This is a genomic window from Streptomyces lydicus (assembly GCF_000717345.1).
In the GTDB taxonomy this organism is placed as follows: domain Bacteria; phylum Actinomycetota; class Actinomycetes; order Streptomycetales; family Streptomycetaceae; genus Streptomyces; species Streptomyces lydicus.
Genome location: NZ_JNZA01000002.1, coordinates 55897 through 284945 on the forward strand (window position 1 = coordinate 55897; position 229049 = coordinate 284945).

Annotated in this window: 203 protein-coding genes (2 of these 203 only partly in view); 113 read left to right on the forward strand and 90 right to left on the reverse strand. The window is 72.7% G+C overall.

From position 1 onward, the window contains the following. The 4 genes from OO62_RS01750 to OO62_RS01765 form a co-directional block, all read left to right on the forward strand. On the forward strand, window positions 1–302 hold the 3' portion of the coding sequence (locus OO62_RS01750) for a 4Fe-4S dicluster domain-containing protein (RefSeq protein WP_033265331.1). The gene continues 610 nt to the left of window position 1, outside the view; the window shows 302 of its 912 coding nt (coding positions 611–912); the start codon falls outside the window, past its left edge; the stop codon is at window positions 300–302. Between the two features lie 59 nt (window positions 303–361). Beyond that, window positions 362–1270: an NrfD/PsrC family molybdoenzyme membrane anchor subunit gene (nrfD, locus tag OO62_RS01755; RefSeq protein WP_033265332.1), complete on the forward strand. Its 909-nt coding sequence runs from the start codon at window positions 362–364 to the stop codon at window positions 1268–1270. A 52-nt stretch (window positions 1271–1322) separates the two neighbouring features. Next, window positions 1323–2630: an NAD(P)/FAD-dependent oxidoreductase gene (locus OO62_RS01760; protein ID WP_033265333.1), complete on the forward strand. Its 1308-nt coding sequence runs from the start codon at window positions 1323–1325 to the stop codon at window positions 2628–2630. 75 nt (window positions 2631–2705) lie between these two features. Further along, a complete protein-coding gene (locus OO62_RS01765; protein ID WP_033265334.1) occupies window positions 2706–3014 on the forward strand; it encodes a DUF6479 family protein in 309 nt (102 codons plus the stop codon). A 257-nt stretch (window positions 3015–3271) separates the two neighbouring features. Here the strand turns inward: OO62_RS01765 and OO62_RS01770 are convergent, their stop codons facing one another. Continuing rightward, a complete protein-coding gene (locus OO62_RS01770; protein ID WP_051732517.1) occupies window positions 3272–3688 on the reverse strand; it encodes an Asp23/Gls24 family envelope stress response protein in 417 nt (138 codons plus the stop codon). A gap of 242 nt (window positions 3689–3930) precedes the next feature. On the opposite strand from OO62_RS01770, the gene OO62_RS01775 reads away from it, so the two are divergent. The 4 genes from OO62_RS01775 to OO62_RS01790 all read left to right on the forward strand — a co-directional run bounded on the left by OO62_RS01775 (window position 3931) and on the right by OO62_RS01790 (window position 9240). After that, window positions 3931–4158: a hypothetical protein gene (locus tag OO62_RS01775; protein ID WP_033265336.1), complete on the forward strand. Its 228-nt coding sequence runs from the start codon at window positions 3931–3933 to the stop codon at window positions 4156–4158. 200 nt (window positions 4159–4358) lie between these two features. Further along, complete coding sequence (locus OO62_RS01780) at window positions 4359–7193, forward strand: AfsR/SARP family transcriptional regulator (RefSeq protein WP_033265337.1); 2835 nt, start codon at window positions 4359–4361, stop codon at window positions 7191–7193. Between the two features lie 167 nt (window positions 7194–7360). Next, window positions 7361–8044, forward strand: a complete 684-nt coding sequence (locus tag OO62_RS01785) for a DUF4232 domain-containing protein (RefSeq protein ID WP_033265338.1) — start codon at window positions 7361–7363, stop codon at window positions 8042–8044. Between the two features lie 344 nt (window positions 8045–8388). Further along, entirely contained in the window at window positions 8389–9240 is an 852-nt protein-coding gene (locus tag OO62_RS01790) for an MIP/aquaporin family protein (RefSeq protein WP_033265339.1), read from the forward strand. 57 nt (window positions 9241–9297) lie between these two features. On the opposite strand, the gene OO62_RS01795 is transcribed toward OO62_RS01790, so the two are convergent. Beyond that, window positions 9298–9735 (reverse strand): GNAT family N-acetyltransferase, encoded by a 438-nt coding sequence (locus OO62_RS01795; protein ID WP_033265340.1) that lies wholly within the window; start codon window positions 9733–9735, stop codon window positions 9298–9300. Between the two features lie 208 nt (window positions 9736–9943). Between OO62_RS01795 and OO62_RS01800 the strand changes: the two genes are divergently transcribed. The 5 genes from OO62_RS01800 (at window position 9944) to OO62_RS01820 (ending at window position 14867) form a co-directional block, all read left to right on the forward strand. Then, on the forward strand, window positions 9944–10219 hold the full coding sequence (locus tag OO62_RS01800; protein WP_033265526.1) for a hypothetical protein: 276 nt from the start codon (window positions 9944–9946) through the stop codon (window positions 10217–10219). Next, complete coding sequence (locus OO62_RS01805; protein WP_033265527.1) at window positions 10212–11264, forward strand: polyprenyl synthetase family protein; 1053 nt, start codon at window positions 10212–10214, stop codon at window positions 11262–11264. The genes OO62_RS01800 and OO62_RS01805 overlap by 8 nt, the downstream gene beginning before the upstream one ends. Before the next feature lie 82 nt (window positions 11265–11346). Further along, window positions 11347–12510, forward strand: coding sequence for an oxygenase MpaB family protein (locus OO62_RS01810; protein WP_033265341.1), 1164 nt, complete (start codon window positions 11347–11349; stop codon window positions 12508–12510). A gap of 169 nt (window positions 12511–12679) precedes the next feature. Beyond that, window positions 12680–14110 (forward strand): pentapeptide repeat-containing protein, encoded by a 1431-nt coding sequence (locus tag OO62_RS36870; protein WP_051732519.1) that lies wholly within the window; start codon window positions 12680–12682, stop codon window positions 14108–14110. Window positions 14111–14261: 151 nt separating this feature from the next. Further along, window positions 14262–14867 (forward strand): TetR/AcrR family transcriptional regulator, encoded by a 606-nt coding sequence (locus OO62_RS01820; RefSeq protein ID WP_033265342.1) that lies wholly within the window; start codon window positions 14262–14264, stop codon window positions 14865–14867. A gap of 39 nt (window positions 14868–14906) precedes the next feature. Here the strand turns inward: OO62_RS01820 and OO62_RS01825 are convergent, their stop codons facing one another. Next, window positions 14907–16409, reverse strand: a complete 1503-nt coding sequence (locus OO62_RS01825; RefSeq protein ID WP_228332590.1) for an LVIVD repeat-containing protein — start codon at window positions 16407–16409, stop codon at window positions 14907–14909. A 182-nt stretch (window positions 16410–16591) separates the two neighbouring features. On the opposite strand from OO62_RS01825, the gene OO62_RS01830 reads away from it, so the two are divergent. Then, window positions 16592–17299 carry a DUF305 domain-containing protein gene (locus OO62_RS01830; protein ID WP_033265343.1) on the forward strand — a complete coding sequence of 236 codons (708 nt, stop codon included), beginning with the start codon at window positions 16592–16594 and terminating at the stop codon, window positions 17297–17299. A gap of 97 nt (window positions 17300–17396) precedes the next feature. On the opposite strand, the gene OO62_RS41645 is transcribed toward OO62_RS01830, so the two are convergent. After that, window positions 17397–18488 (reverse strand): DUF6214 family protein, encoded by a 1092-nt coding sequence (locus tag OO62_RS41645; protein WP_051732521.1) that lies wholly within the window; start codon window positions 18486–18488, stop codon window positions 17397–17399. Between the two features lie 136 nt (window positions 18489–18624). Here OO62_RS41645 and OO62_RS01845 point away from each other — a divergent pair, with 136 nt between their 5' ends. Further along, window positions 18625–19995, forward strand: coding sequence for an FAD-dependent oxidoreductase (locus tag OO62_RS01845; RefSeq protein ID WP_033265344.1), 1371 nt, complete (start codon window positions 18625–18627; stop codon window positions 19993–19995). A gap of 28 nt (window positions 19996–20023) precedes the next feature. On the opposite strand, the gene OO62_RS01850 is transcribed toward OO62_RS01845, so the two are convergent. Beyond that, window positions 20024–20395 carry an ArsR/SmtB family transcription factor gene (locus tag OO62_RS01850; RefSeq protein WP_033265345.1) on the reverse strand — a complete coding sequence of 124 codons (372 nt, stop codon included), beginning with the start codon at window positions 20393–20395 and terminating at the stop codon, window positions 20024–20026. Between the two features lie 179 nt (window positions 20396–20574). Between OO62_RS01850 and OO62_RS01855 the strand changes: the two genes are divergently transcribed. The 7 genes from OO62_RS01855 to OO62_RS01885 all read left to right on the forward strand — a co-directional run bounded on the left by OO62_RS01855 (window position 20575) and on the right by OO62_RS01885 (window position 27364). After that, window positions 20575–21678, forward strand: a complete 1104-nt coding sequence (locus OO62_RS01855; protein ID WP_033265346.1) for an NADH:flavin oxidoreductase/NADH oxidase — start codon at window positions 20575–20577, stop codon at window positions 21676–21678. Between the two features lie 135 nt (window positions 21679–21813). Beyond that, a complete protein-coding gene (locus OO62_RS01860; RefSeq protein WP_033265347.1) occupies window positions 21814–22899 on the forward strand; it encodes a WD40/YVTN/BNR-like repeat-containing protein in 1086 nt (361 codons plus the stop codon). Window positions 22900–23025: 126 nt separating this feature from the next. Then, on the forward strand, window positions 23026–23703 hold the full coding sequence (locus OO62_RS01865; RefSeq protein ID WP_033265348.1) for a uracil-DNA glycosylase: 678 nt from the start codon (window positions 23026–23028) through the stop codon (window positions 23701–23703). A gap of 23 nt (window positions 23704–23726) precedes the next feature. Further along, window positions 23727–24776 (forward strand): LURP-one-related family protein, encoded by a 1050-nt coding sequence (locus tag OO62_RS01870; protein WP_033265349.1) that lies wholly within the window; start codon window positions 23727–23729, stop codon window positions 24774–24776. Next, window positions 24769–25788, forward strand: a complete 1020-nt coding sequence (locus tag OO62_RS01875) for an N-acetylglucosamine kinase (RefSeq protein WP_228332589.1) — start codon at window positions 24769–24771, stop codon at window positions 25786–25788. Before OO62_RS01870 ends, OO62_RS01875 begins: the two co-directional genes overlap by 8 nt. A gap of 93 nt (window positions 25789–25881) precedes the next feature. Then, window positions 25882–26838: a sirohydrochlorin chelatase gene (locus OO62_RS01880; protein ID WP_374992898.1), complete on the forward strand. Its 957-nt coding sequence runs from the start codon at window positions 25882–25884 to the stop codon at window positions 26836–26838. Between the two features lie 184 nt (window positions 26839–27022). Then, window positions 27023–27364, forward strand: coding sequence for a nuclear transport factor 2 family protein (locus OO62_RS01885; protein WP_033265351.1), 342 nt, complete (start codon window positions 27023–27025; stop codon window positions 27362–27364). 15 nt (window positions 27365–27379) lie between these two features. Here OO62_RS01885 and OO62_RS01890 read toward each other — a convergent pair whose 3' ends face one another. Both OO62_RS01890 and OO62_RS01895 read right to left on the reverse strand, forming a co-directional pair. Further along, complete coding sequence (locus tag OO62_RS01890; RefSeq protein WP_033265352.1) at window positions 27380–28426, reverse strand: lactonase family protein; 1047 nt, start codon at window positions 28424–28426, stop codon at window positions 27380–27382. Window positions 28427–28547: 121 nt separating this feature from the next. Continuing rightward, the gene (locus OO62_RS01895) at window positions 28548–30056 is read right to left on the reverse strand and encodes an FUSC family protein (protein ID WP_033265353.1); all 1509 of its coding nucleotides are present in this window, start codon (window positions 30054–30056) and stop codon (window positions 28548–28550) included. A gap of 359 nt (window positions 30057–30415) precedes the next feature. On the opposite strand from OO62_RS01895, the gene OO62_RS01900 reads away from it, so the two are divergent. Then, window positions 30416–31033: an HdeD family acid-resistance protein gene (locus OO62_RS01900; RefSeq protein WP_033265354.1), complete on the forward strand. Its 618-nt coding sequence runs from the start codon at window positions 30416–30418 to the stop codon at window positions 31031–31033. 24 nt (window positions 31034–31057) lie between these two features. Here the strand turns inward: OO62_RS01900 and OO62_RS01905 are convergent, their stop codons facing one another. Together OO62_RS01905 and OO62_RS01910 are read right to left on the reverse strand one after the other, a co-directional pair. Beyond that, on the reverse strand, window positions 31058–31579 hold the full coding sequence (locus OO62_RS01905; protein WP_033265355.1) for a hypothetical protein: 522 nt from the start codon (window positions 31577–31579) through the stop codon (window positions 31058–31060). Further along, window positions 31576–32898 carry a diacylglycerol/lipid kinase family protein gene (locus OO62_RS01910; protein ID WP_033265356.1) on the reverse strand — a complete coding sequence of 441 codons (1323 nt, stop codon included), beginning with the start codon at window positions 32896–32898 and terminating at the stop codon, window positions 31576–31578. The genes OO62_RS01905 and OO62_RS01910 overlap by 4 nt, the downstream gene beginning before the upstream one ends. A 193-nt stretch (window positions 32899–33091) precedes the next feature. On the opposite strand from OO62_RS01910, the gene OO62_RS01915 reads away from it, so the two are divergent. From OO62_RS01915 to OO62_RS01935, 5 genes are all read left to right on the forward strand, one after another. Next, a complete protein-coding gene (locus OO62_RS01915) occupies window positions 33092–35734 on the forward strand; it encodes a winged helix-turn-helix domain-containing protein (protein ID WP_051732524.1) in 2643 nt (880 codons plus the stop codon). A gap of 113 nt (window positions 35735–35847) precedes the next feature. Then, window positions 35848–36045 (forward strand): hypothetical protein, encoded by a 198-nt coding sequence (locus OO62_RS01920; protein ID WP_033265358.1) that lies wholly within the window; start codon window positions 35848–35850, stop codon window positions 36043–36045. A gap of 11 nt (window positions 36046–36056) precedes the next feature. Then, entirely contained in the window at window positions 36057–37319 is a 1263-nt protein-coding gene (locus OO62_RS01925) for a hypothetical protein (RefSeq protein WP_106974791.1), read from the forward strand. Between the two features lie 103 nt (window positions 37320–37422). Then, entirely contained in the window at window positions 37423–37902 is a 480-nt protein-coding gene (locus OO62_RS01930; RefSeq protein WP_033265360.1) for an Lrp/AsnC family transcriptional regulator, read from the forward strand. Window positions 37903–37957: 55 nt separating this feature from the next. Next, window positions 37958–38665: an HAD family hydrolase gene (locus tag OO62_RS01935; protein ID WP_033265533.1), complete on the forward strand. Its 708-nt coding sequence runs from the start codon at window positions 37958–37960 to the stop codon at window positions 38663–38665. 76 nt (window positions 38666–38741) lie between these two features. Here OO62_RS01935 and OO62_RS01940 read toward each other — a convergent pair whose 3' ends face one another. Further along, on the reverse strand, window positions 38742–39812 hold the full coding sequence (locus OO62_RS01940; protein WP_228332588.1) for a sugar ABC transporter substrate-binding protein: 1071 nt from the start codon (window positions 39810–39812) through the stop codon (window positions 38742–38744). Between the two features lie 258 nt (window positions 39813–40070). Continuing rightward, window positions 40071–41264, reverse strand: coding sequence for a PucR family transcriptional regulator (locus OO62_RS01945; RefSeq protein ID WP_051732526.1), 1194 nt, complete (start codon window positions 41262–41264; stop codon window positions 40071–40073). Between the two features lie 114 nt (window positions 41265–41378). Between OO62_RS01945 and OO62_RS01950 the strand changes: the two genes are divergently transcribed. Together OO62_RS01950 and OO62_RS01955 are read left to right on the forward strand one after the other, a co-directional pair. Continuing rightward, window positions 41379–42548 carry a lactate 2-monooxygenase gene (locus OO62_RS01950; RefSeq protein WP_033265362.1) on the forward strand — a complete coding sequence of 390 codons (1170 nt, stop codon included), beginning with the start codon at window positions 41379–41381 and terminating at the stop codon, window positions 42546–42548. 93 nt (window positions 42549–42641) lie between these two features. Further along, window positions 42642–43610 carry a 2-hydroxyacid dehydrogenase gene (locus tag OO62_RS01955; protein WP_033265363.1) on the forward strand — a complete coding sequence of 323 codons (969 nt, stop codon included), beginning with the start codon at window positions 42642–42644 and terminating at the stop codon, window positions 43608–43610. A gap of 75 nt (window positions 43611–43685) precedes the next feature. Here OO62_RS01955 and OO62_RS01960 read toward each other — a convergent pair whose 3' ends face one another. Continuing rightward, on the reverse strand, window positions 43686–44009 hold the full coding sequence (locus tag OO62_RS01960; RefSeq protein WP_033265364.1) for a GYD domain-containing protein: 324 nt from the start codon (window positions 44007–44009) through the stop codon (window positions 43686–43688). A gap of 118 nt (window positions 44010–44127) precedes the next feature. After that, complete coding sequence (locus OO62_RS01965; RefSeq protein ID WP_033265365.1) at window positions 44128–45045, reverse strand: oxidoreductase; 918 nt, start codon at window positions 45043–45045, stop codon at window positions 44128–44130. A gap of 81 nt (window positions 45046–45126) precedes the next feature. Between OO62_RS01965 and OO62_RS01970 the strand changes: the two genes are divergently transcribed. Further along, window positions 45127–45729, forward strand: a complete 603-nt coding sequence (locus OO62_RS01970) for a TetR/AcrR family transcriptional regulator (RefSeq protein ID WP_033265366.1) — start codon at window positions 45127–45129, stop codon at window positions 45727–45729. A 99-nt stretch (window positions 45730–45828) separates the two neighbouring features. On the opposite strand, the gene OO62_RS01975 is transcribed toward OO62_RS01970, so the two are convergent. The 7 genes from OO62_RS01975 to OO62_RS02005 form a co-directional block, all read right to left on the reverse strand. Continuing rightward, window positions 45829–48897, reverse strand: coding sequence for a non-ribosomal peptide synthetase (locus OO62_RS01975; protein ID WP_051732528.1), 3069 nt, complete (start codon window positions 48895–48897; stop codon window positions 45829–45831). Window positions 48898–49446: 549 nt separating this feature from the next. Beyond that, the gene (locus OO62_RS01980; RefSeq protein WP_228332587.1) at window positions 49447–50724 is read right to left on the reverse strand and encodes a cytochrome P450; all 1278 of its coding nucleotides are present in this window, start codon (window positions 50722–50724) and stop codon (window positions 49447–49449) included. Next, window positions 50721–51341 carry a GTP-binding protein gene (locus OO62_RS01985; RefSeq protein WP_033265367.1) on the reverse strand — a complete coding sequence of 207 codons (621 nt, stop codon included), beginning with the start codon at window positions 51339–51341 and terminating at the stop codon, window positions 50721–50723. Before OO62_RS01985 ends, OO62_RS01980 begins: the two co-directional genes overlap by 4 nt. Next, entirely contained in the window at window positions 51322–51675 is a 354-nt protein-coding gene (locus OO62_RS01990; RefSeq protein ID WP_033265368.1) for a DUF742 domain-containing protein, read from the reverse strand. Before OO62_RS01990 ends, OO62_RS01985 begins: the two co-directional genes overlap by 20 nt. Then, window positions 51672–52076 (reverse strand): roadblock/LC7 domain-containing protein, encoded by a 405-nt coding sequence (locus tag OO62_RS01995; protein ID WP_228332586.1) that lies wholly within the window; start codon window positions 52074–52076, stop codon window positions 51672–51674. Before OO62_RS01995 ends, OO62_RS01990 begins: the two co-directional genes overlap by 4 nt. 3 nt (window positions 52077–52079) lie before the next feature. Then, window positions 52080–53642 (reverse strand): sensor histidine kinase, encoded by a 1563-nt coding sequence (locus OO62_RS02000; protein WP_410177141.1) that lies wholly within the window; start codon window positions 53640–53642, stop codon window positions 52080–52082. Window positions 53643–53933: 291 nt separating this feature from the next. Further along, the gene (locus tag OO62_RS02005; protein WP_033265369.1) at window positions 53934–55211 is read right to left on the reverse strand and encodes a PAS domain-containing protein; all 1278 of its coding nucleotides are present in this window, start codon (window positions 55209–55211) and stop codon (window positions 53934–53936) included. A 317-nt stretch (window positions 55212–55528) separates the two neighbouring features. Here OO62_RS02005 and OO62_RS02010 point away from each other — a divergent pair, with 317 nt between their 5' ends. The 4 genes from OO62_RS02010 to OO62_RS02025 are packed head-to-tail and all read left to right on the forward strand — an operon-like array spanning window position 55529 to window position 61146. Next, on the forward strand, window positions 55529–56902 hold the full coding sequence (locus OO62_RS02010; protein ID WP_033265370.1) for an ATP-grasp domain-containing protein: 1374 nt from the start codon (window positions 55529–55531) through the stop codon (window positions 56900–56902). Then, window positions 56899–58923: a PEP/pyruvate-binding domain-containing protein gene (locus OO62_RS02015; RefSeq protein ID WP_033265371.1), complete on the forward strand. Its 2025-nt coding sequence runs from the start codon at window positions 56899–56901 to the stop codon at window positions 58921–58923. The genes OO62_RS02010 and OO62_RS02015 overlap by 4 nt, the downstream gene beginning before the upstream one ends. After that, entirely contained in the window at window positions 58920–60314 is a 1395-nt protein-coding gene (locus tag OO62_RS02020; protein ID WP_077194170.1) for an MFS transporter, read from the forward strand. Before OO62_RS02015 ends, OO62_RS02020 begins: the two co-directional genes overlap by 4 nt. A 22-nt stretch (window positions 60315–60336) precedes the next feature. Continuing rightward, window positions 60337–61146 carry a class I SAM-dependent methyltransferase gene (locus OO62_RS02025; RefSeq protein WP_033265372.1) on the forward strand — a complete coding sequence of 270 codons (810 nt, stop codon included), beginning with the start codon at window positions 60337–60339 and terminating at the stop codon, window positions 61144–61146. On the opposite strand, the gene OO62_RS02030 is transcribed toward OO62_RS02025, so the two are convergent. The 4 genes from OO62_RS02030 to OO62_RS02045 are packed head-to-tail and all read right to left on the reverse strand — an operon-like array spanning window position 61103 to window position 65946. Beyond that, a complete protein-coding gene (locus OO62_RS02030; protein ID WP_033265373.1) occupies window positions 61103–62278 on the reverse strand; it encodes an XdhC family protein in 1176 nt (391 codons plus the stop codon). The two genes, OO62_RS02025 and OO62_RS02030, sit on opposite strands and share 44 nt — an antisense overlap. Then, entirely contained in the window at window positions 62271–64403 is a 2133-nt protein-coding gene (locus OO62_RS02035; protein WP_033265374.1) for a xanthine dehydrogenase family protein molybdopterin-binding subunit, read from the reverse strand. The genes OO62_RS02030 and OO62_RS02035 overlap by 8 nt, the downstream gene beginning before the upstream one ends. Further along, window positions 64400–65392: an FAD binding domain-containing protein gene (locus tag OO62_RS02040; protein ID WP_033265375.1), complete on the reverse strand. Its 993-nt coding sequence runs from the start codon at window positions 65390–65392 to the stop codon at window positions 64400–64402. Before OO62_RS02040 ends, OO62_RS02035 begins: the two co-directional genes overlap by 4 nt. After that, window positions 65389–65946: a (2Fe-2S)-binding protein gene (locus OO62_RS02045; RefSeq protein ID WP_033265376.1), complete on the reverse strand. Its 558-nt coding sequence runs from the start codon at window positions 65944–65946 to the stop codon at window positions 65389–65391. Before OO62_RS02045 ends, OO62_RS02040 begins: the two co-directional genes overlap by 4 nt. 392 nt (window positions 65947–66338) lie before the next feature. On the opposite strand from OO62_RS02045, the gene OO62_RS02050 reads away from it, so the two are divergent. Further along, complete coding sequence (locus tag OO62_RS02050) at window positions 66339–66917, forward strand: TetR/AcrR family transcriptional regulator (protein WP_033265377.1); 579 nt, start codon at window positions 66339–66341, stop codon at window positions 66915–66917. Between the two features lie 26 nt (window positions 66918–66943). On the opposite strand, the gene OO62_RS02055 is transcribed toward OO62_RS02050, so the two are convergent. Further along, on the reverse strand, window positions 66944–67678 hold the full coding sequence (locus OO62_RS02055) for an SDR family oxidoreductase (RefSeq protein WP_106974792.1): 735 nt from the start codon (window positions 67676–67678) through the stop codon (window positions 66944–66946). A 180-nt stretch (window positions 67679–67858) separates the two neighbouring features. Between OO62_RS02055 and rpmF the strand changes: the two genes are divergently transcribed. From rpmF to OO62_RS02080, 5 genes are all read left to right on the forward strand, one after another. Then, entirely contained in the window at window positions 67859–68029 is a 171-nt protein-coding gene (rpmF, locus tag OO62_RS02060; protein ID WP_033265378.1) for a 50S ribosomal protein L32, read from the forward strand. Window positions 68030–68033: 4 nt separating this feature from the next. Beyond that, complete coding sequence (locus tag OO62_RS02065; protein ID WP_033265379.1) at window positions 68034–69203, forward strand: GTP-binding protein; 1170 nt, start codon at window positions 68034–68036, stop codon at window positions 69201–69203. Between the two features lie 207 nt (window positions 69204–69410). After that, on the forward strand, window positions 69411–69647 hold the full coding sequence (locus tag OO62_RS02070) for an acyl carrier protein (RefSeq protein WP_033265380.1): 237 nt from the start codon (window positions 69411–69413) through the stop codon (window positions 69645–69647). 14 nt (window positions 69648–69661) lie between these two features. Then, window positions 69662–70840 (forward strand): beta-ketoacyl-[acyl-carrier-protein] synthase family protein, encoded by a 1179-nt coding sequence (locus OO62_RS02075; protein ID WP_228332585.1) that lies wholly within the window; start codon window positions 69662–69664, stop codon window positions 70838–70840. Between the two features lie 44 nt (window positions 70841–70884). Then, the gene (locus tag OO62_RS02080; protein ID WP_051732532.1) at window positions 70885–72057 is read left to right on the forward strand and encodes an 8-amino-7-oxononanoate synthase; all 1173 of its coding nucleotides are present in this window, start codon (window positions 70885–70887) and stop codon (window positions 72055–72057) included. Here OO62_RS02080 and OO62_RS02085 read toward each other — a convergent pair. The 5 genes from OO62_RS02085 to OO62_RS02105 all read right to left on the reverse strand — a co-directional run bounded on the left by OO62_RS02085 (window position 72035) and on the right by OO62_RS02105 (window position 77693). Continuing rightward, on the reverse strand, window positions 72035–73315 hold the full coding sequence (locus tag OO62_RS02085) for a cytochrome P450 (RefSeq protein WP_033265382.1): 1281 nt from the start codon (window positions 73313–73315) through the stop codon (window positions 72035–72037). The two genes, OO62_RS02080 and OO62_RS02085, sit on opposite strands and share 23 nt — an antisense overlap. Further along, the gene (gene bioB / locus OO62_RS02090) at window positions 73312–74448 is read right to left on the reverse strand and encodes a biotin synthase BioB (protein WP_051732534.1); all 1137 of its coding nucleotides are present in this window, start codon (window positions 74446–74448) and stop codon (window positions 73312–73314) included. The genes OO62_RS02085 and bioB overlap by 4 nt, the downstream gene beginning before the upstream one ends. A gap of 127 nt (window positions 74449–74575) precedes the next feature. Continuing rightward, entirely contained in the window at window positions 74576–75292 is a 717-nt protein-coding gene (gene bioD / locus OO62_RS02095; protein WP_033265383.1) for a dethiobiotin synthase, read from the reverse strand. A 51-nt stretch (window positions 75293–75343) separates the two neighbouring features. Next, complete coding sequence (locus OO62_RS02100; protein WP_033265384.1) at window positions 75344–76648, reverse strand: adenosylmethionine--8-amino-7-oxononanoate transaminase; 1305 nt, start codon at window positions 76646–76648, stop codon at window positions 75344–75346. Window positions 76649–76694: 46 nt separating this feature from the next. Beyond that, window positions 76695–77693, reverse strand: coding sequence for a zinc-dependent alcohol dehydrogenase family protein (locus OO62_RS02105; protein WP_033265385.1), 999 nt, complete (start codon window positions 77691–77693; stop codon window positions 76695–76697). A 108-nt stretch (window positions 77694–77801) separates the two neighbouring features. Between OO62_RS02105 and OO62_RS02110 the strand changes: the two genes are divergently transcribed. The 6 genes from OO62_RS02110 to OO62_RS02135 are packed head-to-tail and all read left to right on the forward strand — an operon-like array spanning window position 77802 to window position 82928. Further along, entirely contained in the window at window positions 77802–78233 is a 432-nt protein-coding gene (locus tag OO62_RS02110; protein WP_078616979.1) for an acyl-CoA thioesterase, read from the forward strand. A gap of 1 nt (window position 78234) precedes the next feature. Further along, window positions 78235–78912, forward strand: a complete 678-nt coding sequence (locus OO62_RS02115) for an energy-coupling factor ABC transporter ATP-binding protein (protein ID WP_051732536.1) — start codon at window positions 78235–78237, stop codon at window positions 78910–78912. Beyond that, the gene (locus tag OO62_RS02120) at window positions 78909–79565 is read left to right on the forward strand and encodes a CbiQ family ECF transporter T component (protein WP_051732538.1); all 657 of its coding nucleotides are present in this window, start codon (window positions 78909–78911) and stop codon (window positions 79563–79565) included. Before OO62_RS02115 ends, OO62_RS02120 begins: the two co-directional genes overlap by 4 nt. Continuing rightward, window positions 79562–80143 carry a biotin transporter BioY gene (locus tag OO62_RS02125; protein WP_199838917.1) on the forward strand — a complete coding sequence of 194 codons (582 nt, stop codon included), beginning with the start codon at window positions 79562–79564 and terminating at the stop codon, window positions 80141–80143. The genes OO62_RS02120 and OO62_RS02125 overlap by 4 nt, the downstream gene beginning before the upstream one ends. A 6-nt stretch (window positions 80144–80149) precedes the next feature. Then, on the forward strand, window positions 80150–81724 hold the full coding sequence (locus OO62_RS02130) for an AMP-binding protein (protein WP_033265387.1): 1575 nt from the start codon (window positions 80150–80152) through the stop codon (window positions 81722–81724). After that, window positions 81678–82928, forward strand: coding sequence for a thiolase family protein (locus tag OO62_RS02135; protein ID WP_078616980.1), 1251 nt, complete (start codon window positions 81678–81680; stop codon window positions 82926–82928). The genes OO62_RS02130 and OO62_RS02135 overlap by 47 nt, the downstream gene beginning before the upstream one ends. 18 nt (window positions 82929–82946) lie before the next feature. On the opposite strand, the gene OO62_RS02140 is transcribed toward OO62_RS02135, so the two are convergent. From OO62_RS02140 to OO62_RS02230, 18 genes are all read right to left on the reverse strand, one after another. Next, the gene (locus OO62_RS02140) at window positions 82947–83288 is read right to left on the reverse strand and encodes a YbaY family lipoprotein (protein ID WP_033265388.1); all 342 of its coding nucleotides are present in this window, start codon (window positions 83286–83288) and stop codon (window positions 82947–82949) included. After that, window positions 83285–84277, reverse strand: coding sequence for an MvdC/MvdD family ATP grasp protein (locus OO62_RS36315; RefSeq protein ID WP_051732541.1), 993 nt, complete (start codon window positions 84275–84277; stop codon window positions 83285–83287). Before OO62_RS36315 ends, OO62_RS02140 begins: the two co-directional genes overlap by 4 nt. Next, a complete protein-coding gene (locus OO62_RS36880; RefSeq protein WP_051732543.1) occupies window positions 84274–85512 on the reverse strand; it encodes a M12 family metallopeptidase in 1239 nt (412 codons plus the stop codon). The genes OO62_RS36315 and OO62_RS36880 overlap by 4 nt, the downstream gene beginning before the upstream one ends. Before the next feature lie 189 nt (window positions 85513–85701). Further along, on the reverse strand, window positions 85702–86946 hold the full coding sequence (locus OO62_RS02155; protein ID WP_051732545.1) for an autotransporter outer membrane beta-barrel domain-containing protein: 1245 nt from the start codon (window positions 86944–86946) through the stop codon (window positions 85702–85704). A gap of 19 nt (window positions 86947–86965) precedes the next feature. Further along, window positions 86966–87610: a hypothetical protein gene (locus OO62_RS02165; RefSeq protein ID WP_033265391.1), complete on the reverse strand. Its 645-nt coding sequence runs from the start codon at window positions 87608–87610 to the stop codon at window positions 86966–86968. Continuing rightward, the gene (locus OO62_RS02170) at window positions 87607–91716 is read right to left on the reverse strand and encodes a LamG-like jellyroll fold domain-containing protein (protein ID WP_033265392.1); all 4110 of its coding nucleotides are present in this window, start codon (window positions 91714–91716) and stop codon (window positions 87607–87609) included. Before OO62_RS02170 ends, OO62_RS02165 begins: the two co-directional genes overlap by 4 nt. Next, complete coding sequence (locus tag OO62_RS02175) at window positions 91713–93029, reverse strand: baseplate J/gp47 family protein (RefSeq protein WP_033265393.1); 1317 nt, start codon at window positions 93027–93029, stop codon at window positions 91713–91715. The genes OO62_RS02170 and OO62_RS02175 overlap by 4 nt, the downstream gene beginning before the upstream one ends. After that, window positions 93022–93582: a GPW/gp25 family protein gene (locus tag OO62_RS02180; RefSeq protein WP_033265394.1), complete on the reverse strand. Its 561-nt coding sequence runs from the start codon at window positions 93580–93582 to the stop codon at window positions 93022–93024. Before OO62_RS02180 ends, OO62_RS02175 begins: the two co-directional genes overlap by 8 nt. Then, the gene (locus OO62_RS02185) at window positions 93582–93962 is read right to left on the reverse strand and encodes a hypothetical protein (RefSeq protein ID WP_033265395.1); all 381 of its coding nucleotides are present in this window, start codon (window positions 93960–93962) and stop codon (window positions 93582–93584) included. The genes OO62_RS02180 and OO62_RS02185 overlap by 1 nt, the downstream gene beginning before the upstream one ends. After that, complete coding sequence (locus OO62_RS02190) at window positions 93962–95746, reverse strand: hypothetical protein (protein WP_033265396.1); 1785 nt, start codon at window positions 95744–95746, stop codon at window positions 93962–93964. Before OO62_RS02190 ends, OO62_RS02185 begins: the two co-directional genes overlap by 1 nt. Beyond that, window positions 95737–96195 carry a hypothetical protein gene (locus OO62_RS02195; protein WP_033265397.1) on the reverse strand — a complete coding sequence of 153 codons (459 nt, stop codon included), beginning with the start codon at window positions 96193–96195 and terminating at the stop codon, window positions 95737–95739. Before OO62_RS02195 ends, OO62_RS02190 begins: the two co-directional genes overlap by 10 nt. Beyond that, window positions 96192–96701 carry a hypothetical protein gene (locus OO62_RS02200; protein ID WP_033265398.1) on the reverse strand — a complete coding sequence of 170 codons (510 nt, stop codon included), beginning with the start codon at window positions 96699–96701 and terminating at the stop codon, window positions 96192–96194. The genes OO62_RS02195 and OO62_RS02200 overlap by 4 nt, the downstream gene beginning before the upstream one ends. A gap of 9 nt (window positions 96702–96710) precedes the next feature. Beyond that, window positions 96711–100208 carry an AHH domain-containing protein gene (locus tag OO62_RS36885; protein ID WP_051732547.1) on the reverse strand — a complete coding sequence of 1166 codons (3498 nt, stop codon included), beginning with the start codon at window positions 100206–100208 and terminating at the stop codon, window positions 96711–96713. After that, window positions 100205–102019 (reverse strand): hypothetical protein, encoded by a 1815-nt coding sequence (locus OO62_RS02210; RefSeq protein ID WP_129322896.1) that lies wholly within the window; start codon window positions 102017–102019, stop codon window positions 100205–100207. The genes OO62_RS36885 and OO62_RS02210 overlap by 4 nt, the downstream gene beginning before the upstream one ends. A gap of 16 nt (window positions 102020–102035) precedes the next feature. Further along, a complete protein-coding gene (locus OO62_RS02215; protein ID WP_033265400.1) occupies window positions 102036–102293 on the reverse strand; it encodes a hypothetical protein in 258 nt (85 codons plus the stop codon). A gap of 37 nt (window positions 102294–102330) precedes the next feature. Next, window positions 102331–102732, reverse strand: a complete 402-nt coding sequence (locus OO62_RS02220) for a hypothetical protein (RefSeq protein ID WP_033265401.1) — start codon at window positions 102730–102732, stop codon at window positions 102331–102333. A 47-nt stretch (window positions 102733–102779) separates the two neighbouring features. Continuing rightward, a complete protein-coding gene (locus OO62_RS02225) occupies window positions 102780–104078 on the reverse strand; it encodes a hypothetical protein (RefSeq protein WP_051732549.1) in 1299 nt (432 codons plus the stop codon). Between the two features lie 96 nt (window positions 104079–104174). Further along, the gene (locus OO62_RS02230; protein WP_033265402.1) at window positions 104175–104996 is read right to left on the reverse strand and encodes a hypothetical protein; all 822 of its coding nucleotides are present in this window, start codon (window positions 104994–104996) and stop codon (window positions 104175–104177) included. Window positions 104997–105393: 397 nt separating this feature from the next. On the opposite strand from OO62_RS02230, the gene OO62_RS02235 reads away from it, so the two are divergent. Together OO62_RS02235 and OO62_RS02240 are read left to right on the forward strand one after the other, a co-directional pair. Continuing rightward, window positions 105394–105954 carry a DUF4232 domain-containing protein gene (locus OO62_RS02235; protein WP_033265403.1) on the forward strand — a complete coding sequence of 187 codons (561 nt, stop codon included), beginning with the start codon at window positions 105394–105396 and terminating at the stop codon, window positions 105952–105954. A 922-nt stretch (window positions 105955–106876) separates the two neighbouring features. Then, on the forward strand, window positions 106877–107326 hold the full coding sequence (locus OO62_RS02240) for a lamin tail domain-containing protein (RefSeq protein ID WP_033265404.1): 450 nt from the start codon (window positions 106877–106879) through the stop codon (window positions 107324–107326). 74 nt (window positions 107327–107400) lie between these two features. Here the strand turns inward: OO62_RS02240 and ggt are convergent, their stop codons facing one another. Continuing rightward, window positions 107401–109236 (reverse strand): gamma-glutamyltransferase, encoded by a 1836-nt coding sequence (ggt, locus tag OO62_RS02245; RefSeq protein WP_398742067.1) that lies wholly within the window; start codon window positions 109234–109236, stop codon window positions 107401–107403. A gap of 285 nt (window positions 109237–109521) precedes the next feature. Between ggt and OO62_RS02250 the strand changes: the two genes are divergently transcribed. Beyond that, window positions 109522–112692 (forward strand): AfsR/SARP family transcriptional regulator, encoded by a 3171-nt coding sequence (locus OO62_RS02250; protein ID WP_033265406.1) that lies wholly within the window; start codon window positions 109522–109524, stop codon window positions 112690–112692. 32 nt (window positions 112693–112724) lie between these two features. Here the strand turns inward: OO62_RS02250 and OO62_RS02255 are convergent, their stop codons facing one another. Together OO62_RS02255 and OO62_RS02260 are read right to left on the reverse strand one after the other, a co-directional pair. Then, the gene (locus OO62_RS02255) at window positions 112725–113609 is read right to left on the reverse strand and encodes an MBL fold metallo-hydrolase (protein ID WP_157850125.1); all 885 of its coding nucleotides are present in this window, start codon (window positions 113607–113609) and stop codon (window positions 112725–112727) included. A gap of 536 nt (window positions 113610–114145) precedes the next feature. Beyond that, window positions 114146–115138 (reverse strand): LysR family transcriptional regulator, encoded by a 993-nt coding sequence (locus tag OO62_RS02260; RefSeq protein WP_033265551.1) that lies wholly within the window; start codon window positions 115136–115138, stop codon window positions 114146–114148. Between the two features lie 23 nt (window positions 115139–115161). Here OO62_RS02260 and OO62_RS02265 point away from each other — a divergent pair, with 23 nt between their 5' ends. Next, the gene (locus tag OO62_RS02265; protein ID WP_228332584.1) at window positions 115162–116073 is read left to right on the forward strand and encodes a serine hydrolase; all 912 of its coding nucleotides are present in this window, start codon (window positions 115162–115164) and stop codon (window positions 116071–116073) included. Between the two features lie 59 nt (window positions 116074–116132). Here the strand turns inward: OO62_RS02265 and OO62_RS02270 are convergent, their stop codons facing one another. Further along, complete coding sequence (locus OO62_RS02270; protein WP_033265407.1) at window positions 116133–116876, reverse strand: TetR/AcrR family transcriptional regulator C-terminal domain-containing protein; 744 nt, start codon at window positions 116874–116876, stop codon at window positions 116133–116135. 110 nt (window positions 116877–116986) lie between these two features. Between OO62_RS02270 and OO62_RS02275 the strand changes: the two genes are divergently transcribed. Further along, entirely contained in the window at window positions 116987–118069 is a 1083-nt protein-coding gene (locus OO62_RS02275; RefSeq protein WP_033265408.1) for an alpha/beta fold hydrolase, read from the forward strand. Here the strand turns inward: OO62_RS02275 and OO62_RS41650 are convergent. Beyond that, window positions 118044–118325, reverse strand: a complete 282-nt coding sequence (locus tag OO62_RS41650; protein ID WP_398781586.1) for a GntT/GntP/DsdX family permease — start codon at window positions 118323–118325, stop codon at window positions 118044–118046. The two genes, OO62_RS02275 and OO62_RS41650, sit on opposite strands and share 26 nt — an antisense overlap. Between OO62_RS41650 and OO62_RS36320 the strand changes: the two genes are divergently transcribed. Next, window positions 118269–118721: a transcriptional regulator gene (locus tag OO62_RS36320; protein ID WP_323135828.1), complete on the forward strand. Its 453-nt coding sequence runs from the start codon at window positions 118269–118271 to the stop codon at window positions 118719–118721. The two genes, OO62_RS41650 and OO62_RS36320, sit on opposite strands and share 57 nt — an antisense overlap. A gap of 128 nt (window positions 118722–118849) precedes the next feature. On the opposite strand, the gene OO62_RS02285 is transcribed toward OO62_RS36320, so the two are convergent. The 3 genes from OO62_RS02285 to OO62_RS02295 form a co-directional block, all read right to left on the reverse strand. Then, window positions 118850–120094, reverse strand: coding sequence for an MFS transporter (locus OO62_RS02285; RefSeq protein ID WP_078616982.1), 1245 nt, complete (start codon window positions 120092–120094; stop codon window positions 118850–118852). A 163-nt stretch (window positions 120095–120257) separates the two neighbouring features. Beyond that, on the reverse strand, window positions 120258–121184 hold the full coding sequence (locus OO62_RS02290) for a hypothetical protein (protein ID WP_033265409.1): 927 nt from the start codon (window positions 121182–121184) through the stop codon (window positions 120258–120260). A 690-nt stretch (window positions 121185–121874) separates the two neighbouring features. Continuing rightward, a complete protein-coding gene (locus OO62_RS02295) occupies window positions 121875–122429 on the reverse strand; it encodes a histidine phosphatase family protein (protein ID WP_033265410.1) in 555 nt (184 codons plus the stop codon). Between the two features lie 267 nt (window positions 122430–122696). Between OO62_RS02295 and OO62_RS02300 the strand changes: the two genes are divergently transcribed. Next, the gene (locus tag OO62_RS02300) at window positions 122697–122918 is read left to right on the forward strand and encodes a CbtB domain-containing protein (protein WP_051732555.1); all 222 of its coding nucleotides are present in this window, start codon (window positions 122697–122699) and stop codon (window positions 122916–122918) included. 19 nt (window positions 122919–122937) lie between these two features. Further along, on the forward strand, window positions 122938–123690 hold the full coding sequence (locus OO62_RS02305) for a CbtA family protein (protein WP_033265411.1): 753 nt from the start codon (window positions 122938–122940) through the stop codon (window positions 123688–123690). 112 nt (window positions 123691–123802) lie between these two features. Here OO62_RS02305 and OO62_RS02310 read toward each other — a convergent pair whose 3' ends face one another. After that, the gene (locus tag OO62_RS02310) at window positions 123803–124822 is read right to left on the reverse strand and encodes a phosphodiester glycosidase family protein (RefSeq protein WP_078616983.1); all 1020 of its coding nucleotides are present in this window, start codon (window positions 124820–124822) and stop codon (window positions 123803–123805) included. Window positions 124823–125192: 370 nt separating this feature from the next. On the opposite strand from OO62_RS02310, the gene OO62_RS02315 reads away from it, so the two are divergent. The 6 genes from OO62_RS02315 (at window position 125193) to OO62_RS02340 (ending at window position 133023) form a co-directional block, all read left to right on the forward strand. Next, a complete protein-coding gene (locus OO62_RS02315; protein WP_078616984.1) occupies window positions 125193–126086 on the forward strand; it encodes a methyltransferase domain-containing protein in 894 nt (297 codons plus the stop codon). A gap of 375 nt (window positions 126087–126461) precedes the next feature. Next, a complete protein-coding gene (locus tag OO62_RS02320) occupies window positions 126462–127421 on the forward strand; it encodes a LysR family transcriptional regulator (RefSeq protein ID WP_033265413.1) in 960 nt (319 codons plus the stop codon). Between the two features lie 306 nt (window positions 127422–127727). Continuing rightward, entirely contained in the window at window positions 127728–129740 is a 2013-nt protein-coding gene (locus tag OO62_RS02325) for a collagenase (RefSeq protein ID WP_033265414.1), read from the forward strand. Between the two features lie 206 nt (window positions 129741–129946). Next, window positions 129947–130687 carry a flavodoxin family protein gene (locus OO62_RS02330; RefSeq protein ID WP_051732556.1) on the forward strand — a complete coding sequence of 247 codons (741 nt, stop codon included), beginning with the start codon at window positions 129947–129949 and terminating at the stop codon, window positions 130685–130687. A 327-nt stretch (window positions 130688–131014) separates the two neighbouring features. Further along, window positions 131015–131923, forward strand: coding sequence for a methyltransferase domain-containing protein (locus OO62_RS02335; protein ID WP_033265415.1), 909 nt, complete (start codon window positions 131015–131017; stop codon window positions 131921–131923). 2 nt (window positions 131924–131925) lie between these two features. Then, a complete protein-coding gene (locus tag OO62_RS02340) occupies window positions 131926–133023 on the forward strand; it encodes a terpene synthase family protein (RefSeq protein WP_033265416.1) in 1098 nt (365 codons plus the stop codon). Between the two features lie 90 nt (window positions 133024–133113). Here OO62_RS02340 and OO62_RS02345 read toward each other — a convergent pair whose 3' ends face one another. From OO62_RS02345 to OO62_RS02365, 5 genes are read right to left on the reverse strand one after another with little or no spacing between them, the layout of a single operon-like run. Beyond that, window positions 133114–134502, reverse strand: coding sequence for a cytochrome P450 (locus OO62_RS02345; RefSeq protein ID WP_033265417.1), 1389 nt, complete (start codon window positions 134500–134502; stop codon window positions 133114–133116). Beyond that, on the reverse strand, window positions 134499–135113 hold the full coding sequence (locus OO62_RS02350; RefSeq protein ID WP_033265418.1) for a GTP-binding protein: 615 nt from the start codon (window positions 135111–135113) through the stop codon (window positions 134499–134501). Before OO62_RS02350 ends, OO62_RS02345 begins: the two co-directional genes overlap by 4 nt. Then, window positions 135094–135447, reverse strand: coding sequence for a DUF742 domain-containing protein (locus OO62_RS02355; protein ID WP_033265419.1), 354 nt, complete (start codon window positions 135445–135447; stop codon window positions 135094–135096). The genes OO62_RS02350 and OO62_RS02355 overlap by 20 nt, the downstream gene beginning before the upstream one ends. Next, window positions 135444–135830 carry a roadblock/LC7 domain-containing protein gene (locus OO62_RS02360; protein WP_310720113.1) on the reverse strand — a complete coding sequence of 129 codons (387 nt, stop codon included), beginning with the start codon at window positions 135828–135830 and terminating at the stop codon, window positions 135444–135446. Before OO62_RS02360 ends, OO62_RS02355 begins: the two co-directional genes overlap by 4 nt. A 17-nt stretch (window positions 135831–135847) precedes the next feature. Beyond that, window positions 135848–137311 (reverse strand): sensor histidine kinase, encoded by a 1464-nt coding sequence (locus OO62_RS02365; RefSeq protein ID WP_206738443.1) that lies wholly within the window; start codon window positions 137309–137311, stop codon window positions 135848–135850. Window positions 137312–137804: 493 nt separating this feature from the next. On the opposite strand from OO62_RS02365, the gene OO62_RS39435 reads away from it, so the two are divergent. Further along, window positions 137805–137978: a hypothetical protein gene (locus OO62_RS39435; RefSeq protein ID WP_157850126.1), complete on the forward strand. Its 174-nt coding sequence runs from the start codon at window positions 137805–137807 to the stop codon at window positions 137976–137978. 290 nt (window positions 137979–138268) lie between these two features. Here OO62_RS39435 and OO62_RS02370 read toward each other — a convergent pair whose 3' ends face one another. The 3 genes from OO62_RS02370 to OO62_RS02380 form a co-directional block, all read right to left on the reverse strand. Beyond that, window positions 138269–138520 (reverse strand): hypothetical protein, encoded by a 252-nt coding sequence (locus tag OO62_RS02370; protein WP_129322895.1) that lies wholly within the window; start codon window positions 138518–138520, stop codon window positions 138269–138271. Beyond that, window positions 138517–139131 (reverse strand): nucleotide-binding protein, encoded by a 615-nt coding sequence (locus OO62_RS41255; protein WP_106974795.1) that lies wholly within the window; start codon window positions 139129–139131, stop codon window positions 138517–138519. Before OO62_RS41255 ends, OO62_RS02370 begins: the two co-directional genes overlap by 4 nt. A 218-nt stretch (window positions 139132–139349) precedes the next feature. Then, window positions 139350–139775 carry a secondary thiamine-phosphate synthase enzyme YjbQ gene (locus OO62_RS02380; RefSeq protein ID WP_033265423.1) on the reverse strand — a complete coding sequence of 142 codons (426 nt, stop codon included), beginning with the start codon at window positions 139773–139775 and terminating at the stop codon, window positions 139350–139352. Window positions 139776–139920: 145 nt separating this feature from the next. Here OO62_RS02380 and OO62_RS41655 point away from each other — a divergent pair, with 145 nt between their 5' ends. From OO62_RS41655 to OO62_RS02405, 6 genes are all read left to right on the forward strand, one after another. After that, window positions 139921–140010, forward strand: coding sequence for a putative leader peptide (locus tag OO62_RS41655; protein WP_350728802.1), 90 nt, complete (start codon window positions 139921–139923; stop codon window positions 140008–140010). A 234-nt stretch (window positions 140011–140244) separates the two neighbouring features. Then, window positions 140245–141114, forward strand: coding sequence for an ABC transporter permease (locus tag OO62_RS02385; RefSeq protein ID WP_228332583.1), 870 nt, complete (start codon window positions 140245–140247; stop codon window positions 141112–141114). Continuing rightward, complete coding sequence (locus OO62_RS02390) at window positions 141087–141941, forward strand: ABC transporter ATP-binding protein (RefSeq protein ID WP_078616985.1); 855 nt, start codon at window positions 141087–141089, stop codon at window positions 141939–141941. Before OO62_RS02385 ends, OO62_RS02390 begins: the two co-directional genes overlap by 28 nt. 126 nt (window positions 141942–142067) lie before the next feature. Further along, window positions 142068–143117 (forward strand): ABC transporter substrate-binding protein, encoded by a 1050-nt coding sequence (locus OO62_RS02395; protein ID WP_033265426.1) that lies wholly within the window; start codon window positions 142068–142070, stop codon window positions 143115–143117. Between the two features lies 1 nt (window position 143118). Then, complete coding sequence (locus OO62_RS02400) at window positions 143119–144324, forward strand: LLM class flavin-dependent oxidoreductase (RefSeq protein ID WP_033265427.1); 1206 nt, start codon at window positions 143119–143121, stop codon at window positions 144322–144324. A 158-nt stretch (window positions 144325–144482) separates the two neighbouring features. After that, window positions 144483–145571: an NAD(P)-binding domain-containing protein gene (locus OO62_RS02405; RefSeq protein WP_033265428.1), complete on the forward strand. Its 1089-nt coding sequence runs from the start codon at window positions 144483–144485 to the stop codon at window positions 145569–145571. A gap of 432 nt (window positions 145572–146003) precedes the next feature. On the opposite strand, the gene OO62_RS02410 is transcribed toward OO62_RS02405, so the two are convergent. After that, entirely contained in the window at window positions 146004–147362 is a 1359-nt protein-coding gene (locus tag OO62_RS02410; RefSeq protein WP_033265558.1) for an MFS transporter, read from the reverse strand. Between the two features lie 133 nt (window positions 147363–147495). Between OO62_RS02410 and OO62_RS02415 the strand changes: the two genes are divergently transcribed. The 5 genes from OO62_RS02415 to OO62_RS02435 all read left to right on the forward strand — a co-directional run bounded on the left by OO62_RS02415 (window position 147496) and on the right by OO62_RS02435 (window position 152758). Then, window positions 147496–148248, forward strand: a complete 753-nt coding sequence (locus OO62_RS02415) for a (Fe-S)-binding protein (RefSeq protein ID WP_033265429.1) — start codon at window positions 147496–147498, stop codon at window positions 148246–148248. Next, window positions 148245–149747 carry a LutB/LldF family L-lactate oxidation iron-sulfur protein gene (locus tag OO62_RS02420; protein WP_033265430.1) on the forward strand — a complete coding sequence of 501 codons (1503 nt, stop codon included), beginning with the start codon at window positions 148245–148247 and terminating at the stop codon, window positions 149745–149747. The genes OO62_RS02415 and OO62_RS02420 overlap by 4 nt, the downstream gene beginning before the upstream one ends. After that, on the forward strand, window positions 149744–150418 hold the full coding sequence (locus tag OO62_RS02425; RefSeq protein WP_033265431.1) for a LutC/YkgG family protein: 675 nt from the start codon (window positions 149744–149746) through the stop codon (window positions 150416–150418). Before OO62_RS02420 ends, OO62_RS02425 begins: the two co-directional genes overlap by 4 nt. 134 nt (window positions 150419–150552) lie before the next feature. Further along, on the forward strand, window positions 150553–151947 hold the full coding sequence (locus tag OO62_RS39880; protein ID WP_228332582.1) for a prenyltransferase/squalene oxidase repeat-containing protein: 1395 nt from the start codon (window positions 150553–150555) through the stop codon (window positions 151945–151947). A gap of 76 nt (window positions 151948–152023) precedes the next feature. Continuing rightward, window positions 152024–152758, forward strand: coding sequence for a hypothetical protein (locus OO62_RS02435; protein ID WP_051732560.1), 735 nt, complete (start codon window positions 152024–152026; stop codon window positions 152756–152758). On the opposite strand, the gene OO62_RS41500 is transcribed toward OO62_RS02435, so the two are convergent. Continuing rightward, entirely contained in the window at window positions 152652–153284 is a 633-nt protein-coding gene (locus tag OO62_RS41500) for an NUDIX hydrolase (RefSeq protein WP_078616986.1), read from the reverse strand. The two genes, OO62_RS02435 and OO62_RS41500, sit on opposite strands and share 107 nt — an antisense overlap. 189 nt (window positions 153285–153473) lie before the next feature. On the opposite strand from OO62_RS41500, the gene lacZ reads away from it, so the two are divergent. Then, window positions 153474–156704 (forward strand): beta-galactosidase, LacZ type, encoded by a 3231-nt coding sequence (lacZ, locus tag OO62_RS02445; protein ID WP_033265432.1) that lies wholly within the window; start codon window positions 153474–153476, stop codon window positions 156702–156704. 147 nt (window positions 156705–156851) lie between these two features. Then, window positions 156852–158030: an SGNH/GDSL hydrolase family protein gene (locus tag OO62_RS02450; protein ID WP_033265433.1), complete on the forward strand. Its 1179-nt coding sequence runs from the start codon at window positions 156852–156854 to the stop codon at window positions 158028–158030. 24 nt (window positions 158031–158054) lie between these two features. Here the strand turns inward: OO62_RS02450 and OO62_RS02455 are convergent, their stop codons facing one another. Beyond that, complete coding sequence (locus tag OO62_RS02455) at window positions 158055–158429, reverse strand: DoxX family protein (RefSeq protein ID WP_033265434.1); 375 nt, start codon at window positions 158427–158429, stop codon at window positions 158055–158057. A gap of 87 nt (window positions 158430–158516) precedes the next feature. Continuing rightward, window positions 158517–160337, reverse strand: a complete 1821-nt coding sequence (locus tag OO62_RS02460) for an ABC transporter ATP-binding protein (RefSeq protein WP_033265435.1) — start codon at window positions 160335–160337, stop codon at window positions 158517–158519. A gap of 96 nt (window positions 160338–160433) precedes the next feature. On the opposite strand from OO62_RS02460, the gene OO62_RS02465 reads away from it, so the two are divergent. Beyond that, complete coding sequence (locus OO62_RS02465) at window positions 160434–160916, forward strand: MarR family winged helix-turn-helix transcriptional regulator (RefSeq protein WP_033265436.1); 483 nt, start codon at window positions 160434–160436, stop codon at window positions 160914–160916. 96 nt (window positions 160917–161012) lie between these two features. Here the strand turns inward: OO62_RS02465 and OO62_RS02470 are convergent, their stop codons facing one another. After that, on the reverse strand, window positions 161013–162383 hold the full coding sequence (locus tag OO62_RS02470) for an alpha-amylase (protein WP_033265437.1): 1371 nt from the start codon (window positions 162381–162383) through the stop codon (window positions 161013–161015). A gap of 343 nt (window positions 162384–162726) precedes the next feature. Between OO62_RS02470 and OO62_RS02475 the strand changes: the two genes are divergently transcribed. After that, complete coding sequence (locus OO62_RS02475) at window positions 162727–164160, forward strand: Gfo/Idh/MocA family protein (RefSeq protein ID WP_033265438.1); 1434 nt, start codon at window positions 162727–162729, stop codon at window positions 164158–164160. A 145-nt stretch (window positions 164161–164305) separates the two neighbouring features. On the opposite strand, the gene OO62_RS02480 is transcribed toward OO62_RS02475, so the two are convergent. Both OO62_RS02480 and OO62_RS02485 read right to left on the reverse strand, forming a co-directional pair. Further along, a complete protein-coding gene (locus OO62_RS02480; protein ID WP_033265439.1) occupies window positions 164306–165730 on the reverse strand; it encodes a cation:dicarboxylate symporter family transporter in 1425 nt (474 codons plus the stop codon). A 237-nt stretch (window positions 165731–165967) separates the two neighbouring features. Beyond that, window positions 165968–166717 (reverse strand): L,D-transpeptidase family protein, encoded by a 750-nt coding sequence (locus OO62_RS02485; RefSeq protein ID WP_033265440.1) that lies wholly within the window; start codon window positions 166715–166717, stop codon window positions 165968–165970. 249 nt (window positions 166718–166966) lie between these two features. On the opposite strand from OO62_RS02485, the gene OO62_RS02490 reads away from it, so the two are divergent. Further along, on the forward strand, window positions 166967–168847 hold the full coding sequence (locus OO62_RS02490; protein WP_033265441.1) for an ABC transporter transmembrane domain-containing protein: 1881 nt from the start codon (window positions 166967–166969) through the stop codon (window positions 168845–168847). Continuing rightward, complete coding sequence (locus tag OO62_RS02495) at window positions 168844–170625, forward strand: ABC transporter ATP-binding protein (RefSeq protein WP_033265442.1); 1782 nt, start codon at window positions 168844–168846, stop codon at window positions 170623–170625. Before OO62_RS02490 ends, OO62_RS02495 begins: the two co-directional genes overlap by 4 nt. A gap of 128 nt (window positions 170626–170753) precedes the next feature. On the opposite strand, the gene OO62_RS02500 is transcribed toward OO62_RS02495, so the two are convergent. Further along, the gene (locus OO62_RS02500) at window positions 170754–171545 is read right to left on the reverse strand and encodes a metal-dependent hydrolase (RefSeq protein WP_033265443.1); all 792 of its coding nucleotides are present in this window, start codon (window positions 171543–171545) and stop codon (window positions 170754–170756) included. A gap of 743 nt (window positions 171546–172288) precedes the next feature. Between OO62_RS02500 and OO62_RS02505 the strand changes: the two genes are divergently transcribed. Further along, entirely contained in the window at window positions 172289–174802 is a 2514-nt protein-coding gene (locus tag OO62_RS02505) for a DEAD/DEAH box helicase (RefSeq protein WP_033265444.1), read from the forward strand. A 52-nt stretch (window positions 174803–174854) separates the two neighbouring features. Then, entirely contained in the window at window positions 174855–175724 is an 870-nt protein-coding gene (locus tag OO62_RS02510; RefSeq protein ID WP_033265445.1) for an acyl-CoA thioesterase, read from the forward strand. Here OO62_RS02510 and OO62_RS02515 read toward each other — a convergent pair. Together OO62_RS02515 and OO62_RS02520 are read right to left on the reverse strand one after the other, a co-directional pair. Then, on the reverse strand, window positions 175655–176542 hold the full coding sequence (locus tag OO62_RS02515; RefSeq protein ID WP_033265446.1) for a DUF6397 family protein: 888 nt from the start codon (window positions 176540–176542) through the stop codon (window positions 175655–175657). The two genes, OO62_RS02510 and OO62_RS02515, sit on opposite strands and share 70 nt — an antisense overlap. 76 nt (window positions 176543–176618) lie before the next feature. Beyond that, complete coding sequence (locus tag OO62_RS02520; RefSeq protein WP_033265447.1) at window positions 176619–177038, reverse strand: roadblock/LC7 domain-containing protein; 420 nt, start codon at window positions 177036–177038, stop codon at window positions 176619–176621. Window positions 177039–177206: 168 nt separating this feature from the next. Between OO62_RS02520 and OO62_RS02525 the strand changes: the two genes are divergently transcribed. Then, on the forward strand, window positions 177207–177635 hold the full coding sequence (locus tag OO62_RS02525; RefSeq protein WP_033265448.1) for a PPOX class F420-dependent oxidoreductase: 429 nt from the start codon (window positions 177207–177209) through the stop codon (window positions 177633–177635). Window positions 177636–177732: 97 nt separating this feature from the next. Here OO62_RS02525 and OO62_RS02530 read toward each other — a convergent pair whose 3' ends face one another. Next, window positions 177733–178347, reverse strand: coding sequence for a GTP-binding protein (locus tag OO62_RS02530; protein ID WP_033265449.1), 615 nt, complete (start codon window positions 178345–178347; stop codon window positions 177733–177735). A 258-nt stretch (window positions 178348–178605) separates the two neighbouring features. On the opposite strand from OO62_RS02530, the gene OO62_RS02535 reads away from it, so the two are divergent. Together OO62_RS02535 and OO62_RS02540 are read left to right on the forward strand one after the other, a co-directional pair. Further along, on the forward strand, window positions 178606–180090 hold the full coding sequence (locus tag OO62_RS02535) for a purine-cytosine permease family protein (protein ID WP_051732562.1): 1485 nt from the start codon (window positions 178606–178608) through the stop codon (window positions 180088–180090). Beyond that, window positions 180087–180701: a class I SAM-dependent methyltransferase gene (locus OO62_RS02540; protein ID WP_033265450.1), complete on the forward strand. Its 615-nt coding sequence runs from the start codon at window positions 180087–180089 to the stop codon at window positions 180699–180701. The genes OO62_RS02535 and OO62_RS02540 overlap by 4 nt, the downstream gene beginning before the upstream one ends. A gap of 24 nt (window positions 180702–180725) precedes the next feature. Here the strand turns inward: OO62_RS02540 and OO62_RS02545 are convergent, their stop codons facing one another. After that, window positions 180726–181622, reverse strand: a complete 897-nt coding sequence (locus tag OO62_RS02545) for an oxygenase MpaB family protein (RefSeq protein WP_033265451.1) — start codon at window positions 181620–181622, stop codon at window positions 180726–180728. A 375-nt stretch (window positions 181623–181997) separates the two neighbouring features. Between OO62_RS02545 and OO62_RS02550 the strand changes: the two genes are divergently transcribed. Further along, window positions 181998–182783, forward strand: a complete 786-nt coding sequence (locus tag OO62_RS02550) for a hypothetical protein (protein WP_033265452.1) — start codon at window positions 181998–182000, stop codon at window positions 182781–182783. 189 nt (window positions 182784–182972) lie between these two features. Here the strand turns inward: OO62_RS02550 and OO62_RS02555 are convergent, their stop codons facing one another. Next, window positions 182973–183155: a hypothetical protein gene (locus tag OO62_RS02555; RefSeq protein WP_033265453.1), complete on the reverse strand. Its 183-nt coding sequence runs from the start codon at window positions 183153–183155 to the stop codon at window positions 182973–182975. Window positions 183156–183303: 148 nt separating this feature from the next. Here OO62_RS02555 and OO62_RS02560 point away from each other — a divergent pair, with 148 nt between their 5' ends. Both OO62_RS02560 and OO62_RS02565 read left to right on the forward strand, forming a co-directional pair. Continuing rightward, the gene (locus tag OO62_RS02560) at window positions 183304–186270 is read left to right on the forward strand and encodes a DEAD/DEAH box helicase (RefSeq protein ID WP_033265454.1); all 2967 of its coding nucleotides are present in this window, start codon (window positions 183304–183306) and stop codon (window positions 186268–186270) included. After that, window positions 186267–187583 (forward strand): SWF or SNF family helicase, encoded by a 1317-nt coding sequence (locus OO62_RS02565; protein ID WP_051732564.1) that lies wholly within the window; start codon window positions 186267–186269, stop codon window positions 187581–187583. Before OO62_RS02560 ends, OO62_RS02565 begins: the two co-directional genes overlap by 4 nt. A gap of 69 nt (window positions 187584–187652) precedes the next feature. Here the strand turns inward: OO62_RS02565 and OO62_RS02570 are convergent, their stop codons facing one another. After that, complete coding sequence (locus OO62_RS02570; protein WP_051732566.1) at window positions 187653–188594, reverse strand: LysR family transcriptional regulator; 942 nt, start codon at window positions 188592–188594, stop codon at window positions 187653–187655. Between the two features lie 188 nt (window positions 188595–188782). On the opposite strand from OO62_RS02570, the gene OO62_RS41660 reads away from it, so the two are divergent. From OO62_RS41660 to OO62_RS02625, 12 genes are all read left to right on the forward strand, one after another. After that, window positions 188783–188866, forward strand: coding sequence for a putative leader peptide (locus OO62_RS41660; RefSeq protein ID WP_358245371.1), 84 nt, complete (start codon window positions 188783–188785; stop codon window positions 188864–188866). A gap of 128 nt (window positions 188867–188994) precedes the next feature. After that, a complete protein-coding gene (gene sfnG / locus OO62_RS02575; RefSeq protein ID WP_033265455.1) occupies window positions 188995–190152 on the forward strand; it encodes a dimethylsulfone monooxygenase SfnG in 1158 nt (385 codons plus the stop codon). A 52-nt stretch (window positions 190153–190204) separates the two neighbouring features. Continuing rightward, entirely contained in the window at window positions 190205–191422 is a 1218-nt protein-coding gene (locus OO62_RS02580; RefSeq protein ID WP_033265456.1) for an acyl-CoA dehydrogenase family protein, read from the forward strand. Between the two features lie 66 nt (window positions 191423–191488). After that, entirely contained in the window at window positions 191489–192043 is a 555-nt protein-coding gene (gene ssuE / locus OO62_RS02585) for an NADPH-dependent FMN reductase (RefSeq protein ID WP_033265457.1), read from the forward strand. A 44-nt stretch (window positions 192044–192087) separates the two neighbouring features. Next, window positions 192088–193293, forward strand: a complete 1206-nt coding sequence (locus OO62_RS02590) for an SfnB family sulfur acquisition oxidoreductase (RefSeq protein ID WP_033265458.1) — start codon at window positions 192088–192090, stop codon at window positions 193291–193293. A 77-nt stretch (window positions 193294–193370) separates the two neighbouring features. Continuing rightward, entirely contained in the window at window positions 193371–194534 is a 1164-nt protein-coding gene (locus OO62_RS02595) for an LLM class flavin-dependent oxidoreductase (RefSeq protein ID WP_033265459.1), read from the forward strand. A gap of 134 nt (window positions 194535–194668) precedes the next feature. Continuing rightward, a complete protein-coding gene (locus OO62_RS02600; RefSeq protein WP_398742062.1) occupies window positions 194669–197668 on the forward strand; it encodes a glycoside hydrolase family 2 TIM barrel-domain containing protein in 3000 nt (999 codons plus the stop codon). A 115-nt stretch (window positions 197669–197783) separates the two neighbouring features. After that, window positions 197784–198704, forward strand: coding sequence for a homocysteine S-methyltransferase (gene mmuM / locus OO62_RS02605; RefSeq protein WP_033265460.1), 921 nt, complete (start codon window positions 197784–197786; stop codon window positions 198702–198704). Between the two features lie 175 nt (window positions 198705–198879). Further along, window positions 198880–199677, forward strand: coding sequence for a basic amino acid ABC transporter substrate-binding protein (locus tag OO62_RS02610; protein ID WP_033265461.1), 798 nt, complete (start codon window positions 198880–198882; stop codon window positions 199675–199677). 11 nt (window positions 199678–199688) lie between these two features. Further along, window positions 199689–200474, forward strand: a complete 786-nt coding sequence (locus OO62_RS02615) for an amino acid ABC transporter permease (RefSeq protein ID WP_033265462.1) — start codon at window positions 199689–199691, stop codon at window positions 200472–200474. Next, complete coding sequence (locus OO62_RS02620) at window positions 200471–201310, forward strand: amino acid ABC transporter ATP-binding protein (protein WP_272868192.1); 840 nt, start codon at window positions 200471–200473, stop codon at window positions 201308–201310. Before OO62_RS02615 ends, OO62_RS02620 begins: the two co-directional genes overlap by 4 nt. Window positions 201311–201415: 105 nt before the next feature. Then, window positions 201416–202741 (forward strand): esterase-like activity of phytase family protein, encoded by a 1326-nt coding sequence (locus OO62_RS02625; RefSeq protein WP_033265464.1) that lies wholly within the window; start codon window positions 201416–201418, stop codon window positions 202739–202741. On the opposite strand, the gene OO62_RS39440 is transcribed toward OO62_RS02625, so the two are convergent. Further along, window positions 202722–203573: a hypothetical protein gene (locus OO62_RS39440; protein WP_033265465.1), complete on the reverse strand. Its 852-nt coding sequence runs from the start codon at window positions 203571–203573 to the stop codon at window positions 202722–202724. The two genes, OO62_RS02625 and OO62_RS39440, sit on opposite strands and share 20 nt — an antisense overlap. A 135-nt stretch (window positions 203574–203708) precedes the next feature. Between OO62_RS39440 and OO62_RS02635 the strand changes: the two genes are divergently transcribed. Then, window positions 203709–204674, forward strand: a complete 966-nt coding sequence (locus OO62_RS02635; RefSeq protein WP_033265466.1) for an acetylxylan esterase — start codon at window positions 203709–203711, stop codon at window positions 204672–204674. A gap of 51 nt (window positions 204675–204725) precedes the next feature. Here OO62_RS02635 and xylA read toward each other — a convergent pair whose 3' ends face one another. Continuing rightward, complete coding sequence (xylA, locus tag OO62_RS02640) at window positions 204726–205889, reverse strand: xylose isomerase (RefSeq protein WP_033265467.1); 1164 nt, start codon at window positions 205887–205889, stop codon at window positions 204726–204728. A gap of 130 nt (window positions 205890–206019) precedes the next feature. Here xylA and xylB point away from each other — a divergent pair, with 130 nt between their 5' ends. The 6 genes from xylB (at window position 206020) to OO62_RS02670 (ending at window position 214197) form a co-directional block, all read left to right on the forward strand. Then, complete coding sequence (gene xylB, locus OO62_RS02645; RefSeq protein ID WP_033265468.1) at window positions 206020–207450, forward strand: xylulokinase; 1431 nt, start codon at window positions 206020–206022, stop codon at window positions 207448–207450. 80 nt (window positions 207451–207530) lie between these two features. Further along, entirely contained in the window at window positions 207531–208811 is a 1281-nt protein-coding gene (locus tag OO62_RS02650; RefSeq protein WP_033265469.1) for an ROK family transcriptional regulator, read from the forward strand. Window positions 208812–208974: 163 nt separating this feature from the next. Beyond that, a complete protein-coding gene (locus tag OO62_RS02655) occupies window positions 208975–210387 on the forward strand; it encodes a family 2B encapsulin nanocompartment shell protein (RefSeq protein ID WP_078616988.1) in 1413 nt (470 codons plus the stop codon). 105 nt (window positions 210388–210492) lie between these two features. Beyond that, window positions 210493–211908 (forward strand): family 2B encapsulin nanocompartment shell protein, encoded by a 1416-nt coding sequence (locus OO62_RS02660; protein WP_033265471.1) that lies wholly within the window; start codon window positions 210493–210495, stop codon window positions 211906–211908. A 244-nt stretch (window positions 211909–212152) separates the two neighbouring features. Beyond that, window positions 212153–212794, forward strand: coding sequence for an N-acetylmuramoyl-L-alanine amidase (locus tag OO62_RS02665; protein ID WP_033265472.1), 642 nt, complete (start codon window positions 212153–212155; stop codon window positions 212792–212794). A gap of 158 nt (window positions 212795–212952) precedes the next feature. Next, window positions 212953–214197, forward strand: a complete 1245-nt coding sequence (locus OO62_RS02670; protein ID WP_033265473.1) for a phosphodiester glycosidase family protein — start codon at window positions 212953–212955, stop codon at window positions 214195–214197. Window positions 214198–214245: 48 nt separating this feature from the next. Here OO62_RS02670 and OO62_RS02675 read toward each other — a convergent pair whose 3' ends face one another. Further along, a complete protein-coding gene (locus OO62_RS02675; RefSeq protein WP_033265474.1) occupies window positions 214246–214440 on the reverse strand; it encodes a hypothetical protein in 195 nt (64 codons plus the stop codon). Between the two features lie 243 nt (window positions 214441–214683). Here OO62_RS02675 and OO62_RS02680 point away from each other — a divergent pair, with 243 nt between their 5' ends. Next, entirely contained in the window at window positions 214684–215586 is a 903-nt protein-coding gene (locus OO62_RS02680; RefSeq protein WP_051732568.1) for an Ig-like domain-containing protein, read from the forward strand. 26 nt (window positions 215587–215612) lie between these two features. After that, window positions 215613–218930 (forward strand): bifunctional lysylphosphatidylglycerol synthetase/lysine--tRNA ligase LysX, encoded by a 3318-nt coding sequence (gene lysX, locus OO62_RS02685; protein WP_033265475.1) that lies wholly within the window; start codon window positions 215613–215615, stop codon window positions 218928–218930. An 85-nt stretch (window positions 218931–219015) separates the two neighbouring features. Here the strand turns inward: lysX and OO62_RS02690 are convergent, their stop codons facing one another. After that, on the reverse strand, window positions 219016–220062 hold the full coding sequence (locus OO62_RS02690; protein ID WP_051732570.1) for a cation diffusion facilitator family transporter: 1047 nt from the start codon (window positions 220060–220062) through the stop codon (window positions 219016–219018). A gap of 215 nt (window positions 220063–220277) precedes the next feature. Between OO62_RS02690 and OO62_RS02695 the strand changes: the two genes are divergently transcribed. Together OO62_RS02695 and OO62_RS02700 are read left to right on the forward strand one after the other, a co-directional pair. Continuing rightward, window positions 220278–220721: an STAS domain-containing protein gene (locus OO62_RS02695; RefSeq protein ID WP_318533637.1), complete on the forward strand. Its 444-nt coding sequence runs from the start codon at window positions 220278–220280 to the stop codon at window positions 220719–220721. Window positions 220722–220911: 190 nt separating this feature from the next. Beyond that, a complete protein-coding gene (locus OO62_RS02700; protein ID WP_033265476.1) occupies window positions 220912–221415 on the forward strand; it encodes a MarR family winged helix-turn-helix transcriptional regulator in 504 nt (167 codons plus the stop codon). 34 nt (window positions 221416–221449) lie between these two features. Here the strand turns inward: OO62_RS02700 and OO62_RS02705 are convergent, their stop codons facing one another. Continuing rightward, the gene (locus OO62_RS02705; protein ID WP_033265477.1) at window positions 221450–222613 is read right to left on the reverse strand and encodes a PP2C family protein-serine/threonine phosphatase; all 1164 of its coding nucleotides are present in this window, start codon (window positions 222611–222613) and stop codon (window positions 221450–221452) included. A 355-nt stretch (window positions 222614–222968) separates the two neighbouring features. Between OO62_RS02705 and OO62_RS02710 the strand changes: the two genes are divergently transcribed. The 3 genes from OO62_RS02710 to OO62_RS02715 all read left to right on the forward strand — a co-directional run bounded on the left by OO62_RS02710 (window position 222969) and on the right by OO62_RS02715 (window position 224066). Next, window positions 222969–223139 (forward strand): hypothetical protein, encoded by a 171-nt coding sequence (locus OO62_RS02710; protein WP_033265478.1) that lies wholly within the window; start codon window positions 222969–222971, stop codon window positions 223137–223139. A 182-nt stretch (window positions 223140–223321) separates the two neighbouring features. Then, window positions 223322–223495, forward strand: coding sequence for a CsbD family protein (locus tag OO62_RS37595; RefSeq protein ID WP_077194089.1), 174 nt, complete (start codon window positions 223322–223324; stop codon window positions 223493–223495). Between the two features lie 199 nt (window positions 223496–223694). Then, window positions 223695–224066: an ATP-binding protein gene (locus OO62_RS02715; protein ID WP_033265479.1), complete on the forward strand. Its 372-nt coding sequence runs from the start codon at window positions 223695–223697 to the stop codon at window positions 224064–224066. A gap of 61 nt (window positions 224067–224127) precedes the next feature. Here the strand turns inward: OO62_RS02715 and OO62_RS02720 are convergent, their stop codons facing one another. From OO62_RS02720 to OO62_RS02745, 6 genes are all read right to left on the reverse strand, one after another. After that, entirely contained in the window at window positions 224128–224958 is an 831-nt protein-coding gene (locus tag OO62_RS02720) for a DUF1206 domain-containing protein (RefSeq protein ID WP_078616989.1), read from the reverse strand. An 87-nt stretch (window positions 224959–225045) separates the two neighbouring features. Then, on the reverse strand, window positions 225046–225399 hold the full coding sequence (locus tag OO62_RS02725; RefSeq protein WP_033265480.1) for a hypothetical protein: 354 nt from the start codon (window positions 225397–225399) through the stop codon (window positions 225046–225048). A 139-nt stretch (window positions 225400–225538) separates the two neighbouring features. After that, complete coding sequence (locus tag OO62_RS02730) at window positions 225539–226582, reverse strand: 2-hydroxyacid dehydrogenase (protein ID WP_033265481.1); 1044 nt, start codon at window positions 226580–226582, stop codon at window positions 225539–225541. Window positions 226583–226622: 40 nt separating this feature from the next. Continuing rightward, on the reverse strand, window positions 226623–227249 hold the full coding sequence (locus OO62_RS02735) for a histidine phosphatase family protein (protein ID WP_033265482.1): 627 nt from the start codon (window positions 227247–227249) through the stop codon (window positions 226623–226625). Next, window positions 227246–228760 (reverse strand): FGGY-family carbohydrate kinase, encoded by a 1515-nt coding sequence (locus OO62_RS02740; RefSeq protein WP_051732576.1) that lies wholly within the window; start codon window positions 228758–228760, stop codon window positions 227246–227248. The genes OO62_RS02735 and OO62_RS02740 overlap by 4 nt, the downstream gene beginning before the upstream one ends. Further along, window positions 228753–229049, reverse strand: partial view of an FGGY-family carbohydrate kinase gene (locus tag OO62_RS02745; RefSeq protein WP_033265483.1) — the 3' end only. 1317 nt of this gene lie beyond the right edge of the window; the window shows 297 of its 1614 coding nt (coding positions 1318–1614); its start codon lies off the right edge, out of view; the stop codon is at window positions 228753–228755. Before OO62_RS02745 ends, OO62_RS02740 begins: the two co-directional genes overlap by 8 nt.

Below are 229049 nucleotides of genomic sequence, written 5' to 3' on the forward strand. Positions count from 1 at the left end.
TCGGCCCGCTGGACGAGCTGCGCGAGCGGGCGGCGCTGCGGGTGGACCAGCTGCATGCCGCGGGGGTCCCCGAGGCGCGGCTGTACGGCCACGACCCCACGGACGGCGTCGGCGGCGACGGGGCGTTCTTCCTGCTGCTGGACGAGCCGGAGGTGTACGGGCTGCCGCCGGACCCGGTGGTCACCACCCGGGACCTGCCGGCCATGTGGAAGCACGCGGCAGCGGCCGCGCTGTCGCTGGCGGGCGGTGTCGCGCTGTCCTTCGCGCTGCCCGCGCTCACCCGGGGAAAGGTACGGCGATGACCCGGCCCGGCAGCACGCGCGCAGGACGCGCACGACGGTCCCGTAGGGGCGAGGAACTCATGGTTCCGCGCGCGGAGTTCGCCTCCTACTACGGCCGCCCCGTCATCAAGGCCCCGTCCTGGTCGGCCAGGGACATCGCCGGGTACTTCTTCCTCGGCGGGCTGGCCGGTGCCGGCTCGGTGCTCGCCGCGGGCGCCCAGCTGACCGGCCGGCCCACCCTGGCGACCGGGATGAAGGTGTCCTCGCTCGCGGCGGTGTCGCTCTCCGCCGCCGCGCTCATCAACGACCTCGGCCGCCCGAGCCGGTTCGCCAACATGCTGCGGGTGCTGAAGCCGACCTCGCCGATGAGCGTCGGCTCGTGGCTGCTCAGCGGGTACGGGCCGGCGGCCGGGGCGGCGGCGCTCAGCGCGGTCACCGGACGGCTGCCCCGGGCGGGCGCCGCCGCCACCGCGACCGCCGCGCTACTGGGGCCGGCCGTGGCCACGTACACCGCCGTCCTCGCGGCGGACACCGCCGTACCGGCCTGGCACGGCGCGCACCGCGAGCTGCCCTACCTCTTCGCCGCCTCCGCGACCGCCGCGGCCGCCGGCATGGCGCTGGTGCTGGCGCCCGCACCCGAGAACACCCCGGCCCGCTGCGCCGCCGTCCTGGCCGCCGCGGCCGACGCGGTGGCGACCCGGGCGGCGAAGCGGCGCCTGGGCATGGTGGCGGAGACCTACCGCGAGGGGCGGGCGGGACGGCTGCTGCGCTGCGCCGAGGTGCTGACCGGCGGAGCCGCGGCGACCGCGGCGCTCATGGGCCGCCGCCACCGCCCGGCGGCCGTCGCCGCCGGTCTGGCGCTGCTCGCCGGCTCGGCCTGCACCCGCTTCGGCATCTTCGCGGCCGGTATCGCCTCCGCGGAGGACCCCGCGTACACGGTCGTCCCCCAACGCACGGCCAAGGGGGCCACGGCCCCACCATCGGAATAGGGAAACTTCCCCGACCGCAGGAGTACTCGTGAATCGACGTCGTCCTCGGATCGTGATCGTCGGAGCCGGTTTCGCCGGCTACAACTGTGCCCGCGCGCTCTCCCGGCAGGCCAAGGGAGCCGCCGAGATCGTGCTGCTCAACCCGCTCGACTACTTCCTGTACGTGCCGCTGCTGCCGGAGGTCGCGGCCGCCATCCTCGAACCCCGCCGGGTCGCGGTGTCCCTCACCGGCACCCTGCCGGGCGTCCGGCTGGTCCTCGGCCATGCCCACGACATCGACCTCGACGCCCGCCGGGTGACGTACACCGACCCCGAGGAACGGGAGGGGTCGCTGACGTACGACCGGCTGGTGCTGACCGTCGGCAGCGTCAACAAGCTGCTGCCCATTCCCGGTGTCACCGAGCACGCCCACGGCTTCCGCGGGATGCCCGAGGCGCTGTACCTGCGCGACCACATGGTCCGTCAGGTCGAGCTGGCCGGTGCGACCGACGACCCGGCGGAGCGGGCCGCGCGGACCACCTTCGTGGTCGTCGGCGCCGGCTACACCGGTACCGAAGTCGCCGCCCACGGCGTGCTGTTCACCGAGTCGCTGGCCCGCGAGAACGCCGGACTGCAGGACGGGCCGCGGCCCCGCTGGCTGCTGGTGGACGTCGCCGACCGGCTGCTGCCCGGGCTCGACGAGCGGCTGTCGCGCACCGCCGACCGGGTCTTGCGGGGCCGCGGGGTGGACATCCGTACCGGTACGTCGGTCAAGGAGGCGACGTCGGAGGGGGTGCTGCTCGACGACGGCGAGTTCATCGCCAGCCGCTCGCTCATCTGGTGCGTGGGCGTCCGGCCCGACCCGCTGGTGGACGGGCTGGGGCTGCCCACCGACAAGGGACGGCTGTGCGTCGACGCGTACCTGACGGTGCCGGGACACCCCGAGGTGTTCGCCTGCGGTGACGCCGCGGCGGTACCCGACCTGACCCGCCCCGGCGAGGTGACGCCGATGACCGCGCAGCACGCCCAGCGGCAGGGCAAGGTCGCGGCGCACAACGTGGCCGCGTCCTGCGGCCACGGCAGCCCCCGTGCGTACGAGCACCGGGACCTGGGCTTCATGGTCGACCTCGGCGGCGTCCAGGCCGCCGCGAACCCGCTGCACGTCCCGCTCTCCGGCCCGCTCGCCGGTGCCCTCACCCGCGGCTACCACCTGATGGCGATGCCCGGGAACCGCGTCCGGGTGGCCGCCGACTGGCTCCTGGACGCCGTACTGCCCCGCCAGGGCGTCCACCTCGGCCTGGTCAGCCCCTGGTCGGTGCCGCTGGACACCGCCTCACCCGAAGTGGCCCGGCTGCCGCGCGGCTCGGGCGGGTCCACCTGACGGGCCGCCACGGCCCGCCCCTGACCGCGTAGTCCTCGGCTCGTCGGGTAACCGGCCCGGATGGAGACTCACGACATGGCTGCCTCGCACCTGCCCCTGACCGGACCGCTGGCTGCTTCCCACGGCATGAGCGGCGCCCTGCTCCTCCTCGTGGGAGTGGTGATCGTCGCCGTGCTGCTCGCCGCCTTCGTCTGGGGACGCCGCGCCAAGACCCGCGAGCCCGCCCCGCCGCGGCCCGGGGAGCAGCCGCGGCTGCCGGAGGGCGGGCCGGTCGGCGACGTCGTCGAGCACCGGGAGCCCGACGAACTCCCCCGGACGGAGCACCGGCTGAGCCCGCACGAGCTGAAGGGCAAGGGCACGCATGACTCTTCGCCACCCCGCTAGCCGAGGGGGCGACCGGCGGGGCCGGTTCGCCGAGCTGGCCCAGATGGCCTCGTACCGAGCGGCCACCCGGCGGCCCGCTGGGACGGCGGCACGCCCAGGGGTCCCGCCCGGGCGGATCGTCGCGCCCGAGGTGACAGCAGCCCGGGCCTGCGACCTGCGCGCCGCCAGGGCCGCGGGAGGCGGCGGGTGACAGTCCCCGGCCGTCGTGACGGCGTGACCGGGGGCCGATCAGCCGCGGCAGAGCGCCCCTGGGAGCGCTACCGGACCCGCTCCGCTTGCTCCTCCTCCTCCTCGGGAAGCTTCACATCGCTCACCGCGATGTTGACCTCGACGACTTCCAGACCGGTCATCCGCTCGACCGCGGCGATCACGTCCTCGCGTACCGATCGGCCCACCTCGGGGATGATCTCGCCGTACTCGACGACGACGTCCAGATCGACCGCCGCCTGCCGCTCGCCGACCTCGACCTTGACGCCGTGGACGGTCGCCGTACCGCCTCCGGGTACCCGTCGGCGCAGCTCACCCACCGATCTGGAAAATCCACTGCCCAGGGCGTGTACCCCCGGCACGTCCCTGGCCGTGAGATAGGCGATCTTCGCCACCACTCCGTCGGCGATCGTGGTCCGCCCGAGGTTCCCCGTGTCCCGCGCCCCGCGCTGTACCGGCTCGGTCATCGCGCACCACCTCTTCACTCCATTGGGGGGAAACGTTGGCCCGTCTCCTCACGCTAGGTCGCGTCGGATGAAGCCGCCTCTCGTGGCAGTAAAAGGAGAATTTTTGCCATTGTTCCGATTTGAGCCAGTTGCTTGTAGGGTCCCCTGTGTGTCTTCGCGCGGAGACGGTCCTGGCCCGTAGAGGGAACGAACACCCAGGGCCTCACAGACAGACCACGCACGCGTCGGTACTGGGAGAAGCCATGAAGAAACTCATCGCGACCGCGTTCGCCCTCGCCCTGTTCAGCGCCGGCGGCGCCGGCATCGCTTCGGCGACCCCCGCGGCGCCGGCCCCCGCGCCCGGCCACGGCATCACGACGACGTTCCACTGCCCGCCGCCGCGCGGCACCTTCACGCTCACCGCGGACGCGTGGGTGACGGGCCAGTACACGTGGTATTACGACGGGCAAGGCTGTACACACTCTCCGTAGCCACTGACGGCCGGGCTGCCGGACGGGCACGCGGCCGCGGGTGCGGGGCCGCAGTACGTCGCTGCGGGCCGGGACCGTCTCCCGTACGCGTCCGGGACGGGGCCGGAAGGGCCCTTCCTCGACCCCGCGAAACCCCCGATATCCTGGGACTTCTCTCGTGCCCGACACCGGGTGCATCCCGTCCCGAAGGAAAGCCGCCCGTGGAGTTCCGGCTGCTCGGCACCGTCTCGGTCGACACGTTCTCCGGACCCCTGCCGCTCGGCCCCGCCAAACGCCGCAGCCTGCTCGCCGCGCTGCTGCTCTCCGCCAACACCCCCGTCTCCCTTGCCCGGTTGACGGAATCCCTGTGGGACGAGACCCCGCCGCTGCACGCCCGCAACGTCATACAAGGGCACGTCTCCCGGCTGCGCGCCCTCCTGGTGGGCGCCGACGCGGCGACGTACGGGGTGGAGCTGGTCACCCTCGGCGAGGCGTATCTGCTGCGGGTACCGGAGACCCTGCTGGACTTCGAGCGGTTCGAGGAACTGCTGCTGCTGGCGCGGGAGCAGGGCGACCCGGCCGACGCCGTGCTGATGCTCCGGGAGGCGCTGTCGCTGTGGCAGGGCCCGGCGCTCACCGGCGCGTTCACCGGCCCGCCGCTCCAGGCGGCCGCGCACGAGCTGGAGGAGTCCCGGCTGGCGGCGGTCGAGGAACTGGCCCGCGGCTACGCGCTGTTGGGCGAGCACAACCGGGCCGCGGCCCTGCTGCGTACGGAAGCGGTCGCGCACCCGATGCGGGAGGCGCTGGCCGCGGCGCTGATGACGGCGCTGTACCGGGCGGGGCGGCAGTCGGAGGCGCTGGAGTGGTTCCACCGCACGCGGCGGCTGCTCGCCGATGAGCTGGGCGTCGACCCGGGGCGTGAACTCGCCGACGCGTACGCGCTGATCCTGCGGGACGACCCCCCGCCGCACGAGGAGCCGGCAGGCGGGCGGGACGGCGCCCGGAACGCCCCCGCCGGCCCAGCGACGGCACGGCGTGGCCCCGCCCGCCCGGGCCACGGCACCGTACACGGCAGTGACAACCCGAACAGCGCCCTCGGGAGCGGCAGCGGGACCGCGCCGGCTCCGCGGACCGACGCACCGGACGCCGATCTGCTGCCCCGCGCACCCCGGGGTTTCCACGGGCGGGTCACCGAACTGGCCGCGCTCACCCGGGCGGCGGCGGGCGAGGCCCCCGTCTGCCTGGTCACCGGGCCCGCCGGGGTGGGAAAGACCGCACTGGCCCTGCAGTGGGCGCACCGCAACGCCGACGCCTTCCCGGACGGCCGGCTCTTCGTCGATCTGCGCGGGTTCAGCGACACCGGCGAGCCCACCCTGAGCGAGGTCCTGCGAGAGTTCCTGCTGGCGCTCGGTCTCGCGCCGCGCCGGGTCCCCGAGTCCGTGCCGGCCGCGGCCGCGCTCTTCCGGTCCCTGACCGACCGGCGCCGGCTCCTCGTGATCCTCGACAACGCCCGGGACTCCGCCACGGTCCGGCCCCTCCTGCCCGGTGGCAGGGACTGCGTCACGGTGGTCACCAGCCGGCACCGGCTGGAAGGGCTCATCGCCTCGGACGCGGCGCGTCCCGTCCCGCTCGACTCGCTCGAACCGCGGGACGGCACGGCCCTGCTGGCCGGTGTGCTCGGTGAGGAACGGGTCCGCGCCGAACCGGTGGCCGCCCGCAGGCTCGCCGAACTCTGCGGAGGGCTGCCGCTGGCCCTGCGCGTCACTGCGGCTCGGTTGGCCGGGCGTCCGCAGTGGACCCTCGCCGGCCTGGCCGACGAACTGGCCGACGAGCGCAGCCGGCTGACCTACCTCGACGTGGACGACACCGGAGTCTCCGCCGCGCTGCGGCTGACCGTGCAGCATCTGCCGCCGGACGCCGTGCACCAGTTGACCCGGCTCGGCCACCATCCCGGCTCCCACTTCGACCGGTACACGGCCGCCGCCCTCGCCGGCACCGACCCGGTCGTCGCCGCGGCGGCGCTGGAGCGGCTCGCCGCCGCCCACCTCGTCACCGAGACGGTCCCCGGCACCTGGCAGCTGCACGATCTGGTGCGCCTCTACGCCCGTGGCCTCGACCCGGCATCCGGACCCGAGGCGCTCCTCGGGGTCCTCGACCACTACATCGCCACCGCACTCACCGCCGCCGACACCGCCGAGCCCGGTGGCGAGCCCTGCTTCGCCCTGCCGGACGACTACCGCCGCCCCACCGCCGTCCGGGACTTCACCGACCGGGCGGCGGCGATGCGCTGGCTGGCCACCGAGCGCGACGATCTGGCGCTGGCCGCCGTGGCCGCCCGGGCCGCCGGTCTCGACGACCGGGCCTGGCGGATCATCCTGCTGCAGTGGCCGCAGGTGGTCTGGCGCGTGCGGGACAGCTGGGTGCCGCTGCTGGAACTGGCGCTGGACTCCGCCCGCGCCCAGAAGGATCCCTATGCCGAGTCGAGGGTGCTCAATCTGCTCGGCTGGGTGCTGAGCGAGGAGGGCAGGGTCGACGAGGCCGTCGCCCTGCTGGAGCGGTCCCCCGGGCTCGCCCGGCGGGCCGGTGACCGGCTCGGCGAGGCGACCGCACTGATCAACCTGGCCGTCGTCCAAGCCGAGCAGGGTGAATTCGGTGCCGCGCTGGCGGGCTGCACACGGGCGCGCGGTCTGGCCCGCGCGGAACACGACGCGCACACCGAGATGCTCGCCCTGCAGCACCTCGCCCGGATGCAGCTCACCGCGAACCGGCCGCAGGAGGCCCTCGACTCCGTCCGGCAGGCGCTCGACCTGGGGCCGGAGCCCGAGGAGGTCGCACGCCGGGTCCTGCTGCTGACCATCAGCGGCGAGGCCCGTGTGGCGCTCGGCGACGAGAGCGAGGGCATCCGGCTCCTGGACCGGGCGGCCGGGGACGCGGAACGCGTCGGTTACGACGAGGGCGCCGTACGGGCCCTGGAGGCGCTGCTGCGGGTGACCGGGCGGCCGGAGTACCGCAGGCGGCACGAGCAGGCGGTTTGTCGGCTCACCGACGGTGGATGACGCCCGCCCGCACCCCGTCGCGGGCACACCGCACCGGACGTCAGCACGACGTCAGCGGGACACCAGCGGAACGTGAGCGCCGGACCCCACACTCAGGCATGTCAGCAGGTCAGCAACGGCACGCCGAGGACCAGGCGTCGCCGCACCTCACCCACGGGGGAATTCCGATGAGTACGTTCCGTCAGCGCACCACCCTCCTCGCCGCCGCGTCCACCGCCGTACTCGCCCTGGCGCTCACGGCCTGCGGCGGGAACGGCTCCGGAACCGAGGCCGCCGGCTCGGCGGCGAACGCCCCGGCGCCTGCCGCCGCTTCGGGGCGCACCGCGGAGCAGGCCGACACCGCGAAGGGGACCGGCGCCGTGCAGAACACCGGTGGCTCCCACCGCACCGGCGCCAAGGGCCCCGGCACCGCGAAGACCTCCGGCTCCGCGTCCGCCCCCGACTGCACCACCAAGGACGTCTCCCTCCGCGCCGCCTACCACGACGGGCCGCCGTACACCCACATCGTGCTGACGGCGAAGAACACCTCGGGCCACAGCTGCAGACTGAAGGGCTACCCGGAGATCCAGTTCCTCGAAAGCCACCGGGAGAACGTGCCGGCGGTCGCCAAGAGCAAGCCGGCCGCCCCCGTCGTGCTCACCCCGGGCACCCCTGCCTACGCCCTGGTGAGGCTGTCGAACGGCGGCGTGGACGAGAACACCGAACCCGTCACGGCGTTCTCCGTCATGCTCCAGGGCAGCGACGGCCTGGCCACCGTGAACGCACCCGGCGCCGGCCTGGCGGTCGACCCGGCGAAGTGGGCGACCGGCTACTGGACCTACGAACTGCGCAACGGCGCCGACGACTTCTGAGCCGCCCCCTCCCCCAGCCGTCCCGGCCGGAGCGCCCTCCCCCACACGGAGCGGGCGCCCCGGCCGCGGGCGCGTCCAGCCGTTCCGTCCCTTACCCAGCGCACGCCGACACCGCCGCCGCATTTACCCCGACCGGTTGGGCAACACCGACAAGTCGCGGTCGGTACATCGCATTTCCTCAACGGCGCAACTCAGTCAGCGCAACCACACCACCCCGACCGAGTGATTACCCCTCGCCAGTCGGGTTCCGGGCGGCATGAGCGTCTTCGGCACCCTGATGATCAGGAGGCTGAAGACCCGATGCCCGCACGCTTCCCTGATCCGCTGAGGAGACGCCGATAACGATGAGCGAACCAGTTCCCAAGCCACAGCTTTTCCGCGAACTCTCTGCGGAATTCGTGGGCACCATGGTGCTCATTCTGTTCGGGTGCGGCGTGGTGGCACAGGTGGTGGCCGGCGGGGCTCTGACGAACCCGAAGGGCGGACTCGGAAACCACGACAGCATCGCCTGGGCCTGGGGCTTGGGCGTCACCCTCGGCGTCTACGTCGCCGCCCGCCTCAGCGGCGCGCACCTCAATCCCGCGGTGACGCTCTCCCTGGCCACCTTCAAAGACTTTCCCTGGCCCAAGGTGGTTCCGTACGCCCTCGCCCAGACCGCCGGAGCTTTCGTTGCGGCGCTGCTGGTGCGCTGGAACTACACCGAAGTATTGGCGAGGGCCGATCCGACGCACACCATCAAGACGCAGTTTGTCTTTTCCACGCTGCCGGGCAACGGTTCGACCACGGCCGGAGTCCACGAATGGGGCGCATTCCGCGATCAAGTGATCGGCACCGCCCTCCTGCTGCTCCTCATCTTCGCCATCACCGACCTGCTGAACACGCCGCCCGGCGCCAATATGGCCCCTTTGATCATCGGCTTGGTCGTGGTCGCCATCGGTATGGCCTTCGGCACGAATGCCGGCTACGCGATCAATCCGGCCCGCGACCTCGGCCCCAGACTGGCCAGTTTCCTCACCGGCTATGGCGGCGCCTGGCGGGACCAATGGGGCAACCTTTATTTCTGGGTGCCCATCGTCGGACCGTTGATCGGCGGCGTCCTGGGAGCCGGCATCTACACGTTCCTCATCGGCAACTTCCTCCCCACCGCCGGGCCCGAGCCCGCCGGTCGCACCCCCGCGCCGGAAGGACAAGCCTGAGCCGTGCCGCACCGGCCACCGGCCCCACCGGGGGCCCGGCGCCCGTACACCGGACCGTCAGCCGGAACCGGTGCCCATCAAGCGGTACATACCGATCGAGTCGTGCGTCGTGGTGGCGGCGAACCCGAACTTCTCGTACAGGAACCGCGCAGGGCCGTCCGCGATCAGTGAGACGTACGCGGTCGCGGGCGCCCGGCGTTCCAGCTCGTCGGCGAGCGCGGCCATGATGCGCTTGCCGAGCCCTCGCCCCTGGTGGGCGGGGTGCACGCAGATGTCGACGACTTGGAACGCGGTGCCGCCGTCCCCGATGATCCGCCCCATCCCGATGGGCTCGTCCTCGTGCTGGAGGACCACGCCGTACCAGGTGTTGGGCAGCGCGAGCGCGACTGCCTCGGGGGCTTTGTCGGAGAGTCCCGCGTCGGTACGAAGGCGACGGAATACCTCGACGGACGGAACACCCACACACAGCTCGTAAGGGTCATTCTGCGCAGTCATGCATTACATGCTAGCGCAGCCACGGAAGGGCCACGGGCGCGGCCGAGCAGGCCGCGATCGGCGCCGACGAGCCATGTCCGCACATACGGGCGAATAGTCACTTAATAGGGGCTTCGGTGCGCCTGGAGGTTGGCGACTGGGCACTCTGCTGTCCGGAGCTCGGTATCGCCGGTGCCGGGGCGTGGGTGGGAGAGGTGGGGTGGTGGGTGTGCCGCAGGATGCCGATCGGGGCGAGGACGGGCAGGCCGTATTACTGGTGGCAGGGCTGGCGGACCTGGCTCTGAGCACGTGCGGAACGGCGCTGAAGGCGGTGCGCGGCCTGTTGGCCCGCTCGGACCTCGGCGAGTTGGCAACGCAGGGACAGCAGGACCTCCAGGCGCGCGGCCGGCTGGCGCTGGACCGCATGGGTGCGGGCAGCGAAGCGCACATGGAGGCGCTGGCACGCCACGCACGCTCCCAGGGTGGCGGCGGGGCCGGTGCCTGAGCCGTTGGAGCAGGCCGCGCTCAAGGCCCGGGTGGAGCGGGAGCTGGAGCGGTTCATCGAAGCGGAGGTCGAGGCACTGCTCTCGGTGGACGAGGACTTGGCTCCGCTCGCAGACGTACTGCGGGCGGTCACCGCGCGCGGGAAACGGCTGCGGTCCGCCTTTTGTTACTGGGGCTGGCGGGCAGCGGGGCAGCCGGACAGCGACGCGTTGGTGCGTGCAGCCGCGAGCATGGAGCTGGTCCATGCGGCCGCGGTGGTCCACGACGACCTCATCGACGACAGCAGCCTGCGGCACGGCCGGCCGACCGCTCACGTCGCACTGCGCGAGGTCTTCGCCGACGGACCGCGCCGCACCGCGCGGGCGCGCTCGCTGGCGATGCTGGCCGGCGACCTCCTGATGTCGTGGGCCGGCCAGTTGTTCACCGGCTGCGGCCTGCCGGCGGCCTACCTGGCGCAGGCCAACGACCTGTGGCGGGTACTGGCCCGTGAACTGATCGCCGGGGAGGCCCTGGAGATCCTGCACACCGCCACCGAGCCGGACGTACGGCAGTCACTGAAGGTGATCCGCTACAAGACGGCCAAGTACACCGTGGAGCACCCGCTGCACCTCGGTGCCGCGCTCGCCGGCGCCGGGCTGGAACTTCGTGACGTGTTCAGCGACTACGGACTGCCGCTGGGCGAGGCGTTCCAGCTGCGTGACGACCTCCTCGGCCTGTTCGGCGAGCCGGCCACCACGGGCAAGGCGAACACCGACGACGTCACCGGCGCCCGGCCCACCGCGCTGATCGCCCTCGCCCGGCAGTCGGCCACCCCCGCCGAGCACCGCGCGCTGATGGGCTTGCTCGGCCGCAGCACACTGACTCCCGACCAACTGGCACGCGTTCGCGCCATCGTGCAGCGCACCGGCGCGCACACCCGCGTCGAGGACATGATCACCGAGCGGGTCACCCTCGCCACCTCCGCACTGCGGGGCGTGGGCCTGCCCCGCCCCGCCCACCAGGCCCTGACGCACCTGGCCAGCGCGGCGACCGCCCGTCAGGACTGACCGACGACCACTCCGGCCGCCTGCCGGCGCCGCCCTCGGCCCCGCCGTGTCTCCCGCTCGCCCCCTGTCGAAGGAGTTGCGCATGACCTACACCGAGCAGTCCCTGAACGCCCTGCGCCGGGCCGGCGACGAACTGGCCGATGCCACGGTCGCCACGCTCTTCGAGCGCGGGGAGGTGGGGAAGTTCAACTCCCTGATGCGCTACGTCTCCACCGCCGGCCAGGAGTTGCCGGACGGGCTGCCGGCGGTGGCCCGCGACTATCTGCACCAGACCAGCTCCCCACCGGCCTGGGTGGACTGGAGTGAGATGGAGAAAGCACGGCTGTTCTTCATCGACAACAACGTGCACATCGCCACCGCCCTGTCCTTCGCGTCCATGCCGGCCTGCTACCTCGTCCCGCATGTCGCGAAGCTGCTGTCGGCGACGCACGGGCTGAAGTATCCGGCCAAGCGCATGGCCGAGACGGGGCAATTCACCGTCCTCCTCATGCAGCCCGACGCCTTCGAAGCAGGCAGCCGCTTCCTTCCCGCGGCCCAGAAGGTGCGCCTGCTGCACGCATCCATCCGCCACCATCTCCGGCGCGAGGAACGCTGGGACGTCGAGGCCCTGGGGACGCCGATCTGCCAGGAGGACATGATCGGCGGGCAGATGATGTTCTCCCTCCAGGTCCTGGACGCCCTGCACCGGCTCGGCATCCACATGAGCGTCGACGGCGCGGAGTCCTACTACTACGCCTGGCGCGTGGTGGGCGCCATGCTCGGGGTCGACCAGAACCAGGTGCCGAAGAACCTGGAGGAGGCCCGTCAGTTCTCCGACCTGTACATGACCCGCCACATGGGCCCCAGCCAGGAAGGCGCCGACCTCACCCGGCAGTTGATCGACCTGTACGAGGACGTCGTCCCCGGCACGCTCTTCGACCCCGTCGTCTCCGCCCTGATCCGCCATCTGATCGGCGACACCTGCGCCGACTGGCTTCAGGTGCCCCGCACCCCCTGGGACACGGCCGTCAAGGCCGCCCCCGCGCTGCTGCACGTCCTGGAGACCATCGAGGACCGCTCACCCCTCGGCGCCTGGGCCCTGGACCGTCTCGGCCACCTCACCACCCTCTTCGAGCTCTCCTCCCTCACCCGCGGCCGGGTCATGCACTACGCGATCCCCGAACAACTCAAGAAGGACTACGGCCTCTCCTCAGCAGTGCCACGCACCCGCCGCTGGACACCCCCGCCCCCGACGCTCACCGTCTGACGCCTCCCGGCGAACGGCCCGGCTCGCAGGTCGAGCGGTTGCCCTGTCGGCCGCCTGCACCCGAAGAGGACCGGCCAGGCCAAGAACCTCTCAAACGGCCGCGCAAGGCGTGCATGTCGGCTGGAATGAGCCGGTGGCATACAAGAGAAACGTACGCACCGTTCGTGCCGTGCTCAGTACAGTCATCGCGGTACCCGGCACTGCGTTCGTCATCGTGATGTACATGTCGCTCGTCGAGACGATTCTGAAGGGCAGCAAGGTCGCTGCTGGGGTGCTGGCGGTCCAGAGCCTGGCCGCCACCGTCACCGTCTCTCTCATCTTCTGGCTGCGGTTCCGGCGTGACCGCCAGATCGGCCTCCTGATCACTCTGGTGGCAGCAGCCGCAATCTGGCTGTGGGGACAGCACCTGTGGGAGGCGATCTCTTCGACAGTGCTGCCGCACTACGAGGGTCTGAAACCCGCGGAGCGCGCACAGGCAGTCGGGCAGTACCGGCTCGCCGTCGTTCAGGCATGCGCCGCTGCCGGCGGTGTGATCGCGTTGCTCTACACCGCACGTAACTACCGGCTCATTCGCCACGGCCAGGTGACTGATCGGCTCTCCAAGGCCCTGGAGCGCCTGGAGTCCCAAGAAGAGTTCGTACGCCTCGGCGGCGTCATCGCGCTGCAGCAGATCATCCACGACGCGCCGGCACAGGCCGAGCATGTCACGCACATCGTCCGCACCTTCATCCGCCGCCAGGCGCCGAAGGCAGCACAGAGCACGCCGCTGGGCGTGCACGCAGCACCCTCGGGCCTGCTCCTGCCACAGGGTTGCCCGGCCCCGGGCCCGGAGAGGCCGGCGGCCGATGTCCAGGCAGCGCTGACCGCACTCAACACCAGACATGCCAAGCTGCATTCGTCCCGCATCGACCTCAGCGGATATCACCTCGCCGGCGCCCATATGTTCCGCCATGGCTTGGCGAGGGCGCAGCTGAGCGGAGCAGTGCTGACCGACGCCGCCCTGGCCCGTGCCGCGCTGGGACGGGCCAGCCTCGAAGAATGCGACCTTCGCCGGGTGTGGGCAACGAAGTCCCGGTGCAACAAGGCGCAGATGACGGGCGCCGATCTGCGTGAGGCGTTCTTCATCAAGGCGGACATGGTGGCCTGCGACCTCACCGGCGCGGACCTGCGCCATGCCGTACTGTCCCGGTCCGATCTGCAGCAAGCAACCTTACGCGGGGCGAAGTTGTCAGGTGCGCACCTGGTGAGCACCGACCTGACGGATGCGGACCTGACCGGCGTTACAGCGGAGGAGGAGCCGGTGCACCTCGACAAGAGCTACCTCGAGCAAGCGCGCCTCAACAACGCCGTGTTGCGGAACGCCAGCCTCATCGGGGCGAAGCTGCGGCACGCCGACCTCACCAACGCCGACCTGACCGGCGCTGATCTGACCGGAGCCGACCTTCGCCGGGCCCGGGGGTTGACGGTAGACCAGTTGCTCGCTGCCGGTTCGATCGAGAAGGCCCGGCTCGACCCGACCCTCCACGCCGCATGCCGGCGCAGCGCGCCGGGGACCGAACCTGCGGCTGGTGGTCCCGTCGGCCAAGAATTGCAGCCCTGACCGCGAGGTGCGGAAGCCGGCCCGCACCCGATTCGGGCGATCCCCCGCGTCGCCCGAATCAGGCGGTCCGGCCGGATCCCGTCCGGGGGACGGACATCCGGAGTCGTACTGAGTATATTGGCTTTCAGCCAGTCAACGCAGGAGTTACAGGATGGCCCCCCGCAGCGCATCGGTCAATGAAGAATTGCGGCGGCGCTCCCGCGAGCGGCTGTTGCAGGCGACGGTCGATCTGGTGGGCGAGCGCGGGTACGAGGCGACCACGCTCGGGGACATCGCGCAGCAGGCGGGCACGGCGCGCGGGCTGATCTCGTACTACTTCCCGGGCAAGCGGCAGCTGCTGCAGTCGGCCGTGCACCGGTTGATGCACCTCACCCTGCAGGCGGCGCTGGAGCGTGAGCCGCGACCGACGGGGCCGGAGGCCGGGCGGGAGCTGCTGGCGCGCGCCGTCGACGCGATCCTGGGGCTGGCGCACGACCGTCCGCTGCTGATGCGCACGCACATGGCCGGGATCCTGACCGCCGAGGGGTTCATCCAGTGCCCCGAGCAGCAGCGGCTGGCCCAGTTGCTGCGCGACACGGTCGTGGCGTACGGATCGCCGGACCCCGATGCCGACTATCCGCTGTTGCGGGCGCTGCTGATGGGGACGGTGGTGGCGATGCTGCTGCCGGGCGCGCCGATGCCGCGGGTCCGGCTGCGGGCCGAGCTGTTCCAGCGGTACGGGCTGGACTGGGAGTCGGGGGACCCGCCGGACGACTGAGCCGCCCGGCGGGTGGTGCAGCGCTCCAGGTGTGGCCGGTCAGCGGTAGTCGGGCTGGGTCTGGACGTTGAGTTCGCGCATCCGGACCGTGGTGGCGCTGTCCGTACGACGGTCGGTGATCTTCAGGACGTCGAAGCCCTTGGCGATGTCGTTGGAGTAGATGTGGCCGTTGTAGTAGTACGCGGACCAGGCGCCGCCGGTGACGAGTGAGTCGGCGGAGAGCGGGCCGCGCTCGAAATAGCCGATCTCCTTCGGCTCCGCGGAGTTGGTGAAGTCCCAGATGGAGACCCCGCCCTGGTACCACGCCTGGACCATGATGTCGCGGTTCCTGGCGGGGATCAGGGAGCCGTTGTGCGCGACGCAGTTCTCGGTGTCGGCCTGGTGGCGCGGGATCTTGTAGTAGCTCCGGAAGACGAGCTTGCGGTGGGTGCCCTTGCCGACGATGTCGTAGATGCCGTCGGCGCCGCGGTGCGGGCCGACCTTCTCGTTGCAGGTGGCCGCGCCGCCGCCGCCCAGTTCGTCGGTGAACACCACTTTGGTGCCGCGCTCGTTGAAGGTCGCCGAGTGCCAGAACGCGAAGTTGACGTTGTCCTGGACCCGGTCGATGACCTTGGGTGCGGCCGGGTTCGAGACGTCCATGAGGATGCCGTCGCCCATGCAGGCACCCGCGGCCAGTTTCAGCGTGGGGAAGGTGGTGATGTCGTGGCAGCCGGTGGTCTGTGTGACGCCCGGGTTGGTGGGTCCGCCGGGGTTGCCGCCGTCCGGGAAGAGCACCGGAAAGTCGATCACGGCGGCCTGCTCGGGGGCGGAGCGCGGCACCTTGATGACGGAGATGCCGTCGTGCGGCGGCCGGCAGTCGGGGAAGGCGTCGCTGGGCGAGTACGACGAGACGTAGAGGTAGACGTCGCGGCGCTCGGGAAGCAGGGTGTGGGTGTGGGAGCCGCAGGCGGTTTCGACGGCGGCGACGTACTCGGGGTGCTCCTTGTCGCTGATGTCGAAGACCTTGATGCCCTCCCAGGAGGACTTCTCGGTCGCGGGCTGCGGGGTGCTGCTGCAGGAGTTGTCGGTGCGCGAGGAGTCCGTGGAGAGGAAGAGCAGGTTCCCGGAGACCGAGACGTCGTTCTGCGAGCCGGGGCAGAGCACCTGACTGACGGTCCTGGGGGCCTCGGGGCGGGAGATGTCGTAGATGACGAAGCCGTCGTAGTTGCCGGCGAAGGCGTACTTCCCCTGGAAGGCGAGATCCGAATTGGTGCCTTGGAGGGCCTGTTTGGGGAGGTGGGCGAGCGGGCGGACGTTGTCGCTGTGCACGACTTCGTCGACGCCGGGTATCTCGCCGTTCTTGATCGCGGCCCGGGTGTCCGCTGCCTGGCCGAGGCTCATTTTCCCGGTCGCCGAGGGGTGGTCGCCGGGGTCGGGGGTCGCGGCCGCGGGGCCGGACGCGAAGAGGGCGGCCACCAGCCCGAGTGCCGCGGCCGCCGCGCCGAGGGATCTGCGCCGCAGACGGGGTCCGTTCCGCGCGCGGGGTCTGTGCAACGACGTCACAGGGTCCTCCCTTGGAGTCCGTTCCGGTGTGAACGGTGCTTGGCCCCGGTAGTATCGCGCTCCTCATGTACATATCAATAGATGGCAATGAAGCGGTAACGTTCGAGCAGGGTGGGTAACGCCCCGGCAAGGGCACGGCAGCACGAACCGATCACTGGTCCCGACGGACAGGAGTGTGTGCGGTGACGCGTACCCGGAGACGGCACCCCAGGAGAGCCGCGGCCCGCGCCGCCGCCGCCGGCCTGGCCCTCACCATCTCCCTTGCGGTGGGCGGCTGTTCGCCCGACGGCGACTCCAGGGGCGCCGGAACCCCGGACCGGGCCGCCGGGCCGGACGTGATCGCACCGGGCAGGCCGGGCGAGCGGGCGAAAACCCTCACCGCGGAGGACGTCGCGAAGGCCAGGAAGGCCGGTAAGGCCCGCGGCGACGACGTCCCCAACTCCGCCGATTTCGGCTACGTCCAGATGATGATTCCGCACCACCAGCAGGCGCTGGTGATGACGGCGCTGGCCGCGCGCCGTGCGGACGCCGCGCCGGTGAAGCGGCTGGCGGAGCGGATCGCCGCCGCCCAGGGGCCCGAAATCGGGGCGATGGAAGGGTGGTTGAGCCGTCATGGCGGGCCGCACGCCGAGGAGGGCCACCACCCTCACGGCGCGATGCCGGGCATGGCCACCGCCGCCGAGCTCGCTCGTCTTCGGGCGGCGCGCGGTGCGGGGTTCGACGCGCTGTTTCTGCGCTTGATGATCGCGCACCACCGGGGCGCGGTCTCGATGGCCACCGATGCGCTCTCCGGGGGCCGTGACACGCTCGTGTCGGAGATGGCGAACGACGTCATCGCGCAGCAGAGCGCCGAGATCGGGCGGATGGAGCGGCTGCGGGCGCCTCGGTAGCGGTGGCCCGGCGCGGCAGCCGTCGACCGTCAGACGTCAACCGTCAGCCCCCGGAGCGCCTCGCCCAAGGGGCTTGATGCGTAAGGAAGTTGCGTCGTCAGCGCTTGTTGTGGCGTGGCGTCAGGAGTCCCTCGTCGCGGGCGCCGGCGATCAGGCGCAGGGACCGGCGTCGGTTGCGGCCGGTGGCCAGCATGACCGCGAGCACCGGATCGCGCCCCTCCCGCTGGGCCTGGCGGTACGCCTCCGCGGCGAGCTTACGGCGCTCGGCGGCCCGCGACCGGGCGAGCAGGGCGGAGCGGGCACGCTCCTCCGCCGCCTTCCCCGGCGCGGACGCCGCGGTCTTCGCGGGTGCCGCCACCGACGCATCCGCTCCGTTTGCCGCACCCTTCCCCGCCGCGTCCGTCCCCGCCGTGTCCGCCTCCCCCGCCGCCGGCTTCGACCCGGTGTCCGCCGGATCCACGGCCCCATCCGCTGCCGGATCCACTGCCGGTTCGGCGATCGCCGGCGCCGCCGTCGACTCCACCGCGGGCGCCGCGACCGCACCGCCCTGCGGCTCCGGGGGCACGGACAGTGGCGGCTCCGGGGCCCTGCCCGCCGACAACTCAGCCGTCCCACATGTCTCCGAGGCGGACGCGCCCTCGGCCGCCGTACCGGCTGCCGGGCGGGTCACCGGTTCCGGTGCGCTCGCCGGCACCGCGTCGGATGCCGGACCGGCCATGGGTTTGCGGGGCGGGCCGGCCATCGGTCCGCCCTCCCGCTCCGGTGACACCGCCGCCGGGCCCGGCTGGCGGGGCGCGGGGCGGGCCTTGCGGGGCCGGCCGGTGGCCGCGCGGAAGGCGTCGTCCAGCGGGCCCTCGATCCAGCGGGCCAGGTCGGCGAGGCCGTCCAGGGGCAGCGGCGGGTCGGCGCGGACGTCCTCGACGGTGATGTGGTCGTCGGAGACCGTCACGAGCACGTCGATGCGTGCGCCGTCGGCGAAGGTCAGCCGGGCGCTGCACCAGGACCCCAGCGGATCGAGCCGGGGCAGCGGGCCCCCGCGGCCGTCGGAGCCGGCCGCCCCGCCCGGGGCGGCGGGCCCGGCTGCGGGCGCGGCCGAACCGTGCGCCCGCAGCTCCCACGTGGGCCACTCCCGTGGCGCGCCCTGGGCTTCATATCGGTGATTAACGGTATAAAAGTCACTTTCCGACACATTGAAAACCTAGCCTCCAGCTCACCCGGCCCAGTAGCGCGGCACGCTCATCCCACCGGGAGCAACCCCGATAGCGCATCTCCCGCCGCCTGCCCGCCGGTGGGATGCTGGGGGTAACCCGCGGAAGGGGCCACTCGTGCTTCGTGTCGCAGTGATCGGTTCCGGGCCCAGTGGCGTGTACACCGCCCAGTCCCTGATCGAGCAGCAGACCGTACCGGACATCGAGGTGTACGTCCTGGACCGGCTGCCCTGCCCGTACGGCCTGGTGCGCTACGGCGTCGCCCCCGACCACGAGAAGATCAAGTCGCTGCAGAACAATCTGCGGGCGGTGCTGGAGCACCCCCGGGTGCACTTCCTGGGGAATGTGGAGGTGGGCCCCGGGCTGGGCGTGCGGGAGCTGCGGGAGATCTTCGACGCGGTGGTCTTCTGCGTGGGGGCCGCCACCGACCGCCATCTGGGCATCCCCGGCGAGGACCTGCCGGGCAGCCATGCCGCGACCGAGTTCGTCGCCTGGTACAGCGCGCATCCGGACGCGGCCTCGACCCGTTTCGCGCTCGCCGCGCGGTCCGCGATCGTGATCGGGGTGGGGAACGTGGCGGTGGACGTGGCGCGGATGCTCTCCCGCGGCGCGGCCGAACTGGCCCTGACCGACATGCCGCAGCTGCCGCTCGGGACGCTGGCGGAGAGCCGCGTCGAGGACGTCTGGATGGTCGGCAGGCGTGGGCCCTCGCAGGCCAAGTTCACCACCAAGGAGCTGCGGGAACTGGGCTCGCTGCCGGGCACGGAGGTGCATGTGCGGCCGGCCGAGCTGGCGCTGGATCCGGCGTACCGGGACCCGGCCGGGCTGCCGGCGGTGGGGCGGCGGAACGTCGAGGTGCTGCGCGGCTGGGCGGAGCGCCCGACCGGAGCGACCACCCCGGTGGCGCGCCGGCGCCGGATCCATCTGCGGTTCTACCTGCGGCCGGTGGAGATGCTGGGGGACGCGGCCGGCGGGGTGCGCGCGGTGCGGTTCGAGCGGACCACGCCCGACGGGCGGGGCGGTGTCGCGGGGACCGGTGAATTCGAGGAGATCGAGGGGCAGTTGGTGCTGCGCTCGGTCGGCTACCGCGGGACGCCGCAGCCGGGGCTGCCGTTCGACGAGACGACCGGGACGGTGCCGCATCAGGCGGGGCGGGTGCTGCGGGAGGGGACGCCGCTGCCCGGGGTGTACGTGGCGGGCTGGATCAAGCGCGGGCCCACGGGCGTGATCGGTACCAACCGGCCGTGCGCGAAGGAGACCGCGCAGTCCCTGCTGGCGGACGCCGGCACGCTCGCGGGGCGCACGACGGCCGAGGACCCGGTGGCCGCGCTGACCCGGGCCGGGCAGCAGCCGGTCGCGTGGCCGGGCTGGCTGGCCATCGAGGCCGCGGAGGCCGCGTTCGGGCACGGGCTGGGGCGGGGCACCGTCAAGCTGCCGGACTGGGCGGGGCTGTTGGAGGCGGCGCGCTCGGCGGGCGCGACCCGGTGATCCCGCCGGCGGGTACGGCCGTCGGCGGCTACTCCGCTTCGAGGCGGCGGGCCTGGAGGTCGGCCGCGCGCAGCACGCCGTCGATCAGGCCGGGGAAGAGCTCTTCGAGGTCGGCCGTGCGCAGCCGGTTCATCTTGGCGGTGCCCCGGTAGAGCTGCTGGATGACGCCGTGTTCGCGCAGCACCCGGAAGTGGTGGGTGCAGGTGGACTTGCTGACCGGCAGCTCGATGTCCGCGCAGTTCAGCTCGCCCTCGGCGGCGGCGAGCGTACGGACGATGCACAGCCGCATGGGGTCGGCGAGGGCGTGCAGCACGTCGGCCAGCCGGATGTCCTCACGGGGCGGGTGCTCCAGCGACCTGGAGCCTGACGGGGCGGCCGCTGAGGGCGTATCGGTCGGCATGACGGCTCCTGGGTCGGTCTGCGGGGCACGGTCCCGGGGCGTCCGGCCCGCGGGGCCGCCCTGTCCGCCCGCTCATTGTACGAGAACCGTCGTAGTTTGACATCCACCGTAGTACGGCGCCTATCGTACGAGCCTGGGTTCAACCGGAACCCGTTCCTCGCCAGGTACAGGAGCCCGCCGTGAGCGCACTGTTCGAGCCCATCACCCTTCGCTCGCTGACCGTCCCGAACCGCCTCTGGATGGCGCCCATGTGCCAGTACTCCGCGGCCCCCGACGGCCCGGCGGAGGGCGCGCCCGGCGACTGGCACTTCCAGCACCTGGCCGCGCGGGCGACGGGCGGCACCGGCCTGATCCTCACCGAGGCGACCGCGATCAGCCCCGAGGGCCGGATCAGCCCGTACGACCTGGGGCTGTGGAACGACACCCAGACCGAGGCGTTCCGGCGGATCACCGGCTTCCTCAAGGCGCAGGGGACGGTCCCCGGCATCCAGATCGCCCATGCCGGGCGCAAGGCGTCCACCGAGCGGACCTGGGTCGATCGCGGCGCACCGCTGCTGCCCGGCCAGCGGTACGGATGGGAGCCGGTCGGCCCGAGCCCGCTGCCGTTCGGCGAGGGGTTCGCGACGCCGGCGGAGCTGTCCGTGGAGCGGATCGGGGAGATCGTCGAGCAGTTCGCGGCGACCGCGCGCCGGGCGCTGGCGGCCGGCTTCGAGGTGGCGGAGATCCATGGTGCGCACGGCTACCTGATCAACCAGTTCCTCTCCCCGTACACCAACCACCGCACCGACGGGTACGGCGGCTCGTACGAGAACCGGACCCGGTTCGCGCTGGAGATCGTGGACGCCGTTCGGGCGGTGTGGCCCGAGGACCTGCCGGTCTTCTTCCGCATCTCGGCGACCGACTGGCTCACCGAGGACGAGAGCGACGACCGCGAGGGCTGGACGGCCGACGACACCGTGCGCTTCGCCCGTGACCTCGCCGGGCGCGGCATCGACCTGCTGGACACCTCCACGGGCGGCAACGCCCCGGACGCGCGGATCACGGCGGGTCCCGGCTACCAGGTGCCGTTCGCCGAGCGGGTCAAGAAGGAGGCCGGGCTCGCGGTGGGCGCGGTCGGGCTGATCACCGAGGCGCGGCAGGCCGAGAAGATCATCGCGGACGGTCAGGCCGACGCCGTGCTGCTCGGCCGCGAGCTCCTCCGCTCCCCCAGCTTCGCGCAGCACGCGGCGCGGGAGCTGGGCGCGTCGATCCGGGTGCCCGAGCCGTACCACCGGGCGGTCTGAGGCTGCGGCAGGCGGTGCGGCCCGCGCCGCACCGCACCGTCCGACCTGCACGGATGCGCTCCGGGACGCCGTTGTCAGTGGCCGGGTGCAGACTGGCCACTGTCTGAGACAACGGCGTCCCGGAGGTGTCCGGAAATGACTGACGTACTGCTCGCGGTGGGGACCCGCAAAGGGCTCTTCCTCGGCCGGCGACGGCACGGGGACTGGGAGTTCAGCGGCCCGCACTTCCCCGCGCAGGCGGTGTACTCCCTCGGGATCGACACCCGCCGTGCGACCCCCCGGCTGCTCGCCGGCGCCGACAGCGCCCACTGGGGTCCGTCGGTGTTCCACTCCGACGACCTGGGCGAGAGCTGGCACGAGCCCGCCCGCCCGGCGGTCAAGTATCCGGAATACACCGGCACTTCGCTGGAGCGGGTGTGGCAGCTGCACCCCGCGGGCCCGGCCGCGCCCGATGTGGTGTACGCGGGCACCGAGCCCGGCGGGCTGTTCCGGTCCGAGGACCGCGGCGAGACCTTCGAGCTGGTGCGGGCGCTGTGGGACCACCCGAGCCGGGAGAAGTGGGTGCCGGGCGGCGGCGGGCTGGCCGTGCACACGGTGGTCACCGACCCGCGGGACGCCGACGCGGTCACGGTCGCGGTCTCCGCCGCCGGGGTCTTCCGCAGTCGCGACGGCGGTGCCAGCTGGGCCCCGTCCAACAAGGGCGTCAAGGTGGTCTTCCTGCCGGACCAGCATCCGGAGTTCGGCCAGTGCGTCCACAAGATCGCGCAGGATCCGGTCGACCGCGACCGGCTGTATCTGCAGAACCACTGGGGCGTCTACCGCAGCGACGACGCGGGCGTGACGTGGACGGACATCGGCGCCGGGCTCCCCTCGGACTTCGGCTTCGCGACGGCGGCGCATCCGCACCGGGGCGACGTCGCCTACCTCTTCCCGATCACCGCGGACATCGACCGGGTGCCCGCCGGGCACCGCTGCCGCGTCTACCGCACCAGCGACGCCGGCGAGAGCTGGGAGGCGCTCAGCCACGGCCTTCCGGAGGAGGACCACTACGGCACGGTGCTCCGGGACGCGCTCTGCGTGGACGACACCGATCCCGCGGGGGTGTACTTCGGCAACCGCAACGGCGAGGTGTACGCCAGCGCCGACGACGGCGACAGCTGGCGGCAGCTGGCCTCCCACCTCCCCGATGTGCTGTGCGTACGGGCGGCCGCCATGGGGTGAACGGACAACGCGGCGGCGTGGCGGGGCCGTTGGCCGCCCCGGGGCGTCGCGGGACGTCGCGGAGCGCGGGCGCGTGCGCGGGCCATGGGTTGAAGCCCGGCGGGCCTCGGCCAGTAGGGTGATCCCGTGGCTGCACGACCTCTCCAAGACATTGTCGAACCAGGCTGGGCCAAGGCACTTGAGCCCGTTGCCGACCGGATCGCCGCGATGGGCGACTTCCTGCGGGCGGAGATCGCCGCGGGACGTACGTACCTGCCGGCCGGCAGCAATGTGCTGCGCGCCTTCCAACAGCCCTTCGACGAGGTGCGGGTGCTCATCGTCGGGCAGGACCCGTACCCCACACCGGGGCACGCGGTCGGGCTCAGTTTCTCGGTGGCGCCGGACGTCCGCCCGCTGCCCGGAAGCCTGGAGAACATCTTCCGCGAGCTGCACTCCGACCTCGGGCTGCCCCGGCCGTCGAACGGCGATCTGACGCCGTGGACGCGCCAGGGCGTCCTGCTGCTGAACAGGGCGCTGACGACCGCGCCCCGCAAGCCGGCCGCGCACCGCGGCAAGGGCTGGGAGGAGGTCACCGAGCAGGCCATCCGGGCGCTGGTGGCCCGCGGGCGTCCGCTGGTGTCGGTGCTGTGGGGGCGCGACGCGCGCAATCTGCGGCCGCTGCTCGGCGATCTGCCGGCCGTGGAGTCCGCGCACCCCTCCCCCATGTCCGCCGACCGGGGCTTCTTCGGCTCGCGTCCCTTCAGCCGGGTGAACGACCTGCTGGCGCGACAGGGCGCGCAGCCGGTCGACTGGAGGCTGCCCTGACGCCGGGCGATAGTGTGCCTGGCATGACGAATGCGAACATCCCTGCGGGCTGGTATGCCGATCCGCAGGGCACCCCCCACCAACTGCGCTGGTGGGACGGGTCCCAGTGGACGGCGCACACCCACCCGGGACAGCAGCAGGCGGCGCACGTCGCCGGCGGTGCGGCCGACCGGGGCGCCGCGGCGCCCGAGCAGGCCCAGGCGGCCCGGCCCGCCGCCCAGCAGCCTGCGCAGCAGCCGATGCCGCAGCAGTTCGCGCCGCAGCAGCCGGCCCCGGCGCAGGCCCCGTACCCGGGGCAGCAGCAGGGCGGCGTCGCGTACGGGCAGCCGGGCCCCGGCCACCCCCAGCAGGGCGGGCCGGCGCAGCAGCCGTACGCCGGGCAGCCGATGCCGGGACAGCCGGGCGCGCACCCGGCCGCGGTGGGGCACCAGGTCCAGCAGCAGGCGGGGGTGGCCCCCGGCGGTCCCGGTGGCGGCACGCTCTTCACCGAGCCGGTGCTGGTGGTCAGCCAGAAGGCCAAGCTCATCGAGGTCACCAACGAGTACGGCGTCTGCGACCAGCACGGCAACGCCCTCGGCGCGGTCGTCCAGGTGGGCCAGAGCACGGCCAAGAAGGTGCTGCGGGTCGTGTCCAGCCTCGACCAGTACATGACCCACAAGCTGGAGATCCGGGACGCGTACGGCCAGCCGCAGCTGGTGCTCACCCGGCCCGCGAAGATCATCAAGTCCAAGGTGATCGTGCAGCGCCCGGACGGCTCGCCGGTCGGCGAGATCGTGCAGCAGAACGCCATCGGGAAGATCAACTTCGCGATGATGGTCAACGGCCAGCAGATCGGCGCCATCAAGGCCGAGAACTGGCGGGCCTGGAACTTCGCGATCGTCGACCACGCCGACACCGAGATCGCCCGGATCACCAAGACCTGGGAGGGCCTCGCCAAGACGATGTTCACGACCGCGGACAACTACGTCCTCCAGATCCACCACCAGCTGCCCGACCCGTTGCTGAGCCTGGTCGTCGCCACGGCCCTGACCGTCGACACCGCCCTCAAGCAGGACGCCCGCGGCTTTGGGTGAGCCCGCCGGCCGCGGCGCTGCCGGCGGCCATGTGCTCGGGGTCGACTCCGGCGGTTCGGGGCTGCGGATCGCCGTGGCGCGCGCCGACGACGCCGAAGCACGCCCGCTCGCCTCCGCCGCCTCGGCCGGGCCGGTGCGCACCGGCCCGGGCGGGATCGACGCGGAACATCTGCTCGCCCAACTCCTGCCCGCTGCCGAGGAGTTGGCGCGCGAGGTCGGTGCGGACGGGTTCACCGCGGTGTGCGTGGGCGCGGCCGGCATGGCCTCGCTGGGTGACGAACTGCGCGCCCGGCTGCCCGGCGCGCTGACCGCCGCCCTCGGGGTGCGCCGGCTCGCTCTCGCGGGTGACGCGGTGACCGCGTACGCCGGTGCGCTGGGCCAGCGGCCCGGGGCGGTGGTCGCCGCGGGCACCGGCATGATCGCCCTGGGTACCGACCTGACCCCGGCCGGCGGTTGGCGCCGTGCGGACGGCTGGGGCCATCTGCTGGGCGACTGCGGCGGCGGCGCCTGGATCGGCCGCGCCGGACTGGAGGCCGCGCTGCGCGCGTACGACGGGCGGCCCGGCGGCTCGGCGGCCCTGCTGGCGTCGGCGGAGGCGGTGTTCGGGCCGGTCACCGGGGTGCCCGGCTTCCTCTACCCGCGCGCCGACCGGCCCGCCGTACTGGCCTCGTTCGCCCCGGAGGTCGGCCGCCGCGCCGCCGGCGAGGACGCGGTGGCGCTCGGCATCCTGCGCGCCGCCGCGGAGCACATCGCCGACGCCGCGGCCGCGGTCTGCCCACCGGGCGAAGGGACCGCGGTGGCCTGGACCGGCGGCCTGTTCGGCATCGGCGAACCGCTGCTCGGCCCGCTGCGCCGGGCGCTCGCCGAGCGGCTGCCGGGGGCCCGTCCGGCCGCCGCCGCGAAGAGCCCTCTGGAGGGGGCTCTGACGATCGCCGCGGCACTGGCCGGCGACCGCCTGCGGCTGCCCCCGGATCCCAAGTTGTTGCAGATCACACGGCCTGCGCGGGGGTAACGGCGAAGACGCGCGGGATAAATCGGGACGGATACCTCAGCAGCGAACCCTCCCTCCGCGCGGGGGTGGTCCGAGGCGTTAGCATGCGGCGCCATGAGTTCCCCCACTGGGCCCGCACCTGGCTCGCCCGATTTCGACGCCGCATCCCCGAGCCCGGGAGCCGCACCCGGCCTGCCTGTACGAATGCCGCGCGCGCGGCAGTCCGGCCGCCACCGCAGGCCGGAGCCGCTCGCCGCACCCGAGGGCGCCCCCGCCCTGGTGCTGGCCGTGCCCGGCACCCCGACCTCCGCCTCGCGCAGCCTGGCGGAGGAGGTCTCCAGCATCGCCCGCTCCGAACTCCCGGGCCTCGACGCCCGGATCGGCTACGTCGACGGCGGTGACGACGAGTTCCCGTCCCTGGAGGCCGTGCTGACGCGCGCCGCCGCCGAGCAGAAGGCCCGCGAGGACGTCGACGGACGCCCCGATCCCGGCCCCGCCGCGGTGGTCGTGCCACTGCTGGCCGGACCGGACAGCGCCCTGCTGCGCCGGATACGCCAGGCCATGATGAACAGCGGCTCCGGCGCCGAACTGACCGACGTCCTGGGGCCGCACCCGCTGCTCGCCGAGGCGCTGCACGTCCGGCTGTCCGAGGCCGGCCTGGCGCGCGCCGACCGCGCCCGGCTGTTCACGGTCGCCACGGCGGCCGACGGCATCATTCTGGCCACCGTGGGCGGCGACGAGGCCGTGCAGGCCGCCGGCATCACCGGCATGCTGCTCTCCGCACGGCTCGCGGTGCCGGTGCTGGCCGCCGCGCTGGACGAGGAGGGCGCCATCTCCCGTACCGCCGAGCAGCTGCGCGGGTCCGGTTCGCAGGCGCTGGCGCTGGCGCCGTACCTGATCGGCCCGGAGATCGCCGACGGCCTGGTGGGGGCGGCCGCGGCGGAGGCCGGGTGCGCCTCGGCCGAGGCGCTGGGCGCGTACGGCGCGGTGGGCCGGCTGGTCCTGTCGAACTACGCGGCGTCGGTGGGCATCACCCTGCCGACGCAGGCCCAGGGAGTACCGGTCCGCTAGGACGCTTCCCAGGTCAGGCATCGCACCGGAGGGCCGCCCCGCGCCGCGCGCAGGGCGGCCCTCTGTCGTACCGAGGGGCGCGGAACGGCCGTCAGACGGCCTGGGAGGACCCGGGTGCGGCCACGGGGCGGCCGAGGGCCGTACGCTCGCGAGAGAACCGCACAGCGCCTTCGGGAGGATGTTCATGACGAACGTCGACGTCGTCCGCGCCGCCTTCACCGCCTACCTCGCGCAGGACCGCGAGGCCATCGATCGGCTGCTCGCCGACGACTTCGTCTTCACCAGCCCTCAGGACGACCACATCGGCAAGGCCGCCTTCCTGGAGGTCTGCTTCCCCACCGCGGACCGCCTGCGCCATCAGGAGATCCTCGAGGCGGTGGCCCTGGACGACCACCAGGTGTACGTCCGCTACGAGTACGAGCTGACGACCGGTGAACGGCACCGCAACGTCGAGGTGCAGACGGTGCGCGACTGCCGGATCGCCGAGATCCAGGTGTACTTCGGCGGCCGCTTCCCGTCGGGCTGAGCCGCCCGGGACGGCTCAGGCGAACACGACGCAGGACGCGGCCGGTGCCTCGATCGCACCGCCCCGGACCGGGATGCCGGTCTCCGGGTCGACGGCGAACCAGGTGACGTCGCCGGAACGCTCGTTGGCGGCGTACAGGTGCCGGCCGTCGGGGTGCAGCGTCAGGTCGCGCGGCCAGTGGCCGCCGCACGGAACGGTGGTGACCAGGCGCACGGGGTCGCCGGTCGCGTCGAGGGCGAGCACCGAGAGGCTGTCGTGGCCCCGGTTGGCGGCCCAGGCGAACCGGCCGTCCGGGGAGACGACAAGTTCGGACGGGAAGGTGGCCGTGGGCACCACTCCGTCCGGCAGGAGCCGGGTCTCCCCCCGCGGTGTCAGCGCGCCCCGCCCGGCGTCCCACCGGCAGACGGTCACCGTCGGATCGAGTTCGTTGATGACGTAGGCGCGGTCGCCGCGGGGGTGGAAAGCGAGGTGCCGCGGTCCGCTCCCGGGCCGCAGCCGCACCTCGTCGCACAGGGCCGGCGTGCCGTCGGCGCCGAGGGTGCACACCCGTACCGAGTCGGTGCCCAGATCGACGCTGAGCAGCCGGTGCCCGGCGGGATCGGGCAGCACCGCGTGCGCGTGCGGGCCTTCCTGGCGGTCCGTCTGCGGGCCGCTGCCCTCGTGGGTGAGCACGCGGGCCGGGCCGCCGAGCGAGCCGTCGGCCCGTACGGGGAGCGAACTGACGCTGCCCGAGCTGTAGTTGGCGGTGACGAGGTGACCGTCGAAGAGGGTCAGATGGGTGGGGTCGGCGCCGCCGACGGGGACGGCGGGGCCGAGCGGCCGGGGCCCCTCGGGCGTGAGCGCGAAGGCGGCCGCGGCACCGTCCGGGGTCTCGCTGACCGCGTAGAGGTACCGCCCGTCGGGGCTCGGCGCCAGGTAGGAGGGGTTGGGGACGGCGTCGGTGGAGTGCAGCGGGGTGAGCGCTCCGGACGTCGGGTCCACGGCCGCGGTGGTGATGCCGAGGCCGCCGGCCGTGGTGAAGGATCCGATGTACGCCCGCCGGCCGCCGTCGTTCGTCGTCACTGGTCCGCCCTTCGTCCGCTGTCGCCCGGGTGCCTGCTCCCGCGACGCTAACAGCCGGGGACCGGCCGTTCGGCGGCTTCGGCCGGTCCCCGTCGGCCGCGGGCGCGGGCCCGGCGGGCGGTCAGGCCCCGACCAGCGGCGAGGGCCGGCTGCTGTGCAGCGGCGCCGCCAGTTCGGCCAGTGTCCGCTCCAGGCCGTGCAGATGGGCGAGCGCGGTCTCGGGCACCGGTGCGTGCGGAAGGACCGCGTCGGCGCCCGGTGCGCGGCGGGTGGCGCCCGGTGTGGTGAGGGCCTCCACGGCGGCCTCCACCCGCCAGCAGGCGGCGGCGAGGCGGTCGTCGTGCGACGCCTCCGGGTCGGCGGCGACGGACGCCAGCCCGCGGACCTCGCGGGCGCAGTCGTCGAGCAGCGCGAGGACCCGCCGGGCCTTGTCCTTACGGGTGCGCAGCGGGCTGAGCGGGTGCACGAGCGGCGCGAGGGAGAGCCGGACCCGGCCCAGCAGCAGTTCCAGTTCCGCCACCCGGGGGCCGGGGTCGGCGGTCTCCGAGCCGGCGAGGCGGGCCGCCGCCTCGGCGGCACAGGCGTGGACGCAGCGCAGTGCGCGCTGGATCCAGGCGTCCGTGGTGGCGTGGGTGGTCACCGGCAGTACCAGGAGGACGGCGAGGGCAGCGCCGAGCGCGCCGACGCCCGTCTCGGCCAGCCGGAGGGCGAGCAGGCCGGAGTCCAGGACGCCGAGGAGTCCGTAGAGCACCCCGGCCATCACCGTCACCGCGAACATCATCCAGGTGTAGGAGACCGCCGCGGTGTAGAAGATCCCGAAGACGCTCACCGCGACCAGGGCCACGGACGGGACGGCGGCGCCGTGCAGCGGGAGCACCACGACGGCGCCGGCGGCGATGCCCAGTACCGTGCCGAGGATCCGCCGGAAGCCGCGTACGAGCGTCTCGCCCCGGGAGGCGGTGTTCACGAAGATCCACCAGGTGGCGCCCACCGCCCAGTACCAGCGCTGGTCGGACAGCAGCTGCCCGGCCAGCAGGGCGAAGCCGCCGCCCAGCGTGGCCTGGACGGCCTGGCGGGTGGTCGTCCGGGCCAGGCCGGTGCCGTGCAGCGTGACGGGCGGGGCGGGGGGCGGCAGCCGCCGCTCGTAGCACCAGAGTCCGAAGCGGACGGTCGAGGCGGCGAGCAGGGAGAGGGTGACGGCGGCGCACAGTTCGGGCAGCTGCCGGGGCACCGCGTGCAGGAACTGCGTGGCGAAGAAGGTCATGAACGCGAACACCCCGAGGGCGTGGCCGCGGGGGCCCCAGCGCCGGGCGTAGACGCCCAGTCCCATGACCGCGAGGAACGCCGCGTCGCGGGCCGCCGGGTGGTCGTGCAGCAGCGTCGCGAGGGCCAGCACCGGGAACCCGACGGCGGGCAGCAGGGCCGTGGTGAGCGCCTGGCCGCGGACCGTGGCGTCGGTGACGGTGAACAACGCGAGAAGGGCGGCGAGCCCGCCGGTGACGGCCGCGACGAGCGAGTGGCCGGCGAGACCGGTGACGGCCACCGCCAGACCGATGCCGAGGACGGCCCGGGTGGCGCTGCGCAACCGCAGCCGGCCCGGGTCCGGAGCCACGAACATCCTCTTCAGCACAGCTTCCCGCCCCTTTCGATCCATGGGCCGGCAGGTCCCGTCCGGGTGCCGGCATGACAAAGGCGCCGCGGGGTCCGCAGCGCCATCGACGGCACCATGACAGCACCTTCCGGACTGATGGCTCAACACAGGTGGGATGTGCTGGGCCAATGGCACAGTCGGCGGGGCTACGGCGGTGCCAAAAGCGAGCCAATGGCAGAGGTTCCGGGCGGGGGCGGGGCGGCCGTCCGCCACGGGGGCGACGGTCCGCGGGGCGTCGCGGCGCCCGGGAGCGCCGCCCGGCAGCGGGGCCCGGGTCACCCGGAACGGGGGATCCGCGGGCCCGCCGTCCGCTGGACATTCGCAGTCAAGGAGGCGTCATGTCCACACCCACTGATATCCCACCGCGGCACGGCCCCACCGACGCCCAGGACGTCCTGGGCGCCCTGGGCGGCTCCTGGCACTGGGCCCTCGGCTTCGCCCTCGCGACCCTGATCCCCGGCATCCTGGTCCTGGTCTGGCCGGACGAGACGCTCCGGGTGCTGGCCGTCATCATCGGACTGCAGCTGCTGCTGGCCGGCGTCTTCAGCTTCGTACGGGCCTTCTCCCGGGACGCCCGGCAGGGCGGCAGGCTGGCCGGGGTGCTGATCGCGCTGGTGGCCGTCCTGGCGGGCGTGCTGTGCCTGCGTCATCCGCTGCAGACGATCGCCGTGCTCTCGCTGATCGTCGGCGTCTACTGGGTGATGGGGGGCCTGCTGACCGCGTTCGTGGCGATCGCGGACCGCGACCTCGTCCACCGGGGCCTGACCTTCGCCGCCGGCGCGCTCGGCGTGGTGGCGGGGATCGTCGTCCTCGGCTTCCCGGTGCAGTCCGCGGTGGCGCTGGCGCGGCTGCTGGGCCTGTGGCTCGTCGTGCTCGGCGCGCTGGAACTGGCGGTGGCCTTCGCCCTGCGCTCCGCGCTGCGCCGGGCCGCCCCGCCGGCGGCGGACCGGGACTGAGCGCGGGCGGCTCGCTGCTCGCCGTCAGTGCTGGAGCGCGGCCTTGAGGACCACGATGAGCAGGCCGAGCAGCATGTTGGCGGCGCCCGCGGCCAGCATCAGCCGGCGGGAGGCGCCGGCGCGCAGCGTGGCGGCCATCGCCCAGCCGACCTGCCCGGCGAGCGCGACCGCGAGGGCCAGCCACGCGGCCCGTTCGTAGTCCAGTCCGAGCTGCCCGGCGAGAGCCGCGGCGGCGGCCGGCGGGACCGCGGCCTCGACGATCGGCCGCTCGTCGGCGCACACCCGCCGGATCTCCGCCCGGTTCAGGTCCTGTCCGACGACCCGGGCCCCGAAGAGCCGCGCGAAGACGTGCGCGGCCCAGAACACCGCGCCGGTGCACAGCAGCAGGAGAGCGAGCTGGAGCCACGGGGAGGGGCCGAGCGCTCCGGCACCGACCACCACGGACGCGGCGAGCAGCGAGCCGTAGACCGCGCCGCTGTAGTCGACCCGGGCGGGCTCGGCCCGGTGCGGCGGCTTCGGGTGCGCGTCCCGGGTGTGGTCGGTCATCCGGCCCGCCCCCGCGTCAGGGCCAGCCGCCGCACACGTCGCCAGTCCATCGGCGGGGCGGTGGGCCGGACGCCGGGGCGGTGGCGGGGCAGCCGTACGCGCAAGGCACCCGGTGCGATCCGGCAGCGGACCGGCGTGGGCAGCATGAGGGCCTCGCCGTCGACGCCGGCCTCGACGGCCGGGGTGTCCGCGTCGACCACCACCTCCGGGGCGGTGCGTGCGACCAGTCCGGGTCCGCGGCGGCCGCGCAGCATCCAGGCCGCCTGGGCCGCGCTGTCGACGGTGACGCCGAGCACCCCCAGGACGCCGGTGTCCAGCCGTTCGCGCCGTCCGAGACCCGCCGGGTCGCCCACCCCGTAGGGGTTGTTGCTGACCAGCACCGCCTGCGGCGCGTCGAGGGTCAGGTCCTGCGCGCGGACGGCCAGCCGGGGGCCGGCGTGGTGGGTGAGCAGGTCCGGGAGCATGCGCAGGGTCGTACGGGCCTTGTCGTCGCGGTACGCGGGGCTCTGCACGACCGCCGCGTAGGCGCCGAAGGAGGCGTTGTTGACGAAGACCCGCTCCCGGCCCTCGGCCTCGGGCGCCGCCACCCCGATGAAGCCCAGGTCGACGCGGAGCTCGACGCCGTCGGTGAGGGCCGCCAGCGCGCTCGCCGGGTCCGCGCGGTCGAGGCCGAGGTCCATGGCGAAGTGGTTGCGGGTGCCGGCCGGGATGACCATGAAGGGCACTCCGTGCTCCGCCGCGACGCCCGCGACCAGGGCCTGGGTTCCGTCACCCCCGGCGACGCCGAGCAGGTCGGCGCCGTCGTCTACGGCCTGCCGGGCGAGCGCGGCGACGTCCTGCGGCTGCGCCGGGTCGAGCACGGCGACCCGGGCGCCCAGCGCCTCGGCCTTCTCGACCAGCTTGCCCGCGCCGACCTTTCCGCCGCCGGAGCGCGGGTTCATGATCAGGAAGGGCCGGGCGGGAGGGGCGACGGCGGTGCCCGGTGCGTCCGCGCGGCCCTTCCCCACCGTCAGCGCGGCCCTGCCGGTGGACAGCGCCAGGGTCCACAGCCCGAGGGCGACGAGGACGACCCAGAACAGCCCGGCGGCCACGTACAGCACCAGCACGGCGAGCGGCGCCAGCACCACCAGGAGGAGGGCGAACGCCCGCGCCGGGCCCCGGCGGGAGAGCACCCACCACACCCCGGCCGCCGCGACGGCCAGCCCGGCCGCCCCCAGCCCGAGCAGGACGACGCTGCGGAGCCCCGCGAACACCAGCAGGACCAGCAGCGCCGCCGCCCCCGCGGTCAGTGCCACGCGTGCGGTCCAGCGTCCGTCCACGCCCGTCCTCCCTCCTGTGCCCGTGCCGATTCCACCGGCGCGGCCCGGGCCGGCGCATCACCCGATGCGGGCGACGGCCGGCCGGGTGACCATGAAGGGGCCGGTCGCGGTCCCGCGCAGGCGGAGGCGGACGGGCCGGACACCGGACGCCGGACGGGCGCCCGCCGGCCCTCGCAGCTACCGGGTGGTGCCCATGACCGCAGCCTCGCCGACCCCGTCCGGGGACCCGCTGCTCGCCGCGAAGTTGTCGGTGCCACCCGTCCTGCGCGGCCTGGTCAGCCGCCGGCGGCTGCTGGACCGGCTCACCGAGGGGACGAACGGACCGCTGACGCTGGTCACGGGCCCGGCCGGCGCCGGGAAGACCACCGCCGTCGCCTCCTGGGCGCACCATGGCACCGCTCCCGGGCCCGTCGTGTGGGTGACGCCGGACCGCGAGGACTCCCCGCGGGTCTTCTGGGCCCACGTCCTGGAGGCGTTCCGGCGCCGCCTGCTCCTGCCGGACGGCGGCGCCGGCCTGCCGCGCGCGGGTGACAGCGCCGGCCGCGCGCTGCTGGTGCGGTTCGCCGCGGCCCTGGAAGGGCTTGCCGAGCCGGTGGTGCTCGTCGTCGACGGTCTCGACAAGGCGCCCGGCCGGGAGGTGGCCGCCGGTCTGGAGTTCCTGGTGGACCACGCCGGCCCGGGGCTGCGGCTGCTGCTGACCAGCCGGGTGGACCCGCTGCTGCCGCTGCACCGCTACCGGGCGGAGGGCCGGCTGTGTGAACTCCGGGGCGCCGAGCTGGCGTTCACCCCTCGGGAGGCGGCGGCCCTGCTGCGCGGGCACGGCCTGGCGCCCGGTGGGGAGGTCGTCGCCGGGCTCACCCGCCGCACCGAGGGCTGGGCCGCCGGCCTGCGGCTGTGTGCCCTGGCCGTCCAGCGGTCCGGTGACCCGGCCGGCTTCGCCACGTCGTACCTCGCCTCCGAGCAGGCGGTCGCCGACTATCTGCTGGCCGAGGTCCTCGACGCGCAGCCCGCGGCGGCCCAGGAGCTGCTGGCGCGCACCAGCGTCCTGGACCGGGTGCACCCCGAACTCGCCGACGCACTGACCGGGCGGGCGGACGCCGAGCGGATCCTGGACCGGCTGGTGCGGGACAACTGCTTCGTCCAGCCGGTCGCCGGCACCCGGTGGTTCCGCGTGCACCCGCTGTTCGCCGGGGTGCTGCACGCGCGGCTGCGCAGCCGGTGGCCGGGCCTCGAACCGGTGCTGCACCGCCGGGCGGCACGCTGGTTCGCCGCCTCCGGGCAGCTCACCGAGACGCTGGTGCACGCGGCCGCCGCCGGGGACTGGCCGTACGCGGCCGGCGAGGCCGTCCGGCATCTGCTGGCCGGGCGCCTGCTCGCCGGTCTCGACGAGGGGCGGATCGACGCGCTCTTCTCCGGTATGCCGGCCGACGTCCCGGGAGCCGAAGCGGCCCTGGTGACGGCGGCCCGGCTGCTGGCCCGGCACGACGCCGCGGCGGCCCGCCGCTGGGTGCTGCGGGCCGAGCGCCGGGTGCGGCACCGCGAGGCCGCGGCCGGGGCCGGGCCCGAGGTGCGGCTCACCCTGGCGCTGCTGCGGCTGCTGCTGGCGCCGCACGGCACCGGGAGCGGGGCGGGCGCGGCGGCCCGGCGGACCGCGGAGCTGATGGCGGAGGTGCCCGCGTACCGGCTCAAGGAACACCCCGAGATCGAGGCGCTGCGGTGCCACGGCCGGGCCTGCGCACTGCTGGCTGCCGGGCGGCCGGACGAGACCCGGGCCGCCTTCGAGGAGACGGTGCGGGCCTGCACGGGCGAGGCGACCCACCTCGTACGGCATGCGGCGTGGGGGCGGCTCGCGCTGGCCGAGGCCGTCCGCGGTGAGCTCACCGCGGCCGCGGACCACGCCGCCCGCGCGCTCGACGTGGCCGAGCGGCAGGGCATACCCGAGGACCGGCGGTCGGGGGCCGGTCAGCTGGCCCTGGCCACCGTGGCGTGCGAACGCTGCGACTTCCCGACGGCGCGGCACCACCTGGCCCTGGCCGCCGAGTTCACCGACACCGCCGCCGACCCGGTGCTGCGGGCCGAACGGGCCGTCGTACGGTCCCGGGTGGAGCTGGCGCACGGCCGGTGGGCGGCGGCGTCGGCGGTCCTGGACGAGGCCGAGCCGCAGGTGCCGGGGTGGCCCGCCGGGCGGCTGGCCGTGGCGCGTTCGGCTGTCGCGCTGGCCCGCGGCGACCCCGCCGCGGCGCTCTCCGCCCTGCACCGGCCCGGCCCCCCGGGCGCCGGGCGGGCCGCCGTGCCCGGGGACGCCTCGCGGACCGTGGCGCTGGCGCTCGCCCACCTCGCCGCGGGCCGCCCCGCCCGCGCCCTCCGGCTCGTCGCGGCGGCCGACGCCTGCCCGGCGCCGGATCTGCCCGACCGCGTACGCATCGGCCTGCTGCGGGCCCGCGCCGCGGCACTGGCCGGGGACCGGCCGGCCGCCCGTGCCCTGCTGGGTGAGGCACTGGACGCGGCCGCCCCCGAGCAGCTGCGCCGGCCGTTCGCCGAGGCCGGGCCCTGGCTGCGGCACCTGCTCCGGGACGTCCCGCCGCCCGCGGCACGGTGGTTGACGGCCGGGCCCCCGGGCCGCCCGGCCGGCCCGGTCCTCGTGGAGGCGCTGAGCGGCCGGGAGCGGGAGGTCCTGGCGTACGCGGCCCGGATGATGTCCAACGAGGAGATCGCCGCCGCGCTGCACCTGTCGGTCAACACCGTCAAGACGCACCTGCGCAGCGTCTACCGCAAACTCGGCACGTCCCGCCGCCGGGAGGCCGTCGAACGCGGCCGCGAGCTGCACCTGCTGTGACCCGCCTCGGTCCCCGGCCCCGTCGGGTCATCCCCCGCGGGTGATGCCGTTCCGCCGGGCCGCGGACAGCATGCGAGAGGACGGTTTCCAGCGGCGCGAGGGGCGGTGTGGGCATGCGTTACGAGTTCCGTGTGACCGGCCTCGTCTCCCCCGCCCTGGCCGAGGCGTTCCCGGAGCTGGAGCGGGAGCCCGTACCGCAGCAGACGCTGTTCCGCGGCGCGGTGACGGACGAGGCGCACCTGTTCGGGCTGCTGACCCGGTTCCAGGACCTCGGCCTGTCCATCGAGGAGATGCGCCGCCTTCCGGAGTGAGGAGACATGCCATGAGTTCGCCCCGCCCCCTGCGCTACACGGGCGCGACCGTGCTGCTGGTACTGGCTGTGCTCCTGGCCCCGCTCGCCACCGTCGCGACCTGGGTGAGCAGTCAGATCTCCGACTCCGGCAGGTATGTGCAGACCGTCGCGCCGCTGGCCACCGAGCCCTCCGTGCAGAACGCGGTGACCGACCGGCTGACCAACCGGGTGGTCGGCCAGGTCGATGTCCAGGCGATCACCAACTCACTCGCCGCCACCCTCCAGAAGGCCGGCGCCCCGCCCCTGGTGGTCGAGCACACCCCGGAGCTGGCCGGTCCCCTGAAGGACGCGCTCACCAAGACCGTGCACAAAGTGGTGTCGAAGGTGGTGACCAGCGACCAGTTCTCCCAGCTGTGGGACGTCGCCAACCGCCAGGCGCACGCCGCGGTGGTGAAGGTCCTCACCGGGGAGGGGAACAGCGCGGTCCAGGCCCGGGGCAACACCGTCGTCCTGGACATCGGCACCGTCGTCGACAACGTCAAACAGCGCCTGGTGGACGCGGGATTCAAGAAGGCGTCGGCGATCCCGCAGCCCGATCGGACGATCACGCTGCTGAAGACCGACAAGCTCCAGCAGGCGCAGACACTGATGCGGCTGCTCGACGTCCTCGGCGTCTGGCTGTCCGTCGTGGCGCTGGTGTGCGCCGCCCTCGGCATCTGGGTGGCGCCCGCGCACCGGGTGGCGCTGCTGGCCACCGCGATCGGTACCGGGGTGATGATGGCCGTGCTGCTCATCGCGCTCGCCGTGCTGCGCGGCGTCTACCTGGACTCCGTGCCGCCCAGCGCGCTGCCGGAGAACGCGGCCGCCGCCGTCTTCGACACGCTGGTCCGCTTCCTGCGGCAGAGCGCCTGGACGCTCCTCGTCGTCGCGGTGATCGTGGCGTTGACGGCTGCCCTGTACGGCCCGAGCCGTGCCGCCCGCTCGGTGCGCTCCGGAGCGAGCCGGGGCACCGGTTCCATCGGCCGGGCGGCGGCCCGCCGGGGAATGCGCACCGGCACCATGGGCCGGTGGCTGGAGACCCACCGCGGCTGGACCACCGGCGTCGTCATCGCCGGCGGCGCGCTGGCCCTGATCCTGTGGAACTACCCCACTGCGGGGTCGGTGGCGCTCGTCCTCGGCATCGTCCTCCTCGTCCTGGCGATCCTCGGCGTGCTCGCCGCGGCCGGCGGTTCGCCGGTACCCACCGCGACCGGCGCCGACCGGCCGCGCAGCGAACCGGCCGACCCGGACTGACAGCGGCGCCGAACCGCGGGGCAACCGGCTCACCGAGCGCGGGGTTCACTGGGCCATTGGTACAGTCGGGGACCGACTTCGCCGACCGTAAGGGCACGCGACGATGCCAGTGGACGCCCTGGACGCCAAGATCCTCCGACTGCTGCTGGAGCAGCCGCGCACCAGCGTGCGGGAGTACGCGCGGGTGCTCGGGGTCGCCCGGGGCACCGTCCAGGCGCGGCTGGACCGGCTCGAACGGGACGGCGTGATCACCGCGTACAGTCCGCTGCTCTCCCCCGCCGCGCTCGGCCACCCCGTGCTCGCCTTCGTGCACATCGAGGTGACCCAGGGCCATCTGGAGGAGGTGGCCGACGCGCTGGCGGAGGTGCCGCAGATCATCGAGGCGTTCTCGACGACCGGCGGCGGGGATCTGCTGACCCGGGTGGTGGCCCGGGACCCGGCGCATCTGGAGGACGTGATCCAGCGGCTGATCAGCCTGCCCGGCGTGGTCCGTACGCGAACGGAGATGGCGCTGCGCGAGCGGGTGCCGCACCGGATGCTGCCGCTGGTGGAGGCGGTGGGCGGGGCGGCGAAGCCACGCTGAGCGGGGCGGGCCGCCGGGGAGTCGTACCGGAGCGCGGCTTGGCATGCTGGACGGCATGAACGCCTCCCCCACCTCCCAGGACCCGCCCACCCCGGTGATCTTCGATCTCGACGGCACGCTGGTGGACAGCGAGCCGAACTACTACGAGGCGGGCCGCCGGCTGCTGGCCGGCTACGGCGTGGCCGACTTCAGCTGGGAGCACCACACCCGCTTCATCGGCATCGGCACCCGGGAGACCCTGGAGGTCCTGCGCCGCGAGTTCGGCCTCGACGCGCCGGTCGAGGAGCTGCTGGCCGGGAAGAACCGGGTCTATCTGGAGCTGGCCCGGGCGCACACCGAGGTCTTCCCCGAGATGCGGACCCTGGTGGAGCACCTTGCGGCGGCCGGGCATCCGATGGCGGTGGCGTCGGGGTCCTCGCGGGCCGCGATCGAGGCGGTGCTGGCCGGTACGGGGCTGGACGCGCTGCTGACGACCGTGGTCTCGGCCGAGGAGGTGGCGCACGGCAAGCCGGCGCCGGACGTGTTCCTGGAGGCGGCGCGGCGGCTGGGCGCCGACCCCGCCACCTGTGTGGTGCTGGAGGACGCGGCGCCCGGGGCGCTCGCGGCGCACCGGGCGGGCATGCGGTGCATCGCCGTGCCGTATGTGGCCGGCACCGCCGAGGACCCGGCGTTCGCGCACGCCGGGCTGCTGTTCAGGGACGGCCAGCGGGAGTTCACTGCCCGGGCCGCGTACGCGTGGCTCGGGCGGCCGGTGGGGTCCTGAGGGCGCGTCACGGGGCCGATGACCGCCGGGGCGGTCATCGGCCCGGCCGCCACCCGGAGCCGGGTGGCGGCGGCCGTCACTTCAGGCCGAGGGACGCGCAGGCGGTGGCGAGGTCGCCGGCGCAGAGGAGGTCGGTGCGGACCACGCCGTCGCGGACGACGGTGTCGTTCAGATTCTTCTTGGTGACGATCTGCGCCTTGAACAGCCGGGCGGGGATACCGGACTTACTGCTGTTACCGGCGGTAGTCGCGGTCAGCCCGCTGATGCTCTTCCCGCGCAGCAGCCGGAAGGCGATTTCGGCGGCGGTTTCGGCCTCCGGCCGGACTTCCTTGTAAATGGTGAAGGACTGGGTACCGGCGACCACCCGCTGCAGCGCGGGGAGTTCGGCATCCTGGCCACCGAGCGGCACATTCTTGAGGCCGGCCGCCTTCAGCGCCTCGGCGATACCGCCGGCCATGCCGTCGTTGGCGGAGTACACCGCGTCAAATCCTTGCGGGCCACGGGAGTTGATGACGTCCGTCATCTTCTTCTTGGCGATCGCCGCATCCCAGTCGGGGATGTCCTTCTCGTAGACGACCTTATGGACCTTGCCGTCCAGGACGTCGTGGGCGCCCTTCTTGTAGGACGGCGCATTCGGGTCGGTCGGCGAGCCGTTCATCATGACGACATCGGCGGTGGCCGCCCGGGAGCCGAGCGCGTCGAGCAGGCCCTGGCCCTGGAGCCGGCCGATCTTCTCGTTGTCGTAGGAGACGTACGCCGCGACATCGCCCTCGGCGAGCCGGTCGTACGCGACGACCTGGACGCCCTTCTTGGCGGCCGAGTCCACCCAGCTCTTGGCCGCCTGCGCGTCCACCGGGTCAAGAATGATGACCTTTACACCCTTCTTCACGAGGGCGTCGAACTGTCTTTTCTGCGTATCGACTTGCTGCGCGGCATTGCCGTAATCGACCTTGCATTCGAGGCACAGCGAGGCTATCCGCGAGGAAATGATGCGGTGGTCGAACTTCTCGTAGCGGGCCGCTTTGTTCTCCGGGAGAAGCAGACCTATGGCGTCCTTGCCGGCACCGGCTTCCTGTTGATCTTTCCCACAGGCCGCCAAGGGTGCTGCGAGCGAAAGCGCCATTGCGCTCACGAGCGCGCGCCGCATTATTGCATTCATTTTTTCGGTACCTCCCATGGGGCCGCCTGACCCGGCCCAGAACTGTCGCAGTGAACGTCACGTTCCGCCTGATCGTCAAGAATCGAAGCAATAACGATACGAAAGCGAGCCGCAAGTTGAGTCTCTGAACGACGTTCATCCACCGGGCTTACCGGATCGTTCGCTTTATCGGCGAATTGGCCTTTCTCGCCACGGATGCCCCGTTCGACCACTCCTGCGCACTTGCCCGGGGTGCCGCGTCACTGCCTAGGGCCCGATCGTCCGCGCGATGTCCAGCGTCAGCCGCTGCCACGGGTCGCGCGGGTCGCGGTGGGTGAGTTCGGCGATGCGGCGGAGGCGGTAGCGCAGGGACTGGGGGTGCAGGCCGAGCGTGCGGGCGGCGGCGGTCGCGGAGCCGGTGTCGAGGTAGCTGGTGAGCGCCTCCAGCAGGTGCCGGCGGCCCGGGTGGACCAGGGGGCCGAGCAGCAGACGGCTGATCCGGTCGGGGGTGGTGGCCGGGCGGCCGGCGAGCAGCGCCAGGACGTGGGCGTCGCCGTCGGTCAGCACCCTCCCGGGGTGGTGCGCGTGCCTGGGTGCGGTGTCCAGGGCGTCGGCGGCGAGACGGTGCGCCACGGCGATCCGGTCCAGGGGCTCGTCGGAGACGGCACAGCCGCGCAGGGCGCGTTCGCGCAGTGCCTCCGGGGCGGTGCGGCCGACCGCGGCGGGCAGCATCAGCACGAGGCGTGAGCCGCGTACCGTCGCCGTCGAGGTGACCTGGGCGTCGTCGGCGCGCGCGGTGAGCGTGGTGAGCAGTTCGGTGGCCGTCTCCTGGGTCACGCCGGAACCGCCGTCCGGCTCCGTCGACTCGGCGACCAACAGACAGTAGGGATCGGGGAGTTGGGCGCCCAGCCGGGTGGCGCGGTCGGTCAGCGCGCCGACGGAGGCGTGCCGCCCGGCGATCAGGTCGTCGAGCAGCAGCCGCAGCGCCCGGTCCCGGTCCGCCGCGAGGTCCTCACTGGTGACGGTGTAGGCGGCGGCCATCTCCTCGGAGAGGGTGTCGAGGGTGGTCAGCGCCATCCGTGCGAGGGCGAAGGCGTCCGCCGCGTCCGGGGGCGGCGTACAGGCCGCGACCTCGTCCGTGAGGGCCGTCACCGCGACCCGGTAGGCCCGCAGGACCGCCTGCACCGGCCGGCCGTCCGCGGCCCGGGCCGCCGCGATGCCGCGCAGCCGCCGGAGGTCCGCGGGGGTGAGCGCGCCGTCGGTGGCCCACAGGTGCAGCATCCGCTCCAACGCCCAGGAGGCGATGGCGCGCACCTCGCGCAGCCGCTCGTCGTCGAGCGCGGCGTAGGCCGGAACCTGGGTGCGGACGGCGGCGACCAGCGCCGCGACGACCCTCGGGGCGGCGATCAGCTCCTGGCGGATGCGCTCCCGCCCCTCCCGGCCGCCTTCCCGTTCCTTCATCACAGGGTGATGATTCCACCCGCCGGTTGTGCGCAGCGCGGTGGACGGAACTTGTCACTGTCGCCAGGATCGCGGTGGAACAGGCGGTCTCACGACGAGAGGCGGGACGTACGGATGGCGAAGCACTGGGCGGACTTCCAGTACGAGATCTATCTGAACGGCATGACCGGCGCGGTGCCCCGGCTGCCGACCGATCTGACCCGGCTGGAACAGCTCACCGAGCAGCGCCTGGGCCCCGGCCCGGTCGGCTATGTGGCGGGCAGCGCGGGCACCGGCAGCACCGCCGACGCCAACCGGGCCGCGCTGGACCGCCTGCGGATCGTCCCGCGGATGCTCCGCGACGTGCAGCAACGCGACCTCTCCGTCGAGGTGCTGGGCCGTTCGCTGCCCGCGCCGCTCGCGCTCGCGCCGGTCGGCGTGCTGTCGATCATGCATCCGGAGGCGGAGCCGGCCGCCGCCCGGGCCGCCGCGGCGCAGGGCGTCCCGTACATCCTGTCGTCCGCCTCCAGCACGCCGATGGAGGAGGTCGCCGCGGCGATGGGCGACGGCGAGCGGTGGTTCCAGCTGTACTGGGCGAAGGACCGCGAGGTCACCCGGAGCTTCCTGGACCGGGCGAAGGCGGCGGGCTACAGCGCGCTGTTCGTCACGCTCGACACCCCGCTGCTCGCCTGGCGCCCGCGCGATCTCGACCAGGCGTACCTGCCGTTCCTGCACGGCGTGGGCACCGCCAACTACTTCACCGACCCCGCGTTCCGGGCGGGGCTGGCCAAGCCGGTCCACGAGGACCCGAACGCGGCCGTGCGGCACTTCGTGGGGATGTTCGCCGACCCCGCGAAGACCTGGCCCGACCTGGCGTTCCTGCGCGAGAACTGGGACGGCCCGATCGTGCTGAAGGGCATCCTGCACCCGGACGACGCGCTGCGCGCCGCGGAGGCCGGCGTGGACGGCGTGGTGGTGTCCAACCACGGCGGCCGCCAGGTCGCGGGATCGATCGCGGCCGCGGACGCGCTGCCCGGTGTGGTCGAGGCGGCCGGCGACCGGCTCACCGTCCTCTTCGACAGCGGCATCCGCAGCGGCGACGACATCGTCAAGGCGCTGGCGCTGGGCGCGAGGTCGGTGCTGGTCGGACGCCCGTACGCCTACGGGCTCGGGCTGGACGGCCAGGCGGGCGTCGAGCACGTCATCCGCTGCCTGCTCGCCGAACTCGACCTCACCCTGGCCCTGTCCGGCCACTCCCGGCCGGCCACCCTGACCGTCGACGACCTGGTCACCCGGCCCGTCTGACCCCCGCCGCGCCGCGACGCCCCGGCGTCCGGCACGACGCGCCCCGCCCCGCATCCGGGCCCGTTCGCCGGCCCGTACCCCGAGAGGTCACCCATGAAGAACATCCTCGCCGTCGTCTCGCCGCACGTGGGCGGCCGGACCGCCGGTGCCGCGCTCGCCACCGTCTTCCCCGAACAGGCCAGGGTCACGGTGGTCGAAGCGGCCGACGAGGACCCCGCGGCGCTGCGCGAGGCCCACGTGATCATCACCGGCCTGGGCACGGTCACCGCGGCGCACCTGGCCGCGGCCCCGCACCTGGAGCTGGTGCAGTGCGCCAGCCACGGCTTCGACTACGTGGACCTGGACGCCGCCCGGGAGCGCGGGATCCCGGTCTGCAACATCGGCTCCAGCGGTGCCGAGAAGCAGAACGTGGCCGAGCAGACCTTCGCCCTGATGCTCGCCCTCGCCAAGCAGCTGGTCCCGGCCCACACCGCGCTGGTCGAGGCCGACTGGGCACTGCCGCGCCTCCAGCAGTCCATCACCGAGCTGTCCGGCAAGACCCTGGGCATCGTCGGCCTGGGGCACATCGGTGAGGAAGTGGCGCGCCGCGCGGTCGCGTTCGACATGACGGTCGTCTACGCCGGACCGCGGCCGGTGGCTCCCGAGACCGCGGCGCGCCTCGGCGGCGCCCGTCATCTGAGCCTCGACGACCTGCTGCGCACCTCCGACTACGTCAGCCTGCACGCCCCGCTCACCGACGGGACCCGGCATCTGCTCGACGCGGAGCGGCTGGCGCTGCTCAAGCCCACCGCCTTCGTCATCAACACGGCCCGCGGCGCCCTCATCGACCAGGACGCCCTCGCGGACGCGCTGGCCGCCGGCGCGCTCGCCGGCGCCGGTCTCGACGTCTTCGACCCGGAACCGCCGACGGCGGCGCTGCGCCTGCTCAAGGCGCCGAACGTGGTCCTCTCCCCGCACGTCGCGGGCGTCACCCGGGAAACCCTGGTCCGCATCGCGCTGGCCGCCGTCCAGAACGTCGCCGACCACCTGGCGGACAAGCCGCTGCGGGACGTCGTGTCCTAGGGCCCGGGCAGCCCGCCCCGGTCCCGTACCGGCGGCGGGCACCGCGGCGTGGGGGCGTCCCCTGGCCGGGGAAGGTCAGCCGGCGCCGGGCGCGCGGAAGTCGACGCCCTGCCGGGCCGCCTCGTCGATCTCCTCGACCGACAGCAGGGGCACCGTCGTGGACTGCAGCGCCCCGGAAGCGCGGACGGTCATCGCCACGGCGGCCATCGACAGCGGGTCGGGGAAGTCGAGGATGCAGTACAGGTCGGTGTCCCCGTAGGCGAAGTAGATCGCCTCCAGTGAGCCGCCGCGGGACCTGACGACCTGCTCGACGGCGGCGCGGCGGCCGCTCCCGCCCTCGGCGAGCAGCCCCTTCGCCCCCTCGGCCGTATAGCTCGCCTGAACCAGATACTTCGGCATCCCGCGCACTCCTGTGCTCCGACGGCCCGCTGCCAGTGCGGCTACCGCCACTATGACCCGTCGTGCCGCGGCTTCCGCTGCGGTGTTCCGCCGAACGGTGACGGGCTGCGGAGGCGCGTCAGGGCAGCGGCGGGAAGGCGACCCCGGTCAGCTCCTCGGACGCGGTCCACAGGCGCTTGGCGCTCTCCGGGTCGCTGGCCGCGGCCGAGCGGCCCACCATCGCCGGTCCGCCGCGCGCCTCGCCGAGGCCGTCCGGGCCGAGATAGGCGGCGCCGGGCAGGTCCTGGGTGGCGGCGTACAGCGTCGGCAGGGCACCGGCCCGGCTGTCCTGGGCGAGCACGCGGTTGGTCACCCGCATGACGGCCCGTCGGACGGCGCTGGCGTCGTGGCTCTGCAGGTTGGTGGCGGCGTAGCCGGGGTGCGCGGCGAGGGCCCGTACCGGGGAGCCGGCCGCGGTGAGGCGGCGCTGCAGCTCCAGGGTGAACAGCAGGTTGGCCAGCTTGGACTGGGAGTACGCGCGGTAGGGCGTGTACGCGCCGGTGAGGTTCAGGTTGTCGAAGTGGATGCGGGTGCCGGGGGGCGTCTTGTGCGCCGCGGACGCCACGGTGACCACGCGGTCGGTGACGTGCGGCAGCAGCAGGTTGGTCAGCGCGAAGTGGCCGAGGTGATTGGTGCCGAACTGCGTCTCGAAGCCGTCCTTGGTCCGGGACTCGGGGACGGCCATCACTCCGGCGTTGTTGATCAGCAGGTCCAGATCGCCCTGCCAGGCCGCGGCGAACGCACGCACCGAGGCGAGGTCGGCGAGGTCGAGGCGGCGCACCTCCAGGCTGCCCCTGGCGGTGCTGACGGTGGCGGCCGCCTCCTCGCCGCGCCGGACGTCCCGGACGGCGAGGACGACATGGGCGCCGGCCCGGGCGAGGGCCTCGACGGTGGCGATGCCGAGCCCGCTGTTCGCGCCGGTCACGACGGCGGTGCGGCCGGTCTGGTCGGGAAGGTCGGCGGCAGTCCAGCTGCGCGCCTTGGAAGTGTGAGCCATATGTTCAATGTAGGCGTCGACAACAATGCTGTCAATGACAACAATGTAGCTGGTGATTACATCGACGCTAGGGTGGGGGACATGCAGACTCGTCGTTACCACCACGGAGACCTCCGCGCCGCCCTGCTGAGTCGTGCCGAGCAGACGCTGCGGGAGCGGGGGTCGGGCGCGCTGTCGTTGCGGGAACTGGCCCGCGACCTCGGCGTCAGCCATGCCGCGCCGAGCCGGCATTTCAAGGACAAGCAGGCCCTGCTGGACGCGCTGGCACTCGTCGGGTTCGACCGGATGCTGGAGGTGCTGACCGCGGCCCGGGACGAGGGCTCCTCCTTCACCGAGCGCCTGGGGGCGCTGGCCCGCGCCTACGTGGGCTTCGCCACCGCCAACGCCGAGCTGCTCGACCTCATGTACGCCGTCAAGCACGACCCGGCGGCGTCGCGGGCGCTGCTGGAGGCGGTGCACCGGGCGGTCGCGCTGGCCGAGGAGCTGATCGCGGAGGGCCAGCGCACGGGCGAGGTGCGGCCGGGGCCGGTGGACCGGGTCAGCATGCCGGTCTTCACCACCCTGCACGGCTTCGCCGGCCTCGCGGTGAGCAGCATGCTCTCCCCCGAGGAGACGGAAGCCGGACTCGGCGACGTCATCGCTTACATGCTGCGGGGCTGCGCCGCCGGGGGCGACCGGAATTGATGCCTCATCAGTGTCGTCACCCTCGTCAATTCCGGCGCCGGGACCGGCCGTTCCTGCCAGGGACCGGTCCCGGACGCCAGGGGCGGACGGTGACGGGGGTCAGTCGCGGCCGAGGAGCAGGCCGGCGCGCTTGAGGCAGGTGACGTAGCCGTCCAGCAGGGCGTCGTCCACCGGCGGGCAGGACGTACGCCACGACGGCCAGACCTGGTCGGTGCGGGTGCGCCGCACCTCGGGGAAGACCGTGTCGAAGTACATCTCCTTGACGGTGAAGTCGGCCTGGTTGGCCGGGGTGAGGAAGAGCGGGGTGAACGGGGCGATCGGCGACGTGGGGTGGGCGTGCACATGGCCGACGAGCGCGTCGGTCCACTCCTGGTAGCTCACCTCGTCGATGCGGTGTCCGGCGGACCGCATGCGCGCGACCATGTCGCCGAGCACGGCCGGCCGGGGGTTGGTCAGGTGGACCACACCGCCCAGGTGCGGGAGGTGCGTGGCGATCCCGACGATCGCGTCGGTGACGGCGTCCACCGGAACCAGGTCGAGCGGCAGCGGGACCGCCGGTGCCACGCCCATCCTGACGATCGCGTCGAAGACCGCGCAGATGGCGCTGGAGGTGTTCCACGCGCCGGTCCGGCTGTGGCCGGTGATCTCGTAGGGGCGGTGGACGGTGACCGGCAGCCCGGCGTCGGCGGCGTGGCCCAGCATGCGCTCGGCCACCCACTTCGTCTCCGGGTAGCCCATGCTGAGCAGTTCGGGATGGCTGAGCGGGGTGCTCTCGTCGACGTGCCGTACGCCGCCGACACCGCTTCCGGCGAGTACGGCCGTGGTCGAGACGTAGTGCAGCGGGACACGGCGCGGGCCGGCGAGCCCGATGAGCGTCCGGACGGCCTCCACGTTCGCCTCCCGCAACTGGCGGTAGGGGTAGAGGAAGTTGACGTGCGCCGCGTTGTGCAGGATCAGGTCGACGGTCCTCGCCAGCCGGTCGAACGTGGCTCGGGGCATGCCCAGTCCGGGGCGGGCCAGTTCGGCGGGGACCGGGCGGACGCGGCCGGGTTCGGTGAGCCGGAGGCCGTAGCGGGCCATCGCCTCGTGGATCCGCCGCATCGCCCCGGCCCGGTCGGTCGCGCGTACCGGGCAGTGCACGGTGGCGTCGGTGTCCCTCAGCAGCCTTTCGAGCAGGAAGGCCCCGACGAATCCGGTCGCCCCGGTGAGCAGGATGTGGCGCGGGGCGGTCGGCCGTGGCGCGGCGGCCCGGCTCACGGGCGGGAGCGGCGCCGGCCGGGCGTCCGCCTCGAAGTCCGGCGCCGTACGGTCCTCCGGAACGGCCGGCGCGCAGCGGGTCGCCGCGCGGAACGCGGCGAGCGTGGGGGCGACGAGCAGGCCCTGGAGCAGCGGCGTGAAGCGTCCGGCGGGGAGGCCGAGGGCAGCCAGGGCCCGGGTGACCGCGTGGGCAGCGAGCAGGGAGTTGCCGCCCGCGGCGAAGAAGTCGGTGGCGTCGGACACCGGCCCGCCGAGCACGTCGGCCCAGATGTCCGCGAGGGCGTCGCCGGGCCGGTGGGCGGTGCCCTGCCCGGCGGTGCCCGCGGAGGCGCCGGACTCCGCCAGTGCGCGCAGCGCCGCATGGTCCGTCTTGCCGTTGGCCGTGAGGGGCAGCCGGTCCAGGACGGCGATGGGGGCGGGCAGCGCGTGCGCGGGCAGCCGGCCCGCGAGGTGGCCGCGCAGCTCCGCGGGGTCGGGCGCGGCGGCGGGGTCCGCCGGGGTGACGAAGGCGCAGATCGCCTTCCCTATCCCGTCGTTGCTCCTGACGAGCACCGCGGCCTCGGCGACACCGGGGTGGCCGCGCAACAGGCTTTCCACCGCCTCCAGTTCGATGCGAAAGCCGCGGATCTTGACCTGCCGGTCGGTCCGGCCGAGGAATTCCAGCAGGCCGTCGGGGCGGCGGCGCCCCAGGTCGCCGCTGCGGTAGAAGCGGAGCGCCTCGCCCGCGGCGGTCTTCCGGGTGACGAAGGCCCGGGCGGTTTCGGCGGGCCGGTCGAGGTACTCCCGTGCCAGGCCCGCCCCGCCTATGTAGATCTCGCCCTCCTCGCCGGTGGCGGCCGGGCTGCCGTCGGCCCGCAGCAGCAGGCAGCTGCTCTCCGCCACCGGCCGTCCTATGGGGATGGCGGAGGCGCCCCGTGGCACGTGGTCCACGTCGTGGGCGGTGACCATGATGCCGCCCTCGGTCGGCCCGTAGCCGTTGATGAGGTGGCGCGGACGTCCGGCCGCGCACACCGCCGCCGTCAGGTCCGGGTCCATCGCCTCACCGCCGATCAGCACCATGTCCAGGGCCCCGAAGACGCCGGGGTGACTGCGGACGGCGTGGTGGAACAGGCTGGTGGTCAGGAACGCGTGGGTGATGCGCTGCGTACGGAGCAGCGACCGCAGCCGGTCCGGGTCGAGCAGCGCCTCGCGGTCGGCGACGACCAGGCATCCGCCGTTGATCAGGGTGGCCCAGGTCTCGAAGAGGGAGCCGTCGAAGGAGAGCCCGAAGGTCTGCAGGACGCGCTTGCCCGGGCCGGCGCACCAGGGCTTCGCCCCGGCCGCGAGCCGGGTCACCGCGCGGTGCGGGAAGACCACCGGCTTGGGGCGCCCGGTGGTGCCGGAGGTGAACAGGATGTACGCGCTGTCGTCGGCGCCGCGCTCGGTGTGGGCCGGGCTGCCGTCGAAAGGGCCCGGGTCCGCCGCCATCAAGGCGTCGAACGCGGCCCATTCGACCTGCCCGCTGCCCTCGGGCACCACCGCGCGGTGTCCCGGCAGGACCACGGCCAGGCGCACCCGGGCGTCCGCGAGCATCTCGGCCGCCCGGGCCGAGGGGTGGTGGGCGTCCACGGGGACGCACACCGCGCCAGCCTTCAGGATGCCGGCCATGGTGACCGTCGCCTCCCAGGACCGCACTCCCAGGACGGCGACGGCCTCCCCTCTGCGTATGCCGCGGTCGCGCAACGCCCTTGCCACGGACTGCGACCAGTCGTCGAGTTCCCGGTAGCAGTAACTGCGGTGCCCGTCCTGGACGGCCGGGCTCATCGGGGTACGAGCCGTCCGGCGGGCGAGCAGGCCGGGGAGCGAAGTGCCCGGCGGGGCGGAGACGGCGGGGAGGTTCCAGGAGTCGGCGACGGGCGTGCTGGTGTTCATCAGGGCTCCACACGGGGGAAGGGGGTGAGGCGGACGGGCAGCAGAGCGCCGGGGTGCGGCCCTTGGGGCACCGGAGGCGTGCTGGCAGGCGCGTCGGGGGATCCGCCGGGGGCGGGGCCTGGCCGGGAGCCGGTTGGGGGGTTCGGCTCTGCTCCGGGCCGGCGACAGGGGTCAGCGCACTCTTGCGCGACACCGTCGGGGCCGGCGTACGGGACCGTCGGCGCGGCGCGCCGCGTCCGCGGTCCCTAACCCGGGAGGAGGCGTCGAGGGCGACACCGGAACGTGCTCGCAGGCGGGGTCCAGGTGCTCTTCGTCCGACAAGGGCACGTGATGCCTTCCTCTACGGGAGCCGCGGCGAGCTGTCCTTGCTCACACGCCCCATTGCTGCTCCCCCGCATCACTGCCCACGTCAGCATCACTTTAAGACAGGGCCGACGCCCTGCCGTGGCTCCGTGCTGTCGTCTTGGTCACGGTCCGCCGGTCCTCCGGCGGGTGCCGGCCCGCCCGTGTGGACTCCGGGCCGGCACCTGGGGCCGTGAGACGTGGTGCCTACGGGCGGGCCGGGGTGAACTGCACCGGCAGCGCGACGAGGTGGCGGTACATCAGCGAGGTGGACCACTGAAGTTCCGACTCCGGAACCGCCAGTTGGAGGTCGGGGAGCCGGGTGAGCAGGGTGTCGACGGCCGTGTCGGCGATCGCCCGGCCGATGTGCTGGCCCGGGCACTCGTGCGGACCGCCGCTGAACGCCAGATGGGAGCGGTTGCCGTGGACGGGCGCGGACAGATCGGGCCGGATCGCGGGATCCGCGTTGGCCGCCCGCAGTCCGAGCAGCAGCATGTCCCCCGCCCTGATGGCCTGTTCGCCGAGCCGGGTGTCGCTGGTGGCCCACCGGCCCAGCAGCGTCATCATCGGCGGCTCGTCCCACATGACCTGCTCCAGCGCGTCGGGCAGGGTCATGTGGCCGCCGGTGAGGTGCGCCCGGAAGCGCGGGTCGGTGAGCACCGTGCGCAGCGCGTTCGCGATGAGGTTGACCGTCGTCTCGTTCGCCGCGGTGAGGATGAGCCGGAGGTGTTCACGGACCTCGTCGTCGCTGAGCCCGGCCGGGTGGTCGATCAGCTTGGACGGGAAGTCGTGGCCCGGGTGGGCGCGCTTGCGCTCGACCAGTTGCTGGAGGGTCTCGGTGAGGTAGGCGTTGCTGGCGACCGCGGTCTCGGTGCCGTTGAGCACGTCCTCGACGGCGGCGGTCAGGCTCGGCCCGTACTCGTCCGGCATGCCGAAGAGCTGGGTCATCACGCGCAGCGGGAGCCGCGCGGCGAACTGGCTCACCAGGTCGGCCCGGCCCGTCGCGGCGAACTCGTCGACCAGTTGGTCGGTGAAGCGGGTGACGTGGCGCCGGATGCCGCGGGATTCGAAGCGCCCGAGGCTGTCGGTGACCGCGCCGCGCAGCCGCTTGTGGTCCTCGCCGTCGACGAAGACGCACAGCGGCTGCCAGGTGGTGATCGGCGCGAGCGGGTGGTCGGCCGGCACCCGGCCTTCGGCCATGTCCCGCCAGTGGCGTGAGTCGCGGGAGAAGACGCTCGGGGTGCGCAGGATCTCCAGGTTCTCGCGGTGGCCGAGGACCAGCCAGGCCGGGAGGTCGCCGTGGACGAGGACCGGGGCGACGGGGCCGTACTCCGCGCGCAGCTTCTCGTACACGCCGACGAGGTCGGCCTGCACCCCGGCGTCGTGCAGCCGGTAGAGGGCATCGGTGCCGCGGCCGTGGGCCGGGCACCCCGGCGGCGGAGTCAGCTGGTCGGTGCCGAGGTGGTCGGAGTGGTTGACGGTCACGAGGGCTCCGGGGTCTGGATGACGTCGCGCAGATAGCGCATCAGGGTGATCAGGACGTCCCGGCTCGACGCCCGCTGACGGGCGTCACACACCACGATCGGCACCTGCTCGGGCAGGTCCAGTGCGCTGCGCAGTTCCTCGGTGGGGTACGAGGAGGCATCGGGGAAGGCGTTGACGGCGATCACGAAGGGCACGTCGGCCTCTTCCAGCCGGCCGATCACGTCGAAGCTGACTTCCAGACGCCGGGTGTCGACCAGGACGATGGCGCCGAGGGCGCCTTCGAAGAGGCCGTTCCACAGGAACCAGAACCGTTGCTGTCCGGGCGTCCCGAACAGGTAGAGCACCAGCTCCTCGTTCAGGCTGATCCGGCCGAAGTCCATGGCCACCGTGGTCGCCGTCTTGCGCTCCACGCCGGAGACGTCGTCGACGTCGGTACTGGCCTCGGTCATCGTCTCCTCGGTGGTGAGCGGCCTGATCTCACTCACCGAGCGGACGAGTGTGGTCTTGCCGACGCCGAACCCGCCGACGATCACGATCTTGACGGCAGAGGAGGCGGAGGACGGCAACTGGTCCTCGCGCGCCGGCTCCATGACCGTGTCAGAGCTTCTGGAGACCATCGATAACCGCCTCTATCAGTGCTATGTCGGGGAGGTTGGCGGCCGGCGCGCGGGCCTCCACCCGCCCGTCGGCCAGGAGATCGGTGAGCAGTACGCCGATCACACTCGCGGGCAGCGCTAAATGCGCCGAGATCTCGGCCACGGACAGCGGCGACCGGCAGACCCGGAGGATGGCGGCGTGCTCGGGCTGCATGCCCGGTTGCGAGTCCTCCAGGGAGACGATCAGTGTGACCAGGTCGAGTTCGGCCTGTTCCTCCGCCCCGGCGCGACCCCCGGTGATCACGTACAACCGCTCAGGACCACCCTTGTCCCAGTCCTGGTCGGATTCGCTCACGCCGTCCGCCCGTCGGCGCGCGGCGGGCTGGTGAGGTGGGCGCCGATCCGGGCCACCAGGTCGCGCATGCAGGAGCCGACCAGCCCCGCGTCCACACCCTCGTCGGCGAGCACCGCCAGGTGGGCACCGGCACCGGCGGCCATCAGGTACATGAATCCGCCGCTGACCTCGATGACGACCATCCGCATCCGGCCGTCGCTCTGCGGGAATTCGGAGGCGACCGCTCCGGAAAGGCTCTGCAGGCCGGAGCCGATGGCGGCGATCCGGTCGGCGGTGTCCGGGCTGGTGTCGTAGCGGGCCATGCACAGGCCGTCCGACGACAACACCACGATGTGACGGGTCTGGGGGACGCTCTCCGCGAGGTCCTTGAGCATCCAGTCCATGTCCGCGCGCTGATACATCGGTTACTCACCCTTGTCTGACGTGTCGTTGCTGGTCCGGGCGGGTGCCGACGGCGGCCTCTCACCGGAGAGGCCACTGTGCAGCTCGGCCATCCAGACGCCGGGCGCCGGTTCCTCGTGTGCGACCGCCGCCGGGCCCGGTCCGGTGGGGAACGTCGTGCGGGCCGTCTTGCGGGCCGGGTCCGGGGCGCGCCGCCGCCGCTGCGGCAGCCCGCTGGCGGTGACCTCGGGGGCGACGGACTGCTCCTCGGTGCGGTCCGTACGGGACACCGCGAACGCACCGGTGTCCTCGGTGACGGCCCGCGCGGCGGCACGCTCCCGCGGCGCCGGGGCGGCGGTCGACGGGGCGGGCCGCGCGGAGCGACGGGTTTCCGGCCGCGGGCCGGAGGCGGCGCCGATGCCGTGCGCCAGGCCGGGAGCGGGGGCAGTGGTGATCGAGCCCTTCGGCACGGTCAGCACCGCGCGCACGCCTCCGTAGGCCGAGGGCGGCAGCGACACCTGGAAGTCGTAGGCGCGCGCCAGCCGGCCGACCACGGCGAGGCCCAGACGGGGCGACTCACCGAGGTCCTTGAGGTCGATACCGGCCCGGGCCTCGGTCAGCATCCGCTCGGCGCGGGCCCGGGCCTCCTCGCTGAGGCCGATGCCGCCGTCCTCGATCTCGATGGCGATGCCCATGTGCACCTCCACCGCCGTCAGATGGACGCGGGTCTTGGGCGGCGAGTAGCGCGTGGCGTTGTCCAGCAGCTCGGCGAGCGCGTGGATGAGGGGCTCGACGGCGGGTCCGACGACGGCGACCTCGGCGACCGAGTGCAGTTCCACGCGCTGGTAGTCGAGGATCCGGGACATGGCGCCGCGCAGCACGCTGTAGAGGGGCACCGGCTTGCTCCACTGGCGGCCCGGCCGCGCGCCACTGAGGACGGCGATGCTGTCCGCGAGCCGGCCGATGAGGGCCGTGCCGTGGTCGAGCCGGAGCAGGTCGGCGAAGAACGCCGGCTCCTGGCCGTGCCGGTCCTCCATGGCGCGCAGGTCCGTCGCCTGCTGGTGCACGAGGGCCTGGACGCGGCGGGCGACGTTGACCACACCGCGCTGCGCGGAGTCGCGCATGGTCTCCTCGGCCTGGACGGCCTCGACCACGGACCGCAGCAGGGCCTCGTGCGCCGCGCGGAACTGGGGGCTGAGTCCATTGTCCGTGGCGGCCAGTGACAGCAGCACGTCCTCGGCGAACTCGCCCTCCTGGAGCTTGCCGACCGCCGCCGGAAGCTGCTGCTCGGCCAGTCGGACGGTGGCCGCTTCCTGCTGCTGGAGATGCGACAGGAGCAGTGCCTCGCGCTCGGCGGAGACGGCACGGAGTTCAGCCAGCGCGCGGCCGCGCCGTGCGGCGGCGGCCGACACCAAGGCGATGATCCCGGTGGCGACCACGCCGCACCAGACGACCGCGCCGGTGGCGGCGGCCGGCACCAGTACGGCGGTGACCGCCGTTGCCACGGCCGCCGCGGCAGGGGGTGCCGACCACGCCGCGGCAAAGCCGGAATGTGCGCTTCCGGGCGACGACGCAGTACCAACCATCAGCATCCTCAATCATGGGGGGCTACGGAAGCACGGTGGGATGCGGCACGGCAGGAACGACAGTGTCGGGCTTACCTCACCCACTCAAGGCGGCAACAAAGCCATGAGCTGAATTGCGTCGGAATCGCAACTCCGACGCGCTCAACTGGTTGCACTATAGCCAGAATTGATCACCAGTCGTAATTGCACAGGGTGTGCTGTCCGGAGGCTGAGACGGGCATCACACGTGTCGCTGCGCGCTTTTGTCGCTCCGTCACCCATGCTGCCGCGCGCACCGTCGCACGGCGGCCGTCAGGTGGCGCTGTGCGGATGGCCGGCGGTCGCCGAACGCGGCGGCCAGGTCTGGGGCGCGAGGATGCCCAGGACGTAGGCGCGCGCGACCAGGGCGCAGCGGGTCGGGGCGTCCAGCAGGTCCCGCAGACGGCTGAGGTGGTAGTCGACGGTCTGCCGCGACAGGTGCAGCGAGGCGGCGATCTCGCCGTTGCTGCGGCCGGCGGCCAGCAGGGACAGGATCCGGACCTGACTGGCCGTCAGCGGGGGATGCGCGTCGTGGGCGAGGCTCTGGTGAGTGATCACCGCCCAGACGCTCTCGACGCGCGACGGGCCGCGGCCCACGGGCGTGAGGTGCAGCCGGACCCGACGCTGCCGGCCGCGGCCGTCGACGAGGACGGCGGAGGTCTGGATCCGCCGGCTGCGGCGGGCTATCAGGTCCTGCCAGCTCCGCCGGAGCCCGGCCAGCTCCGGGACGGGCGCGAGCAGGGTGTGCCCCCTACGGCCGACGAGGTCCGAGAGGCGGGTCTGCAGCAGCTCGGCAGCCGCCGCGCCGGCCTGCAGGACCCGCCCGCCCACGGAAAGCAGGGCGCAGGGCAGCCCGCTGTGGTCGCGCAGCGCGCACAGGCTCTCCTCGGCCTCCCGCCGCTGGTCGAGCGCGCGGGTGTAGTCGCTGATGTCGAGGTAGATCCCCGCCACGCACATCTCGGTGCCCTCGCGGACCGGGAAGCGGTGGCCGGCCGCGTACCCGCTGGTGCCGTCCGCGCGGTGATACGTGAGGGTGTGCCGCACCGGCCTGCCGCGGCCGAGAACGTCCTGGTCCAGGGCGAGGACCTGCGCGGCGTCGGCGGGGGCGTCGACCTCGTGCACATGCTTGCCGATGACGTGCTCCGGGGTGGTGCCGTACAGGTGCGCGTAGGCGTGGTTCGCCCACAGGTAGCGGCCGCCGGCGTCCCGGATGAAGGCCGCGGCGGGGGCGAGGTCGGCGAAGGCGTCGTAGCGGCGGGGACCGGACGGGGCCGGGCCGACCTCCACCGCCACCCCGCGCATGCGGTCCTGCCGGGGCGGGTCGAGGGGCCAGTTCACCTCGAAGACCCGGCCGTCGAACGCCTGCCAGTGCCGCTTCCCGTCGCCGGCCGGGGCGGGCAGCTCCCGGCAGACGGTATCGAGGAAGCGCTGAGCGGTCCGGGTGTCGTCGAAGGCGCCCCCGCCGCTGTCGATCACCCGTAACTCATGGTCGGCCTCCCACCAGGACACCGGAAGGTGTTGCAGCAGCGATTTCAGACCGGTCTCGTCCACGACGGCCCCTCTGTGGTGAAGAGTTCAACGGATGCGCGGCGCTCGCCACCGCCATGCGTATCCCCCGCCACTTCGGCGTATGCCCGGTTCTCGGCCGATCCGGCGGAGCCGGCCGTCGTCCCATACGGCATCACGGAACCTTCACCGGCGGACCGACGAACTCCACAACTCTGGCATTTGCCTGAGCGCCCGGCGTCCGCGGTGGCAAACCGGGGGTCGCCCGGCTGGTTCTCTGGAAGGAGGCGCCCGGACACCGGGGGCGGGCGTCAACAGCCTTTCGCCAGACCTTCCTTCATCTGCAGAGGAGTCGAATTCCAGTGAGCACGGTGCTGTTTGTGCATGCCAAGGGCGGGCCGCCCTTGGGGTATGCCCTGTCACGGGTCGCCGCGCGGTCGGCAGTGCACCTGCTGGCGCTCAGCACGCTGCCGCCCGCCGTCGCCGCTTCCGCCGGGCGCGCCTGCGAGTCCGTGACGACCGCCGCCGGGCCGGAGCGCGGCGATCTGGTGTCCCTGATCGTCTCCCGGGCCCGGGAGGTCGGCGCCGACGCGGTGGTCACCTTCTCCGAGTACGCCGTCGTCGCGGTCGCCGAGGCGTCCGAGAAGCTCGGCCTCCCCGGCGCCGGCAGCAACTGCGCGCTGGCCCGCGACAAGCGGCTGATGCGCCGCGTCTGGAGTGAACGGGGCATCTCCCAGCCCCGGTTCCGCCCGGTCGCCGACGAGCGGGAGCTGCGCGACGCGGCCGCCGCGCTGCGCCTCCCCCTGCTGCTCAAGGCCGCCTGGAGCGCCGGCTCCACCGCCCACCGGATCATCCGCTCCGCCGACGAGGTGCCGGCGGCCTGGCAGCGAGCGGGCGAGGTGATGGCCGAATCCGCCGAACTGGGCTACGCCGAGCTGCACGTGGCCGACGCGGGGGCCGACTTCCTGGTCGAGGAGATCGTGCCGGGCACCGCGGAGGGCTGGTTCGACCAGCCGGGCTGGGGCGACTACGTCAGCGTCGAGGGCGTCGTCGCCGACGGCGTCTTCCACCCGGTCTGCCTCAGTGGCCGGATGCCGACGGTGGAGCCGTTCACCGAACGCGCCGGCATCACCCCCGCCGCGCTGCCCGCCGACGACCAGCGGCGCGTGGTGGCCCTCGCGCGCGAGGCGGTCGACGCGCTGGGCCTGGCGAACTGCGGTACGCACACCGAGATCAAGCTCGGTGCCGACGGCCGGATGTGGGTGATCGAGACCGCCGCCCGGTTCGGCGGGGCGATGACCGTCCCGCAGATCGAGGAGGTCTTCGGTCTGGACCTCATCGGCATGCTCGTCGACCATCTGCTGGGGCGCCCGGTGACCTGGCCCGAGGAGGCCCGTACCCCCGAGGAGGCGCGCGGCGCGGCGGGCTCCTTCGTCGTGCTGGCCGTGGACGGCGCCGGTGACGCCTGGCCGGACCGGCGGCGCTGGGACTTCCCGGCCGTACGGGACGCCGTGCCGCTCAGCCCCGGCAGCCGGCTGTCGGTCGTGGCCGAGAACTCGCTGCCCGACGGGGCGCCGGTCCCGGTGTACGACCCCGCCGCCGGCGCCAACACGATGGCGGCGCTGTGCCTGCTGTCCGCCGACGCGCCCGAAACCGTTCTGCACGACTTCCGCACCCTGGTGGACGCCCTCCCGCGCGTCCTCCCCCAGGACGACCCCATGGAGGCGCGCTCATGAGCACCGTGACCACCGCGGCCCAACCGTCCGCCGGGCCGCGCCCCGTCTGCGACCGTACGACGGTCGGCGAGCACCTCTCCCTGCCCCTCTTCCGCGCCCTCTCCGGCACGCTGGCCGGCCACCCGTACCTCAAGGTCGTGGTGGACCGCGCCGAGCACACCTGGCACCTGCTCGACACCGCCGTCCACCCCTTCCACGTCGACTACATCGCCACCCGCGTGCTCGGCATGGAACTGGCAGAACTCGACTCCTGCCTGGACTCCTTCAACGCCTCGGTCTACACGGACCCCGAGCGCCGGTTTCTGCTCGGTGTGCTCTCCCTGCACACCGACGAGGACCCCGAAGGACGGGAGCGGCCCTTCCTCGTCCTGGAGACGACCGAGGCCGACACCATGACCGGCCCGCTGCTGGAGGAGTTCTACACCTTCGTCCGCCACCGGCTCGACGGGCGGCTGCCGCTGCTGCTGAAGCCGGCGAACCACGGACAGGAACACGAACTCGCCGCGATCAGCGACGTCCGGGTGCCGCGGATCCTCAGCCACGAGCTCTTCGGCAACCGCACCCGGACCCCGCTCAACCCGGGCGAGGCGGTCGGCCGGCTGCGCCACTTCCGGACCGGCGAGGAGTACGCGGCCGCCGCCGGCACGCTCGGCTGGTCCGACATCGTCGCCATGCCGTGCCTGCCGGACGACGTACCGCGGGTCGCCGGCTTCATCAACACGGCGCCCACCACCCCGCTCTCGCACACCAACGTCCTCGCCTCCGGCTGGGGCATACCCAACGCGATCGTCCGCGACCTGGAGCGGATCGTCGCGGCGGACGGCCTGGACGGCGCCTGGGTCCGCTACACGGTGCACGACGACGACATCACCCTCGAACGGCTCGCCCAGGCGCCGACGTCCGAGGCCCCCGTCTGGCACCAGCACCGGATCCGGCTGCGCACCCCGCTGCTGGTGGACGTACCGGCGCTGCCGCTGCACCGGCTGCGCCGCACCGACCAGGACCGCTACGGCACCAAGGCGGCCAACCTCGGGGAGCTGCACCACGTCCTCGACAGCCACACCGTCGACCTGACCGCGTTCCACGGCCACCCGCGGCCGCCGCGCGTGGACCTCTACCCCCATCTCGCGGCCCGGCTGGGCGTACCGCCCGCCACCCGGGGAGCGGAACTCCGCGCCGCCGCCCGCGACTTCACCCGCAGCACGGTCTCCGCCCCCGACGGCATCGCCCTCCCCTTCGCCCTGCAGCACCGCTTCCTGATCTCCTCCCCCGCCGTGCAACAGGGCATCGGCAAGCTGAAGATGGCCCTGGAGCTCGACGCCGTCGACGCGGTGGACCCGCTCTGTCTGCAGTTGCAGCAGCTGATCCGGCAGGCCCCGATGCCCGACGAGGTGATCCGCAGCATCACCGGGGCGCTGCCCGGCGGCGCGGCCGCCGCCGGCCGTCTCGTGGTGCGGTCCTCCTCCAACGCCGAGGACCTGCCCGGGTTCTCCGCGGCCGGGGTGTACGACTCGATCACCACGGTGCACGGCACCGAGGAGCTGCTCGACGCGGTACGCCAGGTGTGGGCGTCCCTGCTGTCGGCGCGCAGCGTCCGGCTGCGCCACCAGGCGGGCATCTCGCTCGACGACACCTACATGGGCGTGATCATCCAGCGCTACCAGCCCGCGGACCTCGGCGGCGTCCTGGTGACCTGCAACCCGACCCGGCGGGTGGACTTCCGCAACGTCTACCTCAACTGCTCCCCCGGCTCACCCGAAACCGTCGTCGACGGCACCGCGCTGCCGCTCCAGTACCTCTACAACACCGTGGAGGGCGGCGGCCGCACCGTCGCGCTGGGCTCGTCCGCCGAGGACCTGCCGGCCGGCACCCGGCAGCGGCTGGCGCAGCTGGCCCTGACCGGGCGGCTGCTGCAGTCCCACTTCAGCGACACCGACGTGGACCAGCCGCTGGACATCGAATGGCTGATGACCGATCAGGGCGCCTTCCACCTGGTCCAGATCCGCCCCTACGCACGGTGAGCGGCCGGCTGACCGGTGGCGGCACCGCCCGCGCGCCCCGTACGAAGGGCGCGCCGCTGACCCCGCGGGCCCGCCGCATCATCCGGCTGAACAACGGCTTCCAGCTGCTGTTCAACCTGTTGTGGTGGATGCCGGTGTTCTACGCCTACCAGCGGCAGGCGGGGCTGTCCGACGGCGAGATCTTCGGCATCCAGAGCATCTACTACCTCGCGTTCTGCCTCTTCGAGATCCCCACCGGCCTGGTGGCCGACCGCATCGGCACCCGCAACTGCCTGCGGGCCGGGGCGGTCGTGATGACCGTGGCGAACCTCGCCCCGGTCTTCACCCCCAGCTACACCGGCTTCCTCGTCCACTTCCTGCTCATCGCCGCCGGCCGCTCGCTGACCTCCGGCGCGGCCAGTGCCTACCTCTACGACGGCCTGCGGGCCGAGGGCGCGGACGCCCACTATCTGAAGGCCGAGGGCCAGGCCCGCGCGCTGGGCCTGGCCGCGAAGGTGATCTGCTGGCCGTTGCTGGGCCCGCTCATGGCCCTGGCGCACCCCGCCCCGTACGTGCTGAGCGCCGCGAGCGCGGGCGGCTCCTTCCTCTGTGCCCTCCTGCTGCCGCGCCAGGTGGCGCACCGGCCCGCCGGAAGCGGCTCCACCGGAGCGGGCCGGCGCGGGCCCGGGTTCCTGCGCGAGGCGGTCGCCGCGGTGCGCTGCGTGTGCACCACGCCGTGGCTCGCGCTGGTCGTGGTGCAGGGCGTCGCCGTGTTCACCCTCTCCCGCATCTGCCAGGTCAACCTGTTCCAGCCGGTGCTGCTGGACCACGGCATCGGCGAGGGCTCGCACGGCAGTGTGCTCGCCGCCATGACCGTTGCCGAGGCGGTGGCGTCGGCCCGGCCGCAGTGGCTCAGCACGCGGCTCTCCCCGGTCGCCTGGGTGTCGCTGCTCAGCCTGGCGCTGGCGGCGGCCCTGGCGGGCATCACGCTCGGCGGGCCCTGGACGGTCATCGCGCTGCTGTGTCTGTTCGCCGCCGTCACCGGCTTCGCCTATCCGCTCCAGCGCAAGCTGGTGAACGACGCCGTGCCGGCGGGCGCCCCGCGCGCCACCCTGCTGTCCGTCGAGAGCATCGTCGACCGGGGGGTGTGCGCGCTGGCGGCCGTCGCCGCGGGTGCCTACCTCTCGGCGGGCCGCCTGGACACCCTGCTGTGGCACAGCGCGCTGGCCACCGCCGTCCTGCTGACCGTCCTGCACCTGCTGCTGCGCCGGCACCGTGGCGCCGCCGGGCGGCGGCCGCCGTCCCGCGGGGCCCCTGGACCGCTCCCCGAGGACACCCTGCCCCCGGCCCCCTGCGCGGAAGCGCTGCCGGCCCCGCCACCGGCCCCGGCCGGCACGACAGGAAGGGCATGAGTCCCGCGGTCATACTGGAGGGATGCGGCGTACGGATACCGGGCGCTACGGCGAGGACGTCTTCCGCCCGGAGGAGACCGGCGAGGCCGACCGCATCGATCTGGGCGCGCTCGCCTACGACGGGGTGACCACCGCCCGGCTGGCGGCGCTGGGCGCCGGCCCCGGCTGGCACTGCCTGGACGTGGGCGCCGGAACCGGCACCGTCGCCCGGTGGCTGCTCACGTCGGCCGGGGTCACCTCCGTCCTGGCGGTGGACCGCGACACCCGGTTCCTCACCGACCGGCCCCCGGGGCTGGTGGTGCAGGCCGCCGACATCACCGCGCCCGGCTTCGACCCCGGCTTCTTCCACCTCGTGCACGCCCGCTTCGTACTGATGCACCTGCGCTCCTGGCGCCGCATGATCGCCAAGCTGAGCACCCTGCTCGTCCCGGGCGGGGTGCTGGTGCTCAGCGACGCCGTCGACCTGACGACCGCCGCCGCACCGGCCACCCCGTACACCCTGGTGATGCGCGCGATGTGGCGGGCCCTGCGGGAGACCATCGGCACGGACGTCTCCTGGGTCCCCGACTGCCCTTCCCTGCTGCTGGAGGAGGGGCTGCGCTCCGTGGCCGGCGAGATCCATGTGCCCCCGCTGCTCCCCGGCAGCCCGGTCAGCCGGTTCTGGGCCGACACCTGGGACCGCACCCGGGAGGCGCTCCTGGCGACCGGCCAGGTGGACGAGGCGCAGCTCGAACAGGCCCGGCAGGCCCTGGAGTCGCCGGATTCCGCCGCGCTCGCCCCCGGGATGCTCACCGCGTGGGGCTGGAAGCCGCCGCACCCGAGCGCCGCCTGACACCGGCCGCGCGGGGCATCGGCGGCCGGTCCTGGTGGATCGGTGTCCGCGACCCGGTCAGCGGCAGGCCCGTACCGCCCTGCCGGACCGCGACGATCTCCGCGGCGATGGACAGCGCGGTCTCCTCGGGGGTCCGCGCGCCCAGATCCAGGCCGATCGGGGAACGCAGCCGGGCCAGTTGGGCTTCGCCGACGCCGGCCTCGCGGAGGCGTGCGGTGCGGTCCTCGTGGGTGCGGCGCGATCCCATCGCGCCGACGAACGCGACCGGCAGCCGCAGCGCCACCTCCAGCAGGGGGACGTCGAACTTGGCGTCGTGGGTGAGGACGCACAGCACCGTGCGCTGGTCGGTCTCGGTGCGCCGGAGGTAGCGGTGCGGCCAGTCGACGACGATGTCGTCGGCCTCCGGAAAGCGGTCCCGGGTGGTGAAGACCGGGCGGGCGTCGCACACCGTCACGTGGTAGCCGAGGAACTTGCCCGTGCGCACCAGTGCCGCGGCGAAGTCGATCGCACCGAAGACGATCATGCGGGGCGGCGGCACACTCGACTCGACGAACAGCGTCACGGGGACCCCGCAGCGCGAGCCGCTCTCCGAGAGCTCGACGCTGCCGGTGCGGCCGGCCGCCAGCAGCGCGCGGGCCTCCGCCACCGCCGTACGGTCCAGCTCCGCCTGCCCGCCGAGACCTCCCTCGTACGTACCGTCGGGCCGTACGAGCAGGGCCCGGCCCAGGAGTTCGGCCGGGCCCCGGGCCACCCGGACCAGCGCCGCGGCCTCGCCGCGCGCGGCGGCCGACAGCGCGGCCGCGTACACCGCCCGGTCGGGCCCGCTCACCGGCGTGACCAGGACTTCGATGGTCCCGCCGCAGGTCAGGCCGACGGCGAAGGCGTCCTCGTCGCTGTAGCCGAACCGCTCCAGGACCGTGCCGCCGTCCTCCAGCGCCTGCACGCAGCTGTCGTAGACGGCCCCTTCCACACAGCCGCCGGAGACCGAGCCGACGGCCGTGCCCCGGCCGTCGACGGCCAGCGCGGCGCCCGGCCGGCGCGGTGCGCTGCCGCCGACGGCGACGACGGTGGCGACGGCGAACTCCCGTCCCTCCTCCGCCCATCGGTGCAGCTCGCCGGCGATGTCAAGCACCCGGTGCTCCCCCGGCCGCCCGCAGGACGCGGTCCGGCCTGATCGGCAGGTGCCGCTGACGTGCGCCGGTGGCGTGCCAGACCGCGTTGGCGATCGCCGCCGCGGCTCCCACGATCCCGATCTCGCCGATGCCCTTGATGCCGACCGGGTCGTCCGGGTCGGGGTCGTCCACCCAGTCGGCCTCGATGTGCGGTACATCGGCGTTCGCGGCGAAGTGGTAGCCCGCGAGGTCGGCGCCCACGTGGCCGCCGGACGCCTGGTCCCTGGTGGCCTCTTCGTGGAGTGCCATGGACAGGCCCCAGGTCATGCCGCCGATGAACTGGCTGCGCGCGGTGAGGGGGTTGACGATCCGGCCCGCGGCGAAGATCCCGAGCATCCGCCTGACCCGCACCTCGCCGGTGCTGACGTCCACCGCGACCTCGGCGAACTGCGACCCGAAGGTGTAGCGCTCCTTCTGCGTCTGCGCCAGCGCGCCCACGGCCGCGGAGGTGTCGGACCTTACGGTGATGCCCTCGGGCGGGACGGCGCCGCCCAGCGCCAGCCGCTCCCGTAGTTCGCCCGCCGCAGTGATGATCGCCCAGGCCCACGAGCGGGTGCCCATCGAGCCGCCCGCGAGGATCGCCGGCCCGAAGGAGCTGTCCGCGATCCGCATCCGGATGCGCTCGGGCGACACCTCCAGCGCGTCGGCGGCGACCTGGGTCAGCGCGGTCCGGGCGCCGGTACCGACGTCGCTGGCGGCGATCCGTACCGTGAAGGTGCCGTCCGCCTCCGCCGTCACGACGGCGGTGGAGGGCGCCGACAGCATGGGGAACGTGGCGGCGGCCATGCCCGTGCCGAGCAGCCAGCGCCCGTCGCGGCGGATGCCGGGTCGTGGGTCACGGTCCGCCCAGCCGAATCTGCGGGCGCCTTCCTCGTAGCAGGCGACGAGGTTGCGGCTGCTGAACGGCAGTCCGGACAGCGGCCCCACGACCGGTTCGTTGCGCACGCGCAGCGCGATCGGGTCGACGCCGCACTTCTCGGCCAGTTCGTCGAGCGCGGATTCCAGTGCGAAGGAGCCCGGCGCCTCACCCGGTGCGCGCATGTAGGTCGGGGTGGGGACGTCGAGCGGGACGACGCGGTTGACGGTGTGGTGCGCGTCCGCGTCGTAGAGCGGGCGCCCGAAGTCGGCGCTGCGCTCCATGAATTCGTACACCGTCGACGTCTGGCAGTCCGCCTGGTGGTCGAGGACCCGCAGCCGCCCGTCGGGGTCGGCGCCGAGCCTGACGCGTTGGGCCGTGGGGCTGCGGTAGCCGGTGAGCGTGAACATCTGCCGACGGGTCATCACGACCCGGACCGGGCGGTGCAGGACGGTCGCCGCCATCGCCGCTCCCACCGCGTGCACGCGGGTCCCCTTGGACCCAAAGGCGCCGCCGATGTGTTCGGAGCGCACCCGCACCGCGTCCGCGTCGAGCGAGAACAGCTTCGCGAGCTCGTCCGCGACGAACCTGCTGCCCTGGTTGGAGTCGATGACCTCCAGCCGGCCGCCGTCCCAGTGGGCCGTCGCCCCGTGCGGCTCCATCGGGCTGTGGTGCTCTTCCGGTGTGGTGTACTCCGCCTCCACGACGACGGCGGACGCGGCGAGTGCGGCCGCCAGGTCGCCCTTGCCCGCCGCCGAGCCCTCCGGCGTGTGCATGCCGGACCGGCCCGCGGAGAACGCGACGTCGTGCGGTTCGGTGTCGTACTCGACCGTGAGGGCCTCGGCCGCCTCCCGGGCCTGCTCGGAGGTTTCCGCGACGACCAGGGCCACCGGCCAGCCGACGTACGGCACCCGGTCGTGCTGGAAGAGCTGGAGGACCGGGTCGGGCGGCCCCAGCGGTCCCATGTAGTCGCCTTCGACGCGTGGGGCGTTGCCGTGGTGCAGCACGGTGAGGACGCCGGGCATCGCGAGGACGGGATCGGCCGCCACGGACCGGATCCGGCCACGGGCGACGGTGGACAACACGAGCCAGCCGTGGGCCAGTTCGGCGAACGGTATCTCGCCGGCGTAGCGGGCCGCGCCGGTGACCTTGGCCAGGCCCTCCACCCGGGTGTGGGCGGTGCCCACGGCTCCCGTCAGCGCGCTGCTTCCCGTCGTCGTCGTGGTCATCGGCCGGCCTCCTCGGCGAGCTCGGTCAGCAGGGCGACGACGAGATTGCGCATCAGTGTCACCTTGTATCCGTTGTCGGGCAGCGCCTGGGCGGCTGCCAGTTCGGCGTCCGCGGCGGTGCCGAACGCCTCGGCGCTCGCCGGCCCGCCGATGAGCACCCGCTCGGCCTCTCGGGCCCGCCACGGCCGGGACGCCACCGCCCCGAAGGCGAGCCGCACGTCATGGACGACGCCGTCGCGGACGTCGAGGGCGGCCGCGGCCGAGCCGATCGCGAAGGCGTAGGAGGCGCGCTCGCGCACCTTGCGGTAGCGGGAGAGGGCGGCCACCGGCGCCGGCGGGAGGGTCACCGCGGTGATCAGCGCGCCGGGCGGCAGCGCGGTCTCCTGGTGCGGGGTGTCGCCCACCGGCAGATAGAACTCCGCGAGCGGCACCTCGCCCGGGCCGTCCGCGGTCTCGTACGAGACGACGGCGTCGAAGGCCGCCAGTGCCACTCCCATGTCCGAGGGGTGCACGGCCACGCAGTGCGCGGAGGCACCGAGGATCGCGTGGTTGCGGTGCTCGCCCTCGACGGCGGGGCAGCCGCTGCCCGGGGTGCGCTTGTTGCACGGCTTGGACAGGTCGGTGAAGTAGCCGCAGCGGGTGCGCTGCAGGAGGTTTCCGCCGACCGTGGCCATGTTGCGCAGTTGCCCGGAGGCGCCGGCCAGTACGGCCTGCGTCAACGCCGGGTACCTGCGGCGGACTTCGGGGTGTGCGGCGAGGTCGCTGTTGCTGACCGTGGCGCCGATGCGCAGCCCGCCGTCGTCGGTGGCCTCGATCCGGTCAAGGGGGAGGTCACGCAGGTCGACGAGGAGGGCGGGCCGCTCCACGCCGGCCTTCATCAGGTCGACGAGGTTGGTGCCGCCGCCCAGGGCGCGCGCCTCGGGGTCGGCGCCCAGTACGGCGAGCGCGCCGGGCACGTCATGGGCCCGCTGATAGCCGAATTCCCTCATGCCGTCACCTCCGCGTCGCCGGTGACCTCGGCCCCGGCCGCCCGTGCGACCGCCTGGACGATCGAGACGTACGCACCGCAACGGCACAGGTTGCCGCTCATCCGCTCCCGTATCTCCTCGGCGGTCAGCGGCGGCACCTCGGGCCCGGGCCGCACGTCGGCGGTCGCGGCGCTCGGCCAGCCCGCCGCGTGCTCCTCGATCACCGCGATGGCCGAACAGATCTGCCCCGGTGTGCAGTAGCCGCACTGGTAGCCGTCCAGATCGAGGAATGCCTGCTGCACCGGATGCAGCCGCTCACCGTCCGCCACACCCTCGATGGTGGTGATCTCCCGCCCCTCGGCGGCCACCGCGAGCTGGAGGCAGGAAACGGTCCGGCGGCCGTCGAGCAGCACCGTGCAGGCACCGCACTGGCCTTGGTCGCAGCCCTTTTTGGTGCCCGTCAGATCGAGGCGTTCCCGCAGGGCGTCGAGCAGGGTGGTGCGGTGGTCGACGGGCAGCGCGTGCTTTTCGCCGTTGATGTTCAGGGTGATGGCGCTGGACGTCGATAGGGCCATGAGCAGCCTTCTTTCGCGTATGAGAGGCGCGGCGGGCATCGGGCGCGAGCCTGACGCCGGCGTGGTCGAGCGGGGTCGAGCGGGAACGCGTGAGCAAGAGGCACTGACCCACGGGAGCGACGTGGCGCAGGGGACGGTCCCGGTGGACAGGTCCTTGAGAGATGGCGCTGTACGGTGCGTCGGCTCGGGCGCCGAGGGGGTGTGGGGCGGATGCGAGGGGTACGGAGGAGTGACAGACCGGCCGCGGCAGCGCCCGACCGTCCACGCCGGCCGCATCTGCCGCTATGGTGGAGCTAACCGGACAGCTGTCCGCTACGTGAAAATCTACCGGACACCTGTCCGGTTAGCAAGGCCGGCGGCTCCGCAAATTCCGGAAGCCGGAAGGAGGACGCGTGCAGCAGAAGAAGGACGCGCCCCTGCGCTCGGACGCGCAACGGAACCGCGAGCGCATCCTGGAGGTCGCACTCGCCGAGCTGACCCGCTCGGCCGACGCCCCGCTGAGCGCCATCGCGAAGAAGGCCGGCGTCGGACAGGGCACCTTCTACCGCCACTTCCCCAACCGTGAGTCGCTCGTCCTGGAGGTCTACCGCTACGAGGTCCAGCAGGTCGCCGACGCCGCCGCCCAGCTGCTGGAGACCCGCGCACCCGACCGGGCCCTGCGGGAGTGGATGGACCGCCTCGCCCAGTACGCCATGGCCAAGGCCGGCCTGGCCGACGCGATGCGCAAGGCCACCACCGCCCGCGGCACCCTGACCAGCCTGGGACACGGCGCGGTGACCTCGGCCGTCACCCTCCTGCTGGAGGCCAACGAAGAGGCCGGCACCATCCGCCCCGGGGTGACCCCCGACGACTTCGTGCTCGCCATCGCCGGCCTCTGGCAGATCGATCCGCACAGCGACTGGCAGCAACGCGCGGGCCGCCTCCTCGACCTGGTCATGGACGGCCTCCGCGCCGGCGCCCCCAGCCGCTGAACGAGGCGCCCCGCCTCCCGCCGGCCCTACTGCGCGGCCGCGGCCGGGCGCACCACGAGCTCGTTCACATCGACCTGCGGGGGCTGGGCGACGGCGTAGGCGATGGCGTCCGCGACCGCGACGGCGGGCAGCGCGGCGGAGCGGTACGTCTCCATGGCCTGCCGGGCCTGCGGGTCCGTGAGGGAGTCGGCGAGCTCGGATTCCGTGACGCCGGGAGAGACGACGGTGACCCGGATGTCGCCGCCGGACTCCTGACGGAGCCCCTCGGAGAGCGCGCGCACCGCGAACTTGGTCGCGCAGTAGACGGCGGCCGTCGGCGACACCTCGTACGCCCCGACGGAGGCGATGTTGACGAAGTGTCCGCCGCCCTGCGAGCGCATCACGGGCAATGCGGCGGCGATGCCGTGGAGCACGCCGCGCACGTTCACATCGAGCATCCGGTCCCAGTCGGCGACACGCAGCGCCTCCAGCGGCGAAAGGGGCATCACCCCGGCGTTGTTGACCATGACGTCCACCCGTCCGAACGCGGCGCGGGCCGCGTCGACGAAAGCGCACACGTCGTCGGCGTCGGTGACGTCCACGCGCCGGTACGCGGCCGTACCTCCGGCGCCGACGAGCTGGCCGGTCAGTGCCGCGAGGCGGTCGGTGCGGCGTGCGCCGAGGAAGACGCGGTGCCCGTCGGCGGCCAGCCGGCGCGCGGTCGCCTCGCCGATACCGCTGCTGGCGCCGGTGATCACCACGGTCTTGGGATTGCCGTTCACATCTGCTCCTTCGGGCCGTTGACTGCGACCAGGTTCTGCCGCCGCCGGCGGGCGGGCCAGGCCGGGCCGTTCCTGGGTGCCGTGCACCCACCCGGGCAGCGGAGGACCCCCATTTGGAAATGGGATCCATTTTCAGTTAACTTGGGTGCTCCGACCCGCCCGTCAACAGGAGGTCAGAGCATGGCCGTGCCCAAGCGGAAGATGTCCCGCAGCAACACCCGTCACCGCCGCGCCCAGTGGAAGGCCACGACTCCCCAGCTCGTGCCCGTCACCGTCGACGGCTCCTCCCACCTGGTACCGCAGCGCCTGGCCAAGGCGTACGCGCGCGGCCTGCTGCGCCCGGAGAGCTGAGCCGGTGGCGCACGACCGACTGCCCGTGACGGTCCTCTCCGGCTTTCTCGGCGCCGGGAAGACCACGCTGCTCAACCACGTTCTGGGCAACCGCGAGGGCCTGCGCGTCGCGGTCATCGTCAACGACATGAGCGAGATCAACATCGATGCGGCGCTGGTGCGCGGCGGTGCGGCCGCGCTCTCGCGGACCGAGGAACGCCTGGTCGAGATGACCAACGGGTGCATCTGCTGCACATTGCGCGACGATCTCCTCGAAGAGGTCGGGCGACTGGCCCGCGAGGACCGCTTCGACTACCTCCTCATCGAGTCCAGCGGCATCTCGGAACCGATGCCGGTCGCCGCCACCTTCGCCGTCCCGCACGACGACGGAGCGACCCTCGGGGACCTCGCGCGGCTCGACACCATGGTGACCGTGGTCGACGCCGCCGGGTTCCTGCCCGAGCTGGAGGCCGGCGACGGGCTGGCCGAGCGGGGGCTGGCCCCGTACGAGGAGGACGAACGCACCGTCAGCGACCTGCTGATGGACCAGGTCGAGTTCGCCGACGTCCTCGTCCTCAACAAGACCGACCTGGTCGACGCGGAGAGCGCCGAGCGGCTGCGGGCCGCGCTCGCCCGGCTCAACCCGGCCGCCCGCATCGTGCCCGCGCGGCACGGCCGGGTGCCGGCCGTCGAACTCCTCGGCACCGGGCTGTTCGACCTGGAGAAGGCCCAGCAGGCGCCCGGCTGGGTGCGCGAACTCAACGGCGACCACGTACCGGAGACCGAGGAGTACGGCATCTCCAGCACGGTCTTCCGCGCCGACGCGCCGTTCCACCCCGGCCGGCTGTGGGACTTCGTCACCGAGGGCCTCGACAGCGGCGCGTACGGCCGGATCCTGCGCTCCAAGGGCTTCTTCCGGCTGGCCGGTCGACCGCGGGTCACCGGGCTGTGGTCGCAGGCCGGCGCGGTCGCCCGCTTCGAGCCCGCCGGCGCCGGCGCCGCGGGGGACGGTCAGGGCCAGGAACTGGTCTTCATCGGCACCGGGTTGCGCGCCGAGGAGCTGCGGGCGGCCCTGACCGACTGCCTGCTGGCCGACGGGGAGCGGCCCGCCGGCGACCCGTTCCCCGCCTGGGACGCCTACGGGCCCGACGCGTCCTGCGCACACGAGCACCCCGAGCCGGTGGCGCGGCGCTGACACGCTCCGGGCCGGGCGGTGGTCGCAGCCACGGCACCGCCCGGCCCGGTACTCCCCCACGGGCCGCCACCGGGCCCGCCGGCCCGGTCCCGACGCGCCGCACGCGCGAAAAAGCGCAGGTCGGAGCGGCACAGACAGGCACCCCGTCGAGCGGTAAACTCCGGTCGGCGCGTGCCTGGACGTTCGTTCATGGGGAGGCCGTAGCGGATGAGCGATGCAGTGTTCGAGACAGTCCGGTCGTGCGCGGTGGAAGTGCTGCAGGTCGCGCCGGAAGAAGTGACCATGGAGGCGGACTTCACGGATCACCTGGGGGCCACCAGCCTGACCCTCGTGGAGCTGGTCATGGCGATCGAGGAAGCCTGTTCCGTCGATCTGCCCGATGACGGCGTCGAGTCCGTACGGACCGTCCGCGACGCCTGCGAGTTAGTGCGCGCGCGGATATGAGGGGCGACCGGCGGGTGGTCGTCACGGGCCTGGGCAGCGTCACCGCCGCCGGCGCCGGCCGCGACGCCCTGTGGGCGGACCTGCTGGCGCCCCCGTCGCCGGGGCACCGCCCGGTGGACGGCTGGGACGCCACGCCCTGGATGGATCGGGCCGCAATCCGGCACACCGACCGCTGCACCCAATTAGCGGTGGCGGCGGCCGAGTTGGCGGTCTCCGACGCAGGGGGCGCGAAGACGCTGACCGCGAGCGGCCGGCCGGAGCACGCGGGTGTTGTCCTCGGCACCGCACTGGCCGGGGTGACCACCATGGAACGGCAGTCGCTGGTGCGCGAGGCGCGCGGCGACAAACGCGTCTCGCCGTTCGTGGTACCGATGATCATGCCCAACGCGGCGGCCGCCGCCGTGTCCCAGCGGTTCAACTGGCAGGGGCCCTGCGAGACCCTCACCACCGCGTGCTCCTCGGGGACGCACGCCATCGCCGCGGCGGCCCGGCTGATCGCGTACGGCATCTGCGACACCGTGCTCACCGGCGGCACCGAAGCCGCCGCGTACGGCACCGTCCTCGCCGGGTTCAGGAACATGCGGGCGCTGTCCGGCACCGGCCGCACCCGCCCCTTCGACAGCGGCCGGGACGGCTTCACGGTCGCCGAGGGCGCGGCGGCGCTGGTGCTGGAGGCGGAGGACACCGCGCAGGCACGCGGCGCCAGGATCCTGGCCGAGGTGCTCGGCGCCGCGAGCACCGCCGACGCCTACGACGTGACCATGCCGCTGCCGGACGGCTCCGGCGCCGCCCGGTGCATGGACCTGGCCCTGCGGGACGCGGCGCTCGCCCCGTCCGACGTGGCGCAGATCAACGCGCACGGGACCGGCACGCTCCAGGGCGACCTCGCCGAATCACGGGCCGTGCAGCGGATCTTCGGCGGCGACGGGCCGCCGGTCACCTCCGCCAAGGGCGCCACCGGCCACGTCTTCGGGGCCAGTGGCGCGCTGGAGGCGGTGGCCGTGGTGCTGTCCATGACCCACCGTCTGATCCCGCCCGTCCAGGGCCTGACGGATCCGGATCCCGAGCTCGCCCCGGGGCTCGACCTGGTGCGGGGGAAGCCGCGCCCGTGGACGCCGGGGCCGGTGCTGTCCAGTTCGTTCGGCTTCGGCGGCCACAACGGGTGCCTGGTGCTGGGGCCGGCCGGGGCGTGATCACGGGCGCGGCAGCGCGCCGGAAGAACCGAGGGAGCTGTTGCATGGACCGTCCGGAGCACGCCCGTCAGCCGTCCCCCGAGGCCGTGTTCGGCTGGCTGGACGACAGCGCCCGGCGCCGGGAGCGCGCCGGGCTGCGCCGTCACCTGCGGGTCCGGGACGCCACCGACCCGGGGATCAACCTCGCCGGGAACGACTACCTCGGCCTCGCCACGCACCCCGAGGTCACCGCCGCGGCGGCCGGGGCCGCCACGGTCTGGGGAGCCGGCGCGGGCGCGGCCCGGCTGGTGACCGGGACCACCCGGCTGCACGAGGAGCTGGAACGGGAACTTGCCGCGTTCTGCGGCACCGAGGCCGCCCTGGTCTTCTCGTCCGGCTACCTGGCCAACCTCGGGGCGCTCACCTCCCTGTGCCGGCCCGGCAGTCTGGTGGCGGCGGACGCGACCAACCACGCCTCGCTGATCGACGGCTGCCGGCTCTCGGGCGCGGAGGTGGTGGACCTCCCGCACCACGACGCCACCGCGCTGGAGAAGGTGCTCGCGGACCGGCGGCAGCCCCGTGCGCTGGTGGTCACCGAATCCGTCTTCTCGGTGGACGGCGACCTCACGGCGCTGGACGAGCTCGCCGCCGTCTGCCGCCGGCACGGCGCCGGGCTGCTGGTGGACGAGGCGCATGCGCTCGGTGTGATCGGGGAGCGCGGCCAGGGCGCGCTGGGCGCGGCCGGGCTGGCCGGGAGCCCGGACACGGTCGCCACGGTCACGCTGTCCAAGTCGCTCGGGGCACAGGGCGGCGCGGTGCTGGGCCCGCGCCGGGTGATCGAGCACGTGCTCAACAGCGCCCGCGGTTTCCTGTTCGACACCGGCCTCGCCCCGGCCTGCGCCGCCGGCGCCCTGGCCGGGCTGCGCGTCCTGGTGCGGGAGCCCGGGCGGGTGGCCCGGGTCCGCGCGGTGGCCGCCCGGCTGCACGCCGGGCTGGCCGCCGCCGGGCTGCCGGTGGCCCCCGCGCAGTCCGCCGTGGTGTCCGTACGGGCCGGGTCCGCGCACGGTGCCGTCGCCTGGCGGGACGCCTGCCGGGCGGCGGGCGTCGAGGTGGGGTGTTTCCGTCCGCCGTCGGTGCCGGACCGGTTCTCCCGGCTGCGGCTCACCGCCCGGGCGGACCTGACCGATGATCAGGTCGACCGGGCGGTGCAGGTGATCACGGACTGCCGTCCCGGCTGACCGTCGCGGCCCTGCGGACCGGCACGGCCGGCGGGGCACGGAACGACAGCAGCCCGCGCATCGGGACCGTGCGCGCGGGACCGGCGAGCCGCAGATCGGGCAGCCGCGCGGAGACCGCCCGCAGCACGGTCTCCGCCTCCATACGGGCCAGCGCGGCGCCCGGGCAGCGGTGCCGGCCCAGGCCGAAGGACAGATGCTCCCGGCCGTGCGGCCGGTTCGGGCGGAGCTGCTCGGGGGCCTCGAACACGGCCGGGTCGGACCCGGTGGCGGCGAGCATCAGCAACAGCTTGGCGCCCTGCGGCAGTTCGACGCCGCCGAGGCGGGCCGGCCGTGCCGTCACCCTCCGCCAGGTGGTCAGCGGCGGTTCGCGGCGCAGCATCTCCTCGGCCCAGGCGGCGGCCAGGGCCGGTTCCCGGCCCAGCCGCGGCCACAGCCCGGGGTCGGCCAGGGCGCGCAGCAGCATCGTGGCGAGCATCTGTCCGGTGGTGGTCTGCCCGGCGATGACCATGAAGTAGCAGACGGCGACGATCTCCTGGCGGCTCAGCGGCGTACCGTCCGGCTTCCGGTGTGCGGCGAGCCGGGCGAGCAGGCCGGTGCCGCCGGGCGCCGCCCGCTCGGTGAGGCCGTCGAGCCACTGGTGGAACTCGGCGGCCAGCCGGGCCAGCGGCAGTTGGCGCTCCCGGGGCGGGACGCCCCAGAACAGCTCCAGTGAGGCGTCGTTCCAGCGGGCGAGCAGATCGATGTCCACATCGACGTCGCCGGCCAGCCCCAGTACCCGGAGCATCACCTCGAACGGCAGGTCCCGGGTGAGGGTGACCACCAGGTCGCAGCTCCCCCGCTCCGCCAGCTCCTTCTCGATGCGGTCCAGACGCGGCGCCATCAGCTCGTGGACCAGCGGTACGGCGGCGGTCACCCGGTCCCGGCGGAGCATCCCGGTGATCAGCCGGCGCAGGCCGGCGTGGGTGTCCGTGCCGTTGTTGGCGAGCGTCGGCGGCAGCGTGAATCCGGCCGCCGCCAGGCAGCGCAACGCGGGCACGGACAGCGGGACCACCGCGTCGAGCGCGTTGTCCGGACGGTACAGCTCCGGGTCGAGCAGCACCCGTCGCACGTCACGGTGGGTGCTGACGAGCCAGAGACCGGTCCCCGGGTCGTGGTGGACCGGCCTGGTCTCCCGCAGCGTCGCGTACACGGGGTAGGGATCGTGCAGGAACTCCGGCGCGAACAGGTCCACCGCCGGGCAGGGGTGGCCGGAGGTCACCTCTCGGCCTGCTGCTCGGGGGTGCGGGGCAGGGCGTTGGGCGGCAGCTCGGTGCCCGTACCGCGCCGGCGGACCTTGACCACGTCGTCCCGGTGCTCGGGCATGGTGGTCTCCGACATGCCCTCGACGACGAAGCCGGCGTCCCGGATCATCTCCAGGTCGGCGGCGCCGGGCTGGCCCTCACTGGTCAGATAGTCGCCGAGGAAGATCGAGTTGGCGATGTGCAGGGCCAGCGGCTGCATGCCGCGCAGGTGGATCTCCCGCCCGCCGGCCAGCCGGACCTCGACGTCGGGGCAGACGAACCGGACCATGGCCAGAATGCGCAGGCAGTGCTGCGGGGTGAGGGCCCACTCGGTGGCCAGGGGCGTGCCCTTGAAGGGCATCAGGAAGTTCACCGGCACCGAGTCGGGGTCCAGGGCGCGCAGCGAGAACGCCACCTCGACCAGTTCCTCCGGGCCCTCGCCCATCCCGGCTATCAGCCCCGAACAGGCCGACAGTCCGGCCGCCTTGGCCTGTTCGACGGTGTCGACCCGGTCGGTGTAGGTGTGTGTGGTGCAGATGTCCGCGTACCGGTCGCCCGCGGTGTTGAGGTTGTGGTTGTACGCGTCCGCGCCGGCCTCGGTGAGCTGCTCGGCCTGGCCCTCGGAGAGCAGGCCGAGGCAGGCGCAGACCTCGACTCCGGGGCTGTCCTCACGGATGGCGGCGATGGTGTCCGCCACCCGTCCGATGTCGCGGTCCGTCGGGCCGCGTCCGCTGGCCACCAGACAGACCCGCTTGGCGCCCGCGGCGACGCCCTGCCGGGCGGCCTCGGCGGCCTCCTCGGGCTTGAGCCAGGTGTACTTGAGGATCTCGGCCTTCGAACCGAGCCGCTGCGAGCAGTAGGAGCAGTCCTCCGGGCAGAGGCCGCTCTTGAGGTTCACCAGGAAGTTGAGCTTCACCCGGCGGCCGAAGTAGTGGTGGCGCACCCGGGAGGCTCCGGCGACCACGTCGAGGACGACCTCGTCGGGGGTCTTGAGGAGGGCCAGGGCCTCGGCGGGGGTGGGTAATTCGCGGCGCAGCGCCTTGTCGACGAGTGTGCCGATCAGCTCGTGGTGGGTGGTGTGGGCGTGGGCGTCGGTGGGAGTGAGTTCCACGGGTTTTCCCTTCCCGTACGGACGTGTGCGAGCCGTTCTCGGTACGGCTGTCCCGGGGCCGAGTATTCTCCGGGCCGCCGTGCCGGGAAAGGACGCAGTCCGGCCAGCGGTGTGCGGGGGCTTCCGCTCAGGAGTGCCACCGTGCGACGAGGTCCGCGGCCTTGAAGTCCCCGCCCAGCGGCGCGCCCAGGCCGGCCCGGGCAGCTGCGGCGAAGGCGTCGCGGTCCAGCGCCGCCATGCCGGGCGGCAGGGCTCCGATCAGCGGTGCCGCGGTCATGTCGGGGAGGTCGGTGAGGTTGCAGCGCATGGCCAGATCCGGCTGTGCGGGCCAGCTGCCGATGACCACTCCGGTGAGGTGCGCGCCGCGGCGTGCCAGCGCCTCGGCGGTCAGCGCGGCCGAGTTGAGGGTGCCGAGGCCGGCGGTGGCGACCATGAGGACCGGTGCCGCCAGCTCCGCCGCGAGGTCGGCGAGCGTCCATCCCTCGTCGTCGAACCGCGCCAGCAGCCCGCCCGCCCCCTCGATCAGCACGAGGTCGTGGTCCGTGTCCAGCGCCCGCACCGCCTCGGCCACGGCCTCCTTCGGCAGTCCCGGCAGTCCCGCGCGGCGGGCGGCGGTGGCGGGCGCCAGCGGCTCGGGGTAGCGCGCGAGTTCCCGCGTGTCCACCGGGCCGGCCAGCCGCACCACCTCGGCGAGGTCGCCGTCCTGGTGGGACGCCAGTCCGGTCTGTGCCGGTTTCACCACGGCGACGCGTTGTCCCGCGGTGTGTGCGAGTGCCGCCACGGCAGCCGTGGTGACGGTCTTCCCGACCTCCGTGCCGGTCCCGGTGACGGCCAGCAGCGCCATGTCTCTCCCTCGTCTCGGCCCGATGCCCGCGTCGCTTCGTGCCCGTTGCCGTCAGCCGGCCCGTGCGGCGGCCACGACTGCCGCCGCGATCCTCGCCACGTCGTCCGCCGAACAGAGGTAGGGCGGCATGGTGTAGACGAGGTCGCGGAACGGCCGCAGCCACACGCCGTGGCGGGCGGCCGCCGCGGTCGCCGCGGCCACGTCCACCGGGTGGTCCAGCTGGACCACCCCGATGGCACCCAGCACCCGTACGTCCGTGACGCCCGGCAGTTTCACCGTCTCGGCCAGTCCGTCCCGCAGGCCGGCCTCGACGCGTGCCACGTCCTGTCGCCAGCCGCCGTCCGCCAGCAGGTCCAGGGAGGCGCCGGCGACCGCGCAGGCCAGCGGATTGCCCATGAACGTGGGCCCGTGCGCCAGGACGGGGACCTCGCCCTCGGAGATCCCGCGGGCCACCTCGGTCGTGCACAAGGTGGCCGCCAGGGTGAGATACCCGCCGGTGAGGGCCTTGCCCACGCACAGCACATCCGGCCGTACGCCGGCGTGTTCGGCGGCGAAGAGCCGTCCGGTGCGGCCGAATCCGGTGGCGATCTCGTCGAGCACCAGCAGCACCCCGTGCTCCCGGGTGGCCTCGCGCAGTACGCGCAGGTAGCCGGGGTGGTGGAAGCGCATGCCGCCGGCTCCCTGCACCACCGGTTCGACGATGACGGCGGCCAGTTCCGGCGCGTGCCGGGCCACCGTCGCGGCCAGGTGGTCGGCGTAGCCGGGATCCACCGGGGTGTCGAAGCCGCCCGGTGGCGCGTCGGCGAAGACCTGCGGCGGCAGTACGTCCCGCCACATGCCGTGCATCCCGCCGTCGGGATCGCACACCGACATGGCGTGCAGGGTGTCGCCGTGGTAGCCGCCGCGCCAGGTCAGCACCCGGTGCCGTTCCGGCCGGCCGCGTGAACGCCAGTACTGCAGGCACATCTTGAGCGCCACCTCGACCGACACCGAGCCGGAGTCGGCCAGGAAGACGTGGTCCAGGCCGTCCGGGGTCAGCGCGACCAGCCGGGCCGCCAGCTCCACCGCCGGCGCATGGGTGAGCCCGCCGAACATCACGTGGCTGATCCGCCCGAGCTGCTCCCGCACCGCCGCGTCCAGCGCGGGGTGCGCGTACCCGTGGATCGCCGCCCACCAGGACGACATCCCGTCGATCAGCTCCGTACGGCCCTCGAACGGCGTCGCCAGCCGCAGCCGTACGCCGTGTCCGGACTCCACGACCAGCGGGGGCGGCGCGCCGGGCAGCGGCGCGTAGGGGTGCCAGACGTGGTGGCGGTCGAACGCGAGTAAGTCCTCAGGCGTCACGGCCGAGAGCATAGGCGCGTCGCGCGGCGCGCGGAATGGCGCCTCGGGAGCCGGCCGGTCAGCCGGTGAGGCGCAGCAGCACCTTGCCCGGCCGGCCCGGTTCGGCGTCCCGCCGCAGTGCCCCGCGCACGGCGGACAGCGGGTACACGCCCGCCACCTGCGAGGCGGCGGTGCCGTCCAGGACCAGCTCGTAGACCTCCGCGAGGGCTTCCGTGAGACGGTCCGGATCCGTGGTGTGCACATGGTGCACCCAGTCCCGGAGCCGGAACAGGACGAGACGTACGTCGGGCCGCGCGGCGGGCAGTTCCGCCGGCAGCGGGCGTCCGGAGAGCAGGCCGTAGTGCACCAGGGTGCCGCCGGTGGCGAGGACGCGGCCCAGCTCCGCGCCCTCGGCCCCGCCGACCGCGTCCAGCACCACGCCGGCCCCGCGGCCGCCGGTGAGTTCGCGCACGGCCTCGCCCGCGGCACGGTCGGCGGTGCACACCGCGGCGGTCAGTTCGGTCCCGGCCAGCCGCGCCAGGCCGCGGGGGTGCCGGACGACGGCGACCGGCCGGATCCCCGCGCGGTTCAGCATCCGGATCAGCATCCGGCCGATGGCGGAGGCGGCGGCGTTGACCACGACCACCTCCGCCCCGGCCGTCAGCACGTACTGACGGACCATCAAGTGCGCGGTGAGCGGGTTGATGTACGCGGTGGCGGCCTGCTCGTCGTTGAGTTCGGGGCGGACCGGGAGGCACCACCGGCCGTCGGTGATCTTCGTCTGCTGCCAGGCACCCGCGCTGCCGAGCGGGAGCACCCGCTGCCCGGGCTGGAGGTCCCGCACGTCCGGGCCGGTCTCCTCCACCACCCCGACGCCTTCGAAGCCGGGCACGAACGGCAGCACGGTGCGGGAGGCGTACGCGCCGGAAATGGTCACCAGGTCGGACGGGTTGACGGCGGCCAGCAGCATGCGGACGGCCACCTCGCCGGGCCCTGGCCGGGCCGGCCGGTACTCCTCGGTGCCGACCACCTCCGCGGCCGGGCCGAATGTCCTGACGATGCTTCTGAGGCGGGACATCGGCGAAGTCCTCATACGGTGGTGACAGTTGGGCGGCGGTCTGGGTACCGTGCTGTGCGCAGGCACAGTCACAGACAGCTGGTGACCCTACACGGATTGCGGGGGTTCGTGCGGCAGCGAGTTCCGTTCTCGGACGTCGACATGCACGGTCATGTGCACAACGGCGTGTACTGCTCCTACGCGGAGACCGCGATCAACGAGTTCCTCCGCGAGGCGGGGCTGTCCGAGCGCTTCGACCCCCGCGCCGACTCCCACGGCGTCGTGTACCACGTGAAGAAGGTCGAGCTCTGCTACGACGGTTCGGCGGGCTTCGACGACGTCCTGGACATCACCGCGGGCGTCCAGCGGATCGGCTCCAGCAGCCTGACGTTCTCCGCCACCATGGTGCACGCCGGGGACCGCGCGCCGGTCGCGCGCGCCGAGGTCGTCTGGGTCTGCGTCGACCGGGCCACCGGCCGGTCCCGTCCCGTCCCCGCGCCGACCCGCGAGGCGCTGGCCGCCGCGGACGCCCCGGCGCCTGCCGCGACCGAGGGCCGGTGACGTGCGCATCACTCTGCACGGCGTCACCGTGCGGTTCGGCACCCGCACGGTGCTGGACGCGCTGGACATCGAGCTGACCGAGCAGCGGATCGGGGTGATCGGCGCCAACGGCTCCGGGAAGAGCACATTCGCCCGGCTGCTCAACGGCCTCGTCCTGCCCGCCGAGGGAACGGTTCTGGTCGGCGGCCACGACACCGCGAAGGACGTCCGGCGGATCCGCCGGCAGGTCGGGTTCGTCTTCCAGAACCCCGACAACCAGATCGTGCTGCCCCTCGTCGAGGAGGACATGGCCTTCGGCCTGCGGAACACCGGTGTGCCCCGCAAGGAGATACCGGGCCGGGTCCGCGAACAGCTGGCGCACCTCGGCATCACGGCCCTCGCCGACCGGCCCAGCCACGCCCTCAGCGGTGGCGAGAAGCAACTCGTCGCACTGGCCGCGGTGCTGGTCATGCGGCCGGAGACGGTGGTGTTCGACGAGCCGACCACCCTGCTGGACCTGCGCAACCGCAATCTGATCCGGGACACCGTCGCCGCCCTGCCCCAGCAGGCCGTCGTCCTCACCCACGACCTCGACCTGCTGACCGGCTTCGACCGGGTCCTGGTCCTCGACCGGGGCCGTGTGGTGCACGACGGCCCACCGCGGACCGCCGTGCCCTGGTACGTGGAACGCTGCTCATGAGGATGTCGCTGTACGTCCCCGGCACCTCCCCGCTGCACCGGGCCGGGGCCCGGTGGAAGCTGGCGGCACTGCTGCTGTGCGGCGTGGCCGTCTTCCTCACCACCTCCGTGGCCGTCCTCGGCCCGGCCGCCGCCGTCGCCCTGGCCCTGCTGCTGTCCGTACGCGCACCCCGGGAACAGCTCGTCCGGCAACTCCGCGGGCCGCTCCTGGTCCTGGCCGCCGTGGTGGCGGTGGCCGCGCTCACCGAGTCGGTGCACGCGGCGCTCGTGGTGGGGCTGCGGCTGGTCGTGCTGCTGCTGTCCGCGCTGAGCGTCACCCTCACCACCCGGACCTCGGAGCTTCAGGACGTGCTGGAGCTGGTGCTGCGGCCGCTGGACCGGGCGGGGCTGGTGAACGCCTCCGCCGTCGCGCTGGCGGTGTCGCTGGCGCTGCGCTTCATCCCGGAGGTGTTCCGGCAGTTCCAGGAGATCCGGGAGGCACAGGCGGCGCGCGGTCTGCGGGGCAGCCCGCTCGCGCTCGTCGTGCCGCTGGTGATCCGGGTGCTGCGGTCGGCGGAGGACATCGCGGCCGCGATCGACGCGCGCTGCTACCCGCCGGCCCGTACCGGCGACCTCGACCGTCATGAACGGCTCAGCGGAAAGGCACCCGGATGACCGCACGCACCCGTCCTTTGATGTCCACCCAGGACATCGTGCTGATCGCCCTGTTCTGCGCGATCATCGTCGCCCTGGGGCTGATCCCCCCGGTCAACATCGCCATCGTGCCGGTACCGATCACCCTGCAGACGCTCGGGGTGATGCTCGCCGGAGCGGTACTGGGTCCGGTCCGCGGCGCGTGCGCCTGCGCGCTGGTGGTGCTCCTGACGGTGCTCGGGCTGCCGGTGCTGGCCGGCGGCCGCGGCGGACTGGGCGTGATACCCGGGCCGACCGGCGGCTATCTGCTGGGCTGGATCCCCGGTGCGTACGTCACCGGGCTGCTGGTGAAGACGTTCGCGCTGCGGGTGAGCCGCCGCGGCCCGCAGCTCGCCGCCTACTTCGCGGCCTGCGTCGCGGGCGGGCTGGTCGTCGTCTATGCGATCGGCATCCCCTGGACGGCGGTCAGCACCGGTCTCGGCATGGGCAAGGCCGCGGTCGGCGCCCTGTACTTCGCGGTCGGCGACACGCTGAAGGCGGCGGCCGCGGCGGCCGTGGCGCACAACGTACGCCGCTCCTACCCGATCGAACCGAGGTGAGCACGGATGCCGTTGGCACAGCGGGTTGCGCGGACGGGGACGGGGCCGCGCCGCGAGGAGCCGGCCTTCATCCTGGACGGGCACTCCCTCACCCATCGTCAGTTGACCGAGCGCGCCGCGGCGGTGGCCGCGGGTCTGCGGGCGTTACGGCCGCCGGACCGGCCGTGGCTGCCGTCCGGCGCCCCGCTCCTCGCTCTCGGCACGGGCAACCACCCCGCCTTCGCCGAGCTGTTCACCGGCGCCACCGCGGGTGACGGCGTCTGCGCCGTCCTCGACCCGCAGTGGGGCACGGAGCAGACCCGCGCGGTACTGGAACGGCTCCGCCCCGACCTCCTGGTGCTGTCGGCCGGACAGACCGCGCTGCACGATGTCGCGGAGCGGCTCGGCATCCGCACGCTGCTCGCCGGGGGCGCCGGCGCCCCCGGCTCCTACGAGGAGTGGCTCGCCGCGGGGCTCGGCGCCGACCCGTCGGAGCAGCTGCGGGCCGGCGACGACTCCACTCCCTTCCTGGTCGGGTTCACGTCCGGGAGCACCGGCCTCCCGCAGGCGTTCCTCCGGTCCCGCGGCTCCTGGCGGATCAGCCTCACCGAGGGCCGGAAGGTCTGGGGCATGGACGCGGGCCGGCACACGCTCGCGCCGGGGCCGCTCGCCCACGGTCTGAGCCTCTACGCGCTCGCCGAGTGCCTGGAGAGCGGGGCGGCCTTCCACGGGCTCGGCAGGTTCGACGCCGCGGCGGTGCTCCGGGAGCTCGAACGGGCCCCGGTACGCCGGCTGATCGTGGTGCCGACCATGCTCCGCGCGCTGTGCACGGCCGCCGCCGGGACACCGGACGCGCCCGGGCAGCGGTTCGCCGCCGTCGAGACGGTGGTCAGCGGAGGTGCCAAACTCCCTCCGCAACTGCTCGGCCCCGTCGCCGCGTTGTTGCCCAAGGCGCAGGTGCGGGAGTACTACGGCGCCTCCGAACTCGGCTTCGTCACCGTGGGCTCGCCCGGCCCCGAAGCGGCCGACCAGGACGTCGGCACGCCCTTCCCCTCCGTCACCCTCGAACTCCGCGACCGCGAGGGCGCCCCCGTACCGCCCGGTTCGCCCGGCGTGGTGCACGTACGCAGTCCGCTGGTCTGCGACGGCTATGTGTGGGGCGAGGGCAGCTTCCGCACCGAAGGGGGCTGGGCCACGGTCGGGGACACCGGCCGGCTCACGCCGGACGGGCACCTCCATCTCCTCGGCCGCGGCGGCATGGTGATCACCGGCGGGCTGAACGTCTACCCCTCCGAGGTGGAGAACGCGCTGATCCGGCTGGAGCAGATAGACACCGCGCTGGTGACGTCGGTGCCCGACAGCTATCTGGGCCGGGCCCTGGTCGCCGTCGTCTCCGGAGCGGGCACGCAGGGGCTGAGCCAGGCCGCGGTGCGCGACCTGTGCGCCGCCGCCCTCCCCCGCTACCAGGTCCCCCGCCGTTTCTACACCCTGGACTCGTGGCCGCTGACGTCGAGCGGCAAGATCGCACGGGGCCGGGTCGAGGAGTGGATCGCCCATGACGACGCACGGCTCGTCCCGCTCCCGGACGCGTCCGGTGACTGACGCCACCGGGTACGACCTCCCCGACGACCGGCAACCGGTGGTGGTCGCCGCCCGCCGGACCCCGATCGGCCGGGCCGGCGGCGCGCTGGCCGGCGTCGAGGCGTCGCAGCTGCTCGCGACCGTGATCGGGGACGTGCTGGCCGACGCGCGCGCCGACGCGGCGGAGGTCAGTGAGGTCATCGTCGGGAACGCGGCCGGCGGGGGCGGCAACCTCGCGCGGCTGGCCGCGCTGGAGGCGGGACTGCCGACGGAGGTGCCCGGCGTCACCGTGGACCGGCAGTGCGGCTCCGGGCTGGAGGCGATCGTCCTCGCCTGCCGCATGGTGGCCGCCGGGGCCGGCGAGGTCTGTCTCGCGGGCGGCGGCGAGAGCGTCAGCACCGCCCCCTGGCGGGTGCGGCAGCCGTCCCGCCCGGGCGGGCTCCCCGAGTTCTACGCCCGCGCCCGCTTCGCCCCGGAGTCGGTGGGCGACCCCGAGATGGGCGTGGCCGCGGAGAACGTCGCCACCCGTTACGGCATCGGCCGCCGCCGGCAGGACGAGTTCGCCCTGCGCAGCCACCGGCGCGCCGTCGAGGCCCAGAAGGACGGCCGTTTCACCGCCGAGATCACCCCGGTGCGCACGGCCCGTGGCACGGTCACCGTCGACGAGTGCCCGCGTCCCGACACCTCCCTGGCCGCGCTGTCCGCGCTGCGGCCGCTCTTCGCCGCCCCCGGCGAGGGCACGGTCACCGCGGGCAACTCCTGTCCGCTGAACGACGGCGCGGCCATGGTCGTGGTCACCAGCCGGTCGCGGGCCCGCGCGCTGGGCCACCGTCGCGTCCTCGGCTTCGTCGAGGCGAGCGCGGCCGGTGTGGACCCCAATCTGCTGGGCATCGGCCCGATCGCGTCGACCCGGCGCCTGCTCGCCCGGTGCCCGGACCTCGCCACCGCCGAACGCATCGAGTTCAACGAGGCGTTCGCCGCCCAGGTCCTGGCCTCGCTCGACGCGCTGGGCATCGCCGAGGAGTGGATCAACCTCGACGGCGGTGCCCTCGCCCTCGGCCATCCCTTCGGTGCCTCCGGCGCGGTCCTGGTGACCCGCCTCTTCACCCAACTCGTCCGCGCGCCCGCGCCGGACCTCCCGCTCGGCGCCCGCGGCCTGGCCATGCTGGGCATCGCCGGCGGGCTGGGACTCACCGCGCTGTTCGCCTCGCAGGGGACGGACTGAGCGGCAGCGGCGCGGCGTTCAGACCGTATTGACCGGCGCGGTCAGCTCCGCGGTGGGCTCCGGGGGAACGGCGATCGCCTCGGTGTTGATCAGGTCTCCCGACTCGACGGAGCCCGTTCCGGCGAGGTCGATGTGGACGCGGAGGCCGTAGGTGCCGGCGGGGTCGAGGTCCGGCACCTCCACGCTGAAGGGGAACCGGCCGTGCGGGGCCAGCGGCACGTCCGTCAGCACCTGGGCGGCCACCACCGTGGAGGGGGCGTCGGCCAGCGAGACGTCCCGGACCTCCACCAGGACGCGGGCGGCCGGGGTGGCGGGCGCTTCGGCGGGCAGGGCCACGACGCCGCGGACGAGGCGCGTCATGCGGCACTGCCGGCCAGGGGCGGCGGTGCCGCCGTGCGTTCCGGCTCCCGGTCGTCGAGCCGAGCCAGGAGCGCGGCGACCGCCGCGGAGATCGGCAGACCGGTGCGGTGCTCCACGAAGAGCCATTGCCCCGCCGGGTTGACCTCGAAGAACACATACTGCCCGTCCGGGCGGCGGCGCAGGTCGATGGCGCCGTACACCAGGCCGAGGCTGCTCATCAACTGCTGCAGGGCGTCGGTGAGAGGCCGCGGAAGCGTCACCGGCCGCACCGGAGCCTGGTCGACCACCGTCCTCATGTCGACGGGGTAGCTGGTCCCGGAGGCGTCGATCTCGGCGGCGAAGACGCGTTCGCCGACCACCGTGACGCGCAGATCGGCCCCGGGGACGAACTCCTGGAAGATCACCGGCGCGTAGCGGACCGCGTCGAGCTGCGCCAGGTCCTCGGGCCGCACCAGTCTGGTTTCCCGCCATGCCTCCGTGTGGGCCAGGAACGCCTTGAAGACGGTGCGTCCGACGCCGATGTCCTGGATGAACCGGCGGGCCCGCTCCGGCTGGTTGGTGACCAGCGTGCGCGGCAGCGTCAGGCCGGCCCGGCGGGCCGTCTCCCACTGGTAGGGCTTGTGGTGCGCGAGGGCATCCAGGGTCGGCGGGTTGACCCAGGTGCAGGGCAGCGAGTGGAACAGGCCGTGCAGGGACTGGCTGGTCTCACTGGCCGCGAAGCCCTGGTCCCGGGCGGTGCGCAGTAGCTGATCGACGGTGAAGGGGCGCACCCGGCGCCACCAGGCGGCCCGGCAGCCGCCCAGGGACGCGTATCCCGTGCGGGTGGTCAGGCCGCAGTCCGGCCGCTCCCCGTCCGCGTAGGCGAGGTTGATCACCGCGTGGGCGGGGAAGTCCGCCAGGTCGACCCGGACCACCTCGCGGCCGGCGCGCTCCAGCCGGCGCACCACGTCCAGGGTGTGGTCCTCGTCGTAGGAGACGACGAGAATCATGACAGCTGCCCGGTGCTGCCCCGGCCGGCGAGCAGCGGACCGACCTGGGCCAGCAGGCTGTGGTGGCTCGCGGACACGGCCGCGAGGTCCTGCTGGAGGGAGCCGAGCAGCTGGGTGAGCCGGTGCACCTGCTCACCCAGTCCGTCGGGCGATCCGGTCAGGGCGGGCGCCTGATGGGGTGTGGCCAGCACGAAGGGGCTGCTGCCGGCCGGGCTCTGCAGTTCCAGGGGCGGTGGCGGCTTGGGGGGCGCGTCGTGCACCGGGTCCTTGGCCTGTTCCTTGAGAGTGAAGTCGGCGACCGGATCCTTGGCGAACTCCTTCGCCGTGGGCAGGGCGTTGGGGTACAGGGTCTGGACGCCGGCCAGATCGCCCTGGGACAGCCCGGTCCGCTGGCCCATCACCACGCCGGGCGGGAGCGGCTGCTTGGCGACGATGGTCGGCTGGTTCGGGTCGATCGCGAAGGCCCCGGGTGAGTAGTGCATGATCGAGCCGTAGTCGTACGGCCCGATGTCGTCACCGTCGGAGATCTGCTGCAGGAAGTTGTGCTGCTGGTTCGGGTCGATGTTGCTGAACACGATGGTGACGAAGCGGTCGCGGTCCTCCCGGCTCTGCTCGTGCCACAGGCCCACGGTGTGGCCGATCTCGTGGATGGCGTTGCCGGCGGAGCAGCCGTCGCCCAGCGTGATGAGTTGCATGCCGCCCTGCCGGCCGACCGAGGAGGAGCAGCCGTCCCCGGGGACGAAGCGGACGAAGTCGGGGAAGAGTGGCGCGCTGTCGGCGGTCCGGGACTCGAACTGGATCCGGGTGCGGGACCTCCAGTGGGCGAGCGCGTCGAACACCCGGTCCGGGTCGGGAAGGGCCGGGTCGATCTCGAACGGGACCACGGCGTTCGGCCAGCGGAACTGCTGTCCCGTGATGCCGACGGAGTGGAACAGCATGGCGTTGCCGCCTTCGGCCGCGGCCTTCTGCACCTCCTTCACGGTGCCGATCACGATGTCGCCCTCGACGACGGCCATTCCGTTGACGTCGGCGTACTGGACGCCCTTCGCCCGGAACGTGGCCCCGTCCAGCAGCGCGGTGCCGCAGATCGGACCTGACCGGTACTCGCCTCCGCCGCCTGCCGCGGCCTTGCTCTCTCGTGCGCCCCGGGCGGCTGCCGGTTTGCGGGCAGGGGTGGCCTTGCGGCCGGTGGTCTTCTTCGTCCGGCGGGGGGACTCGGACGGGCTGGCGTTCATCATTCACCTCGGTGCGTGCGGGCAGGCGCTCTCGGCACCTGCGCTCTCTTCCACCCGGCTTCCCTTGCGGTGTTGCGACCGTCCGGCGCTGGAACGGATCCACCCGGACGGCACCGCGTGGCGGGGCCGGCCTTCGCCCCCGATGCGCGTCGTGGCACCTCCTTCCGGGTGCGGGTGACCGGGTGCCGGTCAGACCCGCTCCGCTTCCTCGACGCGGCTCTCCCGCGTCACGGTCTCCGGATGCCGGAGCCTTCCGATCGCCCGCTCGGCCGGCTGGCCGTGGGCCTCCGGGTGCAGGTAGTACCCGCGCTCCTCGGGTTCCTTCTTGCCGTCCGCGACGACCGGGTGGGTGCGCGCCCAGGCGTCCCGGCGGGCTCCGGTGACCTGCCAGCACACCTGCTGCCCCGGGTCGCCCCCCGCGATCGCGAACCGGTTCTCCTCGACCGGCCTGCTGATGTGCAGGCTGGGCGCCGGCCCGCCGATCGCCGTGAGCTGGTACTGCACGTTCTCGTTCAACGCGTCGAACCAGTCCGGCAGTTGGACCGTCGCGGTGCCCCGGTCGTCGAGGGTGGCGGTGCCGTCGTAGACGTTCTTCATCTCCGGCGACTGCACGAAGGTGTGGTCCAGGAAGCGGTTCTCGGGGTCGAGCGGGTGGTCGATGTGGATACCGCCGCCGCCCTGGGTCAGGGCGCCGCTCACGTGGACGTCGCCGCGGAAATCGCCTGCCAGCGGCTCCCCTTCGGCGACGATCCCCACCTGGCCGAAGGCCGACATGCCCTCGCTTCTCAAGGAGAACCCGTGTACACCGGAACCGTTGAAGCTGGTGCCCATGACGCCGGGGGCGTTGTTGGGACTGAAGCCGAAGCCGAAGCCGCCCGAGTCGCTGTGGCCGCACTGGCCGAGGATGCCGATGCCGTCGAAGCTGTCACTCTCGATCCCGGTGCCCGTGACGCTGTCGGCCTTGAGTCCCTTGCCGCTCTGGCTGCCGGCGACCACGCCGGTCCCGCCTGCCGCGCTGATGCCCGACACCCCGTTCCCCGCCGTGCTGGTGCCCGACACCCCGTTCCCCGCCGTGCTGGTGCCGGTGACCCCGTCACCGTCCTTGCTGACGCCGGCGACTCCGGGGTTGGCGCCTTTGCTTCGGCCCGCTACGCCGGTGCCCTGCCCGCTGGTGCCGAGGACGGCCGTCCCGGTGCTGGCGTCGGCACGGCCGAGCACGCCGACGCCCTGGCTCTCCTGGTTGATGCCGAGGGTGCCCGCCCCGCCGGGGGTCGTGCCGCTCGGGCCGGTGGTGCCCGGCCGGCCGCTGCTGCCGACGACACCCGACCCGACCGAACTGTCGCCCCACACGCCGAACTTGACCGGTGGGTCCTCCAGTCCCGGGTCGAAGCCGCTGGGGCCGTCCTGTGCCTGAGGTGGTCCGATGGGTGACATCGTTCTCTCCTCCTTGCGGTCATTGGTAGGTGATCTGGAAGCAGAACAGCTTGACGGTGTCCCCGACCGGCACCGTCGGAAGGTCCACCTGAAGGAAGTGGCGGTGGCTCCGGTTGTTCACCACGGCCTGCGCCGCCGGGACGGCCGGCGTGCCGAACTGGCCGACCCGGACGATCTCCTCCGCGCCTTCGTTGCCCGCGACCACGCGGCGGCGCAGCACGACCGTCGGCATGACGCCGTCGGGCGGCTGCCGGGTGCCGGTCACCAGCAGCGCCTTGATCTCGACGCCGTCCGGGAGCGTGATGTTCATGATGCCGTGCGCCTCGGTGGCCGTGGCGGGCTTCTGCGCGATGTCGTTGACCAGTTCCCAGTGCACCGGCGGCGGGGGCTGCGGCAGCGGCTGGCCCGGCGACGGGGTCAGCGGCGGGTTCGCGGGCTGCTCGATCTGCTTGCTCGGGGCCAGTATCGGCACCAGGGAGAGACAGGTCTCCACATTGGTCAGCGAGCGGATCACCGGGTTGAGGTGTTCCCTCGCCAGGACCGCGAACTCGGATTCCAGGTTGTGGAAGCGGATGTTGAAGCCGTTCTCGCCGCCGGCCTGGACGCGGTCCTCGTTGTCGATCCAGTCGGTGTGCGAGAACTTCGGTACGTAGAACGGGATCATCGCTGGTCATCCTTGTCGGATCGGCGGAATCGTGCGGGGCGCTGGTCGGCGGTGTGGTACGTCGGGAAGGTGTAGGCCGGCAGCAGGTCGGCGGCGGTGCCGGACAGCTCCCGCACGTGGGCGCGCAGCCCTTCGGTGCGGAACTCCACGCCGAGGGGGTGGAACCAGTTGAGGATGTTCAGCACGAGGTCGTAGCGTTCCTTGCCGATCTCGGCCCCGGCGGCGTCGAGTTCCCGGTTGAGCCGGACCTCGCACTGGTAGGGGGTCAGCCCGCCGCTCGCGAGGTAGCCGGCCCGCACCGGAACGGTGCCCGGCGCCCGGCCCTCGACCCGGTTGACGGGGTTGACCAGCGAGGCGGCCGCCACCCTGCCGTGTCCCGACGGGTCCACCGACCAGGTGAGTTCCTGGTCTCCCCCGGGCCCCAGCGGCCGTCGGGAGACCAACTGCGGTGGCAGCGGCGGGGACTGGCCGAGCGGGGCCGGGTCGGCCAGCAGTACGCTCGCCGCGCCCTCGGGGGCGGCCAGCAGACAGCGGCGGTAGGGCGCCGCGGCGGGGCTGACCGCCAGGGCACGGCAGTCGCCGCCGGGGGTCAGCGCCTGGGGCAGCAGGACGTCGGTGGCGGTGTCGATGACGTGCACCCGGCCGGCCGTCGCTCCGGCTCCGGCCGTGGCGACGTACAGGTGCCTGCCGTCCGGGTCGGCGCCCAGTGCCAGCGGCCCGGTGTCCGCCGGAAAGCCGTCGACGGTGGCGCTCGCGGTGGTGGAACCGCGCGGGTAGACCTGGATCGAGGCGGCGTGGTTCGCGGGCTCCAGCGTCACGTACAGCTTCGCCCCGTCCGGTGTGAAGGCCGCGGTGCGGACCTCGGCGCCGGGGCCGGTACCGACCGCGGAGCCCTGGAGGGCGAGCGTGGCCCGGTCGGCCAGGCAGAACCGGCCGCCGTCGAGCAGCACGGCCAGCACCGGGCTGCGGGAACTCACGGCGAGCGCACGGGGCACCCCGGGCAGCGTCACGCTGCGGGTCTGCTGCTGGGTCTGCGGGTCGTACGCGCGCAGGGTGCGGTCGCCGGCGTACGCGACGAAGAGACGGCCGCCGTCGGTGCCCAGGGCGACCGGGCTCGGGCCGGTGAGGGCGGGGGCGGCGGGCGTCAGGCCGGCCGGATCGAGTACCGAGACCGCGCCCACCCGGGTGTGCGCCACGTACACCCGGCCGCCGGCGAAGCAGAGCGCGCCGGGGAAGGGCGCCACCGGGACGGAGCGGTCGAGGGCCAGCCGCGGGAGGTCGTTCCGGGTGGCGGCAGCCGCGGTGAAGGAGGTGATCCGGTGGCTGCCCGTGAGCGAGAGGTAGGCCCGGGCGCCGTCGGGGGCGAAGCAGGCGTCGGCGGGCGCCGGGTGCGGTACGGCGATGACCGTGGTGGTCTCTCCGGTGACCAGCTCGAACGGCCCCAGCACACCGACCTGTTCGCCGGCGGCCACCGCCACCTCGACGTGCGGTGGGCCGGCGGCCGTCGGCACCCCGTCCGGGGGTACCTCGACGAAGTCGAATCCGGCGTCGAAGGCGCGCGCGGACAGCTCGCCCGCGGACAGCTCGGAGTGCCGCAGCACCAGGGCCCGGCCCTGGGCGCGCAGGCCGGTCAGGGACGGGTCGTGGGCGCCGGTCACCAGGAGTTGGCCGTCCTCGCCGTGGAGCCGGTCGAGCAGCCGGTCCAGGGCGAGAGCGGTGACGCGCTGCATGCGCCGGTTGGCCAGGTCCGGCCCGTAGTCGACGCCGCGGTGCGTGTCGGTCAGGTCGTCGGTGCGCAGGAGCAGGAAGCGCTCGTCGAAGTCGTCGGTGGGCGGCCCGGCCGCCTGCGCCTCGGTGACGGCGGGCACTCCGGTGCGGCTGACCGACTCGCCGGTGCCGAGCCCGCCGGCGGGCAGGCCGATGTGCACGACCCGGCTGCCGCCGCGGGTGTGGCCGGCGTGGGTGACCTCCACCTGGACCGTGACCTCGCCGGGCGCCTTGGTGTGCAGCACCGTCGGGTTGCCGGGCCGCACCTCGGCGTCGCCGGGCCCGCAGCGGGTGACCGACCAGCGGACCCCGGCGCCCGCGAGCCGGGCGGGGTCCGGATCCGGTGTGAGGGTCAGCTCGTCGCCGGCCCGGACGCGCGAGGTCGGCGGGGTGGTGAGGATGCGGAAGGCGGGGGCGGGCGGCTGGGCGACGTGGATCAGGCCGTCGCGGGTGTGCTGGACCCAGCCGAAGCCGGCGGCGTGGGCGTGCACGCCGAGGTCGTCGGGCGGGAGGGTGTCGTGGCGCAGGAGCAGGGCCCGGCCGATCCGGTGCAGGTCGGTGGCGGCCGGGTCGTAGGCCCGCAGGACGCTCAGCGTCCCGCGCTGCCCGGCGAGCCGCTCCAGCAGGGTGTCCAGCGTCAGCAGGACGCCGAGCTGCATCAGGCGTTGGCCCTCGTCCGCGCCGAGGTCGAGTCCGGCGTGGTCGTCGTGGCGGCAGAGCCAGCCCGGGTCGAAGTCGGGTTCGTCCTCCGGGGTGCCGACCGCTGCGTCCTCGGCGGCCCGCTGGTCGCCGTCGGCCGCGATGCTCTGCCCCTGGGTGAGCGCGGCCGGGAGCACGCGCAGGGTGACGGAGCCGGTCACCGGCCGGTCGGTCGCCTCGACGACGTCGAAGGGCTCGTCGTGCCCGGCGATCGGGCCCGCCTCGTTGAGCGCCGCGCGGAGGGCGTCCGGCGTGGGCAACAACCAGCGCTGGAACAGCCGGAGGCGCATCCGGTAGTGGTCGTCGCCCTCCCCGGTCACCGGCTCGAAGGAGGTCCGGGCGGTCCGCGAGATCCGTACCTCCTGGAGCAGGCCCGCGTACTGCGCGTCGGCGGTCGTGGCGGCCGGTGACTCCCGGCCCTGGCCGAACACGACCGGCTCGTCGTTGGACAGTGCGCCCAGCAGGTCCCGGCGCTCCCGGGCCACGGGCACCCCGTCGAGGTGGAGCCGCACCGCAGTCGGCCGCGCGCCGGAACCGGGAGGCCGGGGAAGGCGCTCCACCACCCCGGCCACGTGGTGGAAGACGCCGTCGCCGAGGTCCCGGTCGGCGAAGAGTTCCACCAGCGTGCTGCCGTCGGAGACCGACAGCCGCAGGTTCCGGTCGAGTCCGCGGAAGCGTCCGACGGTCAGCGACCAGCCCGGGGCGGCTGCGGAACTGAGCAGCGCGCACTTGGCGAGGACGGCTCCGGTCCCGGTGGCCGCGGGGTCCGGCCGTACGACCGCCTCGACGGTGCACGAGGTGTCCGGCCCGACGGCGAAGTCGGGGCCGGGGTCGACGGTGACGCGGCCCGGGCCGGCGAACTCGAAGGCCGCCGAGAACCGTCCGGTGCGCCCGCTGTGCGCCCCCGCGTTGGTGCCCGGGTGGTCGGCGGCGCCGAACTGCGCGCCGGCGTCGGCGACGTGCACCACCTCCGGCTCCGCACCGGGTGCCTCCGTCGCGGGGGCCGGCGGCCGGTCGTCCAGGTGGTAGAGCGCCACCGTCAGGTCGTCCCAGCCGTAGGGCCGGGGCGGGAAGCGGGGCGCGCCGAGGTCCTCGCCGAGCAGGTCCAGGCTGGCGCCGCGGGCGCTGTGCGCGAAGCGCTGGGCGGCCACCTCCCCGAGCCGCCCGGTGAGTTCCTCGTAGTCGCGGCCGATCACCCAGAGCAGCTTGGCGAGGTTGCCGAGCAGTGCGGTGACCTGCCAGTCGGCTGCCGCGCCGGGGGCGGGGGCGAGCGGTTGGACGCGGGTCAGCGTCACCAGGTGGCTCAGTTCGGCTGCGCGGCCGGGCAGTTCCACCGCCAGGCTCCGGCCGGCCGGCCAGCCCGCGGGGATCGGCACGTCGACGGCTTCCTCGTCCTGCCCCGGGGTGCGGGTGAACCAGACGCGGACGACGAGCGGTTCGGTGCTCTGCCGCCGGGGCGTGAGCAGGTACCGGGGTGCGTCCGGCAGCCGCCCGTAGCGGTCCAGGTAGGCCCGGAAGTCGTAGCGGGCGTGCAGGGTCCCGTCGTCGTGCGGCAGGAGCTGGACGGTGCGCCGCTCCATGCCCCGGTCGTACGCCGGGGTGAGCCCCCCGCGCAGCACGTCGAGGAAGTCGGTGGTCATTGGCTCAGTACCTGGAGGTCGATGAGCGGGCTGTCGAGCGCGAAGCGGGCGATCTCGTCGGGGGCGAGCACGAGGTTCTCGCCGACGGACAGCTCCTGCGCGTTGCCGAACACCGCGCCGGAGAGGGTGACGTCGCCGAAGGCCGGGGCGCAGCGGCGCAGCCGGAGGTTCTGGACGTCCACCACTCCGGCTGTCGCGCGCGCGGCGAGCACGATGTCGGAGTGCAGGACGCCGCGGCCGAGGCGGAGCCGATCCACGCCGGCCTGGACGGCCGTGAGGATCTCGCCCTTGATGGCGTCCGGGTCGTGTCCGGCCTGGATCAGCAGGGTGGCCCGGATGCCGACGTCGACCTGGTTCGCCGGATTGATGTTGGGGAAGATCGACACCGGCCGCCACTGCCGGACGATGTCGAGGACGGCGTCGTGCACGGCGGGGACGGCGCCGTCCGACGGGAGCCAGGGCCAGCCGGGTTCGACCGCCACGACCACGTCGAAGTAGTACGGCGAGCCGGTCTGGCGCTGTGCGGAGAAGGGACGCTGGCCGAAGAGGTAGGTGTTGAACCGGCTGTGGGAGGCGTCCACCCCGCCGTGCGGGTCGAAGATCGCCGCGTCCCGTACCCCCGGCACGTCCAGGATGCGTGCCAGCACGGCGTCCTGGGTCCACAGCGTGCGGGGCACGCCGAGCAGCCGGGCCCGGTAGACGTCGTCGGGTTCGACCAGTTCGCCGCCGAGGACAGGCGCGGGGTTGGCGGGGGTGACGGTGGCGGGGCCCAGGTTGAGGTGCAGTTGGGCCCAGGTGGGCTCCAGTCGCAGCGGCCGGCCGGCCGGCAGGTTGCCGTCCGGGCCGCGTTCGACGGACCGGACGCCCACGGTGACCGCGGGCGCACCGGCGGACAGCCGGACCGGCGCGGTGGTGCGCAGGCGTTTCCTGGGCGGGTCGACGGTCTCGATCACGGTGCCCTGCGGCAGGACGAACCGGCGCTCCGGTTCGGCACCGGCGAGGGTCAGGGTGATCTCGCCGGTGGCCTGGAGGGGCTGTCTGGGCAGGCCGAGGTCGGTGCCGAGGAGGTCCAGGGCGGGCCCCTGCGCGGTGGTGGCGAAGTTGGCGTAGTACTGGGCCTCCAGGCCGCGCCACAACTCCTGCACGTGCACGGCGGCGGCGTCCAGGACCTTGCGCAGCGCGCTGCCCGAGGTGAGGTCGACGTCGCTGCCGAACATGGCGCGGGCGCGGGCCTGCTGGTCGGCGATGATGCGGTCGATGCCCTTGACCACGAAGCCGTCCGCGGTCACGCCGAACTGGTCGAGGTCATTCAAGGCGTCCCCCTGACTGAAGCGTCAGCGTGTCGCCGGCGACGGTGTCGACGAGCGCGAAGACCGTGTACGTACGGCCGGTCCGGGCCGCTTCGGCGATCCGCTCCCGGGCCGCTTCGTCGAGGCCCGGCCGGAGTTCGAAGAAGCGCGGATCGTCCTGGAAGAACACCTCGCGGACGTCGGTGACGCGACGGTCCGCGCTGAGGCAGCGGACCAGCTCCATCTTGATGTACTCCTTGCGCGCGTGGACGCCGAGGGCGTACCGGCCGACGGCGAGGCGGTCGAAGCCGAAGCCGGTGTTGAGGCGGTCGCTGCCCAGCTGGGTCTCGACGGTCAGCACCAGGGCCTGGGCCAGGGCGTCCAGGCCCTCGACCGTCGTGAGCCGGCCGGTCCGGTCGTCGATGACGAGGTCGCCGGCGTCGGCCCGGAGGCTGCGGCCGAGGCTGGGCGCGCCGCCGTCGGGGGCGGTGGCGCCCGGCAGGCCGAGGCCCGGTGTGCCGGGGACGGGACCGAGGGGCCCGGGGTCGCCGGGCGTGCCGGTGCCGATGTCCGTCATCAGATCGCCTCCAGGGTGGACTGCCCGGCATCGGCGACACTCCAGCTGCCCGGTGCCGGGCTGCTGACGGTGATTCCGGTGGCGGTGTCGAGCAGTACCGGCTTGCCGCCGGCCGTGAGCTTCGTCGACAGGCCCGCCGGTGTCGCGGGCGCCGCGATGGTGCACGGCAGCGGGGAGCTGCCGTCAGGCGTCCTGACCGGGCAGGGGGTGAGCATGCCCGGCACGGGCAGGTCGGCGGCCCCGAACCGGAAGCCGACTTCCGCGCCCGCGGTGACGACCCCGTGCCCCTGCACGGTGAGCGTCGGTTCCCCGGCGGTGAGCCGGGTCTGTCCGCCGTGCGAACACTGGAGGACGGCGCCCTCCGTGAGTACCCGTGGCATCAGCTGATCGCCACCTTTCCCTCGCCGACCGTCAGGGTCGCTCCGCCGGCGCTGAGTGCCACCTTGCCGCCGCTCGCGGAGACCGTGACGTCCTTCCCGGCGCCGGCCGAGACCGTGACGTTGCCGTCTTTGTCGATGCGCACCTCGGCGCCCGAGCTGTGGCTCACCACGAATTCCTCCGCCGGGCCCTCGGCAGGCCGTTCCCCGACGTCGGAGCAGCCGGACGTGCCGACCGTCAGCTTGAGCCCGACCGCTTCCACCACCCGGCGGCCGTCCGCCGCGGTGAGGTCGCTGACGCCCTTGCCCTCGGGCCGCGGCGGGCTGCCGGCGGACAGCTTGGTCGGCAGACACAGCCACCAGTCGCCGGCCTGCGCCTTCGGGCGGTCCATCGGCTCCTCGTTGGCCCACAGGAACCCGGTGACCACGGAGTCCTCCCGGGAGCCGCGGACCTCGTTGAGCAACGCCCGCATGCCCTCGTACACCGGCACCGACAGGCCGACCTTGTGCCAGGCGAACGGGGCGGCCAGCGGCTTGTCGCGGAGCACTGAGCCGCTGTCCTCGACCGGCAGGTCGACGCTCGGCGAGACGGCGGCCGCGGCGCCGCCCTGCCCGTAGGCCAGGTCGGCCACCCGCTTGTCGGGCTTGGCCGAGCGGACCTGGCCCGCGTCGACGGAGGGGGAGACGGTCTGCGCGTCACGGATCCGGCCGGCGATCGCGTCGGCGACCGCCATCGGGCTGCCCAGCCGGGCGGCCTCCGTGTTGCGCCGGTTCTCCGCGCCGTCCTTGAAGACGGCGGCGCGCCCGGTGCAGACGTAGCCGGTGCGGGGCGAGAAGGAGTGTGTGACCTGGAGGAGCCGGAAGCCCTGGAACGGGTTCTGGTAGCCCTGCACGCTGGCCGCGACCCGCTGGCCGGCCCGTAGCTCCGGCAGGCCCAGGACGGTGAAGTCGAAGGCCGGCACGGAGGTCTGCGCCGGGAGGTCGGTGACCACCCGGTGTTTGCCCGTCGCGCCGGCCTGGACCGGTTCGAACTCGGCGAGCCGGGCGGTGGCCTTGCTGCCGGGCACGATCAGGCTGTCCTCACCGTTGAGCAGCGCGAGTACGGCGGTCGGGTCGGGCGGCAGGGCCGGGCCGGTGGTCGCGGGGTGGGTGACGGCGGTACCGAACTGCACCACGCCCTCCTGCACCAGGACTTCGGCGTCGTACTGGCCCGCGAGCTGTTCCAGCAGGTCGAAGGCGTTGCGCCCGTCCAGGTTGATGCCGGGCCGCCGCGGTTCCTTCGGGGTCGCCCCGTCGGCCAGCGTCGCGTGCGCCAGCGTGACGATCGCGTCGGCGGCTTGGGCGGGCGTCACGTTCACCGCGGACAGCTGGGCCGCCCGGGGTTTGCCGTCCTTGCCGAGGATGTTGCGGGTGGTCAGCAGTTTGAACGCGGCCTCCTCGTAGCCGGTGAGCTTCACGCCCAGCGGCGGGAAACGCTCCGAGACCGTCATGCCGTCCACCCGGCCGGTCAGGACGGGCTTGCGCGAGCCCGGCGACTCCAGGTAGCCGAGGGTGATCTCCACCTCGACGCCGCCGTCGGTGCCCCGCTCGCCGGTGAGCGCACCGGCGAGCGTCCGGTGCGCCGACAGCGGCAGGGCGGCGAGGTGGATGTCGAACTTTCCGGGCTGCCCGAAGCCGTACTCGACGGTGATGTCGGCGTCGCTGAGGATCGTGCCTCCGGAGACGTCGTTGGACACCGTGAGGTGCAGCCGCGGGAACGCCACGCGGTACCAGAGGATCACGCCCATCGCTGCGCCACCCCGATCACGATGCTGCTGCCGTAGTGGCCGCGCCCGTTGAGGTTGCCGCGGGCCACCTTGGCCTCCAGCAGGCGGATCGCCAGCCGCTCGGTGCGGTGGACGAGTGGGGGCTCGGCGACCAGCTTGCACAGGAACTCCACCCGCGGCCCCTCCGCGCCCAGCCGCACCACCCGCAGCACCAGATAGCCGGGAGGCGGCTCCGGGACCTTGATCCGGCTCGGCGCGGCCAGGTCGTAGAGCGTCCCCGGCGGGTCGTCGTCGCCCGTCTCCAGGTTGGCGTAGAGGCCGAAGTCGTACGCCGTGTCACCGATCGGGCAGGTGAATGCCTGCGGCAGGCCCTCGTCCGGATCGACGGGCAGCTGATGGAAGTCGAGCGTGTCCTCGGTGCCGTACGGGTACGCCGCGCCGGAGGCGGTCACGGTGTCGGACGGGTTCATACCAGACCTCCGAGCTGGCGCCGTGCCGGCACCATGTCGCTGACGGTGGGTACGGCGGCCATACCGGCGGCCAGGGCCAGGTCCAGCGCCTCGCCGAGGACGGCCGTCAGGCTGGAGCGCGGTACCTGTTCCAGCGTGACGCTCACGTCGAGGGCGTCACGCTTCTGATTGGACTGGGTGAAGCGCAGGCTGGTGATCTGCATGTCGAGGCTGATGGTCATGCCGCAGACCACGGGGAGCCCGGCCAGGTTCATCGCGGGGGCGGTGGCCGGTGCCAGCGCCCGGGAGGTCAGCGCCATCGCCTCCAGGCTCTTCTTGATGAGCAGCCGGGTCCGCCCGACCAGCACCGCCTCCACCGTGATCGTCCTGGCGGTCGGTGACACCAGCTGGGCGAGCCGGCTGCCCGCGATCCGGGCCACCTGGTAGCCCTCGTTGAGGGTGAGGCTGGTGACGGTGAGCAGCGGCACCGCACCGATCAGGACGGGGACGTTCACGCCGGCGGCCATGGCACGGCCCTACCTCTCCTGGTCCTCGTCGCCCGGTTCCCGCTGCTCGGCGGGCGGTGCGGGTGCGGGAGGAGCGGGGGGCGACGCGAGGGGTGCGGGCGTGGGGGTGGCGCGGGACCGGCGGCGGGTGGCCTCGACGATCTCCTCGAGTTCGTCCGCCGTCAGCCAGTCGAAGTCCTTCTCGTGCTGCATCAGCCAGTCGGCGAACCGCTCTCCGCGGGTCGCGCCGTCCTCGACGTGGAAGAACCGCCCGTTCTTGAGCTCCCCTTTGAGCACCGCCAGCGTTTCCCGGACGGTGTGCGAACGCTTGGCCTCGATCAGACGGAGCGTCAGTTCCTTGTAGTACGCGTTGGTGTGCAGGGTGGGGTGCCGGGTCGCCGCCTCCGCGACGGTGCGCGGATCGGTCGAGGTACGCGGCAGGTGGATGCCGTTCTCCGCGCCCTGCCGCACGTCGATCTCGGCGTCCTCCAGGATGCGGCGGGCGATCTCGGCCCGCGGATCGCCCTCCGGCACGATGTGGTGGGTCTCGTGGCCGGGCGGGCGCGGGTCGCCGGCCTCGGCCATGTTGCGCTCCAGCGCGTCCGAGGGCCGTCCGCCCGTGGTGACCGGCTTGTTGGGGGTGTCGGAGAGCGTGGGCGCCTCCGGCGGCACCTCCCCCGCCTCGTGCAGCAGGGCCTGCTGGTCGTGGCTCGCCCACGTGGCGGCGTCGTCCCACGCCGCGGCGAGGTCCTCCGCGTCGGCGAAGCGGCCGGCCCGGTCCAGGCGGCGCTCCTCGAACGCCTCGATGATCTCCATCGCCATGCGGGCGTCCTTCTTGGACAGCCTCCGCAGGGCTTCCAGCCGCCGCTCCATCGCGGCGCGGGCCACCGCCCGGCCCCGGTACCGGACCCGGATCGACCTGATCCTGGCCAGCACGGCGGCGTGCTCGACCTGCGGGACCACGGCGCGGGCGCCGGCGACCACGCGCCACGCCTCCGCGTCACCGCGCTCCAGCTGTTGCAGCATCGTGTGGTAGGCCGTGAACCGCTTCGTCCGGCGGGCGTCGTCCTGCAGCCGTACCAGCTCCAGCAGGATGGCGTCCCAGGCCGCCACCTCGCCCCCGGCCTGGTCCAGGGCCACCTGCACCACCCGCCAGCCGACCTCCCGTACGGCGTCCATCCGGCGGGTGTCCGCGGCCAGCACGGTGAGGAAGTCGATGCCGACCTCCGCCGCCGGCCCGATCCGGGCGAGCCCGATCTGCTCCATGGCGGCCAGGAACGTCCTGCCCTCACCGGGCTTCAACGCCGTGGCGAGGGAGGCCAGTTCCGCTTCCGTGAAGCCGCCCGGGCCGGCCAGGTGCCGGAACGCCGTCCCCAGCTCCTCGCTCAGCCCGCCCGACTTGGCGGCCAGCGTCTGGAGGGACTCCGCCTTGCCCAGCGAGTTCCGTACGGCGGCCCCGAGTTCGGCATGGGCGGTCAGCTCCGCGAGGGTGCTGCCCTCGGTGACGTCGAACCGTTCGAGCAGCGCGGCGAGCCGGCTCCTGTCCTCCACCGGGAGGTGGTCGAGCAGTCGCAGGACCTCGCGCTCGCCCTCGACGTCCCGCAACACGGTGCTGCCCGCGTGCATCGCGCGGGCCACCCGGCTCAGCCTGACCGCGAGCCGCTGTCCCTCGACCGACTCCGCCACCTTGCCGACGAGGCCCAGGAACCGCGCGACCAGCGCCAGCTTCTCGCTCAGGCCGACGGCCTCGGCCACCGCCTTGAGTTCCCCGATCCCGACGAACCAGGACGCGACCTCCACGATCACCGCCCATTTGATCCTGGCCGTCACGTTCTCGCCGACGTGCAGCACGGCCGCCCCCCGGAAGCCGTCCGCCAGCTTCGGGCCGATCTGCTGGACCACCAGCGCGCACTCGGCCCGGGCCGGTGCGTAGCCGTATCCGGCCAGCTGGAACATCACGGCCATCCGGGCCAGTTGGCCGAGCCCTTCGAGCAGCTGCGCGGGCCGGGTGACCAGCATCGCCAGCCCCTCGATCATCCCGCGCAGCAGGCCCACGACGGCGCCGACGGCGGCGTCGACCTCGATCCACGCCGACCGTGTCAGCTGGACGGCTTCGCCCGCCACCACGTTGTTCCGGATCGACTCCCGTACCTCGGGGGACAGTTGGAACGCCTCATCTACCAGCCGCCCCACGACGGCGACCGTGAACGGCTCCTTCTTCCCGAACCGCCCGCCAACGGTGACCAGCAGGTCCCACAGGGTGTCCCCGAGGTCGTCGAACAGCTGGTTCGCCACCCCGGCCGCGACCAGCATCTCCCGGACGGACTCCAGCTCCGTGACGCTGCGGAGCGAGCGCATGATCTCGACGATCGCCCGCTCCTGGCTCTCCCACGTCCATGCCGTGATCAGGACCCGCAGATAGCGGGACTTGGTCGACAGGTCGACGAGGCCGAACGCCACGGCGTCCAGCGCGGCCAGCCGTTCGGCGGCTTCCTGGAGCCGGCTCTCGTCCCCGCCGAGCACCTGGTCGACCAGCCGGTCGAGGTCCTCGAACACCAGCCGGCGGGCCTCCTCCTCCGGCAGCTCCGGTCCGCCCTCCGCCAGCCGCGCCTGCAGCCGACGGCCGGCCTCGCGGTCCGCGGTCAGCGGGTTGCGCTCCTTCGACACCACCGTGAGCACGTCGTAGCGGTGCCCGGCGGGGTCCTCCACGCTCCGCAGGAGCTTGCTGCGCAGGACGGCCGCCATCCGCTGCCCCGTGGGCGGCCGGCCCCCGGCGACCTCCAGGTCCTGGTTGGAGACGACCGGGGTGGTCGCCACCACCCACAGCCTGCTGTCCGGTGCTCCCACCGGGCCCTCCAGCAGCGCGAACGACGTGGTGCCGAAGACGGCGCGGCCGAGCTGGACGGCCCGGCTCAGATTGCTCGCCCGGACGTACCGGGTGGCTCCACCCAGGGTCACGATCCGCGCGCCGGGCAGGATGATCACCGCCCGGCCCTCCAGTCCGCTGAGCCCCTCGACCACGGCGTCCCCCGCGTCCCGGCCGCTCTCGGACGGCGCGGGGCCGGCGGGGTGGGTGCCGGCCGGGGCGGGCGGCGGAGGCGCCGCCGGAGCCGGGGACGCGGCGGCGGGGGCAGCGGTACGGGTGGCCGGCCCGCCCGGGGGTGCCGCCGGAACGGGTTCCGGCGCCCCGGGGCCGGCCGCCCGGTCCGTCACGTCCTCCCCCAGGTCGGCTGGCACCGCGAAGGCCAGGTGGACGCCGCCGGGCGTCGTTCCGCCGGCCGTTTCGGCCGCCACGGCCCCCGCGACCGCGGCCGCCGTGGCGGGCGGCGTCACGGGCGCCTCGCCCGCCGGTGGCGGTGCGCCGGCGACCCGCAGGCCGGACTCCCGCAGCCCGTCCGCGGCCCTGGCGACCGCGCGCAGCAGCACCTGCTCGCACGCCCGCTGCCGGTCCGGCGCCGGTTCACCGTCGAACGTCACCGACTCCGGCAGGTGCAGCCGGATCGTCAGCGTGCCGCCTCCGGGGGTCATGGCGCCGGCTCCAACCGGGCCAGTTGTGCGGCCAGTTCGTCGCGTCGCCGCTGGGAGGCGCGTTCCTGCTCGGGCGCGGCGGACCGGGCGCCCGCCGCCGCCTCCTCCGCCGCGATCTCCGCCCGGAGCACGGCCGCCAGCTCCGCCGTGCCCAGTGGCTCCAGCTCGACCGAGTAGCTGGTCCTGACCAGGTCACGTACCACCCGGATCCCGTGCCAGGGGTGGGTGCGCACGTACTCGACCGTGCTGTGCTCGACCCGTTCGGCCGCGACCGAGACGGAGACCAACTGGATCTCGCAGCTCTCCAGTTCCGTGTCGTCCTCGCCGCCCCGTTCGAGGGTGGTCAGGAGGGAGACGACGGCGTACAGCGGCTGTCCGGGGCGGCGCAGCTGGAGGTCCACCAGTTCTGCGAGCCGGTCGTCGAGCCGGGCCTGGATCTCCGGTTCGAACGCCTTCAGCCTCGGCTCGGCCCACCGGGTCAGGAACCAGTTCTCGATCGCCTGGTCGACCTTGGACATGACGGCGTTCCAGAGCACCATCGCGCCGATCCTGGCCAGGCCGAGCCCGGCGCTCCGCACCTGGCTCCTGATCCGGACCCCGAGCGGCACCCTCACCGGCTGCCGGGACATCGCCCCGCCGACCCGGACGCGCATGGCCTCGGTGTCCGCGTGGGAGCGCGGACGGCTGGTGCTGACCTTGTCCTTCTCGGCGTCGGCGATGTTCTTCCTGCGCGCCTCCCGGACCTCCGGGCCGACGACGTCTTCGTACTCCACGCCGGGCGGCAGGTTGCGCGCACCGTGGGCGTATCCGCCGGCGTTCGTCAGCTTCAGCCGCACCTTGAGTTCGGGCGGGATGGGCTTGCCGGCCTTGACGGCGGACAGCGAGGCGTCGAGCCGGTGCAGCACGTCCGCCTTCTCGGGGAAGTCCGGCATCGCGCGGATCTTCGCGATCGCCTCCTCCAGGCTGTTCCGGAGGTTCTTGCCGAGTGCGGTGGCCTTCTTGCCCTCGGCCTTGCCGAGGCTGCCGGAGCCCTTGTTGTCGTACAGCAGGAGCTCGCCGCTCTTCGGGTCCACTCCGACGGCGTCGAAGCCGTGGCCGGTCAGCGGGTGCGCGCCCGGACCGGACGAGGTGATGACGAGGCGGATCCCGCGCTGTCCCAGTGCGAACGGCAGGTCGTGCTCGCCGTAGGCTCCGCCGGCGTGGGCGCCGGTCACCGCGATCTCCTCGTCGTGGGGCACCGCGTGCCCGCCCGACATCATGGCGGGCGGCGGGGCGACCGGCGTGCGGGGCGGCGGGCCGGTGGCGCCGATCCTCGGTCCTGGAGCGGCCGCGGGTGGGCCGCCGGCGGTCGCGGTGGATGCCGCGGGAGTACGGCGGAGCAGCTCCGCTTCCAGGGCTTCCAGGTACGCCTTGGTGGCGGCGTAGCCGGCGTCCACCCGCTGGTGGCCGAGGAGCCAGCTCCGTGCGTGCCCGTACTCGGCTTCCAGGTCGGTGTCGGAGAGCGTCGCGGGGTCGCGCTGCCGGGGCTGCGCGGTCTCCAGCCGCACGGACTGGAGGGCGCCGCCGCCGTCGTACGCGGGCACCCGGTAGACCTGCCCGGTGGCGCCGATCCTGCCCCGGTCGAGCGTTTCGCCGGCCTGGACGGGGGCGGCCGGTGTCCGGCCGGTGACCGTCTCCAGGTGGCGGCGGGCGAGCCTGAGCCGGGCGGCGAGCGCCTCCTCGACGACGCGGCCGAGCTTCTCGACCGCCGCCGGTGAGGGCTCTCCGACGACCGTCACGGTGATCGGGAAGTGACACGACAACCGTGGCATCCCGGGCTCCTCGGGTTCAACTCAGCGCCTGGTACAGCGCGTTCCAGATCCTGGTCTCGACGGCGCTGCCGGCCTCCTCCGTGACGTCTCCCGCCATCACCACATGGACCGGGAAGTAGTAGTGGACCTCGGTGGCCGAGCGGGCGGACACCGCCGCCTCCGAGCCCGGCGCGGGAACGACCTTGTCGCCCTGGTGCACCTCGATCAGCCCGGGGCGCTCGACGGCCTGGGCATGTTCCTGGTCCGGGACCGGGTCCTGGTTCGGGTCCGACATGGGGCTCTCCGTCCGCCCGCCGGGCATCGTCCGCCGGCTAGGCGCCGGTGGGGACGGCCTGCAGGCTGATGCAGTTGAAGGTGGTGGTGGGCACGCCGTCGATCACGATGGTGCTGGCGACGGACGTGATGTAACAGTCGTTCAACGCGATGCTCTTGAACGTCCAGTCGCTGCCCTTCCCCTGCTGCACCACGACGCTGAAGGCGGTGTTCGCCATCGCGAGGCCGGTGAGCGTCGCCACGGACGTGCCGATCGCCTTGACCGCCATGGTGAAGGTGAACGCCTGCGGCTGGACGATGTGCGCGACGTTGTCGGCCTCCAGCGAGTGCAGCGGCTGGACCGGGACGTTGAAGGTCGGGTTGAAGGAGTCGATGGGGGTCACCGGTTTGGCATCCACCGACACTGCCAGCCGGGTGTCCCATTTCAGGGTGTCGGGCATGGTCTCTCACTTCCTCGGATTCCCTCGTTGCCGCCGGCCGGGCCCCGTCAGCCGGTGAAGACCAGTTGGACGGCGAGCCGGTGGATGGCGCCGGCGTAGACGACCTCGATGGTCATGTCGGCCCGGCGGGCGCTGCGGGCGTCCTTGATCTCCTTCGCCTCCGCCGCCGTCAGGTCGGCCGGGTCCTTGTCCAGCAGGGTCAGCAGCGGGATCACGACCGTGAAGCGTTCGATCACCTCCTGCGACACCAGCGGCGCGAGCACCGACTCCACCAGCGTGGCGACGGAGCGCAGGCCGACCCGGCTGATCCGCAGGTTCCCGATCGCCTGGATCAGCGCCGCCTTGATCCGGAAGTTGACGTCGTCGAGGGTCCGCACGATGTCGATGTACTTCTTGTTGTGGCTGGAGTCGGCCGTGTAGCCCTCACCGAGGTAGAGCGCCTGGCCGGGCAGCAGCACCGGGCTGGTGATCCAGTTGATGAGGTGGGTGTCGTACTTGTCGATCTCCGATTCGGAGAACCGCTGCGTCATCGCGATGCTGATCGGTTTGAGCAGCAGGGAGATGTGCGGCCGGTACCCGGCGATGACGCCGGCGGTGGCGGCCGCCACGTCGTCGGGCGACCGGTGCGCGACGAGCACCATGCGCTCCTTCTGCACCGCCCCGGTGTTCAGGGCGATCGCGTCGTCGGCGGTCAGGGCGCCGTCCAGCATGGCCACGCCGATGCGCTCCTTGCCGTCGCCCTCGATGGTCGAGACATGGGTCGCCAGCTTGCCGACCGTCTGCGCGTTCGCCGAGTTGAGCGGCGTGTTCGCGAGCACCACGATCTGCACGTCCAGCTTGCCCGTCCTGGCCAGCGCCGCGTCCCAGTCGGGTCCGGTGGAGTCCACCTGGACGCCCCACACCCTGGTCGGCGGCGGCGACTGGTTGAACGCGGCACCGATCGCCCGCACGAGGTCGTTCGCGCTCTCCTGCGTCACCGCGTCCCCGCTGGCATGGGCGTGCGCCAGGGCCGCGTCCAGGGTGAGCGTGAAGCCCGTCGCGGCGGACGTCGCGTTGGTCACCGTACGGACCTCCGAGGCCGTGCCGGTGCCGATCCGCACGGCGGTGGCGGCCGGGACGCTGACCGCGGCGGTGACGCTGGTCGCCCCTTCGGCGGCGTCGGCGGCCAGTGTGGTCGACCCGCCCGTGTAGGCGTCGGCCGCGGCCGACGGCGAGGTGAAGTCCATGGGCGGGGACTCGGCGGTGCCGATCCCGCCCCTGCCGATGATGGCGATGTCCCCGAACGCCCGGACGGCGGGCGCGAAAAGATTGCTGCTGGCGGTGACATCGATGTACTTGACCGCCATCGACCGCTCCTTACGTGAGGCGTGACGCCCGCCCGGCCGGACGTCGCGCCGGGTGGGGCCCGGCCCCGGGCCCTGAACCGGTGCGGCTGCGCGTGCTCATGCGACGTCCTCGAACGCGGCCACGAAGCCCGCGGCGGCCAGCAGGTCGGACACCTGCTTCTCGGTCCCCGGGGCGGTGTCGGATGCGAGCGTGGCGGCGGGGAACACCGCCAGCCACGCACTGGCGGCGAGCAGAGCCCCGCCGTCGTACTCGTCGGGCCGCGGGCGCGTGTCGTCCAGCGCCTGTCGGCACTGGACCAGCCTGCGCAGCGCGGCGCCGAGATCCAGGTCGGGAAAGAACAGCACCGAGACGCGCAGCCGGTAGGTACGGCCGGGCGCGCCCGGGTCGAAGGGCGGCGGTTCCGCGTAGTGCAGGCGGTAGAGCCGGGGGAACTGGGCCTGCAGCTCCGCGTAGTCGGCGACGCCGGCCCGGCGCATCAGCTCGGTGAGGTCCAGGAAGTCGAACCGTGCGGCGAACTCCTCCTCGGTGAGCCCGGAGAGGTCCTCGGAGCCGAGGGCGTCGAGCGCACCGGAGGTCAGTACCACCCGGGCCGTCACCACGGTGTCCAGTCCCAGGTCTATCCAGTACGGCGGTGCGACCGCCGGGATGTCGAGGGTGGCCCGGGCGTGCGCGGCGTCCGGCAGCAGCTTCTCCCAGCTGCCGCGGACCGTGACGGGCGGGCTCACCGGCACCTGGAACTGGGTGGCGGTGACCCGGACCGCGTCCACGAACCGGACTTCGAGCAGGCTCGGCTCATAGACCGCGGCGAGCAGTGACCGCACCCGGTGCCGGTCGGGATCGTCCGGGGGCACCAGCAGACTCGCCACCTGCGCCGGTTCCATGTACCGGAGCATCAGCCGGTCGGCGAATCCGTTCATGGCATGTCTCGCGTCACAGCGGCGCTCACGAAGCGGCGCAGTGCCGGACGCCATGTTCCGGACCGGCCCGGCCGACCGTGGGTGCATCGCTCGTAGGCGTGTAGGAGCCCATCGCACCGGTGCGCACGGCGTACCGCACACATCGGTGACTCGGGATGTGGACCGGTCCGGAGGGCACTGACGGGCGACGCTTCGGACCTGGCCCTTCTCCCTTCTCACGCTACGCCGTTCGAGTGACATCGGCATGTCGGCTCAGCCCACGCCCGGCGCACCGGAGAAGCGGTCCACGGCCCCCGCCGGACGATCTTCTCCCCGGCCACGATCACGTCAGGCAACCCCGAGCGCCGGAATCGCCTCCTTACCCGCAGGGACACCTACGTGAGGAACGGGGGAAGCCGTGCTGCGGCGTTCACTTCTCGGCGCGGCCACCGCCGCGCTGGCACTGACCGTCATCGCCGGGCTGGGCCTGGTGGGCTGCGGTTCGCCGCGGATGGCGACGTTGCACGCCAACTGCACGACGAAGGGCCTGAAGTGGAAACTCACGGTCCTCCACAAGGCGCCGCACAGCACGCATCGTGACGCCCGGCTGTCCGTGGTCAACAAGAGCGCGCGGCCCTGCGTCTTCGGCGGCTACCCGCTCTTCGAGGTCCACGTCGGCAAGGGGCCGGAGGCCGACGGGGCGGGCCGGGGCACGCCCTCGCCGATCGATCTGCGGGGCGGGGGCACGGTGACCACGGCGCTGCGTTACAAGGACTCCGACAGCGCCACCCGCCCGGCCTCCACGGCCGCGTCCCCCGGCTGCATCGTCAGCAACGACGAGGCCATCGTCGCCGCGCCGCACGACTACGAGGGCGGCCGCCGGCCGATAGTCGCCCGCGACGAGGCGGGCCGGCGCACCCTGCTGGACGTCTGCGAGGACACGATCTGGATGAGCCCGCCCGCGGAAGTCGCCAAGTAGCACCGCCGCCCGCGGCTCCGGAGACGGCCACGGCCTGACCCCCTCCCGGAGTCGGCGGCCCCGGCCCAACCTTGACACTGCGTCAGAACCGGCCCCCTCGGCGCATCGACGCCTCACACGCGGTGCCGGCGTCGCTGCCGCCTTCGTCCGGGTGACGCACCGGAGTGTCGTTTGGACAGTCCCCCGCCATCCGACACCGTGAGGGCCCGTGCGCCCTTCTCTTCTTCACCTCGTCACCGCAGCGGCCCTCCTCGTGGCGACCGCCGGCTGCGTCTCCGTGTCGGACAGCCGGTCCGGGCCGGATCCGCTCCCCGCACACGACGGGCGGACCCTGGCTCCGGACCGGCCCGCACCGCTGCGCCTGCCCACCCCGGGCCGGCCCCGGGAGCGGATGGCGGTCGCCGAAGCCCGCCCCGGCGGGAAGCAGCCGTCGGGGCCACGCACCGGCCACCGACACCGGCACCGGCCTCCCGCTCACCGGGCCGCGGCCCACGCGGAAACGGTGTCGCGGGAGCGGCGGACGCCTCGCCCGCCCCGGGTCGCCGCACCGCGGCCGCGCCCGGCCGGGGCCCGCCCGGCGCACCAGCACCGCGCCGCCCCGCCCACGGCGCGGAAGCCGGCCCGTCCGCGGGCCACGGTCGACCCCGGCGTGGTATGCCGGATGGCCACCCGCCACGTCCGGAAGGACCTGGTGAGGCTGTGCCGGAGCATGTACGGAAGCTGAGGTCACCGGCCCTTCCGGGGCCGTGCGGACGGCCAACCACCGCACCCCGCAGGCAAGTTGTTGAACTTTGAGCGAATCCGTTGTGTCTTGCTATGTCGCGACTGGGTAACGTCAGCACGCTTTCCCGCACTCGGTCCTTAATCTGAGCGTCCGCCGGGCCCGCAGTGGGGGGTGCCCGGCCCGAACCCAAGGACTCTCATGCTTCGTTTGCGTGCCCTCGCTGCCGCTGCCGTCATGGCCGCTGCCGGCGCCGCCTTGCTGCCCGCGCCCGCGCAGGCCGCCGGCTCCGTCCACCTCTACAAGATCTACTACGACAGCCCCGGCTCGGACACCCGCTCCACCGCGAGCCTCAACGCCGAGTACGTACAGATCAAGAACTCCACCAGCAGGGCCGTCAGCCTCACCGGGTGGACGCTGACGGACGCCTCCCGGCACAAGTACACCTTCGGCTCCTACTCGCTCGGCGCGGGCAGGACGGTCACCGTCCACACCGGCAGGGGCACGAACACCGCGGCGCACCGCTACCAGGGCCGCGCCGCGTACGTGTGGAACAACGACCGCGACACGGCCACGCTGAGGAGGGCGAGCGGCAGCACGGCCGACAGCTGCTCCTACAACTCCACGCGGACCGACTACAAGATGTGCTGACGGCACGCGCACGGCGTCCCTGCCCAGAGGGCGGGGACGCCGTGCGCGCTCCTGCTGCGGTGCCTTACGGGTGCCTAGTGCCGGCCTCCCGCGGCGCGGGTCTCGTGCAGCACCATCGCGGACCCACCACCACGCCGCTTCGGCTCGGCCACCGCCTGGGTCCGGCCGTCGGAGAGGAACTCCAGGGCGGCCACCGCGCCGATCTCCGGCGACGGGGTGAATGCCTTCGGGGCCTCGACGAAGTGCTGGCCGAGCCGGTCCAGCGCGGCCCGCTCAGGGGACTTGAGGAACGCCGGTTCGGCCTCGGTGTCCGTACGGTTGCGCTGGGAGATCCGGGGTGCCGCGACCGCCTCGGGCAGCGTCATGCCCAGGTCCACGCGGTTGACCAGGGTCTGCAGCACGGTCGTGATGATCGTGGCGCCTCCGGGTGAGCCGACGGCGAGGAGCGGCCGGCCGTGCTTCAGGACGATCGTCGGGGACATGCTGCTGCGCGGCCGCTTGCCCGGACCGGGCAGGTTCGGGTCGGGCACGTCCTTGGCGAGCGGCGCGAAGTCGAAGTCGGTCAGCTCGTTGTTGAGCAGGAAGCCGCGTCCGGGCACGGTGATCGCGGAGCCGCCGGTCTGCTCGATCGTGAGGGTGTACGAGACCACGTTGCCCCAGCGGTCGGAGGCCACCAGATGCGTGGTCGAGGGGCCCTCGTACGGGTCGGTGGTACCGGTCCCCTTCTTGCACCCGGCGCCCGGCCGGCGCGGGTCCCCGGGCGCGACCGGGCTGGTCAGGGTGGCCGTGGGGCTGATCAGGCAGGCGCGGTCCTTGGCGAACTTCTTGGCCATCAGCTCCTTGGTGGGCACGTCGGAGAACGCCGGGTCGCCCACCCACCGGTTGCGGTCGGCGAACGCGATCCGGCTGGCTTCGAGGTAGTGGTGGAGCGCCTGCACCCGGTCGGCCGCCGACAGGCGGAAGTTCTCCAGGATGTTGAGCGCCTCACCGACGGTGCTGCCACCGGAAGAGGAGGGCGCCATGGAGTACACGTCGAGGCCGCGGTAGGTGGTGTGGGTCGGATCGCGGCGCAGCGCGGTGTACTTGGCGAGGTCGCCTGCCGCCATCAGACCGGGACGCACCTTGGCGTCGGAGCCCGGCGCGACGGGCGGGTGCTGCACGGTCCTGACCACATCGCGTCCGATGGCGCCGCGGTAGAGCGCGTCCATCCCGTCGCGGCCGAGCTGCCGGTAGGTGCGCGCGAGGTCCGGATTGCGGAACCGCGAGCCCACGACGGGGAGTTCACCGTGCGGCAGGAAGAGCTTCGCGGTGGAGGAGATGTTCCGGAAGCGCTTCTCGTTCATCTCGGTCTGGGCGCGGAACTCGTCGTTGACGACGAAGCCGTCCGCGGCGAGCCGGGTCGCGGGCCGCAGCGCCTTGGCCGTCGAGATCGTCCCCCAGTCACGGAGGGCCTTCTGCCAGGTCGCCGGAGAGCCCGGTACGCCCACGGAAAGACCGGAGTTGACGGCGTCGGGGAACGGGATCGGCTTGCCGGTAGCGGGATCGAGGAAGGCGTCCGACTTCATCCGGGCCGGAGCGGTCTCCCGCCCGTCGATGGTGCTGACCTTGCCGGTACGGGCGTTGTAGTACGTGAAGTAGCCGCCGCCCCCGATGCCCGCCGAGTACGGCTCGACGACGCCCAGCGCCGCGGCGGTGGCGACCGCGGCGTCGACGGCGTTGCCACCGTGCCGCAGCACCTCCATGCCGGCCCGGGAGGCGTAGGGGTTGACGCTGGCGACCGCGCCGCCGCTGCCGGTGGCGACGGCCTCCTTGGCGGGCGGCTTGAGGCCGGCCGCGGATGCGGCGGGGGACGAGGAGCCGGTGCTCGGCTGGGCGCCGGCATTGACGGCGAGGACGAGGGGGACTGCGATCGCCGCGGCGGATGCGGCGGCGACCACGGTACGACGGACAGGCACGGCGCCTCCGGGTATCTCGGGAGAGCTGAGATTGCCGAAACCCTGACAGGCGGTGACCGGCGCAGCAACGCCTGCTCGTAATAATTGCGCTACTTCTGAGGTTCCCGCCCGGTAACCCTCCGCCCGGGGCACTCCCCTGCCCCCGGCGTCACACGCGGCGAATCCCGACTGAGGCCGCGGGCCCGGAACTTGGTCGTTGATCTTCAGAGGCCCGCCGAACACCCGTGGCAAAATCAGCGGGTGCAGATCGGGATGCTGGGTCCACTGGAGGTTCGCGCGGACGACGGCGGCTTGGCCGACGTGCCGGGCGCGCGGTTGCGCGGACTGCTGATCGCCCTCGCGCTCAAGCCCGGTCACGTGGTCCCGAAGGCGTCGCTCATCGACTGGATCTGGGGAGGGCACCCGCCCGCCGATGCGACGAACGCCCTCCAGCGCCTGGTGTCCCGGCTGCGGAAGGTGCTGCCGGACGGGGTGGTCGAGGGGCAGCCGGACGGGTACCGGTTGACGGTGGAGCCCGACGCCGTCGACGCCGTGCGGTTCGAACGCCTGGTCGTCGCCGGCCAGGCCCGTACCGAGGACGGTTCCCGGCGGGTGCGGCTGCTGCGGGAGGCCCTCGGGCTGTGGCGCGGTGCGGCCCTCCAGGACGTCGGTCTGCAGGACAGCGCCGCGTTCGACGCCGCGGTCGGCCGGCTCGAGGGGTTGCGCCTGACGGCCACGGAGGAGCGGGCCGACGCGGACGTCGCTCTCGGGCGCGGCGCGGAGGTGGTCACGGAGCTGACCGACCTGGTGGCCGCGCACCCGGTGCGGGAACGGCTCGTCGCCACCCTGATGCGCGCCCTCGTCGCGGCCGGTCGCGACAGCGAGGCGCTGCTGGTGTACCAGCGCGCGAGGGAGGCCCTGGCCGACACGCTGGGCGCCGACCCCTCGCCCGAGCTGTCCGCGGTGCACGTAGCCCTGCTGCGGGGGGAGTTGGGGCGGCGCGAGGAGAGCCGCAAGACCAACCTGCGTGCCGAACTCACCAGTTTCGTCGGCAAGGACGCCGATGTCGCCGCGGTCCGCGAGCTCATCGCCGAACACCGGCTCACCACCCTGATCGGGCCGGGCGGCTCGGGCAAGACCAGGCTGGCCACGGAGACCGCCCGCACTCTGCTCGGCGAGCTGCCGGACGGGGCCTGGCTGGTGGAGCTCGCCGCCCTCGGCGCGGACGGTGACGTCGCGCAGTCGACGCTCGCCGGGCTCGGCCTCCGGGACACCCTGCTCGGCGAGGCCCCGCACGCGGAGCTGACGGACCGGATCGTCGCCGCGATCCGCGAGCGGGAGGCGCTGCTGATCCTGGACAACTGCGAGCACGTGATCGAGTCCGCGGCGGTGTTCGCCCACCGGTTGCTCGGGGAGTGCCGGCGGCTGCGGATCCTGGCGACGAGCCGGGAACCGCTCGGCATCACCGGGGAGGCGCTGTGGCCGGTCGAGCCGCTGGCCCTGCCGGAGGGGGACGCAGGCCCGGGCGAGATCGAGTCCTCACCCGCTGTCCAGCTGCTGCGGGACCGGGCCGGGGCGGTGCGCCGGGATCTCACGGTCGACGCCCCCACCCTGGCGACGATGGTGCGCGTCTGCCGGGCGCTGGACGGGATGCCGCTGGCGATCGAACTGGCCGCGGCCAGACTGCGCACCATGTCCATCGACCAGCTCGCCCACCGTCTCGACGACCGGTTCCGCCTGCTGACCAGCGGCAGCCGCACCGCGCTGCCACGGCACAAGACGCTGCGCGCGGTGGTCGACTGGAGCTGGGAGCTGCTCACCGACGCCGAACGGATGGTCCTGCGGAGACTCTCGGTATTCTCCGGCGGGGCGAGCCTGGAAGCGGCCGAACGCGTCTGCGCGGGCGACGCGATCGACCGGGAGCAGGTGCTCGAACTGCTCACCGCGCTGACCGAGAAGTCGCTGCTGCTCGCCGAAGGGGACGGCGCCTCGCGCTTCCGCATGCTCGGCACGATCAAGGAGTACGCCGGGCAGCGGCTCGCGGAGGCGGGCGAATCGGACCTGGCGCGCCACGCGCATCTCGCCTACTTCACCGAGCTCGCCGAGACCGCGGAACCGTATCTTCGTCGCGCCGAGCAGCTGGACTGGCTGGCCACGCTCGGGGCCGAGCACGACAACATCGGTGCTGCCATGCATGGCGCGCTCGCCGCCGGCGAGGCGCAGGCGGCGATGCGGCTCGCGGCGGGCGCCGGCTGGTACTGGTGGCTCAGCGGGCACAAGACCGAGGGCATGGAGCACCTCACCGCGGCCACCGAGGTGCCCGGCGAGGTGACCGACGAGGTCCGGGCCGTCGTGTACGCGCTGATGGTGAATTTCGTGACCTCCGGGCCGGGCGACGAACACCACGCCGCGGAGTGGATCCACAAGGCGTACGAGTTCAGCCGGCGCAGCCTGCACAGTCGGTCCCGGCACCCGCTGATGGGGTTCGTCACCCCGCTGGAACGCATGCTCCGAACGCCCGACGCGTTCCTGCCCGCGTTCGCCTCGCTGCTCGACGACGAGGACCCCTGGGCGCGTGCGCTGGCCCGGCTGCATCTGGGCAAGATGCGGATCGTGCTCGGCCAGGACGGGCCGGACGGTCAGGATGGCGCGAACGCAGACGCTTACCTGGAGCGGGCGCTCGCCGAGTTCCGGGCGCTCGGCGAGCGGTTCGGGATCTCGTTCGCGCTGACCGAGCTGGCGGACCGGATCGCCGTGCGCGGCGAGTTCGCCGGTGCGTGCGAGCACTACGAGGAGGCCATCGCGGTCGTCACCGAGCTCGGCGCCGCCGAGGACGTCATCCGGATGCGGTCGCAGCAGGCGCAGCTGTACTGGCTGATGGGCGACGAGGACGCCAGCGCGGCCGCCCTCGCCGAGGCGCAGCGGTACGCGGAGCGGGCCACCTGGCCGGGCGCGCTGGCCCTGCTGGCCCTCTCGAAGGCGGGACTCGCCCGGTGGGGCGGCGACGCCGAGGAGGCACACAAGCAACTCGACGCCGCAACGGCCCTGCTGGGCGACGAGGCGGAGCGGCCGCACATCCGCGCGGTGACGCACGACCTGCTCGGCTACCTCGACGACGACCTCGACGAGGCCCGGGCGCACCGCGCGGCGGCCTGCGCGGCGGCGTCCGAGGCGGGACACGCGCCGCTGATCGCGCAGGTGCTCGTCGGGGTAGCGGACCTGGCACTGCGCCGCGACGACCACGAGCAGGCCGCGCGGCTGCTCGCGGCGAGCACGGGCGTGCGCGGCCTCCAGGACCACTCCCACCCGGACGTGGCCCGGATCGAGCAGGCCGCGCGGTGCCGCCTCGGCGACGCCCGGTTCGCCGAGGCGGCGCGGGAGGGCACGCGGACCGGCTGGCCTCAACTGGTCGAGGTCACGCTCGCCTCCTGAACGGGCAGACCGTGCCTACGTGCCGGCCGGTCTCACCCCGGCAGTTCCAGCACCTCCAGGTGACGGGGGTCGAGCACCCGCCCCCGGTCCCCCAGGACGTCCTGGAGCGTGTCGACGACCTGCCGGTTGACGCCGTCGTGCACCCGCGGATCGTCCAACGGCGTGACCATGTCGTCATGGTGGCTGGGGACGACGACACGCGGCCAGCCGAGCGCCTTCAGCACGCGCTCGAAGTAGTCGTACACCGCCGCGTTGCCACTGGCGCCCAGGACGAGCACGTCGGGCCGGGCCCCCGCGACCTCGCGTTCGACGAAGTTGGCGGTGCCGCTGAGGAACATCACCCGCGGCCCGCTGCCCACGGTGATCTGGTAGCCGAGCGAGCCGCCCTCCACCAGATCGCCGATCGTGCTCGGGGCGGCGGGTGGTTGCGTCAGCGTGCCGGTGGGCGCGAAGCCGTAGCCGCCCACCTGGCTGTGCAGGCTGCGGAAGACCTCGATCGTGTAGGCGGGTCGGGGGGATTCGGCGCTCCGCAGGGGGTGGCGGAGGTGCTCGCCGCCCGTGACGAGGAGGAGGTCGTCCGTCCGCGACGCCGGCACGCCGAGCGCTCTGAGCAGGTTGAGATGCGTCTCACCACCGAGCACTCGGACCTGCTCGTGCCGCCACTTCGGATGGTTCAACAGGGGTGCGACGTCGGCAAGATGGTCGAAGTGGCCGTGGGTGACGAGAACGAACTCGGGGGCGGCGGTCAGGTAGCGCTCCAGCACCCAGTCGATGATCCGTGCGTTCACCTGGAGCGTTTTGGCCAGGTCCATCTTGCCCTGCGCATCTTGGTAGGGCTGGCGGGTCAGATACGGGTCAACGAGCAAGCGGTGCCCGCCGAACGTCATCTCCCAGCCCGCGACCCCCAGCCACCGCAATCGGACCCCGGCCCCTCGCCGCGGCACCGCCCCGGTGGCGCGGGCATCTGAGGCCGGGGCGGCGCCGGACGTGAACGCGGCCGCTCCGGCAGCTCCGGCGGCCGTCCTGAAGATGCTCCGCCGGGTCACGGTCCCGGTCGGCGTGGCACACGTCAGACACATGGAGGGCTCCTTGGGGTGGGTGAAGTGCGCGGGATGGGCGGGTAGTTCGCCCCCGCACGCGGCGACTTGGGGCCGCCGGGCCCCGGACCGGCGGGCAGCGGTCAGTGGGCGAGGCGCCGCCGTCCAGGGGGACGATCTCTGACGGCCTCACCTCAGCAGCCGGCCAGGCCCGCTGTCCAAGACGCAGCAGCCGCCCGACCGATAGGCGAACGCATATCAGCGCAGGTCACCGCGGCCGCGAGGGCGAACTGACGCACAGGGACTGACGCATACGGACTGACGCCGGTCGAACCGGCCGGAGGCCCCGGCCACGCCTCATGGACGCTCGCCCGAGCCCCCCGCCACGCCTCGTGGACGCTCGCCCGAGCCCCCAGCTACGCGTCGTAGACGACCGCCCAAGGCCCCGTGGAGTCCCCGATACCGGCCAGCCCCGGGAGGTTCCCGACCGTCCCCGGCCGGCCGCTGCCACTGCCGCTGCCGCTGTCCGACTGCGCCCGGGCCACCACCTCCGCGAAACGCGCGGCCAGGGGATGCGCCGAACGCGTCGGCCGGACCGCGAAGACCCGGCCCTGCAACGGTTCCCCGGCCAGCCGCCGCCAGACCACTCGCGGCTCGTGCCGTGCGGCTTCCTCGGCCAGGAGGCCCACCCCGCGTCCGGCCACCACCAGCGCCAGCAGCACCTCCGCGCTCTCCGCCGCACGCACCCGCTCCGGGACGTAACCGCCCTGCCCGCACCGCGCCAGCACCTCGTCGTGCCACTCCGGGGACGTCCGGCGCGGGAAGAGGACCAGGTCGTGTCCGGCCAACTCGCCCAGCGCCACCTGTGGTTGCCGGGCCAGCGCGGAGAGACGGGGCAGCACCACCCCGAGCCGTTCCTCGGCCACCGGAACGGTCCGCAGTTCCGGCTCGGCCACCGGATGGCGGAGAAGCCCCACGTCCAGGCGCCCGTCCAGCAGCATCCGCAGCTGCTCCGCGCCGGGGATCTCCCGCAGTTCCACCTCCCCGTCCGGCGCCTGCTCCGTGAGGCCGACCAGCAATTCACGCACCACGGACGCCGGCGTTTCCGGCACCAGCCCCACCCGCAACGGAGGCCGGGCGGCGGCCGCGCGGACCTCGGCCATCCTCGCCCGCAGCCGCCGGTCGGCCGCCAGCATCGCGCGTGCCTCCGGCACCAGCGCCTGCCCGGCGGCCGTCAGGGCCACCCGCCGACCCGAGCGGTCGAACAGCTCCACCTCCAGCTCGCGCTCCAGCCGCCGGATCGACTGACTCAGCGGCGGCTGCGCCATCCCCAGCTCCTCGGCCGCCCGGCCGAAGTGCAACGCGTCTGCCACCGCGAGGAAGTGACGAAGGTGCCGCTGAAGATCCACGGCCCTCACGCTAGCGTGGCGGCGTGTCAGACCACCTCCTGATCCCCGGCCGGCTCGGCGCCGAACTGGCGCGGGCGGACGCCGACATACAGCTCCACGCCGTAGACCTCGACACCGGCGGTGACGTGGCCGTCGCGGCCGACCAGCAGGTGGTCATCGCGTCCGTCGCGAAGATCCTCATCGTCCTGGAGTTCGCCAGGCAGGCGGCCTCCGGCCAGCTCGACCCGGGAGCGCACCTCACCATCCGCTCCGAGGACCGGCTCGGCGGCTGGGGAATCGCGGGCTGTGCCGACGACGTGGAAATCTCCCTCCGCGACTGCGCCTACTTCGCCATGTCGCTGAGCGACAACACCGCCGCCGACGCGATCGTCCGCCGGGTGGGCGGGGACGCGGTCGGGATGCTCGTCGCGGAACTCGGCCTGGACCGGACAAGGTTCCTCGGTGGTCCGCGGCATCTGCTGCGCAGCATGTACGCCGACCTCGGGGCGCGCGACGACCGGGAGTTCGCCGCCCGCTACCGCGCCCTGTCCCCTACCGAACGACGTCGCTCGCTGAGCGTCTTCGACCCGCGGCGCACCACCTCCAGCACCGCCCGCGACATGACCCGGCTGCTCGGTCTGATCTGGCACGACCGGGCCGGCCCGGCCGACGCCTGCGCCGCCGTCCGCCGCCTGATGACCCGGCAGTTGTCGTCCACCCGGCTGGCCTCCGGCTTCCCGCCACCGGTGACCGTGGCCGCCAAATCGGGCACGCTGCCCGGCGTGCACATGGAGGCGGGCGTGGTCCGGTACCCGGACGGCCACCGGTACGCGCTGGCCGTCTTCGCCACGGCGCGGGACCTCCACGCCCGCCCCGCCGACCTCGACGAGACGATCGGCCGGGTGGCCCACGCCGCCGTGCAGACGATCCGCGAGGCCCCGGTGACGCCGGGCTGAGCACCAGCTAGAAGACCCCTGGGTACGTCACGCCTTCAAAACATCAGGTCATCAGCCCCTCAGGACGACGTAGCCCCGGAACGGTCGATGAGGGCCTGCACGCCGTCCAGAATGCAGTCCACACCGAAGGCGAGCGGGTCGGTATCGGGCACGAAGCCACCGTCGGCGAGGGCCTTGGTGAGGGCGGGAAAACGGTCGGCGTGCCGCTCCAGCAACTCGCCGGTGAGGCGGTTCCACTCCCGGTCCCGCTCCGCGTCGAAGTCGAGTGACTGCTGAGCGAGGTTGCGGACCAGGCCGACGACGAGAAGGAAGACGTGGTGCCGCTGGGCCGCGGTCAGCCCGGTCGGCTCCAGTGCCGCGAGCGCGGCGTCCAGCCAGCCGAGCTGCTGGGGGCCCATCGCCTGGCGGCGCATCGCGGTGGCCGCGAGCAGCCAGGAGTGGCCCTGGTAGACGCGCAAACACTGGCGGGCCCACTCCGTCACCTGAGCCCGCCAGTCCTCCCCCGCCACCGACAGGTCGGGCCGCCCGGCGAGGATGGACTCGATCATGAGGTCGACGAGTTCGCCCTTGCCGGGGACATAGCGGTACAGCGCCATCGCCGAGACGTCGAAGGTGGCGGCGACCTTGTTCATGGAGACGGCGTCCAGGCCCTCGGCGTCGGCCAGCGCCACGGCGGCCTGCGCGATACGGGCGGGCGTGAGGCTGGGCTTGGGCCCCCGGGTGGGCTGATCCTGCTCACCCCACAGCAGCGCGATGCTCGCACCCGCATCCCGCGTCTCCTTGGCCTTTTGGTTCCTGGCCATGTCGGTTCTCCTTCTCAACGGCGTTCAGCGGCAGACGCGTTGACATCCACGCTCACTGTATATACCGTAAATTCAATTGCTGATGCAGTAAACAGTTTAGGGGGAACGCCATGCTTGGCACCATCATCACCGCTTCCGCCACCGCCGTCGTCGCCGGTCCCGCCGCCGGCCTGCTGGGTTACCGGCAGCTCAAGCGCGCCGCCCACACGCGACACCTGCGCATCTCGTCTCCCGAGGGCATCAACGAATCCGGCTTCGTCCGGATCGGCGGCATCGACCAGTACGTGTCCCTCCGCGGCGAGGACCGCCGCAACCCCGTGATCCTGGAGGTCCACGGCGGCCCCGGGGCCTCCAACCTCATCTTCGCGCCGCGTACGCGGTCCTGGGAGAAGCACTTCACCGTCGTGCGGTGGGACATGCCCGGCGCCGGTAAGACCTTCGGCCGCGGCGGCCCGGCCGGGCAGGGCGAGATGAGCCTGGCCCGGCTGGAGCGCGACGCCGTGGAGGTGACCGAGCACGTACGCGCCCGGCTCGGCGTCAGCAAGGTGATCCTGGTCGCCAATTCCTTCGGCACCGTCATCGGGCTCCGCCTGGCCCGCAGCCACCCCGAGCTCTACTCGGCCTACGTCGGGACCGACCAGAACATCGTCGCGGGCGGGCGCGACCGGGGAACCCACCACGCCCTGTGCGAGCGACTGCGCGCGGCGGGCAAGCGCAAGGAACTCGCCACCGTCACCGCCATGGATCCGGACGCCACCACCTGGAGTGCCCAGCAATGGTCGCAGTACAACAAGATCGTCGTCACCACCGACCCGCTGACCTACGACACCATGAAGACCGTGGTGATCCGCTCCCTGTGGTTCTCCCCGCTCCACACTCTCCGCGAGCTGCCCACCTACCTGAAGGGCATGACCTTCGCCGAACAGCTCGGACCGCAGGCCCTGTCCATCGACGAGCGCACCGAAGGCACCTCATTCCGCCTCCCGGTCTTCGTCTTCCAGGGCGACCAGGACGTCCTCACCCCGCCCGAGCCGGCCCGGCGGTTCCTCGACGACATCACCGCGCCCGTCAAGGACTTCACCCTCATCCGGGACGCCGGCCACTTCGCGTCCTTCCGCCACCCCGACCAGTTCCTCGACCTCATGCTCACCAAGGTCCGCCCCGTGCTCACCCGGGAGCCGGCCGGCTGCTGACCACCAGGTCCATCCCGAAGGACTCCTTCACCAGCCAGAATCCGGCGTGGTTGACGTAGTTCAGACCGAGCGACCCCGCGCCGATGGCGATGACGACGAGGGATGCCTCCAGCCCACCGCCGTCAGGCCGAGTACGGGGAGGACCATCTGCGGCGGCTGCGCCTGGTGCGGGCGCTGATCCAGATCGGCGGGGGTTCCGGTGGCCGCCGCGCGCGAGGTGATCGCCGCCGCGGAGGACGAGTCGCTGGACCACCACCTGCGGCTGGGCGCGGCAACCCGGGCGCTGCCCTGCGCCGAGGCGCCGGCCGAGGACGACCCGGCGGTGCGGACCGCCCGCCGCTCGGTGGAGGCGCTGCTGGAGCGGCTGGGCTGGTCCTCCGGTCGTGGCCTGGACATGCTCAATCCCGCCCACCGGCGGCTCATCGACTCCGTCGCCGCGCTGGTCCGGCTCGGCTACCCCTGCGACACCGAGCAATTGCTGCCGTACGGGCGGCTGGCAGCGCAACTGGCGGTCACCCTGGACATGGTCGAGGAGCAGCCGGCCCCGTCCGGGCAGATCGAGGCGGCCGTCGCGCTGACGGTGCTCTACGAACCGGTACTGCTGAGCCTGCGGCGCATGGCCCACGCGGAGGAGTCAGCCCGTCGCTTCTGAGGCGCCTCGCTCATGAAGCCCCCAGCGGAAGGGCCTGGAAGGACGGAGGGCCAAGGCCGGTGCGGACGAGCCGGCCCGCGCTCGGCGGGCCGGGCTCGACGAGAAGAAGTGGTAGCACCCCGTGTGCGCTACGAGGACCGCGACCGCATTCCCCGTACCGAAGGGACCGCGAGGGGGCAGAGGGTGAGGGTGATCCACAAGAAGCCGCCGAGCAGTGCCACAGAGGGAGCCCCGAACGCGTTCGCCAGGGGGGCGGCGGAGAGTTGTCCCAGGGGGATGGCGATGAAGGAACCGAGATTGTCGTACGACGAGATCCGGGCGATGACATTCCTCGGGATCTGCTCCTGCAGTGTGCTGTCCCAGGCAACGCTGTAAAAGCCGGAACTCAGCCCCGCGACAAAGGTGGCGGCGGCGAGCCAGTACACGTTCGTCACCAGTCCCAGCGCGATCAGCGGAAGGCCGATCAGCGCCGCGCAGGTCTGCGCCACGGGGAGCAGGCGTTTCAAGGTGATCCGGTACATCAGTACGGCCATGAGCAGCACGCCGGCCGCTCTGACGCTGAGGACGAGCCCCCAGGAGGTCTCGCCGATGCGCTCCTTGGCGATCAGCGGGCCGAGCACGGTCCAGATGCCGACCTGAATGCAGTTCGCCATGCCGAAGGTCGCGACGATCGTCCACACCCAGGTTCTCGACCTGAATTCCGTCCAGCCCTCACGCAGGGACAGCAAGATACCGGCCTTGCGGGGCGGCGCATTACCGGTCACCTTCAGCCGGGCCATGCAGAGCGCCGCGACGAAGTAGGTGGCGGCATCGAGGGAAATGGCCCAGCCACCGCCTCCGGTGGTGACGATGGTGGCCGCAACGGTCGGCCCCAGCACTTTCGCGGCGTTCTTCGCCGATCCGAGAGCGGAATTCGCCCGCTGAATCCCGGACGTGGGGACGAGGTCCGGCACGATGCCGCGCAGGGCCGGATTCGTGAAGGCCGCCGTCGTTCCGTTGAGGGCCTCCAGCAGGATCAAGGATCCGAGGTCGTAGTTCCCGGAGAGCAGCAGGAATGCGACGGCCGCTTGCGTCACCGCGGCACCGAGGTGGGAGACGAGGAGCACCAGGCGTCGCGAGAACCGGTCACCGACAACGCCGCCGGCCAGGGTGAAAACGATGAGCGGGACGGTGTTGGCGGTCAGCACCGCCCCCATGTCACGGGCACTGTTCGACGCATTGAGCACCGAAAGGGACAACGCCACCGGTGTCATCGCACTACCCAGCAGCGAGACGAGCCGTCCCGCGAAGAACCATCGGAACGCCGGCAGCCCAAAGGGACTGCCGACCGCGTCGGGCGGATCTTCAGCTGCGCTTTCGACCTTCAGGTTCATTTTTTTCAACGTGAACGATTCGGATGAAGCACCGCTGCACGGACGAGTCAGGGTGCGAGGCCGAACGAGCCTACCGGCCCAACTCGCCCGCTTCACATGAATATTGACCGGAGAGCGGGCCCGCGGAGACGCCGACGGAACAGCGGCGCCTCCGCGGACGGATTCAGCTCACACGCAGGGTGAGGGCGGCGGTGTGGAGCGTGCCCGCGGTCCGGAACTGCAGGAACAGCCGCCAGTTGCCGGACTTGGCCAGCTCGGCGTGGAAGGACAGGCTGGGCCCTCCGCGGCGCCCCTCCACCTTGTTCTCCGGGTGGAGGTGGGCAAAGGCTTGATCACCTTCGTGGAAGGCGGTCAGGTGCGCATAGGTGCCCAGGTACGGCTGAAGGTCGGTGACCGGCTTGCCGTCCTTGCTGACGGTCACGGTCAGGGGGTGGGCCATACCGGCCATCAGCTCACCCTGCACGGTGACGGTGTAGCCGTCGACGGTGGCGGTCGTGGATGCCTTCGGCAGGACGGTGGTGGCTGCCGAGCCGGGCACGGTGACGGTGCGGCTGAGCACGAAGTCCTGCCCCTTGCCCGCGCCGGTCCGCGGCGTGAACTGGGCGAACAGCCGCCAGGAGCCGGGCCGGAGCGCGCCGAGGCCGGCGGTCCAGGTGCCGTCGTCGGCCATGGTGGGGTGGACGTGCTGGAAGCCCGTAAGGTCGGAGCGGATGGCGTAGAAGTGCAGGCGCTTGGTCTGCTCGACGGCGAAGTCGGTGACCGGCCTGGTGTCCGGGCCGGTGATGGCGAACCGGTAGCTGGTTGCTTTTCCGGTGGGCAGCGTGGCGGCCTTCGCGGCCAGCGTGTAGCCGTCCTTCTTGGTGACCAGGCCGTCCCCGGTGTTCATGGTCATGCCGGGCATGGCGGAGTCACCGTGGTGGGTGCCCTGGGCCGTGGACGCCACGGAGGACGGCGTATCCCTTCCCGGCATCGACGAGTCGTGCGAGGTGGGGGAGCCGCACGCGGTCAATGCCAGCGCGAGGGCGCCGCCGAGGGAGGCAGCGACCGTGATGCGGCGGCGGCGTGCGGACGAGCGGGAAACGAGGGACATCGCGAGAGACTTTCGAGGGAAGCGCACCACGCTGGGGGGTGCGCGGGTGAACAGGACGCCGTAGCGGGCCCGGGAGGAGTCCGGGTCCGTCAGGCACCTGTCACGTCCGCGTGACGCACACGCGCAGCAGCACTCCTCGCCCGCCTCTGGGCGGCCCTCTCCACCGCGTGACCGCAGCGGTCAGCCGTCGGCCGAGGGAGTCCCACACCCCGAGGCCGCCGGCAGCCAGCGCGCCGAGTGCCGGCAGTGGCAGGGATTGCTGTGCGGGGGTTGAGACGCACAGTGTGCCGGTGGGGCCGGACGAGGCCAGAGGGGAGCTGTCGGTGCGGTGCCCTGTCGGCAGCGCTTCCGCGTGCGAGCCGCTCGCAGCGGGCGCCCCGTGTGCCCCGTGTGCCCCGGGCATGGCTCCGGCCATCGCCCCGTGGCACCCGCCGGCAGCCGAAGCCGGCGACCCATGCATCAGGAACAGCCCCACGAGGACGACGCACACCGCCATGAGCCGGGCCACGGACGGCCTGCTCGGCGTTCCGGTGCGGTCCATCGGGCGGTCCACGAGGCGGCCCTTCTCTGATCTCTGTGCGCGCCGACGCCGCAGCGCGCGAGGACGACGACTAGGGATGACAACAAGGGAGGACGATACCCCTACCCCGTATCCGCGGGACACCTGGCCCCCGCCGGGGACGAGCACCCTCACCCGAGTCGGAGGTTCCAGCGGTCGGCCCGGCCCGTGAGGTGGACGGGGGTGAGCGGCCGCAGGTCGATGCGCCAGAACGCGTACGGGGGCGCCGTCAGCGCGTGGACGACGGCGGCGCGGGCCACGGAGGGGTCCGCGAGGGCCAGGACGCGGCCGGTGTCGGCGGGCAGCTGCTCCATCCAGTCGGCGATGCGCCGGCACAACTGGTCGATGGATTCGCCGCCGTGGGGCGCGGCGGCGGGGTCGGTGGTCCAGGCTGCCATCGCGGCCGGATCGGTGGTGGCCAGTTCGTCGAGGGTGCGGCCGCGCCAGGTGCCCAGGTCGAGGTCGCGCAGCGCGGAGTCGACCGCGGGGTCCACGCCGAGGGCGGCGGCGGTTTCCCGGCAGCGCCGGCTCGGGCCGGAGAGGTGGCGGTCGGCCGGCGGCAGGTCACCGGCGATCGCGCGGGCCTGCTGCCGGCCGCGCTCGTCCAACGGGCCGTCGTCATCCACCCGCGCCTCGCGCAAGGCGGGCCCGGGGGCCGGGGTGAGCAAGGTCAGCCTGATCGTCATGGGCGGAAGGCTAGGCCCTGCCCCGAGGGTGGGGCTCGGGGGCAGCAGGAAGAGAGGCAGGCCATCTTGGCTTGTATGGGTCGCTGCCGGTACCGTCTGATGCGATAGGACGACGGTGCGAACGGAAGTCCGGTGCAAACCCGGCACGGTCGCGCCACTGTGTGCTGTACGACCCTCGCACCACGAGGAGTTGTTCAGTGAGTCAGACCCGGCGCCGTCGTCGCGTGCTCCAACGAACGGGACGCGTGTTCCCGAGGAGGTACCGCCGTGGCTCACACCGCAGCCGCCCCTGCCCCCCTGTCCTCGCCGGCCGTGACGAAGCTGCCCATCCGGGCGATTCTGCCCTGGGCGGCGTTCTTCGGCCTGCTGATGCTGGTCCTGCTGTACTTCGTCGGCGCCGAGCAGGGCGCCACCTCCCTTCTCTCCGGCGCGGGCGTCCACGAGTGGGTGCACGATGGCCGGCACCTGCTCGGATTCCCCTGCCACTGACGACGGGCGGGACAGACCCATGAATTCCGCCACCGTCCGTACGCTGCTGGTCCGCGGCATGCTGGCCGGCCTGGCCGCGGGTCTGCTGGCCTTCGGGCTGGCCTACCTCATCGGCGAGCCGGGAGTGAACGCGGGCATCGCCTACGAGGACGCCCACACCCACGAGCACGAGATGGAACTCGTCAGCCGTGCGGTGCAGTCCACTGGTGGCCTGGCCACCGCGGTGCTGGTGTTCGGCACCGCGGTGGGCGGGATCGCCGCGCTGGCGTTCTGCTGCGCCCTGGGGCGCATCGGCCGATTCGGGGCACGGGCGACCGCCGCCCTCATCGCCGTCAGCGCCTTCGTCACCGTCTACCTGGTGCCGTTCTTGAAGTACCCGGCCAATCCACCGGGGTCCAACGAGCCCGACACCATCGGCAAGCGCACCGCGCTGTACTTCGGGATGATCGCGTTGACCGTGCTGGTCGGCGTCGGCGCGGTGATTGTCGGCCGCCGCCTGGCCGGACGGTTCGGCAACTGGAACGCCACCCTCGCCTCGGCTGCGGGTTTCCTCGCGGTCATCGCGCTGGCCATGGCGTTCCTTCCCGCGGTCAACGAAACGCCCAAGGACTTCCCGGCCACCGTGCTGTGGCAGTTCCGTCTCGCCTCGCTCGGCATTCAGGCACTGCTGTGGACCGCCTTCGGCGTGATCTTCGGCTTCCTCGCCGAGCGGGCCCTACGACCGCACGCTCCGCACCCGGGCCAGGCAGCGGAATTGCCTACGCCCGCCTGACCTACCGCAACACGAGGGGCCCGTGCCGGGGGCGCGACCGGCACGGGCCCTTCGCGTACGCCACCCGCGTTCGCGGAAGCCCTGGCGCAACGAGTTCGGTCACTCGGCACGACTACGACAGCGGCTGCGTGATCACGCCGAAGAAATTCCCGACGGCGCGCTGGACGCCCGGGAACGACTCGGCGCCGTACGGGACGTTCATCAGGATCGGATTGTTGTTGCCGTCGCGGCATGCCATCGCGGTGGAGCCACCGCCGTCGAGATTGAGCCCGGTGGACGCGCCGGCGATGATCAGCCACTGCGCGATGTCGTAGAAGGCCCCTCCGTTGGGCCACGCGGCGTTCTCACAGCCATCGAGCGTGACGAGGTACAGGTACTGCCCGTCGGCGCTCGCGCCGACAGCGGTGCGCCCGGCGATCCTCTCGGTGGGACACGCCTCGGGTGTCGCCTGGTTGACCCCGTTGTCGACCAGAAGAAGCGGCTGCCCCGGCACGTACGGCTGAGGCGGCCAGCCTTCGCCCGGGTTCGGGCTGCCCGCGATCGCCGTGTACGTGTCCGACGGCCAGTTCGGATCGGCTTGCGTGACGAGTTGGAACGTCACCCCGTTCTCCCGCGAGATCAGCATCGCCATCGCACCGGCGTAGGTGTCGTTCGGCACGTCGGCAGTCTGCTTCGGAGTGGGCTGCGGCGCCGGGACCCTGGGATCGCACACGACATTCCCCTGCGAGATGGCCAGCCCCATCAGCGCGAAATTTCCGCCGACGGCATCCGTGTCGTACCAGGAGAAGTTCGCGTTGATCGCGACCATCACGGTCGGGTTCGCGCTCAGAAACCCGGTAACCGTGTCGCCGATTGTCTGGTACATCCCGCCCGCCGGGGTGGTGCAGAAGGAGACACCCGAGTTCTGCAGGTCGACGCGCAGCACATTGACGTTCTGCTTGCGCGCGACCGGCAGAGCGGTATCGAAGGCGAGATCGGACGTGCCCACCGCGCGATCGATCCCTTGGTACCACGGCAGCCAATCGGTGAAGATATACGGTGTAGAAGTTTCCGCCTGTGTCGAGGCATCTTCACTGGTGACGGCCTGGCCCATAGCTCTCTCCACGGTGTCGTCGTCGAGTTCGAAAAGCATCACGCCCAGCCGGCATCATGCCGCTCTTTCCGCGCGCCGCTCCGTCGCCACGCCACAGAGGTAAACCCGTCGCCAGCCCTCCGACACGCCTCTTCAATCTCCGCATCGGCCAGGGTGTGACCAGAAGCCGGTAACGGTTAATGCTCTGGAGGGCAATTCATTCAGACAGAAACGCCAGGAACGCATATTTCCCTCGGCCCCCCATCCGCATATTCCGAGCTCTGGAATGGAGGTCTGGGTGGTAACCGAGGCTCAGAAAGCACGCCACGGTGCAGAAACCGCGCTGTACGTGCGGGGTTCACTGGCTGTGTGAGACATCCCGCTCCCGTCGTCATGGCGCTGGTGGCCCGGGAAGGTTGACCATGTAGTCATGACCTCCTCGCCCCGCCCGCCGCACGTCGGTAGCCGACCGGATCCGATAAACGGGACTCCCGCGCTCGGTGGAGAGTCCGCTCCCGCTCGCGGGTACCTGCTGGACAACGCGCGCGCCGAGGCGGGCGAGCGATTCGTTTGGCTGGCCGAGCTGTTCGATGGTGTGACGCGCGGGCACTTCGATCGACTGGGGGTCAGGGCTGGCTCGCGCTGCTGGGAAGTGGGGGCCGGTGGCCCCGGTATCCCGGAGGCGCTCGCGGCGGCCGTCGGTCCGACCGGGCACGTGCTGGCCACGGACATCGATCCGTCGTGGCTGAAGGCAGGCGACGGGTACGAGGTGCGCCGGCACGACGTCGCCGCTGATCCGCCCCCGGAGCCGGGGACGTTCGATCTGGTGCACGCCCGGCTCGTGCTGGTCCATGTACCCGACCGGGCCCGGGCGTTGGCCACGATGGTGGCAGCGCTACGGCCCGGCGGCTGGCTGCTGGTCGAGGACGCCGATACCGCTCTGCAGCCACTGGCATGCCTGGACGACAGCGGCCCTGCGCAGCGGCGGGCCAACCGGCTGCGCGACGCGGTCCGGGAGCTGCTGTCGCGCCGCGGCGCGGACCTGCGCTACGGCCGGACACTGCCGCGGGCATTGCGTGCGGCCGGCTTGGTAGATGTCGCCGCGAGGGGCTCTTTCCCGGTCGGCGGGCCGGCCTGCGACCGGCTGGAGGCGGCGACCATCAGGCACGTGCGCGGCGAGCTGCTCGCGGCCGGCCTGGCCGACGACGCCGAGATCGACGCACACCTGGCCGCCATCCACGCGGGCGAACTCGACCTGACACTCGCGCCGCTGATCTCGGCCTGGGGACGCCGTCCAGCCGAGCACCCTCCGGCACTCGGCTAGGTGCGGATCCAGGCATGGAGTGAATCGCCGACGCCCCGACCTGCGTGCTCGAACGCCTCGGTATCCGTCGTGATCCGCTGCTGCCTGGGCGGCTGGTGCCGGCGGAATCGACGGTGCGCCGACCGCTGGCCAGCGTCGACGGCGACGCACTACGTGATCACAAAACGCACCTCGCACGACTACGCCGAAGCCCTGATACGGCAGCCCAGGAGAACGTTCCGGGCCACCGCGCCCACCGCGAGAAGGATGGCGTGGGCATGATGAGTGCGCTTCCCTGTCGAACGGTAGGACGAGGGTCGCGTAACCGGGGTCGGCACGTCACTCCGTGGCTCCGGGCGGTTCGGGCACGGCGGCGTGGACGGGAGGAGCGTGGGCATGGAGCTGGAGCTTCGGCATCTGAGGGTGCTGTGTGCGATCGCCGATGCCGGGAGTGTGGGCCGGGCCGCGTCGGACCTGGGGTACTCGCAGCCAGCCATGAGCACCCAACTCCAGCGCATCGAGCAGTACTTCGGCCACACGCTGTTCGAGCGGAACTCCTCGGGCGTGGAGCTGACGCGGTACGGCACAGAAGTCCTCGCCCAGGCCCGTGACGTCCTGGCCCGCGCGGCCGCGATCGGGCGCCGGCCGGCCGCAGACGGCGCGAGAACGCCCCGCCCCCTGCGGCTGGCCGCGACCAACACCCCGGTTCTCGCCGGCATGCTCATCCGGCTCCGCAGCCGGCTGCCCGACCTGGCGCTCACGGTGAGCAGTGTGTATCCGTCCTCGGAGATCGTCGAACTCCTGGAGCAGGGTGAGCTGGACGCCGCGGTCGCCGCGGACTACCCCGGGCTCGAACTGCGGCACTCGGCCGCCGTGGCGCACCGCGGGATCGTCACCGAGCCGTCCTTCGTCGCCCTGCCGGCCGGGCACCGGCTCCGGCACTGCCGGGAGGTGGCACTGGCCGACCTGGCCGACGACGCGTGGTTCCTGACCCCGGACGACGGGGCGGGCTGGCCGGGAGTGTTCTACGCCGCCTGCCGCGCGGCCGGTTTCACCCCGGCGGCGGTCCATGAATTCCTGGGCGATCAGCAGCAGTTGCAGAACATGATCGGCGAAGGCATCGGGGTCTCCATCGTGCAAGCGACGCTCCGGCCGATCCCCGGCGTCCTCGTCAGACCGCTGATCGGCACTCCCCTGTGGTGCCGCTACGTGCTGGCCTGGCGACGCGAGAGCCTCGACGACGAGGTGGGGGACACGCTTTTCGCCTCCGCCGCGGCGGCATACCGCGCTCTCATCGCGCAGTCGCCGCACTTCCGCACGTGGGCCGCACGGACCTGGAGCGTGGCCCGGCGCTAGCTGAGCGCTCCGGCGGCGTTGCGGTATCAGCGCCGGAGCCATGGAGTGAGGACTCGACGTTCCCGCATCGACGTCCTCTCCGTCGACGCCCCCTCCGTCGACATCCTCTCCGTCGACGCCCTCTGCCACCGCCGAGCAGCCGCGGGAGCAGGGCTGGCCGGACTACCGCCTCCGCCACCCGGATGTTATGGCGCGTTCAGCTCAAGTGCTATGTCACACCTTATTGTTGCCCGTCGCATGCGCTGAGAAGGTGCCACACACGCCTCAGATCGACCTCGAGGCGCATCTGCCCACAAAGGAGCACGGATGCGCTACCGCCTCCCCCTGCCCAGATCTCTGACCGGCGGCCTGGCCGCCTGCGTCGCCACGGCCGGCCTGCTGGCTGCGCCCGCACAGGCCGCGCCCGCACAGGCGGCCCCGCACGCGGCCACCGTCCGGCCCGTAACCGCGTCCCCGCCCGTCCCCCACGCCGTGCCCCCGACCGGCCCGGCAACAGACACGAACGAAAGGCCCGCACTGCAGGGCCGACCGCTCGGCGTCGCCCGACTCCGCCCGCTCAGCGCGAAGAATCCCCCCATTTCTTCGACTGCGGCGGCACGGCACAAGGGCGGAAAGCACCACCCCACAGCCTCCTGCAGTCCGTCCGATTTCGGCAGCCGGACCGGATCCGAACTGGTCACGTTCGTCAAAGCCGCGACCACGGACTGCGTCAACACCCTGTTCAGCGTCACCGGCAAAGACGCGCACGACGTTTTCCGCGAGGACCAGATGGTCACCCTCGCCAACGCCTTTCAGAGCGGGGCGACGACGTACCCCGGTGACAACTCTGACAACGTGTGGCAGCTCGTGCTCTTCCTGCGCGCCGGCTATTACGTGCAGTCCAACCATCCGGACGATGTCGGGACCTACGGCCCGACCCTGGCCGCGGCCACCCGGAGCGGCCTGGACGCCTTCTTCGCCAACTCGCATTCACGGGACGTCACTTCGGGCAACGGTGACGTCCTGGGCGAGGTCCTCATCCTCACGGACAGCGCCGACGAACAGGCCCGCTATCTGAGCACCTACAAGCAGGTGCTCGGCGGGTACAACAGCTCCTACGACACCATCCCCAGCATGCTGGCGGCCGTCAACGACGTCTACACGCCTCTCTGGCGCGGGAACTGGAACCCCGACTACGTCAGCGCGGTGACCGCCGACCCGAGCATCATCGACACCCTCCACTCCTTCGCGCTCGACCACCTGGACCTGCTGGGCACCGGCAATTCCTACCTCGACTCCAACGCGGGGATGAACGTCGCGCGGTACGTCGAGCACCCCGCCCTCCAGGACAGGGTCCGGCCGCTCATGAAGGGTCTGCTGGACGCCTCGAAGATCACCGGCCCGACCGCACCACTCTGGGTCACCGTCGCTTCCCAGGCCGACGCCTACGACAAGGCCAACTGCTCGTACTACGGCGCCTGCGACCTGCCCGGCCGGCTGACCGAGGCGGCACTGCCGATCACCCGCGCCTGCGATGCGACGCACACCGTCCGGGCGCAGTCGCTGACCCCCGAGGAACTCGATGCGACCTGCGCCAGCATCCTGGCCCAAGGCCCGTACTTCCACGACCTGGTGAAGGACGACGGCCCGATACCCGGCCAGTACGAATCCACCGTCCAGCTCGTCGTCTTCGGCAGTCGCAACGACTACCGGACCTACGCCGGGGCCATCTTCGGCGTCGACACCGACAACGGCGGCATCACCCTGGTCGGGGACCCGGCCAAACCCGACAACCAGCCCCTGTCCATCATGTACCAGAAGGACTCCGACGACGGCTTCCCGGCCCGCATCTGGAACCTCAACCACGAGTACACGCACTACCTCGACGCCCGTGACGACATGAAGGGCGACTTCGGCCGGCAGACGTCGGTCCCGGACATCTGGTGGATCGAGGGCCTCGCCGAGTACGTCTCGTACAGCTACCGCCACGTCACCGACGCCGAGGCGGTCACCGAGGCAGGCAAGCACACATACGCGCTGAGCACGCTGTTCCAGAGCACCTACGACAACAGCGACGTCACCCGCACCTACCCCTGGGGCTACCTCGCGGCCCGCTACATGGTCGAGAAGCACCCCTCGGACGTCGCCACCATGCTCGGGCACTTCCGTACCGGCGACTACGCCGGCGGCTACGCCGTCTACAGCACCGATATCGGCACCCGCTACGACGCCGACTTCGACGCCTGGCTCACCACCTGCGCGGCCGGCGCCTGCGCTGCGGCGCCGGGGCCGACGACCACGCCTCCGGCACACCGCCCTCCGCCCCGCACGACAGCCTGACGAATGACCCACGCGGCCCGGCGGTGACACCGCCGGGCCGTCCCGCACAAACGGCGCACGGACCAGGGGCGCCCGGCATTCGACTGTCGGGGTGGTCGTCGGCGAACGGGCCGTGCCGCGGTAGCTGGAGCGGCGGCCGGACCAGCACGATGGGCAGCTCTGTGCCGCCGTGAACCGCACGGTGGCGGGACCCCCGGGAGTGCACCGTGTCCGCCGCCCAGTCGCCTTCCACCGACCTGCCTCCGGCGCGCTACGACGACCTGCGGGCCCTCGTGTTCAACTGCACGCTCAAACGGTCACCGGAGCGGAGCAACACCCAAGGGCTCATCGACCGCAGCGTGGGCATCATGGAAGCGCAGGGTGTCCACGTCGATGTCGTACGGGCCGTCGACCATGACATCGCCACCGGCGTCTGGCCGGACATGACCGAACACGGCTGGCAGACCGACGCCTGGCCGGGGCTGTACGAACAGGTCATGGCAGCCGACATCCTCGTGCTGGCCGGCCCCATCTGGCTGGGCGACAACAGCTCGGTGACGAAGCGGGTCATTGAACGTCTCTACGCCTGCTCCAGCCTCCTCAACGAGTCGGGACAGTACGCCTACTACGGGCGGGTCGGCGGGTGTCTGATCACCGGCAACGAGGACGGCGTCAAGCACTGCGCCATGAACGTCCTCTACAGCCTCCAGCACCTCGGCTACACCATCCCCCCTCAGGCCGACGCCGGCTGGATCGGCGAGGCGGGCCCGGGCCCCTCCTACCTCGACCCCGGCTCGGGCGGCCCGGACAACGACTTCACCAACCGCAACACCACCTTCATGACCTGGAACCTGCTGCACGTGGCCAGAACACTCAAGGACGCCGGCGGCATCCCCGCCTACGGCAACCAGCGCACCGCATGGGACGCCGGCTGCCGCCACGACTACGAAAACCCCGAACACCGATGAGGGTGTGATCACGGCATCGGAGCCCTTGATGCCCAGACCCTTGCGAGCGCCGGCCGCCCCAACACACCGCGGCCGGCGCTCCGTTGTGTGATCCGCATGCATGAAAGACCCTCCGCCGCCCGCCGTCCGCGGTGATCCCTCCACGCGACTCCCTCGTCGCGTCAGATCCGTCAGCGATGTGGCGTGACCGGAGCATGGGGAGGATCGTTGCTGATCACAACTGAATACCAACGTCCGGATGTACGCTGCGCGATGGCATCATTCCGGCCAGTCGCGGGCAGTGTGGCCCGGCCCCCCGAGTGGATCAGATGACAATCCGGAGAACCGATGAACGCTCACCCCGTCACTCAGTCGCGCGCACATGAACCGACGTTCGATGACACGGAAGTGCCGCGTTACTACGCACGCAAGACCCAGGACATACTTCACAAGTACGGTCCAGGGCCCCGGGTCCACTTCCACGTGGGCCTGTTCGATCCGGCGGTCAAGCTCAACACGACCGTCTCCCAGCGGGTCCTCAAGAACCGGATCGTCAGCTCCCAGGAAGCGATTCTCGACCACGCCGCACGCACCTGGGCGGTCGGCCAGTCCTTCCCTGCACACCTGCTCGACGTCGGTTGCGGGCTGGGCGGCGGCAGCCTCTACTGGGCGCAAGAACATGGCGCGAACGTCACTGGTCTCACCGTCGCGAACGACCACATACCAGTCATCAGAGAGCTCGCCCGGCAGGCGGGTGTTTCCGGCCGCGTCGCCCCTCGTGTCGGCGACATCCACGATATGACCCACGAGCGCCGCTACGACGCCGCGTACGCCATAGAAAGTTCAGGCTACATGGACCGCAAGCGGCTGTTTCAGGTGGTGGCGAGGGCCCTGCGGCCCGGGGGGTGGTTCGGCATCCAGGAGCACTTCATCTGCCGTCCGGAATGGACGGACTGGATCGACGACTACTACAAGACGCGGCTCGGCACCCTCACCGAGTACATCCACGCCGCTGAGGCCGCCGGCTTCGAGCTGGAACAGGACGAGGACGTCACGGACGGAGTCAGCGAGTTCTGGCTCCAGTCCATGGCCTGGAACACGGCTGAACTGACGCGCCTGGAGCAGGGCGGCGAACAGGCATCGTGGTCTCGCGAACGGCTCCAGCAGAGCGCCCTCGCGCACGGCAAACTGTTCCGCATTTGGCGCGACCACGCCGTGGAAACCCGCCTGCTGCATTTCCGGCTCGGAGGCAACTGACCGTGATCGCCGAACACGGCCACACTTCACGCATAGGCTGGCAACTTCCCCCGTTTTTCTGCCCCTTCGCCCCCTCCCGGCACCCCAAGGCGGCGGAGATCGAGCAGCGCGCCATTGAATGGATCGACGCGTTCGGCATCTATCCCGATGCCACCGAACGTGCCTGGGGGCTGGCCACGCACAGTGCTGATTTCTCCTGCAGGATCATCCCGGACGGCAGCGTCGATCACGTACTGACTTTCACGTTGTGGAATTACTGGGCGAACGCCGTCGACGACTGGCAGGACTCCGGGCCGGCGGCCACCGATACCGCGTCGATCACCGACCACGGCGCCCGGCTGGCCCGAGCCCTGGAGATGCCCGGCTGCGCCCTCCTCCCCCCGGGGCCCCTCACCTCGGCGCTGGATGATCTGGTGCAGCGCACACACGACCTGCTCACGCCCTTTCAGCTGCGCAGATTCGCAGAGGGAGCGCGGGACTGGTTGCTCGGGGCGGGCTGGCGCACGGCGCAGGCCGAGCGCGGCCGCATGCCCGGCCTCAGTGATTACGCCGGTCTCGGCGCTCTCGCGAACGGCACCCGATTCAGCCTGACTTGGGCCGACTCCGCGAACGGGATCGACCTGCCGCCGAACACCCTCTACGCGCCCCCGGTCCAGGCCGTGACCGACGCAGCGGGATGGATCGTCGCCGCCGACAACGATCTCTTCTCCTACAACAAGGACGACGATCAAGAGCCATGGGAGCAGAACCTGATCAACGTGTTGGCCCACGAGCGAGGCTGCGTCCCCGGAGAGGCGGTCGCTGAGGCCGTCGCCCTGCGGGACCGGGTGATGACCCTCTTTCTCCGTCTGCGCGCACAGCTCGCCCGGGGCGCGGACGAGCAGCTTCAGCGCTACCTCGACTCGCTCCAGAGCTACATCGCCGGCAGCATCGCGTGGCAGAACGTCGCCCCCCGGTACGCGAGCCCCCGCAACCGCAACGCCTGGCCGGTGGAGGGGGCGACCTTCGATGTGGTCTGGAGCGACTCCCCGAGTGATCCGAGCATCGAGCCGCCCGCCGTTCCGTCCCTGAACTGGTGGTGGCAGCAACTGGAGCAGTGACCGGCCGGCGCCGGCCCGGCACACCTGGCCGTCCGGCACCCGGCATGGCAAAGGGCCCGCAGCGAAGCGCTGCGGGCCCTCAGAGCAGGGTCAGCGCCGGCCGAACAGGCGGCTCAGCCACGACCACCGCGACGACCGCGGCCGGCCTGTCGCTGCCTGCACGGCCTCCTTCAACGGAGCGAGCGGCGGCAGCGGTTCCGGCTCGGCCCGTGGCGCGGTGGCGGCGACGGACCTGGGTGCGAAGCGCACCGGCAGCCGTACGAGGTGCTGGGACATCAGCGTGCCCCGGCGCTCCAGCTCGAAGTCGTGCACGGTCAGCTCGATGTCGGGCAGGCGCGCCAACAGGACCTCGATGCCGGTGTCGGCGATGGCCCGGCCGATGTCCTGGCCCGGGCATTCGTGGGGGCCCGCGCTGAAGGCCAGGTGGGAACGGTTTCCGTGGACCGGCGCGGTCAGGTCCGGCCGGACCGCGGGATCGACGTTGCCGGCAGCGAGGGACAACAGGAGCATGTCACCACGCTTGATCTGCTGACCGCCCAGCACGGTGTCTGCCGTGGCCCAGCGCCCCAACACTGTGTTGATGGGCGTCTGGTCCCACAGCACCTGCTCCAGGGCCTCCGGCAGCGTCATACGGCCACCCGAGAGGTTCGCGCGGAAGCGCGGATCGGTGAGGACCACCCGCAAGGTGTTCGCGATCAGATTCGCGGTGGTTGCGTACGCCGCGACCAGGACCACTCGCACGTGCGCCAGAACCTCGACGTCCGTCAGCTCGGCGGGGTGGTCGAGCAGCCAGGACGTGAGGTCGTACCCCCGGCTGGCCTTCTTGCTCTCCACCAGCTGATACAGCATCTTCGTGACGTACTCATCGCTTTCGAGGGCGGTCTCCGTGCCCTCCAGCATGTCAGGCACGGCCCGGACGAGCCGGGGGCCGTGTTCCTCCGGAGCACCGATCAGCTGCGTCATCACCAGCATCGGCAGCTGACTGGAGAACTCCGCCACGAGGTCGGCCTCGCCGTTGGAGGCGAAGGCATCGATGAGTTGGTGGGCGAACCGGGTGACGTACCGGCGCATCCCCCGCCGGTCGAAGCGCTGGAGGGACTCCAGCACCGCGCCCCTCAGCCGTTCGAAGTCCGGGCCGTCATTGAAATTGATCACCGGCCACCAGGTCACCATCGGCGCGAGTGCGTACTTCTCGGGGACCACCGTCCCGTCCTGCACAGCGCCCCATGCGCGGGGGTCGCGAGAGAACCGGCCGGGGGTCCGGGCCACCTCCAGATTCTCCCGGTGGCCCAGGACGAGCCAGGCCGGCTGGTCGTCATGCACCAGTACGGGCGCCACCGCGCCGTGCTTGGCGCGCAGCTCCTCGTACAGGGCCATGGGGTCGTGCTCTGCGGCCGGACCGTAGAGGCGCTGCGGTCCGTCCTGGCCCAGGCCGTGGGCCGGGCACCCGGGCGGCGGGAGGTGGGAAGGCGTGCTCATGAGGGCTCCGTTGCTACGAGGGAGTGCAGGTAGTGCATGAGGGAAATCAGGACGTCCCGGCTGGAGTCGCGATGCCGCGCATCGCAGGACATCAGGGGTACGTCGGAGGGGAGGTCGAGCGCGCTGCGGAGCTCCTGAAGCGTGTGATCCGGAGCGCCCGCGAAGGAGTTCACCGCGACGACGAAGGGTACCCCGCTCTCCTCCAGGCGGCCCATGACGTCGAAGCTGTCCTCCAGTCGCCGGGTGTCCACCAGCACCACCGCGCCGAGAGCGCCTTCGAACAGACCGTTCCACAGGAACCAGAAGCGCTGCTGGCCGGGGGTGCCGAAGAGGTAGAGGACGAGTTCGTCGCTGATGCTGATCCGGCCGAAGTCCATCGCGACAGTGGTGGCCGTCTTGTGTTCCACGCCGGCGCGGTCGTCGATGCCGGCGCCGGCCTGGGTCATGGTCTCTTCGGTGGTCAGCGGCCGGATCTCGCTCACCGAACCGACCATGGTCGTCTTGCCGACCCCGAATCCGCCCACGATCACGACCTTGACCGCCGCGGACGCCGTGTGGGGGAGCCGCTCCTCGTTGGGGGGCTCTGCGAGCTCAGAGCTTTTGAAGGCCATGGATCACCTTTTCGATGAGGGAAAGGTCGGGCAGATCCGCTGGCGGTACCGGCGGGCGCGTGAGCACCTGTTGCTCGTCCAGCAGGTCGCTGATCAGGACGCTGACGACACTCACCGGCAGTCCTATGTGGGCGGATATCTCGGCGACCGACAGCGGAGCCTGACACAGGCTCAGGATCGCTGCGTGCTCCGGCTGCATGCCGGCCGTGGGAACGGTCCTGGCAACGATCAGCGTGACCAGGTCGAGGCCGTTGGAGGCGGAGGAACGGCCACTGGTGATGACGTAGAGGCGCTCCGGCCCTTCCTCCGTGCCGTCCTGCGGGGAGTCGCTCACCTGGCCTGCCCGTCACTGCGGGGCGGGCTGGTGATGTGCGCTCCGAGACGGGCGATGAGGTCGCGCATGCGCTGACCCATGAGCCCGGCGTCCACACCGTCGTCGGCGAGCACCGCGAGGTAGGCCCTCGGGCCGGCGGCCATCAGGTAGAAGAAGCCGCCCTCCATCTCGATGACCACCAGCTGCATTTTGCCCGCCAGGTGCGGGAGCTCGCTGCCGACCGCACTGGCGAGGCTCTGCAAACCGGAGCAGGAAGCGGCCAGCCGCTCGGCCGACTCGGTGGTCCCGCCGTGGTGTCCCATACGCAGTCCGTCTGAGGACAGTACGAGGACCGTGCGGGTCTGCGGCACGCTCTCCGCGAGGTCCTTGAGCATCCAGTCCAAGCTGGCCGCCTGCTGACTCACTGTTCTCCTCTCGGCGCGGCGGCGTCGTCGCCACCACTGGTGCCCTCCGCCGACAGTCCGGTCTTGAAGGCGGTCAGCCACTCTCCCGGCGGCCGTTGCGTTCCCTCCGCAGGCCGGGCGTTGGCCGCGGGTGCCTGCGCCTCCGCCACCCGCTCTCTGCGGCGCCGCTGGGGAAGTCCGTTCGCCGTCCGCTCGACCACTTGCGGCGCTTCGTCAAGCCGCCTCGCCGCCGGTGGCTTCGCCGTCTGACGGGACACCACCTGGCCCGGTTGGCTCGCTGCCCGCGGACCGGAGAACGTCCCGATCCCGTGCGCCACACCCGACGCCTCAGCCGCACTGGTGATCAACTGCTGAGGAACCACGAGCACCACTCGCACACCCCCGTAGGCGGATGTGCGCAGCGAGACCTGGAGGCCGAACGCCTGGGTCAGGCGCCCCACCACCGCCAGGCCGAGCCGCGGAGTCTCGCCCAGGTCGCCCAAGTCGATGCCCTGCTGCGCCTGTTCAAGGCGCCGCTCGGCCAGGCGCCGGGCCTGCTCGCTCATGCCGACACCCCCGTCCTCGATCTCCACCGCGACCCCGGACTGCACCTCCGCGGCCGTGAGATGGACCTTGGTGTGGGGCGGCGAGTAGCGCGTCGCGTTGTCCAGCAACTCCGCCAGTGCGTGGATGAGCGGTTCGACGGCCGGCCCGACGACGGCGCACTCCGTGCTGGTGCTCAGTTCGACCCGCTCGTAGCCGACGATCCGCGACATCGCACCCCGCAGCACGCTGTACAGCGGCACCGGCCGGTTCCACTGCCGGCCGGGCCGGGCACCACCGAGGACGGCGATGGAATCGGCGAGCCGGCCGGTGAGCGCGGTGTTGTGGTCGATCCGCAGGAGGTCGCCGAAGACCGCGGGGTCCTGACCGTGCCGGTCCTCCATCTCGCGCAGCTCCCGCGCCTGCTGGTGGACGATGGCCTGCATACGTCTGGCCAAGTTCACCAGGGCACGCTGCGCCGAGTCCCTCAGCCCCTCCTCCGCAGCCACAGCGTCCATGACGGTGCGCAACATCGCCCAGTGGGCCTGCTGGAACTCGGAGGGCAGGCCGCTGTAGGAGCCCGACCAGCGTGCAGTCAACCAGTTGAGGACCTCCTCCGGAGCCTCGTCCAGGCGCAAGCGCGTCAGCATCTCCGGCACCAGGCTGTCGGCCAGCCGCGCGGTCGCTTCCTGCTGCCGCGCCAGCGCAGCCGACTGCCCTCGGCTTTCTTCCCGCAGCTGAGCGACCTGCCGATGCCGACCCACGGCTACACCTGCGGCGCCGGCCACGGCGCCCACAGCCGTCACACCGATCCACACAGCCGCAGCGAACACAGAAGGTTCAACCAAGCCGGCCACCGTCACGGCCGCAACCACCGGTATGAGCCACGCGTACACCGCCACGGACGGCAATCCGGACGGCGACTTCTCCTGGACCATGAGCACCCTCAACCTGTGGGAATAGACGATCGTCCGAAGACCTGCGGGAGCGTATAGGCATATGCGCAAGGAAGTTGGCACAGCGTCAGCTCGACCACTGGGACGGGCGTAGCTTTCTCATATCGGTGGCGGATGCTCCCCCGAAGGGCCATACTTGCGCGCCGCGGCGTGGGGTACTGATTCCCGACCCGGGTACGACGCCCCGGAAGCCGATGACGGCATGGTCCCCACCGGACGCGCGGAGCAGGCGGGGGACGACCTGGGGAGCTTCACGCATGGGGCCGCGCGAGCCGCAGCCCGTGGGAGGGCGGCCTCGACGCCGACGACGTTGCCGAAAGCCCGGGAATGACAGTCGACCCGGCCAAGGACCTGATTATGGACCCCGACCGTGCCTGGGCCGGCTCGCCCAACGACGCATCGTTAGAAGGCGCCCGAACGAAGGGAACGACCACATGCACCCCGTCACCACCCCGCCCGAGGCGAGGCCCAAGTCGTGACCGGCCGCATCCGGCGCCCCACCCGAATCACCGCACTCACCATCGTCGCCCTGCTGGCATCTGGCGGATGCACGTCCAACTCCGGGAAAGACGACCCGCCGCCCGTCAAGACCAAGGCCGATGCCGAACACTCAGCCCGGGCCCTGATCGGCCGGCTGGCCGGCCAGTAAGGGCTGCGGATCGACGACAAGACGGCACGGAAGGAGTTCCGCGACTGCTTCGGCAGAAACCACGAGCACCCCGGCGACGGACGCTTCGACCTGACCTACTCCGTACGGTCCCCGCCTTCCAGGGGAGCAGCATGGAAAAGCCCTTCGCCCCAGGCGGCGCTGGGCACGGCGGGCCGGGGCCGGCCCGTGATGGGGGTACACCGGCTCCCCGAGCCGGGGTTGGTGGTTTGACTCAGCCAACGGCCGGATCCACCTGGTCATCAACGCAGGCAATGGCGGGGCGAAGCAGCCTAGCGTCCGGGCCGGGAGACCCTGCCGACGGTGTCGACCAGGGTACGCAGGACGGTCGTGCCGACGAGGACTACCGAGGAGACCGGGCGGCCCACCCATCGCGTCAGATCGCCTTGCAGGTCGGGATCCACCTCGACGGTCACCCGGAGGTACCTGCTCTCCAGCGTGGTGACCTTGGTGGATCGGGGTCCGGGGACATCGTCCTGCTCGCGCCGCAATGCGGCGCGGTAGTTTTCCCTGCGTTGAGTCATACCTCTTCCTGACGCTTGATCAGTTCCTCCGCGAAGTCCATATACGCCGAACCCTTGGCCTGGACCGAGTTCCCGAACGATTGGGCGTACAGGTCGAGCCGCGCGATCTGGGTGTCCAGCACCTCGAAACCCCGCTCGGTGAGTGCCTCGCGAGCGTCGGCATCGGGCCCGGTGCGCGTGGCATCGGGACGGTTGGTGCGATTGAGCAGGACCGCCGTGCGGGCCGGCTCAGCACGCAGGGACTGCACGTCCGCCATCTCGCCGCGGATGGGTGCCATCCGGTCCAGTTCGATGGGGGCGGGAGTCACAGGCACGATCCACTCACCGGCGTACCTCATGATGCTGCGGGCAATCCGGGGATGGTCCTCCAGCTGGGGCGCATCGAGCACAACGGCCTGCCGGTTGCCAAGGAAGTCGTTCACGCGACGGTGGACATCCCCGACCGGCAGGGCGATCACCGGAAACGGAAAGCCACCGGCAAGTTCGCTCCAGCGCAGCGCGGAAGCGGCTGGGTCACCGTCGACCAACAGGGGTGACAGTCCCAACTCATGAAGCGCATGGCCCAGCCACACAGTACTCGTCGTCTTTCCGACGCCGGGCTTGAGGTTCACAAAGGCGCAGCTCAACGGCACGAGAGCTGACAATAACGGGCGCGATCGTCCAGCTTCGGCCGACACGAGGGCGTGGTTCGTGGTTCACCCGCACGCAAGTGAGAAACGACGGGCACCCAGTGGTCGCCACAGCCGATCAGGCTGCGCCATCGGCTGCTGAGACCGCCCTCATCACCAGAACATGCCCCGACTTCGCCCATAGTCGTCGTGGTCAAAGCTCACTGGCCGAGGAAGCTCAACCGCACCTGGCGGGTGGGGTTGTCGACGTTTGTGTCGACCAGGCAGATGGACTGCCAGGTGCCGAGGGCCAGGCGGCCGCCCAGGACGGGGAGGGTGGCGTGGGGTGGGACGAGGGCGGGGAGGACGTGGTCGCGGCCGTGGCCGGGGGTGCCGTGGCGGTGGCGCCAGCGGTTGTCGGCCGGGAGGAGGTCATGGAGGGCGGCCAGGAGGTCTTCGTCGCTGCCGGCGCCGGTTTCCAGGATGGCGATGCCGGCCGTGGCGTGCGGGACGAAGAGGTTCAGCAGGCCGTCGCGGCCGTCCGCGGCGTCGCGGAGGAAGGCGGCGCACTCGGCGGTGAGGTCGGCGACGGTCTCCGTCGTGCCGGTGGTGATGTCCAGGGTGCGGGTGGTGAATGCGGTGCTCATGTAGCCATCTTCGTACGGCAGGTTGGTTGAGGTCAGCAGGCCCGCGGGGGTCGGTCGCCATGCTGTTTCAATGTTCCGGTAACAAAGGTCCAGCAGTCGAGACAACGTTTGACCCCTCTCGGAGTGCACCGCTACGTTCGGCCGCATGTCTTCCTCAGCTCTTCTCACCACGCGCGGTCACATCGACCTGGTGCGGGTGGCGTCTGCCGCGTGTCGTCGCGGCGTCGCGTGCTGAAGCGCTGAGCCGGTGAAGCTGATCGTGATTCTTCTTTAGGTCGGGGCTTTTCGGCGCGTGCGTGCGCCGGGTACCGGGCGCCGGGTGCCGCACTTTCTTCCCCCTTGTTTTTTCCTTGTGCGTTGAGCTGCGTGTTGTCGTCGCGAGTCGGGGTCGGTTTTCCCTTTTTTCGGTTGGCCGGGTTCTTGACTTACCGATTTTTTTCTCCCTCTTTTCTCTGTTTGTGGGGTTTTCATGAGTCTCGGTCAGGTCGTGCGTGGCCCTGCCCCGCTCGCTGGATCGGCGGAAACCGTGCCCGGCGTGGAGCTTGCGCGGGTGGTTCCGGTGTCCGGGCGGCGGCGGGTGGTGCCGCGGTGGGTGCGGCGGACGGTGGGGCCCGTCGCGCTGGTGGTGTTGTGGCAGGTGTTGAGTGCGACCGGGGTGCTGGAGGGGGACATTCTGGCCTCGCCGGGCACCATTGCCGCCACCGCCGGTGACTTGGTGTCCGACGGGACGCTGCCGTCGGCGATGCTGGTTTCGCTGCAACGGGTCGCTGTCGGCCTGGTGTTGGGCGGGGTGGCCGGCGTCGTCTTGGCGCTCGTCTCGGGGCTTTCGCGGCTCGGTGAGGATCTGGTCGACGCGACGGTGCAGATGCTGCGGTCGATTCCGTGGGTCGGTGTGATTCCGCTGTTCATCATCTGGCTGGGCATCGGGGAAGCACCGAAAATCGCGCTGATTTCCCTCGGTGTGGCCTTTCATCTTTATCTGAACGTTTATGCCGGGATTCGCGGGGTGGATGCGCAGCTGGTCGAGGCCGGCACGTCGCTGGGGCTGAGCCGATGGGGTCTGATCCGGCATGTGGTGCTGCCCGGTGCGCTGCCGGGAGCCATGACCGGGCTGCGTTATTCGCTGGCCACCGCGTGGCTTGCTCTGGTCTTCGGTGAGCAGGTCAACGCCGATGACGGCCTCGGCTTTCTGATGAATCAGGCCAGGGAATTCTTCCGGACCGACGTGATCGTGGTGTGCCTGGTGGTCTACGCGATCCTCGGGCTCATCGCCGACTTTCTCGTACGCACTCTCGAAAGGCTGCTGCTGCAATGGCGACCGACGTTCACGGGTCAGTGACCGATGAGGAAGAGGAAATCGGCGCGGTGGGGCTTCGTAAGGAGCAGCGCGCGGTGAGGGCTGCGTCCGGTGCCGCCGTGCAGGTGGACGGGCTGGTGCGCGCCTTCGGTGGCCGCGCGGTCCTCGACGAGCTGCAACTGGACATTCAGACGGGCGAGTTCGTGGCGCTGCTGGGGCGTAGCGGCTGCGGGAAGTCGACGCTGCTGAAGGTGCTGGCCGGGCTCGACCGGGACATCGAGGGTGAGGTGCTGGTGCCGCGCCGCAAGGCCGTGGCGTTTCAGGCACCGCGGCTGATGCCCTGGAAGCGGGTGTGGCGCAATGTGCTGCTGGGGCTGCCGGGGCGTCCCGAACGTGACACCGCGGTAAGGGCGCTGGAGGAGGTCGGGCTCGGTCACCGCGTGGACGCCTGGCCCAAGACCCTCTCGGGGGGAGAGGCCCAACGGGCTTCCCTGGCCCGTGCGTTGGTGCGCGAACCCGACCTGCTGCTGCTCGACGAGCCGTTCGGGGCCCTGGACGCGCTGACCCGGATCAAGGCCCAGCAGCTGGTCGCCGAGCTGTGGCAGGAGCGCGGTTGCGCGGTGCTGCTGGTCACGCACGACGTCGAGGAGGCGCTGCTGCTGGCGGACCGGGCGCTGGTGATGGAGGACGGCCGGATCGCGTACGAGACCACGGTGGATCTGCCGCGGCCGCGCGAGATCTCCGACCCGGGCTTCGGTGCTCTGCGCGCCCGCCTGCTGGAGCGGCTGGGCGTGGCGGGGGCACAGTCCACCGCCCCTGCCCACTCCCCCGCCGACAGTTCCACCGACCGTGCCGCCGAAGCCGCGTGACGTCGGCCCTCGAACCGGATCCCGTTCGTCGGCGCTGAGCGAGCAACGCCGGCGCCTGTCCGCACAGACCCACCGCAGTGTCACTCCTCACCGTCCATCCATGTACCTCGAAACGGACATCACCTCATGAGACCACCACGCCACATCACCCCGGCCGCTCTGCTGCTTCCGTTCGCTCTTCTGCTGGCCGGGTGCGGTGGTGCGTCGCGGGCCGCCGGGGCCGGTGGGGGGACCGGCAGCGGGACCGACGGGAAGGGGTCGCTGACGCTCAACGTCGGTGACCAGAAGGGCGGTTCGGAGACTCTGTTGCGGGCCGCCGGCGAGCTGGACGACCTTCCGTACAAGATCAAGTGGTCGACATTCACCTCGGGGCCGCCGCTGCTGGAGGCCGTGAACGCGGGGGCTGTGGACATCGGCGCGGTCGGCAACACCCCGCCCGTGTTCGCCGCCGCGGCGAAGTCGAAGATCAAGGTGATCGCCGGGGCGCACAGCCGGTCCGACGGCGAGGCGATTCTGGTGAAGAAGGACTCGCCGCTGAAGAATCCGGCGCAGCTCAAGGGCAAGTCGATCGCGGTCGCGCAGGGCAGTTCGGCCAACTACCAGCTCGTGGCCTCGCTGAGGAAGGCCGGGCTGACGCCGAAGGACGTCACGCTCAACTACCTCCAGCCGGCCGACGCGCTCGCCGCGTTCACCCGGGGGAAGGTCGACGCCTGGGCGGTGTGGGACCCGTACACCTCGCAGGCACTGGATCAGGCCGACGCGCGGGTGCTGACCACCGGGCAGGGGCTCGTCAACGGCCTGAGCTTCCAGGTCGCCGCGCCCGCCGCCCTGGACGACAAGAAGAAGGCGGCGGCGCTGAAGGACTACACGGCGCGGTTGCGGCGGGCGCAGAACTGGGTGTTCAAGCACCCCGACGCCTGGGCGAAGGCGTGGGCCAAGGAGACCGGACTGCCGCAGAAGGTGGCGCTGGACGCGGTCAAGCGCACCCGGGGCACGGCGGTGACGGTCGCCGTGGACAAGGCTGCGGTCGCTTCCGAGCAGCAGATCGTCGACACCTTCGCGAAGCTGAAGCTGATCCCGCGCACCTTCGACTTCGGGGAGTTCGTCGACCCCCGCTTCAACGGTGACCTGCCGCCTTCGGGCACGTCACCGCGCACCTACGGAAAGGGCCACTGAGATGTCCGTACACCTGCATTGGTTTCTGCCGACCGGCGGCGACGGGCGGACGCTCGTGGACCGGCACGCGTACACCGACGGCGGGATCCGGCGTGACCGCATCACGCCGGTGAGCGGGGTGCGCGCCCCGGACATCGAGTATCTGGCGCAGATCGCCAAGGCGGCCGAGCAGCTGGGGTTCGAGGCCGTGCTCACGCCCACCGGGACGTGGTGCGAGGACGCCTGGCTGACGACGGCCGCGCTCACCCAGGTGACCGAGCGGCTGAAGTTCCTGGTGGCGTTCCGACCCGGGGTGATCTCGCCGGTGCTGGCGGCGCAGATGGCGGCGACGTACCAGCGGATCTCGCGGGGGCGGCTGCTGCTGAACGTGGTGACGGGCGGTGACTCGACCGAGCAGAAGCGGTTCGGCGATCATCTCGACCATGACCGGCGGTATGCCCGTACGGATGAGTTCCTCCAGGTCGTACGGGGTGTGTGGGGCGGTGCGCCGTTCGACTTCCACGGCGAGCACTACCAGGTCGAGGGCGGCCTGACGGCGCTGCCGCCGGATCCGCTGCCGGAGATCTTCTTCGGCGGGTCGTCGGCGGCCGCGGGTCCGGTCGCCGCCCGGAACGTGGATGTGTATCTGACCTGGGGCGAGCCGCCCGAGCAGGTGAAGCAGAAGGTCGACTGGATCCGGGGGCTGGCGGAGCGGGAGGGGCGTACGGTCCGGTTCGGGATCCGGCTGCACACCATTTCCCGGGACTCGTCGAAGGAGGCGTGGGCGACCGCCGGCCGGCTGCTCGACGACCTCGATCCGGAGACCGTCGCCGCCGCCCAACAGGCCCTGGGCAGGAGTGAGTCGGTGGGGCAGCAGCGGATGCTGGCGCTGCACGGGGGCTCGCGCGACAAGCTGGAGATCTCACCCAATCTGTGGGCGGGGGTCGGCCTGGTGCGCGGCGGGGCGGGCACCGCGCTGGTCGGCAGCCATGCCGAGGTGGCCGACCGGATCGAGGAGTACCACGCGCTGGGCATCGAGCACTTCGTGCTGTCCGGTTACCCGCATCTGGAGGAGGCGTACTGGTTCGGTGAGGGCGTACGGCCCGAGCTCGCCGCCCGTGGTCTGCTGGCTGCCGTGCCGTCCCCTCTGGAGGGCGTACCGGCGGTCAACGGCCGGCCGGCGTCGGCACCGGGCGGGGCGCCGCTCCTGGTCGCGGGCGGGCGCTGAGCGGGGCGCGGCAGGCACCTGTCACGGGGCGCCGTGGAGAGGGGGCAGCCGTTCTCCCCACGGCGCCCCCGCGGTCCTCCACGCGCCCCCGCTCACGGCCCCGGCCAGCTCTGCCGGCCGACGGGAAGACAGCGCCGCCCTCCTCGGTTGGTGGAGGCATGAACCATTCCGGGGTGCGTGCGGTCGAGGTCGTGGTGATCGGTGCCGGGCAGGCGGGTCTTGCCGCGGCCTTCCATCTGCGGCGGGTCGGGCTGGAGCCGGACCGGGACTTCGTGGTGCTCGATCACTCTCCGCGGCCGGGTGGCGCCTGGCAGTTCCGGTGGCCGACGCTGACGTACGGCAAGGTGCACGGGATGCATGCGCTGCCCGGCATGGAGCTGACCGGTGCCGACCCCGGCCGTCCGTCGTCCGAGGTGATCGGCGCGTACTTCGGCGCGTACGAGGAGACCTTCGGGCTGCGGGTGCACCGGCCGGTGAGCGTACTGGCGGTCCGCCCGGGCGAGGACGGCCGGCTGCTGGTGGGGACCTCGGAGGGGGACTGGGCGGCCCGGGCGGTGATCAATGCGACGGGGACCTGGGACCGGCCGTTCTGGCCGCGGTTTCCCGGTCAGGAGACGTTCGGCGGGCGGCAGTTGCACAGTTCGCAGTACGCCGGGCCGGAGGGGTTCCGCGGCGCCCGGGTCGTGGTGGTGGGCGGCGGCACCTCGGCCGTACAGCAGCTGCTGGAGATCGCTCCGGTGGCAGCGGGCACGGTCTGGGTGACGCGCCGGCCGCCCGTCTTCCGCGAGGGTCCCTTCGGTGAGGAGGAGGGCCGGGCGGCGGTCGCCCTCGTCGAGGAGCGGGTCAGGCAGGGGCTGCCGCCGCGGAGCGTGGTGAGTGTGACCGGGCTGCCGATGTCGGAGGCGGTCCGGCGGGGCCGCGAGAGCGGCGTACTGGAGCGGCTGCCGCTCTTCGAGCGGATCACGCCCACGGGGGTGGTCTGGCCCGACGGGCGCACCGCCGAGGCGGACGTGATCCTCTACGCGACGGGTTTCCGGGCCGCCATCGACCACCTCGCCCCGCTGAAACTCCGCGAGCCGGGCGGCGGCATCCGGATGGCGGGCACCCGTGTCCTGCGTGACCCGCGGGTGCATCTGGTCGGCTACGGGCCGTCGGCGAGCACCATCGGCGCTCATCGCGCCGGCCGGGCCGCGGTGCGGGAGATCCAGCAACTGCTGGCGCACGATCCGGTGGCCGCGGCCGGCTGAGCGCGACGGGACCGGTGTCCGGGGTTGACGGCGGAACCACCCTGGGGCGTTGCCCTGAGGGGCCGGTTCCGCGTGCCGTTCACGGCTTTGCGGCGGGAAGCGCACTCCAGAGCGAGCATCTACACGAACGGGTGGTCCAACCCGAAAGTGGCACCTGGTCCGTCCGCTTCGGGCGATGCTTACGGGGCGCAAGCGACGGGCTGCAGACCGTTACGGCGCTTCCGGTCGACATCCCCTGCTGGGCCGGAGAGTTGGTCCCACACACTCGTTCCCGCACAAGGAGAGCAGCCAGATGAACATCCTCACCAACCTGCTTGCAGGCATCGTCCACTTCGTGGGTTGGCTCGTCTGACGGGCTTCGCACCGAAGCGCCGCCTCTCCCTGTCCCGGGAGGGGCGGCGCTTTGCATGCGGGCCGCGGCCGGCGGCGGGGTTACTTGTCCAGCTTCTGCCGGGAGGTCTCCGGCAGCGTCAGATAGACGAGGAACGACACGAGGCACAGCGCGGCCACGTACCAGGGGAAGAGGTCGGCGTGGCCGGCCTCCTTGAACCAGGTGCCGACGTAGGGGGCGGTGCCTCCGAAGAGGGCGACGGTGAGGGAGTACGGGAAGCCGATGCCGGCGGCCCGCACCCGCGCGGGGAACACCTCGGCGTTCACCGCCGCGGCGATCGCGGTGTATCCGGTGAGCAGCACCATGCCCGCGCACTGCACCAGCAGCAGGGAGACGAAGGAATCGGTGACGAGGTGGAGCAGCGGGACGGCGAGGACCGCGAAGCCCAGCGAGAAGCCGAGCAGCAGCGGTTTGCGGCCGATGCGGTCCGAGAGCATCCCGCCGAGCGGCTGGAGCAGGGCGAAGAAGACGAGCGAGAGGGTGCCGACGGTGAGCGAATCGGCCTTGTCGAAGCCCGCGTTGACCTGGGCGTAGGTCGGCAGGTAAGTGGTCCAGGTGTAGTACGCGATGGTGCCGCCGGCGGTGATGCCGCAGATCAGCAGGGACTGGCGGGGGTGGCGGCGCAGCGCCTCGAAGAGGCCGGGGCGGGCGGCGGCCCGCTGCCCGGCGGGTCCCCCCTGTTCGAGCGGAGTCGAGGACGTGCGGGAGGAGTCGAGAGCCTGCGGGAGGGTCTCCTGTGCGCCGCGCCTGATCCACAGGCCCAGCAGGCTCAGCAGCGCCCCGACGAGGAATGCCACCCGCCAGCCCCAGGCCCCCATCTGCTGCTCGGTGAGCAGTGCGGCGAGCAGCGCCGCGATGCCGGAGGCGAGCAACTGGCCCACGGTCGTGGACACGTACTGGAAGCTGGAGAACAGCCCGCGCCGGCCGGGCCCGGCCGATTCGACGAGGAAGGTCGTGGACGCCGCGAACTCGCCGCCCACCGACAGGCCCTGCACGAGGCGGGCGAGGACGAGCACGAGCGGCCCGAGGACCCCGGTGGCCGCGTAGGTGGGGGTGAGCGCGACAAGGAGGCTGCCGCCGCCCATGAGGAGGATGGTCAGGGTCAGCGCGGCGCGGCGGCCGCGCCGGTCGGCGAAGGCGCCCATCAGCAGTCCGCCGACCGGCCGCATGAAGAAGCCGACGGCGAAGACGGCGAAGGTCGACAGCAGCGGCACCAGGGAGTTGCCGGCGCTCTCCGGGAAGACCTGCTCGGCGAAGTAGACGGCGAGGAAGGAGTAGGCGTACCAGTCGTACCACTCGACGGCGTTGCCGATGGAGGCGGCGGCGAGCTGCCGCACGCGTGACGGTGGGCGGGCCCCCTCAGGCGCCCGGTCCTCGGCTATGAATTCGGCACTCGACATGGTCCTCCGCTCCCGGTTCTTCTCCTGGGCCTGCTGCTGGGGCAGGATGAGCCGACAGGTGATCATGTACCGCGGAAGCGGACGAACGCTAGGGCCTGCCCGGCGGCCGAGCCGGCCGAAAGGAGATGGCAACGTGCGCGTAGCACTGTTCGTCACCTGCATCAACGACCTGCTCCAGCCGCGGACGGGCCGCGCCGTGGTGGCGCTGCTGGAGCGGCTGGGGGTGACGGTCGAGTTCCCCGAGGAGCAGAGCTGCTGCGGCCAGCCGCAGTTCAACACCGGATACCGGCAGGCGACGGAGCCGCTGGTGCGCCGCTTCGACCGGGCGTTCCGGGAGCACGACTACGTGGTCACCCCGTCCGGTTCGTGCGCGGCGATGGTGCGGGACAACTATCCGCGGATCGGGGCGAAGGCGGCGGCCGAGGGGCGCGGGCGGGAGCTGTCCGACGCGGCAGCGCTCGCGGTGCCGAAGACGTACGAGCTGACCGAGTTCCTGGTGGACGTGCTGAAGGTGGAGGACGTCGGCGCCTACTACCCGCACACGGTCACCTACCACCCGACGTGCCACGGTCTGCGGGTGCTGGGGCTGGGCGACCGGCCGCGGCGGCTGCTCCAGCACGTCAAGGGGCTCGAACTGCGGGAGTTGCCGGGCGCGGAGGAGTGCTGCGGGTTCGGCGGCACCTTCGCGGTGAAGAACGCGGCGGTCTCGGCGGCGATGGGCGCGGACAAGGTCCGGCACATCGTCTCCACGGGCGCGGAGGCGGTCTGTACGGTCGACAACTCCTGTCTGCTGCACATCGGCGGGACCCTCACCCGGCAGGGCTCGACGGTCCGCCCGGTGCACATCGCCGAGATCCTGGCCAGTACGGAAGGGAGTGTGCTGTGAGCGGCACCTATCTGGGCATGCCGGCCTTCCCGCGGGCGGCGGACGTCTCCACCCGCGACACCCAGCTGCGCGCCAACCTCACCCACGCCACCCACACCATCCGCGACAAGCGGGCCAAGGCGGTCGCCGAGCTGGACGACTGGGATCAGCTGCGGGCGGCGGGGGCCGCCGTCAAGGACCGGGTGCTGCGCCGTCTCGACCACTATCTGGAGCAGTTGGAGGCCGCGGTCACCGCGGCGGGCGGGCAGGTCCACTGGGCGGCGGACGCCGAGGAGGCCAACCGGATCGTCACCGCGCTGGTGCGGGAGACCGGTGAGCGCGAGGTCGTCAAGGTCAAGTCGATGGCGACGCAGGAGATCGGGCTGAACCAGGCGTTGGAGGACGCCGGTATCCGCGCCTACGAGACGGATCTGGCCGAGCTGATCGTGCAGCTCGGCGACGATCTGCCGTCGCACATCCTGGTCCCGGCGATCCACCGCAACCGTGCCGAGATCCGTGACATCTTCCGCCGGGAGATGGGCAGGTGGGGGCGGCCGGCGCCGGAGGGGCTGTCCGACTCCCCCGCCGAGCTGGCCGAGGCGGCCCGGCTGCACCTGCGGGAGAAGTTCCTGTCCGCCAAGGTGGGGATCTCCGGGGCCAACTTCATGGTCGCCGAGACCGGCACGCTGGTGGTCGTGGAGTCGGAGGGCAACGGACGGATGTGCCTGACCCTGCCCGAGACGCTGATCTCCGTCGTCGGGATCGAGAAGGTGGTGCCGACCTGGCAGGACCTGGAGATCTTCCTCCAGCTGCTGCCCCGCTCGTCGACGGCCGAGCGGATGAATCCGTACACCTCCACCTGGACGGGCACGACGGACGGGGACGGGCCGCGGACCTTCCACCTCGTGCTGCTCGACAACGGGCGGACCGACACCCTCGCCGACACCGTCGGCCGGCAGGCGCTGCGCTGCATCCGCTGCTCGGCGTGCCTGAACGTCTGCCCGGTGTACGAGCGGGCCGGCGGGCATGCGTACGGCTCGCCCTACCCCGGGCCGATCGGTGCCATCCTCACGCCCCAACTGCGCGGGATACAGGGTCCGTTGGAGGCGTCGCTGCCGTATGCCTCGTCGTTGTGCGGGGCCTGCTACGAGGTGTGCCCGGTCGCCATCGACATTCCCGAGGTACTGGTGCACCTGCGGGAGCGGGTGGTGGAGGGCGGGCCCGTAACGCGCGGCGGCACGCGGACCGTCGTCAAACCGGCCAAGGGGCACGCCGCGGAACGGGCCGCGATGCGCGCCGCGGCCTGGACGTTCGATCATCCGGGGGTGCTGCGCCGCGGGATGCGGCTGGCGGCCCGGACCCGTCGGCTGCATCCGCGGCGGCTGCCGGGGCCGGGGCGGGCGTGGTCGCGGACCCGGGCGCTGCCGACGGTGCCGGCCGAGTCGTTCCGCGACTGGTGGCGACGCACCCGCGGGGAGTCGCCGAGCGGGCCGACGGGGAAGCGGGGTGCGGGCGAGTGAGCAGCCGTGACGTGGTGCTGGGGCGGGTGCGCCGGGCGCTGGCGGAGGGGCCGCGGGATGCGGGGCGGGACGAGCCGCCGGTGGTGCGCGACTACCGGCGGGTGCACGGGTCCCGCACGACGGCGCAGACCGTCGAGTTGCTCGCGGAGAACCTCGTGGACTACCGGGCCGTCGTGCACCGGAGCGACGCGGCCGGGCTTCCGGCGCTGATCGCCCGCCTGCTGGCGGAGCGCGGGGCGCGGAGCGTGGTGGTGCCGCGGGGGCTGCCGGCCTCCTGGCTGGACGTGGCCCTGGCGGCGGGTTCCGGACTCACCCGGGTCGCGGACCGGGCCGCCCTCACACCGGCCGAACTCGATGCGGTGGACAGTGTGGTGACGGGCTGTGCGGTGGCGATCGCGGAGACCGGCACGCTGGTCCTGGATGCCGGCCCCGACCAGGGCAGACGGCGGATCACGCTGGTGCCGGACCATCACGTCTGTGTGGTCCGGGTCCCTGACCAGGTCGTCGGCTCGGTGCCGCAGGCGCTGCCGCGGCTGGCGCCGGACCGGCCGCTGACCTGGATCTCCGGCCCGTCCGCGACCAGCGACATCGAACTCGACCGGGTGGAGGGGGTGCACGGGCCGCGGACGCTGGAGGTGATCCTGCTGTCGGTGTCCGGGGAGCCGGGCTGAGAGCGGACCCCGGTGGCCGGGCCTGGCCTGCGACAGGTGTGCGACCCCGTTGTCAGTGGGGATTCCTACACTGATCGGGATGTCCTTCGCACACGCCGTGCGGGGCGCGCGCCCGGGGGGGGAGGGAGCGGAGGATGCTGCGGCAGGCGTTACCACCACGGCGTTCCGGCCCGGCCGGCCGTTCGTCCGCGCGGACTCCCGGGCCACCGCCCGGCGCGGCCCGGCCCTCCGCTCCGTCCCGGCTGCTGACCTGGCTGGGGCGGCTGGGCGTGCCGGCCGCCGCGTTCGCGGTGTTCCAGACGCTGCTGGGGATCCTGCCGCAGGGGCTGACGGGCGAGGCGGCGCGCTACTGCGTCGCGGCGACGGCCGGCGCCGCGGTCGGCGCGGTGGTGTGGCTGGCGGCGGCGCTGCTGCGGGCCCGCGCCGCGGCGCTCCCACCGGCGCCGCCGGCCGGCCCCGTGCTTCCGCCGGCCGGTTCGGCGTCGCTGCCCGAGCTGATGGACGGCACGTACGAGGCGCTGCGGCGCGGTCTCACGGTGGTCGAGGTGCCCGGCCGCGGTCCGCTGACGGGCTGGCCGCACTCCCTCGCCGAGAGTCGTCCACCGGTGCATCCGACGGCGTTCGGTACGGCGTACGGGCTGCATCTGCTGCTCGACCTCACCCCGTACGACGGCCGGATACGGGCCGGTGAGGTGGCCGAGACGCTGTGGCGGCTGCGGCTGCCCGGTGGTGGGTGGGCCGCCCGTTCGCAGGGCAGCGGGGCGCGTCCCGAGGTGACCGCGACGGTGCTGGGCGCGCTGGCGCGGGCCGGCGCCGACCCCCGGCTGCTGGAGGCCGAGATCCAGTGCTGCGAGGCGTTGTTGGACCCCGCGCACGATGTGCCGGGGCTGGCCAATACGTATGTCGTGACGAGTGTGCTGCGCGGGCTGCTGCGCGCGTCGCCCGGCTCCCCGGCGCTGGGGCGGCTGCGCGAGGTGCTGGTCAACGGCGCGACCGCGGACCCGGGGCGCGGCCATCACCGGTGCTGGGGCGCGGCACTGGCCACCGGGCTGGGCAATCCGGCGCCGTCGGCGGCGCACACCGCGCGGGCGGTGGTGGCGCTGGACCGGGCCGCGCGGGTGCTGGGCGAGGACGCCCGGCAGCGCGCGGTGCGCGAGGAAGGGGTGCGCTGGCTGCTGGCGGGTGCGTCCCCGTCCGGCGGCGGGTCCGATCTGGACAACTGCCAGGAGGAGGTGCGCCGGCCGGGCCAGCAGGATCCGCTGCACCAGGAGCTGTTGTCGGTACGGCACTTCGGGGCGGCGTGGGTGGCCCGGGCGCTGATGTCGGACGGGGCGCGGCAGATCGCCGCGGAGGATGCCGGGACCGCGGTGTGGCAGGCACAGCTGTCCGCCGCCGTGGCGCGGGTGCGGGGGATGCAGCAGGGCGGGGTGTGGCGGTGGGACGACGGCCCGATGGGGCACCCGGTGTGGATGGCGTATCAGGGCCTGTCGGTGCTGCGGCGGTACGCGCTGATGGCGCACCGGCCGTGACACGGCGTGGCACCGGCCGGGTGCGCCGGGTCGGGGTGCGCCGCGGGCCGGCGCTCCCGGTGGACGGGAGGCGGAGATGCAGGTCGAGGAAGCCCGGCGGCTGCTGGCGGACCGGCTGGGCGGCGGGCCGGGGCCCCCGTCCCCCGAGACGGCGCGGGAGGTGATCGCCCACCTGGCCAGGCCCGGGACGCTCGGTCCGCTGGTGCGCCGATTATCCGCCGGTGATCTCGATCTGGCGGAGTGCACCCGCCTTTCGTACCGCCATGTGCTGGGCTTCGACAAGCTGTTGCTGCTGCCCGGGGCGCCGTGGTTCATGCTGCGGGTGCACTTCTGGCACGGCGCTGCCGGCCCGGCCCCGGAGGACATCCACAACCACCGCTGCGCCATCGCCTCGGCCGTCGTGCGTGGCGGGGTCCGGATGGAGTGTTACGAGCGGGCCGCGGACGGCGTGCCCGCGACCGCGTACCGGGAGACCATCGACGGGCCGGGCGGTGCCTGGCGGCTGCGGCGGGTCGGCGCGGCGCGGCTGCGGCTGACCGCGACCGAGCGGTACGGGCCGGGGCGGAGCTACGGCCTGGACGCCCGGACGCTGCACCGGGTCGTGAGCGAGGAGCCGGCGGTGACGCTGTTCCTGGAGACCGTGCCGCAGCGCGCGGTGACCGATGTCTATGTGCGGGACGGGGCGGCGGGCGGCCGGCGCGCGGTCAGGGGCGGCGGCGCCGGGCGCGCGGCTCCGCCGCCCAAGACTCCGCTGTCGACGGCCGTCTATCGCGCCGAACTGGACGCTCTGGCCCGCTCGTTGGGCTGCTGAACGGGCCGGATGCCAGGGTCTGGCCGGATGCCCGGACCGACCCTGGTGCGAGGGCCTGGCCGGCGGGTCCGAAGCGGGCCGTCAGGGCGTGCGGTCCGGCCGCGGCCGGCCGTACGGCGAGGGCCTGGCGGATCACGTCGAGGTTGTAGGCGTCGACTCCGGCGCCGGCCAGCTCGCCCGGCCGCGCCCAGCAAAACACCTGGTCGGCGCTGGGCAGCACGACCTCCAGCGTCAGCGGGCGGACGAGGAAGTTCTCCTGGTGGTTGTGGACGCGGCGGCCCTGGTAGTCGCTGAGGAAGCTGGAGGAGCCGGTGTGCGCGGCGATGGCGCCGAGGAGTCCGGTCTCCTCCTTCAGCTCCCGCAGGGCGCCGCTCTCGGCGTTTTCCCCGCGGTCCAGCTTGCCGCACGGCACGCCCCACGCGCCGGGCAGGAAGCGCTCGCGGAAGCTGCGGCGCACGATCAGCACACGGCCGTTGTGCACGACCACCGCCGCGGCCAGATGCAGATGGGTTGTGGGCTGTTTCATCGGACGTCTCGCAATCCGAAGGGACGGGCGGCAGGCCCGTGGCGGACGTCCACCGTACCGGCGGAGCCCTGCGGTCGGACCGGTCACGGCCGTACGGCGGGGGGCGAAGTGGCGTGCGGGGGGCTTGTATTGGGCGCGCGCCATGTTCGATCCTGCTGCTTCCTGTTGCCTTACGTTCGGAGCTGTCGAATGAACGCACACCGTGTGAGTCGCCGGTCGCTCCTCGCCGCCGGCACCGCGCTCGCGGGCTGGGCGGCCTTCTCCGCACAGAAGCAGTCCTTCGCGGCCGAGGCCGCGGCGGCGGGCACCGAGGGCGGCGAGTGGAACGCGCAGCCGACGGTCTTCCAGGTGAACCGCGAGGCGGCCCGGGCGCGGCTCATCCCCTACCCGGACACCGGTGCGGCACTGGCCGGCGACCTCGGCCGGACGCCCTATTTCCGCTCGCTGAACGGCAGTTGGCGCTTCCACTGGTCGAAGAATCCTGACGAGCGGCCGCGCGACTTCCACCGGCCGGGCTACGACGACAGCGCCTGGGGCCGGATCACGGTGCCCGCCAACTGGGAGATCGAGGGCTACCCCGAGCCGATCTACCTCAACATCAGATATCCGTGGGTCGGCTACGAGACGCCGGAACCGCCGCACGTGCCGGCCGGCTTCAACCCGGTGGGCTCGTACCGCCGCACCTTCACCGTCCCCGGGAACTGGCGCGGCCGCCGCACCCTGCTCTCCTTCCAGGGCGTGAAGTCCGCGTTCTTCGTCTGGGTGAACGGCGAGCGGGTCGGCTACAGCGAGGACAGCTACACCCCCGCGGAGTTCGACATCACCGACCGGCTGAAGCCCGGCACGAACTCCCTGGCGGTCGAGGTCTACCGCTGGTCCGACGGCAGCTGGCTGGAGGACCAGGACATGATCGACCTGTCCGGGATCTTCCGGGACGTCTACCTCTACTCCATCCCGCCGGTGCACCTCCAGGACCTCCAGGTCCGCACCGACGTCGACGGGGCGGGCCGCGACGCCGGCCTGACGGTGACCGCGACCGTACGGGACCGGGGCGCGGGCGGCGCGCGCCGGGCCGGGGAACGGCAGACCCCCGGGGCGCGGCACGCCTCCGGCGCGTACCGCCTGACCGCCACCCTCCATGACGCCGACGGCCGTCCCGTACTGCCGAAGCCGCTCACCGCGACCGTCGACCTCGCCGGCGGCAAGGACGTCACGGTCGCACCGAGGACCACGGTCAAGGCCCCGGCGCTGTGGTCGGCGGAGGCACCGCACCTCTACACCCTCGTCGTCACCCTCACCGACCCGTCCGGCCGTACGGTCGACATCCAGCGCACCCGCCTCGGCTTCCGCAGCATCGCCTACGGGCCCGGCACCTTCACCGTCAACGGCGAGCCGATCGTCTTCCGCGGCGTCAACCGCCACGAGTCCGACCCGGACCACGGCCAGGCCGTCACCAGGGAGCGGATGCTGCAGGACATCCGCATCATGAAGCAGCACAACATCAACGCCGTCCGCACCTCCCACTACCCCAACCACCCGGACTGGCTGGACCTGTGCGACGAATACGGCCTGTACGTCATCGGTGAGGCCAATCTGGAGTCGCACGGCGTCCGCGACCGGCTGCCGGCGAGCCTGCCGGAGTGGACCGACGCCTGTCTGGACCGGATGCGTTCGCTGGTCGAGCGGGACAAGAACCATCCCTGTGTGGTGGTGTGGTCGCTGGGCAACGAGGCGGGCCGGGGCAGCACCTTCCGGGCGATGGCGGACTGGACGCACCACCGCGATCCGTCCCGGCCGGTCCACTACGAGGGCATGAACGACGTCGCCGATCTGCACAGCGAGATGTATGCGAAGCCCGACGAGGTCGAGGCGTACGGGAAGTCCGGCAACCCCAAGCCGTTCATCCTGTGCGAGTACGCGCACTCCATGGGCAACAGCACCGGCAACTTCCAGGAGTACTGGGACGTCATCGAGCGCTACCCCAACCTGCACGGCGGCTTCATCTGGGACTTCGTCGACCAGGCGATCCGCCGCCCGGTCCCGGATGATCCGCGGCGCAGCTACCTCTCCTACGGAGGCGACTGGAAGCCCGGCTATCCCACCGACGGCAACTTCTGCTGCAACGGCATCGTCTCCTCCGACCGGGTGCCGCACCCGGCGATCCACGAGGTGAAGAAGGTCTATCAGGCGGTGCGGATGGCCGCCGCCGACGACACGGTCAGCCGGATCGAGGTCACCAACCGTCAGCTCTTCCTGGGCCTGGACGCCTACGAGCTGCACTGGGAGGTCACCCGCGACGGTGAGCGGGTCCAGCACGGCACGCTGCCCGCCCCGAAGGTGGCCCCCGGCGGGCGGGCGACGGTGGAGCTGCCGCTGCGTCGCCCGGCGCACCCGGAGCCGGGCGCCGCGTACTGGCTGAACCTCTCGTTCGTGCTGCGCCGGGCCACCCGCTGGGCGGACGCCGGGCACAGCGTCGCCGCCGAGCAGTTCGCCCTGCCCTGGCACACACCGGCCCCCGCCGCCCCCTCCCCCACCGGCCTGCCGCCGCTCACCCTCACCGAGACCGGCGCCTCGGTCACCGTCCACGGCCGGGACATCGAGCTCGTGCTCGACAAGGCCGGCGGCACCCTCACCTCCTACCGGTACCGCGGCCGCACCCTGCTCACCGGTGGTCCGGTGCCCAACTTCTGGCGCGGCCCGACCGACAACGACATCGGCCGCGGCGCCCAGAACAAGCTCCGCACCTGGCGCGACGCCGGCGCCGGGCGCACCGTCACCGGCGTCCGGGTGTCCCAGCCGTCCGCCGCCGAGGTCGTCATCGAGATCACCGCCACCCTGCCCACCTCCCCGGCCGCCTCCCGCTGGGACACCGTGCTGACCGTGCGCGGCGACGGCGGGATACGCGTGCGGCACACCCTGCGGCCCGGCCCGGCGCTGCCCGATCTGCCGATGGTCGGTGCGCTGCTGACCGTCCCGGCCGGTCTGACCGCCCTCGACTGGTACGGCCGGGGCCCGCAGGAGAACTACTGGGACCGGCGCACCGCGGCGTTCGTCGGCCGCTACCGCAGTACCGTCGACGCCCAGTACGGCCCGTACGTGCGTCCCCAGCAGACCGGCAACGTCACCGATGTGCGTACCGCGACGCTGACCGGGCGGGACGGCAGCGGGCTGCGGATCTGCGCCGAGCCGGGCCCGGACGCCCCGCTGCTGGAGCTCAGCGCGCTGCACCACACGCCCTTCGACCTGGACGGGCCGCGCCACCCGTACGAGCTGGCCCGCCACGGGGAGACCTGGCTGGGCGTCAACCACCGGCAGATGGGTGTGGGCGGCAACGACTCGTGGGGTGCGCCGCCGCTGGAGAAGTACCTGCTGCACGCGGACCGGACGTACAGCTACGGGTACCGACTGTCGCCCGTCTGACGCCTCCCGGTGCGGGCGGCGCGAGGGTGACCCTGACGTGCGTAGGCATCCGGTGCCTACGCAGCACAGAGGGCTGGGTGGCCCTCGCGTCCCGCAGCAGACTCTCGGTCATCGCCACCGGGCGATCGGCAGAGAGGCGGCAACATCATGACCGGGAACAGCAACTCCGTTGTGTGGAAGGCGGGTTGGTCGGCAGCCGTGCAGCGGCCCAGTGAGGGCTTCCACAAGAACTGGGCGCTGGACGGTTTCGCGGACCAGACCGTACGCCAGGTGGTCCGGGTCACCGGGGCGGGCACCGCGGCCCGGATCACGCTCTCCAACCGGTACGGGACCGCCCCGCTGGAGGTGGCGGGCGCCACCCTCGCCGTGACGGACCGGGGCGCGGCGGTGCGGGAGGGCACGGTCCGCCGGCTCACCTTCGGGGGTGCCGGTGCGGTGCGGATCCCGGCGGGTGGTGAGGTCCGCAGTGACGCGGCCGAGGTGCGGGTGGCGCCCTTCGAGTCGCTGACCGTGACGCTGCACTTCGCGCGGCCGACGGGGCCCGCCACCTTCCACGCGCAGGCGTACGCGACGGCCTACCGCGCCGAGGGCGACCAGCTCGCCGCCGCCGATCCGGCGGTGTTCGACGAGACGACGGTGTCCTGGTACTACCTCTCCGCCGTCGAGCTGGCGGACGGCGGGCCGGCCCGGCGCGACACGGTGGTGGTCTTCGGCGACTCCCTCACCGACGGGTTCGCCTCGACCGTGGACGGCAACCACCGCTACTCGGACGCGCTGGCCGAACGGCTGGCCGAACGGGGCACCGGGCGGCCGGTGCTCAACCAGGGCATCGGGGGGAATCTGCTGCTGAGCGATTCGGCGTGGTTCGGTGAGCGGGCCGGCGCCCGCTTCCGGCGCGATGTGCTCGAACAGCCCGGGGTGCGCTCCGTGGTCGTCCTGGTGGGCCTCAACGACATCGGGTTCAGCGAGGTCGATCTGCCCACGTACCGGCCGAACCCGGACCGGTCCGTCGCGGAGCTGGTCGCCGGGTACCGGGAGGTGATCGCGGCGGCGCACGCCGCGGGGGTGCGGATCACAGGAGGCACCATCACCCCGTTCAAGGGGTCCGAGTACCACACGCCGGCCGCCGAGGCGAAGCGGCGGGCGGTCAACGCGTGGGTGCGTACCGCGGGCGCGTTCGACGCGGTGGCCGACTTCGCGGCGGTCCTGGCCGACCCGGCCGATCCGGACGCGCTGGCGCCCGGGTACGACAGCGGTGACCACAAGCACCCCAACGACGAGGGGTATCGCGTGATGGCCGGCGCGGTCGATCTCGCGGCGCTGTGACCGGGGCGGCACGCGCGGGAGCGGCTACCCCTTGGCCTGCCGGGCCGCGTGCAGCGCCCAGCCGACCAGCGGGAGCTGGGCCGGGATCCGGGCGTAGGCGAGGGCCTTGAGCGGCGCCGGGCGGTCGCGCCAGTCGCGGGCCATCTTGAGGTGGGCCGGGGAGACGGCGACGAACAGTCCGGCGGCGGCGAGCGCACCGGCCCGGCGGGTGCGGGGCAGCGCGAGCGCGGCGGCGACGGCGAGTTCGGCGGCGCCGCTGGCGTACGTCCAGGCGCGCCGGGTGCCCGGCAGCCGGCGGGGCACCAACGCGTCGAACGGCTGCGGAGCGAGGAAGTGCAGCGTTCCGGCGCCTGCCAGCAGTCGGGCGAGCGCGCGGGCGGAACGGCCGTCGGCCACCATGGAGAGCTCCCGGGTTGGACGAGGAAGGGGTGCGGCGGCCGCCCCGACCGGCTAACTGGCCGCCGCGAACACGACCTTACCGGTGAGTTACTTAGCGGTCATCACCTGATCGCCGGCCGGGGTGAGGTGTGCGTCACGCCGGACCAGCGCCGCGTAGGGGCCGTCGGCGGCGAGCAGCTCGTCGTGGGTGCCGCGCTCGGCGATCCGGCCGGCGTCCAGCACGACGATCTGGTCGGCGTTCCGGACCGTGGAGAGTCGGTGCGCGATGGTGAGGGTGGTGCGGCCCTCGGACAGCGCGTCGATGGCTTGCTGGACAGCGTGTTCGGTGTGGGTGTCGAGCGCGCTGGTCGCCTCGTCCAGGACGAGTACCGGCGGGTCGCGCAGGATGGTGCGGGCTATCGCGAGGCGCTGCTTCTCGCCGCCGGAGAAGCGGTAGCCGCGCTCGCCGACGAGGGTGTCGTAGCCGTCGGGCAGGGCCGCGATGTGGTCGTGGATCTGGGCGGCCTTGGCGGCGCGTTCGATCTCGTCGTCGGTGGCGTCGGGCTTGGCGAACCGGAGGTTGTCGGCGACCGAGGCGTGGAAGAGGTAGGTCTCCTGGGAGACCACGCCGACGGCGCGCGCCAGGGTGTCGAAGTCGAGGTCGCGGACGTCGGTGCCGTCCAGGGTGACCCGTCCCTCGGTGACGTCGTAGAGGCGCGGGACGAGATAGCTCAGGGTGCTCTTGCCGCTGCCGGTGGGGCCGACGACGGCGAGGCTGCCGCCGGCGGGGACGGTGAGGTCGATGCCGTCAAGGGTGGGCTCCGCCTCGGGGTCGTAGCGGAACGTCACGTTCTCGAAGCGGACCTCGCCGCGCGGGGCGGTGAGGCGGACCGGGTCGGCGGGTTCGGTGATGGCGACCGGCAGGTCGAGGTATTCGAAGATGCGCTGGAAGAGCGCGAGCGAGGTCTGCATCTGCACGCCGGTGGACAGCAGGGAGACGGTGGGCCGCAGCAGGCCCTGCTGGAGCGAGACGAAGGCGACGAGGGTACCGAGGGAGAAGACCGGACCGCCCAGTTGGAGGACCAGGCCGGCCGCCCAGTAGATGAGGGCGGGCATGGCGGCCATGACGATGCCGATGGTGGCCATCCGCCAGCGGCCGGCCATGTTGGCCCGGACCTCCAGGTCGACCAGGCGCTCGGACTCGTCGGCGAAGTTCTTGGTGAGGGAGTCGGCGCGGCCCATCGTGCGGCCGAGCAGGATGCCGCTGACCGAGAGCGATTCGGTGACCATCGCGGACATCGCGGCCATCTGCTTCTGCCGCTGGGTGGTGATCTTCTTGCGTTCGTTGCCGACCCGGCGGCTGATCCAGACGAAGAGCGGCAGCAGCAGGAGCGAGACGACGGTCAGCCGCCAGTCGAGCGCCACCATGGCGCAGACCGTGGCGACGACCGAGGTGAGGTTGGAGACCAGGGACGTCGCGGTCGAGGTGACGGTCGCCTGCATGCCGCCGATGTCGTTGGCGATCCGGGACTGGACCTCGCCGGTGCGGGTGCGGGTGAAGAACGCCAGCGGCATCCGCTGGAGCTTGGCGTAGACGGCGGTGCGCAGGTCGTGCATCACGCGCTGGCCGACGGTGGTGGACACCAGGGTCTGCAGCACACCGAAGACGCTGGTGGTGACGGCGGTGGCGATCATGCCGAGGGCGAGCAGGGTGAGCAGTCCGGTGCGTCTGCCGGGGATCGCGACGTCCAGGATCTCGCGGAGCAGGAAGGGCGAGGCGACCGAGACCAGCGAGGAGGCGCCGACGAGCAGGCCGACCAGGGTCAGCCGGGCGCGGTAGGGGCGGAAGAGGGCGAGGATCCGCCGCAGCTGGACCGGCGCATCGGGGTCCTTGGGCGGTGGGGTCCAGTTCGGTTCGTCGCTGCGCATGGGCTCCTACGAGGGGTGAGGGAGAGCGGGACCTTACGGAGCCTAGCTCATTGTTACCTATACTCACAATGAACCAGGTCCTGCTATTCTCCGGACATGCCCTCCTCCGAGCCCACGGCCGGCACCAACCTCCCCGAGCAGCTGGTACGGCTGACCCGCCGGATGCACCGCGCCCAGAAGCGCCACCTGGCGCCGCTGGACATCCCCTTCACCCCCGCGCAGTCGCGGCTGCTGCGGATCGTCGCGCACTACCGCGGCACCCCGCCCCGGATGGCCGACCTCGCCGAGCGGCTGGAGGTCGTACCCCGCGCGGTGACGACGCTGGTGGACGGGCTGGAGGCGCACGGTGCGGTGCGCCGGGTGCCGGATCCGGCCAACCGCCGGGTGGTGCGGATCGAGCTGACCGACACCGGGCGGACCGCGCTGCGCGCGCTGCGCGGCGCGCGACGGGCCGCAGCGGAGGAGATCCTGGCTCCGCTGACCGCCGAACAGCGCGAGGTGCTGGGCGGCCTGCTGTCCACCCTGGTCGACGGGCCGGGAGAGCCGCACCGGTCCGACGGCAACCGGCCGGCCGGGTAACGGCACGGACCACGCGACGGAGGGCCGAGGATGCTCCTCGACCCTCCGGGCACTCCTTGACGACGCGGCCGGTCCGCACCGGCCGGTCCGGCGTCCTCAGCGCGCGACGTGCAGCGCCACGGCGCTCTTCGCGGGGACGGTCAGCTGCGCCTTCCCGTCGTCCCCGACGGTGACGGTGTTGCCGGCGCAGTTGTCCGGGGCGGCCTTGACGACGTTGCAGTAGGTCCCGGCCGGTAGCGAGGTGGAGAACGTCTGGCTGATCTGGCCGTCACCGTTGTTGACGGCGACGAAACCCTTGCCGCTCCGGGCGAAGGCGAGCGCGCTGCCCCCGTTGTCCCACCAGTCGGTCAGCGGGGCCGAGCCGACCGCGTTGCGGAAGCCGACCATCCCGGTGATCTCCCGCTTGGCGTGCTCGTCGGTCCAGCCGTCGCTGCCGCTCGGCGGTCCCGCGTCCTTGTCGGTCCAGGTGTACCCGGAGTTGACGTTCGGCGAGCCGTAGGGCGAGGCGAGCATGAAGACGTTGGCGAGGGTGTAGGCCGCGCCGTCCTTGTAGGTGAGCGTCGAGCCGTTGCGCTCGGTGTCCCAGTTGTCGACGAACGTACGGGCCTTGTCGCTGCCTAGCTTGCCGTCGGCGACGGACTTGAGCTGGGCGATGTTGCCGCCCTGGAACGCGTTCTTGAGGTGGCTGCCGTAGCGGAACTCGTCGACGTCGCCGATACCGGTGTACTCGTCCGGCCGGACCGCCTCGCCGGCGCCGTAGATGACCTCCTGGACCCAGTAGCCGGGGTCGCGCATCTTGCCCTTGACGGCCGCCACGTCGGTGGCCGACATGTGCTTGGCGGCGTCGATCCGGAAGCCGTCCACGCCCAGCGACCGCAGGTCGTCGAGGTACTTGGCGAGCGTGGTGCGGACGTAGTCGCTGCCGGTGTCGAGGTCGGCGAGGCCCACCAGTTCGCAGTTCTGGACGTCGTCGCGGTTGGTGTAGTCGGAGATGCTCTTGCGGCAGCCGTGGAAGTCCCAGTCCTGGTAGAAACCGGGGTAGTTGTACTTGGTGTACTGCGTGCCGCCGGTGCCGGTTCCGGAGCCGGCCGCCATGTGGTTGATGACGGCGTCGGCGATGACCTTGACGCCCGCGCTGTGGCAGGCGCTGACCATCGAGGCGAACGCGTTCCGGTTGCCCAACCGTCCGGCGATCTTGTAGCTGACCGGCTGGTAGGAGGTCCACCACTGGCTGCCCTGGATGTGCTCGGTGGCGGGCGAGACCTCGACGTAGCCGTAGCCGGCCGGCCCCAGCTGATCGGTGCACGCCTTGGCGACGTCCACGTACTTCCGCTCGAACAGGGTGGCGGTGACGGTCTTTTCACCGGGCGGCGCGGCCTCGGAGGGCCACGGCGCGAGGGCGGCGAGGCCGGCCGCGGCCAGGACCCCGGCCAGCGTCCCGCCCAGCACACGAGAACGTTGCTGCATCTTGCGGCTCCTTCGTCATGGGGCGCGGAGCACCGCACCGCGCCCACGAGAGCAGCCACGCGCCAGGCCGCCATGGGGGGATTTCCGTAGGAGCCTGCCGTTCACCTCGTGGACACGTCAACCCTTTCCGCAAGACTTTTCAGCGACTTGCGAAAGGTACTGGCGGGCGGGTGTACGGCGTTGCCGCACCGTGCCGTCGCTGCCGGGAGGAAGGACGACGAAGAGTCCAAGCCTGCCGTCACGAGAGTCCAATCGGCCCTCTTGTGCCACCGGCCCGCGGCCGACAAGGTCCTCACCGAGGTTCACGTATGCCCCGGCGCACCACCGTTCCCCTGGAGGACCGATGAACGAGGCACAACCGCAGAACCACGACCCCAACGAGGCCGGGCCCAGCCGCCGTTCGGTCCTGTGGACCGCCGGCGCGGCGGGCGCCGGGCTGGGACTCGGCGGGCTGACGATGGGTCAGGCCGCAGCGGCCGCGCCCGGGACGGCCGGATCCGCGGCAGCCGCCGACGCCGTCCCCGCGGCAAAGGGCAAGACCATGATCGGGGTGCCGTTCGAGCGGCGCTCCACGGTCCGCGTCGGCATGATCGGCCTCGGCAACCGCGGTGGCAGCATGATCGACCTCTTTCTCGCGGTACCGGGCACCCGCGTCGTCGCGCTGTGCGACCCGGTGAAGGAGAAGACCGCCAAGGCCGCCAAGAAGGTCACCGCCGCCGGTCAGCCCGCGCCCGCCGTCTACACCAACGGCGACCACGACTTCGAAAATCTCTGCAAGCGCGGCGACATCGACTTCGTCTACGTGGCCACCCCCTGGGACTGGCACTTCGAGATGGCGAAGACGGCCATGCTCAACGGCAAGCACGTGGGCGTCGAGTGCCCCATCGCCCTGCGCCTGGAGCAGCTGTGGGAGCTGGTCGATCTCTCCGAGCGGACCCGCAGACACTGCATGCAGCTGGAGAACTGCTGTTACGGCAGAAACGAGATGCGGGTGCTGCGGATGGCGCACGCCGGGCTGTTCGGCGAGCTGCTGCACGGTGCGGGTGCCTACATCCACGATCTGCGCGGCCTGATGTTCGACCCCAAGTACTACGAGGGCCCGTGGCGCCGGCTGTGGCACACCCGGCTGCGCGGCGACCTCTACCCCAACCACGGGTTCGGTCCGGTCGCCAACTACATGGACATCAACCGCGGTGACCGCGCGGTGCGCATCTCCAGCGTCGGCACGCCGGCCCTCGGGCTCGCCGCGTACCGCGAGGAGCACATGCCGGCGAACGACCCCAGCTGGAAGGAGTCGTACATCGAGAGCGACCGGACGATCAGCCTCGTGCAGACCGCGAAGGGGCGGGTGATCCGGCTGGAGCACGACGTCTCCACCCCGCACCCCTACAGCCGGATCAACAGCCTCGGCGGCACCAAGGGCCTCTTCGAGGACTACCCGGAGCGGATCTATCTGGAGCCGGACCAGCACAACGACGAGTGGGGCGACTTCGGCAAGTACGCGGAGTGGGACCACTGGCTCTGGAAGGAGCACGCCAACCCGCCCGGTGGGCACGGCGGCATGGACTACATGCTGGTCTTCCGGCTCATCCAGTGCATGCGGCTGGGGCTGCTGCCGGACTTCGACGTCTATGACGCGGCGACCTGGACGGCACCGGTCCCGCTCAGCGACCGGTCCCTCAGGGCGCACGGCGCCCCGCAGGAGATTCCCGACTTCACCCGCGGACTGTGGAAGAAGTCCCGGCCGGGGATGGATTCGCAGAAGCCGGAGGAGTAGGCGCGGAGGAGGAGGGATGGCGGCGTAGGCAGGGCGGAGCCGGGAGCGGAGGCGTAGCGGCAGACCGCTGCCCGACCGCGGCCCCGGCCGGCGGGGCCCGGCGGGCGGTTCGCCCGCCGGGCCCGCTTACGGGGGCGCCGGCGCGTCAGGCGTCGGCGGCCCGGGCGGGCGCGGTGCCCGGCTCCAGCGGCTGCGCCGCGCCCGCGGCGTCCGCTTCGGGGGCGGGCGCCGCGGTGGTGGATGTCGCGGTGGCGGGGACCGCGGTGGCCGGCGGCGCGGTGGCCTCGCCGTTCAGGACCTTCGTCGCCGTCACCCGGTCGAGTGCGCCCTCCCAGCGGGAGACCGCGAAGACCGCGACGCAGTTGCCGAGCAGATTGGTCGCCACCCGCATCGAGTCCATGATCCGGTCGACGCCGAGCAGCAGGGCCACCGCGGCGGCCGGGATGACGCCCAGCGCGGAGGCGGTCGCGGACAGCGCGAGGAAGGCCGAACCGGGCACCCCGGCCATGCCCTTGCTGGTCAGCATCAGCACCAGGACGACGGTGATCTGCTGGCCGAGCGAAAGGTCGACGCCGACGGCCTGCGCGATGAACAGCGTCCCGATGGACAGGTAGATCGACGCGCCGTCCAGGTTGAAGGAGTAGCCGGTCGGCAGGACCAGGCCCACCGCGTCGTCCCGGCAGCCCGCGGCCCGCAGCTTCTGCATCATCCGCGGCATCACGGTCTCGCTGGATCCGGTGCCGAGCGCCAGCAGCAGCTCCTCGCGGGTGTAGCGGACGAACTTCCACAGGCTCAGGCCGGTGACGGCCTTGAGGGCGAGGCCCAGCAGCGCGAGGAAGGCCAGCGCGACGCCGTAACAGACCGCGATCAACTTGCCGTACGTCGCCATGGCGCCCAGGCCGTACTCGCCGACGAGGTGGGCGGTGGCGCCGAAGACCGCGAGCGGCGCGAGCTTCATGACGTAGCCGACGATGGTGAACACCACGTCCTGGGCCTGCTCAATCAGCGGCAGCAGCTGCGGGACCTTCTTCTGCCCGAGGTGCAGCAGCGCGGCGCCGACCAGACAGGCCAGCACCAGCACCTGAAGCAGCGAGTTCTCGGCGAACGCGCCGACCGCGCTGTTCGGCAGGGACTCCAGGACGAATTGGGCGGCGGACGGCAGCTGCCCGCCACCCGTCTTGGCGTCCACCGCGCCCTTGTCCAGCGAGGCCGGGTCGACGTGCATCCCGGCGCCGGGCGCGAAGACGTTCGCCGCCAGGAGACCGACGACGAGTGCGACGCCGGTCGCCGCCTCGAACCAGATCAGCGCCTTCACGCCGATGCGGCCGAAGGCCCTGAGATCGCCCGCCTTCGTGATGCCGGCGACGACGACACAGAAGACCAGCGGGGCGATCATGGCCTTGATCAGACGGACGAAGCCGTCACCGAGCGGTTGCAGCGACGACCCCGCCTGCGGCCACAGGCGTCCGACCAGGACACCGAGGACCAGCGCGAGGAGCACCTGGGTGAACAGGCTGGTACGCAGGGCGCGCCCTGCGCGGCGGATGACGCTTCCGGTGGCGTGCGGCACGGGCACTCCTCCATGGACGGATTCTGTTATGCGGAAGTGGACTTCCGCGATCCGTCACTATGGCCGCTTGTTGTTCACCACGAAAGAGTGCGCTGTAACTTCCAGGAAAATCTTGGAGCTTGGTCCAAGACGGAGCGCACACCCCGTGGGCATGTGTCCGCCCGCGACCGGCAGATGCACTTTGTCCTCACCGGTCCGCACCGGTCCCTACTCGCCCGCAGCCGCCCCCTGGCGCCGTCAGCCCGCGAGATGAGCCTTGTCCCCCATCACCACAACGGGGTGCCGCGCCGGGTCGAGCGCACGCAGCAACGTCTGCATCGCGGGCTTCGAGACGCTCACACAGGCCGAGGTCCCGCCGCCGTGGTCCAGGTGCAGCCAGACCCCGCCACCCTTCGACTGCCCCTTCGGGCGGGTCGGATCGAGCGGCGAGGTCCCGGTGACCCGGTTGTAGTTGATCGCGACGACGTAGTCGAAGTCATGGCGGGTGTTCTTGGACCAGTACGAGGGCGGGGTGAACGCCGAGGAGTGCGTATACGGCAGCTTGGCGCCCGGGTCGGCGAGCACCCCGCCGGCATCGGTCAGCGTGAACACCCCCACGGGGCTGCGCTTGTCACCTTCGTGGTGGTCGACGGTCCAGCCGCGCCGGCCGTTGTGCGCGGGCCAGCTCCCCTTGCGGTCCCAGCCCTTGGCATTCTTCTCGTAGAGGACGACGGTGGCGTCGGCGGAGTCGGCACCCTCGCCGTAGACCGCCACCACCTGACGGGAGTCGGCGGGGATCCGCGCACGCAGGGCGGTGCCGACGCCGGGGATGTTCCTGAGCCGGGTGGTGGGGGACGCGCCGCGGGCCGGGCCACCGGGGCGCTCCCCCTTGCCCGCACCGTCGTTCTTGCCGCCGTCCGCGCCGTTCCCGCCCCCGCAACCGGCCAGGAGGACCAGACCCGCCGCGGCCACCGCCGCCATCCGCACCGCACCGCCCGCTGTTCGCATGCCCCCATGGTCGCACCACCGGCCTGACGACCGTTCAGCAGCCGCTCCTCCGCACACCCGTCCCGCGCGGGAACCTCCCGCCACGCGTGTCCGAATCATGGGGCGTCGGCGGAAAAACCGTTTGAAATCAGCCCGTGCCGGGGGCCAACCTTCCAGGACCTCCGCCGGCGACGAGACGGACGAGAGGGGCATTTCGCCTGCCCGGAACGGCAGCTGCCGACCGCTCACCACGACTTCGCCTGGGACATCATGCAAATTCGCGACCTTCCTCATCCCGACCCGGGCGTCCCGGACGTCCGCACGGGCGGCGCCTTCCTGCTGTGGCTGTGCAGAGCGCAGACCGGCGGACAGCTCAAGGCCCTCTTCTGGGGGCTGGTGAACTTCGGCGCCATCGCCTCCTTCCCGCTGCCGGTGGGCCTGGCCGTCCAGGCAGTGGTGGACCGCGACGGTGGTCTGCTCGCGCTGTCCGGCGGCCTGCTCGCGGTGCTGGGCGTCCTGATCGCGCTCGGCGGCGTCATGCTGCACCGCGCGGCCGTCACCAACTGGATCACCGCCGTCGCCCGGATGCAGCAGTTGCTCGCGCGGAAGACCACCGAACTGGGCTCGGCCATGACCAGGCGGGTGGCCGCCGGCGAAATCGTCACCGTGAGCACCGGCGACCTGGAGAAGATCGGCTGGTTCGTCGAAGGCGTCTCCCGGTTCGGCGCCGCGGCGGTGACCGCGGCCGCCGTGTCCGTCACGCTGGTCATCCGCCAGCCCCAGCTCGGCGTCCTGGTCGCGCTCGGCGTGCCCGTGCTGGCGCTGGCCGTCCTCCCCCTGTTGCCGCCGGCCACCCGGCGCGCCGACGCCCAGCGGGAGATGGCCGGCCGGGCCACCGAGCTGGCCTCCGACACGGTCGCCGGACTCCGCGTACTGCGCGGCATCGGCGGCGAGGAACTCTTCCTCGGCCGCTACCGCAGCGCCTCCCAGGAGGTACGCAGGGCAGCCGTCCGCAGCGCCCGGATGTGGTCGCTGATCTCCGCCGTCCAGGTGGTGCTGCCGGGCCTGCTGCTCATCGCGGTGGTCTGGTACGGCACCCGGCTCGCCCTGGCCGGCACGATCGCGGTGGGTGAACTCGTCACCATCTACAGCGCGGTCACCTTCCTCCTCTTCCCGCTGCGCCACTTCGAGGAGATCGCCCAGGCGTTCTCCTTCGCCCGGCCGTCGGCGAAACGCACCGCCCGCGTCCTGGCCCAGACCCGGCCGGCCGACGGCCGCGGCACCGCCCCGGACACCGCGCCGGCCGGCGATCTGCACGACCCGCACAGCGGCCTGACCGCCGTGGCCGGCCGGCTGACCGCGGTGGTGTGCGGCGACCCCGACGCCGCCGGCCGGCTCGCCGAACGTCTCGGCGGACACCCGCCGCAGGACGACGAGAAGGACGCCGGCGAGGCCGTCGCACTCTCCGTGGCCCTGGGCGGCACCCCGTTGGACGACCTGCCGCGGGACACCGCCCGCCGGGCCGTGCTCGTCCAGGACAAGGACCCGATGCTGCTCTCCGGCACCCTGGGCGAGCTGCTCGACGTCCCGTCCTCCGGGCGCGTGCCGGCGACGGAGGCCCTCGACGCGGCCCAGTGTGCCGACGTCCTGACCGCGCTGGCCCAGGCTTCCGTCGACGACTCCGGCGACCCCCTGCGCACCCACATCACCGAGCGCGGCCGGTCACTGTCCGGCGGCCAGCGGCAGCGGCTGGCGCTGGCCAGGTCCCTGGTCACCGACCCCGAGGTGCTGGTGCTCGACGAACCGACGAGCGCCGTCGACGCGCACACCGAGGCCCGGATCGCCGACGGCCTCCGCCGGATCAGAACGGGCCGTACGACGGTCGTGCTCACCTCCAGTCCACTGCTGCTGGACCGGGCCGACCGGGTGGTGTTCCTGCACGACGGCAAGGTCGTCGCCGAAGCCACCCACCGCGAACTGCTGCACCGTGACCCCGCCTACCGCGCCGTGGTCACGCGCGAGACGGACACCGCGCCGGCACCGCCGAACGGGCGGCCCGGCGAGGCCGGGCGGAACGGGCGGGGCCGCCCGGCGCTCGACGACGTGAAAACGCTGCACACCGCTGCTCAGCAGATCGAGGAGACCGCATGATCGGCCTGGCGCCGCCGGAGCACGATCCGGACACCCCGCAGACCCTCACCACCCTCCCGGTCGGCTCACCGGCGACCGTCCGCCGCTATGTCGCCGGCCTGATCCGACGCCACCGGGGCGAGTTCGCGGTACTGATCGCGGTGAACGCCGCCGCGGTCCTCGCCTCCATGGCCGGCCCCTACCTGCTCGGCGGGGTCGTGGAGAAGCTCGCCACGGGCTCTCGCGACGTCCAACTCGGCCGCACCCTCGTCCTGTTCACCGTCGCCCTGGTCATCCAGACGGTATTCGTCCGGATGGTCCGGCTCCGCGGCGCGATGCTGGGCGAACGGATGCTGGCGGATCTGCGCGAGGACTTCCTCGTACGGTCCGTCGCGCTGCCGCCGGGCGTTCTGGAGCGGGCCGGCACCGGCGATCTGCTGTCCCGGATCACGACGGACATCGACCGGCTCTCCAGCGCGATGCGCGAGGCCGTACCGCAGCTGTCCATCGGTGTGGTGTGGGCCGCCCTGCTGCTCGGCGGGCTCACCGTCACCGCTCCCCCGCTCGCGTTGTCGGTGCTGATCGCGCTGCCCCTGCTGGTCCTCGGATGCCGCTGGTACTTCAAGCGGGCTCCGGGCGCCTACCGTTCGGAGGCCGCCGGATACGCCGCGGTCTCCGCCGTGCTCACCGAATCCGTCGACGCTGGCCGCACCGTCGAAGCGCACCGCCTGGGCCCGCGCCGCATCGCCCTCTCGGAACAGCGCATCCGCGCCTGGACCCAGTGGGAGCGCTACACACTCTTCCTGCGGTCGGTCCTCTTCCCCGTCGTCGACCTGACGCATGTGGTGCTCCTGGGCGCCGTTCTGCTGCTCGGCGGCGCGTTCGTGATCCAAGGCTGGATCACCCCGGGCCAGTTGACGACGGGGGCGCTCCTCGCGCAGATGATGATCGAGCCGGTCGGCCTGATCCTGCGCTGGTACGACGAGCTTCAGGTGGCCCAGGTCTCCATCGCCCGGCTCGTCGGCGTACGCGAGATCGAACCGGAGTCCACCGACGACGAACGGTCCCCCGAGGGACGCGATGTCCGTGCCGACGCGGTGACCTTCGGCTACCACGCCGACGTCGACGTACTGCGCGACATCTCGCTGCGGATCCGGCCCGGCAGCCGGCTGGCGCTGGTCGGACCGTCCGGCGCCGGCAAATCGACACTGGGCCGTCTGCTGGCCGGCATCTACGGCCCCCGCACGGGCACGGTCACCCTGGGCGGGGCCGAGCTCTCCGCCATGCCGGCCGAGCGGGTCCGGGAGCAGGTCGCGCTGGTCAACCAGGAGCACCACGTCTTCGTGGGCTCGCTCCGCGACAACCTCCAGCTCGCCCGTACGGACGCCGTCGATGCCGCGCTCTGGGCGGCGCTCACCGCGGTGGACGCGGACGGCTGGGCGCGGGCCCTGGACGACGGCCTGGACACCGAGGTCGGCTCGGGCGGCCACACCCTGACGCCGGCCCAGGCCCAGCAGATCGCCCTGGCCCGGCTGGTGCTCGCCGACCCCCACACCCTGGTGCTCGACGAGGCCACGTCCTTGCTCGACCCCCGGGCGGCCCGTCACCTGGAACGTTCCCTCGGAAGGGTGCTGGACGGCCGCACGGTCGTGGCCATCGCCCATCGCCTGCACACCGCCCACGACGCCGATGTGATCGCCGTCGTCGAGGACGGCCGCATCACCGAACTGGGCAGCCACGACGAACTGGTCACGGCAGACGGCGCATACGCGGCCCTCTGGAGGTCCTGGCACGGGTGACACCGCACGGGTTACATCGCATAGGTGACATCGCATAGGTGACACCTGTGGCACCCGTGACACCTGTGGCACCTGTGGCACCTGTGGCACCTGTGACGGGGTGCCACAGGGCGGCCGGTGACCAGGGGTCAGAGATAGCCGAGCGCGCTGAGGCCGCCGATGCCGCCCGCCAGCATGAACACCGGCATCAGCACCTTCAGTTCCACCCAGCTGCCGGCCTTGAACCGCATGCCCTTGGGCGGGCCGAGCGGGTACCAGCGTTTACGGCCTATCGGGATGGGCCACAGGATCGGGCACCCCGACACGGTCAGCGCGTCGCCGATGTCATGGACCAGCGCGCCGAGCACGATCGGCAGACCCAACCACAGGTACCGCTGGTCCGGCTCGGTGAACAGCCAGTGCGCGCCGTTGCCCGGCTGATCGAGGATGCCGGCCAGGATCCAGGCAGAGGCCGCACCCAGCAGCCACACCAGCACATCGCTGGAGACCCGTGCCGCCCGCCACAAGAGGCCCTCGATGGCGAGGACCATGTGCACGAAGAGGATCCCGAGCACCGCCCAACGGCCGCCCCGCATGGCCAGCAGCGCCATCCCGCCACCGACCAGCACGGCCCATACCCAGGTATGGGTGAGCGTGCGGTGCCCGCCCGAACGGTTCGAGTCGCCACGCATCTTCGTCGCCTTGTAGACCGCGTGCGAGATGTTGTCGACGACTTCGCACACCATCCGCGAAAGCGGCCCGAACGCCCGTGAAATCGTCGCGGACTTGTGGTCGAGGTCCGGGGCGAGCGCCGCTCCGGCACAGATCAAGGCACCACAGACGAGCACCGGCCAGGGCATCGGATGTCCTGCGGCAGCGGCCGCCGCGCCCACCCCCAGCCAGGCCGCCGCCCCGGACAGCGAGTGCGCCGGTCCCATCATGCTCGTTCCCACCCCTTGTTCATCTGTCTCGCGAAACTCTTCAGCTTCCGCCTCGTCCTGCCGAGCTGCTTGAGCCGCTTGAGCTGGTGCTTGTGCTGGTGCTTGTGCTGGTGCTCCGCAAGGTGCTGTTACCTCGTGCGCACGCCGCCGCGCTTCTGACGCCCGGTCGGCGACACAGCGTAGCGCCCGATGATCTCCGCCCGAGGCGCGGGTGAGCACACCAGCCCCTGGTGGCGCAGGTTCCGCTTAACCCGTCGCACGGCCCGTCCGATGGGTGCCGCCGCTCGCTCCGCCATGCGTCCCTCTTCGCCTCGCCTCCTCCCGTCACCTCCTCGCCCGCCCCGAGGGGGTGATCTCTGACACGTGACCGGTCGCCTCCACGCACCGTCGCGACCAGCGACGACGACGGTGTGTCCACAGTCGTGTGCGGAAGGTGAAGACATGGGGTGGATGCCTCCGCGAGTGCTGTGGTGGGTGACGGTCGCGGTGGGGTGCGGTGGGCCCTTGCCCGGCGCGGTTCGGCGGGGCGCGGGCCGGCGTCGGCATGGTGGGCCGCAAGCTCGGCGCATGAGGTTTATGCAGGTCAGGATGGGTTTGGGGTGGACTTCACGGGGTGCCGTGCAGCGAATGGCCGGGTGGGGGTGGGGGCGCGCCGGGGGGATCCGTGCGATGTTGATCTTCGGTGGTGATGCGTCCGGGCCGCCGGTTCCCTGATCCGGGCCGAAGGCAGGCAGTATGGGGGCGTGACCCTCATCGATCATCTGCCGAACAACGCCGACCCCGATGCCCTCTTCGAAGCCTTTTCGGGCTGGGCCGAGCAGCAGGGCATCTCGCTCTACCCTGCCCAGGAGGAGGCGCTGATCGAGGTGGTCTCGGGAGCGAACGTCATCCTGTCCACCCCCACCGGCTCCGGTAAGAGCCTGGTGGCGGCCGGCGCGCACTTCACCGCTCTCGCCAATGACCAGGTCACCTTCTACACCGCTCCGATCAAGGCGCTGGTGTCGGAGAAGTTCTTCGATCTGTGCAAGCTGTTCGGCACCGAGAACGTCGGCATGCTCACCGGCGACGCGTCGGTCAACGCCGATGCGCCGGTCATCTGCTGTACCGCCGAGGTCCTTGCCTCGATAGCGCTGCGGGACGGCAAGGACGCCGACATCGGCCAGGTCGTGATGGACGAGTTCCATTTCTACGCCGAGCCGGACCGCGGCTGGGCCTGGCAGATTCCGCTGCTGGAACTGCCGCAGGCGCAGTTCGTGCTGATGTCGGCGACGCTCGGTGACATGTCGCGCTTCGAGGAGGACCTGACCCGGCGGACGGGGAAGCCCACCTCGGTGGTGCGCTCGGCGACCCGGCCGGTGCCGCTGTCGTACGAGTACCGGACCACGGCGCTGACCGAGACGCTGACCGAGCTGCTGGAGACCCGGCAGTCTCCGGTCTACATCGTGCACTTCACCCAGGCCGCCGCCGTGGAGCGGGCGCAGGCGCTGATGAGCATCAATATGTGTACGCGTGCCGAGAAGGACGAGATCGCCGCGCTGATCGGGAACTTCCGGTTCACCACGAAGTTCGGCAAGAACCTGTCGCGGTATGTCCGCCACGGCATCGGCGTGCACCACGCCGGCATGCTGCCGAAGTACCGCAGGCTGGTGGAGAAGCTGGCGCAGGCCGGCTTGCTGAAGGTGATCTGCGGTACGGACACGCTGGGCGTGGGGGTCAACGTTCCCATCCGCACGGTGTTGTTCACCGCGCTGACCAAGTACGACGGAACGCGGGTGCGGACGCTGCGGGCCCGGGAGTTCCACCAGATCGCGGGCCGGGCCGGCCGGGCCGGCTTCGACACCGCTGGTTTTGTGGTCGCGCAGGCTCCTGAGCACGTCGTGGAGAACGAGAAGGCGCTCGCCAAGGCGGGTGACGATCCGAAGAAGCGCCGGAAGGTGGTGCGCAAGAAGGCGCCCGAGGGCTTCGTCAACTGGGGTGAGAACACCTTCGAGAAGCTGATCGCCTCCGACCCGGAGCCGCTGACCTCGCGTTTCCGGGTGACCCACGCGATGCTGCTGTCCGTAATCGCCCGGCCGGGCGACGCCTTCAAGGCGATGCGCAAGCTGCTCGAGGACAACCACGAACCGCGGAAGAACCAGCTTCGGCACATCCGCCGGGCCATCGCGATCTACCGGTCGCTGCTGGACGGCGGGATCGTGGAGCGGCTGGCCGAGCCGGACGCCGAGGGCCGGATCGTCCGGCTGACGGTGGATCTTCAGCAGGACTTCGCGCTCAATCAGCCGCTGTCGACGTTCGCGCTGGCCGCGTTCGATCTGCTGGACCCCGAGTCGCCGTCCTATGCGCTGGACATGGTCTCGGTCGTGGAGTCCACGCTGGACGACCCCCGGCAGATCCTGGCGGCGCAGCAGAACAAGGCCCGGGGCGAGGCGGTGGCCCAGATGAAGGCCGACGGCGTCGAGTACGAAGACCGCATGGAACGGCTCATGGACGTCGAGTACCCCAAGCCGCTGGAGGAACTGCTCTTCCACGCCTACGGGCTGTACCGCAAGAGCCACCCCTGGGTCGGCGACCATCCGCTGTCGCCGAAGTCGGTCATCCGCGACATGTACGAACGCGCCATGACCTTCACGGAGTTCACGTCGTTCTACGAGCTGGCGCGCACCGAGGGCATCGTGCTGCGTTACCTGGCGAGTGCGTTCAAGGCGCTGGACCACACCGTGCCGGACGATCTGAAGTCCGAGGACTTCCAGGACATCATCGCCTGGCTGGGCGAGATGGTGCGGCAGGTGGACTCCAGTCTGCTGGACGAGTGGGAGCAGCTGGCCAACCCCGAGGTGGAGACGGCGGAGCAGGCGCAGGAGCGGGCCGATCAGGTGCGGCCGGTCACCGCCAATGCCCGGGCGTTCCGGGTGCTGGTGCGCAATGCGATGTTCCGGCGGGTGGAGCTGGCGGCGCTGGACAAGGTCGGGGAACTCGGTGAGATGGATGCCGAGTCCGGCTGGGACGCGGATGCCTGGGGCGAGGCGATGGACGCCTACTGGGACGAGTACGAGGACCTGGGCACCGGCCCGGACGCGCGCGGCCCGAAGCTGCTGCAGATTCAGGAGGACCCCGAGCACGGACTGTGGAAGGTGCGGCAGACTTTCGCCGACCCGAACGGGGACCACGACTGGGGCATCTCGGCAGAGGTGGATCTCGCCGCTTCCGACGAGGAAGGGCGCGCGGTGCTGAGGGTCACGGATGTGGGGCAATTGTGAGGCGACGGCTTCGCCCGAGGCCGTCGAGTGAAGCGACGGAGGTCCGGCGGTCATGACGAGTCCTGCTGAGAAGCTGGTGGATCTGCTGGATCTGGAGCAGATCGAGCAGAACATCTTCCGGGGCCGCAGTCCGCAGGAGAGTCTCCAGCGGGTCTTCGGCGGACAGGTCGCGGGGCAGGCGCTGGTGGCGGCCGGGCGGACCACGGAAGGTGATCGCCCGGTCCACTCGCTCCATGCGTACTTCCTGCGGCCCGGCCGGCCCGGGGTGCCGATCGTGTATCTGGTCGAGCGGGTGCGTGACGGGCGTTCCTTCACGACGCGGCGGGTTGTCGCCGTCCAGGAGGGGCGCACGATTTTCAATCTGACCGCTTCCTTTCACAAGCCGGAGCCCGGCTTCGAGCATCAGTTGCCGATGCGTCGGGAGGTGCCCGACCCGGAGGATCTGCCGAAGGTCACGGAGGAGATCCGCGAGCATCTGGGCGGGCTGCCCGAGGCGTTGGAGCGCATGGCGCGCAGGCAGCCCTTCGACATCCGGTATGTCGACCGGCTGCGCTGGACGCCGGAGGAGATCGAGGGTGCGGAGCCGCGCAGCGCGGTGTGGATGCGCGCGGTGGGGCCGCTGGGCGACGATCCGCTGATCCACACCTGCGCGCTGACGTACGCCAGCGACATGACGCTGCTGGACGCCGTCCGCATCCCGGTCGAACCGCTCTGGGGGCCGCGTGGATTCGACATGGCCTCGCTGGACCACGCCATGTGGTTCCACCGGCCGTTCCGGGCGGACGAGTGGTTTCTGTACGACCAGGAGTCGCCGATCGCCACCGGCGGCCGGGGGCTGGCCCGGGGCCGGATCTACGACCGTGAGGGCAGGCTGCTGGTCTCGGTCGTCCAGGAGGGCCTGTTCAGGAAGCTGGGTGGCTGACCCGGGCGGCCGGCGGACGTGGCGGAGGCCGGTGGCCGCAGCCGTCCTGGTTCCTCCCTGCGGGCCCTTTCGAGGGCCCGTGCGAGGTTGACGCGGTACCACATCACCTCGTCGAACTCGTCGGCGGTCAGGACGCGTTCGAAGGATTCCCGGGCGGCCGGGGTGGCGGTGATCACCGTCGCGAGGGTGGGCCGGAGCCGGCGCAGCAGGGAGCGTTCCACCGGGTTCCCGGCCACCGAGGCCACTTCCTCGGGCGGGAGGACCGCGGCGAGCACCGCTGCGGCTTCCCAGGGGTCTTCGGTCTGCCCCATGAGCTGGGCGACCCTTCGACTGCGCCATTGGCGGGCCCGCCAGTCCTGGCCGCTGTCGAGCATCATCCGCATGGCGGTGGGGGTGTTGCCCCGCATCAGGCCGGGTTCGCGGTCGGCGAATTCGGTGACCTCGGCCGCGAGGTAGAGCCAGACCACCGCGCCGTAGCGGTTGACGTAGAACCGGACGGGGCCGAAGCAGCCGGCTCGGGTCAGCCGCAGGACGCGGCCGGGTCCGATGCCCATGAGCGCGGCGGCCTCGGTCGTACTGACCGTGCGGATGCGCTCGCGGAGGGCGTCCGGGAACCTCGGCTCGGCCTGCAGCCGGGCGATTTCCTCCGCCGGCACCCGGCGCCGGCCGGGCACTTCGGTGCCGCCCGGCCGGCCGTCGGTGCCGGCCGGGGTCGTTCGCACTTCTCCGAGCTGGACGGCGAGCTCGAACTCGCCGCTCCGCAGCTCCAGTTCACGGGCCGCTCGCCCCGTCGCGAACGTCTGCCGTGCGTCGCACATCACTGTCATGGTGGTTCCCCCGCCACTCGGTCGATCACTGACAGTGACGACTGTAGCGGGGGTCAATGACAGTGGGTCAACCCTTGCCTCCGACCTGTGGATAACTCTCCGGCTGCCGGGCCGCGACCGCGAGGTGCTCCCCCACGCGGTTGACCAACAGCGTCATTTCGTAGGCGATCTGCCCCATGTCGGCGTCGGCACCGGCCAGCACGCACAGACAGCTGCCGTCGCCCGCCGCGGTCACGAACAGCACCCCGTCGTCGAATTCGATCATGGTCTGGCGCACCCGCCCGACCCCGAAGTGGAGCGCCGATCCCTTGGCGAGGCTGTGCAGGCCCGAGGCGACGGCCGCGAGGTGTTCGGAGTCCTCCCGCCCCAGGTCTTCGCTCGCGCCGGTCACCAGCCCGTCGTTGGAGAGCACCAGCGCGTGCCGTACCTTCTCCACCCGTTTGGTCAGGTCGTCCAGCAGCCAGTCGAGTCCGCTGCTCAATGCCATTGCCGCTTCCTCCCCGTATCTCCGTCCGCACACCGGGCCGGACGGCAGTCCGCGGTCCGTCCGCCAGACCGCCGTGCCAGCCTGTCCCACCTCCGCCCTCTCGGCAAGCGGCCCCGCAGCACGGCGTGCCAGCGGCGCTCGTCGGTGCCGCGCGGAGAGGATGTCGGCATGGCACACAAGATGACGAAGGACGAGTGGCAGAGGTTCCTTTCCGAGGGCACCCGTACCGGCAAGCTGGCGACCGTGCGTGCCGACGGCGGGCCGCACGTCGCCCCGGTGTGGTTCCTCCTGGACGGGGACCAGCTGGTGTTCAACACCGGGGCGGAGACGGTCAAGGGCCGCAATCTGGCCCGCGACGGCAGGGTGGCGCTGTGCGTCGACGACGAGCGGCCGCCGTTCTCCTTCGTGGTGGTCCAGGGGACGGCGGAGATCAGCGACGATCTGCCGGAGGTGCGGCACTGGGCGACGCGGATCGCCGCCCGCTACATGGGCGAGGACCGGGCGGAGGAGTACGGCGCCCGCAACGGCGTGCCGGGCGAGGTGGTGGTCCGGCTCACGATCGACAAGGCCGTCGCCGTCGCGGACCTCGCGGGGTAGCGGTGCGCGGCGCGGCCGTCCCGCGGCCGCGTCACGTCCGGCCGGCGCCGGGCCCCCTCCACGCCCACCGGGTCCGGCAGCCGGGCGTCGCCGGCGCTCAGCCCACCGAGTCGAGGATCCGGGCCGAGTGCCGGCGTCCGGCGTACTCGACGAGCCGGACCAGGACTTCCTTGCCCGAGTCGCGGTCCCTCGCGTCGCAGAGGACGACGGGGGTGCCCCGGTCGAGGTCCAGTGCGCGGGCCACTTCGTCGGCCCCGTAGGAACGCGCGTCCGCGAAGCAGTTGACGGCGACCAGGAAGGGGATCGCGCGGCGCTCGAAGTAGTCGACCGCCGGGAAGCAGTCCTCCAGCCGGCGGGTGTCGGCCAGCACCACGGCGCCCAGCGCGCCCTCGGACAGGTCGTCCCACAGGAACCAGAAGCGGTCCTGCCCCGGGGTGCCGAAGAGGTACAGGGAGAGCCCGTCCCTGATGGTGATGCGCCCGAAGTCCATCGCCACCGTGGTGGTGGTCTTCCGGGACACGCCCCCGGTGTCGTCGACCGACTCCCCCACCTCCGTGAGCCCTTCTTCGGTGCGCAGCGGGCGGATCTCGCTGACCGAGCCCACGAGAGTCGTCTTGCCCACGCCGAAGCCGCCCGCGACTAAGATCTTCAGGGCCAGCTCGGGGTCGGGGTCCGGGGCTGCACCGTCCGGGGCCCCTGGTGCGGCGTTCATCGGCCGTCTCCTTCAGGATGCGGGTCCTGCGCGTCACGAGGTGTGTGGATGCATGGCTCGGCGAGGGGAGCCTTCGGCGGCAGAGCGCCGTCCGAAATCCATGGCGAGGACCGTACCGCCCGATCATCGGGATTTCCCCGGAATTACCAAAGCCGCTAGGGGTTCCGATCAAGTGCTTCACCGAGCACGCCGTTCGTGATAATTGGCCACCCGTACGGGTGTTCCCCACGTCCGGGATCGGTGCGGGATCATGTGCGCATGACGCAGCAGCAGGCGCGGGAGCGGCACGGGCCGACGGCCGGGGCGAACACCTCGGCGGGCACCGTGGAGCGCAACGGCATCAACGCGGTGCCGGAGTCCGAGCGGCACGGCACCCCCAGGTCCCTGTTCTGGCCCTGGGCGGCCTCCGGGCTGTCGCTGCTGAGCGTCGCCTACGGGATCTACCTGATGGGGCTGGGGCTCAGCCCCTGGCCGGCGATCGTCACGGGAACCCTCGGCTATGTCCTCTCGTTCGTCCTGGTGGGGCTGGTGTCGGTGGCCGGGGTGCGTACGGGCGCGCCGACGATGGTCATCGGCCGGGCGTCGTTCGGCCTGCAGGGCAACAAGCTGCCCACGTTGTTCAGTTACGTCTCCAATGTCGGCTGGGAGACCGTGCTGGTCGCGCTCTCCTCCCTGGGCGGGGCCGCGGTGCTGGCGCGGGTGGCGCCCGGCCTCTTCGCCCGGCCCGACGGGCGGACGCCGACCACGGGGGCGCAGGCCCTGTGCTTCGTGGTGACCGCCGTCGTCGTGGTGGTCGTGGGGATCTACGGCCATGCGCTGATCATGCGGGTGCAGAAGTACCTGACCGCGGCGATCACCGCACTGACCGTCGTGTACATGGTGCTGATGGCCGACCGTCTCGACTGGTCCGCCCTGGGGGACGGCGGCCCCGCAGACCTCGGCAGGTCCGTCGGCGGGGTGGTCTTCGCGATGACGCTGCTGGGGCTGGGCTGGGTCAACTGCGCCGCCGACTACAGCCGTTACCTGCCGCGTACCAGCAGTGGCCGGGCGGTCACGGGCTGGACCACGCTCGGCGGGGTGCTGCCCCCGCTGGTCCTGCTGGTCTTCGGGGTGCTGTTGAACGCCGGGGACCCGAAGCTCGCCGCGGCCGCGGCCGCCGACCCGGTGGGGGCACTGGCGGCACAGCTGCCGACCTGGTTCCTGGTGCCGTATCTCCTCACCGCCATCGGGGGCTTCGCCTCCGGGGCGATCATGGACATCTACAGCTCGGGCATGTCGATGCTGGCCCTCGGCATTCCGCTCCGCCGGCACCTCGCGGTGCTGGTGGACGGGGTGCTGATGGCGTTCGGCGGCTGGTACGTGCTGTTCGTCTCGCCCAGCTTCTTCGCCACCTTCCAGGCGTTCCTGTCCGTCATCGGGGTGGCGATGGCCGCCTGGACGGCGGTGTTCCTGGTGGAGCAGTGGCGCCGGCGGCACACCGGCTTCGCCCTGCGGACCGCGCGGGCCGTCGGGTGGCCGGCCGTGCTCTCGCTCGTCGCCGGCACCGCCGTCGGACTGGGCCTGATCACCTCGGCCGACCCCAACATCGCCAAGGCGGTGGGTTTCCTGCTCACCGACAGCGCCGCCCGGGGCACGCTGGGCGCCATGAACCTCGGCGTCGTGGTGGCCCTGGCCGTCGCGGGCGCCCTGTACGCCTGCACCGCCGCCCTCGCCGACCGCGCCACCCCAGGAGGAGTCCGATGACCGACCACCACGACGCACACCGGCCGCACGAGGTCCGGGAGTTCTTCGCCGTGCGCGCCGCCGACTGGGACGCCAAGTTCCCCGACGACGGCCCCGCCTATGCCGCCGGCGTCGCCGAACTGGGCCTCCAGGACGGCGACCGGGTGCTGGACGCGGGCTGCGGTACGGGACGCGCGCTGCCGGCGCTGCGCGGGGCGGTGGGGACGCGGGGGACGGTGCTGGGCGCCGATCTCACGCCCGAGATGCTGCAGGCCGCCGTGCGCGCCGGGCGGGGCACCCACGCGGCGCTGCTGCTGGCCGACGTGACCCGGCTGCCGCTGCCCGGTGCCGCGCTGGACGCGGTGTTCGCCGCGGGGCTCCTGTCCCATCTGGCGGCCCCCACGGGCGGCCTGGCCGAGCTGGCCAGGGTCGTGCGCCCCGGTGGCCGGCTCGCACTCTTCCATCCCCTCGGACGGGCGGCCCTCGCCGCGCGCAAGGGCCGTCAGCTCACCCCCGACGACGTCCGGGCGGAGCCGAACCTGCGGCCCCTCCTGGCCGACAGCGGCTGGGAGCTGCTCCGTTACGAGGACAAGGACGACCGCTATCTGGCGCTGGCGGTCCGCCGGGGGTGACGCCGGACCCTGCGGGCCCGTGGGTCAGGACGCCGCCGGGTCCTCCTTGTGCGGGACCGGGCAGCCGCCGGTGCGGCGGGCGGCCGGGAAGGTGCCCAGTTCGGCGACCCGGAAGCCGTTCGGGTAGCCCTTGATCTCCGGGTTCTGGCGGGCGTAGTGCGGGGTGCGGCGGGGCGGCAGCAGCCGTACGGCCCTGGCGCGCAGCTTCAGTGCGCCCCGTACCGCCTTGCGGACCGCGGGCCGGGGCCGGTCGTAGCGGAAGGCGGCCAGCAGCGTGTCGTCCAGGAGGGCCATGCTCGCACCGCGCACCACCGGGGCGAGCGGTCCGTACCAGCCGGCCATCAGGTCCAAGGTGGCGTCCGACACCCGCCGGGCGTCCTCGTCCCAGCCGAAGTGCGCCTCCTCGTAGGAGTCGAGGCAGCGTTCGAAGTCCTCGTAGGTCTGCGGGAGTTCGGTGATACCCATGTGGCGGCCGAGGGTGCGGTAGTACGCGGCGACGGCGGCCCGTTCGTGTGCGCTCAGCGGGCGCCAGCCGTACGCGTCGAGCCAGCGCTTGGGCACCACCACGAAGGTGCACAGGACGTAGCGCATGTCCTCGTCGGAGATGTCGTAGCTGCGGTGCATCTGGTTGATGCGGCGGATCGCCGTGCGGCCGTCCTCGCCGTCGAAGCCGTGCTCCAGGACGGCGTCCAGCAGGAGGGCGGTGTCGTCGTAGCGCTTCTGGGTGCGGTCCGTCAGCTCGGCCGTCTTGGCGAGCAGGCGGCCGATACTGGGCACGGCGTATGTGCGGTAGAGCGCGAGCTCCAGGGCCCTGGTGATGTCCCAGGGGAATTCGTGGGTCGCGATGATGCGGTAGATCGTCAGGAAGTCGCGCTCGGGATCGAGCCGCCGGATCTCCTTCAGCCAGTCGTAGCGCCGCACCTGACACCTGTCCCTTCGGTCGCCGACAGGGGCAATGTTAGGGCGGTGGGCGGCAGTTGAAGGATGACGACGGGCGCCAGACCGGGCGACGGGTGGCCGGAAACCGCCGGTGGGAGCGGATGCGTCGGGCGGCTGCCCGGCGCCCCGGCCGGTGGGTGCGCCGAACGGGGCGTGCCGCGCCTCACCGGGACCGCGCGGCCTGACGTGCGCGGGCCGGCCGCTTGCGGCGGCGCGGGCGGCCCGGCGACCGGTGCGTGGGCCGCCCGGCCCAGCTGTAGGAACGCATAAGTGCAGCGTAGGGCTGGTGACAAGGCCGCACCGAGGCAATTAAGGTGCGCCGACGTACTCCGCAATGAACTGGATGGGGAGGTCCGCGTGCCCGCGACCGAGAGCGCCGACAACGACCAGTTGTTCGTGCTGACGGCAGTGCTGCTGACACCGGCGCAGTTCCCGAGCGTGCTCGGCGACGACTACCCCGAGGTGTGCGCGGGCCTGGGCCTGGCACCGTACGCGGAGGGGTACGGGCTGGTCCTCGGCCAGGACGGCTCCGGCGCGCGCTGGACGGTGGTGACGGAGGACGTGTCGCTGGTGGCCTGCGCCATCGCGGCCTGGGACTGCGGGATGGAGTACGACCTCTCCCCCGGTGCGGACAGCATCGCCGCGGCGCTCCCGGGGTGGCCGCTCGCCCTCGCCGTCGCCGCGCCGGGCGTGCCGCAGCCGCACGATCCGGAGCCCCAGGAGGGCGATCCGGCGCCGCTGGCACCCCCGGACGCCGCCGAGTGGGGGCCGGCCCAACGACGGCTCGGCGCCGACGAGATCGCGCTGCAGTGGGCGGCCTGGCGGGATCAGGTGGCGGACGAGGACGTCACCTTCGCGGAGCCCGGGGACGACGCGCACGAGGGGGTGCGGCGGGTGCTGAAGGAGGCCCGTGGCTATGTCGCCCAGCCGCCACCCCCGGGCCGGGTGCGGTCGTCGTTCGCGGCCGGTGAGGCGCGCACGCTGCGGGTCGACGGGCCCGGCTGGAGCATGGTCGCCCGCACCGACGACATCGCGTTCGTGCTGCTGGACGAGGAACCGGGCGAGGTGCACCCGGTGGGCAGGGGGCCGGAACTTCCCGGACTGCTGTCATCGCTCGACGAGTTGGCGGCCCGGCCGGTCTGACGGCGGCCCGGCCGGCCGCCTGGCGGACACGGGACCGAGCCGGCCTGACAGCGCCCGGGGCAGGTCTCCCGGCGAGGCGGCCGCCCGCCCGGCCGTGCGGCGGCTCATCCGGTCGGCCGGCGTTCGCCCGCGGTCCCGGCCCGGCCCCGGCACGGCTCCGGGGTGGCGCGGGCCCGGGGCGGCCCGCTCTCAGCGGCCGATCTGTTTGCGGCTGACCCGGCGCAGCCGGCGCCGCTGGGAGGAGTCCAGGGTCAGATACGCGACCGCCGGGACTCCGACCATGACCAGTACGGCCGCCCAGAAGGGCAGCAGCCACAGCAGGAGCACTCCCACCGCGACGCCGCCGATCGCGACCTTCGCCTGTGTGGACATCCCTCACGTCCCTTCCGCGGCCCGGGCCGCGCTCTGTGTACCCCATTGAACGCCGATTTCCCGTCACAGGTTCCCTCCGGCGCCGCACCGTCCGGTACCCTCGGGCGCTCCAGACACCAGTAGTCAAACTTGAGGAGTTCTGGCGCCCGTGCCCTCCCGTCCCGCGGTCACCCCCGCTCAGCTGTCGGCGCTGTCGCGCTGCGCAGCGGTTTTCCTGCCGTCGGACCCGCCCCGCACCGGGCGGGTCGCCTTCTGGCGCCCGGATGGTGAGCCCCCGGAGGAATCCTCGGGGGACGCCTGGGCCGGCGTGGGGGCGGCTGAACGGCTGGACATCGCCCTGCCGGACGCCGACGGCGGGGTCACGGTGTGCGAGATCCCGGCCCTCGTGGTGCCCGTCGCCGACGCGGTGCCCGTGCTGACCCGTGCACGGACCGCCCGGGGCACCCATCCGGCGGCGGCCTTCTGGGGGGCCGCGTGCGTACTGGCGCTCCAGTTGGCGGCGCGGGGCCGGCTGCTGCCCGGAGTGAGCCCCGACGGATACGACGCCTGGCGGGCCGGGCCGTTCGATCCGGCGGATGTCGGGCGGCTGCGTGACCTCGCCGCCGCGATGCCGCCGTACGCGCACGCCGCCCCGCTCCCGGGCAGCGACCCGGTGGAACTGCCGGATCCCGAACGGCAGGTGCGGGCCTTCCTGGACGCGGTGGCGGACGGACTGCCGCGCTCCCCCGCCGCGGCGCTGGCCACCGGCGCACCGGCGTTCGCGGCCGCGGCGGCACAGCACATCCCCGAACAGCGGGCCTGGGCCGCGGAGGTGGCCGCGGGCCACGACGAGGGCGTACGGATCTCGCTGCGGATCGAGGCGCGCAAGGTGCAGGCGCACGGTGCGGCGGGGCACGACGCGGCGGTGCGGGGGCCGCGGGGGCCCGTTGGCGGCGACGCGTGGCCGGGCGCGGAGGACGACGCTCCGCACGCCTTCACCGCGGTCCTCCAGGTGCACGGCCTCACCGACCCGACCCTGGTCGCGGATGCCGCCGAGGTGTGGGCCGGTACCTCACCGGCGGGGCAGGCATTCGGGCCGCGGGCGCGCCGGGACACCCTGCTCACGTTGCGCCGGGCGGCCGATGCCTGGGCGCCGCTCGCCCCGCTGCTGTCCGCCGCGGTGCCCGACGCGCTGGAGCTCGCCGACGAGGAGGTCGCCGAGCTGCTGGGTCCGGCGGGCCGTGCGCTGGCCGCCGCGGGGGTGCCGGTCCACTGGCCGAAGGCGCTGGTGCGCGGGCTGACCAGCCGGGCGGTGGTGGGGCCGCCGGACGACGGTGCCGCCGACGGCCCGGAGTCGGGGCTGCCGTCGCTCTTGTCCGCCGACGCGCTGCTCTCGTTCAGCTGGCGGTTCGCGGTGGGCGACCAGGAGATCGACAAGGCGGAGCTGGACCGGCTGGCCGAGGCCGGACGGCCGCTGGTGCGGCTGCACGGCGAGTGGGTGCTGATCGACCCCGAGGCGGTGCGGGCCGCCCGGGCGCGCGAGGACCGCAAGATCACGCCGCTCGACGCGCTGGGCGCCGCGCTCACCGGGAGCGCCGAGGACGCGGACGGCGGCCGGGTCACGGTGGAGGCCACCGGCTGGCCGGCCCGGCTGCGCGACCTGCTCGCCGACCCCGAGGGCGGCGAGTCCGTGCGGCAGCCGGCGGCGCTCACCGCGACCCTGCGCGACTACCAACTGCGCGGTCTGGGCTGGCTGCACCGGATGACCTCGCTGGGGCTCGGCGCCACGCTCGCCGACGACATGGGGCTGGGCAAGACGATCACGCTGATCTCCCTGCATCTGCACCGGCAGGGCGTTGCCGGGGCCGCCGGCCCCACCCTCGTCGTCTGTCCCACCTCCCTCATGGGCAACTGGCAGCGGGAGATCGAGAAGTTCGCGCCGGGCACGCCGGTCCGCCGCTTCCACTCCGGGCGGCGCAGCCTGGCGGAGCTGGGCGACGGCGCGTTCGTCCTCACCACTTACGGGACGATGCGGCTGGACGCCGGAAAGCTGGCGGAGGTGGACTGGGGGCTGGTCGTCGCGGACGAGGCGCAGCACGTCAAGAATCCGTTCTCGGCGACGGCCAGGGCGTTGCGCACCCTGCCGGCCAGGGCACGGGTGGCGCTGACCGGCACCCCGGTGGAGAACAACCTGTCCGAGCTGTGGGCGATCCTGGACTGGACGACGCCCGGATTGCTGGGGCCGCTGGGCCGGTTCCGTACCCGCTACGCGCGGGCCGTCGAGGGCGGCACGGGGACGCCGGAGGCGGTCGCGGCGGCCGAGCGGCTGGCCCGGCTGGTGCGGCCGTTCCTGTTGCGCCGCCGCAAGTCCGATCCGGGGATCGCGCCGGAACTGCCACCCAAGACGGAGACCGACCGGGCGGTGGCGCTCACCGTGGAGCAGGCCGGGCTGTACGAGGCGGTGGTGCGCGAGGGGCTGCGGGAGATCGCCGGGACGGACGGGTTCGCGCGGCGCGGTCTGGTGGTCAAGCTGCTCACCTCCCTCAAACAGATCTGCAACCACCCCGCGCAGTATCTGAAGGAGCAGGACCCGCACATCCCCGGCCGCTCGGGGAAGGTCGAACTGCTCGACGAGCTGCTGGAAACCGTCCTCGCGGAGGGCGCGAGCACGCTGGTCTTCACGCAGTACGTACAGATGGCGCGGCTGCTGGAGGCGCATCTGACGGCACGCGGGGTCGCCACGCAGTTCCTCCACGGCGGGACACCAGTGGCCCGGCGCGAGGAGATGGTGCGCCGTTTCCAACAGGGCGCCGCCCCGGTGTTCCTGCTGTCGTTGAAGGCGGCCGGGACGGGGCTGAATCTCACCCGGGCCTCGCACGTCGTGCACTTCGACCGCTGGTGGAACCCGGCCGTCGAGGCGCAGGCCACCGACCGCGCGTACCGCATCGGGCAGACCCAGCCGGTGCAGGTCCACCGGATCATCACGGAGGGCACGGTCGAGGACCGGATCGCCGACATGCTCTCCCGTAAGCAGCGGCTGGCCGACGCGGTGCTGGGCTCGGGCGAGGCCGCGCTGACCGAACTCACCGACGCCGAGCTGGCGGACCTGGTCGCACTGCGAGGGAGCGAGCGATGACCGGAGACCACGACCGGATAACCGGACACCACGACGACGCGTACCCCCCGGAGGCCGAGCGGACGTTCGCCGCGCTGCCGCCGGCCGGTGGCCGCGGCTTCGCGGAAACCTGGTGGGGGCGGGCATGGCTCAAGGCGCTGGAGGACTCGGCACTGGACGGCGCGCAGCTGAAGCTGGGGCGGCGGCACGCGCGGGCCGGGGCGGTCGGCGCGGTGTCCGTGCGGCCGGGCCGGATCACCGCGGTGGTCCGGGACCGCGACCACTCGCGGCACCGCACCGATGTGCTGCTGCCGCAGTTGACCGGGGCGCAGTGGGACCGCTTCCTGGACCTGGTCGCGGACCGGGCGGGGCATCTCGCGGCGCTGCTGGACCGGGACGTGCCGCCGGTCCTGGCCGAGGACGCGGCCGCCGCGGGGATCGAACTGCTGCCGGGAATCGGCGACATGGAGTCCGAGTGCGGCTGCGGCGCCTGGGACCACTGCGCGCACTCGTCCGCGTTGTGCTACCAGGTGGCGCGGTTGCTGGACCAGGATCCGTTCGTGCTGCTGCTGTTGCGCGGGCGGGGCGAGCGGGAGCTGCTGGCGGAGCTCCAGGCGCGCAGTGCGTCGCGGGCCGGGGCCCCGGCCGGCCGGGAGGCGGGGGCGGAGCGGGCCGGCGCGGGGGTGCCGGCCGCCGAGGCGTACGCGGCGCGCGACATCCTGCCGCCGCTGCCGGCGCCTCCGCCGCCCGTCGACGTGCCGGGGGCCGCGCCGGTGCTCGGAGGGGGCACACCGCCCGCTCCGGGCGTGGCGGTGGCCGCGCTGGAGTTCCTGGTCCGTGACGCGGCGGTGCGCGCTCAGCGGCTGCTCGCGGACGCGCTCTCTTCGTGGCACCCGGACGCTCCGCCGCCGCCCGCGCTGACACCCGGTCAGGACGCGGTGCGGCTGGCGGCGGCCGGCGCCGGGGAGGCCGTCTCGGCGCGGCTGGCGGCCGGTTCGGGGCGCGATGTGCGCGGGCTGGCGCTGGCCGTACGCGCCTGGGAGCTGGGCGGGGCGGCCGGACTCGCGGTTCTGGAGGAGGAGTGGACACCGGATCCGGCGGCGCTGGCCCGGGCGTCCGGCCGGCTCGCGGCCGCCTGGGACGACGGCGAGGCCCGGCCGCGGCTGCGGGTCTCCGCCAACCGCTGGACGGTGACCGGCGGCGAGGCCCAGCTGCGCTACGGGCGGGACGGCCGCTGGTGGCCGTACCGGAAGGAGGGCGGCCGGTGGGCACCCGCCGGCCCCGCCTCGGAGGACCCGGCGGGCGCGCTGGCGGCGCTGTCCCCGGAGGGGTGAGCGCCGGGCACCGGACGGACCGACGCGTTCCTGCGCCGGCCCCCAGCGGGAGCGCCCCGGTGCGGCCGGTCAGCCCTCGGGGAGAGCCGGCCGGTCCCCGCTCTCCCCGCCCACCGTATGCGCGGCCGCCCGTCGTACGAAGATCTCGTGCAGGTCGCGGGCCGCCTTGGGGACCGAGCCGGAGCGGCGGCGCTGGATCACCATGAGGACGTCGGTGCGGTCGCCCGCCAACGGGCGGTGGGTGATGGTGCCGCTGCGCTCCAGCGGGTCGCCGATGATGCTGAAGTCGGGCAGCACCGTGGCACCCAGCCCCTCGGCCACCATCAGCTTGCCCATCTCGGCGCCGTCGGTGGAGTACGAGAAGGACGGCGCGCGGCCCTCGATGAGCCGGTGGACGAAGCGGTGCATGACATAGCCGGCCCGCATCACGATCAGCGGCTCGGTGAGCAGATCGGTCACCGAGACCTCGTGCAGCGCGGCCAGCGGGCTGTCCGGGCGGACGCACACCACCGGCCGGCCGCGCAGGAGTTCGGTGGTGTGGAAGTCCGGCGGCCGGTCGTCGCCGCGCAGGTAGTTCACCAGCCCCAGGTCGACGCTGCCCTCCAGCAGGGAGCGGTGGATCTCGGCCTGCTGGGCGCCGATCACCTCGACCTGGGTGACCGGGTGGCCGGCGCGGAACTCGCGGATCGCGGGGACCAGCAGCGGGACCGTGGCGGCGTTGACCGTGCCCAGGCGCACCGTGCGACTGATGTGGTGCTGCTGGTCGGCCGCGCTGCGCAGCTTGTCGACCGCGTCGAGCACACCGATGATGTGCGGCAGCAGTTCGCGGCCCTCGTCGCTGATCTTCGCCCCGGAACGCTTGCGGTCGAGGATGTCGACGCCCAACTCCCGTTCGAGGTTGCGGACGGTCTCGCTGAGGGCGGGCTGGGAGAGGTGCAGCGCCTCGGCGGCGCGGCGCAGCGAGCCGAGCCGGGTGACCGCCTCTATGTATGCGAGCTGCTCGATCCGCATGACGGTGCTTCCCTCACTTCCGGCCGAATTACCGGTAATTCCCGCGGGTCACTGCAAGGGGGACCCTATCACCACCTCGTGGATACCGAATCGACCAATGCAGGTCTTCCTCGCTAAACTCGCCACAGCGGTTCCCGGAATTCATCCGGCCCGCTCCAGGAGAAATGTTGCAGGGAGGTGACGTGTTTATGAAGCCGCACCACGGTTTGACCCGGCGGCGCCACGTCGACCTCGTCAGGGTCTCCAGTGCCCTGTGTCGCCGCGTGCTCTGAGCGCTGATCAGCGCCGCCCGCGCCGGGCTCCCCCGCCGCCCCCCCAGCACCGCGCGCCGTTTTCCGGTTCTTTCCGGACCGTGCGCCCGGCGTTGATTTCCCCTGCCTTTCTCTTTCGCGGAGTTCTCATGTCCGAATCCCCCGCTCCTCCTCCCGCCCGTTTCGCCTACTGGGTCCCCAATGTCAGTGGCGGCCTCGTCACCAGCACCATCGAGCAGCGCACCGACTGGGGTTACGACTACAATCGCGAACTGGCGGTGCTGGCCGAGAACAACGGCTTCGAATACGCGCTGAGCCAGGTCCGGTACATGGCCAGCTACGGCGCCGAGTTCCAGCACGAGTCGACGGGTTTCAGCCTGGCGCTGCTGCTCGCCACCGAGCGGCTGAAGGTCATCGCGGCCGTCCATCCGGGGCTGTGGCACCCGGGGGTGCTGGCGAAGTTCGGCGCCACCGCAGATCAGCTCTCCGGCGGCCGGTTCGCCGTCAACGTCGTCAGCGGATGGTTCAAGGACGAGTTCACGGCGCTCGGTGAGCCGTGGCTGGAGCACGACGAGCGCTACCGTCGGGCGGAGGAGTTCATCCGCGCGCTGCACTCCGTCTGGACCGAGGACCACGCCGAACTGGCCGGTGATTTCTACCGGATCCGGGACTTCTCGCTCAAGCCGAAGCCGCTGAACACCGCCGCACGCCCGCACCCGGAGATCTTCCAGGGCGGCAACTCCACCGCGGCGCGGGCGATGGCCGGCCGGGTGTCCGACTGGTACTTCAGCAACGGCAAGGACTTCGACGGCGTCACCGAGCAGCTGCGGGACGTACGGGCGTCGGCCGCGGCCGCCGGCCGGCCCGCTCCCGGCTTCGGGCTCAACGGCTTCCTGATCGCGCGGGACACCGAGGCCGAGGCCCGGGAGGTGCTGCGGGAGATCGTCGCCAAGGCGGACACCGAGGCGGTGCACGGCTTCGGCGCGGCGGTCAAGCAGGCCGGCCGGTCCACGGCCGACGGTACCGGGATGTGGCAGGACTCCTCGTTCGAGGACCTCGTCCAGTACAACGACGGCTTCCGTACGGGCCTGATCGGTACGCCGGAGCAGATCGCCGAGCGGATCGTGGCCTACAAGCGGCTGGGCGTCGATCTGTTCCTGCTCGGGTTCCTCCACTACCTGGAGGAGGTCGAGTACTTCGGCCGGCGGGTGCTGCCACTGGTGCGCGAGCTGGAGGCGCAGGAGGAGACCCGCGAGGCGGACCCGGCGGCGCCGGCCGGCCGGGTCCCGGCCGCCGCCCGGCACTGATGCCCGGCCCGCCCCGTCATCCCGACACCCCGCACACTCACGGAGGTTCCGCATGAGCACCGTCGCACCGTCCGTCTGGTCCACCCGTTCCGCGCCCGAGGGCCCGGACGGCTGGATCGGGCGTGCCACCGAGGTGGCCGCCGTCCTCGCCACCGACGCGGTCGCCCGGGACCGCGCGGGCGCCACCCCGTACGCCGAGGTCCAGCTGCTCAAGGACTCGGGCCTGGTCACGCTGCTCGGGCCCACCGCGCACGGCGGCGCCGGCCAGGACTGGCCGACCGCGTACCGGGTGATCCGGGAGGTCGCCGCGGCCGACGGGTCCATCGGCCAACTGCTGGGCTATCACTACCTGTGGAACTGGGCGGCACGGCTGGTCGGCACCCGCGAGCAGTGGGAGCAGGTGGAGGCCGAGGCCGCCCGCCAGCGGTGGTTCTTCGGCGGCGCGGTCAATCCGCGCGACAAGGACGTGGTGGTGCGCGACGAGGGCGAGACCCTGGTCTTCAGCGGCCGCAAGTCGTTCTCCACCGGGAGCCGGGTCTCTGACGTCACCGTGCTGGAGGGGGTCCTTGAGGGCACCGACCAGCACGTCTTCGCCATCGTGCCGTCCAACAGCGACGGTCTGACCTTCCACGACGACTGGGACAACATCGGGCAGCGGCTCACCGAGAGCGGCAGCGTCACCCTGGACGGCGTACAGGCGCCGTGGGCGGCGGCGGCCGGCTATGTGGACAAGAAATTCCGGCCACGGGTCTACAACACCCTCAACGTGCCCACCATCCAGCTGGTCTTCGCGCACTTCTACCTCGGCATCGCCGCCGGTGCCCTGGAGACGGCCGCGGCCTACACCCGTACCAAGGCGCGTCCCTGGCTGCACGGCGGCCATGAGCGGGCGGTCGACGAGCCGTACGTCCTCGACACCTACGGCGATCTGACGGCCAAGCTCTGGGCCGCCGAGGCACTGGCCGACCGGGTCTCCGAGGCAGGGCAGCGGCTGCACGAGGACCCGGACGCGGTGACCGAGCAGGACCGCGGGGAGTTCGAGGTTCGGGTGGCCGCGGTCAAGGCCCGGGCCACGGACGTGGCGCTGGAGGTGACCAACCGGATCTTCGAGGTGACCGGGGCCCGGTCCACCGCCGCCGCCGAGGGCCTGGACCGCTTCTGGCGCAACGTCCGTACGCACACCCTGCACGACCCGGTGGCGTACAAGCGCCGCGAGGTCGGCAGGTTCCGGCTCACCGGCGACCTCCCCGAGCCGACCTGGTACTCCTGACCGGCTGCGGTCCACGGCACCCGCACGCCGTACCCCCCTTCCGCTCCGCACTTCGAGGTGATCCCCTTGGCCACCGTCCTGTCCGTCTCCGGCAGCCCCTCCGCGACCTCCCGCACCGCCCGTCTGCTGCGTCACCTCGACGCGCGGCTGGCCGACGAGGGGCACCGGGTGGTTCCGCTGGACGTCCGTACGCTGCCCGCCGAGGCGCTGCTGGGGGCCGACTTCGGCCACCCGGCGATCGTCGAGGCCACCGAGCTGTTCGCCCGCGCCGACGGCATCGTCATCGGCACCCCGGTCTACAAGGCCGCCTACTCCGGTCTGCTCAAGGCGCTGCTGGATCTGCTGCCGCAGTACGCGCTGACCGGCAAGACGGTGCTGCCGCTGGCGACCGGCGGGAGCACCGCCCACGTCCTGGCGATCGACTACGCGCTGCGCCCGGTGCTGCAGTCCATGGGGGCCGCGCACATCGTCCAGGGCTGGTTCGTCCTCGACCGGCACCTGACCGTACGGGAGGGCGACCCGCTCGCGGTCGACCCCGCGGCGCAGGAGGGGCTCGACCTCGTGCTGGACCAGTTCTCCGGCGCGCTGGGGCACCGCCCGCTGCTGTCGGTCGCGAGCTGACCGTCCCCGACGACCGCCCTTCGACTCCTCCTGGAGGCAGCACCGTGCATGCTCCCGAGCGGACCGCCACCGCTCATGTGATCCGCGACGACACCGAGGCGCTGGCGGTCGCGGCCGCACTCGCCGAGGAGTTCCGGACCGGCGCGGCGGAACGGGACGCCGCGCGCCGGCTGCCGCACCGCGAACTGGCGCGGCTGTCGGCGAGCGGCCTGCTGGCCGTCACCGTGCCGCGCTCCCATGGGGGCGCGCAGGTGAGCACCGGGACGCTGGCGGAGGTGTTCCGGCGGCTGGCTGCCGCGGACGCCAGCCTGTCCCAGATCCCGCAGAGCCACTTCGTGTACGTCAACGTGCTGCGCCGTCAGGGCACCGCGGAGCAGCAGGCGTTCTTCTTCGGTGAGGTGCTGGCCGGGCGGCGGCTGGGCAACGCGCAGTCGGAGGCGGGCACCCGGCACGTGCAGGACCTCCGCACGCGTCTGGAGCCGGCACCGGACGGTTCGTACGTGCTGAGCGGGGTGAAGCACTATGCGACCGGCGCGCTGTTCGCCGACTGGATCCCCGTACTGGCGCGCGGGCGGGACGAGGCGCTGTGGGTGGCGTACGTACCGCGGGACGCGCCGGGGGTGCGGATCGTCGACGACTGGGACGGGATGGGGCAGCGGACCACGGCCAGCGGGACGGTGCACCTGGCGGAGGTGACGGTGCCGGCCGACCGGGTCGTCCCCCATCACCTCACCTTCCAGGGCCCCCAACTGCACGGCGCGGTCGCCCAGTTGCTGCATGCCGCGATCGACACCGGGATCGCGGCGGGCGCGCTGGCCGAGGCCGGCGCCTTCGTCCGCACCAGGAGCCGGCCGTGGTTCGAGAGCGGCCTGGACTCCGCCGCCGAGGATCCCCTGCTGATCCAGCGGTTCGGTGAGCTGGCGGTGCGGGTGCGGGCCTCGGAGGCGCTGCTGGCGTCGGCCGCCGGGACGGTGGACGCGGCCGCCGGGTCGCTGACCGACGACTCGGCCGCCGAGGCGTCGATCGCGGTGGCCGCAGCCAAGGTGGTGGCCGCGGAGGCCGCGGTGGAGACCGGCAGCGCGCTGTTCGAGGTGGCCGGTACCCGGTCCGCGCTGGACGGGCTGAACCTGCACCGGCACTGGCGGGACGCGCGCACCCACACCCTGCACGACCCGGTCCGCTGGAAGGTGCAGCACATCGGCCGCTACGTCCTCAACGGGGCCCGGCCGCCCCGGCACGGGCTGCTCTGACCGCCGCCCCCGTCCGGCTGCCCGCCCGCGAACCCTGCCCCGGTCCCCCAACGTCCCCCGTCCTCCCCGGAGTTCCCATGTCACCCCTGACCTTCCACTGGTTCCTGCCCACCTACGGCGACAGCCGTCATGTCGTCGGCGGCGGCCACGGTCTGCCCGCCGGGGCGGCCGGCGGGGAGCGGCCCGCCACCCTCGGCTATCTGACCCAGATCGCCCGCGCCGCCGAGGACCTCGGCTTCGAAGGGGCGCTCACCCCCACCGGCGCCTGGTGCGAGGACGCCTGGCTCACCACGGCGATGCTGGCCCGCGAGACCGAACGCCTGAAGTTCCTGGTGGCGTTCCGGCCGGGCATCGTCGCACCGACGCTGGCCGCCCAGATGGCCGCCACGTTCCAGCGGCACTCCGGCGGACGGCTGCTGTTGAACGTCGTCACCGGTGGCGAGAGCCATGAGCAGCGCGCCTACGGGGACTTCCTGGACAAGGACGCGCGCTACGCCCGGACCGGGGAGTTCCTCGGCATCGTGCGGCGGTTGTGGGCGGGCGAGACGGTGGACTTCACCGGTGAGCACCTGCGGGTGGCGGGCGCCCGGCTGGCGCGGCTGCCCGATCCGGTGCCGCCGGTGTACTTCGGTGGTTCCTCCCCGGCCGCCGGCGACGTCGCCGCCCGCGCCGCGGACACGTATCTGACCTGGGGTGAGCCGCCGGCACAGGTGGAGCGGAAGATCGCCTGGATCCGGGAGCTGGCCGGCCGGGAAGGGCGCCGGGTGCGGTTCGGCATCCGGCTGCACGTGATCACCCGGGACACCGCGGAGGCCGCCTGGGCCGAGGCGCAGCGACTGCTGGACGGCTTCTCACCGGAGGTGGTCCGGGCCGTGCAGGAGGGGCTGGCCCGCAGCGAGTCGGAGGGGCAGCGCCGGATGCTGGAGCTGCACGGCGGCCGCACGGACGGGCTGGAGATCGCACCGAACCTGTGGGCCGGCATCGGGCTCGTACGGGGCGGGGCGGGCACGGCGCTGGTGGGCAGTCATGCGGAGGTGGCGGAGCGGATCAAGGAGTATCACCGGCTGGGTATCGAGGAGTTCGTGCTCTCCGGGCATCCGCACGTCGAGGAGGCGTACTGGTTCGGCGAGGGCGTGCTGCCGCTGCTGCGGGACGCCGGGCTGTGGGGGCATCCCGGGGCCGCGGACGGTGCGGCCGGGGCCGCGGCGCAGGTGCCGTTCGCGGCCGGGGTGGGCCGCTGACCGGCGGTGCCGGGCGGGCGTGAACCGGCCCGGTCGGCCCGATCCGCGCCATCCGGCTGCGCGGTGCCTCCGGTCGTGATTCGCTGAGCGGCATCCCCCCACCGCCCGGCAAGTCGCCCGCAGCAGGAGGACCAGTGACCGGTAACTCCCCGCACGCGCCGCAGCCCATGCCGCACGGGAAGCCGCAACGGACCGCCGACGGGACGGAGGACGCGCCGCGCCCCCTGGGCCGCCGGCCTCCCTACTACGAGGACCGCGCGCCGGGCAGCGGGATGCTGCCGCCGCGCGCCTGGTACCCGGCCTCGGACGCCGCGCGGCTGTCGTTGCACGGCACCTGGCGGTTCCGGCTGTCGCCGACCGCCGGCGCCGAGGACGACGCGTTCGCCCGGCCGGACTTCGACGACGCCACCTGGCAGGAGCTGCGGGTCCCCGGCACCTGGGTGCTCAAGGGTTTCGGCACGCCCTGGTACACCAACACCGCCTACCCCTTTCCGGTCGATCCGCCGAGGGTGCCCGACGAGAACCCGACCGGCGACCACCGGCACGTCTTCGACCTGCCCGACAGCTGGGGCGAGGGGCCGGCGGTGCTGCACTTCGGCGGGGTGGAGTCGTGCGCCCGGGTGTGGCTCAACGGGCAGGAGCTGGGGCACTTCAAGGGCAGCCGGCTGCCGCACGAGTTCGAGGTCGGGACGCTGCTGCGGCCGCGCCGCAATGTGCTGGCGGTGCGGGTGCACCAGTGGTCGTCGGGCAGCTATCTGGAGGACCAGGACCAGTGGTGGCTGCCGGGGATCTTCCGGAACGTGTCGCTGCACCGCCGCCCGGAGGGCTCGGTCGCCGACCACTTCGTCCACGCCGGGTTCGACCACGTCACCGGCGAGGGCACGCTGCGCGTGGAGTGCTCGCCGGCCGGGCGGGTGACCGTACCGGAGCTGGGGCTCGATCTGGCCACCGGGGAGAGCGCGACGGTGCCGGTGCGCCCCTGGACGGCCGAGCAGCCGTACCTCTACGACGGGGAGCTGGTCACGGCCGGGGAGACGGTCCCGCTGCGGATCGGCTTCCGTACCGTCCGCGTCGAGGACGGACTGCTGAAGGTCAACGGCCGCCGGATCCTGCTGCGCGGCGTCAACCGCCATGAGTTCCATCCGCAGTACGGGCGCACCGTCGGCCCCGAGACGATGCGCCGCGATCTGCTGCTGATGAAGCGGCACAACGTCAATGCGGTGCGCACCAGCCACTATCCGCCGCACCCGGCCTTCCTCGACCTCTGCGACGAGCTGGGGCTGTGGGTCGTCGACGAGTGCGACCTGGAGACGCACGGCTTCGCCCAGCAGGGCTGGCGGGACAACCCGGTCGATGATCCGCGCTGGGAGCCGGCGCTGCTGGACCGGGCCCGCCGGATGGTCGAGCGGGACAAGAACCATCCCTGCATCGTCCTGTGGTCGCTGGGCAACGAGTGCGGCACCGGGCGCGGGCTGTCGGCGATGGCCTCCTGGATCCGGGAGCGCGACCCGTCCCGCCCGCTGCACTACGAGGGCGACCGCAGCTGTGCCGACACCGATGTGTACTCGCGGATGTACGCCGACCACGCCGAGGTGGAGCGGATCGGCCGGCGCACCGAGGAGCCGCTGGCCGACCCGGAGCTGGACGCCCGGCGGCGCGGGCTCCCGTTCGTGCTCTGCGAGTACGCGCACGCGATGGGCAACGGGCCGGGCGGGCTCGGCGAGTACCAGCGGCTGTTCGAGACCTATGAGCGCTGCCAGGGCGGGTTCGTGTGGGAGTGGATCGATCACGGACTCCGGCGGCAGACGGCGGAGGGCGAGGTATTCCACGCCTACGGCGGCGACTTCGGCGAGGAGCTGCACGACGGGAACTTCGTCTGCGACGGGCTGGTCTTCCCCGACCGGGTGCCCTCGCCGGGGCTCGGCGAGTTCAAGAAGGTCGTCGAGCCGGTGCGGATCGAGGGCGAGGCGGACGGCGCTGCGGGCACGGTCCGGGTCACCAATCTGTACGACTTCGCCGACCTCGGGCACCTGGACTTCCGCTGGCGGCACGAGGTGGAGGGCGAGGTGTGCGGGCACGGCCGGCTGGAGGTGCCGGCGCTCGCCCCCGGCGGGTCGGCGGTGGTGCAGCTGCCGCCGGCGCCGGCCGGGGCGGTCCGTCGGGGCGAGGCGATCTGGACGGTCCGGGCGCTGCTGGCCGAGGACTCCGCGTGGGCGCCCGCGGGACACGAGATCGCCTGGGGCCAGCTGACGGCCGCGCCGCGCCCGGCCCCCGCTCCCCCAGTGGCCACCGCCACCCCCCGCCGCGGCGAGGGCAATGTGGTCGTCCTCGGGCCGGGGACCTTCGACGCCACCACGGGGGCGCTCGGCTATCTGGACGGCGTCCAGGTCGGCGGGCCCCGGCTGGACGTCTGGCGGGCACCCACCGACAACGACGAGGCGGCGCCCTGGCAGCCGGAGCCGCGGCCGGCCACCGAGTGGCGGCGGCTGGGCCTGCACCGGATGCGGCACCGCGTCGAGTCCGTCGAACCCGGGCCGGGCGCCCTGGTGGTGCGCACCCGGGTCGCCCCGGCCGGCTCCCCGCTGGCGCTGCGCGCGGTCTACCGCTGGACGGCCCGACGGGACTGGCTGCGGCTGGAGTTGGGCGTCGCCCCGGAGGGCGACTGGCCGGTGCCGCTGCCGCGGCTCGGGGTGCGGATGGCGGTGAGCGGCAGCCTCGGGTTCGCCGAGTGGTACGGCGGCGGGCCCGGCGAGGGCTACCCGGACACCCGGGCCGCCGCGCGCATCGGCCGCTGGTCGATGCCGGTGGACGCGCTGCAGACGCCGTACGTCCGGCCGCAGGAGAACGGCGCCCGGCCCGGGGTGCGCTGGGCGCAGCTGACCCGCACGGACGGCTCGGGCCTGCGGATCGAGGGCGACCCGGACTTCTTCTTCAGCGCGCGCCGGTGGACCGACGAGGAGCTGACCGCGGCCCGGCACACCACGGACCTGCGGGCGGGTGACGAGCTGTGGCTGCACCTCGACCATGCGCTGCACGGCATCGGCAGCCAGTCGTGCGGGCCTGGGGTGCTGCCGCAGCACCGGCTGGAGGTGGCGCCGGCACGGTTCTCGTTCGTGTTCTCGTCGCTGCGCTGAGCGGCGGCCGCGCCCGCCCGTGAGGCGCCGGCCGGGGGCGTTGTCGGTGGCCGGGGTTACGATCCGAAGGGAGATCACGCCCGTGCTCCCCCGCCGTACCGGAAGGCTCCGCACCATGGTCAGCACGTCCCCGCCGCTCGCCGACGCCCTCGCCGCGGGCCCGGTCGTCCTCGACGGCGGGCTGTCCAACGAACTGGAGGCCGCCGGGCACGACCTCAGCGACGCGCTGTGGTCGGCCCGGCTGCTGGCCGAGGAGCCGGAGGCGGTGGTGCGGGCGCACCAGACGTACTACGAAGCGGGCGCGCAGGTCGCGATCACCTCCAGCTACCAGGCGACGTTCGAGGGCTTCGCGCGGCGCGGCGTCGGACGTGAGGAGGCCGCGGCGCTGCTCGCGCGGAGCGTGGAGCTGGCCCGTGAGGCGGCCGGCCGGGCGCGCGCGGGCGGTGCCGCGGCACCGCTGTACGTGGCCGCCTCGGCGGGTCCGTACGGGGCGATGCTGGCGGACGGCTCCGAATACCGCGGCCGCTACGGCCTGTCGGTGGCGGAGCTGGAGCGGTTCCACCGGCCGCGCCTGGAGGCGCTGGCCGCGGCCGGCCCCGATGTGCTGGCGCTGGAGACGGTGCCGGACAGCGACGAGGCCCAGGCGCTGGTGCGGGCGGTGCGCGGGCTCGGGGTCCCGGCCTATCTGTCGTACAGCGTCGCGGGCGGCCGCACCCGGGCCGGACAGCCGCTGGAGGCCGCGTTCGCGACGGCGGCGGACGTGGACGAGATCATCGCGGTGGGGGTGAACTGCTGCGCGCCGGACGACGCCGACGAGGCGGTGCGGCTGGCCACGCGGGTCACCGGCAAGCCGGTGGTGGTCTACCCCAACAGCGGGGAGAGCTGGGACGCCGAGGCGCGGGCGTGGCGCGGCAGCCCGGCGTTCGGCGCGGACCGGGTCACGGGCTGGGCGGCGGACGGGGCCCGACTGATCGGCGGCTGCTGCCGGGTGGGCCCGGAGAGCATCGCCGAGCTGGCCGCCCTTCTCGGCCGCTGACCGGCGGAACGGTCCGTCCGGAGAACGGGATCGCCGGTCGGTTCGGGCCGGCGTCCGGGTCGAAGGCGTTACACAGACGCAACCGAAGCAGCGGGGTCAGCGCCCCTGGCCGGTGGCAGGATCAGGCCACCCGCAGCACGCACCGGCTTGGTTGATCTTCGTCTCTGGAGGACCAGTGTCCGCTCGCTCCGCGTTGCCCGTCATAGCCGTGGCCGCAGCCCTCACCGTCCTGGCCGGGTGCTCCAGCACCAAGACGGACGGGAAAAAGGGTTCCGGTGGCCTGGAGTTGGTCTCCTCCGGGACGCTCAAGACCTGTACCCACCTTCCGTATGCGCCGTTCCAGGTGAAGAAGGACGGCAAGGTCGTCGGATTCGACGTGGATCTGGTGGACCTGGTCGCCAAGGACCTGGGGGTCGAGCAGGAGATCGTCAACACCCCCTTCGAAGGCATCGAGACCGGCCAGGACTTCACCATCCGCAAATGCGACCTGGCGGCCGCCGGCATGACCATCACGGCCGCGCGCGACAAGGTGATGGACTTCTCCGACCCCTACTTCAACGCCACCCAGGCGCTGTTGACGAAGAAGGGCAAGCCCTTCAAGAAGGTCGAGGACCTCAAGGGCAAGAAGCTCGGGTACCAGAAGGCCACCACCGGCGGCATCTACGCCAAGGAGCACGGCAAGGGCGTCGAGCTGGTGGAGTTCGAGGACCTCGGGCTGCTGCTGACCGCCGTGAAGTCCGGGCAGGTCGACGCCGGCATCAACGACAACGGCGTGCTCTTCGACTATGTGAAGCAGAATCCGGACACCGAGGTCACCGCCGAATTCAACACCGGTGAGCACTACGGCATCGGCGTGCGCACCGGCAATGACGCCCTGCGCAAGAAGATCAACGCGGTCCTGAAGAAGGCGAGGTCCGACGGGAGTTACGACCGGATCTACAAGAAGTGGTTCGGCACCACGCCGCAGAGCTGAGGCGGGTCGCGATGCCTCTGTCCAGACGACGGCGCGCGCGGATCATCCGCGGCGTGCAGTACGGCGTCCTGGTGGTCGCCGTGGTGGTCCTCGCCCTGGTCGCCGACTGGCACCAGCTGCGGACGGCGTTCTTCGACGTCGAGGTCGCCAAGGCGCTGTTCCCCGACATCATCACCACGGCGCTCCTCAACACGATCCTCTACACCCTGCTCGGTTTCGGCTTCGGGCTGGCGCTCGGCCTGGTACTGGCGCTCATGCGGCTGTCTTCCGTACCGCCCTACCGCTGGATCGCCATCACCTACATCGAGTTCTTCCGCGGCATTCCGGCGCTGCTGGTGTTCATCGCGCTGGGCTTCGGTGTGCCGCTGGCGTTCGAGGTCGCCCTCGACATGAACGTCACGGTGATGCTCTCGCTCGGCCTGGTGGGCGCGGCGTACATGGCGGAGACCATCCGGGCCGGCATTCAGGCGGTGCCCAAGGGGCAGACCGAGGCGGCGCGTTCGCTGGGGATGTCCCAGGGCCGGGCGATGGTCTCGATCATCATTCCGCAGGCGTTCCGCATCGTCCTGCCGCCGCTGACCAATGAACTGATCCTGCTGACCAAGGATTCCTCGCTGGTGTATCTGCTGGGGCTCGCGCTCAATCAGTTCGAGCTGGCCAACTTCGGCCGGGACGCGCTGAACGAGCACAAGAGCCTGACCCCGATCCTGATCGCCGGACTGCTCTACCTCGTGATCACCCTCCCGCTGGGCCAGCTGGTCCGGCGGCTGGAAGCGCGTACCGCGAAGGCCAGGTGAGCGATGTGACGACCGACAGGGGCGCCGGGGGCGCCGAGGACGCGCCGGCCATCGATGTGCGCGGGCTGCGCAAGGCGTTCGGGGAACTGGAGGTGCTGCGCGGGATCGACTTCTCGGTGGGGCGCGGTGAAGTGGTGTGCGTCATCGGGCCTTCCGGCTCGGGGAAGTCGACGCTGCTGCGCTGTGTGAATCTGCTGGAGGAGCCGAGCGCGGGCCGGGTCACGGTGGCCGGCACCGAGGTCACCGACCCGGACGTGGACATCGACCGGGTCCGGCGGCGGATCGGCATGGTCTTCCAGTCCTTCAACCTCTTTCCGCATCTGACCGCGCTGGAGAACCTGACGATCGCCCAGCGGCGGGTGCTGCGCCGCGGCCGGCCGGAGGCGGAGCGGATCGGCCGCGCCAATCTGGAGCGGGTGGGGCTCGGCGACAAGGCGACGGCGTATCCGGCGCAGTTGTCGGGCGGGCAGCAGCAGCGGGTGGCGATCGCCCGGGCGCTGTCGATGGACCCGGAGCTGATGCTCTTCGACGAGCCGACCTCCGCGCTCGACCCGGAGCTGGTCGGCGATGTGCTGGCGGTGATGCGCGGGCTGGCGCGGGACGGGATGACCATGCTGGTGGTCACGCACGAGATGAGCTTCGCGCGGGAGGTCGCCGACCGGGTGGTGTTCATGGACGGCGGGGTGATCGTCGAACAGGGCACTCCGGAGCAGGTGGTGGGCGCCCCGAGCCATGAGCGGACCCGGACGTTCCTGGCGCGGGTGCTGGATCCGGCGGCCGCCGAGGTCGGCGAGGTCGCCGACGACGGCGCGGCGGGCAGGCGCGTCGACCGCTGACGTGCGGAGGCGGGCGTCGACCGGTGATCGCCCGCCGTTCACCCTCCGTTGGGGCGGTGGCGGAACCCTGGGCGGGCCGGTTTCCGTGTGCGTCCTGGAGGTTCGATGTCGTCGCTACGCAAGCTCCGCCGTCCGGTGGCGGTGGCACTGCCGATGGCCGTGGTGGTGGCCGCGGCCGTGGTGCTGGGGCAGACCACGGCCCAGGCCGGCCCGCCCGCAGCGGCCGTCACCGGGTCCGCGCGACTGCCGGCGATCCCGCTGGCCGCGTTCAGCAACGCGCTGCTCCCGGGCACCGTGGCGGATGACCGCGGGGTGAAGCTGGGCGGTATCGGCAGCGACATCTTCCCGGCGGGGCGGCCCGGCGAGTTCTGGACGGTCACCGACCGCGGGCCCAACGGCCAGATCAAGGTGGACGGCACCAAGCGGCGCACGTTCCCGGTGCCCGGCTTCGACCCGGCCCTGGTGAAGATCAAGGTGGCCGGCGACCGGGTCACCGTGCTGGACGCGCGCCCGCTCACCACCCGCTCCGGCCGGCCCGTCACCGGACTGCCCAACCTGCCCGGCCGGGACGAGGCGCCCTACACCTACGACGCCGAGCGGCCGCTGGCGTACGACGCCAACGGGCTGGACACCGAGGGCGTGGTACGGGCCGCCGACGGCAGCTTCTGGCTCGCCGACGAGTACGGCCCCTCGCTGGTGCACGTGGCGGCGTCCGGCCGGGTGCTGGCCCGTCATGTCCCCAAGGGGCTGCGGCTGACCGGCACCGACTATCCGGTCGTCGAGTCGCTGCCCGGCATCCTGGCCAAGCGCAAGATCAACCGCGGTTTCGAGGGGCTGGCGCTGCTGCCCGACGGTGATCTCGTGGCGGCCGTGCAGAGTCCGTTGTCCAACCCGGACACCGCCGCCGGCGAATCCTCCCGCACGGCCCGGCTGCTGCGCTTCTCGCCCGCGCGGGGCGCGGTGACCGCGGAGTACGCCTACCGCTTCGACCCGGTCGGTGAGGTCGACCCCGGCGAGGACGACACCTCCGAGCTGAAGATCTCCTCGGTGGTGGCGGTGGGCCGCGACCGGCTGCTGGTGGAGGAGCGCACCGACAGGGCCGCCCGGCTCCAGCGGGTCGAGCTGGACGGCCGCCGGAACATCCTCGGCTCGCGCTGGGACGACCCGGCGACCGACCCGTCGCTGGAGCTGTCCGGCGGCCGGGCCCCGGTGCTGCCCAAGCGGCTGGTCGTCGGCCTGGGCAAGGTCAAGGGCGTCCCGCAGAAGATCGAGGGCATCGCGGTCAGCGGGCGGCGCACCCTGACGCTGGTCAACGACAACGACTTCGGCATGACGGACGGCCCCGACGCGTTCGACGATCGGGGCCGTCTCGTGGACAGCGGGGTGCCGACGACGGTGGTGACCGTCCGGCTCAGGACAGCGGTCCGGTGAGCTTCTTGGTGCCGCTCCGGTTGCCCATCAGGCTGCAGCTGACGGACCTGATGCCGAGCTTGTAGCCGTTGACGCTGGGGTACTGCACGTAGGTGCCCTCGGCGGTTCCGGCGGGCTGCCGGCGCGCCTTGCTCTCCAGCTCGTTGCGGCACAGCGACGACGCCTTGTCCTTGATCTCGGACTCCGTCGTCAGACCGGCCTCCAGGCGGTGGGTGGTGACGACTTCGGCGTCGTGCGGGCCGTTGCAGGACGCCTCGTCGTTGTTGCCGCCGCCGTCCGACGGGAGGTCGTAGCAGTCGCCCACCTTCAGCAGGTAGAAGGGGATCTTGCCGCTGCTCGGCGAGGGCATGCTCTTCTCGAAGCCGCTGTCGGTGGACGACTCCGACGGCGAGGGGTAGCCGGTCGGCGTGCTGGACGCGCTCTCGGAAGGGCTCGCGCTGGTGCTCGAACCGGCCGTCGGCTGGGCGCGGTTGCTGCCGCCGTCGTCGCTGTTGACCATGACCACGACGGTGATGACGGCGGCCAGCACGACCGCACCGCCGGCAAGGAGCGCCGCGATGACCTTGCCGTTGCCGCCACCGCCCCCGGGCGGGCCGGGCGGCTGCTGCCAGCCGCCGGGGCCACCCGGTCCCGGCGGTCCGTAGCCGCCGGCGGGCGGTCCGAAGCCCCCGGCCTGGTTGCCGCCCTGGGGCGGGCCGTAGCCACCGGGGCCGTAGCCGCCCTGCTCCTGGCCACCGGGGCCGTAACCCCCGGCCGGCGGGCCGAAGCCACCACCCGGGGTGCTGGGGGACGGCGGCTGGTTCGGCTGGTTGGGCGGCGGAGGGAAACTCATGGCGGAAATGATCGCTTCTTTACTGGGTTTTGAGGGACACGGTGACCAACCTGGAACACTTCAGGTCTGAAATGTCCGGCCCCTGGGCACCGTTGGCGACAGGCAGCAAGCCACCCTACGGCCCGGAGGTTTTTCGTGTTCACCGACCTGCCCCTGGACGAGCTGCGCACCTACCGCCCGCCGCTTCCCGAGCCCCCCGGCTTCGACGCCTTCTGGCACCGCACCCTGGCCGAGGCCCGCACCCACGACCTGGCCGCGTCCTTCACCGCGGTCGATCCGGGACTGGCCCTGCTCCGCTGCTACGACGCCGAGTTCTCCGGTTTCGGCGGCCACCGCATCCGCGCCTGGTTCCTCCTTCCCCGCGCGGCGGACGGCCCGTTGCCGTGCGTCGTGCAGTACCTCGGCTACGGCGGCGGCCGGCTGCTGCCGCACGACTGGCTGCTGTGGCCGTGCGCGGGGTACGCCACGCTGGTCATGGACACCCGGGGGCAGAGCGGCCCCAACCGCCCCGGCGACACCCCCGATCCGACCGGGTACGGCAATCCGGGCGTGCCCGGCAAGCTGACCCAGGGCCTGCTCGATCCGGCGGACTACTACTACCGGCGGCTCTACACCGACGCGGTACGGGCGGTCGAGACGGCGCGCGGCCACGAGGCGGTGGACGCCGAACGGATCCTGGTCGCCGGCCACAGCCAGGGCGGCGGTCTGGCGCTGGCGATGACCGGACTGGTCCCCGGGCTGGCCGGGGCCCTGATCGATGTGCCCTTCCTGACCCACATCCGGCGCGCGATCGACGTCACGGACGAGGGCCCCTACGGCGAACTCACCCGCTACTTCGCGGGCGCCCGCGGCCACATCGACACCGCGCTGACCACCCTGGACCACTTCGACGGCCTCAACTTCGCGGCCCGCGCCACCACCCCGGCGCTGTTCGGCACGGCCCTGCGCGACGCCGTGGTGCCGCCGTCCACCGGCTTTGCCGCGTACCACCACTACGCGGGCGAGAAGGAGCTGGCGGTGTGGCGCTACAACGCCCACGAGGGCGGCGGCGGCGAACAGCGGGCGGCGGAACTCGCCTTCGCCCGGAAGGTGCTCGGCTGACCGGCGGGGCCGGGCGGGGTGGAGCGGCCCGGCCCCGTCCGGCCTCCGGTCTCAGATCGCGCCGAGGAGGTGGTCCAGCGCCAGCTGGTCCAGGTGCTCGAAGGCCATGCCGCGTGCGGCGGCCGCCTCGACGTCGAAGGTCTCGTAGGCGGTGGTGTCGGCCAGCAGCCCGGCCAGCCCGTCCGCGGCGGTGGGCCGGCCGAGTTCGTCGAGGCGGGCGGCGCGCAGGGCGTCCTGGACGGCCGGATCGGCGCGGAAGGCGGCGGCGCGCTCCTTCAGGAGCAGGTAGTTGCGCATGCAGCCGGCCGCCGACGCCCAGACGCCGTCCAGGTCCTCGGTGCGCGGCGGCTTGAAGTCGAAGTGCCGCGGCCCGTCGTAGCCGGCCGTCTCCAGCAGGTCGACCAGCCAGAAGGCGGCCCGCAGATCGCCCGCGCCGAAGCGCAGGTCCTGGTCGTACTTGATGCCGCTCTGGCCGTTGAGGTCGATGTGGAAGAGCTTGTCCGCCCAGAGCGCCTGGGCGATGCCGTGCGGGAAGTTGAGGCCGGCCATCTGCTCGTGGCCGACCTCGGGGTTGACGCCGTAGAGCTCGGGGCGCTCCAGCCGCTCGATGAAGGCCAGGGCGTGGCCGACGGTGGGCAGCAGGATGTCACCGCGGGGCTCGTTGGGCTTGGGCTCGATGGCGAACCGCAGGTCGTAGCCCTGCTCGACGACGTACTGGCCGAGCAGGTCGAATGCCTCCTTCATCCGGTCCAGGGCGGCCCGGACGTCCTTCGCCGCACCGGACTCCGCGCCCTCCCGCCCGCCCCACGCCACGTAGGTACGGGCGCCCAGCTCGGCCGCGAGGTCGATGTTGCGGAGCGTCTTGCGCAGCGCGTAGCGGCGGACGGACCGGTCGTTGGCGGTGAAGGCGCCGTCCTTGAAGACGGGGTGGGTGAAGAGGTTGGTGGTGGCCATGGGGACGATCAGGCCGGTGGCGTCCAGGGCCTTGCGGAAGCGCTTGACGGCGGTCTCCCGCTCGATGTCGTCGGCGCCGAACGGGATCAGGTCGTCGTCGTGGAAGGTCACGCCGTACGCACCGAGGCCGGCGAGGCGGTGCACCGCCTCCACCGGGTCCAGAGCGTCGCGGGTGGCGTCCCCGAAGGGGTCGCGGCCCTGCCAGCCGACGGTCCACAGGCCGAAACTGAACTTGTCCTCGGGCACGGGCTGCTGACTCATCAGGACTCCCCACATCATTTCGTCAACGCGCTTTACAAATTCCGCCGCGGCCAAACTAATATGCGGCAGCACACCGGGGAAGCCCCTCGGCCCAGGCCGTCGGAACACCGCCGCCAAAGGAGAAGGCACGATGGGCGCACAGTCAGCGGGACCGCTGGTCGTCGGGGTGGACAGCTCGACGCAGTCGACCAAGACGCTGGTCGTGGACGCGGAGACCGGTGTGGTCGTCGCCCGCGGCCAGGCACCGCACACCGTCAGCGGCGGCGAGGGCAAGGAGAGCGACCCCCAGCAGTGGTGGCGGGCGCTGGGCGAGGCGCTGGCGCAGTGCGGCGACGCGGCGCGGCAGGCGTCGGCGGTGTCGGTCGGCGGGCAGCAGCACGGACTGGTCACGCTGGACGCGGCCGGTGCGCCGGTCCGCCCGGCCGTGCTGTGGAACGACGTGCGCCCGGCGGCCGAGAGCGAGCGGCTGATCGCCGGGCTGGGCGGCGCCGAGGCGTGCGCGGAGCGGCTGGGAAGCGTGCCCGGGCCGGCCTTCACGGTGGCGAAATGGGCCTGGCTGCGGGAGAACGAGCCGGCCGCCGCCGAGGCCACCGCCGCGGTGCGGCTGCCGCACGACTACCTCACGGAGCGGCTGACCGGCGAGGCCGTCACCGACCGCGGCGACGCGTCGGGCACCGGGTGGTGGGCGTCGTCCACCGAGTCCTACGACGCGGAGGTGCTGGCCCGCGTCGGGCTGGACGCCGGGCTCCTGCCGCGGGTGGCGCGCCCGGGCGAGGCGGCCGGCACCGTGCACGCCGGGGATCTGCCGCTGCCCAAGGGCGCGCTGGTGGCCGCCGGCACCGGCGACAACATGGCGGCCGCGCTCGGACTGGGCCTGCGCCCCGGACAGCCGGTGCTGAGCCTCGGCACCTCCGGAACGGTCTACGCGGTCTCCACCCACCGCCCCGCCGACCCGACCGGCACCGTCGCGGGCTTCGCCGACGCCCGCGGCGACTGGCTGCCGCTGGCCTGCACCCTGAACTGCACCCTCGCGGTGGACCGGGTGGCCGCGCTGCTGGGCCGCGACCGGGAGGCCGTGGAGGCGGGCGGCGGTGCGGTGGTGCTGCCGTTCCTCGACGGCGAGCGGACGCCCAACCTGCCCGGCGCCTCGGGTCTGGTGCACGGCCTGCGGCACGACACCACGGCCGGTCAGCTGCTGCAGGCCGCCTACGACGGCGCGGTGTTCGCGCTGCTCCAGGCCCTGGACCGGGTGCTGGACGCGGACGCCGCGGCGGACGCGCCGCTGCTGCTGATCGGCGGCGGGGCGAAGGGCGCGGCCTGGCGGGAGACGGTGCGGCGGCTGTCCGGGCGTCCGGTGGTGGTGCCCGAGGCGCAGGAACTGGTCGCGCTCGGCGCGGCGGCGCAGGCGGCCGGGCTGCTGCTGGGCGAGGATCCGGCGGCGGTGGCCCGCCGCTGGGGTACCGGCCACGGCGCCCGGTACGAGGCACGGCAGCGGGACACGGCCGCCTGGGAGCGACTGGCCGCGACGCTGGCCGACGGCGAGGCGCTGCTGCGGCGGTGAGCCGCCCGGCCCGCTCCGGCCGTACCCGGCCCGTTGCCCCACACCCCCTCCACGTCCCTCATGCCCCTCAGGAGCCCTCTGTGACCGCGCCCGGCGGCGACACCCAGCACGGCATCCGGCGGCGCAACCTGGCCCGGGTGCTGCAGGCCGTGGCGACGCACGGGCCGCTCTCCCGGCCGGCGGTCGCGGCCCGGATCGGCCTGACCCGCGCGGGGGTGGCACCGCTCGTCGAGGAGCTGCTGCGGGCCGGGCTGCTGATCGAGACGGGGCGGGCGGCGCCGAGCGGGCGGGGCAGGCCGGGCAGCGAACTGGCAGTCAGCGACCGCGGGCCGGCCGGCATCGGCGCCGAGATAGGCGTCGACCACCTGGCGGTGTGCGCGGTCGATCTGCGGGGACGGATACGGGCCCGGGTCGCGGCCGACGCGGCGAACCGCCACAGCGCTCCCGGTCCGGTGCTGCGGCGGCTGTCCGAGCTGCTGGCGGAGGTGACCGCGCGGATCGCCCCGGAGGGGCTGCGCCCGGCCGGGCTGGCGGTCGCGGTCCCGGGTCTGGTGGCCCGCGGCTCGACGACCGTGGTGCACGCGCCCAACCTCGGCTGGCGGGCGGCCGATCTCGGGCCGGGGCTGGCCCCGGCGACGGCCCCGGGCGACGGCTCCCCCGGCATCCCGCTGACCGTGGAGAACGAGGCGAATCTGGGCGCGCTGGCCGAGCTGGCGCTGGGCGGCGACGGCGGGACGCGGCCGGGCCCGCCGCCGGACTTCGTGCACGTCTCGGCGGAGATCGGCATCGGCGCGGCGGTCGTGGTGGACGGTCAACTGCTGCGCGGGGCGCGTGGGTTCGCCGGTGAGCTGGGGCACGTCCCGGTGTATCCGGACGGCCGCGCCTGCGACTGCGGCGGCCGCGGCTGTCTGGAGCAGTACGCGGGCGAGCAGGCGGTGCTGCGGGCCGGTGGCCTGACGCCCGAGCGGGCCGCGGCCGCCCATCCGGGGCCGGGGGCCCGTATCGCCCTCCTCGCCCGCCGGGCCGCCGACGGGGACGCGGCGACCGTACGGGCCCTGCGGGAGGCCGGGACGGCGCTCGGCATCGCGCTGGCCGGGGCGGTCAATCTGCTCGATCCGCAGGCGGTGGTGCTCGGGGGTGCGCTGGCCGGGCTGGCGCCCTGGATCCTGCCGTCCCTGGAGCGGGAGTTGGCGCTGCGCACGGCCGTCGCGGCGGATTCCGGCCGGGACGGCGGACCGGTGGTCACGGTGTCCCGGCTGGGCGCGGACGGACCGTTGCTCGGGGCGGCGCACTCGGCGCTGCGCACCGTGCTCGACGACCCGCTGCATTCCTGCACCCCGGCTCACTCTCCCCGGAGCTGAATCGGCTAAACCTTTCCACGGAAAGGGATTTCCATGCCACCCCATCGAGCGATTGTGCCGATAAAAACAGCACCACTACCGTCGGTTCGGCGGGCTGCCGCGGATCTTTCGTGAGGGGGGGATCCGAGGCGGCCGCATCGCACCCTTCAAGGAGATAGGCCGCATTGTGACGATTGCCGACGAATCGCTGCCCGGTAGTGCGGAAGAATCCCAGAATTCCAGTCTGACTACCTCCGCCGCCCGGAATCTGGCGACCACCACCAAAACACCACCGCAGATGCAGGGAATCACTTCCCGCTGGCTGCTGCGGCTGCTCCCCTGGGTGCAGGTGTCCGGTGGCACCTATCGCGTGAACCGCCGGCTGACCTACACGCTCGGGGACGGGCGTATCGACTTCGACATCAACGGCTCCGACGTCTCGATCATCCCCGAGGAGCTGCGCGAACTGCCCGCCCTGCGGGAATTCACCGACACCGAGGTGCTGGCGGCGCTCGGCCGGCGCTTCACCCAGCACGAGTACGGGCCCGGCGAGCTGATCGCCGAAGCGGGCGACGCGCACGACCGGCTGGTGCTGATCGCGCACGGCCGGGTGGACCGCATCGGCACCGGCAAGTACGGCGAGAGCGCGGTGCTGGAGGCGCTGGCCGGGGGCGACCACCTCGGCGACGGGCCGCTCACCACCGCCGACGGGACCTGGCAGTTCAGCTATCGCGCGGTGACCCGGGTGACGGTCCTCGTACTGGCCCGGTCGGCCGCGCAGGAGGTCATCGAGCGCTCCCCCGGGCTGGGCGAGCACCTGGCGTCGGCCGGGGAGGGCGCCGCGCTGCCGACGAACGACAGCGGGGAGTCGGCGGTCGCGGTCACCTCCGGGCACCACGGCGAGCCGTCCCTGCCCGGCACCTTCGTCGACTACGACCCGGCGCCCCGGGAGTACGAACTCAGCGTCGCCCAGACGGTGCTGCGTGCCCACAGCCGGGTCGGCGACCTCTACAGCGACCCGATGAACCAGGTCGAGGAACAGCTGAAGCTCACGATCCAGGCGCTGCGCGAGCGCCAGGAGCACGAGCTGGTCAACAACCGCGAGTTCGGGCTGCTGCACAACGCCGACCTCAAGCAGCGCATCCACACCCGCTCCGGACCGCCCACCCCCGACGACCTCGACGACCTGCTCGCGACGGTCTGGAAGGACCCGGGTTTCCTGCTCGCCCACCCGCAGACGATCGCCGCGATCGGCCGGGAATGCAGCGCCCGCGGCCTGTATCCGACGGCGGTCGATTTCATGGGGCATTCGCTGCCGTCCTGGCGTGGGGTGCCGATCTTCCCGTGCAACAAAATTCCGGTGTCGAAGGAGCGGACCAGCTCGATTTTGCTGTTGCGCACCGGCGAGGAAAAGCAGGGCGTGGTCGGCCTGCACCAGACCGGTATTCCCGATGAATACGAGCCGAGCCTGTCGGTGCGCTATATGGGCATCGACGACCGGGCCGTCCTCAAATATCTGGTGAGCGCCTACTATTCGGCGGCCATTCTCGTGCCCGACGCGGTCGGCGTCCTCGAAGACGTGCAGGTCGGCCACTGAGACGACGCGCGCCGAGCCGCGCGCAGCGGCAGGCCCTTCCGCGGTCCGGCCGCACCGCAAGCACGTCACGCACGCACCGCACCACAGAACAGGTGAGCCTTCTCCATGACCACATCGGTGGACCCGACGTCCGGCCCGCAGTCCTCGGAGCCGGAGCAGCAGCGTTCCAGCCTGGACACCGCGGCCGCCCGCAAGCTGGCGACCACGACCAAGACCGTGCCGCAGATGCAGGGGATCTCCTCCCGCTGGCTGCTGCGCATCCTGCCCTGGACGCAGGTCTCCGGCGGTACCTTCCGCGTCAACCGCCGGCTCACGCACACGCTCGGCGACGGCCGCATCGAATTCGTCTCCACGGGCACCGAAGTCCGGGTGATTCCCGCCGAGTTGCGTGAGCTGGCGCCGCTGCGCGGCTACGACGACGCCGCGACACTGGAGAACCTGGCCGGCCGCTTCGTCCAGCGGGAGTTCGCGCCCGGTGACGTGCTGGCGCGGGCGGGCGGCCCCACGGACCGGGTCATCCTGATCGCGCACGGCAAGCTGGACCGGATCGGCACCGGCAAGTACGGCGAGGAGACGTCCCTGGGGACGCTGGCCGACGGCGACGCCCTCGGCGAGGCGGCGCTGTTGTCCCCGGACGCGCAGTGGGAGCACTCCGTGCGGGCGGTCACCCGGGTGACCGCGCTGACCCTGTACCGCAGCGACTTCGAGTCGGTGGTGGCCGATTCGGCGTCGCTGCGCTCCCATGTCGAGGAGTTCCGCACGGCCGAGGTGCCGGCCCACAACAAGCACGGCGAGGCGGCCATCGAGCTCGCCGCGGGCCACGCCGGCGAGCCGGTGCTGCCGGGCACCTTCGCCGCCTACGACATGGCGCCCCGGGAGTACGAACTCAGCGTCGCGCAGACCGTGTTGAAGGTGCACTCCCGGGTCGCGGACCTCTACAACGACCCGATGAACCAGCTGGACCAGCAGCTGCGGCTGACCGTGGAGGCGCTGCGCGAGCGCCAGGAGCACGAGCTGGTCAACAACCGCGAGTTCGGACTGCTGCACAACGCCGACCTCAAGCAGCGCCTCCACACCCGCTCCGGTCCGCCCACCCCGGACGACCTCGACGAGCTGATCACCCGGCGCCGCAAGACGCAGTTCCTGCTGGCGCACCCGCGGACGATCGCGGCCATCGGGCGGGAGTGGAACGCCCGCGGCATCTACCCGAGCACCGTGGAGTGCGAGGGCACGGCGGTCCGGGCCTGGCGCGGCATTCCGCTGCTGCCGTGCAACAAGATCCCGATCAACCCGGACCAGACCAGCTCGATCCTCGCCATGCGGGTCGGCGAGGAGAACCAGGGCGTGGTCGGGCTGCACCAGACCGGCATCCCGGACGAGTACCGGCCCGGACTGTCGGTGCGCTTCATGGGCATCAACGACCAGGCCGTCATCAATTACCTGGTCAGCGCCTACTACTCGGCGGCGGTGCTGGTGCCGGACGCGCTGGGCATCCTGGAGGACGTCGAGATCGGCCACTGACGGCCGCACCGTCACCGGCCCCGGTGCCGCGTCCGCGATCCGCCGTCAGAGCGGCGGGCGCGGCACCCGGGTGACCTCCAATCAGGTATCCGCCCCCTCCTGACCTGGGCCGTTCCGTCTTTGGTCGAGCCATTGACGGCGCGGCCATTCCCTTGGCAGGGCGAGTCCTGTTGCGCATGATGAACGCATCGCATGTGCGTGACATGTACGCGACCTCCCCCTCGGTCCCTTGTCAGGAGTTCACATGGAGCACGACCACGCCCGTCCGGCCCGCCGCCGCCTGCTCACCGGTGCGGCGGCCCTCGCCGCAGCCGCGGCGCTCACCCCCCTCACGACCGCCGCCGCCTCCCCCGCCCCGCGTCGGCGGACCTCCCGCGGGGAGAGCGGCTATCCCCCCGTCCAGTGGGTGCCGGCCAGCACGGCCAACTACACCACCGCGGACCGCCCGGGCCAGTACCCGGTCGAGATGGTCGTGGTGCACGTGACCCAGGAGACCTACCCGGACACCCTCAGACTCTTCCAGAACCCGGCCCACAAGGCAGCCGCGCACTACGTCGTGCGGTCGGCCGACGGGCACATCGCCCAGTGCGTCAGCGAGCGCAACGTCGCCTGGCACGCCGGCAACTGGGACTTCAACACCCGCAGCATCGGCATCGAGCACGAGGGCTGGATCGACGACCCGACCTGGTTCACCGACCCCCTGTACGAGCAGTCCGCCCGGCTCACCGCCGCCGTCTGCGCCCGCTACGGCATCCCCCTGGACCGCGAGCACATCATCGGCCACGTCGAGGTGCCCAGCAGTGACCACACCGACCCGGGCGAGTACTGGGACTGGGCGCGCTACCTGCAGCTGGTCACCGAGGCTTCCTGGCGGTACACCGGATGACACCGGCGGTGCGGCGACACGACGGCCGTTCCGCGGGTGTACAGATTCGCGACATCTCCGGGCGATAGTAAACAGGTCGTGGTGAACGTGGCGCGGTGAGCGGCGCGGAGCGAACGTCTTCGGCACCTGGGACAGCTGGCGTGACGTCAGGGGGGCTCGTGAAGCAGCGTTTCGGTCGGGTTCGCGTGGTGCTGACGGTGCTGGTCGCCTGGGGGGTGCTGGCCGGCGGAGCGCTGGCCGGCGGCCCCGCGGCCGGCGCCGTGGGCACCCCCCTCCACCGCTCCGGCGCCGTGACGCTGGCGCCGGGTGTGCGGTACGGGGAATTCCGGATGACGGTGCCGCGCGGCACCGTGCACGGGCACCTGCTGACGGTCGACCTGGCCGATCCGCGGGTCTCGGTGGATCTGCTGTACCCGGGCGCAGTCGGCGCCCGGCTGCCGGTGTCGGAGCTGGCCGGCGCGCGCGGCGCGGTGGCGGCCGTCAACGGCGACTTCTTCAACATCAGCGAGGGCCAGCACCCGGGCGTGGAGGCAACCGGCGCCTCGGTGGGTCCGGCGGTGGCCGCCGGCCGCCAGCTGAAGGGCGCGGTGCCCGACGGGCAGCGCTTCGGACCGGCCATGCCGCCCGGCGCGAGCACCGAGGACGTCATCGGGGTGGGCTACGACCGCCGGGCGCGGCTGGACCGGCTCGCGCTGCACGGCGTGGCGCTGACCCCGGAGGGCGCCTGGCCGCTGGGCGGGCTGAACCAGTACGCGCTGCCCGTCGACGGCATCGGCGCGTACACCGCGCAGTGGGGCCCGGCCTCGCGGGTGCGCGCCACCTGCGGCACGGACACCGACCGGGCGGCGCCGTGCAGCACGGACACCGCCGAGGTGACCGTGCGGCACGGCCGGGTGACCGCGTTCGACGAGCTGCCGGGCGCCGGCGGGGTGGACGCGGGAAGCGTGGTGCTGCTGGGCCGGGAGGAAGGGGCGCGGCAGCTGCGCACCCTGCACCTCGGTGAGCCGGTGGGCGTCGGCTACCGGCTGGTCGGCCGGGGTCCGGGCCCGCTGCGGTTCGCGGTGGGTGGCTTCCCGATCGTGCGGGACGCCGAGCCGGTGGCCGGCCTGGACACCGTGGCGGTGGCGGTGCGCACCTCCGCGGGGATCGCGGACGGCGGCCGGGTGCTGTACCTGATGGCGCTGGACGGGGCCCACGGGGAGGGGCAGACCGGCCTCACGGTGCGCGAACTCGCCGAGCTGATGGCCGAGTTGGGGTCCCGGGAAGCGATGGATCTGGACGGTGGCGGGTCCTCGACGCTGGTGACCGACGACGACGGCGCCGGAATCGTCGTACGCAACCATCCGTCGGGCGGGGCGGAGCGGCCGGTGGCCAATGCGATCGGGGTCTTCTCACTGGGGTGAGCGCTCCGCCCGGCCCCGGCCCGCCGGGTCCCCGGCAGGCCGCCGAGGTCACGGACGCACGCTGCTGACCACGTCGGCGGCGCCGGCCAGCCCCTGGTGGATGTCCGGGGCGAGGCTGCTGCTGGCCAGATAGAAGCCGAGCAGCGCGCACACCAGGGCGTGCGAGATCTTCAGCTTGCCGCTGCGCAGGAAGATCACGGTCAGCACGACCAGCAGCAGCACGACCGAGATGGAAATAGCCATGGGGCCCACACCTTCCTCAACCGCCGCCCGAACAGGCGGCAATGGGTGGCCAGTTTGGCGTATTTCGGGGTATGTCCGGTTCGCGGACCGATACGCCGAACGGGTGATCACTGCGGGTCACGAGGGGGCGCGGGATTCGGCCGTGACGTGGATCACATAGCCCTCCGCAACGGAGCGTGCGGATTGACCGTCTTAGCGGCCGACATCCCCGCCCCGGCCCCCACCTCAGACGGAAAGCCCGCTATGCCCCGCACCCCCTCCCCCCGCCGCCGGCCGCCGTTGCCGCCGCGCCTCGCGCTCAGCCTGATCCCGGTGATCGGCGTCGGCGCGCTCACCGCCTGCGGAGGCAGCACGGCGTCGGCGTTCCGGGGCGAGCCGGTGAAGGTGACGCTGGGCGCGGCGACCGGCACCCGGACCGTGCGGGCCGGCGACAAGCTGAAGCTCACCGCGGAGGGCGGGGTGCTGACCGAGGTGCGGGTCACCGACCCCAAGGGCCGGCCGGTGCCCGGCGGGCTGGGGGACGGCGGCGCGGTCTGGACGTCCAGCGCCAAGGCCGCGCCGGACACCAAGTACTCCATCGTCGCCCGGACCCGGAACGCCCAGGGCGGGCAGGCCGCGGCCAAGGAGTCACTGACCACGGCGAAGGCGGACAAACTCAACACGCTGGTGGTCCACCCCGGCCGGCAGGGCGGGGTGGTCGGTGCCGAGCACCCGCTCACGATCACCTTCGACTTCCCGGTGACCGACCGGGCCGCGGTGGAGCGTCGGCTGAGCGTCACCAGCAACGACCTGGCGGCCGGGTCCTGGGGGTGGGCCACGGACGACAGCGGCCGGGACCGGATCGACTGGCGGCCCGCCCGGTCCCCGAAACCGGGCAGCCGGATCACGTTGCGAGCGGAATTGAACGGGGTGGATTCCGGCGACGGCCGTTACTTCGCCAAGGACTATGACCTGAACTTCACCATCGGCCGGACTTGCACCGACTCGGATGCCGCACGGGTTTGTGGCAAGGTCCACGTGGGTGACCCCACCGTGGTCACCGCCTCCCTCGTCCGAGGGAATGACGATCAAACCGACGGGATCGGAGACTGGAATGGCGGCCGGTCCCCCCAGCAGCAGAACAGCGCCCTCGCGTCGAGCAGCTGACCCCTTTCAGAGCCTAGTGTGACGGAATGAGCACCGTGCAGGACCAGGATCAACTCACGGGGTGGCGGCGCTTTCGACGCCGCGTCCCCAATGGCTTCGCCATCGTCTTCAGCGTACTGGGGCTCTTCTGTGCCCTGACGGCGCTGATCGGCCCGCTCCGGCGCGGACTCCACCCGGTGATCTACTGGCTGGACACGCTCACGATCCCGGTGGCGCCGAACTTCGCCTACGCGGCGTTCCTCTTCCTGCTGGGCGCGGCGATGGCCGCACGCAAGCGCGTGGCGCTGTGGTTCGTCGTGGCGTACATGGTGCTGGTCACCCTGGCCGACGCGCTGTTCCTGGCCGCCGGCTACTGGGAGTTCGCCTTCTCGCTGGTGCTGTGCGCGGGCGCGCTGGCGCTGCTGCTGGTCTCGCACCACGAGTTCTACGCGATCACCCGGCGCGGCGCGTTCCTGCGCGCCATCGGGGTGCTGATCGGCGGGCTCGTGGCGGCGGTGCTGATCGGCTGGGGGCTGGTGACGCTGGCTCCCGGCACGCTGGAGGCCGGTGGCGGCAACCGCCTGCTGTGGGCGGCCAACCGCGTCTGCGGCGGGCTGGTCGGCGGCCACCTGGTCGAGGGCCGTCCGCCGCACTGGACCAGCACCGTGCTGGGTCTGCTCGGTGCGCTGGCGCTGCTGAACGCCGCCGCCGCGCTGTTCCGTTCGCAGCGCATGGAGGCCGCGCTGCACGGCGACGAGGAGGACCGGATCCGGGCGCTGCTGGAGCGCTACGGCAGCCAGGACTCGCTCGGCTACTTCGCCAGCCGCCGCGACAAGGCCGTGGTCTTCTCCCCCAGCGGCAAGGCCGCCGTCACCTACCGCGTCGAGGCCGGCGTCTGCCTGGCCAGCGGTGACCCGGTCGGTGACCGTGAGGCGTGGACGCAGGCCATCGAGGCGTGGCTGGAGGTCGCCGGACGCTACGGCTGGCAGCCGGCCGTCATGGGTGCGAGCGAGAGCGGCGCCAAGGCGTTCGCCCGCTGCGGACTGGGCGCGCTGCAACTCGGCGACGAAGCGATCCTGCACGTCAAGGACTTCGACCTGGACGGCCGGGAGATGCGGGTCACCCGTCAGGCCGTGAACCGCGTCGAGCGGGCCGGCGCCACCTTCCGCGTACGGCGTCACTCCGCGCTGACCGACGAGGAGATGCAGGAGGTCATCCACCGGGCGGACGCCTGGCGGGACACCGAGACCGAGCGCGGCTTCTCGATGGCGCTGGACCGGCTGGGCGACCCGGCGGACGGCGAGTGCATGCTGGCCGAGGCGTTCGACGGCGACGGCAACATGATCGCGCTGCTGTCCTTCGTCCCCTGGGGCAAGGACGGCATCTCCCTGGACGTGATGCGCCGCGACCGCAGCGCGCCCAACGGCGTCATGGAGTTCATGGTCGCGCAACTGTGCGCCCAGGCCGGGTCGCTCGGCGTGCGCCGGATCTCGCTGAACTTCGCGGTGTTCCGCTCCGCCTTCGAGGAGGGCGCCCGGATCGGCGCCGGTCCGGTGCTGAAGTTCTGGCGCCGGCTGCTGCTGTTCTTCTCCAAGTGGTGGCAGCTGGAGGCGCTCTACCGCTCCAACGCCAAGTACAACCCCGAGTGGTACCCGCGGTTCCTGTGCTACGCGGACGCCGGCGCGCTCGCCCGCATCGGTCTGGCCTCCGGCATCGCCGAGGGCTTCGTGGCCGTACCGAGCCTGGGCAAGCTGTGGGGCAAGGGCCACAAGAAGCGGGTGCTGGCGCCGGCGAGCACCGCGGGTCTGCCGTCGCTGGACGAACTCGGTCTGGTGCAGGCGGCGCCGGCCACCGAGGAGGAGCTGCACGAGCAGGAACTGGCCGCGCTGCCCGAGCAGGTGCGGGTGCGCCACCGCAAGCTGGAGCGGCTGCGGGAGGCGGGCACCGACCCGTATCCGGTGGGCGTGCAGCGTACGCACACGCTGGGTGAGGTCCGCGAGGAGTACCCGGACCTCACGCCCGGCGCGCGCACCGGCAAGTCCGTCAGTGTCGCCGGGCGGGTGCTGCTCACCCGTGACCACGGCGGCGTGCTCTTCGCGGTGCTGCGGGACTGGTCGGGCGATCTGCAGATCGCGCTGACCCGGGACGGCAGCGGCAAGGAGCTGCTGGACCGCTTCGGCTCGGACATCGACCTCGGTGACCACGTCGAGGCCGAGGGCGAGATCGGCGCCAGCGACCGCGGTGAACTGACCGTCTTCGTCACCAAGTGGCGGCTGACGGCCAAGTGCCTGCGGCCGCTGCCCGACAAGCGGCGCGGCCTGTCCGACCCGGAGGCCAAGGTCCGCCAGCGCTACGTGGACCTGGTCGTCTCGACGGACGCCCGGGAGAACGTACGGGCGCGCAGCACGGCCGTCCAGGCGCTGCGCCAGGGGCTGATCGACCGGGGTTACCTCGAGGTCGAGACGCCGATGCTGCAGCAGATCCACGGCGGCGCCAACGCCCGCCCGTTCCACACCCACATCAACGCCTACGACCTCGACCTGTACCTGCGCATCGCACCGGAGCTGTACCTCAAGCGGCTGTGCGTGGGCGGTATGGAGAAGGTCTTCGAGATGGGGCGGACCTTCCGCAACGAGGGCATCTCGTACAAGCACAACCCCGAGTTCACGATGCTGGAGGCGTACCAGGCGTTCGCCGACTACGACGTGATGCTGGACCTGACCCGGGAGCTGATCCAGGGGGCGGCGGTCGCCGCGTTCGGCAGCGCCACCGCCCGCAAGGCGGACGCGAACGGGCGGCTGGTCGAGCACGACATCTCGGGAATCTGGCCGGTCAAGACGGTCTACGGGGCGATCTCCGAGGCGCTCGGCGAAGAGGTCGACGCGGACACCGAGGCGGACCGGCTGCGCCGGCTGTGCAACGCCGCGTCGGTGCCGGTGAAGCCGGAGATGGGCCGCGGCGACATCGTGCTGGAGATGTACGAGCGGCTGGTGGAGGAGAAGACCCAGCTCCCCACGTTCTACAAGGACTTCCCCACCGATGTCTCGCCGCTGACCCGCCAGCACCGGCGCGACCCGCGGCTCGCCGAGCGCTGGGACCTGGTCGCCTTCGGCACCGAGCTGGGTACCGCCTACTCGGAGTTGACCGACCCGGTCGAGCAGCGCCGACGGCTCACCGCGCAGTCGCTGCTGGCGGCCGGCGGCGACCCGGAGGCGATGGAGCTGGACGAGGACTTCCTGCAGGCCCTCGAATACGCGATGCCGCCGACCGGTGGTCTGGGCATCGGCGTGGACCGGCTGGTGATGTTCCTGACCGGTCTGTCGATCCGCGAAACGCTGCCGTTCCCGCTGGTACGGCGGCGCTGACGGCGGACCGCAGCACGCGACGGCAGGGCCGGGACGCCTCCGCGTTCCGGCCCTGCCGTGTGTCGTACGCGGCGCGGCGGGCCCGCTACACGCCGTCCGCCTGCCGGCGCCGCTCCACCCTGCCGTCCAGGTCGCGGCGGGCCCGGCGGGCCCGCCCCCGGTCGACTACCGACGCGTCCGTGACGTCGAGGAAGAGCTGATCGAGCTCCGGCCACTTCGCGCGCAGCTCCTGCTTCGTCCGCACCAGCGCCTCTTCGATCTGTTCGCTGTCGAGCCCGGGCACCAGATCGATACGGGCCGCGAGCATCACCGAGTCGGGGCCGAGCCGCATGGTCATGGCCGCCGTGACGGTGTCGATCTCCGGTTGGGCGTGCAGGAAGTCGATGACCTGCTGTTGCAGTTCGGGGGCCGCCGCCTCGCCGATCAGCTGGCCGCGGGCGCTCTTGCCGAGGACGAAGGCGACGTACACCAGCAGCGCGCCGATCAGCAGCGAGGCCCATGCCTCGTAGGCGGACTCACCGGTGACCATGTGGAGCACCATGCCGCCGACGGCGAGCAGCACGCCGAGACACGCGGTGCTGTCCTCGGCCAGCACGGTCCGCAGGGTCGGATCGTCGTTGGCCCGTATCTCGCGCAGCAGGCCGCGGTGGTGGGACTTCGCCTGGGTGCGGACCTGCGACACGGCTCGCAGCAGTGAGGTGCCCTCGGCGAGCAGGGCGACGGCCAGGACGGCCAGGCCGACGACGTAGCCCTCCTGGGACTCCGACTGTGCCGCGCCGAATGCCTCGATGCCCTGGAAGAAGGAGAAGCAGCCGCCCGTGACGAAGATCCCGACGGCCGCGAGCAGGGACCAGAAGAAGCGTTCCTTGCCGTAGCCGAAGGGGTGGAGCGCGTCCGCAGGACGTGCGCTGCGTTTGAGGGCGGCCAGCAGGAAGACCTCGTTGAGGCTGTCGGCCACCGAGTGTGCGGCTTCGGAGAGCAGCGCCGGCGAGCCGGCCACCGCCCCGCCGACCGCCTTGGCCACCGCGATGCCCAGGTTGGCGGCGAGTGCCACCCAGACCGTCTTCCTGGTCTCCCCGTCCCGCTCGCCGGACGCCGTGGTGTCCGTCCGGCGCCCGCCTTCTCGGCTCATGTCCGCCCCGTCCCGTTTTCCGGTTTCCCGGCCGTCGCTCCGACTTCTCGCGGGTGCCCCGCGCCGCCCGCCTCATTCCTCCGCCGCGGCAGGCCGGCGGCGGCGGACGACCGGTCCCGGCCACCTCGGTGAAGGCATGGCCAGGGGTCTGACTGAAGCGGGAGCGAGGGGGTACACGACGCCCGATGATCAATGACGGAGGGAGAGAAAAGATCGTGAGCGCTCAAGCGTTGAACGTCGAGGTGACCGTCGTCGATCCGGAGGTCGCGGTGGTGGCCGTGCAAGGGGATCTGGACGCGGACACCGGCACCTATCTGCACCACCAGCTCGCCAACCAGCTGGTGCACGGGCGCCGGCACCTCGTGCTGGACCTGCGGGCGGTGCCCTTCATGGACTCCTCGGGCCTGGGCATCATCATCCGCGCGATCAACGACACCAAGCGGGTCGACGGGAGCGTGCGGCTGGCCGCCCTCTCGCCGGCCCTGCGGCGTCTGCTGGACCTGACGGGGATCAGTGTGACCACGCCGGTCCACGCGGACCCCGAGGAGGCCCTGGCCGCGATCCAGCGGACGCCTGCGCACGCGGCGGCCGAGCCGGAGGGGGGCGCGTCCGCCGGCGCGGACCGTGCGGCCACCGGGCCGGGGCCCGGGTCTGCCTGACCGGGTTCCGGTGGGGGGACTCCGTCCGGGCCATCAGAGATAGGGTTGGCGGCGCAGGATGCTCGGTCCGCACCCTGGACGGGCCCGCGGTAAGCCGTCGGGTGCCGACCGCATGCTGTGCAGGCAGCCCGGGCATCACGTCGAGCGGGCTGCCGCGGTGGGTCGGACAACGCGGATCGGAGCGGCGCTCATGGGCGGTAAGGCCACACCCCCTGCCTCCTCGCAGGATGCGGCTCGCGCCGGGTCCGGGCTGATCGAATTGCTGGAGCTGCTGTGGGAGCGGGGCCGGGATGCCATGGGCCCCTCCTCCGTACCGCCTTCGCAGCTGCGGGTGATGTACGTCCTGGACCGGGACGAGGGCATCAACCTGAGGATGCTCGGCGAGGTGCTGGGCGCGGCTCCCTCCGCGGTGAGCAGGCTGTGCGACCGCATGCAGGCGGCCGGTCTGGTGGACCGGCACCCGAGTGCCGCCAGCCGCAGGGAGCTCGAACTGCGGCTGACCGGTCGCGGCCGGACCTACCTGGCGGACCTGCGGGCGCACCGCGAGAACCTGCTGCTGACGACGATCGCGGCCATGACGCCGTCCGCGCGCGAGGCGCTGGCCGAGGGCCTGGCCGGGTTCGCCGAGGCCGCGGAGGGGCGTGGCCACGCCCCCGGCCGGCCGGTGCACTCGCTCTGGACGCGGTCGGCCTGAAGCCGCTGCACCACGGGCGTCGCGGGCCGGCGGGCTACCGGCCGTGCCAGTCCAGGCAGACGACCAGGGCGTCGTCCTCCAGCGGGGCGGCGGCGCGGTAGTCGTACAGGTCGCGCAGTACGGCGCGGGGCACCTGGGACGGCGGCAGGAGGCTGTTCGCGGCCAGGGAGAGGGCGAGGGCCCGCTCGCCGTAGTGCTCCCCCGTCGACGAGACGGTCTCGTAGACACCGTCGCTGCCGATGAGGAGCCGGTCACCGGGCAGGACCTGGAAACGCTCGGCCACGTACGCCGTCTCCTCGAACATGCCCAGGGGCAGCTGGGCGTCGAACGGGACGGCCTCGACCTCGCGTCGGCGCAGGCGCCACATGCGGGGCGAGCCGGCGTCCACCGCTTCGACCTCGCCGGTGGCCAGGTCGAAGCGCAACAGCAGCACGGAGGCGTACATGGCGCCGCGGTAGTGGGCGTAGACGGCCTGGTCGGCGAGGTATGCCTGGTCGACGAGGTCGAGGCCGGCGCGACGGGCGTTGCGCAGCGCGTTGACGACGAGGTTGGTCAGCAGTGCCGCTTCGATGCCTTCTCCCATGCCGTTGGTGACGGTCAGAGTGAGGTGGTCGGCGGAGACCGACCAGTCGAAGTTGTCGCCGAAGATCGCGTACGCGGGTTCCAGGTGGGCGCCGAGCGAGAACTCCGGGCGCGCGCAGGAGCGGCCGGGCAGGAGCTGCCACTGCAACTCGGCGGCGAGGGTGAGCCGGGAGGCCCGGCGGGCCAGGACGTAGAGGTCGGTGTCGCGCTCCGCCACCAGGATCTCGTGGCCCAGCGCCTCGCAGAGGTGGGCCATCTCCGGCAGCAGCGCCTGGGTGTAGCGGTCGGCGGGCACGGTGACGGTGAGCACCCCCATGCGGTCGCCGCGGATGGTGACCGGCAGGTGGATCGTGGCGTCGGGCAGGCGGGGGCCGGCCTCGACGAACGGTTCCTGGGTGCCGAAGGCGCGGCCCTGCGGGCTGCCGTTGATCGGTACGCCTTCGGTGACGGAGCCGGACGGCTCCACGGCCTGGAGGGTGGTCATGCCGTAGTCGGCCAGGCGGAGGACGACCCGGTCCGCGCCGTAGCGCTCGCGCAGGAACTCGGCGACGACGTCGACGAGGGTGTGGGGTGCCGCGGCGCGCAGCGCCCGTTCGACGTCAGCGACTCTTTCCACTGATCCTGCTCTTCTCTTGACCGGTTCCAGGCTGTTGACGGGTGCACGGGTGCGATCCCGGCGACTGGTCGCTCACGCGCCAACAGTTTCCATGTGGCAAAGATATCCCTGCCGCGGCCCCGGCGGGAAACCGCCCGGCGTCCGGGGCCGGCTCCGTCCCCACCTCCGCGGCACCGCGCCGCACCGGCGGTTACGGTCGCCGGGCCCGGCGGCACGCGGGCGCGCACCGGACCGCTCCCCCGGCGCACCCCGCGGCGCGGAATTCCATTCTGCCGCATTTGCCGGAACAAACCGCGGACTTCGCATGAATGGCGGATCGGCGTGGGGGCACATGAGGCCGTGGAGGTTGATAACTATGGTCCCCCTGCTTCTCGTTCTTCTTCTGGCCCTGCTGCTTTTCGGTGCGGGATTCGCCCTCAAGGCTTTGTGGATCGCCGCGGTCGTGGTGCTGGTCTTCTGGGCGCTGGGATTCGTCATGCGTTCGGCCGGTGCCGGCGGCCGGCGCGGCCGGTGGTATCGCTGGTAGCCGGCGCCCGATCTTCCGGCCGCATTTCTCCGGGTCGTATGCCGGCCGGCCGGGACGCTCCGGTTGCAGGTTTCCAAAACTCGACAATGATGCTGTTCAGTGTCCGCGCGGCCATCGGCTGAGCACCTTACGGGCCGTGCCGCGGTGCATCATCCGAACTGCCGGACGGAAAGGGTTCCACCATGAGTGCTGGAGAAAAGGCAAAGGCCAAGGCCGAGCAGATGACCGGAAAGGTCAAGAAGGAGGCGGCACGGGCGGTCGACGACGAGAGCGCGGCTGCCGAGGGCGCCGGCCGTAAGTCCAAGGGCGACCTCCGTGAGGCCAAGGAGAAGATCAAGGACGCGTTCAAGGACTGAAGCGTTCCACAGCGGTGCGGGTGGGTGGCGTCGACGCCGTCCGCCCGCACCGCTGTTGTGCGGGCGGAGATTCCGGGCCCGGGGCGCCGTTGACCTACCCGTGAGTACGCGGAAGTGCGGGATCGGGTGCACATTGCCGCGCGACCTGGGTACGCGAAGCATTTGGAAGCTGGTTCGCACGGTGTGGAGGAGGTGACGTGTGACACAGGTAGCGGAGATGCCCGCCTCGGCCGCCGAGGCCCGGGATCACGTCCACGCCCTGATGGCCGCCTGTCCCCGTCCCTTCGGCGAGGTCGCGCTGACCGACGCCCTCCTGATCATCTCGGAGCTGGTCACCAACGCCCAGCGGCACGGTGGCGGGATGACCGGCTTTTGGGCCCGGGTCACGGACGACCACTTCGACGTCACCGTCGAGGACGCGAGCCCGGCCCACCCCACGCTGCCCGGTGAGCGCCCGGTGGGATCCGTGGGCGGGTACGGCTGGCCCCTGGTGCGCCGGCTGGCCAGCTCCGTCGCCGTGACGCCGACCGCCCGGGGCAAGAGCATTCACGTGGCGCTGCGGCTCCGCTGAGCCGGGCGTGCGCGGGGCCCGGCGCGCCCCGTGGGCGCCGCCGGGCCCCGCGTCCCGCGCATCAGATCTTCCGCCAGCGGGCCATCGCGAAGGAGAACAGACCGAAGAGGGCGAGGCCCGCCGCGATCAACGCCAGCAGCCAGGGACCGGCCGGCGTGTCGGCGAAGGACCGGAGCGTGTCGTCCATGCCCTTGGCGCGGCCCGGGTCGTGCCGGACCGCGGCCTTGACGGCGAAGGCACCGGCTACCGCGAACACGCAGCCGCGGGACACCCCGCCGGACACCCCGAGCACATCGACGAGCTGCCGGCGGCGCCGGGACAGCGCGTCCCGCCGGAGGTTCTTGTGAAAGGTGCGCAGCAGGGCCCGTACCGCGATGCCCACGCCGACCGCGGCCACGACCGCGCCGGCGACCGCCACCAGCCACGGGCCACCGGGCAGCTCCAGCGCAGCGGCGGTGGCGTCCCGGGACTGCCGGTCGCTCGCCCCGCTTCCGTCGCCCTTGCTGCCCACGGCGAAGGCGAGGACGGAGAACGACACCGAGGCGTAGAAGAGGAAGCGGCCGAGGGCGAGCAGCCGCTGCGCGGGCTTGTGGCCGTCCGGGCCCGAGGCTCCGAACAGCGCCTCCGAGAGGCGCCACAGCGCCATGCCCGCCAGTCCGAGGCCGAGCGCCCACAGCGAGGGGGCGCCGAGCGGCTGGGTGGCGACCTCCGCCAGCGCCCCGCCCCGGTCGGCCTGGCCCCCGGAGTCGCCGAACGCGATCCGCAGGGCCAGTACGCCGACGAGGAGGTAGATCACGCCCCGTGCCACGAAGCCGCAGCGCGCCGCGACCCGGAGTGCGGGGCTGTGCGCACCTTGCCGGGCCGTGCGACGTATCGGAGTTGTCGCGTCCATCGATGCCTCCAGAAAGCCTCTCCCCGGTGTCGGGGTGCCTTCCGTTTGCCCTCGGACGCGAGGGGCATTCCCGGCGGTTCCCGGGTGTCACACGAGGGGGAAGCCGCCGAAATACATTCCGACCTGGTGCAGGTACGCGTCCTTGGAGGCGAAATCCTCGTCCTGGAAAGCCGGGGCGTTCTTGATCTCCTCCCGGGTCCGGCCGACGTAGATTTTCTGTTCCTCCTGATCGATTCCGGTCACCGTGCCGGCGGGCAGGACGACGCGCCTGCCGAGAATCCACGGGCCCGTATCGACGACGAGGTGCGCGGAGTCCACCTCGTCGGAATGCTTGTCGACCTTGCCGACGTGGCCGTCCAGCGCTTCGACGCGGTATCCCACCAGGTGGGTGCCCGCCTCGTGTCCGACGTCGGGCAGGTATCCCCAGATATTGGCAGTCATGCTTGTCCTTTCTGCCGGCAAAAAGTGTTCGCCGTGGCGATCACCGCGACATTCCCCGGGTGCCCCGAAGCCGGTGGACAAAACAAAGAGGCATGCGGAATTGCCGTCCGCCGGCCGGGGGCCCGGCGCCGGACGCGGCTCAACCCGCCCGCAGCGCCTCGGGGTTGGCGCAGTGCAGCAGTGGCTCGCCGCGCAGATGGCGGCCGACCTCCTCGGCGACGATCCGGGCGGCCTTGTGCGCGACCTGCTGGCTGCCGCCCGCGATGTGCGGGGTGAGGACGACGCCGGGGGCGGTCAGCAGCCGGTGGCCGGCGGGCAGCGGCTCCTCGGGGAAGACGTCGAAGCCGGCGCCGGCCAGCTGCCCCGCGTCCAGGGCGTCGCAGACCGCGTCGTAGTCGAGCAGCGCGCCCCGGGCGCAGTTGACCAGGACCGAGCCGCGCGGCATCGCGGCGATCTGCTCGCGCCCGATCATGCCGGTGGTCTCCTCGGTGACCCGGGCGTGCAGCGAGACGATCCGGGACCGCGTCAACAGCTCGTCGAGCGGGACCTGTTCGGCGATGCCCGCCAGCGCCTCGGGGCGGACGTACGGGTCGTGGACGAGGACCTGGGCGCCCATGGCGGCGAGGACCCTGGCGACCCGGCTGCCGATGGCGCCGAAGCCGATCAGGCCGACGGTGGCGCCGTCGATCTCGATGCCGCAGTTGTCGTAGTCGTAGTAGTCCCCGCGCCAGACGCCGCGGCGCAGGTCGGTGTGGGTGTCGCCGACGCCGCGGGCAGCGGCGAGCAGCAGGGTGAGGGTGTGCTCCGCGGTGGCGGTGGCGTTGCGGCCGGGGGCGTGGCAGACCGGGACGCCGTACCGGGTGGCGGCGTCGAGGTTGGCGTTGACCGGGCCGCCGCGGCTGGTGCAGAACAGCTTCAGATCGGGGCAGTTGGCGAGGATGCGCTCGGTGAGCGGGCCGTGCTCGGTGACGCAGATCTCGACGCCCTGGAGGGCCTCGATCATCCCGTCCTCGGTGCCGGATGCCTCGATCACCTCGGCGACCGGGCCGAAGGGGGTGTGCGGCCAGTCGAACCGGATCTCCCGTACGTCCAGCGGAATGTCCCCGGCGGCCGTGCGCACGGCCTCGGTGAACAGGGCCGGGCGGATGAAGTGGTTGCCGGCGGCGAGGACGGTGGTGCTCATGGGGCTAGGTCTCCTGAGGGGTTGCGGAGGGGCGGCGTGGTCAGCGGAGGGCGGGGGCCCGGGTCGGCACGGGGGCGTTGAAGCTGAGCAGCGCGGTCTGCCCGTGCTCGATGCGGATCTCGGTGAGCGCGCCGTTGTCGAGCCGGGGGAAGACCCGGCGGTAGTCGGCGAGCGGGATGCCCAGCAGATGGCAGAGCAGGACCCGTACGAGGGTGGAGTGGGCGACCACCAGGACCCGGCCGTGGGGTTGTTCGCGGGCGATGTCGGCGAGCGCCCCGGCGGCGCGTTCGGCGGCGTGCCGGGGGTGTTCACCGTCGGGCAGATGGTGGTCGACGGGGTCGGCGAGGAAGGCGGCCAGCCGGTCCGGGAAGCGCTCGCGCATCTCGTCCCTGGTCAGCCCCTCGCCCTGGCCGAAGTCCACCTCGTAGAGCCGCTCGTCGATGCGCGGGGTCAGTCCGCAGGCCGCGGCGGCGGGGGCGGCGGTGAGCCGGGCGCGGGAGAGCGGGGAGCTCCAGACGGCGCTGAGGCCGGCGGTGGCGGCCCAGGTGGCGAGGGTGGCGGCCTGTTCGCGGCCGTGGCCGGTGAGCGGCACGTCGGTGCGGCCGGCGTAGCGGTTCTCGGCGTGCCAGACGGTCTCGCCGTGGCGTACGAGGATGAAGTCGGTCACTGTGCTGCCCTCCTGCGGGCGTGGTCGGCCACTGCCTGGCCGAGCCAGCCGCGGCGGGTGAGTTCGTCGATGAAGCGGAGGTGGACCGGGGCGTAGCGGGCGGTGCGGTCCGGCCGGGGGGCGATCTCCCGGTCGATGCGGACCATGGCCGCGGCCGCGTCCTGAAGGCCGGCGCCCGAGGAGGTGGCGGCGAGGACGGCCATGCCGACGGCGCTCTCGGCCTGGTGCGGCAGTCGTACGGGGCGGCCGAGGACGTCGGCGCGCAGTTGGTTCCAGTAGGTGTTGCGGGCGCCGCCGCCGGTGAGGGTGAGCGGCCCGTCGACGGGTGCGCCGAGGTGGTCGAGGTGGTCGAAGCAGAGCCGTTCGAGGCAGGCGACGCCGAGGAGGCAGGCGTGGAACTCGGCGGCGCGGGTGGGGGTGTCGCCCAGGACGAAGGGTGCGGCGTCCGGGGCGCGGAAGGGGAAGCGTTCGCCGCCGGCCGAGACCAGCGGGTAGGCGACCGCGTCCGGGTCCAGGGCCGCGGCCCGCGCGGTGAGGGCGTCCAGGTCCGCGCCGGGGAAGCGCTGGGCGAGGATGCCGGCGCCGCTGCTGGAGGCGCCGCCGGGCAGCCAGTTGTCGTCCGGTCCGCGGTGGCAGTAGACGACGCCCGCCGGGTCGCGGACCAGGTGCGGGCTGCTGCCCTTGAGGACGAGGGTGGTGCCGAGCACCGCGTTCCAGGAGCCCGGCGCCAGTGCTCCGGCGCCGATCTGCGCGGCGCAGCCGTCGGTCATCCCGGCGACGACGGTGGTGCCCTCGGGGATGCCGGTGGCCGCGGCGGCCCGGGCGCACACCGTGCCGAGCACGCTCCCGGGACGGACGATGTCGGGCAACAGGCCGACGGGGACGCCGAGTTGGGTCATGACCCGTTCGGGCCAGCATTCCGCCACGAGGTGGTAGCCGGTCTTGAGGGCGTGGCTGGCGTCGCCGGGCACCTGGTGCCCCGTCAGGCGCCAGGTGATCAGGTCGACCTGGTGCAGCAGCCGGGCACCGGCCGGGGGCCGGCCGGTGCCCTCCAGCAGTGCCACGAGTTTGGGCAGCGCCCAGGACGGCTGCATGCTGCGGTAGCCCAGTTCCTGCCAGACCTCCGCCCCGGCGGCGTTCACGGCCGCGGCCTGGCGGCCGGCGCGCCCGTCGTCGTACATCAGCCCCGGGGTGAGCGGGGTGCCGTGGGCGTCGGCGAGCAGGATCGTCCCGGAGGTGCCGTCCACGGCCAGCCCGCGGACCTGCCGGGGGTCGAGGCCGGTCAGGGCCTCCCGGCAGGCGGCGGCGAGCGCGCCCCACCACTCCTCGGGGTCCTGCTCGTGCCGGTTGCCGTCGCGCCGGCTGGTCAGCGGTCGGGCGGCGGTGGCGAGGACCCGGCCGGTGCCGTCGACGGCGGCGCAGCGTGCGCTCTGGGTGCCGAGGTCGAGGCCGAGCCAGATGCCGTCGAGGGGGGTGGCGGGGGTGCCGCCGGGGGCGTGCGGGTCAGTCAAGGGTGCCTCCAGGGGCGGTACCGGGGGTGCCGGCGGGGTCGACGGGGTTGCCGGTGGCCTCGGCCGTCCGGCGGGCGCTCCCCGGGCGGGCGGCGCCGTCGCCGGGGCGCGACGCCGCGGCTTCGGGCCACCGCGCGCGGCCGCGCCAGCCGGCCTCGCGGGCCAGCCCGCGCCACCCGAGGAAGTCCTCGTGGAGCGCGGCGTAGAACTCCGCCCGCTCCGGGTCCGGCTGCCAACTGCGCTGCATCCGGACGTACTTGGCGGCCGCGCTGTGCATGCTGGTCTCGGC

Coding starts and splice junctions, on each gene's coding strand:
- OO62_RS02720 (WP_078616989.1), bottom strand. CDS start 224,958: ATGGACGCGACAACTCCGATACGTCGCACGGCCCGGCAAGGTGCGCAC.
- OO62_RS02540 (WP_033265450.1), top strand. CDS start 180,087: ATGACCGACCACCACGACGCACACCGGCCGCACGAGGTCCGGGAGTTC.
- OO62_RS01810 (WP_033265341.1), top strand. CDS start 11,347: ATGACCTACACCGAGCAGTCCCTGAACGCCCTGCGCCGGGCCGGCGAC.
- OO62_RS02070 (WP_033265380.1), top strand. CDS start 69,411: ATGAGCGATGCAGTGTTCGAGACAGTCCGGTCGTGCGCGGTGGAAGTG.
- OO62_RS01930 (WP_033265360.1), top strand. CDS start 37,423: ATGCCAGTGGACGCCCTGGACGCCAAGATCCTCCGACTGCTGCTGGAG.
- OO62_RS02710 (WP_033265478.1), top strand. CDS start 222,969: ATGGTCCCCCTGCTTCTCGTTCTTCTTCTGGCCCTGCTGCTTTTCGGT.
- OO62_RS02400 (WP_033265427.1), top strand. CDS start 143,119: ATGTCCGTACACCTGCATTGGTTTCTGCCGACCGGCGGCGACGGGCGG.
- OO62_RS02465 (WP_033265436.1), top strand. CDS start 160,434: ATGCCCTCCTCCGAGCCCACGGCCGGCACCAACCTCCCCGAGCAGCTG.
- OO62_RS01850 (WP_033265345.1), bottom strand. CDS start 20,395: ATGCCGACCGATACGCCCTCAGCGGCCGCCCCGTCAGGCTCCAGGTCG.
- OO62_RS01770 (WP_051732517.1), bottom strand. CDS start 3,688: ATGACCGAGCCGGTACAGCGCGGGGCGCGGGACACGGGGAACCTCGGG.
- OO62_RS02275 (WP_033265408.1), top strand. CDS start 116,987: ATGCTTGGCACCATCATCACCGCTTCCGCCACCGCCGTCGTCGCCGGT.
- OO62_RS01955 (WP_033265363.1), top strand. CDS start 42,642: ATGAAGAACATCCTCGCCGTCGTCTCGCCGCACGTGGGCGGCCGGACC.
- OO62_RS01920 (WP_033265358.1), top strand. CDS start 35,848: ATGCGTTACGAGTTCCGTGTGACCGGCCTCGTCTCCCCCGCCCTGGCC.
- OO62_RS39440 (WP_033265465.1), bottom strand. CDS start 203,573: ATGAGTTTCCCTCCGCCGCCCAACCAGCCGAACCAGCCGCCGTCCCCC.
- lacZ (WP_033265432.1), top strand. CDS start 153,474: ATGAACGCACACCGTGTGAGTCGCCGGTCGCTCCTCGCCGCCGGCACC.
- OO62_RS02410 (WP_033265558.1), bottom strand. CDS start 147,362: ATGTCGAGTGCCGAATTCATAGCCGAGGACCGGGCGCCTGAGGGGGCC.
- OO62_RS02135 (WP_078616980.1), top strand. CDS start 81,678: ATGACGACGCACGGCTCGTCCCGCTCCCGGACGCGTCCGGTGACTGAC.
- OO62_RS02725 (WP_033265480.1), bottom strand. CDS start 225,399: ATGACTGCCAATATCTGGGGATACCTGCCCGACGTCGGACACGAGGCG.
- OO62_RS02195 (WP_033265397.1), bottom strand. CDS start 96,195: ATGAACCCGTCCGACACCGTGACCGCCTCCGGCGCGGCGTACCCGTAC.
- OO62_RS02170 (WP_033265392.1), bottom strand. CDS start 91,716: ATGACCACCGACTTCCTCGACGTGCTGCGCGGGGGGCTCACCCCGGCG.
- OO62_RS37595 (WP_077194089.1), top strand. CDS start 223,322: ATGAGTGCTGGAGAAAAGGCAAAGGCCAAGGCCGAGCAGATGACCGGA.
- OO62_RS02125 (WP_199838917.1), top strand. CDS start 79,562: ATGACCGCACGCACCCGTCCTTTGATGTCCACCCAGGACATCGTGCTG.
- OO62_RS01965 (WP_033265365.1), bottom strand. CDS start 45,045: ATGGCTCACACTTCCAAGGCGCGCAGCTGGACTGCCGCCGACCTTCCC.
- OO62_RS02100 (WP_033265384.1), bottom strand. CDS start 76,648: ATGCTCTCGGCCGTGACGCCTGAGGACTTACTCGCGTTCGACCGCCAC.
- OO62_RS02385 (WP_228332583.1), top strand. CDS start 140,245: ATGAGTCTCGGTCAGGTCGTGCGTGGCCCTGCCCCGCTCGCTGGATCG.
- OO62_RS02530 (WP_033265449.1), bottom strand. CDS start 178,347: ATGAACGCCGCACCAGGGGCCCCGGACGGTGCAGCCCCGGACCCCGAC.
- OO62_RS02295 (WP_033265410.1), bottom strand. CDS start 122,429: ATGACGATCAGGCTGACCTTGCTCACCCCGGCCCCCGGGCCCGCCTTG.
- OO62_RS02675 (WP_033265474.1), bottom strand. CDS start 214,440: ATGGCTATTTCCATCTCGGTCGTGCTGCTGCTGGTCGTGCTGACCGTG.
- OO62_RS02595 (WP_033265459.1), top strand. CDS start 193,371: ATGTCACCCCTGACCTTCCACTGGTTCCTGCCCACCTACGGCGACAGC.
- OO62_RS02045 (WP_033265376.1), bottom strand. CDS start 65,946: ATGGCCCTATCGACGTCCAGCGCCATCACCCTGAACATCAACGGCGAA.
- OO62_RS01885 (WP_033265351.1), top strand. CDS start 27,023: ATGACGAACGTCGACGTCGTCCGCGCCGCCTTCACCGCCTACCTCGCG.
- OO62_RS02555 (WP_033265453.1), bottom strand. CDS start 183,155: ATGTCCACACAGGCGAAGGTCGCGATCGGCGGCGTCGCGGTGGGAGTG.
- OO62_RS02690 (WP_051732570.1), bottom strand. CDS start 220,062: ATGAGCCGAGAAGGCGGGCGCCGGACGGACACCACGGCGTCCGGCGAG.
- OO62_RS01795 (WP_033265340.1), bottom strand. CDS start 9,735: ATGACTGCGCAGAATGACCCTTACGAGCTGTGTGTGGGTGTTCCGTCC.
- OO62_RS02165 (WP_033265391.1), bottom strand. CDS start 87,610: ATGATCCCGTTCTACGTACCGAAGTTCTCGCACACCGACTGGATCGAC.
- OO62_RS02080 (WP_051732532.1), top strand. CDS start 70,885: ATGGACCGTCCGGAGCACGCCCGTCAGCCGTCCCCCGAGGCCGTGTTC.
- OO62_RS02525 (WP_033265448.1), top strand. CDS start 177,207: ATGGCACACAAGATGACGAAGGACGAGTGGCAGAGGTTCCTTTCCGAG.
- OO62_RS02510 (WP_033265445.1), top strand. CDS start 174,855: ATGACGAGTCCTGCTGAGAAGCTGGTGGATCTGCTGGATCTGGAGCAG.
- OO62_RS02455 (WP_033265434.1), bottom strand. CDS start 158,429: ATGGTGGCCGACGGCCGTTCCGCCCGCGCGCTCGCCCGACTGCTGGCA.
- OO62_RS01905 (WP_033265355.1), bottom strand. CDS start 31,579: ATGACCGACCACACCCGGGACGCGCACCCGAAGCCGCCGCACCGGGCC.
- OO62_RS02315 (WP_078616984.1), top strand. CDS start 125,193: ATGACCTCCTCGCCCCGCCCGCCGCACGTCGGTAGCCGACCGGATCCG.
- OO62_RS02120 (WP_051732538.1), top strand. CDS start 78,909: ATGAGGATGTCGCTGTACGTCCCCGGCACCTCCCCGCTGCACCGGGCC.
- OO62_RS02015 (WP_033265371.1), top strand. CDS start 56,899: ATGAGCACCGTGACCACCGCGGCCCAACCGTCCGCCGGGCCGCGCCCC.
- OO62_RS02365 (WP_206738443.1), bottom strand. CDS start 137,311: ATGGTCCAGGAGAAGTCGCCGTCCGGATTGCCGTCCGTGGCGGTGTAC.
- OO62_RS02625 (WP_033265464.1), top strand. CDS start 201,416: ATGTCGTCGCTACGCAAGCTCCGCCGTCCGGTGGCGGTGGCACTGCCG.
- OO62_RS02345 (WP_033265417.1), bottom strand. CDS start 134,502: ATGAGCACGCCTTCCCACCTCCCGCCGCCCGGGTGCCCGGCCCACGGC.
- OO62_RS01950 (WP_033265362.1), top strand. CDS start 41,379: ATGGCGAAGCACTGGGCGGACTTCCAGTACGAGATCTATCTGAACGGC.
- OO62_RS02730 (WP_033265481.1), bottom strand. CDS start 226,582: ATGAGCACCACCGTCCTCGCCGCCGGCAACCACTTCATCCGCCCGGCC.
- OO62_RS02230 (WP_033265402.1), bottom strand. CDS start 104,996: ATGAACGGATTCGCCGACCGGCTGATGCTCCGGTACATGGAACCGGCG.
- OO62_RS02290 (WP_033265409.1), bottom strand. CDS start 121,184: ATGTCCCTCGTTTCCCGCTCGTCCGCACGCCGCCGCCGCATCACGGTC.
- OO62_RS01775 (WP_033265336.1), top strand. CDS start 3,931: ATGAAGAAACTCATCGCGACCGCGTTCGCCCTCGCCCTGTTCAGCGCC.
- OO62_RS01880 (WP_374992898.1), top strand. CDS start 25,882: ATGAGTTCCCCCACTGGGCCCGCACCTGGCTCGCCCGATTTCGACGCC.
- OO62_RS02325 (WP_033265414.1), top strand. CDS start 127,728: ATGCGCTACCGCCTCCCCCTGCCCAGATCTCTGACCGGCGGCCTGGCC.
- OO62_RS02185 (WP_033265395.1), bottom strand. CDS start 93,962: ATGCCACGGGTACTCACGGAGGGCGCCGTCCTCCAGTGTTCGCACGGC.
- OO62_RS39880 (WP_228332582.1), top strand. CDS start 150,553: ATGCTGCGGCAGGCGTTACCACCACGGCGTTCCGGCCCGGCCGGCCGT.
- OO62_RS01935 (WP_033265533.1), top strand. CDS start 37,958: ATGAACGCCTCCCCCACCTCCCAGGACCCGCCCACCCCGGTGATCTTC.
- OO62_RS02500 (WP_033265443.1), bottom strand. CDS start 171,545: ATGATGGGACCGGCGCACTCGCTGTCCGGGGCGGCGGCCTGGCTGGGG.
- xylA (WP_033265467.1), bottom strand. CDS start 205,889: ATGAGTCAGCAGCCCGTGCCCGAGGACAAGTTCAGTTTCGGCCTGTGG.
- OO62_RS02220 (WP_033265401.1), bottom strand. CDS start 102,732: ATGCCCGACACCCTGAAATGGGACACCCGGCTGGCAGTGTCGGTGGAT.
- OO62_RS01925 (WP_106974791.1), top strand. CDS start 36,057: ATGAGTTCGCCCCGCCCCCTGCGCTACACGGGCGCGACCGTGCTGCTG.
- OO62_RS41500 (WP_078616986.1), bottom strand. CDS start 153,284: ATGAAACAGCCCACAACCCATCTGCATCTGGCCGCGGCGGTGGTCGTG.
- OO62_RS02155 (WP_051732545.1), bottom strand. CDS start 86,946: ATGTCACCCATCGGACCACCTCAGGCACAGGACGGCCCCAGCGGCTTC.
- OO62_RS01975 (WP_051732528.1), bottom strand. CDS start 48,897: ATGAACACCAGCACGCCCGTCGCCGACTCCTGGAACCTCCCCGCCGTC.
- OO62_RS01870 (WP_033265349.1), top strand. CDS start 23,727: ATGACGAATGCGAACATCCCTGCGGGCTGGTATGCCGATCCGCAGGGC.
- OO62_RS02395 (WP_033265426.1), top strand. CDS start 142,068: ATGAGACCACCACGCCACATCACCCCGGCCGCTCTGCTGCTTCCGTTC.
- OO62_RS02350 (WP_033265418.1), bottom strand. CDS start 135,113: ATGGCCTTCAAAAGCTCTGAGCTCGCAGAGCCCCCCAACGAGGAGCGG.
- OO62_RS02210 (WP_129322896.1), bottom strand. CDS start 102,019: ATGCCACGGTTGTCGTGTCACTTCCCGATCACCGTGACGGTCGTCGGA.
- OO62_RS02370 (WP_129322895.1), bottom strand. CDS start 138,520: ATGACTCAACGCAGGGAAAACTACCGCGCCGCATTGCGGCGCGAGCAG.
- OO62_RS02570 (WP_051732566.1), bottom strand. CDS start 188,594: ATGCGGATCGAGCAGCTCGCATACATAGAGGCGGTCACCCGGCTCGGC.
- OO62_RS02485 (WP_033265440.1), bottom strand. CDS start 166,717: ATGCGAACAGCGGGCGGTGCGGTGCGGATGGCGGCGGTGGCCGCGGCG.
- OO62_RS01765 (WP_033265334.1), top strand. CDS start 2,706: ATGGCTGCCTCGCACCTGCCCCTGACCGGACCGCTGGCTGCTTCCCAC.
- OO62_RS41660 (WP_358245371.1), top strand. CDS start 188,783: ATGAAGCCGCACCACGGTTTGACCCGGCGGCGCCACGTCGACCTCGTC.
- OO62_RS02565 (WP_051732564.1), top strand. CDS start 186,267: ATGACCGGAGACCACGACCGGATAACCGGACACCACGACGACGCGTAC.
- OO62_RS01860 (WP_033265347.1), top strand. CDS start 21,814: ATGACTGACGTACTGCTCGCGGTGGGGACCCGCAAAGGGCTCTTCCTC.
- OO62_RS02240 (WP_033265404.1), top strand. CDS start 106,877: ATGCTTCGTTTGCGTGCCCTCGCTGCCGCTGCCGTCATGGCCGCTGCC.
- OO62_RS02660 (WP_033265471.1), top strand. CDS start 210,493: ATGACCACATCGGTGGACCCGACGTCCGGCCCGCAGTCCTCGGAGCCG.
- OO62_RS36880 (WP_051732543.1), bottom strand. CDS start 85,512: ATGAACGCCAGCCCGTCCGAGTCCCCCCGCCGGACGAAGAAGACCACC.
- OO62_RS02035 (WP_033265374.1), bottom strand. CDS start 64,403: ATGACCACGACGACGACGGGAAGCAGCGCGCTGACGGGAGCCGTGGGC.
- sfnG (WP_033265455.1), top strand. CDS start 188,995: ATGTCCGAATCCCCCGCTCCTCCTCCCGCCCGTTTCGCCTACTGGGTC.
- OO62_RS02380 (WP_033265423.1), bottom strand. CDS start 139,775: ATGAGCACCGCATTCACCACCCGCACCCTGGACATCACCACCGGCACG.
- OO62_RS01945 (WP_051732526.1), bottom strand. CDS start 41,264: ATGAAGGAACGGGAAGGCGGCCGGGAGGGGCGGGAGCGCATCCGCCAG.
- OO62_RS02000 (WP_410177141.1), bottom strand. CDS start 53,642: ATGGTTGGTACTGCGTCGTCGCCCGGAAGCGCACATTCCGGCTTTGCC.
- OO62_RS02460 (WP_033265435.1), bottom strand. CDS start 160,337: ATGCGCAGCGACGAACCGAACTGGACCCCACCGCCCAAGGACCCCGAT.
- OO62_RS02435 (WP_051732560.1), top strand. CDS start 152,024: ATGCAGGTCGAGGAAGCCCGGCGGCTGCTGGCGGACCGGCTGGGCGGC.
- OO62_RS02515 (WP_033265446.1), bottom strand. CDS start 176,542: ATGTGCGACGCACGGCAGACGTTCGCGACGGGGCGAGCGGCCCGTGAA.
- OO62_RS02665 (WP_033265472.1), top strand. CDS start 212,153: ATGGAGCACGACCACGCCCGTCCGGCCCGCCGCCGCCTGCTCACCGGT.
- OO62_RS02200 (WP_033265398.1), bottom strand. CDS start 96,701: ATGGCCGCCGGCGTGAACGTCCCCGTCCTGATCGGTGCGGTGCCGCTG.
- OO62_RS02495 (WP_033265442.1), top strand. CDS start 168,844: ATGATCGGCCTGGCGCCGCCGGAGCACGATCCGGACACCCCGCAGACC.
- OO62_RS01940 (WP_228332588.1), bottom strand. CDS start 39,812: ATGCGGCGCGCGCTCGTGAGCGCAATGGCGCTTTCGCTCGCAGCACCC.
- OO62_RS02490 (WP_033265441.1), top strand. CDS start 166,967: ATGCAAATTCGCGACCTTCCTCATCCCGACCCGGGCGTCCCGGACGTC.
- OO62_RS02335 (WP_033265415.1), top strand. CDS start 131,015: ATGAACGCTCACCCCGTCACTCAGTCGCGCGCACATGAACCGACGTTC.
- bioD (WP_033265383.1), bottom strand. CDS start 75,292: ATGGCGCTGCTGGCCGTCACCGGGACCGGCACGGAGGTCGGGAAGACC.
- OO62_RS01820 (WP_033265342.1), top strand. CDS start 14,262: ATGGCCCCCCGCAGCGCATCGGTCAATGAAGAATTGCGGCGGCGCTCC.
- OO62_RS02475 (WP_033265438.1), top strand. CDS start 162,727: ATGAACGAGGCACAACCGCAGAACCACGACCCCAACGAGGCCGGGCCC.
- OO62_RS01995 (WP_228332586.1), bottom strand. CDS start 52,076: ATGTATCAGCGCGCGGACATGGACTGGATGCTCAAGGACCTCGCGGAG.
- OO62_RS02520 (WP_033265447.1), bottom strand. CDS start 177,038: ATGGCATTGAGCAGCGGACTCGACTGGCTGCTGGACGACCTGACCAAA.
- OO62_RS02535 (WP_051732562.1), top strand. CDS start 178,606: ATGACGCAGCAGCAGGCGCGGGAGCGGCACGGGCCGACGGCCGGGGCG.
- OO62_RS02450 (WP_033265433.1), top strand. CDS start 156,852: ATGACCGGGAACAGCAACTCCGTTGTGTGGAAGGCGGGTTGGTCGGCA.
- OO62_RS36315 (WP_051732541.1), bottom strand. CDS start 84,277: ATGATTCTCGTCGTCTCCTACGACGAGGACCACACCCTGGACGTGGTG.
- OO62_RS02190 (WP_033265396.1), bottom strand. CDS start 95,746: ATGGGCGTGATCCTCTGGTACCGCGTGGCGTTCCCGCGGCTGCACCTC.
- OO62_RS01960 (WP_033265364.1), bottom strand. CDS start 44,009: ATGCCGAAGTATCTGGTTCAGGCGAGCTATACGGCCGAGGGGGCGAAG.
- OO62_RS02225 (WP_051732549.1), bottom strand. CDS start 104,078: ATGGCGGTCAAGTACATCGATGTCACCGCCAGCAGCAATCTTTTCGCG.
- OO62_RS02270 (WP_033265407.1), bottom strand. CDS start 116,876: ATGGCCAGGAACCAAAAGGCCAAGGAGACGCGGGATGCGGGTGCGAGC.
- OO62_RS41655 (WP_350728802.1), top strand. CDS start 139,921: ATGTCTTCCTCAGCTCTTCTCACCACGCGCGGTCACATCGACCTGGTG.
- OO62_RS02025 (WP_033265372.1), top strand. CDS start 60,337: ATGCGGCGTACGGATACCGGGCGCTACGGCGAGGACGTCTTCCGCCCG.
- OO62_RS02215 (WP_033265400.1), bottom strand. CDS start 102,293: ATGTCGGACCCGAACCAGGACCCGGTCCCGGACCAGGAACATGCCCAG.
- OO62_RS02285 (WP_078616982.1), bottom strand. CDS start 120,094: ATGAACCTGAAGGTCGAAAGCGCAGCTGAAGATCCGCCCGACGCGGTC.
- OO62_RS02680 (WP_051732568.1), top strand. CDS start 214,684: ATGCCCCGCACCCCCTCCCCCCGCCGCCGGCCGCCGTTGCCGCCGCGC.
- nrfD (WP_033265332.1), top strand. CDS start 362: ATGGTTCCGCGCGCGGAGTTCGCCTCCTACTACGGCCGCCCCGTCATC.
- OO62_RS02700 (WP_033265476.1), top strand. CDS start 220,912: ATGGGCGGTAAGGCCACACCCCCTGCCTCCTCGCAGGATGCGGCTCGC.
- OO62_RS01790 (WP_033265339.1), top strand. CDS start 8,389: ATGAGCGAACCAGTTCCCAAGCCACAGCTTTTCCGCGAACTCTCTGCG.
- OO62_RS02180 (WP_033265394.1), bottom strand. CDS start 93,582: ATGACGGACATCGGCACCGGCACGCCCGGCGACCCCGGGCCCCTCGGT.
- OO62_RS02040 (WP_033265375.1), bottom strand. CDS start 65,392: ATGAGGGAATTCGGCTATCAGCGGGCCCATGACGTGCCCGGCGCGCTC.
- OO62_RS02305 (WP_033265411.1), top strand. CDS start 122,938: ATGAATTCCGCCACCGTCCGTACGCTGCTGGTCCGCGGCATGCTGGCC.
- OO62_RS02320 (WP_033265413.1), top strand. CDS start 126,462: ATGGAGCTGGAGCTTCGGCATCTGAGGGTGCTGTGTGCGATCGCCGAT.
- OO62_RS02405 (WP_033265428.1), top strand. CDS start 144,483: ATGAACCATTCCGGGGTGCGTGCGGTCGAGGTCGTGGTGATCGGTGCC.
- OO62_RS02470 (WP_033265437.1), bottom strand. CDS start 162,383: ATGCAGCAACGTTCTCGTGTGCTGGGCGGGACGCTGGCCGGGGTCCTG.
- OO62_RS01985 (WP_033265367.1), bottom strand. CDS start 51,341: ATGGTCTCCAGAAGCTCTGACACGGTCATGGAGCCGGCGCGCGAGGAC.
- OO62_RS02390 (WP_078616985.1), top strand. CDS start 141,087: ATGGCGACCGACGTTCACGGGTCAGTGACCGATGAGGAAGAGGAAATC.
- OO62_RS01915 (WP_051732524.1), top strand. CDS start 33,092: ATGACCGCAGCCTCGCCGACCCCGTCCGGGGACCCGCTGCTCGCCGCG.
- OO62_RS02615 (WP_033265462.1), top strand. CDS start 199,689: ATGCCTCTGTCCAGACGACGGCGCGCGCGGATCATCCGCGGCGTGCAG.
- xylB (WP_033265468.1), top strand. CDS start 206,020: ATGGGCGCACAGTCAGCGGGACCGCTGGTCGTCGGGGTGGACAGCTCG.
- OO62_RS36885 (WP_051732547.1), bottom strand. CDS start 100,208: ATGACCCCCGGAGGCGGCACGCTGACGATCCGGCTGCACCTGCCGGAG.
- OO62_RS02140 (WP_033265388.1), bottom strand. CDS start 83,288: ATGACGCGCCTCGTCCGCGGCGTCGTGGCCCTGCCCGCCGAAGCGCCC.
- OO62_RS02580 (WP_033265456.1), top strand. CDS start 190,205: ATGAGCACCGTCGCACCGTCCGTCTGGTCCACCCGTTCCGCGCCCGAG.
- lysX (WP_033265475.1), top strand. CDS start 215,613: ATGAGCACCGTGCAGGACCAGGATCAACTCACGGGGTGGCGGCGCTTT.
- OO62_RS02105 (WP_033265385.1), bottom strand. CDS start 77,693: ATGTCCCGCCTCAGAAGCATCGTCAGGACATTCGGCCCGGCCGCGGAG.
- mmuM (WP_033265460.1), top strand. CDS start 197,784: ATGGTCAGCACGTCCCCGCCGCTCGCCGACGCCCTCGCCGCGGGCCCG.
- OO62_RS02310 (WP_078616983.1), bottom strand. CDS start 124,822: ATGCTTTTCGAACTCGACGACGACACCGTGGAGAGAGCTATGGGCCAG.
- OO62_RS01900 (WP_033265354.1), top strand. CDS start 30,416: ATGTCCACACCCACTGATATCCCACCGCGGCACGGCCCCACCGACGCC.
- OO62_RS01785 (WP_033265338.1), top strand. CDS start 7,361: ATGAGTACGTTCCGTCAGCGCACCACCCTCCTCGCCGCCGCGTCCACC.
- rpmF (WP_033265378.1), top strand. CDS start 67,859: ATGGCCGTGCCCAAGCGGAAGATGTCCCGCAGCAACACCCGTCACCGC.
- OO62_RS01970 (WP_033265366.1), top strand. CDS start 45,127: ATGCAGACTCGTCGTTACCACCACGGAGACCTCCGCGCCGCCCTGCTG.
- OO62_RS02130 (WP_033265387.1), top strand. CDS start 80,150: ATGCCGTTGGCACAGCGGGTTGCGCGGACGGGGACGGGGCCGCGCCGC.